Origin of the sequence: Haematomicrobium sanguinis DSM 21259 (assembly GCF_000688395.1) — a bacterium.
In the GTDB taxonomy this organism is placed as follows: Bacteria; Actinomycetota; Actinomycetes; order Actinomycetales; family Micrococcaceae; genus Haematomicrobium; species Haematomicrobium sanguinis.
Map to the genome: position 1 here is coordinate 115,344 of NZ_JIAG01000002.1, position 168,918 is coordinate 284,261.

Annotated in this window: 158 protein-coding genes, 1 tRNA gene, 2 rRNA genes and 1 pseudogene (1 of these 162 cut by a window edge); 71 read left to right on the forward strand and 91 right to left on the reverse strand. The window is 64.3% G+C overall.

Annotated features, from left to right (window positions below; genetic code table 11):
* Positions 1 to 77: the 3' portion of a MarR family winged helix-turn-helix transcriptional regulator gene (locus tag O148_RS0102150; protein WP_026529616.1), read on the forward strand. 382 nt of this gene lie to the left of the window's left edge; only the last 77 of its 459 coding nucleotides appear in the window; its start codon lies beyond the left edge, outside the window; it ends in the stop codon at positions 75 to 77.
* Here the strand turns inward: O148_RS0102150 and O148_RS0102155 are convergent.
* Complete coding sequence (locus tag O148_RS0102155; RefSeq protein WP_026529617.1) at positions 74 to 1,939, reverse strand: FAD-binding monooxygenase; 1,866 nt, start codon at positions 1,937 to 1,939, stop codon at positions 74 to 76. The genes O148_RS0102150 and O148_RS0102155 overlap by 4 nt on opposite strands.
* A gap of 91 nt (positions 1,940 to 2,030) precedes the next feature.
* On the opposite strand from O148_RS0102155, the gene O148_RS0102160 reads away from it, so the two are divergent.
* Entirely contained in the window at positions 2,031 to 2,756 is a 726-nt protein-coding gene (locus O148_RS0102160) for an IclR family transcriptional regulator (RefSeq protein ID WP_240470764.1), read from the forward strand.
* Between the two features lie 404 nt (positions 2,757 to 3,160).
* Here the strand turns inward: O148_RS0102160 and O148_RS0102165 are convergent, their stop codons facing one another.
* A complete protein-coding gene (locus O148_RS0102165) occupies positions 3,161 to 3,358 on the reverse strand; it encodes a hypothetical protein (protein ID WP_026529619.1) in 198 nt (65 codons plus the stop codon).
* A 41-nt stretch (positions 3,359 to 3,399) separates the two neighbouring features.
* On the opposite strand from O148_RS0102165, the gene O148_RS14250 reads away from it, so the two are divergent.
* On the forward strand, positions 3,400 to 4,140 hold the full coding sequence (locus tag O148_RS14250; RefSeq protein ID WP_051619723.1) for a hypothetical protein: 741 nt from the start codon (positions 3,400 to 3,402) through the stop codon (positions 4,138 to 4,140).
* 57 nt (positions 4,141 to 4,197) lie between these two features.
* Here O148_RS14250 and O148_RS0102175 read toward each other — a convergent pair whose 3' ends face one another.
* From O148_RS0102175 to O148_RS14255, 3 genes are read right to left on the reverse strand one after another with little or no spacing between them, the layout of a single operon-like run.
* A complete protein-coding gene (locus O148_RS0102175; protein ID WP_026529620.1) occupies positions 4,198 to 4,827 on the reverse strand; it encodes a DUF305 domain-containing protein in 630 nt (209 codons plus the stop codon).
* 46 nt (positions 4,828 to 4,873) lie between these two features.
* A complete protein-coding gene (locus tag O148_RS0102180; protein ID WP_026529621.1) occupies positions 4,874 to 5,305 on the reverse strand; it encodes a hypothetical protein in 432 nt (143 codons plus the stop codon).
* A complete protein-coding gene (locus tag O148_RS14255; RefSeq protein ID WP_205618160.1) occupies positions 5,302 to 7,479 on the reverse strand; it encodes a heavy metal translocating P-type ATPase in 2,178 nt (725 codons plus the stop codon). Before O148_RS14255 ends, O148_RS0102180 begins: the two co-directional genes overlap by 4 nt.
* A 155-nt stretch (positions 7,480 to 7,634) precedes the next feature.
* Here O148_RS14255 and gmd point away from each other — a divergent pair, with 155 nt between their 5' ends.
* From gmd to O148_RS14260, 3 genes are read left to right on the forward strand one after another with little or no spacing between them, the layout of a single operon-like run.
* A complete protein-coding gene (gene gmd / locus O148_RS0102190; RefSeq protein ID WP_026529622.1) occupies positions 7,635 to 8,684 on the forward strand; it encodes a GDP-mannose 4,6-dehydratase in 1,050 nt (349 codons plus the stop codon).
* A complete protein-coding gene (locus O148_RS0102195) occupies positions 8,681 to 9,667 on the forward strand; it encodes a GDP-L-fucose synthase family protein (RefSeq protein WP_051619726.1) in 987 nt (328 codons plus the stop codon). The genes gmd and O148_RS0102195 overlap by 4 nt, the downstream gene beginning before the upstream one ends.
* Positions 9,668 to 9,675: 8 nt before the next feature.
* Positions 9,676 to 11,241, forward strand: coding sequence for a right-handed parallel beta-helix repeat-containing protein (locus O148_RS14260; RefSeq protein ID WP_084156962.1), 1,566 nt, complete (start codon positions 9,676 to 9,678; stop codon positions 11,239 to 11,241).
* Here the strand turns inward: O148_RS14260 and O148_RS14265 are convergent.
* On the reverse strand, positions 11,234 to 11,983 hold the full coding sequence (locus O148_RS14265) for a CDP-alcohol phosphatidyltransferase family protein (protein ID WP_075204257.1): 750 nt from the start codon (positions 11,981 to 11,983) through the stop codon (positions 11,234 to 11,236). The genes O148_RS14260 and O148_RS14265 overlap by 8 nt on opposite strands.
* Before the next feature lie 102 nt (positions 11,984 to 12,085).
* On the opposite strand from O148_RS14265, the gene O148_RS14270 reads away from it, so the two are divergent.
* Positions 12,086 to 13,267: a glycosyltransferase family 4 protein gene (locus O148_RS14270; protein WP_035744583.1), complete on the forward strand. Its 1,182-nt coding sequence runs from the start codon at positions 12,086 to 12,088 to the stop codon at positions 13,265 to 13,267.
* On the opposite strand, the gene O148_RS16860 is transcribed toward O148_RS14270, so the two are convergent.
* The 9 genes from O148_RS16860 to O148_RS18050 form a co-directional block, all read right to left on the reverse strand.
* A complete protein-coding gene (locus O148_RS16860; protein WP_051619728.1) occupies positions 13,264 to 16,800 on the reverse strand; it encodes a PKD domain-containing protein in 3,537 nt (1,178 codons plus the stop codon). The two genes, O148_RS14270 and O148_RS16860, sit on opposite strands and share 4 nt — an antisense overlap.
* A complete protein-coding gene (locus tag O148_RS0102220) occupies positions 16,797 to 18,113 on the reverse strand; it encodes an O-antigen ligase family protein (protein ID WP_026529624.1) in 1,317 nt (438 codons plus the stop codon). The genes O148_RS16860 and O148_RS0102220 overlap by 4 nt, the downstream gene beginning before the upstream one ends.
* 2 nt (positions 18,114 to 18,115) lie before the next feature.
* A complete protein-coding gene (locus O148_RS0102225) occupies positions 18,116 to 19,324 on the reverse strand; it encodes a GumC domain-containing protein (protein ID WP_026529625.1) in 1,209 nt (402 codons plus the stop codon).
* Positions 19,321 to 20,661 (reverse strand): MATE family efflux transporter, encoded by a 1,341-nt coding sequence (locus tag O148_RS0102230; protein ID WP_026529626.1) that lies wholly within the window; start codon positions 20,659 to 20,661, stop codon positions 19,321 to 19,323. Before O148_RS0102230 ends, O148_RS0102225 begins: the two co-directional genes overlap by 4 nt.
* On the reverse strand, positions 20,658 to 21,383 hold the full coding sequence (locus tag O148_RS0102235; RefSeq protein WP_205618161.1) for a WecB/TagA/CpsF family glycosyltransferase: 726 nt from the start codon (positions 21,381 to 21,383) through the stop codon (positions 20,658 to 20,660). Before O148_RS0102235 ends, O148_RS0102230 begins: the two co-directional genes overlap by 4 nt.
* Positions 21,384 to 21,444: 61 nt before the next feature.
* Positions 21,445 to 21,879 carry an FAD synthase family protein gene (locus O148_RS0102240; protein WP_026529628.1) on the reverse strand — a complete coding sequence of 145 codons (435 nt, stop codon included), beginning with the start codon at positions 21,877 to 21,879 and terminating at the stop codon, positions 21,445 to 21,447.
* The gene (locus O148_RS0102245) at positions 21,880 to 23,436 is read right to left on the reverse strand and encodes a sugar transferase (protein WP_026529629.1); all 1,557 of its coding nucleotides are present in this window, start codon (positions 23,434 to 23,436) and stop codon (positions 21,880 to 21,882) included.
* Between the two features lie 221 nt (positions 23,437 to 23,657).
* On the reverse strand, positions 23,658 to 26,258 hold the full coding sequence (locus O148_RS0102250; protein ID WP_157374460.1) for a helix-turn-helix domain-containing protein: 2,601 nt from the start codon (positions 26,256 to 26,258) through the stop codon (positions 23,658 to 23,660).
* A 2-nt stretch (positions 26,259 to 26,260) separates the two neighbouring features.
* Entirely contained in the window at positions 26,261 to 28,510 is a 2,250-nt protein-coding gene (locus O148_RS18050) for a helix-turn-helix transcriptional regulator (protein ID WP_157374461.1), read from the reverse strand.
* 134 nt (positions 28,511 to 28,644) lie between these two features.
* Between O148_RS18050 and O148_RS0102260 the strand changes: the two genes are divergently transcribed.
* A complete protein-coding gene (locus tag O148_RS0102260; RefSeq protein ID WP_026529632.1) occupies positions 28,645 to 29,907 on the forward strand; it encodes a chloride channel protein in 1,263 nt (420 codons plus the stop codon).
* 326 nt (positions 29,908 to 30,233) lie between these two features.
* Here the strand turns inward: O148_RS0102260 and O148_RS17680 are convergent, their stop codons facing one another.
* Genes O148_RS17680 through O148_RS16865 form a run of 3 tightly spaced genes read right to left on the reverse strand, consistent with a single transcriptional unit; the run spans position 30,234 to position 33,574 of the window.
* The gene (locus O148_RS17680; RefSeq protein WP_157374463.1) at positions 30,234 to 30,380 is read right to left on the reverse strand and encodes a hypothetical protein; all 147 of its coding nucleotides are present in this window, start codon (positions 30,378 to 30,380) and stop codon (positions 30,234 to 30,236) included.
* Between the two features lie 54 nt (positions 30,381 to 30,434).
* Positions 30,435 to 31,856, reverse strand: a complete 1,422-nt coding sequence (locus tag O148_RS0102275) for a UvrD-helicase domain-containing protein (protein ID WP_026529633.1) — start codon at positions 31,854 to 31,856, stop codon at positions 30,435 to 30,437.
* Positions 31,853 to 33,574: an OLD family protein gene (locus O148_RS16865; protein ID WP_051619731.1), complete on the reverse strand. Its 1,722-nt coding sequence runs from the start codon at positions 33,572 to 33,574 to the stop codon at positions 31,853 to 31,855. Before O148_RS16865 ends, O148_RS0102275 begins: the two co-directional genes overlap by 4 nt.
* 520 nt (positions 33,575 to 34,094) lie before the next feature.
* On the opposite strand from O148_RS16865, the gene O148_RS0102285 reads away from it, so the two are divergent.
* Entirely contained in the window at positions 34,095 to 35,612 is a 1,518-nt protein-coding gene (locus tag O148_RS0102285) for a hypothetical protein (RefSeq protein WP_026529634.1), read from the forward strand.
* Here O148_RS0102285 and O148_RS0102290 read toward each other — a convergent pair.
* The gene (locus tag O148_RS0102290) at positions 35,563 to 36,471 is read right to left on the reverse strand and encodes a DNA adenine methylase (RefSeq protein WP_026529635.1); all 909 of its coding nucleotides are present in this window, start codon (positions 36,469 to 36,471) and stop codon (positions 35,563 to 35,565) included. The two genes, O148_RS0102285 and O148_RS0102290, sit on opposite strands and share 50 nt — an antisense overlap.
* Before the next feature lie 331 nt (positions 36,472 to 36,802).
* The gene (locus O148_RS0102295; protein WP_026529636.1) at positions 36,803 to 37,132 is read right to left on the reverse strand and encodes a hypothetical protein; all 330 of its coding nucleotides are present in this window, start codon (positions 37,130 to 37,132) and stop codon (positions 36,803 to 36,805) included.
* Positions 37,133 to 37,342: 210 nt separating this feature from the next.
* On the opposite strand from O148_RS0102295, the gene O148_RS14285 reads away from it, so the two are divergent.
* Positions 37,343 to 37,732 carry a hypothetical protein gene (locus O148_RS14285; protein WP_205618162.1) on the forward strand — a complete coding sequence of 130 codons (390 nt, stop codon included), beginning with the start codon at positions 37,343 to 37,345 and terminating at the stop codon, positions 37,730 to 37,732.
* Between the two features lie 21 nt (positions 37,733 to 37,753).
* Here O148_RS14285 and O148_RS17685 read toward each other — a convergent pair whose 3' ends face one another.
* From O148_RS17685 to O148_RS0102340, 8 genes are read right to left on the reverse strand one after another with little or no spacing between them, the layout of a single operon-like run.
* Entirely contained in the window at positions 37,754 to 37,930 is a 177-nt protein-coding gene (locus tag O148_RS17685; RefSeq protein ID WP_023164762.1) for a hypothetical protein, read from the reverse strand.
* Positions 37,920 to 38,309 (reverse strand): hypothetical protein, encoded by a 390-nt coding sequence (locus O148_RS16870; RefSeq protein ID WP_023164763.1) that lies wholly within the window; start codon positions 38,307 to 38,309, stop codon positions 37,920 to 37,922. Before O148_RS16870 ends, O148_RS17685 begins: the two co-directional genes overlap by 11 nt.
* Positions 38,310 to 38,311: 2 nt before the next feature.
* A complete protein-coding gene (locus O148_RS0102315; protein WP_023164764.1) occupies positions 38,312 to 39,052 on the reverse strand; it encodes a hypothetical protein in 741 nt (246 codons plus the stop codon).
* Between the two features lie 14 nt (positions 39,053 to 39,066).
* Positions 39,067 to 40,308: an MFS transporter gene (locus O148_RS14295; RefSeq protein WP_023164765.1), complete on the reverse strand. Its 1,242-nt coding sequence runs from the start codon at positions 40,306 to 40,308 to the stop codon at positions 39,067 to 39,069.
* The gene (locus tag O148_RS0102325; RefSeq protein ID WP_023164766.1) at positions 40,308 to 40,679 is read right to left on the reverse strand and encodes an ArsR/SmtB family transcription factor; all 372 of its coding nucleotides are present in this window, start codon (positions 40,677 to 40,679) and stop codon (positions 40,308 to 40,310) included. Before O148_RS0102325 ends, O148_RS14295 begins: the two co-directional genes overlap by 1 nt.
* Positions 40,680 to 40,691: 12 nt before the next feature.
* Positions 40,692 to 43,286, reverse strand: a complete 2,595-nt coding sequence (locus tag O148_RS16875; protein WP_023164767.1) for a site-specific integrase — start codon at positions 43,284 to 43,286, stop codon at positions 40,692 to 40,694.
* The gene (locus O148_RS0102335; RefSeq protein ID WP_023164768.1) at positions 43,279 to 43,635 is read right to left on the reverse strand and encodes a helix-turn-helix domain-containing protein; all 357 of its coding nucleotides are present in this window, start codon (positions 43,633 to 43,635) and stop codon (positions 43,279 to 43,281) included. The genes O148_RS16875 and O148_RS0102335 overlap by 8 nt, the downstream gene beginning before the upstream one ends.
* Positions 43,632 to 44,756 (reverse strand): tyrosine-type recombinase/integrase, encoded by a 1,125-nt coding sequence (locus O148_RS0102340; protein WP_240470765.1) that lies wholly within the window; start codon positions 44,754 to 44,756, stop codon positions 43,632 to 43,634. Before O148_RS0102340 ends, O148_RS0102335 begins: the two co-directional genes overlap by 4 nt.
* A gap of 170 nt (positions 44,757 to 44,926) precedes the next feature.
* On the opposite strand from O148_RS0102340, the gene O148_RS14310 reads away from it, so the two are divergent.
* Positions 44,927 to 45,544, forward strand: coding sequence for a DNA-processing protein DprA (locus O148_RS14310; protein WP_338035369.1), 618 nt, complete (start codon positions 44,927 to 44,929; stop codon positions 45,542 to 45,544).
* A 22-nt stretch (positions 45,545 to 45,566) separates the two neighbouring features.
* On the opposite strand, the gene mobF is transcribed toward O148_RS14310, so the two are convergent.
* Positions 45,567 to 49,121 carry a MobF family relaxase gene (gene mobF, locus O148_RS0102350; protein ID WP_476702731.1) on the reverse strand — a complete coding sequence of 1,185 codons (3,555 nt, stop codon included), beginning with the start codon at positions 49,119 to 49,121 and terminating at the stop codon, positions 45,567 to 45,569.
* A 518-nt stretch (positions 49,122 to 49,639) separates the two neighbouring features.
* Here mobF and O148_RS18055 point away from each other — a divergent pair.
* Both O148_RS18055 and O148_RS17960 read left to right on the forward strand, forming a co-directional pair.
* A pseudogene (locus tag O148_RS18055) lies at positions 49,640 to 49,774 on the forward strand (DNA cytosine methyltransferase); the annotation flags it as partial.
* 94 nt (positions 49,775 to 49,868) lie between these two features.
* On the forward strand, positions 49,869 to 50,336 hold the full coding sequence (locus O148_RS17960) for a hypothetical protein (RefSeq protein ID WP_051619734.1): 468 nt from the start codon (positions 49,869 to 49,871) through the stop codon (positions 50,334 to 50,336).
* 164 nt (positions 50,337 to 50,500) lie between these two features.
* Here O148_RS17960 and lnt read toward each other — a convergent pair whose 3' ends face one another.
* Positions 50,501 to 52,147 carry an apolipoprotein N-acyltransferase gene (lnt, locus tag O148_RS14320; RefSeq protein ID WP_240470766.1) on the reverse strand — a complete coding sequence of 549 codons (1,647 nt, stop codon included), beginning with the start codon at positions 52,145 to 52,147 and terminating at the stop codon, positions 50,501 to 50,503.
* Positions 52,148 to 52,226: 79 nt separating this feature from the next.
* Complete coding sequence (gene trxA / locus O148_RS0102365) at positions 52,227 to 52,592, reverse strand: thioredoxin (RefSeq protein ID WP_026529640.1); 366 nt, start codon at positions 52,590 to 52,592, stop codon at positions 52,227 to 52,229.
* Between the two features lie 123 nt (positions 52,593 to 52,715).
* On the opposite strand from trxA, the gene O148_RS17690 reads away from it, so the two are divergent.
* A protein-coding gene (locus O148_RS17690; protein WP_137826897.1) for an IS5 family transposase occupies positions 52,716 to 53,595 on the forward strand; the annotation gives its coding sequence in 2 pieces (ribosomal slippage) (positions 52,716 to 53,072 and positions 53,074 to 53,595; 879 coding nt in all).
* Here O148_RS17690 and O148_RS14325 read toward each other — a convergent pair.
* From O148_RS14325 to O148_RS0102410, 7 genes are all read right to left on the reverse strand, one after another.
* A complete protein-coding gene (locus O148_RS14325) occupies positions 53,578 to 54,384 on the reverse strand; it encodes a TSUP family transporter (protein WP_084156970.1) in 807 nt (268 codons plus the stop codon). The genes O148_RS17690 and O148_RS14325 overlap by 18 nt on opposite strands.
* Positions 54,385 to 54,407: 23 nt before the next feature.
* Positions 54,408 to 55,499, reverse strand: a complete 1,092-nt coding sequence (locus tag O148_RS0102385; RefSeq protein WP_026529643.1) for an IS630 family transposase — start codon at positions 55,497 to 55,499, stop codon at positions 54,408 to 54,410.
* Between the two features lie 222 nt (positions 55,500 to 55,721).
* Entirely contained in the window at positions 55,722 to 56,321 is a 600-nt protein-coding gene (locus O148_RS0102390; RefSeq protein ID WP_026529644.1) for a rhodanese-like domain-containing protein, read from the reverse strand.
* Positions 56,322 to 56,421: 100 nt separating this feature from the next.
* Positions 56,422 to 57,831 (reverse strand): MBL fold metallo-hydrolase, encoded by a 1,410-nt coding sequence (locus O148_RS0102395; protein WP_026529645.1) that lies wholly within the window; start codon positions 57,829 to 57,831, stop codon positions 56,422 to 56,424.
* A 52-nt stretch (positions 57,832 to 57,883) separates the two neighbouring features.
* Positions 57,884 to 59,140, reverse strand: a complete 1,257-nt coding sequence (locus O148_RS16890; protein ID WP_051619735.1) for a PQQ-binding-like beta-propeller repeat protein — start codon at positions 59,138 to 59,140, stop codon at positions 57,884 to 57,886.
* Positions 59,137 to 60,006, reverse strand: coding sequence for a cytochrome c biogenesis CcdA family protein (locus O148_RS0102405; RefSeq protein ID WP_026529646.1), 870 nt, complete (start codon positions 60,004 to 60,006; stop codon positions 59,137 to 59,139). Before O148_RS0102405 ends, O148_RS16890 begins: the two co-directional genes overlap by 4 nt.
* Positions 60,007 to 60,012: 6 nt before the next feature.
* The gene (locus tag O148_RS0102410; RefSeq protein ID WP_051619736.1) at positions 60,013 to 60,765 is read right to left on the reverse strand and encodes a DsbA family protein; all 753 of its coding nucleotides are present in this window, start codon (positions 60,763 to 60,765) and stop codon (positions 60,013 to 60,015) included.
* Between the two features lie 92 nt (positions 60,766 to 60,857).
* On the opposite strand from O148_RS0102410, the gene O148_RS0102415 reads away from it, so the two are divergent.
* Genes O148_RS0102415 through O148_RS0102435 form a run of 5 tightly spaced genes read left to right on the forward strand, consistent with a single transcriptional unit; the run spans position 60,858 to position 63,905 of the window.
* Positions 60,858 to 61,451 carry a hypothetical protein gene (locus tag O148_RS0102415; RefSeq protein WP_051619753.1) on the forward strand — a complete coding sequence of 198 codons (594 nt, stop codon included), beginning with the start codon at positions 60,858 to 60,860 and terminating at the stop codon, positions 61,449 to 61,451.
* The gene (locus O148_RS0102420) at positions 61,448 to 61,837 is read left to right on the forward strand and encodes a BlaI/MecI/CopY family transcriptional regulator (RefSeq protein ID WP_035744493.1); all 390 of its coding nucleotides are present in this window, start codon (positions 61,448 to 61,450) and stop codon (positions 61,835 to 61,837) included. The genes O148_RS0102415 and O148_RS0102420 overlap by 4 nt, the downstream gene beginning before the upstream one ends.
* A complete protein-coding gene (locus O148_RS0102425; RefSeq protein WP_026529650.1) occupies positions 61,834 to 62,817 on the forward strand; it encodes a M56 family metallopeptidase in 984 nt (327 codons plus the stop codon). Before O148_RS0102420 ends, O148_RS0102425 begins: the two co-directional genes overlap by 4 nt.
* A gap of 32 nt (positions 62,818 to 62,849) precedes the next feature.
* Complete coding sequence (locus O148_RS14335; RefSeq protein WP_035744497.1) at positions 62,850 to 63,176, forward strand: hypothetical protein; 327 nt, start codon at positions 62,850 to 62,852, stop codon at positions 63,174 to 63,176.
* Positions 63,177 to 63,206: 30 nt separating this feature from the next.
* On the forward strand, positions 63,207 to 63,905 hold the full coding sequence (locus O148_RS0102435; RefSeq protein WP_026529651.1) for an aspartate/glutamate racemase family protein: 699 nt from the start codon (positions 63,207 to 63,209) through the stop codon (positions 63,903 to 63,905).
* 39 nt (positions 63,906 to 63,944) lie between these two features.
* Here O148_RS0102435 and O148_RS0102440 read toward each other — a convergent pair whose 3' ends face one another.
* The 5 genes from O148_RS0102440 to O148_RS18165 form a co-directional block, all read right to left on the reverse strand.
* Positions 63,945 to 64,598, reverse strand: a complete 654-nt coding sequence (locus O148_RS0102440) for a class I SAM-dependent methyltransferase (protein WP_026529652.1) — start codon at positions 64,596 to 64,598, stop codon at positions 63,945 to 63,947.
* The gene (locus O148_RS17895) at positions 64,595 to 64,759 is read right to left on the reverse strand and encodes a hypothetical protein (protein WP_169737488.1); all 165 of its coding nucleotides are present in this window, start codon (positions 64,757 to 64,759) and stop codon (positions 64,595 to 64,597) included. Before O148_RS17895 ends, O148_RS0102440 begins: the two co-directional genes overlap by 4 nt.
* Positions 64,760 to 64,825: 66 nt before the next feature.
* A complete protein-coding gene (locus tag O148_RS0102450; protein ID WP_026529653.1) occupies positions 64,826 to 65,101 on the reverse strand; it encodes a metal-sensitive transcriptional regulator in 276 nt (91 codons plus the stop codon).
* Positions 65,088 to 65,408, reverse strand: coding sequence for a hypothetical protein (locus O148_RS0102455; protein ID WP_026529654.1), 321 nt, complete (start codon positions 65,406 to 65,408; stop codon positions 65,088 to 65,090). Before O148_RS0102455 ends, O148_RS0102450 begins: the two co-directional genes overlap by 14 nt.
* A complete protein-coding gene (locus tag O148_RS18165) occupies positions 65,401 to 65,535 on the reverse strand; it encodes a hypothetical protein (protein ID WP_276203063.1) in 135 nt (44 codons plus the stop codon). The genes O148_RS0102455 and O148_RS18165 overlap by 8 nt, the downstream gene beginning before the upstream one ends.
* Positions 65,536 to 65,935: 400 nt before the next feature.
* Here O148_RS18165 and O148_RS0102465 point away from each other — a divergent pair, with 400 nt between their 5' ends.
* The 13 genes from O148_RS0102465 (at position 65,936) to O148_RS0102520 (ending at position 76,810) form a co-directional block, all read left to right on the forward strand.
* Positions 65,936 to 66,385 (forward strand): hypothetical protein, encoded by a 450-nt coding sequence (locus O148_RS0102465; RefSeq protein WP_157374464.1) that lies wholly within the window; start codon positions 65,936 to 65,938, stop codon positions 66,383 to 66,385.
* 7 nt (positions 66,386 to 66,392) lie between these two features.
* The gene (locus O148_RS14340; RefSeq protein ID WP_084156996.1) at positions 66,393 to 67,445 is read left to right on the forward strand and encodes a helix-turn-helix domain-containing protein; all 1,053 of its coding nucleotides are present in this window, start codon (positions 66,393 to 66,395) and stop codon (positions 67,443 to 67,445) included.
* A 221-nt stretch (positions 67,446 to 67,666) separates the two neighbouring features.
* Positions 67,667 to 68,296, forward strand: a complete 630-nt coding sequence (locus tag O148_RS18215; protein ID WP_338035366.1) for an ArdC-like ssDNA-binding domain-containing protein — start codon at positions 67,667 to 67,669, stop codon at positions 68,294 to 68,296.
* A complete protein-coding gene (locus tag O148_RS18220) occupies positions 68,233 to 68,763 on the forward strand; it encodes an ImmA/IrrE family metallo-endopeptidase (protein ID WP_338035367.1) in 531 nt (176 codons plus the stop codon). The genes O148_RS18215 and O148_RS18220 overlap by 64 nt, the downstream gene beginning before the upstream one ends.
* The gene (locus tag O148_RS0102480) at positions 68,763 to 69,677 is read left to right on the forward strand and encodes a bifunctional DNA primase/polymerase (protein ID WP_026529656.1); all 915 of its coding nucleotides are present in this window, start codon (positions 68,763 to 68,765) and stop codon (positions 69,675 to 69,677) included. The genes O148_RS18220 and O148_RS0102480 overlap by 1 nt, the downstream gene beginning before the upstream one ends.
* A complete protein-coding gene (locus O148_RS0102485) occupies positions 69,674 to 70,384 on the forward strand; it encodes a helix-turn-helix domain-containing protein (RefSeq protein WP_026529657.1) in 711 nt (236 codons plus the stop codon). Before O148_RS0102480 ends, O148_RS0102485 begins: the two co-directional genes overlap by 4 nt.
* Positions 70,381 to 70,785, forward strand: a complete 405-nt coding sequence (locus O148_RS0102490) for a hypothetical protein (RefSeq protein WP_026529658.1) — start codon at positions 70,381 to 70,383, stop codon at positions 70,783 to 70,785. The genes O148_RS0102485 and O148_RS0102490 overlap by 4 nt, the downstream gene beginning before the upstream one ends.
* A 92-nt stretch (positions 70,786 to 70,877) precedes the next feature.
* On the forward strand, positions 70,878 to 71,774 hold the full coding sequence (locus O148_RS0102495) for a hypothetical protein (protein WP_026529659.1): 897 nt from the start codon (positions 70,878 to 70,880) through the stop codon (positions 71,772 to 71,774).
* Entirely contained in the window at positions 71,771 to 72,796 is a 1,026-nt protein-coding gene (locus O148_RS0102500; RefSeq protein WP_026529660.1) for a ParB N-terminal domain-containing protein, read from the forward strand. Before O148_RS0102495 ends, O148_RS0102500 begins: the two co-directional genes overlap by 4 nt.
* A 41-nt stretch (positions 72,797 to 72,837) precedes the next feature.
* Positions 72,838 to 73,527, forward strand: a complete 690-nt coding sequence (locus O148_RS0102505; protein WP_026529661.1) for a hypothetical protein — start codon at positions 72,838 to 72,840, stop codon at positions 73,525 to 73,527.
* A 13-nt stretch (positions 73,528 to 73,540) separates the two neighbouring features.
* Positions 73,541 to 75,169, forward strand: coding sequence for a M23 family metallopeptidase (locus tag O148_RS0102510; protein ID WP_026529662.1), 1,629 nt, complete (start codon positions 73,541 to 73,543; stop codon positions 75,167 to 75,169).
* Positions 75,170 to 75,341: 172 nt separating this feature from the next.
* Positions 75,342 to 76,469 (forward strand): tyrosine-type recombinase/integrase, encoded by a 1,128-nt coding sequence (locus O148_RS0102515; protein WP_026529663.1) that lies wholly within the window; start codon positions 75,342 to 75,344, stop codon positions 76,467 to 76,469.
* On the forward strand, positions 76,469 to 76,810 hold the full coding sequence (locus O148_RS0102520; RefSeq protein ID WP_026529664.1) for a helix-turn-helix domain-containing protein: 342 nt from the start codon (positions 76,469 to 76,471) through the stop codon (positions 76,808 to 76,810). Before O148_RS0102515 ends, O148_RS0102520 begins: the two co-directional genes overlap by 1 nt.
* A 120-nt stretch (positions 76,811 to 76,930) precedes the next feature.
* Here O148_RS0102520 and O148_RS18060 read toward each other — a convergent pair whose 3' ends face one another.
* Positions 76,931 to 77,140 (reverse strand): hypothetical protein, encoded by a 210-nt coding sequence (locus tag O148_RS18060; protein ID WP_240470768.1) that lies wholly within the window; start codon positions 77,138 to 77,140, stop codon positions 76,931 to 76,933.
* Between the two features lie 45 nt (positions 77,141 to 77,185).
* Here O148_RS18060 and O148_RS0102525 point away from each other — a divergent pair, with 45 nt between their 5' ends.
* Positions 77,186 to 78,484: a hypothetical protein gene (locus O148_RS0102525; protein ID WP_240470769.1), complete on the forward strand. Its 1,299-nt coding sequence runs from the start codon at positions 77,186 to 77,188 to the stop codon at positions 78,482 to 78,484.
* Between the two features lie 9 nt (positions 78,485 to 78,493).
* On the opposite strand, the gene O148_RS0102530 is transcribed toward O148_RS0102525, so the two are convergent.
* Positions 78,494 to 78,940, reverse strand: coding sequence for a phosphatase domain-containing protein (locus O148_RS0102530; protein ID WP_026529666.1), 447 nt, complete (start codon positions 78,938 to 78,940; stop codon positions 78,494 to 78,496).
* Between the two features lie 97 nt (positions 78,941 to 79,037).
* Here O148_RS0102530 and O148_RS0102535 point away from each other — a divergent pair, with 97 nt between their 5' ends.
* The 7 genes from O148_RS0102535 (at position 79,038) to O148_RS0102565 (ending at position 85,370) form a co-directional block, all read left to right on the forward strand.
* Complete coding sequence (locus O148_RS0102535) at positions 79,038 to 79,304, forward strand: DUF6112 family protein (RefSeq protein WP_026529667.1); 267 nt, start codon at positions 79,038 to 79,040, stop codon at positions 79,302 to 79,304.
* Between the two features lie 125 nt (positions 79,305 to 79,429).
* The gene (locus tag O148_RS0102540; RefSeq protein WP_026529668.1) at positions 79,430 to 79,699 is read left to right on the forward strand and encodes a DUF6112 family protein; all 270 of its coding nucleotides are present in this window, start codon (positions 79,430 to 79,432) and stop codon (positions 79,697 to 79,699) included.
* A 28-nt stretch (positions 79,700 to 79,727) separates the two neighbouring features.
* Positions 79,728 to 81,059, forward strand: coding sequence for a TrbL/VirB6 family protein (locus tag O148_RS0102545; protein ID WP_026529669.1), 1,332 nt, complete (start codon positions 79,728 to 79,730; stop codon positions 81,057 to 81,059).
* Between the two features lie 6 nt (positions 81,060 to 81,065).
* On the forward strand, positions 81,066 to 82,532 hold the full coding sequence (locus O148_RS0102550; RefSeq protein ID WP_026529670.1) for an SCO6880 family protein: 1,467 nt from the start codon (positions 81,066 to 81,068) through the stop codon (positions 82,530 to 82,532).
* Positions 82,533 to 82,579: 47 nt separating this feature from the next.
* On the forward strand, positions 82,580 to 83,380 hold the full coding sequence (locus tag O148_RS0102555) for a hypothetical protein (RefSeq protein WP_240470770.1): 801 nt from the start codon (positions 82,580 to 82,582) through the stop codon (positions 83,378 to 83,380).
* A gap of 41 nt (positions 83,381 to 83,421) precedes the next feature.
* The gene (locus O148_RS16895; protein ID WP_026529672.1) at positions 83,422 to 83,889 is read left to right on the forward strand and encodes a hypothetical protein; all 468 of its coding nucleotides are present in this window, start codon (positions 83,422 to 83,424) and stop codon (positions 83,887 to 83,889) included.
* Positions 83,886 to 85,370, forward strand: a complete 1,485-nt coding sequence (locus O148_RS0102565; RefSeq protein WP_035744512.1) for an ATP-binding protein — start codon at positions 83,886 to 83,888, stop codon at positions 85,368 to 85,370. The genes O148_RS16895 and O148_RS0102565 overlap by 4 nt, the downstream gene beginning before the upstream one ends.
* An 872-nt stretch (positions 85,371 to 86,242) precedes the next feature.
* Here O148_RS0102565 and O148_RS0102570 read toward each other — a convergent pair.
* From O148_RS0102570 to O148_RS0102580, 3 genes are all read right to left on the reverse strand, one after another.
* A complete protein-coding gene (locus tag O148_RS0102570; protein ID WP_026529674.1) occupies positions 86,243 to 86,848 on the reverse strand; it encodes a cadmium resistance transporter in 606 nt (201 codons plus the stop codon).
* Positions 86,845 to 87,201 carry a Cd(II)/Pb(II)-sensing metalloregulatory transcriptional regulator CmtR gene (gene cmtR / locus O148_RS0102575; protein WP_026529675.1) on the reverse strand — a complete coding sequence of 119 codons (357 nt, stop codon included), beginning with the start codon at positions 87,199 to 87,201 and terminating at the stop codon, positions 86,845 to 86,847. The genes O148_RS0102570 and cmtR overlap by 4 nt, the downstream gene beginning before the upstream one ends.
* An 80-nt stretch (positions 87,202 to 87,281) precedes the next feature.
* Positions 87,282 to 88,459, reverse strand: a protein-coding gene (locus tag O148_RS0102580) for an IS3 family transposase (RefSeq protein ID WP_420805736.1) whose coding sequence is annotated in 2 segments (ribosomal slippage) — positions 87,282 to 88,190 and positions 88,193 to 88,459 — 1,176 coding nt in all. Because the reading frame shifts where the segments join, the coding sequence is not laid out codon by codon here.
* Positions 88,460 to 88,925: 466 nt separating this feature from the next.
* Between O148_RS0102580 and O148_RS0102590 the strand changes: the two genes are divergently transcribed.
* From O148_RS0102590 to O148_RS0102610, 5 genes are all read left to right on the forward strand, one after another.
* Entirely contained in the window at positions 88,926 to 89,438 is a 513-nt protein-coding gene (locus tag O148_RS0102590; RefSeq protein WP_026529678.1) for a hypothetical protein, read from the forward strand.
* A gap of 53 nt (positions 89,439 to 89,491) precedes the next feature.
* On the forward strand, positions 89,492 to 91,213 hold the full coding sequence (locus O148_RS0102595; protein ID WP_051498920.1) for a type IV secretory system conjugative DNA transfer family protein: 1,722 nt from the start codon (positions 89,492 to 89,494) through the stop codon (positions 91,211 to 91,213).
* 80 nt (positions 91,214 to 91,293) lie between these two features.
* Positions 91,294 to 91,881, forward strand: coding sequence for a hypothetical protein (locus O148_RS0102600; RefSeq protein ID WP_026529680.1), 588 nt, complete (start codon positions 91,294 to 91,296; stop codon positions 91,879 to 91,881).
* Positions 91,878 to 92,090, forward strand: a complete 213-nt coding sequence (locus O148_RS0102605; protein WP_026529681.1) for a helix-turn-helix transcriptional regulator — start codon at positions 91,878 to 91,880, stop codon at positions 92,088 to 92,090. Before O148_RS0102600 ends, O148_RS0102605 begins: the two co-directional genes overlap by 4 nt.
* Complete coding sequence (locus tag O148_RS0102610) at positions 92,074 to 93,303, forward strand: tyrosine-type recombinase/integrase (RefSeq protein ID WP_026529682.1); 1,230 nt, start codon at positions 92,074 to 92,076, stop codon at positions 93,301 to 93,303. Before O148_RS0102605 ends, O148_RS0102610 begins: the two co-directional genes overlap by 17 nt.
* Before the next feature lie 207 nt (positions 93,304 to 93,510).
* On the opposite strand, the gene O148_RS0102615 is transcribed toward O148_RS0102610, so the two are convergent.
* Positions 93,511 to 93,584 (reverse strand) — tRNA-Pro (locus O148_RS0102615).
* A gap of 353 nt (positions 93,585 to 93,937) precedes the next feature.
* Between O148_RS0102615 and O148_RS17695 the strand changes: the two genes are divergently transcribed.
* Entirely contained in the window at positions 93,938 to 94,123 is a 186-nt protein-coding gene (locus tag O148_RS17695) for a hypothetical protein (RefSeq protein ID WP_157374465.1), read from the forward strand.
* A gap of 75 nt (positions 94,124 to 94,198) precedes the next feature.
* Here the strand turns inward: O148_RS17695 and O148_RS14355 are convergent, their stop codons facing one another.
* Positions 94,199 to 94,792 (reverse strand): MarR family winged helix-turn-helix transcriptional regulator, encoded by a 594-nt coding sequence (locus tag O148_RS14355; protein ID WP_051619737.1) that lies wholly within the window; start codon positions 94,790 to 94,792, stop codon positions 94,199 to 94,201.
* A 27-nt stretch (positions 94,793 to 94,819) separates the two neighbouring features.
* On the opposite strand from O148_RS14355, the gene O148_RS0102630 reads away from it, so the two are divergent.
* A complete protein-coding gene (locus O148_RS0102630) occupies positions 94,820 to 97,078 on the forward strand; it encodes an MMPL family transporter (protein WP_157374466.1) in 2,259 nt (752 codons plus the stop codon).
* Positions 97,079 to 97,102: 24 nt separating this feature from the next.
* Positions 97,103 to 97,303, forward strand: a complete 201-nt coding sequence (locus O148_RS0102635; RefSeq protein ID WP_026529685.1) for a hypothetical protein — start codon at positions 97,103 to 97,105, stop codon at positions 97,301 to 97,303.
* Between the two features lie 109 nt (positions 97,304 to 97,412).
* Here the strand turns inward: O148_RS0102635 and O148_RS14360 are convergent, their stop codons facing one another.
* Complete coding sequence (locus O148_RS14360) at positions 97,413 to 98,087, reverse strand: TetR/AcrR family transcriptional regulator (RefSeq protein WP_075204258.1); 675 nt, start codon at positions 98,085 to 98,087, stop codon at positions 97,413 to 97,415.
* A gap of 122 nt (positions 98,088 to 98,209) precedes the next feature.
* Here O148_RS14360 and O148_RS0102645 point away from each other — a divergent pair, with 122 nt between their 5' ends.
* From O148_RS0102645 to O148_RS0102655, 3 genes are all read left to right on the forward strand, one after another.
* Positions 98,210 to 98,965, forward strand: a complete 756-nt coding sequence (locus O148_RS0102645; protein ID WP_026529686.1) for an SDR family oxidoreductase — start codon at positions 98,210 to 98,212, stop codon at positions 98,963 to 98,965.
* A 23-nt stretch (positions 98,966 to 98,988) separates the two neighbouring features.
* Positions 98,989 to 99,324, forward strand: coding sequence for a nuclear transport factor 2 family protein (locus tag O148_RS0102650; protein ID WP_026529687.1), 336 nt, complete (start codon positions 98,989 to 98,991; stop codon positions 99,322 to 99,324).
* Between the two features lie 89 nt (positions 99,325 to 99,413).
* Complete coding sequence (locus O148_RS0102655; RefSeq protein ID WP_026529688.1) at positions 99,414 to 100,289, forward strand: DNA-formamidopyrimidine glycosylase family protein; 876 nt, start codon at positions 99,414 to 99,416, stop codon at positions 100,287 to 100,289.
* Between the two features lie 14 nt (positions 100,290 to 100,303).
* Here the strand turns inward: O148_RS0102655 and O148_RS0102660 are convergent, their stop codons facing one another.
* From O148_RS0102660 to O148_RS0102670, 3 genes are all read right to left on the reverse strand, one after another.
* Positions 100,304 to 100,771 (reverse strand): SRPBCC domain-containing protein, encoded by a 468-nt coding sequence (locus tag O148_RS0102660; RefSeq protein ID WP_026529689.1) that lies wholly within the window; start codon positions 100,769 to 100,771, stop codon positions 100,304 to 100,306.
* A 43-nt stretch (positions 100,772 to 100,814) separates the two neighbouring features.
* A complete protein-coding gene (locus O148_RS0102665; RefSeq protein WP_026529690.1) occupies positions 100,815 to 101,747 on the reverse strand; it encodes an endo-beta-N-acetylglucosaminidase H in 933 nt (310 codons plus the stop codon).
* 86 nt (positions 101,748 to 101,833) lie between these two features.
* Positions 101,834 to 102,376 carry a GNAT family N-acetyltransferase gene (locus O148_RS0102670; protein ID WP_026529691.1) on the reverse strand — a complete coding sequence of 181 codons (543 nt, stop codon included), beginning with the start codon at positions 102,374 to 102,376 and terminating at the stop codon, positions 101,834 to 101,836.
* A gap of 77 nt (positions 102,377 to 102,453) precedes the next feature.
* Between O148_RS0102670 and O148_RS14365 the strand changes: the two genes are divergently transcribed.
* Positions 102,454 to 103,116 carry an alpha/beta hydrolase gene (locus tag O148_RS14365; protein ID WP_051619739.1) on the forward strand — a complete coding sequence of 221 codons (663 nt, stop codon included), beginning with the start codon at positions 102,454 to 102,456 and terminating at the stop codon, positions 103,114 to 103,116.
* Positions 103,116 to 103,937, forward strand: coding sequence for a lysophospholipid acyltransferase family protein (locus O148_RS0102680; RefSeq protein WP_026529692.1), 822 nt, complete (start codon positions 103,116 to 103,118; stop codon positions 103,935 to 103,937). Before O148_RS14365 ends, O148_RS0102680 begins: the two co-directional genes overlap by 1 nt.
* 42 nt (positions 103,938 to 103,979) lie before the next feature.
* Here O148_RS0102680 and O148_RS0102685 read toward each other — a convergent pair whose 3' ends face one another.
* Both O148_RS0102685 and O148_RS14370 read right to left on the reverse strand, forming a co-directional pair.
* Complete coding sequence (locus O148_RS0102685) at positions 103,980 to 104,990, reverse strand: LacI family DNA-binding transcriptional regulator (protein ID WP_035744516.1); 1,011 nt, start codon at positions 104,988 to 104,990, stop codon at positions 103,980 to 103,982.
* A gap of 10 nt (positions 104,991 to 105,000) precedes the next feature.
* A complete protein-coding gene (locus O148_RS14370) occupies positions 105,001 to 108,942 on the reverse strand; it encodes an endo-alpha-N-acetylgalactosaminidase family protein (protein ID WP_169737493.1) in 3,942 nt (1,313 codons plus the stop codon).
* Between the two features lie 617 nt (positions 108,943 to 109,559).
* Between O148_RS14370 and O148_RS18065 the strand changes: the two genes are divergently transcribed.
* The 4 genes from O148_RS18065 (at position 109,560) to O148_RS0102710 (ending at position 116,386) form a co-directional block, all read left to right on the forward strand.
* Entirely contained in the window at positions 109,560 to 110,327 is a 768-nt protein-coding gene (locus O148_RS18065; RefSeq protein ID WP_240470772.1) for a hypothetical protein, read from the forward strand.
* 14 nt (positions 110,328 to 110,341) lie between these two features.
* Positions 110,342 to 112,048: a DNA polymerase Y family protein gene (locus O148_RS14375; protein WP_338035368.1), complete on the forward strand. Its 1,707-nt coding sequence runs from the start codon at positions 110,342 to 110,344 to the stop codon at positions 112,046 to 112,048.
* A gap of 8 nt (positions 112,049 to 112,056) precedes the next feature.
* Positions 112,057 to 115,548, forward strand: coding sequence for an error-prone DNA polymerase (locus tag O148_RS0102705; RefSeq protein ID WP_026529695.1), 3,492 nt, complete (start codon positions 112,057 to 112,059; stop codon positions 115,546 to 115,548).
* 139 nt (positions 115,549 to 115,687) lie between these two features.
* Entirely contained in the window at positions 115,688 to 116,386 is a 699-nt protein-coding gene (locus tag O148_RS0102710) for a hypothetical protein (protein WP_026529696.1), read from the forward strand.
* Here the strand turns inward: O148_RS0102710 and O148_RS0102715 are convergent.
* On the reverse strand, positions 116,383 to 116,967 hold the full coding sequence (locus O148_RS0102715; protein WP_157374467.1) for a hypothetical protein: 585 nt from the start codon (positions 116,965 to 116,967) through the stop codon (positions 116,383 to 116,385). The two genes, O148_RS0102710 and O148_RS0102715, sit on opposite strands and share 4 nt — an antisense overlap.
* Before the next feature lie 43 nt (positions 116,968 to 117,010).
* Here O148_RS0102715 and O148_RS16900 point away from each other — a divergent pair, with 43 nt between their 5' ends.
* Complete coding sequence (locus tag O148_RS16900) at positions 117,011 to 117,643, forward strand: TetR/AcrR family transcriptional regulator (RefSeq protein WP_051619742.1); 633 nt, start codon at positions 117,011 to 117,013, stop codon at positions 117,641 to 117,643.
* Between the two features lie 94 nt (positions 117,644 to 117,737).
* A complete protein-coding gene (locus O148_RS0102725) occupies positions 117,738 to 118,484 on the forward strand; it encodes a GDSL-type esterase/lipase family protein (RefSeq protein ID WP_026529698.1) in 747 nt (248 codons plus the stop codon).
* Here the strand turns inward: O148_RS0102725 and der are convergent.
* The 9 genes from der to O148_RS0102770 all read right to left on the reverse strand — a co-directional run bounded on the left by der (position 118,481) and on the right by O148_RS0102770 (position 127,656).
* Complete coding sequence (gene der, locus O148_RS0102730) at positions 118,481 to 120,013, reverse strand: ribosome biogenesis GTPase Der (RefSeq protein ID WP_026529699.1); 1,533 nt, start codon at positions 120,011 to 120,013, stop codon at positions 118,481 to 118,483. The two genes, O148_RS0102725 and der, sit on opposite strands and share 4 nt — an antisense overlap.
* The gene (locus O148_RS0102735; protein WP_051619743.1) at positions 120,010 to 120,690 is read right to left on the reverse strand and encodes a lysophospholipid acyltransferase family protein; all 681 of its coding nucleotides are present in this window, start codon (positions 120,688 to 120,690) and stop codon (positions 120,010 to 120,012) included. The genes der and O148_RS0102735 overlap by 4 nt, the downstream gene beginning before the upstream one ends.
* Complete coding sequence (gene cmk / locus O148_RS0102740) at positions 120,680 to 121,387, reverse strand: (d)CMP kinase (protein WP_035744521.1); 708 nt, start codon at positions 121,385 to 121,387, stop codon at positions 120,680 to 120,682. The genes O148_RS0102735 and cmk overlap by 11 nt, the downstream gene beginning before the upstream one ends.
* Positions 121,388 to 121,437: 50 nt before the next feature.
* Positions 121,438 to 122,550 (reverse strand): prephenate dehydrogenase, encoded by a 1,113-nt coding sequence (locus tag O148_RS0102745; RefSeq protein WP_026529702.1) that lies wholly within the window; start codon positions 122,548 to 122,550, stop codon positions 121,438 to 121,440.
* A 30-nt stretch (positions 122,551 to 122,580) separates the two neighbouring features.
* A complete protein-coding gene (locus O148_RS14385) occupies positions 122,581 to 123,651 on the reverse strand; it encodes a pseudouridine synthase (RefSeq protein WP_420805738.1) in 1,071 nt (356 codons plus the stop codon).
* On the reverse strand, positions 123,608 to 124,207 hold the full coding sequence (scpB, locus tag O148_RS14390; protein ID WP_035744523.1) for an SMC-Scp complex subunit ScpB: 600 nt from the start codon (positions 124,205 to 124,207) through the stop codon (positions 123,608 to 123,610). Before scpB ends, O148_RS14385 begins: the two co-directional genes overlap by 44 nt.
* Positions 124,200 to 125,102, reverse strand: a complete 903-nt coding sequence (locus O148_RS14395; protein ID WP_051619744.1) for a segregation and condensation protein A — start codon at positions 125,100 to 125,102, stop codon at positions 124,200 to 124,202. Before O148_RS14395 ends, scpB begins: the two co-directional genes overlap by 8 nt.
* 9 nt (positions 125,103 to 125,111) lie before the next feature.
* Positions 125,112 to 126,005 (reverse strand): ParA family protein, encoded by an 894-nt coding sequence (locus tag O148_RS0102765; RefSeq protein WP_026529703.1) that lies wholly within the window; start codon positions 126,003 to 126,005, stop codon positions 125,112 to 125,114.
* 289 nt (positions 126,006 to 126,294) lie between these two features.
* Entirely contained in the window at positions 126,295 to 127,656 is a 1,362-nt protein-coding gene (locus O148_RS0102770; protein ID WP_026529704.1) for a cation:dicarboxylate symporter family transporter, read from the reverse strand.
* A 135-nt stretch (positions 127,657 to 127,791) separates the two neighbouring features.
* Between O148_RS0102770 and O148_RS14400 the strand changes: the two genes are divergently transcribed.
* From O148_RS14400 to O148_RS0102790, 4 genes are all read left to right on the forward strand, one after another.
* The gene (locus O148_RS14400) at positions 127,792 to 129,522 is read left to right on the forward strand and encodes a sensor histidine kinase (RefSeq protein ID WP_051619745.1); all 1,731 of its coding nucleotides are present in this window, start codon (positions 127,792 to 127,794) and stop codon (positions 129,520 to 129,522) included.
* Entirely contained in the window at positions 129,519 to 130,193 is a 675-nt protein-coding gene (locus O148_RS0102780; RefSeq protein WP_026529705.1) for a response regulator, read from the forward strand. The genes O148_RS14400 and O148_RS0102780 overlap by 4 nt, the downstream gene beginning before the upstream one ends.
* Positions 130,194 to 130,357: 164 nt before the next feature.
* Entirely contained in the window at positions 130,358 to 131,887 is a 1,530-nt protein-coding gene (locus O148_RS0102785) for a hypothetical protein (RefSeq protein WP_026529706.1), read from the forward strand.
* 78 nt (positions 131,888 to 131,965) lie between these two features.
* Positions 131,966 to 133,516 (forward strand): hypothetical protein, encoded by a 1,551-nt coding sequence (locus O148_RS0102790; protein ID WP_026529707.1) that lies wholly within the window; start codon positions 131,966 to 131,968, stop codon positions 133,514 to 133,516.
* A gap of 51 nt (positions 133,517 to 133,567) precedes the next feature.
* On the opposite strand, the gene O148_RS0102795 is transcribed toward O148_RS0102790, so the two are convergent.
* A complete protein-coding gene (locus O148_RS0102795; RefSeq protein WP_084156982.1) occupies positions 133,568 to 135,490 on the reverse strand; it encodes an HNH endonuclease signature motif containing protein in 1,923 nt (640 codons plus the stop codon).
* A 167-nt stretch (positions 135,491 to 135,657) separates the two neighbouring features.
* Positions 135,658 to 136,494 (reverse strand): hypothetical protein, encoded by an 837-nt coding sequence (locus O148_RS0102800; RefSeq protein ID WP_026529709.1) that lies wholly within the window; start codon positions 136,492 to 136,494, stop codon positions 135,658 to 135,660.
* Between the two features lie 87 nt (positions 136,495 to 136,581).
* Here O148_RS0102800 and O148_RS0102805 point away from each other — a divergent pair, with 87 nt between their 5' ends.
* From O148_RS0102805 to O148_RS0102825, 5 genes are all read left to right on the forward strand, one after another.
* Positions 136,582 to 136,992, forward strand: a complete 411-nt coding sequence (locus tag O148_RS0102805) for a hypothetical protein (RefSeq protein ID WP_026529710.1) — start codon at positions 136,582 to 136,584, stop codon at positions 136,990 to 136,992.
* 239 nt (positions 136,993 to 137,231) lie between these two features.
* Positions 137,232 to 137,864 (forward strand): GntR family transcriptional regulator, encoded by a 633-nt coding sequence (locus tag O148_RS0102810; RefSeq protein WP_026529711.1) that lies wholly within the window; start codon positions 137,232 to 137,234, stop codon positions 137,862 to 137,864.
* 1 nt (position 137,865) lies between these two features.
* Positions 137,866 to 139,428, forward strand: a complete 1,563-nt coding sequence (locus tag O148_RS0102815) for an MmgE/PrpD family protein (RefSeq protein ID WP_026529712.1) — start codon at positions 137,866 to 137,868, stop codon at positions 139,426 to 139,428.
* A 50-nt stretch (positions 139,429 to 139,478) separates the two neighbouring features.
* Complete coding sequence (prpB, locus tag O148_RS0102820; protein WP_026529713.1) at positions 139,479 to 140,387, forward strand: methylisocitrate lyase; 909 nt, start codon at positions 139,479 to 139,481, stop codon at positions 140,385 to 140,387.
* A gap of 39 nt (positions 140,388 to 140,426) precedes the next feature.
* Positions 140,427 to 141,575, forward strand: a complete 1,149-nt coding sequence (locus O148_RS0102825) for a bifunctional 2-methylcitrate synthase/citrate synthase (protein WP_026529714.1) — start codon at positions 140,427 to 140,429, stop codon at positions 141,573 to 141,575.
* Positions 141,576 to 141,683: 108 nt separating this feature from the next.
* On the opposite strand, the gene O148_RS0102830 is transcribed toward O148_RS0102825, so the two are convergent.
* From O148_RS0102830 to O148_RS14410, 10 genes are all read right to left on the reverse strand, one after another.
* Entirely contained in the window at positions 141,684 to 142,778 is a 1,095-nt protein-coding gene (locus O148_RS0102830; protein WP_026529715.1) for a hypothetical protein, read from the reverse strand.
* A 106-nt stretch (positions 142,779 to 142,884) separates the two neighbouring features.
* Complete coding sequence (locus O148_RS14405; RefSeq protein WP_075204255.1) at positions 142,885 to 143,403, reverse strand: 8-oxo-dGTP diphosphatase; 519 nt, start codon at positions 143,401 to 143,403, stop codon at positions 142,885 to 142,887.
* The gene (locus tag O148_RS0102840; RefSeq protein ID WP_026529716.1) at positions 143,400 to 144,863 is read right to left on the reverse strand and encodes a hypothetical protein; all 1,464 of its coding nucleotides are present in this window, start codon (positions 144,861 to 144,863) and stop codon (positions 143,400 to 143,402) included. The genes O148_RS14405 and O148_RS0102840 overlap by 4 nt, the downstream gene beginning before the upstream one ends.
* Complete coding sequence (locus tag O148_RS0102845; protein WP_026529717.1) at positions 144,860 to 145,420, reverse strand: RNA polymerase sigma factor; 561 nt, start codon at positions 145,418 to 145,420, stop codon at positions 144,860 to 144,862. Before O148_RS0102845 ends, O148_RS0102840 begins: the two co-directional genes overlap by 4 nt.
* Positions 145,417 to 146,676: a hypothetical protein gene (locus tag O148_RS0102850; RefSeq protein ID WP_026529718.1), complete on the reverse strand. Its 1,260-nt coding sequence runs from the start codon at positions 146,674 to 146,676 to the stop codon at positions 145,417 to 145,419. Before O148_RS0102850 ends, O148_RS0102845 begins: the two co-directional genes overlap by 4 nt.
* A 63-nt stretch (positions 146,677 to 146,739) precedes the next feature.
* Positions 146,740 to 148,170, reverse strand: coding sequence for a hypothetical protein (locus O148_RS0102855; protein ID WP_026529719.1), 1,431 nt, complete (start codon positions 148,168 to 148,170; stop codon positions 146,740 to 146,742).
* Positions 148,163 to 148,678, reverse strand: coding sequence for an RNA polymerase sigma factor (locus tag O148_RS0102860; protein WP_026529720.1), 516 nt, complete (start codon positions 148,676 to 148,678; stop codon positions 148,163 to 148,165). Before O148_RS0102860 ends, O148_RS0102855 begins: the two co-directional genes overlap by 8 nt.
* Positions 148,679 to 148,834: 156 nt before the next feature.
* The gene (gene xerD, locus O148_RS0102865) at positions 148,835 to 149,797 is read right to left on the reverse strand and encodes a site-specific tyrosine recombinase XerD (RefSeq protein WP_051619746.1); all 963 of its coding nucleotides are present in this window, start codon (positions 149,795 to 149,797) and stop codon (positions 148,835 to 148,837) included.
* 20 nt (positions 149,798 to 149,817) lie between these two features.
* Positions 149,818 to 150,474 (reverse strand): NUDIX domain-containing protein, encoded by a 657-nt coding sequence (locus O148_RS0102870; protein ID WP_026529722.1) that lies wholly within the window; start codon positions 150,472 to 150,474, stop codon positions 149,818 to 149,820.
* A gap of 2 nt (positions 150,475 to 150,476) precedes the next feature.
* On the reverse strand, positions 150,477 to 152,189 hold the full coding sequence (locus tag O148_RS14410; protein WP_035744527.1) for a CTP synthase: 1,713 nt from the start codon (positions 152,187 to 152,189) through the stop codon (positions 150,477 to 150,479).
* A gap of 71 nt (positions 152,190 to 152,260) precedes the next feature.
* Here O148_RS14410 and O148_RS0102880 point away from each other — a divergent pair, with 71 nt between their 5' ends.
* Positions 152,261 to 153,829 carry a molybdopterin-dependent oxidoreductase gene (locus tag O148_RS0102880; RefSeq protein WP_026529723.1) on the forward strand — a complete coding sequence of 523 codons (1,569 nt, stop codon included), beginning with the start codon at positions 152,261 to 152,263 and terminating at the stop codon, positions 153,827 to 153,829.
* A 96-nt stretch (positions 153,830 to 153,925) separates the two neighbouring features.
* On the opposite strand, the gene recN is transcribed toward O148_RS0102880, so the two are convergent.
* The 10 genes from recN to O148_RS0102930 are packed head-to-tail and all read right to left on the reverse strand — an operon-like array spanning position 153,926 to position 162,812.
* Positions 153,926 to 155,635, reverse strand: a complete 1,710-nt coding sequence (gene recN / locus O148_RS0102885) for a DNA repair protein RecN (protein ID WP_026529724.1) — start codon at positions 155,633 to 155,635, stop codon at positions 153,926 to 153,928.
* The gene (locus O148_RS14415) at positions 155,632 to 156,636 is read right to left on the reverse strand and encodes an NAD kinase (protein WP_035744529.1); all 1,005 of its coding nucleotides are present in this window, start codon (positions 156,634 to 156,636) and stop codon (positions 155,632 to 155,634) included. Before O148_RS14415 ends, recN begins: the two co-directional genes overlap by 4 nt.
* A gap of 31 nt (positions 156,637 to 156,667) precedes the next feature.
* On the reverse strand, positions 156,668 to 157,483 hold the full coding sequence (locus O148_RS0102895) for a TlyA family RNA methyltransferase (RefSeq protein ID WP_026529725.1): 816 nt from the start codon (positions 157,481 to 157,483) through the stop codon (positions 156,668 to 156,670).
* Positions 157,480 to 157,698: a hypothetical protein gene (locus tag O148_RS14420; RefSeq protein ID WP_035744531.1), complete on the reverse strand. Its 219-nt coding sequence runs from the start codon at positions 157,696 to 157,698 to the stop codon at positions 157,480 to 157,482. Before O148_RS14420 ends, O148_RS0102895 begins: the two co-directional genes overlap by 4 nt.
* A 5-nt stretch (positions 157,699 to 157,703) precedes the next feature.
* On the reverse strand, positions 157,704 to 158,528 hold the full coding sequence (locus O148_RS14425) for an HAD-IIA family hydrolase (protein WP_051619748.1): 825 nt from the start codon (positions 158,526 to 158,528) through the stop codon (positions 157,704 to 157,706).
* A complete protein-coding gene (locus tag O148_RS17965; RefSeq protein ID WP_240470775.1) occupies positions 158,528 to 159,796 on the reverse strand; it encodes a hypothetical protein in 1,269 nt (422 codons plus the stop codon). The genes O148_RS14425 and O148_RS17965 overlap by 1 nt, the downstream gene beginning before the upstream one ends.
* Before the next feature lie 46 nt (positions 159,797 to 159,842).
* A complete protein-coding gene (locus tag O148_RS16905; RefSeq protein ID WP_157374469.1) occupies positions 159,843 to 160,364 on the reverse strand; it encodes an SRPBCC domain-containing protein in 522 nt (173 codons plus the stop codon).
* Positions 160,365 to 160,373: 9 nt separating this feature from the next.
* The gene (locus O148_RS0102920; RefSeq protein WP_026529726.1) at positions 160,374 to 160,688 is read right to left on the reverse strand and encodes an XRE family transcriptional regulator; all 315 of its coding nucleotides are present in this window, start codon (positions 160,686 to 160,688) and stop codon (positions 160,374 to 160,376) included.
* Between the two features lie 36 nt (positions 160,689 to 160,724).
* A complete protein-coding gene (locus tag O148_RS0102925) occupies positions 160,725 to 161,582 on the reverse strand; it encodes a PhzF family phenazine biosynthesis protein (RefSeq protein WP_026529727.1) in 858 nt (285 codons plus the stop codon).
* Between the two features lie 27 nt (positions 161,583 to 161,609).
* Complete coding sequence (locus O148_RS0102930; protein ID WP_026529728.1) at positions 161,610 to 162,812, reverse strand: MFS transporter; 1,203 nt, start codon at positions 162,810 to 162,812, stop codon at positions 161,610 to 161,612.
* Between the two features lie 141 nt (positions 162,813 to 162,953).
* Here O148_RS0102930 and O148_RS0102935 point away from each other — a divergent pair, with 141 nt between their 5' ends.
* Positions 162,954 to 163,409 carry a MarR family winged helix-turn-helix transcriptional regulator gene (locus O148_RS0102935; RefSeq protein WP_026529729.1) on the forward strand — a complete coding sequence of 152 codons (456 nt, stop codon included), beginning with the start codon at positions 162,954 to 162,956 and terminating at the stop codon, positions 163,407 to 163,409.
* Between the two features lie 71 nt (positions 163,410 to 163,480).
* Here O148_RS0102935 and O148_RS0102940 read toward each other — a convergent pair whose 3' ends face one another.
* Positions 163,481 to 166,126, reverse strand: coding sequence for a SpaA isopeptide-forming pilin-related protein (locus O148_RS0102940; protein WP_026529730.1), 2,646 nt, complete (start codon positions 166,124 to 166,126; stop codon positions 163,481 to 163,483).
* 471 nt (positions 166,127 to 166,597) lie between these two features.
* On the opposite strand from O148_RS0102940, the gene O148_RS0102945 reads away from it, so the two are divergent.
* Complete coding sequence (locus O148_RS0102945; protein WP_026529731.1) at positions 166,598 to 168,445, forward strand: HNH endonuclease signature motif containing protein; 1,848 nt, start codon at positions 166,598 to 166,600, stop codon at positions 168,443 to 168,445.
* A 104-nt stretch (positions 168,446 to 168,549) separates the two neighbouring features.
* On the opposite strand, the gene rrf is transcribed toward O148_RS0102945, so the two are convergent.
* Positions 168,550 to 168,666, reverse strand: a 5S ribosomal RNA gene (gene rrf, locus O148_RS0102950).
* A gap of 138 nt (positions 168,667 to 168,804) precedes the next feature.
* A 23S ribosomal RNA gene (locus O148_RS0102955) occupies positions 168,805 to 168,918 on the reverse strand; the annotation flags it as partial.

The window sequence follows — 168,918 nt, forward strand, 5'->3', positions numbered from 1 at the left end:
ACCGCATCCTTGCCGACTGGCCGATCGAGGACATCGACAAGCTGGCCGGATTGTTGAACGAGGTCAGCGAGGGCTAGACCTGAACCATGTTCTGCTCGAAGAAGTCGGCGAGCGCCGCAGTATCCTCTAGCGGCAGGACCGCCGCGACGTATTGATCCGGACGCACCACGATCACCGCTCCCGCGCTGCCGATCCCGCGTTCGGCAAAAATGTCGACGTCATCGTGGCGTGCGTAGATCTTTTCGTAGTCCACTAGACCAAAGGGGCCGACGCGCGGCAGGAACACAGCGGGGATCTCGGGTATCTCGATCTCGTCATGGGTTTGCGGGTAGATGACCTTGATATCAAACACGCTGTCCGGATCCCCATCTGCCGGGGTGAAGCGGCCGAGCGGTGACTCGGGTGCGGAATCTAGCCAGCGCGCCCACTCGTTGAGCGCGGAGTGTTCGACGTCGGCAAAGGCGTAGATGCGCCAACGCCCGTCGGCCCGGGCATGGTGGCCGAGGTGCGCAGGGACAGCGTCGCCAATGCGCATCACCTGCGCGGACTTGAAGCGTTTACCCACCGTGAGCCCGGTGGCGAGTTCTTGATGAGTGGTATCCCCGGTGATCATGGAGGGCTCGTACTGGGTCATGAAGCCCGCGGGGAATTCGGCGGTCGAGGTGTAGAACTCGGCGAGCTCATCGGGACTGGAAAACTCTTCCGGCTTCTTGGCCATCATGGAGGACCACTCCCGGTCGAAGTCGATCAAGTTCTGTGCGATCACTTGGCGCTCGGCCGAGTAGGTTGCCAAGAGAGATTCCGGTGCCCTACCGGTCAACACCGAGCCGAGCTTCCACCCCAGGTTGAACCCGTCCTGCATGGACACGTTCATGCCTTGACCCGCTTTGGCACTGTGCGTATGGCAGGCGTCGCCGCAAATGAAGACGTGCGGATCGCGTTCGGCACCGGGCTCGACGTCATCGAACTTGTCGGTGACGCGGTGCCCCACCTCATACACCGACCACCAGGCCACGTCTTTCACGTCCAGGGTGTACGGGGTCAGGATGTCGTTGGCCTTGGCGATGATGGTTTCCAAGGGTGTGGTGCGGACGTGCCCATTGTCGCCTTCGGGAACTTCGCCGAGGTCAATGTACATCCGGAAGAGGTGTCCGCCTTCGCGGGGAATGTGCAGGATGCTTCCGGCCCGCGATTGGATGGCGCACTTGATGCGGATGTCCGGGAAGTCGGTGACCGCCAGGACGTCCATCACTCCCCAGGCGTGTTTGGACTGGCCGCCAAGGTGTTTGCGCCCAATGGATTCCCGTACTCGGGAACGTGCGCCATCGCATCCCACCACGTATTTGGCGCGAATGGTGCGCTCGGCGCCTTGGTGAGGGGCGTCGTCGTACTTCAGGCGAACCGAGACCGGGTATTCACCCTCGCCGACCTCGAGACCCAAGAATTCCACCCCGTAGTCCGGGGTGATGCGCGCGGGCCCGTTGACCGCGGATTCGGCGAAGTAGTCGAGGACGCGGGCCTGATTCACGATCAGGTGCGGGAATTCGCTGACGTGTTGCGGGTCGTCGACGGCGCGCGAGGTGCGGTGGATGTGATCGGGGTTTTCCGGGTCGGGGGCCCAGAAGTTCATTTCGCAGATTTGGTACGCCTCGGCGGTGATGCGTCCGGCAAAACCGAAGGCCTGGAAGGTTTCCACGCTGCGCGCCTGGATGCCGTCGGCTTGGCCGATCGCGAGGCGGCCCGGGCGCTTTTCGATCAGGCGGGTGGTGACGGTGGGGTACTGCGAGAGTTGCGCGGCCAGGAGCATGCCGGCCGGGCCGGAGCCCACGATGAGCACGTCGACGTTGTCGGGGATGTCCTCGGGGCGGTCGATTCCAGTGCCTGCGGCGGGTTCGACGCGCGGGTCGGTGGAGACGTAGCCGTGGTGGTGGAATTGCACCCTTGCACTTCCTTCGGGAGAGGAGCGCCCTCGCGAGCACCCTTGTTCGATAATTGAACACTGTGTTCTACTATGTAAATAAGCTTAAGTGATGCGGAGCACAGGGGGCAAGGCGATGAGTGCGGGGACGGCGGGGTCGCAGACCCTGAGTCGAGGAATTCAAGTGTTAGAGGCACTGGCCGACGCGGGCACGCCGCTCTCCATCGACGCGGTGGCTGGCCGGTTGGGCGTGCACCGCTCGATCGCGTATCGCTTGGTGCGCACCCTGGAGGATCATCGGCTGGTGTCCCGGGATTCGGCCGGGCATCTGGTGTTGGGCGCGCGGCTTGCCTCGCTTGCGGCCGGGGTATCTCAGGATGTGCGCTCGGCCGCGCTGCCGGAGCTGACGGCGGTCGCCAACGAGCTCGGGATGACGTGTTTTGTGGCGGTGATGGACCGGGATGAATGCGTGACGCTCACGAGTGTGGAGCCGCGGCATACTGTGGCGTCGGTGGTGCAGCGCCCCGGAGCGCGGCATTCGATGGCGGTGGGCGCGCCAAGCAAGGCGATTCTGTCGCTGCTGGATCCTTCGTTGTGGCCGGTGAGGGCGTCTGCCGCGTTGCGCGCGGATGTTGAGGCGGCCGCGGTGCAGGGTTTTGCGACCAGCCATGACGAGGTGATCCCGTCCTTGCAGTCGGTCGCGGTGCCCTTGGAGTTGCCGGGCCCATCGCAGCGGGCCGCCCTTGCCGTGGTGCACCTTGCCGGGCCGGAGGAGACCGCCGCCGTTGCCGCCCGGCTGCGAGCTGCGGCCGAGACCGTGCGGTCGGCGCTGGGTTAGCGGAGAGTGTTGACATATATAGTCCGCAATTGGACTATATATGTATGGAATTGACGAGCAAGCAGCTGGCCGCCGAATTAGGCGTGTCCGACCGCCAGGTGCGGCGTCGCGCCCAGGCAGGCTCCATGCCGTCGCGGAAGCATGGAAACACGCTGGTTATTTCTTCTCGCCAATCTCAAATACTGGCAAGGCTCGCGTACCGGGGCAGACATTGGTCTGACCCCACTGCAGATGCCGCGCTTGATCTGTTGTCCATGGCGGCAACAGGGGTACTTTCGGGTTCTTCGCTCAGCCGCTTGAAGCGAAATGTCCGCACGGTGAGTACCGGGGAACTCGTGGGTCGTGTTCTCCGGGGACGTTTTCACCTGCGTAGCAAACCAGGTTCAATAATCGAATTTTCGCCCTCAAACACCGCTGCCCTCGGGCTCGCTGCAGGCGGAGGATTGGGGGTCCTTATCTCGCAAGACCCCATTCAAGCGGCGCGACGTGCCGGGCTTGCCCGTGACGATGAGGGAAACGTAGCCGTAGTACAAGGAGCCGACCAACACCGCACCGTCCTTGAAGCGATGGCGCTCTTTGCCGCGGGCGACTCCCGCGAACACGCCGCTGCAAAGCGGTGGCTCACGGAAAGGCAGTCCCGGGTGTGATCGAGCGCCCAACCGTTAGGCTCGACGCATCGGGGACGGAATGGAAATTGCCACCGTGGCCGCTCGCGTTCGAAATCGCGAATCTGCTTCCCGATTCATCGTGGACGCTGGTTGGTGGACTGATGGTTCAAGTCCATTCTCGAATCGCCGGCCTGCCCCCATCCCGAGCAACGATCGATGTAGACAGCCTCCTTCACCTGGAAACCAAGGTCACGACCTTCAATCAGGTCGAATACACGATGCGGAAAGCCGGTTTTTCGCTCAATCCGGACACCAAGTTTGCTTACCAGTTCAAGCGCGTGGACGACCGTGTTGATGTGATGTGTTCGGACCGGTATGCCGAACAGCATCGCCCGCTATTCGGTCAACGGCCCTTATTCGCCGTTCCGGCGGGAACTCGAGCTCTCAAAGACACCATCAACGTCAAGTTTCTCTCGCAAGACGTCACGATCTCGCTCCCGACTGTCCGAGGTGCATTCATCCTCAAATCGGCGGCCTACCTCGATGACCACCGGGATGCCGAGAGACATCTCGAGGATTGTGTATTACTTCTCGCCTGCCTCAGAGACCCGGAAAGCATCTTCGAGGATCTCAGCCCACGAAGTCGAAAGCGCATTCGCGCCGGTATCCGTGCGCTCCAACAAAGTCGGAGACCGTGGATTAACCACGATGGACAGGTTCAACTCCTTGCCAAGGAAAGCTTGGAAATTATCGCAGGTGCATCTGATGCGCGCTAACGGGCCGGACGTAACGGTCGCCCCACCATGCCTAGCGGGGCGACCGCCATCCAGCCGTCAGCTCCCCGCGAGCATCGCCTTCATCTCGGCGATCTCCGCGGTTTGCGCGTCGACGATCTGTTGCGCAAGGGCGAGCGCATCGGGATTCTGCCCCTGATCCAGCTCGGTCTTCGCCATCGCGATGGCACCCTCGTGATGTTGGATCATCTGCTCAAGGAACAGCCGGGACGCGTCCGGCCCGCTCGCCTTCTCCAGCGCGGCCATGTCCTCCTGTGACATCATCCCCGAGCCCATGCTGCCGTGGTTCATGCCGGACATCCCGCCCTCGCCGGGCGCAACCGTAGGCGCACCCCACGCGGCAAGCCAGGAATTCATCAGCTCGATCTCCGGACCCTGCGCGTCCTTAATCTTCTGGGCAAGATCCGACACTTTCGGGTCGACACCGTCTTTCCCGAGCAGCATGTCACTCATCTCGATCGCCTGGCGGTGGTGCGGGATCATCATGGTCGCAAACATGATGTCGGCGCTGTTCGCGCTTGCCGACGCACGTGCCGACGCGCTCGCGCCAACACTGGGTTCCCCACTCGGGGGCGCAGCCGGACCGGGCGAGCACGCCGACACGGCAAGTGTCACGGCGAGCGCCGCCACCGGAATCAGGGCGCGCTTGAGTACAACGGTATTTCTCATTTTTTCTCCTTGAAATGTGTGTGGTGAATGAATGGGCCGCAACCCATCACGTCCGCATCACACACAGCCGGAGATGGCGCCACCGCTGATCGCTCGGCACCCCGAGGAAAAATTCGCTGAGCCTGAGCGGCACCCGCCGCGGCATGCGCCACTGCGCCGGCACCACCGCGAGCCCGAGCGCAACCATCAGCAACGCGACGGCACACATCGCCATGGGCGCCTCCGCCCCGCTCATCATGGCGGCGCTCTCGTGGGCCGGGTTGGCGGCATGGACGGATTCGTGGCTGAGCGCGGGGCCGGCTTCGCCGTGCTGTTTTGGGCTGGTTTCCCCCGCGATGATGTTCGACGGCGCGTGCCCGCCACACGTGCCGGACAGTCCCGGAGAGTGCATGGTCACCAAACCGATGACCACGGCACCCACCAGTAGCAGTAGCACTACCAGACGGCGTCGGACGGACGAGGTGCGCGAAGGGATCATTCCGCTTCCGAGCCGCGTTCCGGCTTCGCGGCTGATACCTCACCGCGTTCCGGGGTCGCTGCCGCGACGGACTCCGGGCTGAGGTTCAGACGCCGCAAGAGCTGGGCGTTGAGCGCGACCACCACGGTCGAGAGCGACATCAAGATCGCGCCGACAGACATCGGCATGACAAATCCGATCGGCGCCAACACTCCTGCGGCCAGCGGGACCGAAATGAGGTTGTACCCGGCTGCCCACCACAGATTCTGTTTCATCTTGCGGTACGCCGCTTGCGAGAGCACGATCGCAGCGACCACAGATCTCGGGTCGTCGCTGGCCAGGATGACCCCGGCCGAGGCGATCGCGACATCGGTTCCGGCACCGATGGCAAGGCCGACATTGGCTTGAGCGAGCGCCGGAGCGTCATTCACGCCGTCGCCGACCATTGCGACGATCGCGCCCTCATCTTGAAGTTGCTTGACTTTCGCGGCCTTGTCTTCGGGGCGGACACCGGCAAAGAAGCGGGTGATTCCTAACTCCTGTGCCACCGATGCGGCCACGGCTTCGGCGTCGCCGGTAATCATAACAACCTCGACACCGCGGGCCCGCAATTCCGCGACGGCTTGGCGCGATTCGGGCCGGATTTCATCGGCAAGTTTGAGCGCGCCGATCACCTGGCCATCGGCAACCACGTGCAAAATGATGGCGCCCTCCTCCCGCCACTCTTCGGCGACCGGGAGCTCGGTACCGCCAACAGCCTGAAGCATCGCCGGACCGCCGACCTGCACCGTTTTGCCCGCGACTTCGGCACGCACGCCGACGGCAGGAGAGGAGGAAAAGTTTGCGGCCGGCGGCACGTCAAGAGAACGAGCGGACCCCGCATCCACGATGGCCTTCGCCAAGGGGTGTTCCGAATCCGACTCTGCGGCCGCGGCAAGCTGCAACACCTGATCTGCCGTATACCCCGAGGCGGGTTCCACCGCTTTCACGGCGGGAGCACCCTCGGTCAGGGTGCCGGTCTTGTCAAAGAGCACGGTCGTCACGGTGCGCGTGTTTTCCAGGGCCAGCCGGTCCTTGACGAGGATCCCGGCCTTTGCCGCCCGCTCGGTCGCAATCGAGACGACGAGCGGGATTGCGAGCCCGAGAGCGTGCGGGCAGGCAATCACGAGCACAGTGATGGCACGGACAACCGCTTCATCTGGCATACCCAGCACCGACCACACGATCGCGGCCACCACGGCCGCGCCAAGGGCAAACCAGAAGAGCCAGCCTGCCGCCCGATCAGCGAGCCGTTGCGCCCGCGAACTGGAATTTTGCGCCTCGCGCACCAGTCGAGCAATACCGGCGAGCGCGGTGTCCTCGCCGACCGAGGTGACCTTGACGCGAAGCCCGGAATCGGTGGCAACCGTTCCCGCGACCACGGGATCCCCTACCGACCGCTCGACGGGTTTGGATTCGCCGGTGATCATGGATTCATCCATGTTCGCGCTTCCCTGAACGATCGTTCCGTCCGCGGGGGTCCGGCCCCCGGGACGCACAAGTACGACGTCGCCTACCGCCAAATCGGCGGGCGTCACCTTTTCGGTGGTCTCATCCGAGCGACCTTGTGCCATGTCGGAGGGAACGATCCGCTCTGCTTCGTCGGGCAACAGCGCAGCGAGCGAGTCGAGGGCAGAGGTGGTTTGGGCGAGCGAGCGCATTTCGATCCAGTGGCCCAAGAGCATGATGACGATGAGCAGCGCGAGTTCCCACCAGAATTCGAGCTGGTGATCGAGAATCCCCAGCGTTGCGCCCCAGGACGCTAGGAATGCGACCGTGATGGCAAGCCCGATGAGCAGCATCATCCCTGGCTTGCGCGCCTTGAGTTCGCTGACCGCGCCAGTGAGGAATGGTTTCCCACCCCAGATGTACATGACGGTGCCGAGAATCGGTGCGACGAAGCGCATACCCTCGGGAACCTGGTAACCAATAATCATGGCGAACATCGGCGAGAGCGCTACGACGGGAATCGCTATGACGAGCATGATCCAGAACAGACGCCGGAACTGCGCCACGTGATCGCCGTGCCCCGAATGGCCCTCGTGTCCTTCGCCGGACATGTCGCTGTGGTTCCTGCCCTGGTGATTGGCACCCCGGTGCGGTGATTCGGAAACGGTGGTATCGCCGTCGTGCTTTGGATGTGAATGCTGTTGCATCGCTCTCTTGCCTCCCAGGATCTGCTTCCCAATATACCCCATAGGGGTATATTTTCAAGTGTGAACTTAACCACCTGCGGAGAACCGGGTAGAGTAAGTGGCCATAGCAAAACGCGGTGGGATGGCCCGTCGCGACTTTTATCTGGGGGGATAACGTGGGCAAGCGTGCCTTAATCACTGGAATCACCGGGCAGGACGGCTCTTATTTAGCGGAGTTGCTGCTGGGCAAGGGATACGAAGTTCACGGCCTGATTCGCAGGGCTTCAACGTTTAATACGGAGCGGATAGAACATCTTTATCAGGATCCGCATGATGAAGACGCGCGGTTGTTTTTGCATTACGGAGATTTGAGCGACGGGGCGCGGCTCGTAACGCTACTGTCCAAGATCGCCCCGGACGAGGTCTACAACCTCGCCGCGCAGTCGCATGTGCGCGTGTCCTTTGACGAACCCGAGCACACCGGAGATACCACCGGCATCGGTTCGATGCGCATGTTGGAGGCGGTTCGCTTGACCGGGCTGGACTGCCGTTTTTACCAAGCGTCCTCCTCGGAAATGTTCGGTGCCACGCCGCCGCCGCAAAATGAAGACACCCCGTTCTATCCGCGCTCACCGTATGGTGCCGCCAAGGTGTACTCCTACTGGGTAACCCGCAACTATCGCGAAGCGTACGGCATGTACGCGGTCAACGGCATCCTGTTCAATCACGAGTCGCCGCGCCGGGGACCGACCTTTGTGACGCGCAAAATCACTCGGGCGGTTGCTGCCATTGCCGCGGGCAAACAAGACAAACTCTTCTTAGGCAACCTGGACGCTGTGCGTGACTGGGGATACGCGCCCGAATACGTGGAAGGCATGTGGCGCATGTTGCAGGCCGAGGAACCCGACGATTATGTCTTGGCTACCGGAACCGGCTGCTCGGTCGAGGACTTTGTGGATTATTCGTTCTCGCATGTGGGACTGAATTGGCGCGACCATGTGGAGTTCGATGAGCGCTACTTGCGCCCAACCGAGGTGGATGCTCTCATTGGAGACGCTGGCAAAGCCCGGGAAAAGCTGGGCTGGAAAGCGGAAGTCGACTCAAAGCAGCTCGCGGAAATCATGGTCAGCGCGGATATCGACGCGTTGGAATGCGCGGGTACCCCGTGGATTGATCAGCCGCAACTCGTCGATTGGCCACGTGTGGCCGCCCGGGTTGTGGCATGAGTTCTGCGGAGAGTGCGACCGGCGTGAAGGACATCGACCTGGATCTTGACTCCCCCATCTACATTGCCGGCCATAAGGGCATGGTGGGTTCGGCGATTTGGCGGGATCTGGAAGCGCGCGGAGCTTCGCGCCTGGTCGGTGCGTCCTCGGCTGAGTTGGACTTGCGCGATCGGCAGACGGTGTTCGATTTTGTTGCTCAGCACCGACCCGAGGTCGTGGTGCTTGCGGCCGCGCGCGTTGGAGGGATCCTGGCGAATGATACCTACCCGGTCGACTTCATCTCCGAAAACTTACAGATTCAAACGAACGTGATGGATGCGGCGCTCGAACACGAGGTGCCGCGGCTGCTTTTCCTCGGATCGTCCTGCATTTATCCCCGCGAGTCGCCGCAGCCGATCCGCGAGGACTACCTTTTGACGGGCAAGCTCGAGTCCACCAATGACGCCTACGCCATAGCCAAGATTGCCGGAATTATTCAGGTGCAATCGGTGCGTAAACAGTACGGTCTGCCATGGATTTCTGCGATGCCGACCAACCTGTATGGGCCCGGCGACAATTTTTCGCCGGATGGCTCACATGTGTTGCCGGGCATGATCCGCCGTTACGATGATGCGGTCGCCTCCGGTGCCGACTCGGTCACGAACTGGGGATCGGGGACGCCGCGCCGCGAGCTCATGCACGTCGAGGACATGGCAGCGGCTTGCGTGCATCTCTTAGAAAATTACGACGGCGTTTCTCACGTCAATGTGGGTACCGGTCAGGACCTGAGCATCAAAGAATTGGCCGATGCCGTTGCCACGGCTACCGGATTTGAGGGCGAAACCGCGTGGGACACCAGCAAACCCGACGGCACCCCGCTGAAACGCTTGGACACCACGCTGTTGCAGTCTCTGGGTTTTACCCCGCGCGTCGATATCCGCGAGGGCGTGCAGGAAACGGTCCAGTGGTATCGAACGCACACCGAAACTTTGCGATCTAAATAGGTATCCTCATGTCGCAGCGGTCCCGGATGGTGCGAGTTATGGCTGGAGCCCTGCTCGTAGCACTGGTGCCGCTTGTTACATCGGGTTCGGCGCCCTTGCTGGACTTCAGCGCTATTCCGGTAACCAGTCGAGGCGATTCAGAAGGGGAAGCAGGAGCTCTGCTCGCCCCGTCCGCCGGCGGGGTCCCCGAACCGCCTTTTGGCCCGCGACCGGTGTGCGGAACGTCCCTGGTTGTCGGCGCATCCTCTCCCCCGGCACGTGCAGTGCGAGTACCGGCAGGAGACAACAGCAAGGTTGATTTGTCCCGTAGCAACACTGTTTATTGGTTTGCACCCGGGACGCACACCGTCTCTGGCCGCGCATTCTTCGCCGAGGCCGGTACTAATAGCAGCTATCTGGGTGCCCCAGGGGCCATTCTTGATGGCAAGAACCGTGTTTCCTTCGCGTTCGTGGGCGGCTCGTCGGGCGCGCGGGTGCAACACCTGACGATTCGAAATTTTGGGGTGGAGGGCGGAAACAAGAACGTGGCGGCGGTCAATCGAGACGGCGGTGATGGCTGGATAGTGCGTGGCAACACCATCACGCAGAACGCGGGTGCGGGTGTGCGCGCCGGAAGCAACAGCGTCACCGCCGACAATTGTTTGAGCGACAACGGCCAACTTGGGCTGATGAGCTATGACGGGGATGCGGGAGTCTTTAATATCAGCGTCACCGGGAACGAGATTGCGGGGAACAACCGCGACGACTGGTCTCGACGAGAGCCGGGATGCGGGTGCGCGGCTGGAGCGAAGTTCTGGAATACCGAAAACGCAAAAGTCGAGGGTAATTACGTCCATTCCAACCGCGCAACCGGACTGTGGGCCGATACCAACAATCGCGGATTCCGCTTTGCCAACAATTACATCAGCGACAATGACTCCTTCGGCATCATGTATGAAATCTCCTACAATGCCCAGATAGTCGACAACGTCCTAGTAAGAAATGGGCTCGTCCGCGGCCCTACCGACCCGGCATTTCCCACCTCCGCCATCTACATTTCGGAGTCGGGAAGCGACCCGCGAGTGAACACCGCTTACTCTTCGGTATTCATGATTGAACGAAACTTCCTGGCCAATAATTGGAGCGGTGTCACCCTGTGGGAGGACTCGGCGCGTTTTTGTTCGTCGCCAGCAAACCCCAGCAAGAACTACTGCACTCTGGTGAACCCGCGCGCGAATCTCAACGCGTGCCGAAACGCTTCACCGAATAGCGCTATCGCCTGGGATTGCCGATGGCGGACTCAGCGAGTGCGCGTGGTGGACAATGTGTTTATCTCCCAACAAAGTGTCCTCGGCCCGCAATGCACGCCCGCACGCGGTTGCGGCTTCAATGCCGTGATGGCTGGCGGATCGCGCTTTGGCGTGAACTCCCCACTGGTTCCGGAAGACATTCAGAATTCACTCGTGCGCAACCAGGGAAATGTGTTCACCGACAATCGCTATTGGGGAAATTGGCAGTTCATGGGACCACGGCAGGGTGTCGCCGTATCTCTTGAACTTTGGCCGGAAGTCGCAGGCACCGGGGGCACTAAGTGAAAGTGCGTACCTCTCGATACCACTTGATCAGCGCGGCGGCCAGATACAGAACGTAGCACAAGGCTAGTAGCGCGTAGACGATGGTGAAGGCCGCGGGCCAGCCCCACAGCAGGAAAACCCAGGAGAGCACGCCGAATTCCAGCGGTAGAACGAGCACCGAATACAGCACACTGGAACTACCCTCTCCGGCTAGGCGCATTTGAGACGAGCCACGCTGGAACCGGCGCATTTGATCGGTAAGCACAATCGCAAAGAAGCCGACAACGGAAACAAACTGGTAGGTCAGCGGAATGGCAAAGACCCAGGGCGCCTCGGTTCGGTACTGCAACCAATTAATGAGTACCGCGAGATGGAGCGCGGCAACTTTGGCTATGTCCACCACGTGATCGAACCACTCTCCGGCTAGCGATCCGCCGCCCCGCAATCGCGCAAGCTGGCCATCCGCAGAGTCCAGGGCGTAGCCACCGGCCAACAGCACGGCGATGAGGATTCCCAGCAGCCACGAAGCTGGAAAAACTGCAATCAACACGATCGCAACCAACGAACACAGCGCGCTTGCCGCCGTCACCTGATTCGGGGTCAGCCCGAGCTTGAATGCGCAGGCGGCAAGGTAGCGACCCCACGGCCTGTTGACGAACCGGGCATACGCGGACGCGCCCTTGTTCGTTTTCTGTTTGCCCTTGAGAACCTGGGTCAATTCGGAAATAGTTTTCCGTTTGTCTAGATTTGCGGTTTCACTCATAAATACCCCCGGCATCCAGGTTATCCCGATTTTCCGGTATGGAATAGTCCTTTATTGCACTCATCTGTGATCGTAGCCGGTAAGATTTTCCCAGGGGGATACATGCACATTCTTCAGGTTCACAATTACTACCGCAGCGAACAGCCCAGTGGCGAGGATGTGGTTGTTGACCAGGAGCGCCTGCTCTTGGAGGCGGCCGGACACACCGTGACGCAATTTGATCTGCACAGCGACGACATTGCTACCTTCTCCACGCTACGCAAAGCGCTAGTGCCGGCAAAGGTGGTGTATTCCCGCTCAGCCGGCCGGGTTTTTGATCGGCTTGTCGAGCGCGTCCGCCCCGATGTGGTTCACGTACACAACACTTTTCCGCTTATTGGCCCGGCACCGATTATCCGGGCGAAGCGCCGCGGACTGCCCGTCGTGGCGACCATGCACAATCACCGTCAAGTGTGTGCAGCCGCGACCCTCACGCGCGAGGGTTCCACCTGCGTCAAGTGCGTCGGCGGGAACCCGCTCCCCGGCCTGGTCCATGCTTGTTATCGAGGATCCCGGTTAGCGACGCTACCCTTGACGATCTCGACAAGTGTTCACACCGCGTTACGTACCTGGTCTCGAAACGTAGACACGTTTATTTTCATGTCACGACTTGCGGCAGGGTTCTTTGACACCCTTGACATTTCCGAAGAGCAGATTCGCGTCAAACCGCATTCGGTTCCCGAACCGCAGGCGACTCGCGTGGGCCCGGGACGGTACGCGCTCTACCTTGGTCGCCTGAGCCAGGAAAAGGGCGCAGGGCCGCTGATCGACGCCTGGCCGGAATCCGCAATACCGCTGGTGGTCGTCGGCGATGGGCCGTTGCGCGAGGAACTGGAGCGAAAAGCTCATGGCAAGAACGTCGAGTTTCGCGGCAAAATGCCCCGGGAGGAAGCCATGCGCGTGCTGAGCGAGGCACGTTTTGTGGTCAACCCCTCCCCTGCCCTCGAAACGTTCGGGATGAGCGTCGTAGAAGCAATTTCCTACGGTGTCCCGGCATTGGCCGGCGATCATGCGGTTCCCGGTGAAATCATTACCCCGGGCCTCACCGGGGCAACTTATCGGGTGTCGGACGGTACCGGGCTCGAGGAAGCTATTTCCCTCCTCAGCGACGAGACAACGTCGCTCAAAATGGGCCAGGCGGCCCGAGCGGAGTACCTGGCAAAATACACCCCGGCGGCGAACACCGCCGCGTTGGAGGACATCTATCGCGATGCCCTCCAACGCCATGGGGGTGCCGGACGCTAGTCCGCGGCGAGCGCGTTGAGATTATCCACTCGCAAGGTGAGGGGATTCTTCGCGCTCGTCGAGTTCACATAAAGCAGTATTCCCAGGCGGCCCGCCGCCTGCATTCCGGCGGTGGTATCGCTCGCCTGAATTACCCAGTTCCCCGCGCTCACGTCCGCCTGCGCGATCGTGGCGGCTATCGCCGTCGTACCTCCTTGGGTGGTGGCACGTACTCTCAGCGCGAAGGATCCATCAGCTGCCACAGCGTTGGTGAGCTTGGTTTCCGGGGTGAGCGCGGTCTCCGCGCCCGCACTGTTGGTGCGCACCAACTGGACCCACACGTTGGTGGGGTTGCGGTAGGTGATTTTGGCGCGGTACTCCCCCACGCCGTCGACCCCGCGAATCACCGTGGACAGGTAGGCGGTTCCTGGCGAGGGTGCGTCCGGGAACTGGTAGTTCACGGTCATATTCACGTTCGGGGTATCAACCACGGGTGTATTGATGCGTCGGGAGGAACTTGCTGGAACCGCGAGAATCCCGGCGCCATCGGCGACCGAGGCGCTCGTTCGAGAACCCACGTAGGAGTAGGCGCCGCCCAAAGTAGGTGTGCCCCATCCGCCGGTGAGGGTTCGCGCGAATTCGTCCTGAACCAGGGGACGATCGGGTGCCGGGGGCGCCACCGGGGTTGCGGTTTCGGTACGCGAGCCCACTACCCCGTTGGCGTCCGTGGCGGTTAGCGTCACCGAGAAGGTGCCTCCCTCGGCGTACGTGTGCGTGGTGTTGGCGCCGGTGCCGCTTTGACCGTCGCCAAAGTCCCAGGCGTACTGCACGCCGTCCGGCTCGGCATTGGTCACGGCGCTGAAATCGCACTGCAGTTGCTGGCAGTTGACGGTGAAGGTCGCGTCCGGCGGTTCGACCGGAGCTTCTTCAACCACCACTTGTTGGGTGGCTTGGTGTGTTTGTCCGGTGTCATCGGTGACGGTGAGTGTCACCGTGTATTCGCCCGGTGCCGAGTAGCTGTGATCGGTGATGGCGGTGTTAGCCGTGGTGCCGTCGCCAAAGTCCCAGGCGTAGCCGGTGAGCTTCCCTTCTGGATCGCTGGACTTGCTCGCATCGAATGCGCATGCGAGCGCGTCACAGGTGGACACGAACTCGGCCTTCGGCGGCAAGTTGACCGCCACCGAACCCAGATCGAAGTGCTTCTTAATTTGGGTGGCGCTCAACGTCGAGGTGTAGATGGCCACCTCGTCAAAGTTTCCAGCCAGCCCGCTGCTGGATGGCTGATTGGGCCAGCCTTGCATGCCGTCCGCCCCGATGCGCCAGTAGCCGCTGTATTTTTGGGCGCTCACGCCCGAGCGGGATGCCACTTCCTTACCGTCCACGTAAAGGCGAATCACGGTCGGCGAGAACCAACCGCCCGGTTGCATGGTGGCGACAACTTGATGCCACTTTCCGTCGTTGAGCGGCGTCGGCGACTGGATGGTGTAGGTCTGTCCACCATAGGTGCCGAAGGTGACGCGGCCGCCATTATTCATGTACAGCACCCGGTCTCTGGAATTGCTTGTGCCCGTCGCCGCATTTCCGAAGCCCAGAATGCGTCCGCCCTGGGTTGAGGTGGTGTTGATCCACGCTTCGATGCTGAAGGTGGTGGGGTTGTTGTATTGCTTCGGGATCGACGCCGCACCATTGCCTTCTAGCCTCAGCCCGGAGGTCGCTAGGATGCCCGAAGCATCTTGATTACCGGCGCTCACGGTACCGTTGGCGCCGCCGACCAGGTCAATGGTGTTATTCCCGTTCTTTTCGTTGAGCGTGAAGTAATGGGCTGGCTTATCTGCCTTCACCGCGCTCATATAGGGGTTATCTGGCTCGGGTATGCGCACAATTTGGGACCAGTACGAGTTGGATTCGCTGGTTCCGTCGGTGGCAACAACGCGGTACGAGTATTCCTTCGTCGCTTCCAAACCCGTGTCCGTGAACTCCACTGTGGGAATGTCCCAGAATCGCGAGCGGACCTGCCCGGTCCACGCCACCGTTTCTTGGGCGGTAGAAATGTCCTTGCGGTAGACGGTGTAGGACAGCGTCTCATTATCCAGGTCCACCGCCGCCTTGAAACTCATCGTCGCCGAATTGCTGGTGAGGCTCTTGAGCTGTGGGGTACCTGCAATACCTGGGGCTGTGGGCGGCGTGCTGTAGAACGCGCCGATGCCCTGTTGTCCTACTCCGTTGACGTTGTAGAAATCGCCGCCCACCCAGAGCCGTTCGCCGTCGGTGGCCATCGCCAGCGGACCAACCATGGTGCTTCCGCCTCGGTCGGTGTTGGGGAACCAGCCGCCTAACGCCCCGGTTGCTGGGTCTTGAGCGAGCAGGTATCTAAAGGTGGGTTGCGGGAACCCGCCTTCCATGCTGCAGTCATGCGCGTGGGAACCCTTGTACAGCCAGCCCTTCACGAGTATGAGTGCCTCGGTCGCGCCAAGACACTTATTGACCCAGGAAATTTGATCGGTTTGGGCGTTGACCGACCACGTACCGTCAAAGCAACCAAAACCGTCACCGGCGTTGGCGAAGTACATTTTCTCGCCGTCGGTCACAATATCGCGGACCACGGAACGGCACTTGTAGTCCCACCCCGTAAACGGCAGGATTTTTCCTTGTTGCGCGTCCACTTGAGCAAGACCCATGCGGTATTCGCCATTAACGTAGTTGAAGCGTCCGCCGATATATATTTTTGTGCCGTCCGGTGAGGCTTTGACCACGTTGACGTCATCATCGGCACTAGGGTTCCAGGGAAGCAAGCTCCCATCGCTCGCCTTGACCGCGGCGAGTTTGGCGCGCGGCTGACCCGCCACGGCTCCGAAGCTACCACCCAGGTACACGGTGCCGTTCTTTTCCTGGATCGTGTCTACGCGGTACGCCACGTAGGGTCGAAATGCGGAATCCCAGGTCATTGTGGTGGTGTCAAGGACAGCGATCCGTCCCCGGCTTTGACCGCCGATCGTGGTGAAGTCCCCGCCAACGTAGACGCGCTTCCCGTCCTCGGATACCGACAGGGCCCAGATCTTGCCGTTGGGTTGCGGGTCAAAATCCAGAGGCTGACCGGTCGTGGCGTTGAAGACAGCCAAGTAGTTTCGCGGAATCTCGTCATACCCAAGGGCTGCCCCCGGCGGGCGGATCTTGGTGAATTCGCCGCCAACAAACAACATGCCGTTGGCGTAAACCATCGTGCGCACGGTGTTATTGGTCTGCCAGTAGGGAGTATCGGTCGCGGACAGGCCGGTATCCGAACCGGCAGAACCCGCCTCCATTTGCTGGTTTTCTAAGAGCGCGGTGTCCGGCACCGGCGCCAACGCCTCCGCCTGGCTGTTGGCGTCCTTTTGCGCTTCTTCCTTGGTGGGCTGTTTGAGCGGTGGCGGCGAGTCGGTTTGCGTCGCGTCGGGTGTCGCGTCGGGCGTCGCCGGGGCCGCTTGCGCCGGCAACGCGCCCACAAGAAATGCGCCGAGCAGTGCGATGAGCGCCAGTGGCACCGCAAGAACCTTTGCTAATGGAATTTTTGTCATGGTCTTACCCCCTGTAGTGGCCGCGCCTCACGGCCGAGTGGTGTGGTGATAGATGATGGCAACCCAACGCGGGTGGCCGCTGCCGCGCTGACGGCGACGAGAGCATAAATGGAGTGCGAGGAAAAGTCGGTCAATCCGCTTTCGCTCACACTGGATACGGTGATGTACGCCATCAAGAACACTGCTAGCGCGCGAACCAAGCCCCGTGGCGCCCGCAAACAGGTCACCCAGGCAGCCACAAACACCAGGATGATCAGAATGAGCCCAATGATCCCGGTCTGCCAGAACGCGTCAAGCCAGGTGTTATCGATGGCCATCTGGTTGACGTCGCCTTCGCCGCGCAAGAGCGTCACTCGCTTAGACCCGAGCCCCTGACCGAGCAAGAGTTCTTCGGGGCTGTATTGCCGGGTAAGAATAAAGTTCCACACGTAAGTGCGGCCGGTTAGTTGACTCAGCATTTCGGGGTCCTGGCCGCGTTGCAGCCAGGTGAGTAGCGCCGGTAACGCCGCGAGTGCGGCAATCCCGGCCGCGCCGAGTACCGCAAACACGCGGCGGGCGCCTTTCGTTCTGGCGACCGCAAGGGTCCCCAGGATGAGCGCCACCGCTAGCGCCGCGACCGGGGTCCTGGTCTTACTGAGCACCATGAGCGCTACACCGAGGATGAACGCTACGGCCAGAAACCACGCCGAGAAGCGCCGAAAAGCCCAGTAGAACACCGCCAGCCCGACCAGGATCGCGCCAATTTCGGCGACACGCGGCGGCAACATCGGTAGCAATACTCCCATCAGCCGGCCGCCCGGTTCCCCCGTCCCGCCAGTGCCGCCGGTGCCTCCAGTGGCGCGCCAGGCGCTTCCGGGCGCAAGGACAAGCCCGGCAACCACGCTCAGCCCCAACAGGAACTGAGCGAAAAACAGCGCGTCAACAAGCCGAATAGGTGCGCTCCGATAGAGCGGCCACATCAGGACAAATGCTGCAATACCTGCCGCCAGGCGAAGCGCTCGAACAAGGATGGATCCGGAGTCGTCCAGGAACACCGCAGTCAGGATGACAAAGACGGCGAAGAGAAGGTACGCCATTGCCGCCGGTGCGTAGCCGAGCGGAGCGCGGGCACGTAGCAGGGTGAGTGCCAGAATAAGAACGACGACGATCGCACCTACCTTGGCCACTCCCACCAGGGCGTTTTCGCTGCCTTCTTGCGCGCTCACCCACGGTTGCACGCTCACCAGAAGGATGGTGAACATGAGCGTGAGCAACCACGACTCGCGTGGAATCCGACGCGCAGAGTGGATAGTGCTGGGCAGCGGGTGCGACATGTTTACTCCGCTGTGCCCGTTTTCGCGGTGCCCGTTTTCGCGGTGCCCGTTTTCGCTGTGCCGAACGTCACGCCATGCGGTGTTGCGTGGGTGGGTTCGGACGGGGCAGGCTCAACCAACATGACGGCAATGGTGGTGTGGCCGAGATTTGCAAGCTGGTTGCGTAGCGCGGCGATGTCGAGAACGTCGTCACGGCCCTTTTCAATCACAATGACGGGAATCCCAAGCGTCATATCGGGATCGTCGGCGTGCCCTCGCCCCGACACCGCGGTGTCGCTGCCGCGCTGAAACAGCCAATCGGACTCGTTTCCGGGGAGGCGGGAGGAGACGATTTTCGTGGCGGCAACTTCCGCCTGCGGGTTGCTCGGTGAAATCAGCGTGACTTTGAGCGGACCGCTCTCACCTGTCTCGACCCTTCGTGAGCGTGCGGCTTCGCGTAGCATCACCAGGTCGCTGTTGCGTCCGGTCAAGACGAGAGAGTCCCCCAACACTTGCGCCAAGTCCCGGTTGGTGCGCACCCGGCGGGTGAACACGCGCCGGATGAGGGCGGCAATGAAGCCCAACACGGCGCCAATGACTCCACCGCTCAAAATGAGGATGGTTGAGTTCAGCGGACCTTCGGCCAGATCGGCGGCCGCCGGGCGATATATTTGTCCGCCGCCATCAAAGGTCTTTGACATTGCCTTGAGGTCCTTGGCGGTATTGGCGTTGAGCCCGGTCTTGCTCGCGAGCTGGGCGAGCTCGGCGCGGCCCTTTTCGGCGCGAACCTCAAGGTAACCCTGAGCCATCGCGTTTGCCCGCTCGGCGGCCAGCGCGGCAGTTGGCCCGGTGGATTCGATCGCGAAACTGTTATCCGTCACAGCGGAAACCGTGGTGCGCTCCTCTAGGTCTTTGATCGCGGCCGCGTCCGTGTCTCCCAGGATCTTAGCGGCTTGCTTTGCGGTGGCAGGACTGTCAATGAGCTGCACCTGAGAATTGGCGGGAAGCTCCAGGCCGAGCGGCCCGGCATCGGCGATGGCCGCGACCGACTCTACTTCGGGTCCTAGCGCGTAGGTTCCGGTCATGAGCTCGGCGCGTGCCGTGTAACTTCCTGGACGCAGCTGCACCCACATTCCGGCGACAACGGCCCCCAGGACGGCGAAGACCAGGATGGACTTCCAATATTTGACCCACACGTCCTTGATGACGTCGGGTATCGATTCTTCCCTCATGCATCCCCCTTGTGTGACCTAGTCAAATCCCACTCACGTGTGGCCTGCCGATAACTTAGGTGCCAGCCCACCACGTTTAGCAAGGTCCCTGCGGCCAGCCCCCACGCCGCACCGAGCGCGAGGTTTCCGCCTAACAGGGCAGCCACAGCAATACCGAGTCCGGTGCCCGCCAACCGCAGGGCCGAGGTGAGAATCCGAGTCCACATGCCGCGGCGGGCAGCACCCAGAGCACGAATCCCGGCGATTGAGCCAATATTGAAAGAGTTGAGAACCTGGGCGATCGCTAGCGCTGGTAGCAGTACGAGCGCTCCCTGAATAGATTCCCCGGCAACGGCGCTCAACCAGTTGGCGGGCACTACAAGCAAGGCCGCCGCCCATGTGCCTGAGACCGCCACGGTGACGCCGCCATAGACGCGGGACATTTTGCGGCCGGTGGCAGGGTTGTTTTCTTGGACGGCCCCATGTCGCACCAGCTCCGGCACGGCTACCGCCCAGATTCCTTGCACCAGAACCGCAATGGGACCAAGCAAGATCAGAATCAAGCGGAATTGTCCAGCTGCCGCAAGCCCGGCGACGAAAGCAACCAGCATCAGGATCGCCTGCTGCACCCCGCTCGTCACCATGGCATCGACGCTAAACCGCGGCCACAACTCACGGTGGCGGTGCAGCCACCATCCAGTGCGCGAAATCCGGGGAACCACTCCCAGGAGAATGAGTCCCGCGATCACCGCCGGCGCATAGGCCAAATTACCCCATAGCAGGTAGCCAGACGCGGTGGTGGTGTCGGTTGCGGTGAGTCCGACAAGGCTCCCAGCAAGAATGAGCGCATAGCCGAGATTAATGGCTACCGCACGCTGTGGCTTGCCCAACGCGAGGAAAACCGAGCGCAAGGCGTCATGCAAAAGAACCAGGGGCGTGGTGAGCGCGAGTACCAGTGCCAGCGCAACCGCTTCGGCGCCAGCCCCGGAAAGGGAGAGCGCCGCTGCCGCCGCGAGCGCGAGCAGAGCGGCAATCAATCCCACGGCGAGAGCGGTGCCGAGGACGGCGCTGACTCCGCGTCGGGGCAGGTCTTTGCGCATGGAGTAGCGGACCGCAAACGGCTCACTGGAAAGCGAGCGCGACATGCTTTGAGCCATCATGAGCATGCCAAAAGCGAGCGCAAACAAACCAAAATCAACCGGATTGACCATGCGCGCTACAGCCAGGCCCAATACAAAATTGGCGAGGCTGCTCACCGCCTGGTCGAAGAGCCCCCAGACGGACCGTCGGCGCGCTCCGCCACCGCCGACCTTCACCGGTCGGCGCAGGTGACGCTCGGGTGCGAGTGTCGCGCTCACGCAGCGTCCATACTCGGTGGTCGCCGGAGAATTCGAATCATAAAACGCGGGATGTTCACCAGATAGCGCTTGTACAGTCGGCGTGGTTCTTGCATGAGCCGGTAACTCCACTCCAAACCTGAGCGTTGCATCCACAGCGGGGCACGCTTGACTTTGCCTGCGTGCATATCAAACGCCGCACCGACGCCGAGCACGAGGTTCGCATCCAGGTGCTTGGCGAACTTCCCCATCCAGCGCTCTTGTTTGGGCGCCCCCAAGCACAGCCACACAATATTGGCCCCGCTCGCGTTGATCTCGGCAATGATCTCTAGCCATTCCGCATCGCTGAGTTCGCGGAAGGGCGGACTCATCTGTCCTGAAACGGCGAGCCCGGGGTAACGATCCTGCATGGTGTCCACGAGAACCTCGATGACTTCGGGTGAGCCCCCAAGAAAATAAGAGCCCCACCCTTTAGACACCGAGAGTTCTAGAAGCGCGGGCATCAGGTCCGGACCGGAAACCCGGTTCATCCAGCTCGCGCCGGCGCGCCGCCCCGACCACACCAGCGGCATCCCGTCCGGGACGGTCAGCGCAGAATTGTTGAATACCAGTGTCAGCTCCGGATCGGTGCTGGCGTTCATCAAGGCATTCACGTCGCTCACGCAGACGTAGTTACCTCGCCGGTCCGATTCGATGATCTCGGTCAGTTCGGCGAGCGCCCGGTTCATATTGGTTGCGCTCACCTTGACACCCAGAATGTCCACTCGCCCGGAACGCGTTGCGTCAGGAAGCGGTTTTGCGACTTCAGGACACATGAGGCACGGCCCGTCCCTCTACGTAGCTTCGCAATAAAGTACTAGAAGTGTGTGCGGTATACGGCAAGTAAACAATCTCGACTCCGGTGTGCGCGAAGTCGCGTTCCAGTTCCTCGCCCTTGACGCTACCGCGCCAGTCGTCCCCCTTGAATAGAGCCGTAAACCGCAAGTCTCCCCACATGTCTAACTTGCTATCCCGATCCTCCACTACCGCAATGTCGACGTATTCGATTCGGGAGACGATTTCCAGCCGCTCCACCAACGGAACCACAGGTAGGCGGTCCTTACGGGCCAAGATCAGCTCGTCCGAAACGACACCGGCGATCAGGCGGTCGCAGCGCGCGGCGGCGTTGCGCAAGAGGTTGAGATGTCCAATGTGAAACATGTCAAACGCCCCCGCGGCATATCCAACAACTTCCGACATTTAGTAGGCTCCTTCTCCCGTGCGGATGGCTTTAATGGTTCGCCACATGATGGTGAGGTCGTTGGTGATCGACCAGTTCTCCACGTAATAGAGATCGAGCCGGACGGACTCGTCCCAGGAAAGATCAGAGCGGCCATTAATCTGCCACAGACCCGTCATGCCGGGCTTGACCAATAACCGACGGTTGACCTCGTCCACGTACTCCCCCACTTCGCTTTGCAGTGGTGGACGCGGACCGACCAAGGACATGTGACCCAAGAACACATTGAGCAGTTGCGGCAATTCATCCAGCGAGAATCGGCGCATCCACCGCCCGGTCTTGGTCACTCGCGGGTCGCTCTTGAGTTTGAACAGCGGCCCCGAACCGTCATTGGCGTCTTCCAGCTCTACCCGGATTTTCTCGGCATCCTCGACCATCGTGCGGAACTTGAGCATTCCGAAAGACCGACCATCTCTACCCACCCGTTTTTGGCGGAAGAACACCGGACCCGGCGAGTCCAGTTTTACCAAGACTGCCAGTGCAATAAGCAGCGGTGAGATGAGCAGGGTTCCGACCGTCGATCCAACAAGATCCATTGAGCGCTTAATGATGTGCCTGCCGCCGGTAAAGCGCGGCCGTTCCACATGCATGAGCGGCAAACCTTCCACCGGGCGCACCGAAATACGTGGACCGGCAACGTTTGTCAGACTCATCGCCAGAATGAGGTCGGTATCCGACTCCTCCAGCTGCCAGGCAAGCTTTTGCACGGCGCTAGCACCGCCGTGGATCGGTCCCGCGACGATGACGCAACTGCAGTCGAACTCCTCGATGAGCGCGGGAAACTCTTCCATGCCGTGATAAACCGGGATGGTTTTTTCCTCGGAAATGTCCATCTTTCCGCCGGCCTGAGGAAGTAGGGGTTTAACGCCGTCGTTCTTTTGCTGGTTCTCGGCAGGCACGGTGGGTTGGGCACCTTGGTCCGGAACGATTGCCGCCACCACTTCAAACGCGGGCGAGTTCTTATTGCAGATCTGGTGCCCCACGAAATGGATGTCATCGCCATTGCCCAGCACGATCGCCCGAGCAAGATAGGTCCCGCGCTGGGACAAGACGCCAAGCCGTTTGCGCCACAGCCAGCGCGCCACCAGGAGCAGGAGCATTCCGCTGCCGATGGTGAGCGCGGTCTCCAGGCCCTCCAAGCGAAGGTCGAAAACCAGGGCGCCGATGGCCAGCAGCGCCACGAGGCAGAAGGAGGCGCGGGCGATGCGCTTGTACTCGTCGGTGCCCATGCCAAGTATGTGGTGATCCCGGGAGCGGCTCAACTGCAGAATGAGGATCCAGCTGAGCGCCAGGAACATTCCACCAAAGGGCACCGGAAGTTCGGTAAGCGTGGTGCGATGTCCGCTAAAGACGTAGGTGAGGGTGGCACCGGCAAGGGAGACAACGAATATGACCACAACATCGGTAAAGGCGAGCAACTGACGATAGGTACGCAGCCAATCGTCAGAGTGCGAGGCGTGTGAACTTGTGGTTTCTGGTCTCCGGGTCGCTACGGGTGCGGTCCGGGTTATGACCATGGTGCCCCGTTTCGCAACCGAATTGGGGACCGGGGTGAGCGTGGCATGTGTTCACAGGTTTGCACGCGTAACGCCACGCACGGGTGAGTGATGAGCTTCAATTTTCCCCCCAGGAATAAAAGCTTTTGGAATGTGTTCATTCCTCGTTCAATCTAACTTCGTATTGATTTCTCCTGCATCAGTGGTGCTTACCCGAATTACGATTTGGTAACGCCCGGCGACTACGTAGTATTACCTAGGAGGCGTGGCGCGTAATTCAAGGGATCGGGAGCGCTCGGTGAGAGTTGCCTCTCGGCCTCCGGCTTCCCAAACGAGATTGTGCTCGAATTAAGCGCATTATCCAGTTGAGAACGGGTATGAACACCGAGCTTTTGGTATGCCCTTTGCAGATGCCCCTCCACGGTTCGCACCGACACGCCCAATCGTGACGCGATGGCCGCGGAGGAATGATTTTTTGCGGCAATGCTGGCAATCTCCCGTTCGCGCTCTGTCAGGCTATCCAAATGAATTGCCGCACTGTCTTCTCGCATCCTCGCCATCCCCTCCTGCTCTATCCGGATGATGCGGTCGCGCGCCGCCGCGATGGCAGGGGCGCTATATCCCCGCTTGAGCGCGAGTTCGTGTGCCAGGTGTTGCACTCGGAGCAAGTTTCGAGATGCCGCTTCATCGGCGATATCAAGGATTGCGGTGAGACCGCGGGCCGAAGTGAGCCGACGCTTATACGTCACTAATGTGTCGACCCATGAGGGCCCGCCAGTCGAGAGCGCATCTTCCATCGCACCTTTGGTCTTGACCCCTCCGGCAAGTGATAGCGAAATTGCCTGTGATAGTGGAGTTCCCAAGTCATCACTGAGCGCCGGCCATTGCTCGGCCCCTGGGGCCGGTCCCTCGGAAGCGTTGAGCACTCCGAGCGTCAGATCTAAGAATGGGTAGTCGGGGGCGGCCCACCATCGCGGTTCCAATTTAGGGAGCAACCGTGTTGCCTCGATGGTGAAATCGATGGGAGTCGAGTGGTCGGCGCTCGGTTCTGCGTCCCCAGATCCAATGCCCCTGGGCCGCGCCTTGCTGGTCGGTTTCTTACCATTGTGCAGCTGCGAGGCCGCATACAGCCCGACCGAAGCGGCCAATGGACTGAGGTAAAAGGGATCGTATTTCTCCAGTGATTCAAGTGCCTGGCGCGCATCGACAAAGCTATCGGCAAAGAGCCCTTGAAACATGCGGGTTAGCGCTCGAGACGCGAAAAGCGTTCCGCGCGCAGCCCGCCAACCCCGATCTCCCCTGGCTGTCAGCGTCGAGGCGAGTGCCCTCGCTGACGCCCAGTCCGCCGAGAGAAGGGCGATCGCCAGGAATTGAGACCGCGCCAGGAACAGTGCCCATTCTTGTGCTGCGGGGTGTTCTGAACCGGTGACGGCAAGCACCCACTCAATCTCCTGCCACGCAGCTCTCAGGTGGCCGCCAGCGGTGAGCGCTCGAGCCGAGCGCAGGAATTGGGCAGCGCTTCGCGAGCCGATTCGGAGGACCTCGGTGCACTCGAGTCCCGCCTCGAAAACGCTTGTGATCCGGTGATCTTGGGAGACGAACGGGCCCGCGAGCCCTTCCTCCGAGATGCTTGCGATGGTGAGGTTGAGCTCATCCCACCGCCCAGTGAGAAGTTCGGCCAGCAACTTCGCCGAGCGGACATCGCGAGCATCGGCGGCGTCTGCGCCTGCGTCTGCGTCTGCGGCCCAGGGTTCCAGGTCGGCAGCCCGCTCAAAATCTAAAGCCAGAAAGAGTTGCTGGGCTCGCTGTGCTGCCTCGGTCCTATCCACATTCCTTGCTGCGGCCTCGTTTCCCAGTGCTCGTTGCCGCAAGGCGATCACCAGCAATTCGCCAGATATTCGCAGTTGCAGGGTGGCTCTCGCCTGTGTCAGCTCTGCGCGCAAGGGTAAACCCGCGTCGACGAGCCGCATCGCCAGCAACGTTTTAATGGCGCCCGGTCCGAACTTTGCAACGGCAAGCTCCAATTGCATTGGCCCCCATGACGCGAGGTCCCCCAATAATTGCTTAGCTTGGGGGTCCAGTTCCGAGAGAAAACCGAGAAAAGTTTCTTTCCCGACAATATCTGTAGCGCTCGGTGTCGCCTCACGGTGAAACCCAGTATCGGATTCGGCGGTCTGTCCGTGTTGGGCCAGCCAGTCGAGTACCGGGACAATCCAGCGGGGCCTCCCGCCAGTCCACCGGAAAAGCAAATCCAGCGTTTCCTCGTCCGGCTCTCCATCTAGAATCTCCCCTGCAGTTCGGCGAATCTCCTCTACGTTGAGGAGCGCGAGCTCCACCAAGTCGGCCGAGCCCTGCCGCAAGAGCGCGCGGAACGGTTCCGGCAGATGCGTACCTGCGAGAAGAGTCGCGACAATTGACAATTCTCCGCGGGCCGCGGACGCTACGGCTTCGTGTGCGCTCGCTTCGTCAAGATGCTGAAGGTCGTCAATTGCCAGCAACCAAGTATCTTGCAGGGAAGGCACGTTAGGCTGGCGACGCTTGTGCGGGACAGTAGCGGGCCTCGTGCTCGCAGGAGCATCATGAGAGTCGCCATCACCATCAGGCTCCACCAGCCAACGGGCACCGTCCAGCGCCGACCGCGGCACATTGGAGAGCAATCTCTTGCCCGAGAGCAACAGGACGCCCTTTTCGGGTTGCGGGAGCGATGCAGCGTAATGTTCGGCGGTGTGCACCAGGTAGTCGCTCTTGGCCGAGGCCCAGGGACCCCGAATAATGAGGGTGCGCCCGGCCGATCGACTCAACTGGGCGACCCACTGGTGCACCAGCCATGGTCGTATGAGCAAAGTTAGAGTCCGCCTACCGGATCGGGGTTGCTGTGAACCGTGGGGAGGAGCATCCCATGGCTGGTTTTCAGGTGACTGACTTCGTGTCGACGGTTTAACCCCAGTTTGTGTAGCACTCGACCAACGTGGCTTTCCGCGGTTCTGACGGAGACGTTGAGGTGATCGCTGATTTCGCGATTGCTCGCCCCCTCCCGCAGCAGGTCCAAAACTTCGCTCTCCCGCGCGGTCAAACTTCCCAATCCCTCAGGCTGCGACCGTTCGTGAAGCACCGAGCGCGAGTGGGAGGTAGTCGTGTTTCCTCTTCGGTGCCCGCCGTGGGGAGAGAGCTTCGCGAGCATATGACGCATTCTCTTTTCCAACGAGCGCACCCGGTACGTCGAACACACATCAATGGCACGTTGGACGTGCTCAAGTGTGGGGTTGCGCATCGCGGTAATTGCCGCCGTCAGTGCTTGCGCGAGTGGGGTTTCACAGCGGCCTGTCACTGCCAGAACCCGTTCATATTCGTCTTCTGAGGTTGGGGCGCTCCCTAGGAACAGTTCCAACACCCGCAACGATGGAACCTGCTGATCTGTGGTTTCTACATGACCTGCGTCTAACTCCTTTTCGTGAGCGCGGTTGCCCAAAATGAAATGCGCCCGAGCCGCAAGCAGACTGACCAGTCCTTCTACCAGGGCATGAGAACTTGGCGGTATGAGCTCGAAGCGCCGGATTTCGGCAACCGCTTTCTTTTTTCGTCCAGCCTGAGCGTCAAGAACCGCGGAGAGCGCAAACGCCGCCCTGGCAAACGTGATGTCCGTCGGATCCGGGAGCACCTGGATGCAGGCAATAATGTGGCTTCGTGCGGCACCGGCTTTGCCCTGCAAGAAAGCTTCCAGACCCAACAGCAATTCGATGAGGGCAGCTGACTCGGGAGCAATGTGCCCTCCTTCGCTAAAGACCTCATCCAACGTCTGGTGGAGGAGGCCCCATTTGCCCTCGATCACGGGCAGCCATGCCCGTTCTGTCCAATCCTCCGGTTGCGCATCGGCTAGCGACGCCTCCGATGTCAGCTCGGCGCTATCGGGCAGGCGTGTGTGTAGCGACTCCAGCATGTCCCCGGCGATCTGGGACTTTAAACTCGCTTGGATCCCGCGAAGCTGCACCAGGTGGTTGTTCGCTGCGGCATGGTCCTCGGAATCCAGTGCCTGTTCGATCAGCGCGTAGGTTGCGGCAAATTCGGCCTTGAGCGCTTTTCTGCTCAGCGCTGGCTTTGCGGACTGCCTGCCCTCAGCTAGATCCGCGGTGAAGTTCAGGCTCAGGGCGACGTCCGAGCCCATTCGCGCGGGCCCCGGTGCCACTCGCACTATCCCGGCTCGCTCCAATTCGAGAGCACTATCTGCCGGCCCCGCGAGCCCTGAGAACGCCCCGAGACGCTCTTCCAGTCGAGGCTCGGCGCTAAGCTTTGTCAGCACACCGAGTGCGCTCGCCGACAGGGTTGATTCAGCATCGAGCAGGGTGGTGAGTTCGGCGGCCGCGGTCGCAGCGCTCCCCCAATCCTTAATCATCCACGCTCCTTCGACCCGGAGCAGGCTTCCACGTTGCAAATGCTCGCTCACGAGCGCATAGAGTCTCAGCACCTGTCCTCCGCTCCATGACCAGAGCGCTTCCAGAGTGCTCGTCGCGACCGCGCCGGAGAGCATGTGTTCAAGGAATTCGCCGGCCTGCGAGCGATCCATCGGCACCAGCCGTAGCACCTCGCTCTGGGTTGCGTTCACGGTGCCGAGTTCGGTCAGCCGCTCCTCCGCGTAATCGCTCAGAAGTAGCAGCGTGCGCGATTTCCGGTGCAGGGACAGCGCCAGCTGACTAATGGATTCGTCGGAGAGCGAGTTCGCCCGATCAATGACCCACGCACCCACGCCCTCATCGCTGGGCAGTTCAACGGTCCCATCTTCTGGCGCGGCGAACCAGTTTACTTCTCCGCCATCCTGGTCGCCGTACCTTGACAAAATTGCCCGCGCGATGGCGCCGCGCTCGATCGGGGTGCCCCCTTCGAGAAAAAGCGTGAGCGCTCCGGACTCGAGAAGCAGGGCCCGGAGTCGGCGAATGTCGTCAAGATAACGCCGCTTAATCCAGTAGCGGCGCGAATTTAGCCGTGTCGCGAGACCCGCTACGTCCCAATCATGTGGCGGCGCTCCCACGAGCCTGGTGCCGGGCACCGGAGTACGCGAAATCAACACAAAAGCCCCCCGCTCTTGTTCTGTGATTGACAATTTTACACTCTGTGTGACGCATCACATTTATTGAAAGATGTACGACGGCGCGCCAAGACATCCGCCCGCATCTCACCTTCTAACGGGGTGCCTTAGGCGTGGGTTCAATCAGGTTGGGTGCAACAATGATGTGCGTGGGAGACAAGACATTTGAAGGCGGTCCAGCATCGGGGCGCCTCGCGACACAGGTTCAGCCGTTGGTGACCGCGATCATTGCCGGTGCTCTTGCCGGGCTCGTCGCGATTCTGACGTATCAAGCCATGCTGTGGCTCCAGCGAACCGTGTGGACGACCGGTACGGGCGACGGCGAGGAGAGCCCGCTGCGAATATTTGTGACCATTCTTGCTGGTGGTGCGCTGCTCCTTTTGCTCCGCCGCATTGCGCCGACCGAGTCGGTGGTTGAGTTGCTGGCAGATTCGCAGGAACCGCGAAAGCGTGTGCCCAAACGCATTGCGGTGACTGCGCTGTCCGCTATTGTCGCCGTTGCTTTTGGCGGTGCCATCGGGCCCGAGGCGGGGCTTTTGGCGGTAGTGGCCGAGTGCTCTGTGGTTGTCTCGAAATTCATCGCGCGGGACGAGGCGCAAGCCAGGCGCATTTCGCAGGCCGGAGTTGCTGGTGTGCTTGGCGGACTCTACGGTTCGCCTCCCGCCGCTGCCGCGCTCGACGGAGAAGGTGAAACACTCGCGCCCAGCAAACTCATGTCTTTTGTTGCTGGCGTCTGCGGATTCCTGGTGTTCGTGTTCATGGCCCGCAACGTCTTTAGCGGCGAGGGTGTCGCGACGATTCCTCTCCCGGTTTCGGAGGTGGGCCAGTCGGCCGCAAACCCGTGGCTGGTAATCATCCCGGTGCTGGTCGGCGCGACGCTGGGTCTCGGGTTCAGATACTTGCATCATGGCGGTGATTGGCTGGCCGCAAAGATCGGGCGGCCGTGGTTGGTTATGAGCCTCGGTACGGTTCTTTTCGCCGGGCTTGCGGCCGCGGTTCCGTTGGTGCGCTTTTCTGGACACCACGAGATGAACGAGGTCCCGGTCCTGTTCTCTGAAGGGGCCGCGCCCGAGTTATGGTTGCTCGCCATTGCGAAAGTGTTCGCGCTGGTGCTGTGCCTGGTTGCCGGTTGGCGCGGCGGCGAGGTGTTTCCGCTGATATTTATTGGCGGCGCCGCCGGAGCCGCAGTGGCGCTCTGGTTGCCAGGACTTGATCCTGCCGCTGCCGTAGCGGGTGCGATGGCGGCAACCCTAGCACTGGGGTGGAAGCGTCCACTCGCGTCCATCCTGATCCTTGCGCTGGTGCTAGATGCGGGCGTCGCCTTGCCGATCATGGTGGGTATCGCGGTCGCCGTTGCGGTGGACAAGCTCATTCCCGAATCTCAATCCGCGGAACTCAAGAGCGCTCACTAGATTCCGGGTCATGAACTAGATTTGAAAACATCGGGATCGCCGTGGAGGACATCTACAAGCTCAGCTACGTCCGCGGCCCCAGCGGAATCATCATCATGTTCGCCCAGAAACTGCGACAAAAATAGCCTTAGAAACGTTGTCCGTCTCTAAGGCAATCTGTCGGGTTGACAGGATTTGAACCTGCGACCCCTTGACCCCCAGGCGTCCAAACGGCTTCGGCCTGCCCGGATTCCGCGTGATTCCGGGCGTCAGATCATGCAGAACACGTCACGGGATGCATGGATTGCATGATTCTGGTCCCCTTCTGGTCCCCCTCGTAGGCAAGCTCAGTTCGCGGCCAGAGCCGCGAGAGGCGCTACGGCGGCGTGGAACCTGTTGCCCACGAGCAGCACGACGATCTTGTGTCTGGCTCTGGAGAAGACCACGTAGAGGAGCCGACTTGTTGTGGGGAACGGTTCTGATTCGTAGCCCATGAAGTCTCCCTCCCGCAACACCACGACGGTTGCGTCGGCCTCGCGTCCCTTCGTCTAGTAGAGGTTCATTAGTTGAACCTCTCGCGGGCTCAGCGCCGAGTCCGTGAGCGCCGCGTAACTCGCCTCACGAGCTTCCGCACAGATCGCTGCAACCATCTGACGGTCATCGCGGGCGCTGCTCGTGCGTGCCGCTCGCGCGTACATCACCGAGAGCAGGGTTGCTGCTTGCTGCCAGGCGCCCGACTTCTGCGGTAGTCCGAGCGCGTCGTGTGCCGTCGCCGCTACCTCGATTACCTCCCGAATGGACCCCGCCTCGGAGAGACGCTCTCGAAGAGCGCTCAGGCGAGCTTGCAGGGTCGTGGGGCCTGAACCGTTCATCACCTGGTACGCGATGGGGGGCGCCTTCTGCCCACGTTGCGCGCTCGTCAGGAACACGGCTATCGCTTCGAGAACAATTCCCCAGGTGCCATCGCCGGTGTGGAATCGCGCCATCGCAGTCTGGGCGTCGAGGGCGGCGGCGAGCGCGTCACTGAGACCGGCAACTTCATGTTCGATCCCGTCGGCTTCAAGTGCATCCGAGAGAGCCGCGAGCATGTCGTTATGGTGCGTGAATACTGCCACGCCCATATCTTTCGCGGCTAACTCGCTAACGACCCGTGCGACGTGACTGGTCTCGTCGGAGAGTGGTATTCCGTCTTGGATGACCAGTCTTTCGTCCTGGATGGCGGCCGCGATGGCCTCTGAGTCGAACAGGCGTCCCCTGATGGCGTTGGCGACGGCCGGGATGATCCCGGAGGGGTCTCGGAAGGAGGTTTCTGGCAGCAGGATGGTGTTCTCTGTCCCAGCGGCCGAGCAGGCTTCATCGATGCGCTCCACTCTGACGCCGTCTTCGGCGAGGAACGTGTAGATGCACTGGTTCGGGTCGCCGAGCAGTATCAGCCTGCTGTCGCGGGCAATCAGCTGAAGGAGGTCTTGCTGCGCATCGCCGGTGTCCTGAAATTCGTCGACGATTACGAGGCCCCATCGGGTGCGAAGGTGTTCTGCGACAGCAGGTGCGGCCTGAGCGATTTCGAGTGTGAGCGGGATGAGCCTGCTGTATCCGATCTCGTGCTGGGCCAGCCCGAGCTTCTCGCGAGCGGGGCTGACGAGGACGGCGTCGCCGTGTCCGACCAGATTCCCGAATCTCCGGACCACGGAGAACGCGAGCGAGTGGAACGTCATGATGTCCACCTGGGAGCCTCGGCGGCCGAGAATCTCGTTTGCGCGGGAGGCTATGCGCGCCACCGAGGAACGAGAGAACGAGAGGAACAGGACCCGATCGTGGGGTTCGCTTTCTGCTACTCGTTCAAGATGGGCGTGAGCTGCGGCGAGCGCGCTGGTCGTCTTTCCGACACCCGCTCCGCCGAGCACGACAGTGAGTTCGGCCTGCGTCGCTACGACTCGCTGCTGCTCCGGGTTCTGCGGGGCGAATGTCATGGTAGATCAGGGATGTCGATGCGTCCGAGCGTATCGCCGCAGACTGCTTCGATCGCGGACCGCGCGATCGGCGGCTGTCGTGTCAGTGCGTGAGCCCAGGCTGCCCCTAGCCCCTGTTTCTTGATCACTTTCGTCGCGATGAGGTGGTCCGCGATGTCGTCGTCGCCGAGATCGGGTGGCAGGGCGGGCATGCCGAAGTCTTCCAGGGTCTCGACCGTCTCTCGGAGCTGATCTCCGGGTACGCCGCGGATGAGTGCGGCCTCCACGGCGGTGCGAGTGGGAAGCACGACGAGTTGTTCGATCATTCCTGCAAGGACTCCGACTGCTGGATCTTCGTGTCCTGGCTTGTCATTGTCGACGATCGCTCGGACGTGGAATCCGAGTTCAAGGGCGATCTCGGCAATGGCTGGGAGCCGGGTAACTCCTCCGTCTGACCCTGGCGGGGCGACCAGGCGGATGCCGTTAGCGGGGAGGCTGTGGTGCGGTTCGTTCGTCTTCCGGAAGAGCCGCGACGCGAGCGCGCCGTACCCCTCGACATCGAGCGGCCCCTCCAGGAGGACAACGGTTCTCGCGCTCAGCGCTGCGAGAAGCTGCTCCAGGATGAGCCTCCGGTTGACTCGGCCCGTCTTGTCCGTGACTGCAGAGAGCTGGTGCTGTCGTCTCTCGCCGTGGCTGACCGTGAGCCGAACCAGCTCACCGGGATCGAATGCTCGTACTACCTCAGGACGGCGCGTTGTGAGGATCGCTTGCCCTGCCGTTACGTGGATGAGCCGCGCCATGTGTTCAGATGACGATGCGTCAAGGCGATCTCCGAAGTCATCGCCGATGATGACGACGCCTGATTGTGCATCTCGCGCGGCTGCGATGGCTTCAGCGGCCGAGAGCACACTCTCGAGAGTCGACCCCTGGGAACGGACGGGAAGGGCCCCGGCCGCACCCATCGAGATCGCTGGTTGAAGCGCTCTGAGGAGGGCAGCCATAGAACCGTCATCCGCCAGAAAACTGATGTCGGCGGAGTCATCGATACCGAAGAGAGTCTGCGGTCCGGAATCAATGACCTTATCCAGAACGCTAGTGACCACCTCCGTCTCAGAGAACGACCCGGTTGCAGCATGGACGGCCGAATCCAGATCGGTGAGGGCGCTGTCCAGGCCACCAGGATCGGCATCAGCAAGGAGTGCTCTCAGGACTCCCTCTGCCCGCAGCTGGAGAGCCGGCGCACTGTCAACGAACTGGACAGGCAGAGACTCACGCTCGATCCGGCTCGCCTTCTTGAACACACCGGCAGCGGGATCACTTCGCGCCGGGTAATCGACCCAGTGCTCGCCGGTGTCCGTATCGAGGTCATATCGTGCGCGATAGCACAGACGTACGCCCAGAACCGCGTCGCCCGCGTTGCTTGGCGTGGCGATCTCCCCGGTTGCCCGGTCGAACGTTTCCAGATTCTCGCTGAGAAGAGTTTCGAGGTCCTCCCCGAGGTCGAGGAGAGTCACCTCTACCTCCGTCAAGGACTCTTCATCGCCGTCAGCAGGTCGGTAGACGTCGAGAGGATTCACGCGGGACCGAGTACTGCGGGCGTCGAGAACCCGGCGCAGGGCCTCGACGATGTCAGTGCGGCCCGCCTGCGGCTCACCTGCAAGCACCATGTTCTCTGGCACCACGAGCGCTGCATGGCGATAACCCCGGAAACGTCCGATACGGATGCGCGCGACCCTCATTGGCTACTCCTTGCATACCCCCCGATGCAAGCTGAGCGCTCGGCTCGCAACGGGACGATGAGCGTGAATCAACGGACCTTCTCCCGCTCGGAACCGGCGGCTCCCATGCCTATCGTCCCACGGACTGTGGACAGTACCAGGCGGCGACGCACCATGGCCGTCCCGTGAAGACACGCGACGACAGGTTCCGTACAAGCGTCCGAAGTGGCAGCTCGGCCTCGTTTCCGTCTGGTTCCGCAGTTCACGCGACCACGCGGCGTCGCCGGCAGGCTGCATGGTTTGCATGACCGTGGTCCCGTGCCTGGGCGCCTGCCCGCGTCGAGAACTGTCACGGCGTCACGGGCGCCTATGGCAACCAGTTCGTGCGTTCGCGCGTCAGAGGAGCTTCGGTTGATGCGCCTCGACGTGTCTCAGCCCGATCGCGAAACAGCGCGGCTACAGTTAGGACTGAACGACAGCTCTCGTCCGTTCGGCACCGAGGGCGTAGATCGCCGGACGGATCATCGAGACGAGGCTGGACATGGCTTACGAGCAGCTACCCATCGTGGAGGTCGAGCTGAGCCGGCTCCTGCTCGACCTGGAGAACTACCGCATCCCGACTCGTCGCGACGATGAAGCCGGAGCCTTGAAGTATCTGTTCGCTTCCGAGGACGTCCTCGGCGCGGCGCGGCTGATCCTTCGCGACGGCTACTTCGACAACGAGGTGCCGATCGTGATCGCGGCGGAGTCACGGGACGAGCCGCCTTCGTACATCGTCCTGGAAGGCAACCGGCGCGTCAGCGCACTCAAGGCTCTCTACGACCCGACGATCGTGCCTGGTCACGAAGCCGAGGTTCGCTCACTGCTCAAGCGGTACGCAGTCGAGGCAGAAAACCTCCCCGAGCGAATCCGCGTGATCGTGGCGCCTGATCGCGCGACCGCCGCCCCGCACGTTGCCCGACTGCACACTGGCATCTCCAAGAAGCGGTGGAGCCGCGACCAACAAGCAACCTTCTACTACTCACTCGTGGACGACCAGACGACTGTGGAGGACGTCAAGGCGCAGTACCCCGATGTCGAGGTCGCAAGGTTCATGAAGATGGCTGTGATGCGACGCTTCCTTGCCGCTGCGCCATTCTCCGATCACACCCTCCGGCAGTACGCCGCCAGCGACGACTTGGCGATGTCGGCCTTTGAGTACGCGTACCGAAGTAAGGACATCGCGGCTGCGATCGGGGTGGAGTTCGATAGAGACGGCATGTTGCTTCCTCGGTCCTCAACTCCCGAAAAGATCGCGTCGAAACTTCCAAAGAAGAAGCTCGGTGCATTGGAGTATCTAGTCGGGGAGTTTCGCGCTGGAAGGCTCAACACCCGCTCTCCGGAGCTCAAGAAGCGTGATGACGCCTACCAGCCGTTCGTGGACCGTCTCAACGGTGTACCCACTACAGCAACGCCGACACCATCACCCGCCGCGCCCGCACCACCGACTCCGCCTGGACCGTCGCAAGGTGTCAGCCACGGAATGCCTCCAAGCGGTCCCGGTAGCGCGACCGGCGGGGCAACGCCACCCCAGCCTGAGCCTCCGAGCGGAGCAGGAAGCCGTGGACCGAACCATCCAGACACAAAGGACACGCTCGATCTGTCTGGCCTCGACTACGAGAACGCACCACTGAACCTCAAACTGCGCTACTTCGAGCTACGACGGATCAACCTGGGAAACTTGCCTATCGCGTCCGCGATCCTATTGCGCTCTGTTCTCGAAGCCACCATCAAGGTCCATTTCGAGGGCTCTGCAACGCCCGCGACAGGCGAGTTGAGTGCGGTTTTCAAAGTGGTCGCGCAAACCTATGGCTCGGAGAAGACTCTCAAATCGACCATCGGCGCCATACAGTCGGGAAACGCCCACAAACATGGCTCTATCCAGTGGTTCAATCTCATCGCGCACAGCGCAGATGCGTCAGTGACCGCAGAGGACGTTCGGCAGGCGTGGAAGGTGGTCAATCCGCTGCTCAGGCGCTTGTTGCGTCCGCCATTACAGTCTGCCCCTGCAACGCCTTGACCACACCGGCGACCGCGGGCGATGCAACGAGCAGTTCTTCGGCCTGCCCCGGATACCGCGCGGAGTAGGTCAGTTCCAAGCGGCATTGGAAGTGCTCGCGATACAGCTTCTCAATCAGTGGAGCCGTGTCATACGTCATGAGCCAGTGCGCCTTCTCCACCGTATTGACGATCGCCGCGAGGGCTGTGTGATCGCGCCCGTCGAACGCGTTGAGGTAGAGCTGAGACCCCGCCTGAACATAGGGCGGATCGATGTACATAAATGCTCGATCGTCCTGAGCGTAACGCTGGATCACTGTCCTGCCGTCAAGGTCTGAGACCGTGATCTGATCGGCCAAGCCTCCGATCGCAGTCAATCGTTCGATGAGCGTTTCGCGATTGAAGCGGGCGTCAATCTTGTATCTCCCTTCCTGCCGCTGACCGCCGATAACTCCGGCATTCAGAATCCCTGAACGATTGGTCCTGTTCAGAAAGAAGAAGGCGAACCCGAGGCGGAGTGAATCTCGCTCATCGCGCGATCTGTATATCTCTCGCTGCTTCTGCCATTCAGCGATCGTAAGTGGGACGGACGCAACCATTTCAACGAAGCTGGCATTGTCTCCGACCGCAGATTTCCAGAAGGCGTACACCGCAGGGTCAATGTCGTTGATAACCAGTTCTTCGACAATGCCCTCACGGAGCAACGCAATCCCAGCTCCCACGCCACCGGCATATGGCTCGATATAACGTGCGCGCTCGACCCTGAGAGCATCGATGATGTCGCCAAAGAAGCCAGCGAGCGCCGCCTTTCCTCCCGGATAGCGGAGCGGCGAGAGCGTTCCGTACCGACGTGACGCGACAACCCGCAGCGTGTCACTCATCAGGACTCCTTCCCCGCTCGATGCGCGGCGACTCGACAGCGAGCCGAGCAGAAGCGCGCATCACCTCGCCCGAGGAACGCCTGATCGCAACGCTCGCAGTTACGCCACGCCTTACGGCGACGTAGCCGCTCATGACGCAGCGCTCGATCAACGTCAGTGAGGCCCGCGTCGCTCAGGCTCGTGAAGTCCTGCATGTAACGGATACTACTCGTAACGACATCACAGAGCCATCGACACGCCGAATCGATGCGGTACACCGTGAAGGGACGCGCCAACCGAATGCGACTGTGTCGTGGTCAGTGCCCTATGGCGCGGTGGGCTCGCCTGCGCGTCACCGCGAGGACGGCACCGGTTGCCGTTCGCGACGCTCCCCCGCACGGACACTTATGAGCTGGATCAGACTGACGGGGCCGATCCAAAGGAACTTGAAGGCGTTCCAGACGAACACCAGGACCAGCAGGTAGAGCCAACCGGGACCCCCGTCGTTGATGATCGTGGTGCAGATCGCCGCGGCGTAGAAGTAGACCCCGGCGAGCAGCATCGCGGGGACGCCCCACTTCAGGCCGCGCCGTGTGCGGATCGCGTTGAGCAGCAGGTTCGTGGGTGCGTAGCGGAGTACGCCATAGCCTCGTGCGCTGAGCGCCACGGACGTCCGGAGCATTGCAGGCCTCTTTCCTCGTCATAGCGCGACGGTGTTCCGTCGTGGAGGCGGCTATGAACCGAGTGCCCGCGAAGGGCCGTCCCGAAGGACCCGCATAGTTTGCTGAACCTGCCTCGCTACCGAGTTTACGACTGTCCTATGGCAGAGGGAACCCCATCGGCAGGCGGGCGTGTACCTCGTCGGTGACCTTGGAGCGAGAGGACACCGATCATGGCCACGTTGGCGGAGCAGGTGCAGGGTGAGCGGATGGCGCGGGTCGCGTTGTCGATGATCGCCGAGCCGAACGACCCGATCACGGGGTACGTCCTGGCCCGTCACGGCGGGGTCGAGACGCTGCGGCTGATCGAGTCCGACGACGAAGTGCCCGGCCTGGCACGCGCCGACACACTGATGTGGCGCGAACGACTGACGGCGCGGGTCACACCCGGCCTGCTGGATCAGATGGCTCAGGCGGAGCGGCATGGATTCGGCACGCTCATCCCCGCCGACAAGGAATGGCCCGCCGGCCTGAACGACCTGAGCGATCGTGCGCCGTACCTGCTGTGGACTCGCGGTGCGGTCTCGTTCTTGATGACGGCGCTGAGCGATCGGTATTGGTAACCCGCGTTATTCGAGTTGGCGCTATTCGGTGTCAGAGAACGGCGTTTCGGTGTGTTCGATCAGTCCGTGTGAGGGGCAGAGCCAGACGAGTGTGATGGTGTCGTCAATGTGCCCGGGTTCGAGCGGCTGGCCGCAGGCGGGGCAGTCGCGGCCGGCGGGGAGGCCGTAGTCGTCGAGGTTGCCGTGCTCATTCATCACGCGCGCGGTCTTCCTGACGGAGCAGTTGGGTGTGCGCGTCGCAGAGGGTCCGGATCCAGCCACGGAGGGTGACCTGTTGGGCGGGTTCTCCGCATTCCTCGCAGATGCTGGTGCTCTGATCCTCGGCTTCTCGGATAATCTCGTTGAACGTCATCTGAAGGTCGATGTCGTCCGCGTCTGCGGGGCGCGCGTAGTAGCGCAGGCCGCCGTATTTCGTCTTGCATTGCTCGAGGATGTAGTCGGGTGAGAGTCGTGTGAGCCGCGCGTCAAGGTCGGCGATGAGGTCGAACCAGCCGGGGCCAGCGTCGATCGTCTCGCCCCAACTGTCAGCGAGGCAGTCTGCGATCGCTTGGATCCGTGGAGGCAGCTTGTCGGTCATGTTCAGAGGTCGGTGGGGGCGTCAGCGGCGATTGAATCGGTCTCGTTGATGAAGGCGAGGAATCGTTGCCCTTTGCTCGAGGTGCGTGGGGCGAAGATGCCCTGGGCGCTCATCATGGTCGTGAGCGGAATGGACGCCAGGCCATTGCGATCGAGATCGGCGGCGGCCTGCTTGACCGGGCCGTCCCAGACGCCCGGGTGGACGTTGAGCGCGGACCCGAGGGGGCCATCGATGCCGCCCATCATGATGTTCGCGTGCTGTTGGTAGAGATCCCGCGCTTGGAGCCAACCGGCCGGGTCTGTGAAGTAGTGCAGCAGCCAGATGTGCAGGGCGTCGAACTCATCGACCAGGCGGGTGAACTGCTCCCGCTCGGTCGCGGCGAACGGTGCCCAGTTGCCGCCGTTCGCGACCGCGGCCGCGAGCCGCTCCCGCTTTTGCTGGCTCGCGGTCTCGGCCGCGGCGCGTTGCGCGCGGGTGACGGCGGCGATGAACTCATCCGATCCGACGATGTCTTCGATCGTGGCGGTCTCGTCGAGCTGGTCGAGCGCGGTCGTGAGGGCGCGGGCGATCGCGACGTTGAACTCGTGCTGTCGTTGCGCCTGCCGGCTCTCGAGCGCATGCGCGAGAGTCTCGGCTGCGAGCGACCCGACGACGGGGACCATCGTCAGGGCTGCTTTCCCTGCGAACGCGAGCGCGTCTTCTGCGGGCTCGTGCGGCGGGACGAGGGCATCGAGATCGGTCATGATCCCATGATGGATCAGGTCGCAGACACTGTGGAGGCGCGGCCCGCTCCCAGCAGGCGAGTTCGTGCGTAGAAAAACGCGATCGTTCCCGCGACTGCGCCGATGATGAGCAGCGCGATCGCTGCGCCGGTGAGGTTCGCCGCGCCCAGCCAACCGGCGATCGGGTAGGTGACGAGGAAGCAGGCGTGGGAGAGGGCGAACTGGGCGGTGTAGACGAGGTTCCGGTTCGCCGGCGTGGATGCGTCCGCGAGCAGCCGGGACGAGGGAGTGTTCACCAGGGAAGTGCCCATGCCCAGCAGCACCCAGGTGCCCAGCAGCACGAACCACCCCGCCCCGGTGCTCGTCGCGACCGCGGTGACCGCGACGGCGACCACGAGCCCGACGACGATGACGGTCGCGCCGGTGATCATGGTGCGGATCACGCCGAGCTTGCCGACCAGCCACGGGATGTTCAGCGCAACGACCAGGGAGCCGATGCCGTAGCAAGCCAACGCCAACGCGAGTGCCTGGTCGCCGAGCCCGAACACGCCGCGGGCATAGACGACCGAGTTCACCAGGACGATCGCGGTGCCCGCGGCAACCACGACGTTGGTGAGCATCAGGAACCGCAGTGTCGGTGTGCGGGCGAACACCTTCGCGCCCAGCGGCAGCCGCTGCCAGAACGGCAGTGCAGGCCCATCATCGGGGTGTGCGGGCAGCTTCGAGAACAGCACCAGCAGGGCGGAGCAGGTGAAGCCGATCGCGGTGCCGACGAACAGGTTGTTGTAGCTGATCACGGTCAGCAGTGCCGCGGCGATCGTCGGGCTCAGCAGCGCCTCGAGGTCGTAGGCCAGTCGGGACAGCGACAGCGCCCTCGTGTATTCGTCAGGCTCCGGGAGGACCGACGGGATGAGGGACTGGAACGCGGGCGTGAACGTGGCCGAGGCGGACTGCAGGACGAACACGAGCACGTAGATCTGCCAGGCTTCGGTCACGAACGGCAGCATCAACGCGATAGCCAGGCGGATCAGGTCCGCGGAGATCAGGACGGCCTTCTTCGGCAGCCGGTCGACGACCGCGGCGATCAGCGGCGCAACACCGACGTAGGCGACCATCTTGATCGTCAACGCCGTGCCGAGCACCGACCCTGCGGCAGCGCCGGCGATGTCGAACGCGAGCAGACCCAGAGCGACGGTGAGCAGGCCCGTTCCGAGCAGGGCGATCACCTGCGCGGAGAACAGCTTCGCGTAGGTCGGGTTGCGCAGAACCTGCAGCATCAGCGGACCTCCCCGGGGGTGGGGTGCTCGCCGCGGTGGTGCGCCGGGTCGGCGCTGAGGGTGTGCTGGGCCTGGAAGATCGCATCCGCGACCAGCTGCCGGGCGTGCTCGTTCGTCAGCCGGTAGAACACCTTCGTGCCCTCCTGCCGGGTCGACACGATCCGCGCCAGGCGCAGCTTCGCGAGATGCTGCGAGACCGCGGGGGCGGACTTGTCGACGATGTCCGCGAGGTGGTTCACCGACAGTTCCTGGTCGCGCAGCGCGAGGATGATCCGGATCCGGGTCGCGTCGGCGAGCATCGAGAACACCTCGACCGCGAGCTCGACATACTCGCTTTCCGCCGACAAGGAACACTTCGTATCTGCGTGCATACGCAGATTATTTCATAGATGGGAGGGTGCGAGGTCCGGAAGAGGGATGCTGACGCGGTCGATGACGGTCGCCGCGTAGGCGGCGTTGTTCGCGGCGATGGCAGTGGACCAGGCGATGGCCGAATTGATCTCCAGGCCGGTGAGGCGGCTGAGCACCACGGGCGGGAGCTGCTGGGTGAGCGCGATAAGGGCACTTGCCCGGGCGAGCCGCGGGGGGATGCCGAGGTCTCTGAGCCGCTGGTTGAGGGTGGAGGGGGCCATGTGCTGTCCGGCGCGGGCTCCGGGATAGAGCCATTCCTGCTCGATGCTCTCGACGAACATCCGCGGTGCTGTCCGGTTGCGGGCCGCGCCCTCAGCGAATGGGGCGAGCTCGGCGGGCAGCACGAGCGGCGCTTCGCCGAGACGGACAAGAACGGTGTCATCGGCGATAGTGAGGTCGTCCGCGCGCAACTGGACGGTGCGCGCAGCCCGGATCCCGAACATCAGCATGAGGCCGGCGGCGAACTTCGTGTGCGGGTCGATGGCAGGGTCTGTGGTGATGTCGGCGAACAGTCGCCAGCGTTCGTCGTCGCTGATCCCGCGAGGGCTCAGGGGGCTGCTCTTCGGGGTCGGCGCGGCGAGGGGTGCGGTGAAGCGCCGGGAGGATGCCCATCGGACGAAGTGGTGCAGGTGCGGCCTGGGGCCGGCTGCGAGCCAGGCATCGAGGTCGCCCTGCGACAGCGACGACAGGGAGCCGCCGCGTCCGCGGATCCAGGCCAGGAGATCGATGATGGACATGATCTCGATCCGCCGCCAGGACAGCTGCCCGGAGCGGGTGGGCATGGTGTTCTTCCGCAGCTGACGAAGGTGCCGCCAACGCGCGTATTGCGTGATCCGACGTCGCTCGCCTGGATCGGCGATTTCCGCGAGTGCCTCCGCGAGCCAGGTCTCGAAACGGGCGAGGAGTTCGTCCCGCGGAGGGAGCAGGCCGTGGTCGACGAGCACGGATCTCACCGACCTGGTCTGGCTCTCGGACCCAGCCTGATCGAGATACTCGTGGGTGCGTAGCCCCGGTGTGGTGAGGAGCTTCGTGACCAGCGCGCAGGCGACCGTTCCGCGTTCAAACGCGTAGATGACCTTAGACGGGGTGCCGTGGAACCAGCGAGCTCTCATCTCCGCGATCCGGGAATCACTAGCGGCGAGATCGTCGGGGATCATCTCGCGGATCATCTCGTCGGCGCGGCAGCGCGGGCAACGCTTCGCGATCAGTCGCGTGACTGTGCCGCAGACGGTGCAGGGGCGGAACGACTCCGGTTGCCTCGGGTAACAGAGCGGGCAGAACGGCTGCCCGTCGACGCGTCCGTTGACCAGGCGATCGTCGCCGCAGCTCGTGCAGGTCTCGATGATCTGCGGGGTGCAGGCCCAGCAGAGGTAGCCGGGCCCGTCGTCGGCGCGCTTGTGGCGGAGCCTGACTTCGCCGCAGCTCACGCAGGGCGTGCGGGGATTCGCGCATTGCTCGCAAACGGCGCGAGCGGTGTCCGGCCATCGGCACTGGCGCGTGTTCCCGCAGGCCGTGCAGGTGTCGATGCTGGCCGCGTCGCTGCAGGCCTTGCAGATCGCCTTCTCGCTGCCGTGGAACAGGCAGGCGGCGACCGTCCCGCAGACACTGCAGGTATCCGTCTGCGAGGCGGATCGGCAGGTCGAGCAGACCGGGCCGTCCGGGCCGCGGAACGCGATGAGCCGATGGTTCCCGCAGGCCACGCAGGCGGCGTTCTCGTCGTCGAGCTTGTTCGTGCATCGCTGGCAGAGCCTCCGGCCGTCGGAGAGCACACGCTCCAGGTTCGTGACATCGCCGCAACCATCGCAGGGCTGGTGGTGGGCGATGCGGTAGCAGCGCCGACAGCTCACCTTCCCCTCGACGCGCTCGGTCAGCGTGCGGGTCGTCCCGCAGCCTCCGCAGCGCCGCTCCGGAAGCCGGGCCCCGCCGACGCGCATCAGATCATAGAACGTGCCGAACAGCACCGACCCGGCCGCGGGATCCGCGAACCACTCGCTCCCGTGAGCGGCGAGCTCGAGCATGAGCCTCGTGCTGCGATCCCGCGCAGAGGGCATGCTCGCCAGAGCGGTGCGGATTACCTCGGCAGCGATGCGTCGATGGCGACGGACCTCATCGACGATCCGGGCGCGCGCATCGCGCCCCATCTCTCTCCAGCAGCGCCGGCAGTAAGCGGCCTCGCCTGGCCCCGGCTGCAACCAACGCTCCTCATGGCAGCGGTCGCAGCGTCCGGTCCGCCCCGTTCTGCGTCGCGCGCACGGGCTGCAGATCCGCCCCTGTTCGATCACCTGAATCAGCGGGCGCTGCTGCCCGCAGAGCGCGCATCCGGGAGGACGCACTGTCTCCGCCCCTGCATCTCGCAGACGCAGCAGCAGCCCGGCCAATGCTGGAGGCATGTGCGGGTCCATCGAGGTCAGCAGCTGCGGCGAGGCGTCCACCAGGTCCCGTGTGCGCTTCGCGACGGGCAGCTGCTTGAAACTGGCTTCCACGACCTCCTGGATTCGCGCGGGGTCGAGGATGCGTTCGACTGCGGTGATCCGGGCTGTCAGTTCCGCGAAAACCGGATCACGCATCCGGCGGAAGGATCTGCGCCCGGCGGGGACGCAGGCCCGACTCGCGAAGACGCTTCGTCGCCGAATCTCCCCGCTCCGGTGCCGCATGGGTCGTTCCCGTCGCAGCGGCCTCGCCGCCCAACAGCACCCGCGGAGCGAGCTCCTCGAACGTGCAGTCGAAGATGTCCAGCAGCGCGACCAACGCCTGCATGTTCATCCGCTCCGGCTTCTCCGCCGCGAGCCGATAGACCTGGCTCGTCGACAGATGCACCCCTCTCTCCTCGAGAAGCGGCACCAGCTTCGTCGTGGAGAACATCCCCGCCGCCGCCATCACCTCGCGAAGACGCCATTCGTAGCCGATCAACCTCATGATTCCGTTCCTTCCTCACCGCTCGGACGGTGACGTGTTCGCTCCAGTGCCTGACTCATCATCGTGTTCATGTAGTCCGTGCTCACCCCGGTGTAGATCGCGGTCGTCGACTGGTGCAGATGCCCAACCTGCCGCTGAACGAACCCCGGATCGACACCCGACTCGATCAGGTGCGTCACATACGAGTGCCGCAACGCGTGCGGCGTGAGCACTTCATCCAAGCCCAACGCGTCCCGGTAGGTCGCAAACCGCGAATCGAGCTCCCGAGTCCGCAGACGCGTCCCACGCTCAGACAACCAGAGCGCCGTCGTGCACTCCGAACGCACCATCAGTGGCCGCACCTGCTCGATGTACTCCTGCAGCGCCTCAACCGCCCAATCGAACAGCGACACCACCGCCCGCCTCTTCGGCGGACCACCCCGCGACGACTTGCCGTGACGCACCTGCATCACGCCCAGCTCCCCGAATTGCGGGGCCTTCGCGTTGCGGTAGAAGTCCGTCACATCCAGCCCGACCGCTTCGCTCGCCCGCAAACCCCACGCATAGACGACCTTCATCAGCGTCGCGTCACGGAATGCCGGCAACGCGCCCTTGCGGTGCCCATCCAACACCCGAGACACCTCGTCATCGGCATGATCGAGCAGGCGTTGCAGCTCCTGGCGCGTCAACGGCCGCCGCCCAGCCCCGCCCTCGTAGTCCTGCAGATGAGGGAGCGTGTTCCACTCGTGACAGACCTGCACCGGATGCGTGCCGAACCGTTGCATGCACTCGTCGACCCATCCGTAGTGCGGCGAGCAGACGTAGTCGCAGAACTGGCGCACCGCGCCCTGATACGACCGGATCGTGGATGCCGCCACCTGGCGTTGCGAGACGAGCAGCATCATCCACTCGTCGAAATCGCTCGCCGACCATTCCCACGGCTTCTTCATCGCATACGCCTCGAACCGGCGCACCACACCGACCCCGGCCGTCACCGAATCCCCCTTGAGCCGACGGCCGCCGAGCTGCTGCATCCGCCAGCCCTCGATCATCGCGTCGAACACCGACTCGGGCGCGTTCAGGAACGAGACACCACTCGCCAAGTACAACGACGACACCCCATGCGGCACCCGTTTCGCCACACCCACACCCACTCTCATAACGCGCTAATCCTGCATTAAACGCGAAACCTGGAAGCGCTGCAACTTCGATCCGCGGCATCACGCGGACACCACTGCGGCGCGGTGTAGCTTTTCCGACAGGGGGAATCCCGCGGATCCTGCATCCACCGCAATACCGCCGAGAAGCCACGATCACGGGCGCTCGCGCTGCGACCGCCTATGGAGAGCAGGTCGCGGGCGAGCTGGCGGCGGGTCTTGCCGATGAGGAACGGGTCGTCGTCTCCGGTGGCGCCTATGGGATCGAAGGGGCCGCGCACAAGAGCGTGCTTGCCGCGAGCGGTCAGACGATCGCCGTTCTGGCCGGCGGGTTGGACCGCCCCTACCCGGCCGGGCACAGCGAGCTGCTGAATCGCATTGGGGATGTCGGCTTGCTGGTGAGCGAGCTGCCGCCGGGAGCCGCACCGACCAGACACAGGTTCCTGGCCCGCAACCGCCTGCTGGCGGCGCTCTCGGGTGCGACCGTGATCCCCGAGGCCGGTCCTCGGTCCGGGTCGATGACCACTGTCATCGCCGCACGCGAACTCAGCCGGGGCGTCGGTGCGGTGCCCGGCCCGGTGACCAGCGTCGCGAGCGCGGGGCCGAACGAACTCATCAAGCAAGGCTTCGCCTCGCTCGTCACCCAGCCCAGCGACGTGATCGACCTACTCGACGCCGACAGAACCCCGGACCGGACTGTGACGCGGCCCGAGGTCGGACGCGAGTTCGGGCACCGGCACCCGTCGCCGGGCACGCCGGGGCGCTCTCTCTGACGGCCGCCCTCGCTGGACGGGTTCACAAGCTCGGTGCGGGGCGTGATGTGGTCGCTGGCCGCACCGCATCAGCCGTCGTACCTTCGTGAGCGATCGCCTGGGCGCGGTTGAGGGCGGCGCGGGCGCGGATGGCGTCGATCTTCTGGCTGGTGCTCTCCGGCGTCGGGCCGAGCGGGGTCCGGTCGTCGGTGATGCCGTAGCGGTCGCGGTAGGCGGCGACGGTGCGAGCGGCACGCCACCACGCCGCCTTCTGCTTGTCGCCCCTCGGAGCCGCGCCGAGGTCGGCCGTCCACGGCTCCTCATCGGTGAGGTAGCCGCGGAGCACGGCGTCGGCGCGGCCTTCGATCAGCTCGCGGCGCTCGTCCAGGGCTCGCCGCATGTCGTCTGCCATCTGCCCGCCGGCGTGCGGGATCAGTCCGACGATCAGCCTCGGGGCCTTGCGGGTGCGGCCTGATCCGGCGGGCCGGGCGGTGGCGCGTGCCACGCGGGCGTGCAGGACGGAGGCGATGTCATCGGCATCGTCCAGACTCCGCGCGGCGACCAGCCGCGGGAGCAGCGCGTCGAGGTCGTGGTGGTTGGCCTCGGCGTGACGCAGCTCGGCCGACAGCGCGCCGTAGGCGTCGGAGCCGAGCACGTCTTCGATCTGCTCGGCGGTGATCCCGGACGCGGCGAGCAAGGTCGCCCAGCGGTCGTGCTGGGCGGCTTGCGCGATCGTGTCGTACTCGGCCGCGAGCGGCGCGATCGAGCCCCAGCGGTCCTGCTCGGCAGCGACCGTCTCGTGCGCAGACAGCTCGGCGCCGATGTGCTGCAACACGCCGTAGAGGATCGAGCGAGCGGTGACGTTCGGGTTGTCTCCGGGATGCGGCACCGCGTGTTCTGCGTCCTCTCGGTCGACGGTGACATAGGCGTGGTTGCTGTGGGCGCCGCGGGTCATGGAGACGTAGAAGTTCTCCCGCGTCGTGGTGGCGGTGACGACCGCGTGCGCGGTGTCGGTGGTGACGCCCTGGGCGCGGTGCGCGGTGATCGCGTAGCCGAGGTCCAGGTGCTCGGCCACATAGTCGGCCGGCAGGACGATCCCGCCGCCGAACCTGCGCCCGGCCGGGCGGATGCTGACCGACCCGTCCTCGCGAACTCCGGTGACGGTCCAGCGGGAGCCGTTGCGGACCCAGGTTCGGCCGTTGCGGAGCCGCCGGTCGTTCTCGCGGGTGATGACCAGATCGCCCTCGGAGACCGCGGTGCCGTCGCGCAGCGGCAGTTCGCGGGTCGGGTTTACGGTGCCGTCGATGATCCGATCCGCCCGCGCTCTGGCGTTCAGCTCGGTGACGGTCGCGTGGGTCTCGGTCACCAGGATCGACGCCCGCCCGGCAGCAAGATCGGCCCGCCATTCTGTGTAGGCGGCGTCGATCATCGCTTCCTCGTCGCCGCCGGTGATCCGGCCGTGCTCGATCAGGGCGTCGATCGCCTCGGCACGGCCGTGGCGTAGCTGGAGCGAGGTGGTCTTCTCCCATTCGTTGGTGAAGCGGTGCAGATCGGTCAGCTCGGGGGCGTCATCGCGGGCGTGCACGAGCATGGCGAAACTGCCGCCGGCGCCGGGTGATTGGAGCTGGCCCCAGTCGCCGACCAGGAGGACTTTCGCGCCGGCCTTCTCGGCTTCGTGGGTGAGCCGATCCAACGACATCGTGCCGGCCAGGCTCGCCTCGTCGATGATGACGAGCTGCCCGGCCGTGAACGTAGTCCCGTACATGAGGTGGTTCTGCCACCACTTCGCCGTGTTCTCCGTGGCGATGCCGAGGTCATCGGCGAGGACCTGCGCGGCGACCGCCGAGGGGGCGAGCCCGATCACCGACCCTGTGCCGTGCTCCTTCTCCCACGCCCTGCGGAGCCCGTTCATCGCCGTCGTCTTCCCGGCCCCAGCCGGGCCGACCAGCACGTCCACGACCCGACCGGAGACCGCGATCGCGGCAAGGGCCGCGGCCTGATCCTCGCCGAGCACCCGGCCGCGTGCGTCGGGCTTGCGGGCGATCCTCTCAACCGTCTCCAACGGCACCACCGGCCCGGCCGTTGTGGCGGCACGCGCCAGGAGTCGGTCTTCGGCGGCCAGCAGGACTTCGGATGAGAACAGGGTCGAGGCGTGCGGCCGGAACCGAGAGGTGCCGTCCACGCGGCGGAACTGCAACGGGCTGGACGCCAGCTCCGGCGGCGTCAGCCGCAGCGAAGCGTGCTCGGCGGCATCGACCACGAGCCCGGTGATCGCCTCCCGGTCCTGGATGCTGGCGAACCGCCACCCCATCAACTGCCGGGATGCTTCGGCATGCAGGTTCCAGCGGGTCCAGGTCGAACGCTTCTCGCCCACCGTCTCCATCACGGTCTGCCCGACCTCGCGCACCACATCCAGCGGCACGTCGTCGGCGCGCAGCACCCGCCGCGGTGCGTCTGCGGTGGATGCGGTGAACGTGCGCGCCCAGCCGTTCGCGTCCCGGCGCAGCACCCGGCCGGCGCGCTGCCGCCACTCGGCGGTGAGGTCGGCCAGCGACCGGACCTGCTTCTCCGGCCTCGTGGCGAGCGTCGCCTGCGCCCGAAGTTTCAGCACCGTTCGCGCGGAGGGCTGCCTGCCGTGCTTGGCGACGTACCCGGCGATGAGGCGGTCTTTCTCGGCCTCGATGTGTCGGGACCGGGTGGAGAACTCGGTCACCAGCTCGTCGGGCACGCCCTCGATTTCCCATGCCGGGTTCCGGTCCCTGCCCCGTTCGCGTGCTTCCCATTCGACGCCGAGGACGCGGGTGAGCTGGTCGGCCAGCGCGGCGTTGTAGAGCTCGGAGACTGCGACGACCACGGAGTGCATCGGCCGGCCGGCGAGGGTCCGCCAGCGGCCGTCCTGCACGGTCAGGACCTTGTTGCTGACGACGACGTGGGTGTGCAACTGCGGGTCGCCCGCACGGCTGTCGTAGTGATCGAATGCCGCGGCCACGACACCGGCGACGTCGACGTGCGCAACCGCGCCGTCCGGCCCGGTTGCACCGACGCGGGTTGCGGCAACCTCGCGTTCGAGGAACGCAACCAGCTCTGCAACCGCCGCATGATGGGCGTCCGCGATCAGGGCTTGGGTGCCGGCGTCCGCGACCGCCCAGATCGTGGAGACTGACTTGGGCACGCTGAATGTGAAGTCGTAACCGGCTACTGCGCGGCGGGTGCCGCGCTCGGCTTCCTCCGCCTCGATCGCGGCCACTTCCTGCGCTCGAGTCGCCGGCCCCAACTCGGGGTCGAGGGCGTCGACGCGCTGCTTGATCCGCTCGGTGATCGACGCGAACTGCTGGTAGGCGCGGCCCAGCGGCTCGCCCGTGATCGGGTCATGGCCCATCCCGACCAACAGCGCGAGCTGAGCTTCAGAGACCTGCCCTCCCTCGACCAGGTCGCCGTGCCCGAGACGACCCAGCCCCGAGCCCATCCAGAAGCCCGGCGGCGTGCCCGCCTCCGCGTAGTAGCGGGTCAGCGGCGTGCTCAGGCTCCGGTCGCCGTCGCCCGCGGCGATGGACTTCAACAGGTACTTGTATCCATCGCCCGCGCTCATCACGCGCATCGAAACCGTCACCTCGGCTGCTCCTTCCGGCCGCGCTCGGAGAGCAGGTGAGCCCGCGAGACCGGTCGCATCAGATGCGACAAAGCCCGAAACGGCCTCGTCTGAAAGACGTGTGATGGCTCGGTGGGCCGGCGAACGAGAGCTGGCGGCGCCGCCTGAGTCACGGATTCCGAAGTACGCGGGGGTGGTGCGCCGCGCGCGGGTCACGGCATCGGCGACGAGGCAAGCGGTGGCGGTTCGAGTGGTCGCGCACCTGGTCGCTGACCAGCCCGGTGGTGACCTCATGCGTGAAGTCCGACCGGGATCACCCGTCAACCGGAGCCCTCATGCACGACCCTCACGACCGGACTCGCCCACTCAGGGTCGGATCACTGTTCTCCGGGTACGGCGGTCTCGACCTCGCCGTCGAACATGCCTTGGATGGCGAGACGATCTGGTTCTCCGAGAACAACGAACACGTCTCCCGCATCTTCGCCCACCACTGACCCGACGCCCCCAACCTGGGCGACATCACCACCATCGACTGGCGCACCGTCGAGCCGGTCGATGTTCTCTGTGGAGGCTTCCCCTGCCAGGACGTCTCGACCGTGGGCAAGCGCGCCGGCCTCGCGCCCGGCACCCGCTCCGGGCTCTGGTCGTACATGGCCGCCGCGATCGACGCGCTGCAACCCCAGCTCGTCGTCATCGAGAACGTGCGCGGCCTGCTGTCCTCACCCGCCGTCCGCGCACCCCTAGAAGAAGACGACGATGCGCATAGCAATCCCGACCACGCAACCCCCGGCGATGCAGCCCTTCGCGAAGTGGAACCCGACCCGTGGGGTCTGGGAGACCTCGCAGCTCGACCTCTCCGGGCAGTCGGCGCCGTACTCGGCGATCTGGCCGACCTGCGGTATGACACGCAATGGATCGGCCTACCAGCGTCCCTTGTCGGCGCTCCTCATCCCAGGCTTCGCGTCTTCATCCTCGCCCGCAGCCGGGGCACTGTTCAGGACGCCGCTCGCCACGGACTCGACTCGTGGCGGCGAGTCACTGGAACAGGTGAGGGCGAGGCGGGGGACGATCGCGCTCTCGCATCAGATCATCGACCTCGCGCTAAACGGGCCGACTGGCTTGCAGAGCAAGAGCAGCGAACCCGAGATGCTGTGGTTCCTGATCGAGGACATCTTCGCCGCTGGGGACGCTACGCCCGCGCCATCGCCCGATGGGAGCATGTGACAGGACGAATCGCGCCAGCGCTGCTAGACAGGACTAGTGGACCGCGGCCGTCGCCCGAGTTCGTGGAGTGGTTGATGGGTCTCCCCAGTGGTTGGATCACTGATCCGATCCATCAACTCACGGCTAATCAGCAGATCGCTGCGCTCGGCAACGGCGTTCTTCCGCTACAAGCGCTCTCGGCGATGCGCGTCGGCGCACTCGTGCAGGCCGATGCTGCTTCGTTGGCTGGAGTCCAGCACCCGATGGTGTCGCGAGGATGCACGGTCTCGCAGGAGGAGGAAGGCGAGGACGAGAAAGCCGGCGAGAGTGCCTGAGACGATCAGCGTGTTGATCGACTGCGCCAACATGACGGCGGCGGTGAGCCCGTCCCGGAGCTCAAGTTCGGCGATCATGAGTCCGGGTTCGTCCGCGGGTAGTGCGGCCAGCGTGGCGCCGTTCGGGGCGAGTACCTGGCTAGTGCCGGTGGTGGAGAGGTTGACCACGCTGCGGCCGGTCTCGATGGCGCGCATGCGCGCGAGCGCAAGCTGTTGCAGGTTCTCATCGGTGCCGCGGAAGTCGGCGTTGTTCGTCTGGAACATGAGCACCTGGGCACCGCTGTTCGCGGCTTCGTGAATGACATCATCGAATGCCACGTCGAAGCAGATCGCCAGTCCCACCTCTACGCCGTCGACCTCGATGGCGGGCGTGTCGACGCCGGCGGCGTACTCGCGTTCAAGGAGGTCTACCAGGCTGGGCACGAGCGCGCCGTAGAGCCACCGGTCGGGCACGTACTCGCCGAAGGGGACGGGATGGCGTTTGGCGTGGGTGGCCATCGGCCCGTTCGAGGTCCAGAGGAAGGAAGTGTTGTAGACGAGGTGGCCGTCTGCCGCGGCGGCATTGAGCAGGATCGGCGCATCGTATCGGGCGGCTGCATCGTCGAGCGCGTGAGCGGTGGCCTCGTCGGCGAGGGGATCACTGTCGACGCCGCCCTCGGGCCACAGCACGACGTCGACCTGTTCGTCTTCGAGAGGGGCGGAAGCGGCGAGCTGCGATTCCAGGACCGCGCCCGGTTCGTGCTCATCGACGTACGCGGCGGGGCCGTTGCCCTGCACAGCGCCCACCCGGATGGTGCCTGCGTGACTGGTCGGGAACTGCGGCACCAGGACCATCACCGCTGCGAGACCGAGCGCAGGGATCGGCGCCGCCCACGAAGCTAGAGGTGTTCTTGGGCGCTCGGTGGCGTTACCGCGTGCCGGTTGCGCGCGCACGATCCAACGGAGTGCTTCGATCGCGGCGGCGCACACGGCGACCATCAGGAAGCCCGGGCCGGAGACGCCGACCCATGACGCGATCGGCGCGATCGGGCTTTCCGATTGGCTCATCGCCACCCGTCCCCACGGGAATCCGCCGTAGGGCCAGGAGCCCATGATGAGTTCGCGGATCGTCCAGGCTCCCGCTACCAGCAGCGGCAGCGCCAGCAGCCGAATCGCGGAGGTGTTGCGCCGGCGCGGCAGCCATCGGTAGGCGAGGGCGATCGGCACCGTCAGCACAGCCGTGTAGATCGTCAGCGCGCCAGCTAGGGCCACCCACGGGACCCAGCTCAGCGGATGCTCCCCGAGAAACTGCGCCGACCAGGACACGTGAGGAAACCAGAACGCTGCGCCGAAGACTGTCCCGACCAGCAGCGCCGCCCAGGACCGTCGCCCGATGAGAGTGACCAGGGACAACGTCACCGAGACGAACGCCAGCGGCCACCACCCGAGTGAGGGGAACGCCGCATCCATCGCGAGCCCGGCCACGCCGGCAACTGGCATCGCGGCCCACAGCGGCAAGGGCGCAGGCTCGGACGCCCGCGTGCGCGTGGCGGCAGATGTCTCGACTCTGAGCCCGGAAATGGTGCTGCTCCCTGTTCTAGCGAGGGTCGGACTCCTGTATTTGCGCGCGTACGTGGTCCATGTCTAGGTCGCGGATTTTGCCGATCAGTTCGTGTAGCGCTTTGGCTGGGAGTGCTCCGGGCTGGGAGTAGACCAGGACGCCGTCTTTGAAGCCCATCAGCGTGGGGATGGAGGTGATCTGTGCGGCGGCGGCCAGGGATGCCTGGGCCTCGGTGTCGACCTTGGCGAACAGGATGTTGGGATGCTCGGCGGACGCGGCCTCGAAGACGGGGGCGAAGCTGCGGCATGGTCCGCACCAGGCGGCCCAGAAGTCGACCAGCACGATGGGATGGTCGGTGATGGCGGCTGAGAATGCGTCTTCGGTGAGGTCGATGGTTGTCATGAGGGTGGGGCTCCGGAGTCTGGTCGGCGACGGTGTGTTGTGAGGTGAAGCGGATCAGCCCGGGGTCGGTCGGGCTAGGGCGTGTCTCGTAAAGATTCTTGTGGGAACTGGGAGTGTGGAGGCATGTCACGTTTCCAGCTCCTCTCGGATAATCAATGGGGGATGATCGCTGATCTGCTGCCCGGCCCGACGGGCAGGCAGGGCCGCCCGTTCGCTGATGCGCGCACAATGGTCGAGGGCATCATCTACCGGTATCGGTGCGGGATCGCGTGGCGTGATCTCCCCGAAGTGTTCGGGCCGTGGCAGACCGTCTGGCGGTGGCATGCCCGGATGGCTCGCGAGGGCAGCTGGGATCTCGTGCAGGCTCGCCTGCACGAGCACGCCGATCGTGCAGGCCTGATCGACTGGTCGGTGTCGGTGGATTCCACGATCGCTCGCGCGCACCAGCACGCAACGAATGTGGCTCGGGTAAAAAAGGGATTCATCGAATTACAAGAATCTGCTGATCGAGCCGCTTGATCATGCGATCGGTCGTTCCCGGGGCGGGTTATCAACGAAGACGCATCAACTCGTTGACGGGCAGGGCCTGCCGCTCGTGACGATCTGCACGGCCGGTCAGGACGGAGACTCGCCGATGCTGATCCCGCTCATGGAACAGCTTCGTGTCGGGCGTCGCAACAGGCCCGACGCCCTGTTGGGTGACAAGGCGTACTCATCGCGGGCGAACCGGACCCACCTCAGAGACCGTGGTATCGAGGCAGTGATCCCCGAACCTCGCGACCAGCAGGCCAACCGGAAGCGGCGCGGTTCGCGAGGTGGCCGCCCGCCGAGGTTCGATGCTGAGAAGTACCGGGACCGGAACGCGATCGAACGAGGCTACTGCCGGTTGAAGCAATGGCGTGGGCTCGCCACCCGGTACGACAAACTCGCGATCGTGTACCGGGCCTCGGTTGTGCTCAATGGTGTGATTGCCTGGCTCAACTATTTACGAGACACACCCTAGGCCGAAGGGACAGTTGAGAGCGGTCAGCCGGCAGACGAGGACGAGGACCACCGTGATGAGTCCGAGGCCTCCGGTGGCGATCGCCCAGGCCGGCGGCAGCTCGATGAGGAGCACGAGCGTTCCGGTGAGCAGGACGAAGATGCCGAAGACCTTCTGGAGGGCGTCGGCTGGTATGCGTCCTGACAGGCGCGCACCGAGGAGCGCTCCGAGCACGGCCATCGCGGTGACCGCGGCCACGAGGGGCCAGTCGAGGGTCACCGTGGTCAGGTAGCCGGCGAGTCCGGCGAAGGACTTCATCGCGATCACCAGCAGTGAGGTGCCCACGGCCACCGGCATGCTGAGGCCGCCCAGCAGCACGAGGGCGGGGACGATGAGGAAGCCGCCGCCGGCGCCGACGATCCCGGTGATGAGGCCGACGACGATGCCTTCGAGCATGGTCCGCAGCATCGGCAGCGAGTGGGCGCGGCCGGTCCCCGCATCGGCGGTGGGTTGGTCGGTGTCGCGCCTGGGCTTTCTGGTGACCATCGCGATCGCGGTGGCGATCATCATGATCGCGAAGGCCACCATCAGCACGGCACCGGGGAGCTGGCCTCCGATGAGTCCTCCGGCGAAGGCGCCCACCATGCCAGCGGCTCCGAAGATGAGCCCGGTGCGCCATCGGACTCGACGGTGCCGGGCGTGCACGACGAGGCTGGACAGCGAGGTCACGCCGACGATCAGAAGCGAGGCCGCGATGGCCTCTTTCGGGGGCATGCCTGCGATGTAGGTGAGCAGCGGGACGGTCAGGATCGACCCGCCACCGCCGAGCGTCCCTAGTGTCCCGCGCCGTTAGTTCGTTGCAATAGTCGTCCGAGGGATTCGAGGATCTGGTCGGCGGTCTTGGTCCAGATGAAGGGCTTCGGGTTCTCGTTCCATGCCTTGACCCAGTCGCGCAGATCCTTCTCCAGCGCCTGGACGCTGCGGTGATCCGAGCGTTGCAGGAGGTCGCGGGTCACCTCCGCGAAGAGCCGTTCGACTTGGTTGATCCAGGAGGAGTATGTGGGCGTGAAGTGCATGTGGAACCGGGGGTGCTTTTCCAGCCAGGTCTTCACGGTCGGATGCTTGTGCGTGCCGTAGTTGTCGCAGACCACGTGGATATCGAGGTGTGCGGGCACTTCTTTGTCGATCTTGGCCAGGAACGTCTTGAACTCTGTGGCCCGGTGTCTTCGATGCGTGGATGCGATCACGGTGCCGTCTTCAACGTTCATCGCCGCGAAGAGGCTCGTGGTGCCGTGCCGGAAGTAGTCGTGGGTGCGCTTCTCCGGCATGCCAGGCATCATCGGGAACGCCGGCTGGGACCGGGACAGCGCCTGCACCTGGGACTTCTCGTCAACGCTGAGCACGACCGCGGACTCGGGCGGATCCAGGTAGAGCCCGACGATGTCGTAGACCTTCTCCACGAACAACGGGTCGTTGGAGAGCTTGAACCCGTCCGTGCGGTGAGGCTTGAGCCCGAACGCCTTCCAGACCCGCCCGATCGTCGAGCGCGACAGCCCGGTGCGCTCGGCCATCTTCGCCCTTGACCAATGCGTCGCGTTCTCCGGCGTCGACTCCAACGTGGCCACCACGACATCCTCCACCTGCTCCGCGGTCACCGTCGCGGGCCGGCCGGGACGCGGATCATCGACGAGCCCGTCCAGGCGATGCTCCAGAAACCGCGACCGCCACTTCCCGACCGTGGGGCGACTGATCCCGAGACGCTCGGCCACCACCGTGTTCGCGTCCCCCGTCGCGCACTCCAGCACGATCCGCGAGCGCAACGCCAGAGCCTGCGACGACTTGCGCCGCCGAGCCCAGCGAACCAGCTGCGCACGCTCGTCATCGGCGAGAACCAGATCAGCCTTCGGACGCCCCGTTCGTGCCATACCCCATTCTAAAACATAGACAACGAATTACTGGCGCATGACACTAGCGCGAGCCCGACACCGACGGCGAGCACGAGGGTGAGGATCAGGGTGCCGCTCACTCGTGCTCACCGGGCATCGTGGTTGGTGCTGCGGGTCGTGACGCCGACCGTGCCGATGCCGGTCCAAGATGCGGGGTCGTTGCAGTTGAACGCCGTCGGAACGTCGGAGCACGCAAGGGCATCACAGTTCCCGGGTCGCGACCGGGATGGATGCGATCGCGCTCCGTGCGGTGGGGCTGGCCGTGACCTTGTTCCAGGGCATGCGGGAGAGGATGCGGCCCATCAGGCAGGAGCCGGTGAGCGCCGCGACGACGAGCCCGGCGCTGAGCGCGAACGCGATGAACCGGGACTCCGGCCAGAGGAACTCGGCCACGAGCAGGCTCACCAGGACGATCAGCCCGGCCGTGAACCGCACCTGGCGCTCGATGTCCCAGCGAGCTGCGCCGCGGACCACCTGGCCGCCAGCGGCTTCGAAGGCGGGCACGCCGCCGGTGAGCACGTTGGCCGTCCGCACGCCGGCGGCAGCGAGATGCTGCTGGGCCTGGGCGGCGCGGTTGCCGGACTGGCACACCAGCACCGCGCGGTGCCCGAGCCGCTCTGCCAGCTCCGAGGCGTGTTCGGTCAGCAGCGGCAGCGGGACGTTGTACGAGCCGTGGATATGGAGGGTCTCGAACTCGGCCGGTGACCGCACGTCGATGATCGTGAGGTCGTCGTGGAGCTGACGCCACTGGGCGAGTTCCTCGGCGGTGATCGTTCGGAGTTCGGCGGAGGGATTGGTCATGGGGTGGTTCCTCGTCAGGTCTGGCCGCGGGCAGCGGAGATGCGAACGGAAGGGGCTGGGGCCGACCGCCCGTCGGAGGATGCGAGCGGTCCGCTGTGCATCAGGCCAGTGCGGTCTCGCTGGTGGCCTCCTGCCATGCGCGCCAGGCGTTGTAGCTGCCGTCGAGTTCTACGACGTCGTGCCCGGCGCGTCGTAGGGCGCTGGCGGCGACGGTGTTCCGCATCCCGGACTGGCAGTAGGTCACGATCGTGCCGGAGCGCGGCAGCTCGTCTTGGTGCCAGAGCACGCGCGCGGCGCTGAGCTGTGTGGCGCCGGGGATGTGCCCGGCGGCGTACTCGCTGCGCTGGCGCACGTCCAGCAGCAGCGCGGCATCGAAACCTGCCAGCTCGGCCGGCTCGATGAGGGGCGGGACGAACAGGGGAAGCCCGTCGATGGTGGTGACGTAGCCGGCGGTCTGGTCGATGCCGACCCGCAGCAGCCGATCCGCGATCGCCTGGGCGGCGGTCTGGTCGTCGGCCAGCAGAACCAGCGGACGCGAGTCGGTCTCGGGATCGTAGGCCCAGGCGGCGTAGGTGGCGGTCTTGGGGCCATCGGGGATGTTGAGCGAGCCGGCAACGGTGCCCTGATGGGCCTGCGCCGGCGGGCGGGTGTCGACGAAGGTGATCTCGTCGGCCTCCAGCCGCCGCGCCACCTCCGCTACGGCCAGCTCTGGCACCGGGCCGCGCTCGCCCAGCACAGCGGGACCCTCGCGGTTCTGCTTCTTCATCCTCGCGAAGTAGGCGTGCGCGTCGGGCTGCCCGTCGAGCAGCTCCTCGATGAACCCCTGCTCGTCGTCGGCAGCCAGGTGACGCGACCACCAGGCGTTCGCGCGTTCGTAGCCGACCGTGGTCGAGGGCAGCGCTCCGAGCGCCTTGCCGCACGCACTGCCGGAGCCGTGCCCCGGGTGGACCTGGACGTGATCGGGCAAGGTCAGGAACACCTCACGCAAGCTGGTGAACAGTTGCCGCGCGCCCTCGAAGCGGGTGTCGACCCCGCCCGCGGCCTCGTCCAGCAGGTCGGGGCGGCCCAGGTCCCCGGCGAACACGAAGTCGCCGGAGATGAGGTAGCCGGGCTCGCTGGCGAAGGCGCCGTCGGTGACCAGGAACACCAGGTGCTCAGGGGTGTGACCAGGCGTGTGCCGGGCCTGGATCGTGATGTTGCCGATCGTGATCGTGTCGCGGTCGTACAGACGCCGGGCGTCGAACCCGTACTGCCAGTCCGCGCCGCCCTCGCCGGAGACGTAGACCTCGGCGCCGACCGCCGCAGCCAGCTCGCGGGTCCCGGACAGGTAGTCAGCGTGGATGTGGGTCTCGGTCACTGCGACGATCCGCATGCCGTGCTTGGCCGCGAGCGCCAGGTAGTCCGCGATGTCGCGGCGCGCGTCGATCACCACCGCCTCGCCCTTGGCCTGGCAGCCGATGAAGTACCCGGCCTGCGCCAGGTCCTCGTCGTAGATGCGTTCGAGGAGCACTGTTCATCCTTCCGTCGATGGCATTGATACCCCTGGGGGTCTTTTTACCGTCTCATACCCCCTGGGGTATTTCAAGTCGAGAGTGCGACCCGAGCGCCCCCATACCGGCGGGGCTGGAGGTCGGGGAGGACTCGTTCAGAGGGGACTCAGCGATCGTCGCCACCAGGTGCCGTCGTTCCTGGAGGAGGAGTGCAGCGCCGTTGATGGTGATGTGGGTGGGCACGATGATCGGTCCTTGGCCGTCGGGTTCGTAGGCTTGGGCGACATCGCCGGTGAGGACGTTGTGGACCCGGATCGCTCCGTCCTCTCGCAGGTAGAGGAAGACGCCGCCGATCGCCGCGATGGTGGTCTCGGCGGCAACAGGCAGGGACCACAGCGGTCGGTCGTCGGTGTCGTAGCCGTGCAGGCCGGTGTCGTCCAGGGTGACGAGGGTCCCGGTGGTGGGGTCTACGGCGGCGTCGCGTGCGGTGCTGCTCACGATGCTGCCCTGATCCAGGTCGAGGAGTGCGCCGGTGGTCTCGGAGGTGGCGATGAGCGCGAGCCCGTCTCCCGGTGCAGGGCGCAGGGACGCGCTGATGGACGCCGCTGTCCAGCCGTGCTCGGCGAGGGGGACGCGCCAGAGCTCGTGATCGTCGGCCGTGTCGCGCGCGATCAGAGCGTCCTCGTGGGTGAGCAGCACGATGCCGTGGTACTCGCCGATGATGCGGATGCGTTCGGGGCTCGACTCGTCGGCCGCGACGTCTCCGGTGGTGGGGTCGAGCGCGACGCGTGGGCCGGTCTCGCCCATGAAGCCTTCGGGAGGTGCGGCGAAGACCAGGCCGGGGCCTTGGTAGGGGCCGGGAACCTCGACCGGGCCCCAGACCTGTTCTCCGGTCGTCAGGTCGTAGGCGGTGGCAGTCGTGGCGGCCAGGGCGTCGGCCGTGGTCTGGAGGTCGCCCAGGATCGCGAGGGTTCGGCCGTGCGCGTCGGTGGTCACGACGAACCCGGTGCAGCTCGCTGGACGTTGCGCGGCCCACAGCACGTCGCCGTGGACGTCCACGGCGGTGAACTCCAGCACGCCGTCGTGTTCGCCGGCGGCCAGATACACCCCGTCCGCGTACTGCGGAGTGATGTCCCACCCGGGGTCCACGACCTCCAGCTCCTCGAATGGCGTCGGCAGCCGCATGCCCGAGGTGTCCACCACGGGTAGCGACCCATCGACCGGGTAGGGGTCTCGGACGGGTTCGGGCTCGGATGCCCCGCAGCCGGTCACCAGCAGCGCGGCCACGGCGGCGAGGGCAAGGCTGGAGCGTCGCCGGCGCGGCGTCATGACTGTTCCGTGCGGTGCTCGCCCGCCTGGGCGTCAGCGCGAGCGCGGGTGCGGCGGCGTCTGGCCCAGAGCACGAGCACGATCCCGGCGATGAGGACGACGGCGAGGATGTCCAGGATCGGGTTCGCCAGGATCGCGGTGTTCTCCTGGAGCCAGGCCTGGGCGTCGATCGGAACCAGTTCGGGAGCCCCGACCAGGCCGTTGGTGGTCCAGAACAGCACCCCGACGCCCATGATGAGCAGCCCGGTGACCACCGAGGTGGTGTGCAGCTCCCGGCCCAGCACGGTGAACGCTCGCCCGCGCAGGAACCGGCGTCCGCGGGCGCCGAGGCGCTGCCAGAGCGCGGCGATCAGCAGTAGCGGCAGCACCATTCCCGCGCCGTACACGGCGAGCATGACGCCGGCGGCGAGGGTGTCGCCGCCGGCGGCGGCCAGGGTGAGCACGGCGCCCAGGATCGGGCCGGCGCAGAATCCCGCGATGCCGCTGGCAGCGCCCAGCAGCACCGTCTTGACCAGTCCGGTCTTGGACGCCGCTTGCGCGTGCAGGTCGGCCCCGGCCGGTAGCAGCCGGGCAGGGTCGAACCCGAACCCGAGCGCCTGTGCCGCGCCGAGGACGACCAGGACCAGCGAGGCGACGAGCACGATCGCCTGCCGGTGGGTCACGAACAGCGTCCCCAGGGCGCCGGCTCCGACTCCCACGGGGACCAGGACGGTCAGCAGGCCGACGTAGAACACGGCTCCGTGCAGCAGCAGTCGGGGGCCGGTGCCGATCGTGGAGGCGAAGAACGCCGGCATCAGCAGCGCCGCGCACGGGCTCAGCAGCGCGAGCGTGCCGCCGGCGAACGCGGCGAGCAGTCCGATGTCCACGCGGGGTCACTCCGCCGCGTCGAGCGCGGTCTGGAACGCGTCCTCGAAGATCTCGGTGGGCTGCGCCCCGACGATCGGCTGTCCGCCCAGGATGAAGATCGGGGTGGAGGTGGCGCCGAGGTCGAATCCGAACTGCTGGTTGGCGGCGATCACCTGCGCCGTCTCCTCCGAGCCCAGGTCGGCGGTGAACTGCTCGGTGTCCAAACCGAGTTCGCCGGCCAAGGCGATCAGGGCTTCCTCGCTCAGTTCGCTCTCGGACCTGCGCTCCCCGTCCTCGAACAGGGCGTCGTGGTACTCCCAGAGCGCCCCCTGGAGGGCGGCGGCGTACGAGGCCCGCGCTGCGCGCTCGGACGCGGGACCGAACACGTTGATGTCGCGCCACTCGATCCGCAGGTCACCGGCGTCGACGTGCTCCATCATCGATGGCAGCGTCTGCTCGCTCCACCTGGCGCAGAACGGGCACTGATAGTCCGAGAACACCACGAGCACTACCGGCGCATCCACGGGCCCGGCAGCGAGCAGGTCCGCCTCGTCCCTGGTCTCGGCCGCAGACAGGTCCGGTTGCTCGGGGTTCTGCACCTCCGTCGGCGCGCCGTTATCCGACGGCGAGCCCCCTTCCTCGGCCGTCGTGCCACCCCAGTTCACCGCCACGATCACGGCGATCAGGACAGCAGCCAGGGTCAACACGGCGACCGGCACGACCCATGACGACCTCGAACGGTTCGACGGTTTCGGGCGGTTCGTGGTCTCGGTGGGCATAGGGATTCTCCTGTCACTGTCGCGGGCACCGATCTCTACTATCTCAGATAGTCGACTATGCGTGGTAGTCGAGTCATGTCAGAATGGGTTCCATGACCTCTCCCACGACTCGATCCCGCCAGGGCATCGGTGAAAGCTTCCGGTTGGCGGTCCAGGCGCTTCGAGGGTGGACGGGCCGGCAGGTGCTGGTCGCGATCGCCGCCTCGGCGGTCGTCGCGGTGGTGATCGGGGTGGCGACGGTGCTGATCCCCAACCCGGTGTTCGGTCGAGACATCCCGCCGGTGTGGTGGAACTATCCGGTGTGGCTGGTCACCTCGGTGCTGTCGGGCATGCTGGTCGCCACCTATGTCCGCCCGTACCGCGCCGCCGCGGACAAGCAGCAGGCGAACGTGGTCAGCGAGGACGGCAGCACCGCCACCGACGCGGCCGATGAGGTGCAGGCGCGGCGCAGCAGTCGGATGGGGATGGCCGGCGGCATCCTGGCGTGGTTCGCGGTGGGGTGCCCGGTGTGCAACAAGCTGGCGCTGCTGGCGCTGGGGTACTCGGGAGCGATCACCTGGTTCACTCCCGTGCAGCCGTTCCTCGCGCTCGGCGCGCTGATCCTGACCGGCGTCGCACTGGTGTGGCGACTGCGCGGGCAGGTCGCGTGCCCGGTCCGCCCCGAGCCGGTGGCGGCTGTGCGATGAAGGCCGCCGATGGGGGCTCGGGCGACCTGCTGCGCCTGGGGGCGCTGGAGGCGCAGGTGATGGACGTGCTGTGGGACCACGGCCCGGCCACCGTCCGCGAAGTGATCGAGCACCTGCCCTCCGACCCCGCCTACACCACCATCGCGACCGTGCTCACCAACCTGGATCGCAAGCGCCTGGTGACCATCACGAGGCAGAACCGGTCCACCCGGTACGGCGCCAAGATCAGCAGGCACGAGCACGCCGCGGGGCTGATGGAGCAAGTGCTGGAGGCCAGCCGCGACCGGGCCGCCTCGATCCTGCAGTTCGTGGACTCGATGCCCGAGAACGACCTGGACCTGCTGCGCGACTACCTGGAACGCCGCGACCGGGGAGACATGCCATGACCGTGGGCATGCTCACGGTGGCGCTTTCGGCCGGACTGATCGCGTTGGCGGTGTTCGGGCCGGCTCTGCTGCGGCACGCGGCCCCCGCTCTGGTGCGGGTCCCGCGCCTGGCGATCGTGGTCGTCGCCGGCGGCATCGGGGTCTGGCTGGTCACGCTGCTGGCGATCGGCCCCGTGCTGGCCTGGGCCGGAGCCGGCCCCGCGCTGCTGCCCGAACGCGCGGCCGAGGTCTGCCAACGGTGCCTGAGCGCCGCGAACCCGTTCGCCGCCGACACCACCGACACCCTGGTGCCCGCGGTGCTGCTGCTCGCCCTGCCGGTGGCGCTGGCCCTTGCCCTGGGAGCAGGGCTTGCCCGCCAGATGTCCCGGCGTAGCTCCCGCTCCCGGCACGCCGCCCGCACGCTGCTGCACGGCGCGCGGCGGCAGCTCCTGCATGGACACGAGGTGGCACTGGTCGACGCCGAGCACCCGTTCGCGCTCACCTTCCCCGCCCGTCACGGCGGGATCGTGCTCTCCACCGGCGCGGTGCGCGCGCTGGAGCCGGGCGAGCTGGCCGCCGTGCTGGCCCACGAGCACGCCCACCTGCACCAACGCCACCACCTCATCACCGCGCTGGTGGACAGCATCGCCGCCTACCTGCGGTGGGTGCCGCTGATCCGCGCTGCCGCCGACGCGCTGCCGCACTACCTGGAGATCGCCGCGGACGACCAGGCCCGCCGTCACGCAGGAACCCCGGCGCTGGTCAGCGCCCTGGTCAAGCTCGGCGAACGCACCCACCCCGCCATGCCGCAGCACTCCTGCCCGGTCGCCCTCCACGCCGCCGGTCCCGAACGCATCCGCCACCTCGTCCACCCCAGCGCCGGGCTGGCAGGCGCCCTGCCCGCCGTCGCGATCGCCGCATATCTGGTCGGCATGGCCGCCCTTGCCGCCGCCGTCCACCTGCCCTACGTCTCGGCCGCCCTCACCGGCTGCGCCACCTGACCCCGCCAGAACAAGAGAGAACAACCAAGCCCATGGATGAGAACCCTCGTGAGGTGATCCTGCACGTGGCCGACGACCCCGCCGACGTGCAACGGGCGCTGGACGCCGCCGCCGGACTCCACGCCGCCGGCCTGGGAGTGCGGGTGCGGGTCGTCGTCAACGGCCCGGCACTGGCCGGCCTGACCGGCACCGATGCCGTCCAGGTGCCCGAGCACACCGAGGTGGCCGCGTGCAGCGTCGGGCTCGGACGGCGCGGCATCGACCCCGGCGAGCTGCGACCCGAGGTCGGCACCGTCCCCTCCGCGGTCACCGCGATCGTCCACGCGCAACTGGCCGGCGCCGCCTACATCCGCATCTGACCGGACCAGAAGGTGGCAGATGGAGCGCCGATGAGGACCATCGGGTTGCTGCACGGGATGAGCAGCGTCGCGACGGTGGACTACTACCGCCGGATCAACGACCGCGTGAACGAGCTGCGTGGCGGGCATGAGCGAGCCGAGCTGGTGCTGTCCAGCGTGAACTTCGGCGTCATCGAACGATGCGTGCGCGCCGAAGCCTGGGATGAGGCCGGACAGTATCTGGCAGGCAAAGCCCGGGGCCTGCAGCGGGCGGGAGCGGACTTCATCGCCTGCGGGAGCAACACCATGCACCGGGTCGCGCCCGTCATCGAGGCGGCGATCACCGTCCCGTTCCTGCACATCGCCGATGTGGTCGCGACCGCAGCGACCGACCTCGGGGTGACCCGGCTGGGACTGCTCGGCACCGCGCCGACGATGGAACAGGACTTCTACCGGGGAAGACTCGAGCGAGCGGGCTTCACTGTGCTGACCCCGGAGCCCGTCGACCGGGCCACGGTCGATCAGATCATCTTCGACGAGCTGACCAGACACGTGTTCCGGCCAGAGTCTCGGGAGACCTACATCCGGGTCATGACAGACCTCCACGCGGCCGGGGCCGAGGCGATCGTGCTCGGATGCACCGAGATCATCCTCTTGGTCGGCCCCGACGACGTGCCGGGACTGCCGCTGCTGGACTCGACCACGCTGCACGTCGAAGCCACCGTCCAGACCGCGATGTCCCGCGGCTAAGCCGCCCCACAGCGGGTCCGCCGCGCCGGGACGAGCCGGTCACCGGCGCTGGAGGAGAAGCACCCCGTCGGTCAGCTCGGCGGCCTCGCCGGAGGGTGCGGTGGCGTGTCGGGTGTGCGTCTGGATGCTCAAGACGAGCCAGTCGTGCTCGTTGAGGTTCAGCTCCACGAACTGTCGTGCCGGGCTGGGAAAGCTGTGCGCGGGATGATCCGCGGCGTCGACCCAGGGTGGGGGTGCGGCGTGGGAGAGGACCACGAGGTGACCGCCGGCGCGCACCGCGGTGGCTGCGCGTTGCAGGATCGCGATGCGCGGGAGCGGGACAGGCGAGTGCAGGAAGCTGGCGGTCACCAGATCGTAGGGGCCGTCGTCCGGCTCCCACCGTGCCAGGTCGGCGGTGACGAACCGGGTGGCCGCGCTGGCCTGTTGACGCTGAGCCTCGCGGCGTGCGCGCGCGGTCGCGGTGGCGGAGATGTCCACGCCGGTGACGATCCAGCCCTGGGTGGCGAGCCAGATCGCGTCGGCGCCCTCCCCGCACCCCAAATCCAGCGCTTTCCCCGGAGCCAAGTGCTGCACAGCGTGGACCAGGCTAGGGTTCGGGCGGCCCGACCACACGCGCTCGGCGTCCCGGTAGCGGCCCTCCCAGAACTCCTGAGGATTCTGAGAGGGCGAGTCGTGGCGCGTGGCGCCTGTCATCGTCCGAACAGGCGGGCGAAGAACCCGCCCGTCGCGGGTGCCTTCTCCTTCTCCTTGTCGTGTCCGGGGCACCACTGGCCCGCCGGCACGGTGCGCTTGACCTCGGCGATGTGCTGGCCGCAGCCGGCCCAGGTGGTCTTGCCGCAGGTCTTACAGGTCACAGCTCGGCACATGGATTGCTTCTTCCTTCGAGGGCTGTCTGTCGGTTGGTCGTGAGGATCGCTCGTTCAGGCGAGCGTGAGGAACAGCTTCTCCAGCTCCTCGGTGGTGATGTCGTCGGCACGGTTGGTGCCGTCGGGGTCGGCGATGCAGTCCTTCATCGCGGTGGAGATGATCGCGAACCCGGCACGGTCAAGCGCCGAGGAGACCGCCGCGAGCTGGGTCACCACCTCCCGGCACGACCCGCCGCCTTCGACCGCGTCAATGACGGCGTTGAGCTGGCCGCGGGCGCGGCGGAGCCGGTTGAGGATGCGGCGCTGGGCGTCGGGGTCACTCGTGGACATGAGAACTCCTGTTCGGGACGGGGGCGCTCGTCAGGTCGACGTGCTGCCGGGCATCGGGGATGTCGAGTGTGTGCTGCGGCGTCTGAGACTGCCGACCAGTGGTGAGCCAGTTCGTCGGGCATGTTCCCGTGACCGCCATGACCGCGATGACGGCGGCCATCACGCCGGCGACTACCGCGATCGCCGGGTCCGTCGACAGCATGGACGCACCGAACGAGCCGACGATCAGGGCGACGGCTCCACGGCTCAGCCGCGCCCATACGCCGGCGCGGCATGCCGGGGCGCAGGTGAGCTGTTGGTCAGACATAGGCGAAACTCCTCCGACGGTCAGGAACGCCGTCGAGCGGGTGGTCGGCCCAAAGGCCCAGGATCAGCACCGAGCTCTCCTCGACCACCCGGGTCGGGTTCTCTCGCCTGATCTCGGTCGCACCCATGACTCCAACATACCCCCGGGGGTATCTCGATCTCAACTCTTGTCATCGCAGCGTCGCGAACGAGGTCTCCGCGACAGAGGCAAGCGGACTCTCCGCAGGGTTGTGCAGCGCCCGCCGATCGCTCCTCACGCAGCCCACTCCTCTCGGGCCGTGTAGGCCGCAGAGGTCACGGGCCGGCCGGGAGGCGGCTACCTCACGGCGGCCGGCGAAGACCGGCTGAACCATACGACTATGCTAGATAGTAACTATGATGGATAGTCGAGCATGAGCTTTGGTCGACGCGCGGAACGGGGTTCGGAGCATGCGGGAGACAGTCGGACGGAGCAAGCAGCCGCCGCGGCGCTGGCATGGGACCCTCGGCGCGGCGGCGGGGACGGTCCTCGTCCTCGCTGGCGGGGCGGTGCTGGTAGGCCTTCTCGCCGCGCCGGAGCGGGTCGAGTATGTGTACGGGACGGTGAAGACGGCGGTGACGGGAAGCATCCATGCCGCGCGGGAGGACGCGTTCGGAGACCTGCCCACCGTGGACTTGGGCGCCACGGGTGGCGTGCACGAACTAGACGGCTGCGACGGAACGTTCACGGAGATGAGTTCCTACGAGCGGGAGGGTGTTCCGCCGGTATGGGCAGCCCACAACAACTGTCAAGGCGACGTCCTGCTCCCCTGGGAGATAGGCCAACGGGTGCAGGTCGAGGGCAGCGATCAGGTGTATGAAGTGGTTGATATCCGCCACACGCCAAAGACCTGGGCGACCACCGACGACCTGCTTGGCCTCGACGGTTCATTCGCCTTGCAGACATGCTTCTACGGCGAGGACCGGATGAAGTTCGTTGGGCTCGAACCGGTCGATTAGTCGCGGGATGGTCGAGACCCGCCCGTCGCGCAGTCCTCAGCGCGGTCCGTCTGGTGCCCGCGAAAGAGGTGGTCAGGAATCCCATCCCAGGAATGCGGTTGATGAGCCCGAATCGGTCGCCGCGTCGAACCAACACGAGTCCTGCAGTCTCCGCGGTTTCGCGCCCATCCTCGCCCGGAACCGCATCATCGTCCAGCCGGTCGGGCCGTTGGCCTACGACTGCGTTCAGGTCATCGTCGTTCGCGATGGAAGCGCCATCCTGTTTAGCGAGTTCAAGCAGAAGTTGGTCAAGTTTGGGGACGTGATTCTCCTGGGGGCCAACACACTGCTTGGGGGTGAACCCGAGGGTCGTGCAACTGTGACGACGGTCTATCTCGATACCGACTACTTGATCGACCAGATTTTCTGGCAACACGTCGGCATATTACGGGACCGCCTCGACGCGCAGTGCTTTGCCGAGACTATGTATGCCGAGCCTGCGCAGGTACTTCATATCGGCGAAGATCGAGCGAGAATGCTGATGCCGCGTCTCGATGAGCTGGTTGCTCTCAGTATCGATGGCCGATTCGCGGAGAACTTCAATCGAATGCAGGCATTGTGGTTCAGCATCGCTCATGTCGTGACTCCCTTTATCAAAACCTCACCGATCCGTACATCCCCGACGCAGCGCGCGACCGCGATACCCTCGCTACCTCGTGTTCGTCGGTTTGCGCCGTTGCGCACAGAAGCGCGCAAGGTCGCTGAACTCTTACGGACGGACCCGGCGCGGCGTTGGTCCGTGTCGGAATTGGCAGATGAAGTACATCTGTCGAAGTCACAGGTCAACCGCATCTTCGTTGAGGCGTACGGGAAGTCACCGATCGCTTACCTGACCATGCAGCGAGCCGAGCGGATGGCGCATCTTCTACGCACGACGTCCCGCTCTGTTGCGGCGATCGCTCAGGAGGTGGGCTGGAGCGATCCTGACTTCGCCGCTCGCCAGTTCCGCCGCGGCGTCGGCCTTACTCCCAGCGACTACCGGACGATGCATCGGGTGACGTCCACGCAAGCGGCCGGGTGAAGGACGCATCTGTCCGGGTGATAGCCGCGGGATCGGTGGCCGCAGGCCCCCGGGCCAGTTCCGATCCGGTAGGCCGGTAGAGACTCGTCGGGTTCGTCGCGGAGCCTGGCGGTCGCCAGTCTTGTTCCGTCGTCCGTCTCGTCTTCCTGATCCGCCCGGCGTACCTCGCGGTCGCACGGTCGCTCCCCCTCGGAGTGGCCCTGGCGGAAGGAGGTCAGACGATGGCTGCGAACGAGGACAAGCAGGCGACACGGCAAGCGACGCTCGACGCGCTGGAAGAACGCATCGTGCGCTCGGTCGAGGAACTGGTCTCGGGCGATGACTGGCGCCGTGCGATCGAGTTCGCGGCGAGGTTCCGTACCCGCTCGTTCAACAACACGCTCTTGATCTGGGCGCAACATCTCGAAGCTTATGAACAGGGCCGGGTGCCGACGCCGACGCCGACCTGGGTGGCGGCGTTCAAGGACTGGCGGAAGATGGGTCGCTGGCCGGAGAAGGACGGCGGCTATCGGATTCGCGGTCCGGTCAAGGCGAGGTTCGCGTCGGCCACCCCGCGCGATCCGGCGTCGTGGCGACGGCTGGGGTCCTGGGAGAAGCCGCGACCGGGCGAGGTCGTGCGCAGGCGGATCGTCAGCGTCGTCCCGGCCTATGTGTGGGACGTGTCGAGGACGCACGGCGCACCGCTTCCCGAGCTGCCCCGTCCGAGGCTGCTGGAAGGCGAAGCCCCGGCCGGGCTGTGGGAGGGCCTGACCGAGCAGGCGGAGTCGCGGGGTTCGAGGTGCTGCGGATGCCGCGCGACCGCATCGAACGGGGCGCGAACGGCTGCATCGACTTCGAGACCCGGCAAGTGATGGTCTGCGCGGACATGGACCCGGCCGCGCAGGTCAAGACCCTCGCGCACGAGCTGGCGCACGTCCGGCTGGACGGCCCGAATCAGCGGGACGACGCCCGCGAGCATCGAGGAATCAGCGAGGTACGCGCGGAGTCGGTCGCGTTGATGATCGCCGCCGCACACGGCATGGACACCAGCGACTACACGATCCCGTATGTCGCCGGATGGGCGAGCAACGTGGACGGGAAAGACCCCGTGGCGGTGGTCCGCGCCACGGGCGAGCAGGTGCGCAGCACCGCATTCGACATTCTCGACAAGCTCGACACCACACAGCTCGGGAACGGCAACCCGCTGTCCCTGCGTGTCGATGGCCCGGAGCACACGCCGCAGGCCCAGGAGACGCCAGAGCAGGCCGCGCGCCAGGTCGAGCCGCTGCCGGAGCGGGAGACGCCGGCGGCCTCAGTCGGCTCGGGACGGGGCCTGTGATGGTCACCCCCGCCACGGCTGCCGCCGTGTTCGGTCAGCTCGACGGGGCACCGTTGCCGGTCGCGGCTGGTGAGCTGGCGCGGGCCGGAGTTCCGGTGTTCCCCTGTGCGCCGGCCGGGAAGCGGCCGATCCCGGAGCGCGGATTCCACGAGGCCAGCATCGACCCGAGCCGTGTTGAGGCGTGGTGGCGGGCGCGGCCGGCCGCGAACATCGGCATCCCGACCGGTGCCGTCTCGGGGCTGGTAGTGATCGACGTGGATGTGCACGGCGTCAACGGGTACGCCGCCTACGCGCGGTCAGCCCGGGCCGGGCTGATCCCCGAGCCGCTGGCGGTCGTGCGCACACCCACCGGCGGCCAGCACGCCTACTTTCCAGCCGACCCGAACCAGGCGCAACGGTCCTGGCAGGCAGGGAAGGTCGGCATCGACTGTCGCGGGGACGGCGGCTACATCATCGCCCCGCCCTCGCTGCTACGGCTCGACGGCCTGCGCACGCCGTACCGGGTCGAGCAGCTCGCGGCCGGTGCGGCCTGGCCGATAGATGCGGGCCGGCTGCGAGACTTCCTTGATCCTCGGCCCGCGCCTCGGCCGCGCCTCGGTGGGCCAGTGCGGCGCGAGGATGCGGAGCGGCTGGCGACGTGGCTGGGGCGGCAGGCCACAGACCGCAACCTCAAACTCTTCTGGGCCTCGTGCCGGTTGTCCGAGGGCGGGGTGCCGCTCACGGATGCCCTGGACGCGATGGTGACGGCCGCACAATCCGATTTCGGGGAGCGGGAGATCACCCGCACCGTCTACAGCGCCTATCGCAGCGTCGGCGCCGGAGCCCGCCGGGACCGTCCGGCCGCATCGGCTTCGGGCGAGTTCGCTCGCGGGAACGCGCAGCAGCGGGCGCCCGCCACGCGGGGGCTGTCATGAAGGAGCTACGCGGCCGCCGGTGGGCGGTCATCACCTCGGTCGCCGGGACGGTGTTCATCGCTGCCGGCGCGTTCTGGTTGTCGTTCACGTCCCTGGCCGACCTTGCCCGCCGCTCCGGGATCGGGGCCGGGCAGGCGTGGGCGTGGCCGCTGATCGTCGACGGCGTAATCGTGGTCTCCACGGTGGCCGTCGTTGCCCTCGCCGGTGAGCGAGCGGCGTGGTATCCGTGGGCGTTGCTGGTCGGCGGTGCCGCGGTGTCGGTGACGGCGAACTCGCTGCATGCGGTGGTCGCGGCCGACGCCGACGTGCCCGGACCGCTCGCGGCCGCGGTCGCTGCCGTGCCGCCGGTCGTGCTGCTGGCGATCACGCATCTGACCGTTGTGCTGACCCGCGCCACCGCACGCCCGGCTACTGCGCTCGAGTTGCCGCCGGCGCTCGAGCCGATCACCCCGTTGCCCCAGAGCGAGACGGCATCTCTTGACCCGCCATCTACGGCGGCAGGCGTCACCGCTGCGGACACGGACGGCGGGCCGGATCGTCGGGCGCTGGCGGCAGAGCTGCGAGAGCAGGACTGGTCGAACAAGGCCATCGCCCGGCATTTGGGCGTGCATCCCTCGACGGTGGGTCGCTGGCTGCCTCGTGCTCACCAGTCCGATGAGGCCGACCCGTCCGGGTCGCAGCCCGAGATGGAAGGAGCCCTGCCATGAACGATCAGGACCGGATGCGGGAGCAGCATCGCTCCGAGCCCGAGCCGCCACCCCGTAAGCGGAACGACCTGAACCCAACCGAGGCGACCGAAGCAGCGGGGACGCCGGATGCGGTCAAGGCCGCCGCGTCCCGCACGGCGGCGAAGGAGAAGCTGGCGCGGGTACGGGGCCGGGGCGTGGATTGGGTGCGCCCGACCGACCTGATCGCCCAAGGCGGCGGCCGGCTGTCCCGCCGGGGCATCGACCGGACCGCCGATATGAACCGGCACGTTCGCGCCCCGATCGAGAAGGGCGCCCGCTGGGTCGCCGAGCGAGCCAAGCGTCTGCCGCCTCTGAGCGCCTTCGGCCGTCGCGGCGGCGCCGAGCAGGGACCGCACCGCTCCGGGGTCGGGATGAGGTAGCCGGGTGGTGATGAGTCATGGGCGCTCATTCCGTCAAGGCGAGCCCCGCAGTCGTCTGCGGGTGCACCTCGCCGTCGGGAGGTGCCCAGACCATGACCAACGACACCAGCACCATGAGCGAGACCAGCGGCCGGACGGCTGAGGACTACCGCACCAGCGAGGGCCTGCGTGCCCTGCTGAAACGGCTGCACGCCGCCGGCCAGCGCGCCTGGGAGCACGACCCGGTAGCGGCAGAGCTGATGGCGTTCGCGGCCGAGAAGTACGCGGCGCTGGCGCACAAGCACCGGCTCGATCCGTGGGAGGCCGCATCGGCGGCGTTCGACGTGATGCGCACCAAGGCCGCCCGCACCGCCGATGACCCGTGGGCGGTCATCACGCACGCGGTACGGATCACCTGCATCGCCGAGGAACGCGGCCAAGGGCTGCTGTGCTCGACCCACCAGGCACGCCGGCCCCGCTACTCGATCTTCCACGACCCCGAACGGCTCTCCGACCGCGAGAACGTCCTGAGCGACTACCATCCCGCGTTCCAGATCAAGGACGCCCACGACCGCGACAACACCCCGGAGCAGGCACCGGCCGAGCCGGCGGCAACCACCGCGGCGTCGGCGGTCGAGGACGCGATCACGCTGCTGATGCTGCTGGACTGGCCCGAGGGCACGGCACGCCCGGCGGTAGAACACGTCTGCGTGGCGCTGACGCGCGTCGGGAACCGGCACACCGCCTACGAGACACTGCGACGCGACAAGCACGCCCGAGCCCTGATCGACCTTCCTGGCCGGTCCTGGGCGGTGCTGCTGCGCGCCCTGCTCGGCTGCCCGGACCCGGCGCTCGCGGCGACCGGCGCGGGACGCGGCATCCTGCTGCGGCTGCTGATCGGCGAGACCCTGCCGGTGCTGCTGCGCGATGACGACCTCGTGCTCACCCTCTCCCTGGCCGCACCGGGCATCAGCAAGCCGGGCGCGAGAAAGGCGCGAGGTGCGGGATGAGCGCACCGGCCGGACACATCGAGCTGGAGCGGGCGGTTGACTCCATCACTGTCGGCCGCCGGCACCGCACGGACCTGGGCGACATCGACGCGCTCGCGGCGTCGATCGACCGGGACGGTCTGTTGCAGCCGCCGACGATCACCCCGGACGGGGTGCTGGTGTGCGGGGCGCGCCGGATGGCCGCGATCAAGAAGCTCGGCTGGCGCCGCGTCAGCGTGTGGGTGCGCTCCGGTATCTCGGACCGGCTGGGGCATCTGCTGGCCGAGCAGGACGACAACCAGCTCCACAAGCCGCTCACCGCGATCGAGGCCGCCGCCTTGTACCGGGAGATCAAGGAACTCATGGCCGAGGACGCCGCACGCCGCAAGGCCAAGACCCAGTTCCACGAGGGCCACGAGCCCGGAAAGCATGGTCCCGCCGATTCGGCGGGACCATCGGACTCGCACCAGCTCGGAGACGCTCGGACACAGGCGGCGCGGATGGTGACCGGCTCGGCGTCCTACAGTCGGCTGGAACAGATCGGCTACCTGCAACACCTGGCCGACGATCCGAGCACCCCGGAGACGATCCGCGTCCAGGCGCGGGACGGGCTGACGCAGATCGAGGCCGGTGCGGCGGTCAACCCGATCTTCCAGCGCCTCCGCGACAGCCAAGCCAAGGCCGACAGCGAGCGGGACCAACGGTTGCACGAGCTGGCCGACGAAGCCCTGGCCCGCGTCCACGCCGCCAAGACCAGCAAGGCCAGCAAGGTCAGCAAGCCGGCCACGCCGAAGCGTCGCCCCGTCGTTGAGGACGAGGAACCGACGCGGTACCCGCTGCGGGCGTTCGTACTGACCTGGGGCGACCTGGAAGCGTGGTGGACCCACTACGACGTGGACGAGCTGGCCGTCGAGCTCACCGACGAGCAGGCCGAGGCGTTCTTCGCCACCGTCGAGGGCACCACCGAGTTCGCCGACCGGCTCCGCACCGCCCGCACAACCGTCGCTGAGTCGGCGGGCCGGCCGCTGCTGCGCGCCCTCTGATGCACCGGTAGGGCCAGTCACCGGCGGGCTCACCTCTGGGCATGAAGACGAATCTCGCTTCCTGGTCCCGTGGCCGACTCATCGCGGTGATCGCCGCCGGCCTCGTGCTGCTGCTCCTGATCGGCGTCGGCGTGTATGGGCTCATCACCGGCCCACGACAGCCCACCGATCGCGCGCCCGATCCGGCTCCGACCATCACCGCTCCGGGTGAGTCCGAGCCCGGCGAACCGGGGCCGCCGCGGGTGATCCCCTCGCACGACCCGGATGAGTTCGCCCGCAATGTCGCTGAGGCGCTGTTCGCCTGGGACACCGGCTCCGGGCTGATGCCGCTGGATTACTCCGCCGCGATCTTGGAGGTCGGGGACCCCTCCGGCCATGAGCAGGCGGGCCTCGCCGCCGACATCGCGTCCTATCTGCCGTCGCGGGAGGCGTGGATCGAGCTGCGCAAGTACGCCACCACCCAGCATCTCACCATCGAGTCCTCGTTCGTGCCCCAAGCATGGGACACCGCGGTTGAGCAGGCCCAGTCCGGCCAGCTCCCGCGTGGTGCGACCGCGATCACGATCGAAGGAACCCGGCACCGCGAGGGCGTCTGGAACGGCGAACCCGTCACCAGCGAGCACCCCGTGGCCTTCACCGTGTTTCTGGCCTGCCCGCCCCCGGCGCCGGAGTTCCGCACCGGCCCGTGTCACGTGCTGCGCCTGTCGCAGCTCGACAACCCGCTGCGATGACAGAAGGCACGCCGTGGTCAAGAAGCTCCTCATCCTCGGACTCGCCTTCGTCCTGTTCGGCCCTGCCTGTGTCCTGATGGCGATCGGCGTGCTGATGAACCCCGCCGCCGCGAACTGCGCCGTCCCCGGCGGCAGCGTCACCGTGGGCAACGTCCCCGATTCGTTGACCGTCACCACGCAAGACGGCACCACGTTCACGCTGAACAAGACCCAGCTCACGCACGCGGCCACGATCATCACTGTCGGCGGCGGCATCGAGGGCGTCGGCCGGCCCGGCATCAAGATCGCGCTGATGGCCGCGCTCACCGAGAGCACCCTGCGCCAGCTCGCCAACACCAGTGCCTACCCCGAGTCCGCGAACTACCCCAACGACGGCAACGGCGGCGACCACGACTCCCTCGGCCTGTTCCAGATGCGCCCGCAATCCGGGTGGGGAACCGTCGCGGAGCTGATGGACACGAACTATCAGGCCCGCGCGTTCTACGGCGGACCCGATGGACCTAACTATCCCTCGCCGCGGGGCCTGCTGGACATCCCCGGCTGGGCCCAGATGGACCCCGGCGAGGCCGCGCAAGCCGTCGAGGTCAGTGCCTACCCTGACCGCTACCGCAACTACGAGCCGGTCGCCGAACGCATCCTCGACGCTCTCACCGGCGCGACGGGTGCGGCTGGCCCGGCCACCGCCTCGGTGGTGGCCGGTCCGGTCGCGGAGTCCTCGCGGGTCGTGTTCCCGCTCCCCGAGGGAACTTGGGTGCTCACCAGCGAGTTCGGGCCGCGTATCCATCCGATCACCGGGGAACCGTCGTTCCACACCGGCACCGACTTCGCCGCACCGGACGGCACGCCGATCCTCGCCGCCGCAGACGGGACCGTGACCGTGGCCGAGTTCTCCGGCGGCTACGGCGGACTCATTGTCATCGAGCACCAGATCGACGGGCAGACCGTGGCGACCGCCTACGCGCATATGTGGCAGTCCGGCATCCTCGTCGCGGCCGGAGATCGTGTGACCGCGGGCCAGCACATCGGCGATGTCGGCAGCTCCGGGAACAGCACGGGGCCACACCTGCATTTCGAGGTCCGGCCCGGCGGCACGAGCGGCGAGGCCGTCGACGCGGCCAAGTGGCTTAACGACCACAACGCGGTCGACCTGCCCGAAGCCACGGTCGGCAGCCCGAACGAGTGCAGTTCCGGTGGAGCGCCGGGCGATCCCGCCCCGCTGGACGGCGACCCCGACCAGATGGTCGATGACCCCACCAGCGACGGGCAGATCACCGCGCGGATGGCGCACGTCATGGCCCAAGCCCGTGCCGCGTTCCCCGACAGCTCCTGGGCCTGCTACTCGCCCCGGCCCGGCACAACGTCAGAGCACCCGCTGGGCCGGGCGTGTGACATCACGTTCGGGAACCCGATCGGGACGCACCCGACGCCCGCGCAGCTCGAGGACGGGTGGCGGGTGACGAACTGGATGAAGGACCACGCCGAGTCGCTGGGCGTGGAGTACCTGATCTGGCAGGGCCAAATCTGGTCCCTGGCCCGCGACGCCGAAGGCTGGCGCCCCTACAACGGCGGCGGGATGCACGACCCCGGCGACGTGACCGGCGGCCATTACGACCACCTGCACGTCACCGTCAGGGCCAACTAGCAATTATTACGTTAGATGTAATCCGCGACGGCCGGAATCGTGCGTATTCGCTGGTCAGGCAAGGGTACCAGGGGTCACTGATCTGAGCCTTGAACCCGGCTCTTGACCAGGGGAAACGCACCAAGTCTTACGTTAGATGTACTTTTCATACATTAGATGTAAGACTGTTGGAGTGGACTTCGAGGACGGGAACCGCGCCGGATCGGTGACGGCGTTGCGGGCGGGCAACGTGGCGTTGCTGCGTCCGGCGGAGCAGGTCTTCGATGACATGCTCACGGGCTGGTCGGCGCAGCAGGTCTCACGGATGCTGAACCCCAAGACGATCGGGGCGCGCTTGTCGCAGGTGCGCCGGTTCGCCGTGTTCTGCGGGAGCTTGCCGTGGGAGTGGTCGCCCGCCGATGTCGAGGAGTGGACGACCGAGCTGGTCTCCGGCGACAAGCCGTGCTCGCACGGCACGATCCGCTCGTATCAGAACGCGGTCGCGTTGTTCTGCGACTACCTGACCGACCGCCGCTACGGCTGGATCGAGCGATGCGAGGAACTGTTCGGCACTCATCCGGTGCAGGTCTGCCATGAGTGGAACACCGCGATCCACACCAGCGATCACGAGGCACGCCCGGCGGTCCGGCCACTGTCGCGGGAAGAGGTACAAGCCTTCTTCGACTACGCCGACGATCGCGCCGACCATGCTCGCACGCGCGGAAAGAAGGGCTGGAAGTCGGTGTTCCGCGACGCGACCCTGTTCAAGATGATCTACGCCTTCGGGCTGCGCCGCCGCGAGGTCGGGATGCTGGACCTGCATGACTTCACCCGCAACCCGACCGCGACCGAGTTCGGCCGGTACGGGGTCTGCAACGTCCGCTGGGGCAAGGCCAGCAAAGGCTCCCCGCCCCGTCGGCGGGCGGTGCTGGCGGTGTTCGACTGGACCCGCCCAGTGATCGAGGAATACGTCACCGACGTGCTGCCGCTGTTCGACACGGCAGGCGCCGGGATGCTGTGGCCGACCGAACGACAATCCAGGATCACGGGCAGCTACATCGGGATGAGGTTCGCCGAGTACCGCGACGACCTCGGCTTCGACGCCGCGCTGCACCCGCACTGTCTGCGGCACTCGTATGTGACCCATCTGATCGAGGACGGCTTCGACCCGCTGTTCGTGCAGCAGCAGGTCGGGCACCGGTGGGGATCGACCACAGCCCTCTACACCGGCGTCTCGGGCGACTACCGCAACCGCACCCTGCGCCGCGCCCTGGACGCCGCGTTCACCCCACCGACCGCAACCGAGGAAGGATCACGCTGATGACGAAGACCGTCGCCTACCACTGGCACCTGCGCAAGATCATGAACGAGCACGGCATGAACGCCACCACCGAACTGGTGCCGCTGCTGGCCGACCGGGGCGTGGTGATGACCTCGACCCAGGTCTACCGGATCGTCACCGGCGAGCCGGAGCGGTTGAACATGCGGCTGCTCGCCGCGCTCTGCGACATCCTCGACGTCACCCCCAACGACCTGATCGAGCCCTACGTCGCCACCAGCTCGCGGCGCGGACGCAAGACCGGCACCACCGGCACCAGCACGCAGTCCAAGCCCAGCCGGAACCGTCCAACTCGCGCAGTCATCAAGCCTGCTGGGGACTGACCGGACCAGATGGCGAGCACGATCGTCCCCGGTGAGTGTTTCCGCTGCGGACGGGTGAGGAACCTGCGCTGGAACCACACACTCAACCGGGGTGAGTGTCGGGCTTGCCGCGCCCGCCGCTCACCCCAGGAGACCTGCACCGGCTGCGGCAGGCAGCGGCGAGTCAACGCCCGCACCAGCGACGGCGGCGCTATCTGCACCACCTGCTACGCCCGAAACCGCGCCGGTGAGGATGCTTGCGAGGGATGCGGCACTATCGGCCCGCTCGCCACCCGAGCTGGCGGGAAGTCCGATGGATCGCGGGATCTCTGCGTTCGCTGCTACCGGCACCCGCGTCGGTCCTGCGGCGTCTGCGGCCGGCTCAAGCGAGTCGCGTTGAAAGCGACCGCCGCGAGCCCGGACGTCTGCCCGACCTGCTACCAAGCGCCGGTCATCGACTGCTCCATCTGCGGCCAGCGGTCGCTCGGCCGGCGAACCACCAACCACGGCCGGCCCCGTTGCTTCGCCTGCCAAGCCACCCAGCAGATCGACGCCGCGCTCACCGGCCCGGACGGCACGATCCGACCCGAGCTGAAACCCGTCCGCGATGCCCTGACCGAGCTACGCCAACCCCGCTCGCTGCTGAACAACTGGCACGACTTGCCGAGCCTGCACCTGCTCACCGACATCGCTCAAGGCCGGCTCGACCTGTCACACGATGCTCTCGATGCCCGCCCGCAAGTGTTCTCGGTGACCTACCTGCGCGCGATGCTCGTCGCCTCCGGCGCGTTGCCGCCCCGGGACGAGAACGCCGCCCGGCTACACCGCCACGCCGCCGAAGCCGGCGCCGACATCACCGATCCCGAGCTGCGCGGCGTGCTGTCCCGCTATGCCCGCTGGCACGTCGTCGGCCGCGCCAAGACCAACCGCCACGGCCACCTCACCGCTCATGTCGCCGCACGCTGCCGCAGCGACATTCACACCGCCCACGCCTTTCTCGACGACCTGACCGCGGGCGGTCACACCCTCGACGACTGCCCGCAAGCCTGCGTGGACGCCTGGCTCAGCACGAGCCGCAGCACCCGCCTGGGGTTCGTCCGCTGGCTCACACGAGGCGGCTACCTACCCCGAGTCACGTTGCCCGAACCCGTCGCGGCGAAAGACCCCGCCCATCAGGTTGACGCCGAAGATCAGCTGGCCCTTGCCCGCCGACTCCTGCACGACTCCACCGTCGCCAGCATCGAGGATCGCGCCGCCGCCTGCCTGATCCTGCTCTATGCCCAGCCCGTCGCGAAGATCGCCGCCCTCACCACCGACGACATCGGGGTCCGCGACACGGGAACCTATCTGCGGCTCGGCCGCGAACCGCTGCTGCTGATCCCGCCTCTGGACGGGCTGGTCACCGCGCTACCGGTCGTCAAGCCGTTCGGCACTGCGAGCATCCTGGCTGATGCCCGGTGGCTGTTCACTGGCAAGAACGCGGGCACCCATCTTCATCCCGCTTCACTCATGCGGCGGATGAACCAGCTCGGCATCTTCACCCGCGCCAGCCGGAGCACCGCGCTACTGCACCTGGCCTCCACGACCCCGCCCGCCGTGTTCGCCTCGCTCATCGGCATCCACATCACCACCGCGACCCGCTGGGCTGAACTCACCGGCTCAGCCTGGAACACCTACGCCGCCGCCCGACGCTGACGACCAAGGTCACTCCCGCTCCGTCTGAAGCAAGGTCGCGGTCTGCTCTACCCAGCGTCGTTGCCTGCCCGTCTCGACAGCTCGCCGGTGATAGTGGGAACGGACCCACGCCACCGCGTCTTCTGGCGCGACACCGCTCATCGTTGCCAGCAGCGCCAAAGCCGTCCCGGTCCGCCCGATGCCGCCGCCACACCCGATCTCGACTCGCTCCTCACCGGCACGTTCCCACGCCTCACGCAGCGCCGTCGTCGCGTCGTCGGTCGAGTCCGGTAGCCGGAAGTCTCGCCACCGCACCCAGCGATGAGGCCAAGGACCAGGCGCTGGGTCACGGCCAAGTAGATAGACCGCGAAATCGGGGGCAGGCACATCGCCGCGCGGCCGGCGCACGCCGACGCCGCGGATGCGTCGCCCGTCGGGCAACACCACCACACCCGGCTCGTCAGTCCATGCGTCCACACTTCAACGCTAGCCCGACGGCGGCGGTCCTGCCTGCGCACCTCGCCAGCATGGATTTCGAACGCTTCGAATACTTGCGATCCCCGGTTGGTTCGTGATGGAAGTGTTCCCCGACTTCGACGGGCTCGGAGGCATCGGTGATCTGAAACAGGTCATCGGCGCCCTGCTGATGTTCGTGCTCATCGTCGCGGTGCTCATGGTCATCGTCTCGGCGATCTGCTGGGCGCTGGGCGCCTCGCACGGCAACCACTCGCTTGCCTCCAAGGGCCGGGTCGGGGTGCTCGTCGGCGTCGGCGCCGCCGCGCTCGCCGGCGCGGGGGTGGCGTGGGTGAACTGGCTCATCGCCCTCGGCCAACAGCTCTGATCCTCCGTCGCCAGCAGGCCCGCTCTCTGCGTTGGGAGCGGGCCTTTCGTCTGCCCGGTCTCGCCAGTCGCTCCCTGGTTCACCTCGTCGCCACAAGCCATTCGCTCAGCGAGGGAGTAACCGCCGTGATCGACATCGACCCCAACAGCTCGGGACTGCCCGGCATCGACCAGCTCCGCACCATCGTTGGCGCCGTGATGACGGTCGGCCTCATCCTCTCCGTACTGGCGCTAATCGTCTCCGCGATCGTCTGGGCCTACGGCGCCAACAGCTCGAACCCGCATCTGGCGGGCAGGGGCAAGCTGGGCGTTCTCATCTCCTGCGGTGCCGCGGTGATCTGCGGCGCGGCGGTGACGCTCGTGAACTTCTTCTGGAACGTCGGCCAGGCTGTATAGGGCCGCCGGTCACCGCAGGAGATTTGAGATGGGTGTCTGCGACGTTCCCGTGATTTCGACCGTCTGCGACGTGGCGGGCGAGGCTGCCGCGACGGTCGTGGCTGCCCCGTTCGACTGGCTCGCCCAGGCGATGGGCGGCGCGGCCGGCTGGCTGATCGAGGCGATGTGGGCCGTGTTCGACACGACCACGCTGGTCGATGTCCAGACGGACGGGTTCACCAGCGTCTACAACCTGATCTTCGGCATCGGCGTCTTCCTCGTCCTGATCTTCTTCTGCCTGCAACTCATCACCGGGCTGATCCGCCGCGACCCGACCGCGCTGTCCAGAGCCGCGCTCGGCGCGGCGAAATCGGTGCTGGGCGCGTTCGTGGTCGTCACGCTGACCGCGCTCGCACTGGAAATCGTGGACCAGCTCAGCATCGGCATCATCCAGACGTCCGGCGAGACCACCGAGACGATGGGCGACAAGATCATCCTGCTCGCCGCCGGGCTCAGCGGCATCAACATCGCCGCGCCCGGCGTCGGCGCGATCGTCACGATCTTCCTGGCCGGGCTGATGATCGCCGCCGTCGCGATCGTCTGGTTCAGCCTGCTGATCCGCAAGGCGCTGCTGCTGGTCGGCGTGGTGCTGGCACCGATCGCGTTCGCCGGCGCGTCCTGGGACGCCACCAAAGGATGGATCGGGAAATGGGCGGCGTTCGTGATCGCCCTCATCATCAGCAAGCTCGTGCTCGTCGTCATCTTCTTGCTGGCGATCACGCAGATCGCCACCCCGATCGAGCTGGACATCGCCGCCGTCACCGAACCGATCACCGGCATCGTGCTCATGGGCATCGCGGCCTTCGCGCCCTACATGGTCTACCGCTTCGTGTCGTTCGTGGGCTTCGACCTGTACCAGCAGATGGGCACCGAGCAGGAGGCCAAGAACGCGCTCAACCGTCCCGTCCCGATCCCCTCCAAGCCCCAAGGCGGCGGCGAGCCCAAGAAGGTTCTCGAAGACCCCAATGACGGCGCGTCGGACGCAGGATCAGGTGGCACGCCTCCGCCGTCGCCCGCCCCGGCGCAGGCACCTGCCGCGGCCGGCGGTGAAACCGTGGGCGCCGAAGCCGGCGCCTCCGCCGCGGGCGCGGGACCGGCGGCAGCCGTCGTGGTCGGAGCGAAGGTCGCCAAGGATGCCGCCGAGGCCGGGCCGAAGGCCGGGCACGCGGTGGCCGGTCAGGCCGAGACCGCCGCCGACGCCGCAGGCGGGCAGAACGGCGGCACCCCGCCGCCGTCGCAGACGCCCCCGCCGTCCACGCCGCAGCCGAGGACGCCCACGGAGCCGTCCAACCCCACGGCATCGCCGTGGGGCAAGGAGTGACCACCCATGCCCACCACGGACCAGAAGACACCCGGTAGCGAGCTGACGCCGATGAAGTTCAGCCGACTCACCCGCCGAGGGGTGCTGCTCGGCCTCTCGGTCGCGCAGCTCATCACCCTCGGCATCGGCGGCCTGGCGCTGCTGGCCGCGTTCTACGGCGGCGCCGGGATGCTGCTGGTCTACACCGCCCCGGTCTGGCTGCTCGCGGTCGTGCTGACCTGGGTGCCCATCGCTGGGAGGCCGATGGTCGAATGGCTCCCTGTCGCGCTCTGGTGGCTGTGGCGCTCCACCGGCGGGCAACTGCTCTACCGGCGGCGGATCGTCAAGCCCCGCCCTGCCGGAAGTCTCGCGCTGCCCGGTGACATGGCCCGGCTTCGGGAGCACCTGGACCCCGAGACCGGGGCGTGCATGATCCACGACCCCCGCCAGGCAACCTTGACGGTCGTGACGGAAGTGACCCATCCGGCATTCATCCTGCTCGACCCCGGCGAGCAAGAGCGCCGCGTCACCTCCTGGGGGCGAGTGCTCGCCACGGTCTGCCGGTCCGGGCGGATCGCGACCCTGCAAGTGCTCGAACGAACCCTGCCCGACTCCGGTAGCGGGCTGGCCGAGTGGTGGGCCGAGCACGGCACCGACGACGGCTCCTGGGCCGCGACCACCTACCGCGAACTGATCGAGCGGGCCGGCCCCGCCGGGGAACGGCACGCCACCACGGTCAGCCTCTCCCTGGACATGAAGGTCGCCTCCCGGCAGATCAGGACCGCCGGCGGCGGCATCCGCGGCGCCGCCGCGGTGCTCCGGCAGGAGATGGCGACGCTGGTCGCCGCGCTGCGTTCGGCGGACTTGACCCCTTCGGGGTGGCTCGGCCCCGGTCAGGTCGCGGTCATCCTCCGCTCGGCGTATGACCCGGCCGTGGCCGCCACCTTGGAGCGCCACGGGCGGCTCGGGCAGGAGCTCGCCGCCGCCGGCCCGGTCGCGGTCACCGAGACCTGGGGCAACCTGCGCACCGACTCCGCCTGGCACACCGTGCTGTGGGTCTCGGAGTGGCCCCGCAGCCTCGTCTATCCGGGGTTCCTCGCGCCGGTGCTGCTCTCCACCGGCATCCAACGGGCTGTGTCGCTGATCTACACCCCGATGCGCTCGGACCAGGCGGCCCGCGACATCCGCAAGAAGAAGGTCGAACACATCTCCGATGCGGCCCAGCGCGCCCGAATCGGGCAGATCGAGGACGCCGCGCAGACCGCCGAATACCAAGACGTTCTCCAGCAGGAAGCCGACCTGACCGCCGGCCACGGGATTCTACGGGTCTCCGGGCTCATCTCCGTCTCCGCCCCCAGCGTCGACGAGCTGGAAGCCGCAGTCGCCGCGATCGAACAAGCCTCGATCCAAGCCTCCTGCGAGACCCGAAGGCTCGTCGGCCAGCAAGCCGTCGCGTTCACGGCGGCCGCGCTGCCGCTGTGCCGCACGGTGTGACCGGCGCGCTCACCTGGCAGGCATCCCACCCTCGTTGAAGGAGGCCCATGATGCCGACATACACGAACCCGACCAGCGATGCCAGCGATGCCTACGAGGCGTTGCGCGGTCTGGCTCACGCCAGCCGTAGCTTCGAGGACCCGTCCGAGACCTACGTGGTGATCGGTGAGCTGTTGGGCGGGCTGCGATCGCTGCGGCAGGTGCTCGACCAGCTCGCCGCCGCCCATCTGAGCCGGCAGCATCACGTCACCGACGAGTCCCGCGAGTACAGCGGCGGTGCGGCCGAGGCGCTGGCCGCAGCGGATGAGCTGCACCAGGCCGGCACGCTCATCGACCAGGCCGACGACCGCCTGAGCGCGGCCATGACCCACTCGGGCCGGATCGTGTGGAACCCGCAGGACCGGATGGTGGAGCGGTGGGTTGGCGTCGTGTTCCTCCAAGGCGAGGAAACCGACCGGGTGATCGACCTCATCGACGCCCACGGGGTCGAGGCGGGGATCGAGCATCTGTCGGCGTGGGACTACGGCGAGGAGACCACGAACGCCGCCTTGGAGAACGGCGACGTTCACGACACCGCCCCGGTCTATCCCGGTGACCGGCAGGCCGAGACCGGCGACTACGCGATGACCTACAACGCGATGGCCGGGCACGTCGCCCTGTACCGGCGGCACCTGATCCGTGCCGAGGACGCCATCGACAAAGAAGCAGGGGCGCACGTCCCGGCCCGCCGCCCGACGACAGGCCGTGAGCGAGAGACGGCCGGGCGGCGTAGCGCCGTCCGTGACGGGGGCTGGTTCGAGCATCCCGGCGTCGCCGCCGTCAAGCAGGCCCGCGGGCTGTCGCTCTGACATAGCCACCACGGAGACGTGCCGGCGCGCACCTGCCCGCCATGAACAGCGCAGACCCCACCGCTTCGATGTCCCGGCACGTCGGGACGCTCACCTTGACCGTCTGGCCGGACTCGCCGCTGGGCGAGCACCAGCGATATGCCTACCGCATCGAGGACACCGCGACCGGGCAGACGCTCGTCGGCCGGGACCTGTTCACCGGCGCCGGAGCGCCGGTCGCCCCGGACCGCGCGATGCGCGACCTCGCCGCCTTCCTGGCAGCGGCCGGCGACGCCCGCCAGTACGCCATCGACAACCCCGGCAGCAGGCCCGAGCATGAGTGCCTGTTTCCCGGATGGGTCGCGGAGGCCGCTCGCCAGAACGCGGACGCGCTGGCACCGCTCGGCATCGAGGGCCCGCCGCAGCCCAAGCCGGACATGCCACAGCAGCCTCGCCCGGCGCCGGACTCGTCATGGTTCGACCGTCCCGCCGGCGGTTGGGTCTCCGGGACGCGGGGGCGGTCGTTGTGAGCCGGGGCGAGAAGCTGCACACCGCTGTCCTCGTCACTCCCGCCTCGGAGCGGCGCCGGCTGCGCAAGCAGCGGCGGCAAGCCGCCGCCCGCCTCGTCGCCGAGCAGCGTCACGTCGAGAAGGAAGCGGCCCAGGCCAAGGCCGCCGCCGAACGGGCTGAACGCCGTGCCACGGTCTACCTGCCCGCCGCCGGCGAGCCCGGCCCGGCCGCGCTGAGGACACCGGGCCACTTCCGGGTGGCCCGGCATCAGGACACCAGCGCCGTGCTCGCCGGGCAGTACCCGTTCCTGGCCGAAGCCGGGCTCGGAGCCGCGGGAATCTTCATCGGCCAAGACCTCTACAGCGGCTCCTCGTTCGTGTACGACCCGTGGGAGTTGTACCGCAGGGGCATCATCACCGCGCCGAACCTGATCTTGGCGGGGATCGTCGGGTCCGGGAAATCGTCGCTCGCCAAGAGCCTCTACACCCGCAGTCTGCCCTTCGGGTACCGCGTCTATGTCCCCGGCGACCCCAAAGGCGAGCACTCCGGCGTCGCCGAAGCAGTCGGCGGGAAAGCGATCATCCTCGGGCACGGGATGGGCAACAGGCTCAACCCCTTGGATGAGGGCTACCGGCCCGGCGGCCTGTCCGACCAGGAGTGGGCCACCACCCTCGCCGCGCGACGCCGCGATCTGCTCGGAGCCTTGACGGAGACGGTGCTGGATCGGCGGTTGGCGCCGTTGGAGCACACCGCGATCGACACCGCCCTGGCCGGCGCGGTCCGCGACGCGGACGTGCCGATCCTGCCGATGGTGGTCGACCGGCTGCTGCGCCCCGACCCTGCCGACGACCCGGACGGCCGGCTCACCGAGGACGGCCGCCAGGTCGGCCACGCGCTGCGCCGCCTGGTGGCCGGGGACCTGGCCGGCCTGTTCGACGGGCCGAGCACCGTCAGGTTCGACCCGTCGCTGCCGATGGTCAGCCTCGATCTTTCGCGCGTCACCGAGAACAGCACGTTGATTTCGGTGCTGATGACCTGCTCGTCGGCATGGATGGAAGCCGCCCTGCTCGACCCCAACGGGGGCCGCAGATGGGTCGTCTACGACGAGGCATGGAGGCTCATGTCCCACCCGGCGCTCCTGCGCAGGATGGACGCCCACTGGCGTCTCGCCCGGCACTACGGGCTGGCCAATCTCTTGGTGTTCCACAAGCTCACCGACTTGGAGAACGTCGGCGATGCCGGATCGGCGAACCGGGCGCTGGCGAACAGCCTGCTGGCAAACGCGGAGACGAAGATCGTCTACCGGCAGGAGACCGATCAGCTCGGCCCCACCGCCGTCGCGCTCGGGCTGACCGGCACCGAACGCCGCCTGCTGCCCGGACTCGGCACCGGGCAAGGGCTCTGGCGGATCAAGGACCGGGCCTTCGTCGTGCAGCACCAACTCCACCCCGCCGAGCTCGCCGCGTTCGACACCACCGCCCGCATGACCGGCAAAGGCTAGAGCCGTCGCCCGCGATCGATTCCCATTCTACGCCTGTCCGCATAGCGTCCCGCTTACGCTGGAAGCATGGCTGTGGACCCCGCACTTTCCGAGCTCGCTCGCCCGATTGAGGACGGACAGCCGTGGCCGCGGCCTGCGTGCCCCAAGTGCCAGACCGGATACATCGGATTCTCAGCGCCCACCGAGGATGAAGGACACGATTCAGCTTCCGCGCGCAACCACCCTGCGTTCGAGCCGGAGTGGATTTCCGGCACGTTTGTCGTCCGCGGTCAGTGCGAGAATCCCGAGTGTCGACAGGCTGTGCACGGCACGGCGACTATCGCGTGGACTACTCCCACAGGTCGAACCGCGATGATTTCGAGTACCAAGGCATCGCCTATTCCTCGTACTACACTGTGACGCACCTGCATCCGCCGATGCTGATAATGCCGATCCCGAGATAGGCACCCGACGAAGTAAGAGAGGGTGTGCTGCGCGCTTCTCGCGTGCTTTTCGCTGATCCTGGTCTGGCCGCAACTGCGCTGCGTGCCACGGTGGAACGGTTCTTGACTTCAGAAGGAATCTCTGCAACTCGACCATCTGGGCAATTTCGGAACGCGCAGGCGGTGGATTCTACGAGGACGGCCACCGCTGCCCGGGTGAACCGGCGACGGTGGACCTCCTCGCTTCCGCTGCGGGACGGTTGGCCGCTGCGGAGTACACAGTCCCAGGCCAGGACTTTCGGGTCGACTTGCGGCGTTTCCCGGCACAACCAGAAGACGGGTTCGTGCTCATCCCCGCGTGACCAGGTCTCGCGGGGATGAGCACGAACCCCTGAAACCGAGGCGCAACCTGGCTTTGGAGACCCCAGTTCGCTTTGTCTTCTTCATGCGTCAGAGCCCGAATGCCCCGCCGCTGATCAGGATGAAGATGCCCAGGCCGATGAGAACGATTGGGAACAGGATGTGCTCCCAGCGTTCCAGGATTTCCGCGATCCGACGTCTGGTGGCGATGAATTTGGCCACGAACACCAGGACCGCAACGAGAGCGAGGAACACAACACAGTATGCGACCACGGCGGCAGGCCCCACACTGAGGAAAACTGGAACGTAAACACCGATGTTGTCCCCGCCGTTGGCGAAGGTGACTCCTGCCACGGCCCAGACAGCGACCTTCCTGCCTTCAATCTTGCCCTCATCATCGTCGTCATCGTCATGCCGCCGACGCCACGCCTGCCAGGCCGCCCATAGCCCCAATCCCAAGGGGATCAGGCCGAAGTATGGGATGACCTCAGGAGGCAGGAACGCTCCGGCGCCGAGGGCTACGAGTACGGCAGCGCCGAGAATACCTGCGAACCCCAGATACTGTCCAACTAGGATCCGAACCGTCGTGCCTCGCTGCCCTGCACCCCGGGCGAAGAACAGTGAGAGCACGATGATGTCGTCGATATTCGTGGCAAGGAACAGGCCGATCGCTTGCAGGATCGAGAGCAGGATCATATGTGCACCTCCGCCGTGCATTCCGAAACAGCGCAGGAAGGGTCGATGCAGGTCGCTTCGTGATCCACAGCCAAGGTCGTATCCAGCAGAGCGGTAAGCGCACGGGTGAGACGGGGGTCTGCGACCTCGTACCGCGTTCGGCGGCCCTGAGGTTCGGCCACGACGATGCCGCAGTCGCGAAGGCAGGTCAGGTGGTTAGAAACGTTGGACGGACTGAGATCCAGATCGCGGGCCAGTGCCGCAGGATAGATCGGGCCGTCAAGCAGGGTCATGAGAATGCGTGAACGTGTCGGGTCGGCCATTGCTCGGCCGAGCCGGTTCATCACGTCCAATCGATCGGTTATAGTCAGCACCCAATGAACATACACGCTTCGCTGTATGATTGCCAAAACCGTTCCTTGGGCGTGAGGAACGAACTGGTGACAGTTTCGGTTTAGGCCGCGAGTGTGAGCGGCTCGGTCAGTTTGGCTTCGAATTCGATGGGCGTCAAGCCGCCGAGGGTGTCCTGGGCGCGCTGACGGTGGTACTTCCGCTCGATCCAGACGACGATGGCGAGTCGCAGCTCCTGCCGGGTGGCCCACCGTTGCTGGTTGAGCACGTTCGTCTGTAGCAGTGACCAGAACGACTCCATGGCGGCGTTGTCTCCGGCGGCGCCGACGCGGCCCATCGATCCGACCATGTCGTGTCGGTTCAGTTCGCTGGCCATCGCTCTGCTGCGGAACTGGCTGCCTCTGTCGGCGTGCAGGATGCAGCCAGCGACCTCGCCGCGGCGAGTGACGGCGTTGCGGACGGCGTCGACGGCGAGCTTCGCGGTCATCCGGTCCGAGATCGAGTACCCCACGATGCGGTTGGAGAATACGTCCTTGATCGCGCAGCAGTAGAGTTTGCCTTCGCTCGTCCGGTGCTCCGTAATGTCCGTGAGCCAGAGCCGGTTCGGCGCGTCAGCGCGGAACACCCGTTTGACGTGATCGTCGAACACGGGCGGGCCGGCCTTCTTGCCCTTCCCGCGCCGTCGGCGTTGCGCGGACGAGAGAATCCCGGCCTGCGAGCACAGCTTCCACGCCGTCCGCCTGCTCATCCGCCACCCGGCTCGCCGCGCTTCGTCAGCGAGATATCGATACCCGAACGTCGGGTCGTCGTGGTGCGCGTCGTGCAGCGCGTTGATCCGATACGCGCGGAGGACGTCCGCGCTCCGCACGGGATCGTTTCGCCAGCGATAGTAGGGCTGGCGGGCGAGCTTGAGGACCCGGCACGACACCGTCACGGGAATCCCCGCGGCGGCGAGCTCAGCAACGAGCGGGTACGTCATTTTGGGGAGCCACCGAGTTTCAGGTTCGCCTGCGACAGATACGCCGCCGCACGCCGAAGCACCTCGTTCTCCTGCTCAAGCAACCGGATCCGCTTCTTCAGATCCCGCGCCTCGGCGGCATCGGCGGCGGTCTGGCCGGGACGGTTGCCGTCTTCGATATCGGCTTGTCGGAGCCAGTTCTGCAGCGTTGCTTCGCTGATGCCGAAGTCGGTGGCGATCTGTTTGATGGTGACGCCGCTCTCGCGGCGACGAGCGACCGCGACGACGTCTTCGCGGAACTCTTTCGGATAAGGACCGGGCATGATGACATCCTCCCCGCCAGCGCCTCCCGGCACTAACGATCAGTTGTCACCGATTCGTTCCTCACGCCCTTCCTCACGCCCAGGGCTAAGTGACTCAACCTCTGAGTCTGTAGACCGTCTCACCCGTGTTGACATCGACCACACGGCCGTCATCGCGCACGCGAAACCGTGTCTCGCCGGAATTGGCATCCACCACTCTGCCGTCGTCGCGGACACGGAATGATGTCTCCCCAGTGTGCGCGTCAACCATCCGGTTGCCGCGCACGCGAAACCGTGTTATCACCCGAACTCGCACTGACCGCCCGGCGGCCGTCCCAAGTTTCATCACTCATACGAAGAGCCTGCCAGAGACGTCCGACATTCCTCCGTACGCGGCAGAGGTTCGACCTGCACGGCTCGTACGTGCGCGCGGACGCCCAGGAGCGCCACGCATGCTCTCATGGCGGCGTTGACTCACCTCGACGCTATGAGGAAGCCCGAGCCTGAGCCCGTCCCGGTGTCCATTCCGCTCGTCGTGCTCGATGTGCGCGAGGACGGCACCGTGACCGTCACCGTCGACGGGAAACGGTTGGACCCTGACCCTTTCGCGCCGCCGTGGCGGCGCTCCTCGTTCGGGCAGATCATCGACCGCGCCACGAACGACCGGACGACACCGGCGAGGGTCGAGGTCCGCGAAGCGGACGGCACGACGTTCACCGACATCGTCGCCGCCCGCCGCCGGCGTTCCCGCCCCGAGCCCGAACCGGAACCGGCGGCGCAGGCCGGGCCGGTGTTTCACACCGTCGAGGGCAAGGGGTTCGTTCCGGGCGAGGACGTGGCGGTCGCAGTCGTCACCGGGCACACCGACGCCGCCCACTCCGGCACCGCGCGCGCCCTCATCGACCCAGCCGGGAACGGCGCCGACCGGACCGACGAGGTCATCGAGGTCATCCTGTTCGGCCGGGTCTCCGGCACCACGATCATCCGGCGAGTGCCGTGAACGAGCAGGGCCGGCAGACCGGCTCGTTCGGGGACGAGCTGACCAACGCCGCGATGATCGGGCTGGTCGTCCTGTTCGGCGTCGCGCTGATCCTGCGCGCCGCGGGATCGGTGGCCGCGTTCCTGACCGGCACGCCCCAGCCGGCCGGCGATCCCGCTTCCGGGGTCGGTGTGCTGTTCCACCCTGGTGATCCCGGCGCGGCGCTCGACGCGGACGGCCTGAACCCGGTCGTCTACTGGATCGTCGCCGGGCTGCTGCTCGCCGGCCTCGTGACCGGCGGGCTATGGGCGTGGCTGCGGTTGCGCCGCCACACCCACCGGATCGAGACCGACCCGCGCCGCATGGCCGGGATCGCCACACGGCACGAAGTCGCCGCCGCTGCGTCTGAGAAGGCGCTGCTGCGCCGCGCGGGAAACCTGCGCCCCGGCCTGGCTGACCCGAAGCCGGCGGACGTGGGCTACCGGCTCGGCACCTCCAAGGGCACCGGCGTGTGGGCGTCGGTCGAGGACTCGATCATGGTGATCGGGCCGCCCCGCTCCGGGAAGGGCCTGCATCTGGTGATCCCGGCGATCCTCGACGCGCCCGGCGCCGTCGTCGTCACCTCGACCAGGCCGGACAACCTCACCGCGACCATGCGCGCCCGTCGCAGGATCGGCCCCGTCGCGATCTTCGACCCGCAACACTTGGCCGAGGGTCTGCCCGCCGGTCTGCGCTGGTCACCGATCCGGGGCTGCGAGTCGCCGCAGACGGCGATGATCCGCGCCACCGGGCTCGCCGCCGGCACCGGCCTGTCCGCAGGCGGCGTCGACGGCGGAGGCTTCTGGGAGGGCAAGACACGGGCCGCGCTCCAAGCCCTGCTGCACGCGGCAGCGATCGACCATCGGCCGCCCGCCGAGCTGTTCAGGTGGACTCTCGATCCGACCGCGGCCGCTGACGCGGTGGCGATCCTGACCGGCTCCACGCAGGCTGCGACCGGGTGGGCCGAGTCTCTGGAAGCGATGATCGACTCCGACCCCCGCACCCGCGACTCGATCTGGCAGGGCGTCTCCTTGGCTCTCGGCTCCCTCGCGGACCCGCGCGTGCTCGACGCCGTATCGCCCGGCCCCGGTGAGGGCTTCGATCCCGAAGCGTTCATCCGCGACCGCGGCACGTTGTTCCTGCTGGCAACCGGGTCCGGTGCGGGAGCCAGCGCCGCGCTGGTCGCCGCGCTCGTGGAAGACCTCATCGAGACCGCCCGCCGCCTGGCCGCACGGTCGGCCGGTGCCCGGCTCGATCCGCCGATGCTGCTGGCCTTGGATGAGATAGCCAACCTCTCGCCGTTGCCGTCGCTGCCGACGCTGATGGCCGAAGGCGGCGGGTCGGGGATCACGACCATGCCGGTGCTCCAATCGCTCGCGCAGGCGCGGGACAATTGGAACGAGCACCAGGCGAACGCGATCTGGGACGCCTCGATCGTCAAGGTCATCCTCGGCGGGGCTTCCAACAGCCGGGACCTGCAAGACCTGAGCGCCTTGGTCGGCGAACGCGACGAATACACCGACTCCGTGACGCTGGGCGACCACGGCACCCGCTCCAACCAGCGGTCCGTGCGCCGGGTGCCGATCTTCCCGCCCGACCGCATCCGCCGGCTCCCGTTCGGGACCGGGATCGTGCTGCTGCGCTCCGCGGCCCCGATCGTCACCGACCTGCACCCCTGGCCCAAGCGTCCCGACGCCGGCCAGCTCGCCGCCGACCGTGCCGAGATCGAAGCCCTGCTCCGTCGTTCCGGCACCTGAACGCCGGTCGCGGCACGGAGCACCTGCCCGCCACAACGGCCCGGCACGAACCGGCGCCGGAGAGCAGACAGGAGCCCAGCATGTCCGACGAACCCGGTGGCGACGCCACGACGAACGATGTTCCCGACTCGGATGTGGACCAGATGGACGACGACGGCTACGACGAGCCGCTGATCGCCGAGCCGCCGCACCCGATCAACTGGAACCTGCTGAGTGCCGAGGACGCCGAGGCCGAGTGGTTGGAGCTCAACCGCTGGGTGGACTGGCTACGCCACACCTACGGGCTCCCCGCCTCCGTGATCCCGCCCGCCTGGCACATGCACCCGGAGCTGCTGTGGGAGCTGAGCGCGCTGCACCTTCACTGGCTCTGCGCCTACGACCCGGACCAGAACGGCAGCGCACCGCTCGGCTGGCACCGCGACTTCGCCGACGCCCGCCAGCGGCTCCGCGAATGGGTCGCCGCCTGCGGCACCCGGCTCGACCACGACCGTCCCACCCGGCAGACTGTCTGGCCCGGCGAGGAACCCGGCGACCCGATCGAGGACATCCCGATCACCGACCGCGATGCCGAGTTCGTGGAGTTCGTCATGGCCGACGTCCAGGCCCGCCGCGAGGCAGAGGAAGCGTTCTACCGCGACCTCGACCCGGACACCGGAGAAGTGTCGTGAGCGACAAGACCGAGGCACTCGTCTCGCCCCTGCTGGACAGCCGTGAGGTCGCCGCGTACTTGAAGGTCTCGGAGTCCACCCTGTCGCGGTGGCGCTCGGCCGGCACGGGGCCGCCGTTCCTGCGGCTTGGCGGGATCGCCCGGTACCGGCTCGACGCCGTGGACCGCTGGCTGAGCGAGCTGGAACACGACCGTGCCCCGCAGAGCTGAACCGCAGCCGACCGCCGAGCCCAAGCCGGTCCCGCCGATCGGCGTGAAGGTCTCCACAGACATGGAGCGCCGCTCCTACGGCATCCGCGCCCGAGCCCGGTGGACCGACCCGACCACCAAGCGGCGTGTCATCCGCTCGGAAATCGTGCGAGACGAAGCGGCCGCGCACGCGTTCTTCGACCAGCTCCGCAACTCATCGACCAAGGGCATGGACGTGTCCATGACGCTGCTGGAGTTCGTCACCTCCATCGGCGACCGGTGGGCGCGGGGCCTGGACCCGACCTCCACCGGCGAGACCTACGGGTACGGGCTGAAACTGCGCGTGCTGCCCGCGCTCGGGCACCTGCCGGTCACCCAGATCACCGCCGGGATCATCGACCGCACCATTGATGAGTGGGAGCAGCGTCACGGCGCGTCGACCATCAAGAACACCATCGCCCCGCTCGTGCGGGTGCTCGATGAGGCCGTGCGGGACGGGCTGATCCAGATCAATCCTGCGAAGAACCGCGCCAAGCGGAGCCTGAACCGCAACGCCTTCCGCGGCCAGTCCGCCGAACACACCTCCCCACGGGCGCACGCAATCCCGGACATGAAGACCCTCAACCGCCTCGCCAGGGCGTGCGGCAAGGTGCATCAGTCCTACAGCGACTTCGTGATGCTCGCCGCGCTACTCGCCGCACGGTCCTCGGAGGTCTCCGGGTTGCAGGTCGGGGACGTGGACTACGGCAAGAACCTCGTCGTGATCCGCCGGCAGGTTTTCCCCGGCAAAGGCGGCCTGGTTACAAAACCGACCAAGAGCCGCAAAGAACGCCGCGTGCCGATCCTCGAACCACTCCGGCCAGTGCTCGAACGCCTCACCGACGGGAAGGAGCCCGAGGACTCGTTGCTGGTCGGCCCGAAGGGCGGCTATCTCACCACCGCGACCGTCCGCGACGCCACCAACTGGGACGGCATCGTCGCGAAGCTCGGACTGCCCGACCTCACCCGGCACGGCCTACGCCACACCGGGGCAACCTGGATGGCCGACGCGGGCATCCCGCTGCACGTACTGCAAGACATCCTCGGGCACGCCTCGATGGAGACCACGCGCGGCTATCTCCACCCCGACGACCGCCACCTCGCCTCCGCCGCCGAGCAGGCCAACGCCTTCCTCTCCACCGCCGGACAACGCAAGAACGCCCGGCGCAGCAGCCCCGCGACCAGGGGCCTGTGATGCGCTCCGACGCCCGCGGGAGTGCTCCCGGAAGCGTTCTGGTCCCCTTTTGGTCCCCATATCCACAGGACGCGGGTTCTGGGCGATCAGTTCGTCCACAGGCGACCACCGGCGAGAGCGCCGGGGGACCAGAGGGGGACCACAGAGAACGACCCCCGGACATGATGAAGCCCAGGCGAGAAACCTACTCTCACCTGGGCTTTTACGTCGGGCTGACAGGATTTGAACCTGCGACCCCCTGACCCCCAGTCAGGTGCGCTACCAAGCTGCGCCACAGCCCGTGGCATGGATTTTCAGTTGTTCGGGCCGACCAGAGCGGGGTAAACCCACTTAACCCCCAGTCAAGTGCGCTACCAAGCTGCGCCACAACCCGAAGCTTCCGCCCGGCCACAAACAACCGGCGAAAACCACCGACACAACTTTACATGAGATCGGCGCTCAGGGTGACATCGCCTTCGCACGCGAGGTTTGGAATCTAGAAATCCGCCCGGCGTTCCCCGGACTTTCCATCCCCACCCCAGCCACTCAACCCATTCCCGCGAACACCACCGTGCCTGCACTCGTCCAAGCATGGAAGTCCCTCTGGCGCGACCATTGGGAATACCAAGACTGGTTCGAACCCCAACTCCCCCACATGAGTTCGGAACGCTTCATCCATCTCCGAGAAACCCTGACACCGCTCAAGGACCAGGTTCTCAGGCTCGACCTCGTCGGCGATTTTTCCTTCCGTGTCACACCACACCGGATAGTCCTCGCCCCACAAACGTTGCGCGACCCGCACCTCCGCGCCGACGCGCTTGCCCGCTTCCCCACGCAGTAGGCACGTCACCTTTTAAGCAGAAGAACGACGGCGAGCCAAGACTTTCTCTCTTAGCCCACCCCGGTATTTCGCAGGCTATGCGCCCGGGCGAGTATCGCCGTCGTGCTTCTGTGGCTGGTGCTGGGCACCCGGTTGTGCCCATGGCTCATCCCCGAGCGCAATTTCTGCCGCGGTTTCGCGCAAAAATCTGATGAGGATAGCGCGTTCGGCGCTGCTGTAGCGGGCCGCGACGTCGAAGCGTTTGGCGTGCTGCTTGCCCACCGTTTCCATGGCGGCCCGACGGGTCGCGGGGGTGATGGCGATGGCCAAGGCGCGCCGGTCGCTCGGGTGCGTGGAGCGGGTGATGTGGCCGTCGCGCTCGAGCCGATCCAGCAGCTTGGTGGTGGACGGGGTGGAAATCGCGAGATGCTGGGCGATGGCGCTGGGGGTGACGATCTGGCCGCGATTGCCCGCGACGATCAAGAACTGCAGAGCCAACATGTCGGTTTCGTTGAGCTGCATGTAGCGTCGGGACGCTTCCGAGAGCGCGCGCTCGGCGTCGCGGAGGTCACCGAACGCTGACATGAGCTCGGTGATTTGCGCCACATCCTGCGGGGCAATATGGGTGCGCTGGACGAGTTCGTGATCCGGGTCGTTTGCGTTGATGTCGTAAAGATTGTCGTTGCCCACGAGGTTATATTACCGAGGAATCATATTATGCTAGGTTTATATCTAGCTAAGCTAACTAATATTTCTGGGGGTGCGGACGTGGCACGACGCGTGTCGAGTCGATCCGGGGACGGGGCACCGCGGCGCCCCGGGGCGTTGAGGTTTGTGCGCGTGGCGATCCCGGTTGTGCTCATTGTGGTGTGGTTGGTGGCGGCCGGATTGGGTGGGCCGCTGTTCGGGAAGATTGACGAGGTTTCGTCCAACGACCAGACGAACTATTTGCCCAGTTCCTCCGAGGCCGCGGCCGTGCAACGCGAGTTAGAGAAATTTACGGACTCGGACGGCATTCCGGCGGTGGTGGTGTTTGTTGCCGACCGTGAGTTGAGCGCGGACGCGCAAGATAAAATTAGTGCCGCGGTGGAATCGGCTGCGGACGTAGCTGGGGTGTTGCCTGGCGCGTCTCCGGCGTTGCTGTCCTCGGACGGGTTAGCGATGCAGGCGTTCGTGCAGGTTGTTGCGGATGCCGAATTATCGGAAACGGTTCCTGAGCTTACTGCGCAGTTGCGCGGCGAGGTTCCCGATTCGGTTGCGGTGTACGTGACCGGCCCTGCGGGATTGAGTGCGGATTTGGCGGCCGGTTTCGCCGGGATCGATGGGCTGCTGCTGGGGGCGGCGCTGGCCGCGGTATTCGTCATTTTGATCTTGGTCTACCGCTCGCTTTTGTTGCCGATTGCGGTGCTGATGACGAGCCTGTTTGCGCTGTGCGTGGCGTTGCTGGTGGTGTGGTGGTTGGCCAAAGCGGGGGTGCTGTTGCTGAGCGGGCAGACCCAAGGAATTCTCTTCATTCTGGTGATCGGTGCCGCCACGGATTATGCGTTGCTTTTGGTGTCCCGTTTTCGCGAAGAATTGCGGCTGCATCGGGACAAGAATGTGGCCGTGCGGGTGGCGTGGCGGGGATCGGTGGAGCCGATTGCCGCCTCCGGCGGGACGGTTATTGCCGGGCTGCTGTGCCTCTTGCTCAGTGATCTGAAGTCGAATAGTGCGCTCGGTCCGGTGGCGGCCATTGGCATTGTTTTTGCGATGCTTTCGGCGTTGACGCTGTTGCCGGCGTTGCTGTCGCTGTTGGGGCGGGCGGCGTTTTGGCCGCGTCGGCCGGCCTTTGATCCTGCACGCAGCCGTGAGGATGCTGAGGTGCCGGGGTCCGGCCCTTGGCATGGACTGACGGGGTTGATTCGTCGGCATTCTCGGGCGCTGTGGGTTGGGACGACTGTGGTCTTGTTGGCTGGTTGCGTGGGCGTGGTCGGGTTGAATGCTTCCGGGGTCGCGCAATCTGAGCTGGTGCTCGGGTCATCCCAGGCGCGTGATGGTCAGTCGGCGTTGGCCGAACATTTTCCCGCGGGTGCTGGCAGTCCCGTGTACGTGCTGGTAGATGCTGATGAGCTAAACGCTGCGAGTGCCGTGATGTTGGACAATGACGGTGTCGATTTGGTCAGTGTCGTCGCTTCGGATAGTCCGAGTGGATCGGCGCCGGTGACTGCGTCCGGCATTGGCGCCGTTGGTCCGCCTGGGACGCCTGCGCCCTCCCCCACGGAGGTTGACGGCAAGGTGTTGCTGCAAGGGACGCTGGTTGATGAACCCGACTCCGAGGCTGCTGCTGCCACAGTGGTGTCGTTGCGGTCTGAGTTGAGCGGCTTGGGTGCCCAAGTGGGTGGAGTGACCGCGACCGCTGTCGACACGAACGCGGCCTCGATTCACGACCGGAACCTGATTATTCCGGTGACGCTGCTCGTCATTCTGGTGATCTTGATGTTGTTGCTGCGCTCGGTCCTTGCGCCGGTATTGCTGATTGCGACCACCGTGTTGTCCTTCGGCACCGCCATGGGTGTTTCTGCTCTGGTGTTCAATGGCTTGTTCCAGTTTCCTGGGGCGGATCCTGCGGTGCCGCTCTACGGGTTTGTGTTTTTGGTGGCGCTCGGCATTGATTACAACATTTTCTTGATGACGCGGGTGCGCGAGGAATCCAAGGAGTTTGGCACGCGGCCCGGTATTCTGCGTGGCGTGGCCATCACGGGCGGAGTCATTACGTCTGCCGGCGTCGTGTTGGCCGCGACGTTCGCGGCATTGGCGGTGATCCCGATCCTGTTCTTGGTGCAGTTGGCGTTTATCGTGGCGTTTGGGGTGCTACTGGACACCTTTGTGGTGCGTACAGTTCTGGTCCCGGCTTTGAGCTATGACATCGGCTCGGCGATCTGGTGGCCGTCGAAGCTGGCGCGGGCGCGGCACGTTCAGGATGATCCGAAGGAATAGTGCGGTCATGGAGCGATCAATAGCATGGGACTCGATGAAACACCGTGGCTTACGCGACTGAAAGCCGACGGGGTATTTTTGATTGACATGGCCCCAGTTCCCGTCAATCACCTGGAGCCCATGGAAAAAGCCATACACAGCGAGTTCATCTATTTCCCTGGGTCGGGCTGGCAAGTGCAGTTTCGCGAGCAATTCGAGCGAGCCATCTGCGGATTTTTGTATTGATCCCTGCACCCCCATTTGCTAAAACCGGTAAACATCCATGAGGGGGTCAACTTGGAAGTCGTGGCAATTGTCGCGTCGGCGGCGAGAGCACGGTGGAAGAAATCACAAACTAGCTCCGCCCCAACTCCCCCAGCCATTTCTTCAACAAGACCGTTTCCGGCTCCCCCAACGGCGAACCTGCCGAGCCGAGCGCGTTGAGCAATTGCTCGGAGGCACCAGTCACTTCCGAAGCATCAGCAGACGCAGCAACACCCCCGCGCCCCACCCCAGTTATCCACGCGAGCGTCGCTTCCCGCGTGGACTCGGACAGCTCCAGATAGTCACTTCGCCCGGTAAGAATCAGCGCCAACGTCACGCCAATATTGCTCGCGAGAATTTGCGACACAGCAAGATCCGGATCCACCACCAGTCGGCCCTGCGTATCCGCCACCCGCACCACGGCACGCAACATTTCCGTCGCCCGGTTTTGCGCGGCTGGCACTGTCCCGGGCGCAATCTGCCCATACATCAGCGTGTAGAACCCGGGGTTCTCCAGACCGAACTTCACGTGCGCGTCCCACCCGGCACGAATGTCCGCAATGGGATCGCCGCTAGAAACCTGCGCCGATTTCTGCCCCAAATATAGGTCAAAGCCGCGCTCGATCACGGCGTCCAGCAAGCCCTCTTTGGACCCGAAAAAGTGATACAGCGTCGGCAGCTTGACGCCAACCCGATCGCAAATCGCGCGCAAGGGCACATCCTTGCCCGGCGACGCCGCAATCATGTCGGCGGCTGCTTCTAACAATTGGGTTCGTGTATCACCCTTGCGCTCCACTATCACAGCGATATAGTATCGCTTTATCGTTGATACATGAAATGCGTATCGACGACACAAGCCACCAAACCAAATCACCAAGAGAGAACCCCATGACCACCCACACCCTAGAAAACAAGAACGTCCTGATCGCCGGCGGCGCCAAGAACCTCGGCGGCCTCATCGCCCGGCAAGCCGCCGAACACGGCGCCAACGTCGCCATCCACTACAACTCGGACAAAACCGCCCAAGACGCCCAAGAGACCAAAGCCGCCGTGGAAGCGTTAGGCGGCAACGCCGTCGTAATTCAGGGTGACCTGACCGATGCCGCTACTGTCGAGCGGGTCTTTGCCGAGGCCGAAAAGGCCCTCGGCCCCCTGGACATCGCGGTCAACACCGCGGGCATGGTGCTGCGCAAACCGATCCTGGACACCACCGAGGACGAATACGACACGATGTTCGACATCAACGCCAAAGCCGCGTACTTCTTCATCAAAGAAGGCGGCAAGCGCCTGCGTGACAACGGCAAAATCATCACCATCGCCACCTCCCTGCTCGCCGCGTTCACCGACGGCTACTCCACCTACGCGGGCGGCAAGGCACCGGTCGAGCATTTCACTCGCGCCGCCGCTAAAGAGTTCGCACCGCGCGGCATTTCGGTGACCACGATCGCCCCGGGGCCCATGGACACCCCGTTCTTCTATGGCCAAGAAACCCCCGAGCGCGTGGAATTCCACAAATCCCAGGCCATGGGCAACCAACTCACCAAAATCGAGGACATCGCCCCGATCGTGACATTCCTCGCGACCGACGGCTGGTGGATCACGGGCCAAACCATCTTCGCCAACGGCGGCTACACCACCCGCTAAAACACCCGGAAAGGACAGCACTCATGGACACCATCCCCACCCCGATCAAGAATTTTCTCGACGCCGTCAATCGCCACGACCCGGACGCGCTCAGCGCCCTCACCGCGGACGCCACGGTAGATGACTGGGGCAAGAAGCTCACCGGAATCACCGAAATTACCGCCTGGAGCAATAAGGAATTTGCCGGGTCCAACCCCACCCTGACCATCACGGACGTGAAGAACGACGGCGATGCCTCCCAAGGCGGCTCGGTCACCATCACCGGTGATTGGCAAAGCGACTGGGCCAACGGTCCGAGCGCCTTTACCTTCACCTTGGATGGGGACAAGATTTCCTCCATGACGATTCGGAAGGGGTAGGCGAATCAGGGCCAGGCGGGCCTAGTCACAGTCTGCGGCTCGGGGCATAGTGGAAGTGAGAGAGACCGTGACTGCGTGAGGAGGTTAGTGTGCCGGAGCTTCCCGAGGTCGAGGCGTTGCGCGACTTTTTGCAGGGTGCGGCGACACGGCGGGTTATCGACAATATCGGGATTGTCGCGATCAATGCGCTCAAGACGGCCGATCCGCCGATTGATGCAGCAGTGGGGGCGACCGTCACCGGCGCGTCGCGGTGGGGGAAGTTCCTCGGTCTCGACATGTCGACTTCAGGCGGCGCAGAACCCGATCTGTACCTCATCATCCACTTTGCGCGCAGCGGCTGGTTGCAATGGAACGAGCATGTTTCCGATCGGCCGTTGCGCATGAGCACGCGGAATCCACTCGCGGCGCGTGTCACGTTTACCGATGGCGCTGGATTCACCGTGACCGAGCACGGATCCAAGAAGTCCTTGGCGATCTACCTGGTACGCTCCCCCGAAGACGTCCCGGGCATTGCCGAATTAGGGCCGGACGCGCTCGGTATCTCTCGCGAGGATTTCGAGCGGGCGATCAACAGCAACCACCAGTCGAAGAATCTGTTGACCGACCAAAGGCGCATGGCCGGAATCGGCAACGCCTACTCCGACGAAATTCTCTGGGAGGCGCGCCTCTCCCCCGCCAAGTTGGGTAGCTCCCTGACCGACACGGAACGGGAAACCTTGTTCAACGCGGTGAACACGACCCTCGGCGACGCCACCGAGCGCGTCCGTACCGCACGCCCTGCCACCCTTAAGGCAGAAAAGCGTCAGGGCATGAACGTTCACGGCCGTTTTGGGCAGGCGTGCCCTCGGTGCGGGGACACGATTGCACAGGTGTCCTTCGCCGACAGCGACTACCAGTACTGCCCCACCTGCCAAACCAAGGGCAAACGCCTGAGCGATCGCCGCATGGACCGGATGCTCAAGTAACCCTGCGGGAGCGGCTACTTGTAGAATCCCTCGCGCAGGTTCACTCCGTGCTCCAGCCACGCCTTCATCGCCGCAAGCATCCCGGTCCAACCCATGTTGTTGCCAAAGGCCGCCTTCGCCCCGGATTCAGTCGCTTCCCAATCCCCCTCGGAGATCGTGACCTTGGTCCTCGCCCCGTCATCGACCGGGTCAAACTCAAAGGTGACGATCGTGACGCCTTCCTCGCCAATGGCCGACTCGCCCTTCCAGCGCAGGGTCAACCGCCGCTCCGGCTCGGCATCAAGGACATCGACCGGGAATGCTCCCGGAAAATCGGCGAAATCCCACGTCACGGTGCTACCCGACTCGAGCCGCCCTTGGGCGCCGCCGGTCGTAAAGTAGCGCGAGAGCTGTTCGGGATCGGCAACCGCCTCAAACACCTCGGCAACGGGTCGGGAGATAAAGCCCATGACCTCAAAATTCAATTCCGTCAGTTCGCTCATATGCCCTTTCTACGGCATTGGGCTCGGAACATCTAGACCAGGCTCATGGCGTGTACACCGTATTTTCGCCGTAGAGCCGCTGCGTGATCCCGGAAATGTAGGCGCTTTGATCGGTGCTCGGCAAATTGTAGGTAAGGTAGCCGCCGTAGCCCTCCGAGACAGTGCGGCTGGCCAGATTTTGCGCGGTGGCGGAACCGGTGGCCGGAATCTCAATGGCGGCAGGTGCCAGCTGGGCCTTGGAAAGTCCCGGCACTCCCGGCACAATGTACGTTCCGTAGAGGGCGTTCCAACTGTAATTCAGGTAGGTGCCCGCGTTGATGCCGTTATAAGACACCCTCGACTGCACCGGGCCGAACCAGTACAGCGAAATAATCTTGTCTGGCATGCGCTGGCGTAGCGCCTGGATTAGATAGATGAAGGAGTACGCGTTGGGCTGGCCGGTCCCGTTGACCCCGTACTCGGAGTATTCATCGTCAAAGTCAATGCCGTCTAGACCGTACTTGTACACGGTGTCGGCCAGTTGCTTGGCAAAGGCATCCGCCTCGGCGTAGCTCTGGAAATTACAGATGCCCGCGCCCTGGTGGTTTCCCAAGATCGAGAGCAATACCTTGATCCCTTTGGCTTGGAGCGGGCGCACCCGGGTGTTCACTTCATTGAGCGTGGTTTGCACTTGCGGATTGTTGTACAGCACGGCTTTCTGGCCGTCATAGTTGATGTTTGCCGCAAAAATGATCGCAATGTCGAAGGCGGGCGCCCCAGAATTCGCGAGCGTGTACTTCCCGACGTTGGCAATGCTGTAGTTGTTCACTTCAACATAGGCGGTCATGAAAGGGCCGGACTTGCCGGCCATCAATTGCGGGTCGCGAATCGGCTGCGCATTAGCGCCGGTTACACCGGCAAGAGTTGCGGCGGCACCGGCACCGAGGCCGATTCCTCCGGCGCGGATGATCTGGCGGCGTGAAAGTGGAGCGGTCATCATTGTCCTTCCAAGGGGTCTGTGCCTCACCATGGACTAAACCGTTTAATCAACGGCAGGTCAAGACCTTTCGGCGAAAAAACTTTCTAGTGACGCGCTTCGGCGCTCGTAACAATCCAGTACCGGCGGAAGTTCACTTCGCCGTTGCTACGGGTGTCCTCATACACGCCGCCGCACTTCTCGATGACTGCAGCAGAGGCAGCATTGTTTTCCTCACAGGTCACGAGCACGCGATCGATGTTTAGTTCTTGGGCAACGGGAAGCATGGCGCCGAGCGCCCAGGTGGCAACTCCGCGGCCTCGAGCCCTCGGGCGCACGCCGTAGCCAATGTGGCCGCCGAAATTGAACAAGTATTCTGTCAGCGTGTGCCGCAGATCGATGGATCCTACGTACCGCTCATCCTCAACGATCCAGAGCGTGGTGGCGTGGACGAAGCCGGGTGGTTGCACCACCTCCGGGTCGGAGGTTGACTGCAGTCGAGCAACAAACCGAGCAAAGACGTGGGGCTCGTCAAACCTGTCCTCGGCTCGCAACGCGGCTCCATCTACCTGCGCGCCCTCGCCCCATTCGCGATACGCCTCGAGCCAGGATTCGTGGAGCGACACCGAGGGGCGGATGAGGGTGAGCATCCGGTAAGCCTAGCAATTGTGGGTCGTAGTCAATCCAACTCAGCCAGCACACCGAATCATCAGTCACAATGAGAGCAATGGATCCGCACAATTCACTCAAGCACCCCACCATTACTCGCTACGGGGCAGAAAAGCCGGTGCGCGCCGTCGTACTTGTCCTGCACGGCGGCCGGGCGCACTCCACCGCAACCACCAGGCCGTGGCAGCTCTCGCCGCTGCGTATGGTGCCCTTCGCCCGGGACCTGCACCGGCGCGGCGCCAAGGACGGCCTCGAGGTGTGGCGGGTGCGCAACCGCGTGCGCGGATGGAACGGCGAGCAGATGGACGCGCTAGCCGACGCGCGCTACGCGGTGCAGAAGGCGGCCACGGAGCACCCCGGGGTGCCGATTTTTGTGCTCGGGCATTCGATGGGCGGGCTGACCGCGCTCGCCGTGGCAAGCGAGGAGCCGGTCAAAGCGGTCGTCGCACTGGCGCCGTGGGTTGATGAGAAGACGCCGCGGAACGCGGTCTCGGGCGTGGACGTGCTTATTATTCACGGCTCCACCGACCGCATCACGAACCCTGTGACCTCCCGCGAATATGCCGAGGACGTGGCCGACATCGCCCGATCGGTGGAATACGTGCCCATTGCGGGCGTCGGGCATTTTATGCTGAGCCAATATGGCCTATGGCAACGCCGAGCCGCCGATTTTGTGCTGGATCGGCTTGCCAACTTGGATCGCGAACGAGTGGAGGATTGATGGCTTTCATTCCCAAACCCCATGATAGGGCGTACCGCTTTGTGGTGCGGACGGGACTTTTCGGTGCCTGGCTGCTGCGGCTGCGCATGCAATTTACCGGGCGAGAGAATTTGCCTCAACCGGGGCCGATGCGGCGCTCGGGACTGGGTTTTTCGCGGAAGCCCGTACCGGGGCAGGGCGCCATTATTGCCATTACACACTTTGGCTACCTTGACTTCGCGGTGGCCGAATACATGCTGTGGAAACACTCGCGGGCGCAAATGCGGTTCATGATCACAAAAGGCGCCACGAAGCACTGGCTTGCGGGCCCAGCCATTCACGCGACCGGACACGTCATTGTGGATCGCAGCGACGGCCGGGATGCGTACGCGGGGGCCATGGAGAAACTGCGGGACGGGGAATATCTGGCAATTTTGCCCGAGGCCGGGGTGTCCCGCTCCTTCACAGTACGGGCTTTGAAGACCGGGGCGGTGCGTCTCGCCCAAGAAACCGGCCTGCCGATCATCCCCATTTCGGTGTGGGGAGGCCACCGGCTGATGACGCGCGGGCATGGGTTCTCGTGGCGGCGCGCGTGGTGGGCGCCGATCAGAGCCCACGTCTCCGAGCCGATCTTTGTGGGGCCGGACGCGGATGTGCGCGCTGAAACCGAGCGATTGCGCGAGGAGTTGCAGTCCGGGATCGACTCTGCGGCATCCACCTTCCCTCTCGAGGAACGGGAAGGGGATTGGTGGGTGCCGGCCTCTCGCGGCGGCAGCGCCATGAGCGTTTCAGAACAGAAACGGCTGGATGCGGCCGAGGACCCGGTGGCGCGCGGGCGCTAAGCCCGGTAAGCATGGCCGCCAATCGCGCGCGCTCAGCGTGGGTCAGAGGTGCCGCGCGGTCGTCTCGCGAACAACGAGTTGCGGGACGATGCGCTCATCGTGGTGTTCTTCGCCGGGGCGATCGATGAGCGTGGTGAGCCGGCGCACCACTTTCGCCCCCATCTCTTCGAACGGCTGCCGCACCGTGGTCAGCGGCGGATAGGCGTACGCGGCTAAGGGAATGTCATCGATACCGACCACAGAAATATCCTCGGGTACCGCCCGGCCGCGTTCGGCGAGGGCGCGCAAAACCCCGAAGGCCATTTCATCGCTGGCCACCAGCACAGCGCTCACCCCCTCGGTCGCCGCGAGCCTCAACCCCGCCTGATATCCCGACTCTGGCGTCCAATCGCCGCGAATCACCGCCGGCACCGTGCGCCCGGCGGCCCGGAGCACCCCGGCCCACGCATCTTCGCGGGCGCTGGCATCCGCCCAATCTTCGGGTCCGGCGACGTGCCACACGGTGTCATGGCCCAACTCCAACAAGTGCGTTGTCGCCAAAAACGCCGCGCTGGATTGATCGATGGCCAGCAGGTCCGCACCGTCCAGGGGTGCCCGATCGATAAACACCATCGGCAACCTGCGCGCCAAGGCGCCGAGCTCGTCGGTGCCCTCCCGTAACGGAACCGCCACCACAATCCCATCCACGCCGCGGTCCGAGAGTTTGAGCACCGTTTCGGCGAGCACTGCCGGATCCGGACGGCTCACGGTTTCCGCCACGATGGAGTAACCGCACGCGTTCGCTTCCCGATCCACTCCTCGGCTAAAGGCTTGCCTCGAGTAAAAAGCGGTATCTAGGGAAATCAGTCCCAGAATTCGGGTGCGTCCGGTGACGAGCGCCCGCGCGGTGTGTGTACGCCGGTAGCCCAAAGATTCGACGGCGCTGAGCACCTTCTCGCGGGTCGATGAATTGACGTAGGGGTGCTCGCTGAGCACCCGGGACACGGTCTGCGTGGACACGCCTGCAGCTGATGCCACATCCCGCATGGAGGGTTTGCGCTGAAAAAGCTCCATGCTTCCTAGGCTAGGGGTTGCAGCTGAATTTTGCGTTAGCCCAGTCAGCCCAGTCGTTTCCGTTCCCATCTCCGCCGTCTCCCACCTTGAGCTCCACCACGCGCACCCCGCTCAGATCGGCCGAAATGTCTGCCGTCCGATTGGCCGGTGTGAGAATGTCGGTAGAAGCCAGCGAACGGCCGTCGCCCAGGACCTCGAAGCTGATCGATCCGCGGCTCGCTTGCTTGTCGTCAAGGCCCACGGTGGCGCTAAAGCTGGAGCACTGCCCCGCCACGAAGTAACGGATGGACGAGGGCGCGTGCGCTCCGAGCCCCTTCTCATAGATGACGCCGTTCAAGGACATCGGCGGCCCGTCGCCGGGATCGGTGGTGCCGTTGCTTTGGTCGAGCTCCACCGGACCCCACCCGTTGTCGGCCCCGATCCACTCGATGTCGCTGGCGAAGACCTCGCCGCGCGGCGGTTCTGGGTAGGTGGTGATCGTTTGCTCATTGCGCACGCTCACCACCTCGCCGTTCGCTTTGGTGTAGGTCGCAACCGCGGCCACCGGGTAAGAGCCGGTCGCGTCCGCGGGGACGGCAATCCGCCAGGTGGTGTCTAACCGGTCTCCGGCCTGCATCGAATCTGCGGTAGCGGGGGTGAGTGCCTCGGCGCTCCATCCCTCGGGCAGTTCCAGGGCGACGTTCACGTCAGAGACGGGTTCGGCCTCATCCACGGTTAAGGAACTCGTGACATCCACCGTGGTCCCCGGCTCGACCTTGTCTTCGCCCACGTTGAAGGAGAGTTGCGCGCAACCGACGTTGGCCCCGGTTTGCGGCCCCAAATCTTCAATCAGCAGGTTATCCAGCATGACATCGGCGTTTTGACTCCTTCCGGCGCGCTGCAGGCCAACCCAGGTTGCCCCGCACGCTCCGGCGGTGAATTCCTGGGTCCAGCGAGTCGTGTCCAGGGCTTGTGGGATCGGTGCCGCCTCAAGAACCTTGGAACCACCGGCAAGCGAGTCATAGCCCAGCGTCCAGTTGTATTGGTTCGCCTCGCTGGATTGGTAATCGAAGCTGACCCGGTACTTGCGTCCGGACTCGAACTTCACCGAATAGTTGCTCGTGCGGTAGACCATGCCCGGTCCGCCGTCGCTGGCTTGCCGTTCGGCGTGGGCCTTCAAGGACCAGTCCCCCGCAAGCACGTCATCCGTGGTCTTAGAGTTCCATCCCTTCTGGGTGTAAGGCTCGTTGCGTTCGGCCAAGTGCGTGCGCGGGTCGGTCGAACCGCCGACATCGCCCTTGTAGAACGGCCCCCACCCCTGGTCCACGTTTTCAAAGTCCTCGGCAAGGATTGGCGAGGTTGCGCCATCCGGCACCGCAACCCGCTTCGTCGCGACGACGCGCACATCGTCAATGCGCACCGGTGAGTCCCCCTCACCCGCGCTGACCTTAAGAACTGGCCTATCGCCGTCGTTCTTCACGTCAATGAGCACTCGGAGGCGCTGCGCGTAGGTGCCATGGCGCTCATCCGCGCCCACATAGTTCTTGGCAGTCGAGCGGTCCACCGAGACCGAGGCGTCCGCGGCTGCGCCGGTGACCGCGAAGGTCACAGGCCGGGTAGTTCCCGGCTCGATCTCGACGTACGCGCTCACCGAGTAGGTGCCCGGTGCGAGCGCACCGAGTTGCTGCTGGATCGAGGACTCGCCCGCGCCCAGCACCGCTGCGGTGCGGCCAAGTTCGTCCTTCTCGACGCTCGTAGTACCCGCCGGGTTCCACGCATCTAGGTTGCCCGCGTTGAACCCGGGATCGGTGACCGGAGTACCCGCTCCCCACACGGTGGTGGTCGGCAGGGCCGGGGCGAGCGCGTCGCGTCCGGCGTTGCCGGTGCCGGGCTTGGCCGGAACCAGCACGTACGGCTGACCGGCCTCAAGATCCAGGGTGAGGGTGCCGGTCTTTTTGGTGGAATTGCCCACGCTCACCGTGCCCGCGGAGACGCGGCCCTGATCGGTCAGTTTGTACACGTTCAGCTTCGCGTTCTTGCCGCCCTTGGCCGCGAGGAAACTGGTGGGAATCTCCCACGTAGTGGGGCCTCCCGCCGGGTTGTAGTAGTACAGCTTGGTGGCCTTGGTATCGCCCACGGCAGCGCCGTCGCGATCGGTCCAGGGCAACAGGTAGCTCTCACCGCGCTGTACCTCACGGCCATTCAAGGTGACCACGCGGGCGCCGTCGCGCAGTTCGGAAACCACATTGCCCGCGAATTCCGCGCGCGTATCGGTCAGCGACATGAGCTCGGAGGCCTGCAAGAACTTGGTCGGCACGTTGTTGGTCCAGATGTTCTTGTAGAAACCGGGCCAATCGTTTTGCTGGGTCCAGCCCTCAAACTCGACAATGTGGGTGCTCCCCAAGAGCGGGTCCGGGTTCCACACGTCCTGCTGGGTGTTATTGGTGAAGCGCAGGATGGTGGAATTGATGCCCTTGTTGTCCGAGCCGCCGTAGTTCTCATCATTAGCCCAGTGGGACCAGATGTTGTTGGGGAAGAGCTTGTCCGACCACTCCGAGGAGACTCGGAAATCATTGGCGATCAGTTCGCGCTGAATATTGCGGGCCAGCCAGCCGAACTTGTAGTACACATCGACGTAGACAAAGGACAGGTTGTTATCGGTTTCATCGGCCAGTTGCTTGATGCGCCCGGCGAGCGCCCCGCTGTTCGCGTCCTCCCGCTGCTTGATGTAATACGACTGGTCCAGCCAGTTCCAGCCCTTGGCCTTCGGATCCACCAGATCTTCGGAGAACATGTTGGACTCGGGGTAGGCCTCGGTCGCGTTCACGTGCACGCCAAAGGTGGCGTTGTACTCCTTGCCCTGGCTGAGCAGTGTGTTGAGATCCTTGAGGCCGCCGGCGCGCGTGTTGTAATTGCCGCCCATATCTGTGTTGGCCGAGTCATGGCCTTCCGAGGTGTAGCCCTTGAGGAGCGCCTGCTGCCCCAGCCCGTCAGTGGACAGCGCGATGCGCTTGACGTCATCGAGGGTGCGCAGGAACGGGTGCGTCGCTTGCGAGGCGAAGTTGAACGGAATGTGGGTCACCACGTTCTTTTTCGTCTCATCCCCGCGGTACGGGCGGGTCATAATGTCCCGCAGCGCGATGGCGCCGTCCTGCCAGGTGACGGTGTTGTCGCTATTCGCGTCCGCGGTCACCACCACTTTTGTCCACGGCAGTTCCTCGGTGTTCGGGGCGCCGGGTGCGCGGTAGAGCCACGCTCCGCTAGAGAGGCCTACCGTGCGGGTGTCGCCGGTGCCTGCGCCGGTGCCCGTGCCTGCTCCGGTGATTTGGTGCCACACCCGGGCGCTGTCGCGGCGATCCGGGCCACTGTCGCTGTCATAGAGGGAATTCGTTTCCACCGCCGCGGCCAACTCTCCGGTGTTCACGAGCGCGTACGCCGAGGACTGCGCCTGATCCTGCACCGGGGTTTCGGCCGTGATGGGCGTGAACTGATCGCCGGATTGGGCCCGGTTGACCGAAATATCCACACTGGAAAGTTGTGCCCCGGGTTGTGTGGAATTCACCGAGACGAGATTGTGCCCGGGGATCTGCAACGAGGCGACCTGCGCGTCCGGGTCGGTGATCTCGGTGATCTTGAAGCTCAGCTGGCTTCGCTCCACCGTGAGGCTCGCCTTCATGCTGACACCGGCGAGTTTCTCGAAACTGAGGGTGTAGCTGGCGGTGGTTGTGGTGCTCGCGTCCAGGGTGGCCTTCACCGGTTGCGCCTCGCCGTTGATCAGCATCTCGGTAATCGGCGTCGAGTTGCCGCCAAGCGTCCCGGGCTTCCCGGCGAGCTGGTATTGCTCAGCTTGCGGGAAGTCGCGGGAAACTTGCACGCGCATTTGCCCGGAGTCTAGCCAGAGTTCGGTGGTGTCCGGTGCCGCCATGGCCAGCGGCGCGGTTGGCGCCACGAGCGCCGCGGTGGCAAGAAGCACGACGGCGATGCGCCCCTTCCTGCCGCGTCTCACCGCGGGTGGGGCTTGCGTGGGCGATGAGTTGTGGGCTGGATTGCCGGATAGCTTGCGGGGGCTGCTCAGGGCGCGAATACCAAACATCATTGTCTCCAGGTGTGTGTGATATGCATAACATACTGGGTTTTAGGAGCGTGGGGAAGACCTCTGCGCGATTATTCTTCGGGACTTTTGCGGCGAGGCTCCTTGGGTCTTGGCATCTCGCCGCGCACCCAGCCCCATACCGCCGCACTCTCCGCCTGGCTCACCGCCGCACTCTCCGCCTGACGCACCCCGGCGCCTCTCGCCACCCACCCCAACTCCCCTGCCCACCATCTGTCGACTTCGGCTACTGCGCTGGGCGTCAGCACTTCAGCCCCGTTTAAGTCATTCCGGGTTGGTGCGCGTCACGTTTGCCCTAGTCAGGGCTCTGCAGTCAGCGCGGCTGCACCCCAACCGCCCGCTATGCGGGGCTGAAATGCTGGTCGCTCACCGTCTCTCGCCGCGCACCCACCCCCACCGCCCCGCACACCATAGAACACATCTGTCAGACTGATTTTCTATACGTTGACTTAATAGAACTAGTGTTCGATTCTTAAAGGGTGTCACTTCCCCTGGCTTCTCCGTCTTTTCCCGACCCCTCGGGAGCGGTCGGCGGTGCCCTGGGGCCGGGCACCAGCCGCGAGGAACGGCTCGCGGCCGTGCGCCAACTCCAAAGCGCAATTGCCGGGCGTCAAGGCCACCGCATCCCGGACCGCGCCCTCTCGGTAGACCCTGAGTTTGCCGAGGTTCTCGAGCACGGTGCGCTACAAATGGGACGCAGTTATGAGGTGCACGGGAGCGTCGCATTTTCGCTCGCACTTGCCGCGCAAGCAACCCGCCGGGGCAGCTGGGCGGCGGTCATCGGTTTCCCCGAACTCGGTGCCGAGGCGGTATCCCAGCTGGGTGTGAACCTGGCCCAAGTGGTGTTCATCCCCAGCCCCGGACCGCACTGGCTAAACGTGACGTCTGCCCTGGTGGGCAACGTGGACATTGTGATCCTGGACCCCGGCAAGGACGCACCAAGGAATCAGAAAGCACCGGCCCCCAACGGCAAACTCTCCCAGTTCAACGCGAAGTTACGTCAAGCGAATACCGTGCTGCTCGCGCACAGTCCGTGGTTGCATGCCTCGGAAGTTTTTCGGGTCAGTACCCGCGCCTGGGAGGGGCTCGGCCGCGGACACGGCCGATTGCGCGCTTGCGAGTTCAACGTCAGTGCGCAATCTCGAACCAGCCACCGTTCGCGATCTCTCAGCGTACGGCTCGATCCGAGTCACCAGAATTCACACGGCACACAGCGGAGCGAGGAATGGGTTACGCAGACGGGATAAGCGGTTTGGCGCCAGTGAGTCCCCGAGCGATGTTCTTGTTCTTCCCGCTCTTCTCCCTCACCGCCGCGACCCTCGAACATGGAGCGGATCCGTTGGATGCGCTGGCCGTGCAAAGCCGCGGCCGGATTGTGCAGTGCTCGCCGGCGGCCGCCACGGAAGGCGTTCAGCCCGGGGATCGGGTGCGGCAGGCGCAGTCGCACTGTCCGCAGTTGGAAGTGTGGCCCTATGATCGGGCCACCGATGAGCGACACTTTGCCCCCGTCATTGCCGCCGTGGAGCAACTCATCCCTCAGGTGTATCCGCTCTCCCCCGGCCGTCTCGCGCTACCGGTGCGCGGCCCGGCCCGCTATTTCGGCAGCGAGCAGGCCGCCGCCGAAGAAATCGCGCAACTCTTGGCCGATGAGGGGTTCTTCCCCGGACTCGGCGTATCCGAGGGACTCTTTGTCGCCGAACACGCCGCGCAACTGGCCGCGCACCGCGCTTACGGCACCCCGAACGGCACCTCGAGCGGCGCCCCGAACGGCACCTCGAGCGGCGCCCTTGGCGCACACCCCGGGGCCAGCGCCACTGCGCCTACCCCGCCGCGCTCCCCGATCCTGATCCTGCCGCCCGGGCGCGGCCCTGCATTCGCCGCCGAACTGCCCATACACGTCCTCGCCGCCGAACGCGTCTACCGCAAGGGCCAGGAAGAAACCCCGTTTGACGAGCTCGCCCAGTCCTTGACCGGCCTGGGGCTGCGTACACTAGGCGAATTCGCCGCCTTCGCTCCCGCCACGGTGCTCGCCCGTTTTGGCCCGGGCGCAATACCCGCACACCAGTACGCCCGCGGTATCGACCCGCGTCCGGTCATCCCGCGCTCACTGCCGCCGGACTTCAGCGTCGGCCGCGACTTCGACCCGCCGCTCGAGCGCAGCGACCAACTCGCCTTCAGCATGAAACGCTCGGCCGAGGAGTTTATCGACGCCCTGTACGAGCACGGCCTTGTCGCCACCGGCGTGGACGTGATCCTGCGCGCGGACAACGGCACCGAATCACGCCAGCACTGGAACCACCCGCGATACTTCGGCCCCGATGACGTCCTGGACCGGCTGCGCTGGCAACTGGATTCCACCACCTCGCACACTCCAGACGCTGCCATCGCGCACGCCCGGTTCGAACCCGGACGCACCGTCAGCACCTCCAGCGCGAGCACCGGACTGTGGGGTTCGGGCCCGGAGCAAAAGGTGCATCACAGCTTTTCCCGGGTGCAAAGCATGCTCGGCCACCGCGATGTACTCACCGCCCACCTTTCCGGCGGACGCACCCTGGCCGAACGCCAAATCTTCACCCCCTGGGGCGAAGCGCCGAGCGAACAGGAGCGCGAACGCATCGCCACCCACACTCGCCCCTGGCCCGGAGCCCTCCCTGCGCCCACGCCCTCCACCGTGTTCGCGATCCCCGAGCCCGTCCGGTTTTTCAGCACTGAAGACACACCCCTGACCGTCACCGACCGCGGCGCCTTGACCGCCACCCCCGCGCTCTTTCTGCGCAACCCCAATCATCCCGGCCTCATGACGCGCCATGAGGTCACCGCCTGGTCCGCCCCGCTCCCGTTAGAGCAACGCTGGTGGGACGCCCCCACCACCCCCAGCTATCGCCTCCAAGTGGTGGACGCGGACACCCGCGCCTGGCTACTCATCTTCCGGGATGGCATCTGGTTCATCGAAGGCAGTTATGACTAGGAGCAACTATGGGCTTCAATAACCCGGGAGTGCCCTGGAAAGACATGGCCCGGCGCCTTGCCGGCACACCCTTATCTTCACCGGGCCCATCTTCACCGGACCCATCTTCACCGGGCCCATCTTCACCGGCACAGAAGAACGACGGCGATGCCCCGCCTCCCACGCGCACCTCACCAGAGAGCGCCTCACCCGGGCATTCCCCCGCGTACGCACCGCAACCAGGTGAGGCCGGACATGTTCCCTACGCCGAGTTGCATGCGCACACCCACTTCAGTTTTTTGGATGGCGCGTCCTCGCCCGCCGCGCTCATCACCCAGGCGGCCGCTCTGGGGTTGACCGGCATCGCGATCACCGATCACGACGGTTTTTACGGTGCCCCGCAGTTTGCCGAGGCCGCGGACGCGCACCCCGGGCTCAAAACCGTCTACGGTGCCGAACTCTCGCTCGGGCTCACGAGCGTTCAGGCGGGAAAACCGGACCCGGAAGGGGATCACTTGCTCGTGCTCGCGCGCGGCAAGGAGGGGTACCACCGTCTCGCTTCTGCCATTACGCACGGTCAGTTGGCGCGCAGCGCCGAAAAGGGCAGACCCATCTATGATCTGGAAACCTTGGCCGAAATGTCCGGCGGACACTGGCAGATCCTGTCCGGGTGCCGCAAATCCGCGGTGCGCCGGGCGCTTGAGGCGGAGGGCATTTCCGGTGCCGCCTCACGGTTGTCCCGCTTAGGCGAGCTATTCGGGGAAGCGAATATCGCCGTCGAACTTCACCATGGCGGCAACGCCGAGGATGATGCGCGCAACGATGCGTTGGTGCGGGCGGCGGCGCGGTTGCGGCTGCCCGTGGTGGCGACCGGGAATGTGCACTATGCGCGGCCCGAGGGGCATCGGTTGGCGGCGGCGTTGGCGGCGACCCGGGCGCGCCGGTCCTTGGCCGAGGCGGATGGGTGGTTGCCGCCCGGTCCCGCGTATTTTGTGCGTAGCGGGGCGGAGATGGCGCGCCGTTTTGGGCATTACCGGGACGCGGATGGGGTGGATCCGGTGGCCCGATCGGTGCTGTTGGCCGAGGATTTGGCGTTTGAATTGCGGGCCGCGAAACCGCGATTACCGAAAATTGATTTACCGGATGGGCATACCCAAATGAGTCATTTGCGTGCGCTCGTTTTTGCCGGAGCAGCGCGGAAATATCCGGGAATGCCAGAGCATGTAACCCGACGCCTTGAACATGAGCTGGCGGTGATTGAAAAAAAGGACTTTCCAGGATATTTTTTGATCGTTTATGAGATTGTAAAATTCGCACGATCCCAGGGGATTTTGTGTCAGGGTCGCGGCTCGGCGGCGAACTCGGTGGTGTGTTATGTGCTGGACATTACCGCGGTGGACCCGATTGTGTTTCGACTGCCATTTGAACGCTTTTTGAATTCGGTGCGCGATGAGGAACCGGATATTGACGTGGATTTTGATTCCGAGCGGCGCGAAGAAGTCATTCAGGAGGTGTACCGGCGCTACGGAAGGCTAAACGCGGCGCAAGTGTGCAATGTGGTGACGTATCGGCCGCGGAATGCGGTGCGGGATATGGCAAAGGCGCTCGGATACTCGAGTGGCCAGCAGGATGCCTGGAGTAAACAGTTAGAGAATTTGCACGGCGATTCCTTTGTTCCCGATAATTCGATTCCGCGTGCCGTTCAGGAATTGGCGGCGCAGCTGGACCGGTATCCGCGGCATTTAGGGATTCATTCCGGCGGCATGGTTTTGACCGAACAGCCGGTGAGCGAAATTTGTCCGGTGGAAAATGCGCGGATGGAAAACCGGACCGTGCTGCAGTGGGATAAGGATGACTGCGCCTACATGGGGCTGGTCAAGTTTGATTTGCTCGGGCTCGGGATGCTTGCGGCGATCCAACGGTGCTTTGATTTTGCCGCGGCGCACTGCGGCGAGCAGTGGGACCTGGATGCGATCCCCAAGGAGGAGGCGGCCGTGTATGACCAGTTGTGCCGGGCCGATTCGATCGGGGTTTTTCAGGTGGAGAGCCGGGCGCAGTTGGGGCTGTCGCCGCGGTTGCGGCCGCGCCGGTTTGAGGATCTGGTCATTCAGGTGGCGCTCATTCGGCCCGGTCCAATTCAGGGAAATGCGGTACATCCGTACCTGCTGCGTCGGCACGGGAAAGTGCCGGTGACCTACCCGCACCTGAAGCTGGAACCCATTTTGGAGCGCACCTGCGGCATCCCGATTTTTCAGGAGCAAATCATGCAGATGGCGATGGCCGTCGCGGATTGCAATGCCGAGGACGCGGACTTGCTGCGCCGCGCGATGGGGTCCAAACGCGGGGTGGAGCGGATCGATTCGGTGCGCACCCGGTTGTATGAGGGGATGGCCAAGAACGGGATCACCGGGCAGGCCGCGGACACCATTTATGAGCAGGTCAAGGCCTTTGCGAACTTTGGTTTTGCCGAGAGCCACGCCTGCAGTTTTTCGTTACTGGTCTATGCCAGCGCCTGGTTGCGTTTGCACTATCCGGCGGCGTTTTTGGCGGCGCTGTTGAACTCGCAACCCATGGGTTTTTATGCTCCGCACACCCTGGTTGAGGATGCCAGGCGGCATGGTGTCACGGTACGCCGCCCCAGTCTGATGTATTCGGTGGCAGAAGCCGGGCTAGAGCCGATCGAAGGGCCGGAGATGAAGGTTTCGGCTACGGATCCGGGCGGGTTGGACGCATGTTGCGAACGCCACCAACCGCCGGTGGGACCTTTCGATCCGGACGCGCCCCACGATTTTGCCGCGCACCGCCGGGACAACCAGGTTGCGGTACGGCTTGGACTGTCCTCGATCACATCAGTGAGCGATGAACTCGCCAAGCGCATTGTGGCCGAGCGGGAACGCGGCGGGCATTACGCCTCGTTGACAGATTTGGCTCGGCGCGTGGAAATGAGCGCGGCGCAATTGGAGGCGCTGGCCGAGGCGGGTGCGGTAGAAGAGGTGCACCCGGGACGGCGCTCGGCGCTCTGGGAGGCGGGGCTCGCCGCCCGGGAGAAGTATGGCCAGCTCCCGGGCACGTCGCCGTGGACCGCGGCCCCGCAATTGCCGCTGTTCAACGAGTGGGACACGCTCATCACGGATCTGCGCACCACCGGGCTCTCGGTGGACGACCACCCGATGCGGCACGCACGGGGCGTGTTGGCAAAATCCGAGGTATACACGGTGGAGGAATTGGGCACGGTCACGAGTCAGCGGCGCATTAAGGTGGCCGGTCTTGTCCGGCATCGCCAACGTCCGGCCACGGCAAATCACACCACGTTCTTGAACCTGGAAGATGAGACCGGGATGGTCAATGTGGTGTGCTCGCAAGGGGCGTGGAAACGGTATCGGGAGGTGGTGCGGCACTCGAACGCCCTGATTGTGCGCGGCATTTTGGAGCGCAGCGCAGAGGGCGTCATCAACGTGCTGGCCGACCGTTTCGACGCGCTGGAACTCGCAGTGCCGCACAAGTCCCGCGATTTCCAGTAGCGCACAGATTCCACTAGCGCACAGGCAAAATCCCCGCGGAGCGCACACTAGAAATCGACTGTGCAGATAATGCACGCTTTGACGGCGTGTCGCGTGCGTGTTCTGCACAGTCGATTGTGGGGGTGGGGAGAATGGGGGGATGAGCGCGACGCAGAAAAAACTGGACTATTCCAGGATCACCACCGAGTTCGCCGGGCTACCCCTCTCCAAGGTCACCGACTCCATGTTGAAGCGTTACCGCCGTTTCCTGCTCGTCTCCAGTTTGCTCACCGCCGGTTCGCTCGCGTTGCTAGTTGGCGGTTCGTTGACCTTCCCGGCCGTGGTGCTCAAAGCGGAGTTCCAGCTTGGCAGCTCTTCCTCGCGACCGCTCGTGCTGTCCCTGATCGTGTCCGGGCTGCTGATCTTTTCCGGAGTCTGGGAGTGGTGGAATTATCGCAGCCGCGCGAGCTACGCCCGCCATCTGACCCGCAAACACCGGTGGTTCGCCGGACCGTGGCGGGTCAACCTCGGCCGCATCGAATGGTTCAAGGAATTCGAATCCACGCTCACGGTCGGCATGCTCGCCTTCGTCACGACCACCACCTTGATCATGAGCGCGCTCCAGTCAAGCGTCGCCGAAGCGCTTGACAATGAGGCAATGGCCGGGGCCTACACGCTCGCATTCGCGGTCGTGATCCTGCTCGTGACGCTCTCCATCATTTTTCGGCGCATTTACCGATCCCAGGAAATGGCTAACGGAATCGCCGAGGATGAGCTTTCCGCGCAGAAGAACGACGGCGATGCCTCCGATGCGGAGCAGGTTGCCTTCCCCGCGCCTCACGATCCGGAGAAAAGCTAGAGCGTCGCGGCAAAGTCCGTGAGGTAGCTGCGGAAAAAGTCGCGCCATTGATCGCGCGCGGCCGCCGTGTCGATTTTGGTGACGGTCGCACCCACCATGGACTTTTCAGCCCCGCGTGATTCGACCACGAGCTGGATGCGCGTTCCGTCGGCGCCATCGGCTCGCCAGTAGCTGCGCACCGGTGTCACCGAGGTGCGCACGTTGTTGACCGCCAACCCGTTCAGCTCGGTCGGTTCCCCGGCGAAAGCGACGAGGGCATCAAACACGGTCTCGAGCGAACCCGGTACGGTTTTGGTGACGCTTGCCTCGAAACTGCCGTCGTTTTTCTGCCCCGGTGCGCGTCGACCAATTTCCTGCTCAAAAGCGACGGCGACACCCTGGGCCCACCATCCTGGGTTGTCCAAGCCGGCAGGCATGTTCGCTAAGGCCAACTCGGCAATCCTGCCGTGCTCAAGCGCCCTGGCCCCCGCCGTCTCTAAGCGCGCAACCCACTGTGACCACGGCGTGCCGGTGGCCCTCTCAATTGCGCCGGTGTTCGCTGCCTTGACCATGGTTGCTCCGTCCCGAGTTTTCCCCGTCATTCTAGGTTATGACCGTGCGATCAGGGCGTAAGATTGACCAATCATGCCGCACCAACCCTCCACACGCGAAGCCATCCTTCGAGCGGCCGCGAGCCTCTTTGCCCGCCGCGGGTACCTGGGCACCTCCACCCGGGAAATCGCACGCGCCGTCGGGATAGCCCAGCCCTCCCTGTTTCATCACTTCGATTCCAAAACGTCCATTGCGATGGCGCTTTTTGACTACCAGCGCAATCACTTGCCCTCCTTTAGGAAGCATCTTGACTTGCCGGATGCCTCCCCGGCGGTGCGCTTCTATCAAGCACTACGCGCCGAAGGTATGGCAGCCATGAGCAGCGAATATGATTTGCGCGGCTTCTACCTCACCGAGGTCATGGATTACCCGGAATTTGCCGAGTGGAAGAAGGGACTGGAGGACGCGAAAGGGTTCCTGGCCTCGTTGATCCGCCAGGGCGTGGAGTCCGGAGATTTCATTCAACAGGATGTCCGCCTCTTAATGCGCGTTTTCGATGCCGTCTACTCGCAAACCCTGCAATGGGCGCCGATGCATGAAAACCAGCTGGACATCTCCGAATATGCGGCAATTCTGATGCGCCTGGTCGTGAAAGACCCGAGCCAGATTCCCGCCATTCGCGCCGAGGCGGACGCACTGATGGCAGAACGTTCCCAGAAAGATTAAGGCTCTGAAACAAAATGCCTCGCGGCACCCGCGCCACGCAAAAGTTCTGCCATAATCGAAACTGACCCCGCTCACCGCAACGCGAGGAATAGCCATGTCAGCTTCGCCGCCACCCCACTTAGCAACGGTGGGCACGTCGCGGCGCCGACTCCTCAGTATCCTCCTGGTGGCAACGCTCTTCCCGGCTCTTGCCGGGTGCGCCGCGGTACAGGCGAGCGAAGGCAATCAAGCCGGGAACACGCCGTCGAACATCGCCTCCGCAACCCCCACCCCGGTCAGCTACGCGGTCTATGGGGACTCGATCACCATCGCGGACAGCCCGGACACCTCCGAGCCGCTCTTAGGCACCTGGTCCTGGACGCGTTTTGTCAATGACACCGTGGCCACCTATTCGGCCGGCTACGCGCGCGGCGGTGTGTCGACTCGGGATTTGCTCGAGGTTGCCAAGCCGATGGAGGCCGATGTCCTCGTCATTATGGCTGGAACCAATGACATTTATCAGAGCATTCCGCGCGCCGAAACGTTGAAAAACATTGAAAAAATCGTGGCGAAGACCGGGATTAAACGGGTTATTTTGTCCTATATTGCGCCTTTTGACCCGCGCCCCTCGCCCATCAAAAATGCACCCATTCTGGCGGAGAAGCTCAACGACTCTTTAGCCAAACTGGCCGAGGAGAACGGCTGGTCCTTTGTGGATCCGATGAAGAGTTTCCGCAGCGGAGACGAGTGGGCGAACCGCGCCAAAATGACCCCGGACGGGGTGCACCCGTACACGGCGGCGGCGAAGCTCATCGGCCAGTCCATGACCAAGGCCATCGCCGCCTCCGTCGAAAACGGTTAGCGTTTCCGGCGCTCGCGAATGCGCATGGACACCTCGAGCGGTGTGCCCTCAAAGCCAAATGTTTCCCGCAAGCGGCGTTGAATGAAACGGCGATAACCGGGATCCAAGAAACCGGTGGTGAAAAGCACAAACTTCGGCGGCCGGTTGGACACCTGGGTGCCGAACAGGATGCGGGGCTGCTTGCCGCCGCGCACCGGGTGCGGGTGCGCTGCCACGAGTTCGCCGAGGAACGCATTGAGACGGCCGGTGGGGATGCGCTTGTCCCAGGATTCCAGGCTCTTTTCCAGCGCGGGGACAAGCCGATCCTTGTGCCAGCCGGTCTTCGCCGAGAGGTTCACCCGCGGCGCCCAACTCACGTGCGCGAGTTGCTGATCGATTTCACGCTCCAGGTAGCGACGGCGCTCATCATCCATCAGGTCCCACTTGTTGAACGCGAGCACCAGCGCGCGGCCGGAGTCCACGGCCATCTGCAGAATGCGCACGTCCTGCTCGCTGAGCACTTCATCCACGGCGAGGAGCACGACGGCGACCTCGCACCTATCCAGCGCGGCTTGCGTTCTTAAGCTGGCATAGAAATCTGCGCCCTGTTGCTGGCGGACGCGGCGGCGGATGCCCGCGGTGTCCACGAAACACCAGGTTTTGCCGCCGAGTTCCACGTATTCATCCACCGGATCGCGGGTGGTGCCGGCAAGGTCATTGACCACGACGCGCTCGGAGCCGGCCAGTTTGTTGAGCAGCGAGGATTTGCCCACGTTGGGCCGCCCCAAGAGCGCCACGCGGCGCGGACCGCCGGAGCGGATCGTGGTATCGACCTCGGAGAACTTCGGCAGGATATTCAGTGCCTCATCCAGCAGATCCGCCACGCCGCGGCCGTGCATGGCCGATACGGGGTACGGCTCCCCTAGCCCAAGGCTCCACAGCGCGCTGGCGTCCGCTTCGCCGCGAGCGTCATCCACCTTATTGGCAACCAACAGCACCTTTTTGCCCGCGCGACGCAGCATCCGAACGACCTCTTCATCGGTGGAGGTGACACCGACTCGAGAGTCCACCACCATGAGCACTGCATCGGCAAGTTCCACTGCGGCTTCGGCTTGTTGGGCTACCGAAGCGTTAATGCCCTGGACCTTTTGCTCCCAGCCGCCGGTGTCTACCAGGGTGAAGTTGCGGCCGTTCCAGTTTGCCGAGTACATCACGCGGTCACGGGTGACGCCCGGGGTGTCCTCGACGACGGCGGCGCGGCGGCCGAGAATGCGGTTGACGAGTGTGGACTTTCCGACATTGGGGCGGCCTATGATGGCCAGGACCGGGTCGGCGCCGAGCACCGGCGCTTCTTCACCGGATTCGGGGTCCCAGTCGAGCAGGGCGGTGTCATCCTCGTCGAGGTCATAGTCGGCCAGCCCGGCGCGCAGAGCCTCGGCGCGTTGCTCGGCCTCAAGCTCATCCATGGCAAAGACGCGCTCGGCCACCGAATCGTCCTCGGTTGCCGGGATGTATTCGTCACCGGAATTCTCGTGCTGGGTATCGCTCATGCGCTCTCCTTGGTGTCAAAGGGTAAGTCTATTCCGGTGGACGCCACCGCGGCGGAAATGTGCGCGGAGAGGCGTTGCTGAATTTGGGTGACGGTGTGTGCCATACGTGCCCGCCCCGAGAGCGTCGGGTCCTGGTCAGGGGTGATGGGCTCGCCAAAGTCGATGGCGAACCGGCGGCGGAACTTCGGGACCACATTGACCGGCTCGCTTCCGGTTCGGGTTCCGAGGATGGCAACGGGAACAATGGGGGCACCGCTTTGCACCGCGAGCCAGGCGACGCCGGTCGCCAGGGATTCCGCCCGTCCGTTGCCGCGAGTGCCCTCGGGCAAGATGCCAACGCAACGTCCCATCTTCAGTACGCCGAGCGCGTCGGCGAGCGCCTTGCGGTCACCGGTGCGATCCACTGGGATGGACCCCGCGTATTTGAGGAGTTTGCCCAGCGGGTTATCAAAGAATTCTTGTTTCACCATGACGTGCATAGGCCGCGGAGCCACCCCGTACATGAGCGGCCCGTCAAGATAGCCAATGTGGTTCCCGGCAAAGATTACCGGTCCGTCGGCAGGGACGTTGTCGGTTCCGGTGACCCTGGTGTTGTAATAGCCGTGCGCCAGGATGCGGCCGACGGGTTTACCCCATATAGGTCCCCACAGAACAGGGCCGGTTTTCTCATTCGCCATTGTTGACCACAATCTGAATGACGGCCTGAACCGTTTGCTCGAAGTCCAAATCGGATGAGTCCAGGGTGACCACGCCGTCGGCTGCGGTGGTGAAGTTCGCGGCCGACGAATCCTTCGCATCCCGTCCGGCGACTTGGGCTCGCAACGCCTCACTTTCCTGTGCCTCTCCGGCTTCGCTCAACTGGGCTGCGCGGCGGCGCAATCGGGATTCTTCCGAGGCCGTCAGCAGGATACGGGTGTGCGCATCGGGTGCAACAACGGTGGTGATGTCGCGTCCCTCGGCGACAATGCGGTGCCCGCACTCGGCTATGACCGCTTGTTGGCGAGAAATGAGTTCGGCGCGGGCACCCATCGTCGTTGCGACGTAGCTGACCGCCTCGGAAATGCGCGGTTCCCGGATCGCCGCGGTGACGTCCCGACCATTCGCGACCACGAGCTCGCGGGCAGGGTCGGTGGAAAGTTCCAACGACACCTCCCGCGCAAGGGCCTCCACCCGCACCGCGTCTTCCAGATCGATCGCCGCATCCAACGCCGCCCAGGTGACGGCTCGATACATCGCGCCGGTGTCCAAATACGCCAAGTGCATTCGCCGCGCCACTTCGCGGCTCACGCTGGACTTGCCCGATCCGCTCGGACCATCGATGGCCACCACCAACGGGCGGCCAAGACGAAAGTGCGACACATCCTGCGCGTTCACTGAGCCGTGTCTATCCCGCGTGTTCACTGCGCTGTGTCCATCCTGCGTGCTCATTGCACGACCTTCCATCCGCGCTCGGCGAGAGCCCCGGCGAGTTCCTTTTCGCGCGCGGGCATCACCGAAACCTCCACGATCCCCACCGGCGCTCCGGCCGAGTGCCCCATCCGCAAATCCTCCAGGTTGATTCCGGCCTCGCCAATATCGGCGAGCAACCGGGCAAGTTGACCGGGCGAATCGTCCACGAGCACCGAGAGCCACGCGAAGCTCTGCGGCGGCACGCCGTGCTTGCCGGGGATACGTGCCTGCCCGATGTTGCCCTCGTCAATCAGCTGGGCAATGTCCAGACGTGAGCCCGGCGCCTCGGGGTCTTCCAAGGTGGCGATCAGCCGGTTCAGGTCCTCGCGCACGCCGTGCAGGAGGGGGACCACCTCGCCCGCATTGGCCGCCAGAATTTGCACCCAGAGCCGCGGATCGCTGGCCGCAATACGGGTCACATCGCGCAAACCATTTCCGGCCAGCGCCAGCTCATGCGGCTCGGAATCTTGCAGCCGGGACGCGATCATCGAGCTCATGACTTGCGGCAGGTGTGAAATGAGCGCGACCGTCCGGTCATGCTCGGCCGCGTCCATCTCGGTCACGTTCGCGCCCAGCGCCACCCCTAAATCACGGGCCACTTGGCGCGCCTCGGCGGAGGATTCCGGCATCGGGCACACAACCCACGGCATCGAGGTGAACAGCGCGCCGCGCGCGGCAACCGGCCCCGACTTTTCACGCCCGGCCATTGGGTGCGTCCCCACATAACGCGTCACATCGGCGCCGCTGGAGCGCAGCGCTGCCGCGATATCCGCTTTCACGCTCGCTATATCAAGCACGACGGCGTGTGGGAACCTGGTGAGCGCATCCTCGGCAATCTGGGCGACCACATCGGGAGGTGAGGCAACCACCACAAGGCGAGGGGCGTCGTCGTGCATCACGGGCCGACCCGCCCCAATGTCTGAAGCCACCGCCTGCGCGGACGGCGAGATGTCCTCAAGGAGGACCTCGACGCCTTGGGCGCGCAAGGCAAGGCCGATGCTCGCGCCCAGGAGGCCGGTGCCGATGATCAGCACGGGGCCCCGAACGCGCGCGGAACCGGTGGGCGCGGTGGTGGTGCTGGCGCTCATGCGCGCTCCTTTTCTGCGGTGCGGAGTTGGTTAGAGGCCGACGTCGGCGAGCAGGTGGCCGATTTCTTGCTTGCCGAGCGGGCGGATGCTGCCCGGCTTTTGATTGCCGAGCGTGATCGGGCCGAATTTGATGCGGACGAGGCGTTGCACGGGGAAGCCAACCGCGTCGAACAGGCGGCGGACAATACGGTTCTTCCCGCTGTGCAGCACGACCTCGACGAGCACTTTTCCGGGGGTGGAATCGACGAGTTTGAAGGAGTCGACCTTGGTGACGCCGTCTTCGAGCTCGATACCCTCGCGCAATTGGGCGCCGATGCCGTGGGGCATGGGGCCGCGAACCTGGACGAGGTAGGTTTTGGGGACCTCATACTTGGGGTGGGAGAGGCGGTTGGCGAGTTCGCCGTCATTGGTGAGAAGCAAGAGGCCCTCGGTGGCGACGTCGAGGCGGCCAATGTGGAAGAGCCGCTCGTTGCGTTTGGGTTTGAGGTAGTCGGTGATGGAGGGGCGGCCCTCCGGGTCATCCATCGTGGAGACGACGCCTTGGGGTTTGTTGAAGGCGTAGTAGCGGGTTTGGTCGTTGAGTTGCAGGCGGATGCCGTCAACGTGAATGGTGCTGGTGTAGGGGTCGACGCGCACCCCGAGCTCGGTGACGATCTTGCCGTCGATTTCAACCCGTCCCTCGAGGATCATTTCTTCGCAGGCGCGTCTGGAGGCGACGCCGGCTTGGGCCATGACCTTTTGCAGCCGCACGCCGTTGGGGTCATTGACCTCGTCAAAGTCGGCGGTCGCTTCCATGCGGGGAGCGGGTTTGCTGGCTTTTTTGCTGGACTTGGCTTGGTTGTTTTGTTTGGTGGGGCGGGCTGCAGGGCCCTTGCGCGCGCCAAGGTTGCTGCCGAAACGTTCATTGCCGAAGGCTTTGGGGCCGCGATGCTGGCGGGGCGCGTTGCCGGTCTTGCTGTTTTTGCCGGGTTTGCTGGGTTTGCTGGTTTGGCCTGGTTTCTTGCGTGGCGTGTTTGCCATGATGCTCCTTTGGTGGTCGCCTCTCGGCGAGCGTGACCTAGAATCCGCCTTCTTGCGGTTCCAGGTCCTGCAGTTGATCAAGTCCGGGAAGTAACGGTGAGAGCTCCGGGAGCTCCTCGAGATTCGCTATTCCTAATTTTTCCAGAAAGAGACCGGTCGTTTGGTAGAGAAACGCACCGGTGGCCTCGTCGGTTCCGGCTTCTTCGATCAGTCCGCGCTGTGTGAGCGTCTTGACGACCCCATCCACGTTGACGCCGCGGATTGCCGAGATCTTCGCCCGAGAGACCGGTTGCCGGTATGCCACCACGGCGAGGGTTTCCAACGCGGCCTGCGTCAGGCGCGCCGTCTGCCCTTCCATGACGTAGCGGGAGACGTAGGGGGCAAACTCCGCTCGAGAGTAGATGCGCCATCCGCCGCCCACACTGCGTAGCTCAAAGCCTCGAGGTGCGAATTCTGGAACTTCTCCATTGTAGCCGTCATACTCGGCGCGAAGTTTCAGCAGCGCCTTTTCCACTTCATCGACCGGACGCTCAACGAGGGTGGCCAACTGGACGGCCGGAATGGGCTCGTCGGTGACCATCAGGATCGCTTCCAGGGCCGCGGGCAGTCCGCCCGGGAGGTCGTCGAATTCACTCATCGTTATTTCCTTCTTGTTCTGCAGCAGCCGCAGGCGGGGTGTCGGTGGCCGGGGTGTCGGTGGCGTCGTATTCTTCGATAGAACTGCTACTCTCCCAGGCGGTGGATTCCGCGCTCCAGTGCACGCTGAGGTCCGCCAGCGGCGCCGCCTGATCAAAGGCGATGACCCGGTCGCGGTAGAGCTCCAAGAGTGCGAGGAACCGCGCCACCACCACGAGCGTGGAGTCCGCATCTCCGATCAGCGCGCGGAAACTGTGGGCCTTGCCGTCCCGGAGTCGATGCGCGAGGATTTCGGCCTGCTCCCGGACGCTCACGGCGGGTGCGTGCAGGTGCGTCAGCCCAACTTCGGTGGGTGCGGGCTCCTTCGGTTTGAGTGTCTGAGCGGCTATCTCGGCGAACTGCTCCGGGCTGAGTTTCCACACCAGTTCCGGGAGAAGTTGGGCAAAGCGGGGCTCCAGGGAGACCAGGCGCGGAAAGAAGTTCGCTTCCCGCGTCATGGCGGCGCCCATGATTCCGGCGGCCTCCTTGAATGCCTTGTACTGCAGTAGGCGGGCGAAGAGGAGATCGCGCGCTTCCAGGAGGGCAATGTCTTCTTCATCCTCGACGTTTCCGGACGGCAGCAGACGCGCGGCCTTGAGGTCCAGAAGAGTGGCGGCAATGACAAGGAACTCGCTCGCCTCGTCCAATGCCCACTCTTGGCCAAGCTCCTGCAGTCGGCGGATATAGGCGATGAACTCGTCGGTGACCTTCGCGAGCGCCACCTCGGTAATGTCCAGCTCGTGTTTGCCGATCAAGCCCAGGAGCAAATCAAAGGGGCCGGTGAAATTGTCGAGTTGAACGGAGAAACCAGACGTCTCGGGGAGCGTACTCGCGCTCACGTCTGCTGTTTCGCTCATGCGCTCACATTAGGGTGCGCCGCCGCGGCTTATCAACTCTCGAGCCAATTGACGGTAGGAATCGGCGGCTGCGTGATTACCGGCATAGGTGGTGATGGGTTCGGCCGCGACGGTCGCGTCCGCGAACTTGATGGTCCGGCGGATGACGGTGTGGAATACCTTGTCTCCAAATGCCTCCACCAGTCGGTTCATGACCTCGCGGCTGTGCAGGGTGCGTGCGTCAAACATGGTGGCCACCACGCCGTCAATCACCAGGCGCGGGTTGAGCCGGTCTTGGACCTTCTCGATGGTTTCCACCAAGAGCGCTACCGCACGCAGGGCGAAGAACTCTGCGGTGAGCGGGATGATGACACCGTGTGCGGCGGTCAGGGCGTTGACGGTCAACAGACCCAACGAGGGTTGGCAGTCGATCAAGATGACGTCATAGTCATCTTCGACCTCGCGGAGCGCGCGGGCGAGGATCTGCTCGCGCGCCACCTCATTGACGAGTTGCACTTCGGCGGCGGAGAGATCGATATTGGCTGGAAGCAGATCAATGTTGTCCACATCGGTGGGCTGAATGGCTTCGCGTACCGAGGTTTTGCGTTCCATCAGCACGTTGTAGACGGTCACATCCAACTCATGCGGATTGGTGCCAAATCCCGCCGAGAGCGCGCCCTGCGGGTCAAAGTCGACGAGGAGCACCTTGCGGCCGGCCTCGGCGAGCGCGGCCCCGAGGTTAATGGTGGAGGTGGTTTTACCGACGCCGCCCTTTTGATTGACCATGGCGATGACACGGGCCGGGCCGTGCGAATCCAGCGGTGCGGGGGCGGGAAATTCTCGGTATGCGCGGCCGGCGGGGTCATGCAGTTCGCCGGGAGCACCGACTCCGGGGAGTGTTTGTACGCCTGACTCGTTACTCACCAATACACACTTTCATTGCTTACAGGGTTATCTCTTGTGCCAGGCTATCGGCACCTGTGGCACACCCCACGCACCTTCCCCGCGAGACGCCGCGAGCCTCCACCTTCAGGTTTAACTTGAAAGTGGAGGCTCAAGGCCCGCACTCTGGCGGGCACACGCTCCCAGGCGCACTCACACTCGGGCCACCCGCGCCACCTCCGGGCGTTTTCCCGCAACCCGTGTCTGCAAACGCCGCGCTGTGGACCCATAACAGTTATGGGTCCACAGCTGCCCCAGAACAGACCCGCCCCTAGCGGCGCGCCTCAACCACCTCGGCTTCCACAATCTCGGTGCCGCCATGCGCGTCCGGGTCCATGGACGCTTCGTCGAACTTGTCCTGCCCGGAGAGCACCCGGTCCACCTGGTCGCGGTCGATTTCCTTGGTCCAGGTTCCCACGAGGACGGTCGCCACCGCGTTGCCGGTGAAGTTGGTCAGCGCGCGAGCCTCCGACATGAAACGGTCGATACCCACAATCACGCCGACACCGCCAAGCAGTTCCGGACGGTATGCCTGGAGTCCCGCAGCGAGTGTTGCCAGACCCGCACCGGTCACACCGGCGGCGCCCTTGGACGCAATAACCATGAAGATCAAGAGCGAAATCTGCTCGCCCATGGACATATTGACGCCCATCGCGTTGGACACAAACAGTGTGGCCATCGTCAGGTAGATTGCGGTGCCGTCCAGGTTGAAGGAATAACCGGTCGGCACCGTCACGCCCACCACCGGCTTGGACACGCCGAGGTGTTCCAGCTTGGCGATAAGCCGCGGCAGCGCGGATTCGGAGGATGAGGTGGAGAAGATGAGAAGGTACTCGCGGCCCAAGTACTTCATGAGCTTGAAAATATTGATCCGCGTCACCAGGTACAGCAGTCCGCCGAGCACAATCGCGATGAACAGAATGCAGGTGACATAGAAGCCGACCATCAGGATCGCCATCGACTTCACGGCTTCCAAACCGGTGGCCCCCACTACAGCGGCGATCGCACCGAACGCACCGATCGGCGCGACCCACATGATCATCATCAGGATCTTAAAGACAAGGCCCTGGAACGTGCGCACGGCCCGCAGAATCGGTTCGCCGCTCTTACCCATGCTCTGCACCGCGAAGCCCACCAGTAGCGCGGTAAACAACGTGGGAAGAACCGGCAGTCCGGGCGGAATAATCTCAATGACGAAGTCAAATAGCGCATTTCCGGTGCCCCCAGCAGAGCCACCCGGCTTGTATTCGGTGAGCTTCAGGCCCTCGCCCGGATGCAAGAAATTACCGACCACCAGGCCAATAATCAGCGCAAAGGTGGACATGCAAATGAAGTACAGGAGGGCCATGCCGCCCACCTTGCCAACCGTCGCCGCCTTCGCGATCGATCCGATCCCGGTCACGATGGTGCAGAAAATCACCGGCGCGATCAACATCTTGATCAAATCCACAAAAATGTCGCCGAGCGGCTTGAGCGAGGTCGCGAAGTTCTTGGTTCCGCCCTGCGTGCCTTGGGCCACCAGCCCGACAATAATGCCGAGAATCACGGCGGCGATCACCGCAATATAAAGCCAGTGCGTCTTGTCCTTTTTGCGCCGAGTGACCGGCTGCGCATCTCCTCGTTGAGTGCTCATTTTCTTCCTCCAGATGTGGTGATTAAGATTCTCTGCGGTGCACTATTCACCGCTGTCGATAGCATCCAACCACTAGCTTGGCGCAGAATGTGACCTAGGACACCCTTCTGTTCATATTGGTCACGGAGGAGGAGCATGCGCACCTGGAGCCTCGCTCGGCGCCTGTTCGCGCTCTATTTCCTCTTCATGGTTCTCATCACGGCGGTCTTTGCCACTCTGGCTTACCTTGATGCGCGCGAGCGCGCCTTTGGCGACGCCGCACAGCGTACGACGGCGATAGCCACCACGATCGCGGATTCCCCCTTGGTACTTCAGGCGGCAGGGAGCAAAGACCCCTCCAGCGTGTTGCAGCCCTTCGCCGAGCGGGTGATGAACGATTCTCGGATCGATTTCATTACCATCATGGCGCCGGATCGCACACGGTGGACGCACCGCAATCGCGAAGAAATCGGACTGCCCTATATCGGCAGTGTGGACGAGGCGCTGGCTGGCCGATCCTTCACCGAAACCACAGCGGGCACTCTTGGCCCATCGGTGCGCACCATTGTTCCGGTCAAGGACGCGAATGCCCAGGTTGTCGCGATGGTGTCGGTGGGCGTGACCGTGGATGCCATCGAGGATGTCGTGGCGTCACGGTTTGTCTTGATTGGGGCATTATCGCTGGGACTGCTCGGCTTGGGCGGATTGCTTACCTACCTCATCGGCAGATATTTGAAGCGCGTGACCCACGGTTGGGGACCTGAACAACTGGGGCAGCTTTTCAGCTATTACGAGTCGGGGCTGCACTCGGTGCGGGACGGGCTGATCCTGGTCGATACCGCTGGTCGGCTCGTGATGTATAACGATCAAGCTGCCGCACTCCTTGGCGTTTCGGGCCCCGAGACTAAGAGGGCACCCGTGACGCTATCCGCGTTGGACATTCCCGCCTCGCTGCGCGAGCTCTTAGCCTCGGGACGAGTAGCGCGGGAGGAACTTTTTGTGGTGGGTGAGAAGCTGCTCGTGGTGTCTCAGGAACGCGCGAGGACCCCGGGCGACTCCCGTTCTCACGGTTCGGTCGCGACCCTGCAGGATCACACCGAGGTGCAAAGGATGGGCGAGGAACTGCGCTCCACACGCACTCTGACTGATGCGCTCCGCGCGCAAACCCACGAGCACGCAAACCGTATCCACACGATCGTTTCGCTGTTGGAATTGGGCCATAGCGAGCAAGCGCTTGAGTTTGCCACGCAGGATCTAACGCTGTCCCAACGCTTAGTCGACCAGGTCATTGATGAGCACCGCGAACCGGTTCTCGCCGCTTTGGTCATGGCGAAGGCGGCCCAGGCCCGCGAATCCGGAATTGATCTTCGCGTGAGTTGGGACGAGCGGGCAAGCTTTGCCCACCTCGACGCACACGACGTCGTCACGATTTTAGGCAACCTGCTGGACAACGCGATGGATGCCGCCATCGAGGGAAGCCGGGCCCATTCCGGTGCGGGCCTACTGCCTGGCGCGCATCTGCAAATCGGCCGTCAGGCGCAAAACAACCCTCAGACTCACAACGACCCAGCGGAATTGTGGATATCGCTGGATATCTGGCGGGAGTCGGGGCTGATACTGATCAAAGTGACCGATAGCGGGCCGGGATTCAGCGTGGAGGACCCGCGCCGCATTTTGGAACGCGGCTACACCACCAAGGAATCCGATTCGACCGGGCGCGGCATTGGCTTAGCACTCGTGCAGCAAGCGGTCACGAGACTTGGCGGCGAACTTGAGGCGGGACAGGACGAAACCGGCGCCGTGTTCACCGTGGCACTGCCTATCTCGCTCAGCGCCGACGGCGATTCTACTTCTGAGATTTCCCCCGACGAGGGGCAGAGCGCATGATTCAGGTTCTGGTGGTGGACGATGATCCGCTCATGGCCGAGGCCCACGCAAAATACGTGACCCGAGTCGAGGGATTCGCCGTCACTGGAGTGGTGCACCGGGGACAGGATGTGCCAGCTTTCCTATCCGATCATCGCGTCGATGTCGTCCTATTAGATATGAACCTTCCCGATGTTCACGGCTTGGATGTGGCAAGACGACTGCGTGCCGCTGGTGCGACGGTAGACATCATCGCCATCACGGCGGTGCGGGAGATGCCCATCATTCACGGGGCCATCGCCGCGGGCGTCGTGCAATACCTGATGAAACCCTTCACCTTTGCGGCTTTCGCGGAAAAGTTGGAGAACTATCGGCATTTTCGCGAGCAACTTCACGGTAGCGAGCAGGGCTCGCAACATCAGGTCGATCAGGCGCTCGCGAGGTTACGTTCACCCGTCACGGTTCCTCTCCCCAAGGGGTTATCACCTGGAACCCTAGAAAAAGTCATCGACCTACTCAGGACGAGCGCTGGGGCCGTCTCCGCGCAGGAGTTGACCGAGAGTTTAGGCATCTCACGTGTCACCGCCAGACGGTATCTGGAGCATCTAGTGGAGAGCGGGCAGGTTGCTCGTACGGCACGTTATGGAACGCCGGGGCGTCCCGAAAATCAGTACACTTGGGCGACTCGCTAAATGGACAATTCATCCGATCTTTAATAGCAAAACCTCTTGACGGTGCCGTTCTCTGATCCTAGGCTCAAGCCTAAACCGCCCCATCCCGCGGGAAAACCTCTGATCACTTGTGGATTGTGTGCGGTGTAGACGAATACTCAGTGAAGGAAACGAGAGCACGAATCATGCCCGAAAATGCAACCCCACGTCCGTTTCATTCCACTAGTCGCCGCACCCTGCTCGGGGCCGGACTCGCTTTGGGAACGGCCTCCGCCGCGGCTGTCAATGCGGCTTCGGCCAGCACGGCCACGGCTGCCGACGTAAGCGGTTTGAGCCGCTCGGATGCGGCATTCTTGCGCCGCGGCCTGCAACACGGAGCGTGGGTGGCACCGCCGGAACGCTACTACCCGAGCGCTCAGGTTTACAGCGCGCAGGGCGGCTTCACGATGCCAACGTTCTACGACCCCGACTTGTACAACAAGCCACTCATGGATCAGTTACCCGGAGAAACCTGGGCGATCACAAAGGCGCCGTACTCCGACCAGATCGATGGGCCGCCGCAACCGGGGCGGCCATTCCTGAATGCCGAGCAACAGGCAAATGCCGGGAACCTCTTTTCAATCTGTTTAGGTGATGAAGAGGGTTACAGCGTCGATCGCGTGGACTGGTTCAGCCAGTATGCAGCACAGGCACGCGCAGCGGCGCCTCAAGCGCTCCTACATACGAATCAATATTCCGGGCAGTGGTCCGACACTCAAATTCGCGACTATATTCGCCGTGTACAACCTGACCTCCTGTCCTGGGACAACTACTACTTCCATACCGCGGGGTCGGGACGATTTGAGTCCGGCAGTGTGACTCCGCTCTACAACGACACCTGGCGATACCGCCGGCTATCGTTGGAGGGGCTCGACGGCGCGGGTACTTCTCCCCTTGCTTTCGGGCAGTACACGCTGGGCTACCGGAACGGGAACTCGCAAGAAGGCGTCGGCACCCGTGTGATTTCCGAGTCCGAGCAATACGTCGTGTCCTTCGTGACGTGGGCGCTGGGTGGAAAGTGGCTCAACCTTTTCCGTTGGGAATGGAAGGCGGGGGATCAAATCTGGTTGCTGAATGATGAAAACGGCAACCTCACCGTTCAGTTTGATCGTTACGCCAAACTCAACGCGATGATGCGCAACCTCAGCCCGTACCTTGTTCGGCTACGCACGAAAAATGCCGGCCTGGTGCGTGGAAAGCTGGCTAGTGGCAGTCCCACACCGGCCTCCTCCATACCGGCGTTCACGGCCACCACCGATCCGGGCATTGGGCTGGAGTCGGTGAGCGTGACGAAGGCGCCGGATAAGAATGGTGGACAGCCCACCGACACGCTTATCGGCACCTTCCGCCCGATACCCGGGCTATCGGCAACACAACGCGGAACTTATATCCCGACAGCCGATTCGCCGTTTTTTATGGTGGTCAACGCCACCGGCTTCGCCAATGACAATCCCGGTCTGCGCGACGGAATCGGCGGCGAATCGGCGACGCTGCGACAGACGGTCCGCCTCACCTTCAACCTGACGGGGCTTCCTTACAATTCGGCGGGATTGCGCGTCATCCGCGCAGCTACCGGAACGGTGGAGCCAGTCTCACTCAACTCTGGATCAAATGGTCGGTACTGGGTCGATTGGTCGATAAACGGTGGTGTTGGCGACCTATTCTTCTGGGTCTAATTTCTGACCCAACCCGTCAAACCGGCCGCGCCGGAAGTATGGACCCCGACCCCAGCCCTCACAACAAAGGAACATACCGTGGCTACACCGAAGTCAACTCCCTCAGCAAACGGATTATCCAGGCGCCGGGCGCTCGGCATTGCGGGGATCGCCGCGGCGGGCGGCGCAATCGGCGCCGGCTCGCTCGGCGTTACGCCAGCCCTCTCCGCGCCTCCCAGTGCCGGGGCCATGACTAAAGCGGAACGGGCCTTCTTACAACGCGGTTTGCGCCACGCGGTATGGGTCGCTCCCGATACTCCGCCACGGTATGTCCCCACTCCGGCCGTCGTTGAAGCGGGCGGGTTCAACATGCCCACGTTTTACGATCCCGATCTCTACAATGCTCCTCTCATGAATGGGCTGAAGGATAAGACGTGGTCCTTGGCCAAGGCTCCCTTCGCCCAACACATACTCGGCCCTTTAGATGAGAGCCGACCGTATTTCCACGATGCGCAATTGCAGAACATTCAGAACCTGTTCTCCGTATGCTTCGGCGATGAAGAATACTATTCAGACGAACTGATCCAGTGGTTACCTCGTTATTTCGCCAAACTCCGCGAGCAGGCACCGGACGCTCTGGCTCACACCAACCAATGGGCTGGTCAATGGCAGGATGACCAGATCCGACGTTACGTGGCGGCGCTGCAGCCCGATATGCTCACCTTCGACAGCTACTACTACAACACCACCACGCAGCGCTCGTATCCGGGCGGGAGCGTGACCCCGCTCTATAACGACACGTGGCGATACCGGCGGTTAGCGCTCGAAGGTAGCGACGGAAAAGGCAATAACCCACTGGTTTTTGGCCAGTACACACTCGGTTACCGAACCGGAACTAACCAAGCATTGATAGGCCCCCGCGTACTCAGCGAGACCGAAATATGGTTGACATCAATGCTCACCTGGACCTTGGGCGGCAAATGGCTAAACCTCTTCCGTTGGGAATGGGCTCCGGGCGACGAGCACTGGTTGCTCAACGACGCGAACGGCAACCTCACACCGCAATATTCGCAATATGCCGCGCTGAACGGGTTTATGCGCAACCTCAGCCCCTACCTGGTTCGCTTGAGGACCCAGGGTGCGGGAATCGTTCACGGCCAAATGCAATCCGATTCCGGAAGTATCGTCAGCACGCCGGCCGCTGACATTCCCCGATGGAGTGTCGAAACCGACCCCGACACTCTCCTGACAGGGCTGAAGTCGGTGCGGGGAGCGGACGCGAATGCGGGTCGGCCCACTGACACCGTGATCGGCACTTTCCGACCGTTGCCCGGGCTGACGAAGCGCGAACGGTCCACGTGGATCCCGCGCCCAGACACTCCTTTTTTCATGGTTCTAAACGCCTCGGGATTCGCCAAAAACAACATCGAGGATCGCTTTTCTGGGGGCGGCGAGTCACAATCTGCCACTCACACCGTCCAGCTCGAGTTTGACCTGCGTGGCAGTAACCGCTCTCCCAATGCTTTGCGATGCTTTTCCCCACAAGATGGCTCGGTACGCCGCGTTGACTTGGAGCGGGTCACCTCTCGCCAGTATGTTGCTACCCACACCCTTGCCGGGGCCATGGGCGATTTGTTCTTCTGGGAGTGAGTCTTCTCTGGTGGCCTAAAGGTGGCGCCACTGGTATTAGCGAAATCCGTCCTAGCGGCGGAGCGAAGTTCCGAAGGTGTGAACTGTGTTGCGCAGCGGGCGTTGTTGGCTGTCCACCCAGAGCGGCGGGATGAGCCAGGGAGTGTTGTCAATAATGGCAATCTCCCAGGTACCCGTGTGGATGTAGTGGTGGTGATAGGAGCACAGCAATACGCCGTTGCTGAGGTTCGTCTCGCCGCCGCGCGACCAAGGGTTAATGTGGTGTGCTTCGCAGAAGGCAAGAGGCGTGGTGCATCCTGGGAAGACGCATCCCTTGTCGCGTGCATTGAGTGCAACGCGTTGCGCCGCGGTGAAAAGCCGGCGCGATCGGCCAACATCCAGTGGCTGGCTGTCTCCCCCGAACACCACGGGGATCAGGTCGGCGTTGCACGCCACTCGACGAATGTCTTGGGATGTTGCCGCACCGATCCGCTGATAAAACGCGGTTCCGGACGATGTTTGTGAGTCCGATTCGACGTGCGGAGGTGGATCGGTGGTGGTTCCGGCTCCGGGAACCTCTTCGGCGGGTGTGCCAGCGCTATCTTCTGACCGATTCTTGAGCGCGCCCGTCAAATCGTGCTGATTAATGACGGCGATCACGGTCTGCCGCGCCTTTGGAACGTAATTAGGTGCTCCGTCTTCGCTCTTAACCGCTTCGGCGAGCGCTATGGCGCCTTCCCTTGCCGCAATCAGGAAGGCATCGAGAAGTTTTTGAGCGTACGTCGGTTCGAGACCTTCGGAGGCTCGATCCACTTGCGCCTTGGAGGGTTCCACACCGTATCCGCTGATGAGCTTCAGCGGATCGATGTCTAAAATTTCGCGAGCTACGTCGGATTTCGCGAGCATTCCGGCTTCGCCTGAGGCACTGTCGCCGCTGGAGGCAGACCCGGTAACGGTTGTGCCCAGGCTTCCGAGGTGAATCTTGCCGTCCCGAGTCGGGGTGATGAGGGCGTTCACGAACGTGGAAAGAGCCTCGTACTGGAAGTCGGTGACGACCAGTTCAAGATGATGCAACTTATTGCGGTACTTCTTGTAGAAGAGCCCCTGCTTTTGGGCCAGCTCCCGTTCGGTAGGTTCGGCACCGTCCTGGTTGGCCAAGACCTCGAAATGTTTGGCTATGCGACGCAACTGGTCGGGGCCAAAGGTATGAGCTTGCGTGCACAGCGTACGCTCGGCTTCGTCCGCCCATTTTTCTGCATCCGTCTGTACGTCGCCTATTTCGCACCGGGTGGGAGCGTGCGCCGCAATGTGATCGCTCGTGGTGAGCGTAATGTGCGCAGCATCGGTGGAGAGTTCGCCATGCTCTACAGCATCGGCGAGATGAGGATGGTGAGCGGTTCCGCGCCCGTTGCTGAACTGTTCACGAGGTCGAATCGCCTTTGCCAGGGCTATTCGTTGCTTTGCTTGGGTCCGCGAGATTCGCAGTGTCTGAACCATAAAGTCCGCGAGGTCCTTGAATTGCGGATGTTCGGGCTCCGGTTCCCAACCAAATGTTCCGCCAAGTGGTACCGCCGCCACATGCTCGGTGTCCATCACGCCAGTCATGACGATCTTGGCCGAGTCCACAGCCCTAGAGGCATCTTCGAGCAATTGCGCGGCACGCGTGATCTCCCGTCGGGGCGTTCCAGAACCCTGGCTGGAAAACTCGCCCATCAGGTCCAACAGCTCGGACGTGATCGCTTGCAGCCGAGAGCCCCAATCCTCCGCACCACTTTCGCTATCCATGACAGGGCCGGATACGTGCTGGCCGGGGTCTTCCTGTTCGCCCGAAACTGAATGTCGGTGCCGGGTGTTAGCGTCCAGGGCAGAAGGACTTTCCGCCTCAAGCTTTACCGGTGGGGCGGCGAGGTCATCGGGCAACGATCGGGGCGTAGCGGCATCAGCTGCCTTGCTCCCCAATTTTGGATCCGTGGATCCTGAAAGATCGTTGTCCATGTATAAATTTTACACCCAAGGAAGGTTAAAAGCGATATTTTTGGAGAAAATACGGCCAATCATTAAAGTAAAACTTTAAGGTTTAACTACTTGAATCATTTCTCTATCTTTTCATGCCCTAATTTCACTATTAGTGTAAAGCGTTCCCTGACAAAAACTACCCACGCTTAGCGCACACTAGCAAGAGATTCAGTGATCCTGGAGGCAGACCACTCGCAACTATCTCGCGTCTCGATAATCGTCATCCATAATGCGCTATATGCTCTGGCAATATCCTGCTCCAGATCACCCTCCTCGACCACGTTTTCCCGAATCTTTTCTGCACCGCCACGTATCAGTATCGTCGAGACATCGACCATTCTTCTCACGGTATATTCGTTGCCGCCAACTGCGAACCCTAGTGCGTCCAGCACCGAGGTTAGCCGCTCGGCAATGTGCTGACGCCGATTCTGCTCCACCCGCGCGACAACGTTGATCGCACGCTGACGCGCGGAAGTTGGCGCCATAGACCCAACGACATGCTCAAGCCGTAAAAACTGTGCCCACGCAGGACTTGCAGAAACGTGCCTGACATCGCGTAAGGCCAAAACTTCCAGAAGTTCCATCAACAACTCTCGCCGTGATTCTGCTCTTGCCATTTTCGCCCGGCGAGGCTCCAGGTATTCCAGCGCGGCCTTTGCGTCAAGGTCGCTTTCGCTGTCGAACTGGTTGGCAAGCTTTTCCAAGGCATGCTGCACCAGATCGGCAAAAAAAAGCGCTTTGTCCGGCCACAGTCGATACGCAACGCTCCGGGCTACCTCAGCGTCGCGAACCGCTCGCTCCAGACTCACCTCGCGCACCGAGAACTCAAAAGGGTTGTCAAAGACCTTCGATCCGGCTTCCAGTACCTTCCACTTGCTTTCGGAGGCACTTGTTCGCTTCTTCGATGAGCACTCGCCTGCACTGTTCACAATCGCTATCACCACTTGCACAAGATTCGTGGTGGAAAACCACCATTGAGACATAATGTCCCTTAATGCTACCGTCAATCTGTCGGTCGCGAACAACCGCTTCGACCGACGCCCAATCCACCAAGATAAGGAGACTCGAACATGGACGCAGCAGCTACCGGGCACGGGACAACGAAGAGTGCAGCACCACGGGGCGCCTCAACTATCTTGTGGCTAGGGTTGGCCGCGACGGTTCTCTCTGTAGGGGCAACCGCCATCACATCGAATCAGTTCGCTCCCTCGCTCTCCAGCGATGCGGTGAGCTGGATCTTGACCTACGAGTTCAGCGTCTACGGCGCCGGGATTGCGGCCTGGCTGGTTCTCGCGCTCGCGGCCCGCAAAGGCAATCACTGGGTTCCGGCCGCCTCGAGCGCAGTGTTTATCGTCGGCACGGCACTGAGTTTGTACAACTTCACGCAACCGCACCCGCTCGCCATGAGTATTGCTGGCCTGTCCCCCTCAGTGATCGGCGCGATCGCAGTCCTTATTCTGTCGCCCAGGAGAGCACGGTAACCAATCGGACGCCAAACCACGCGCCAGCACTCAACCCTCACTCGCGAGTTGCCACGTATAACGGTTTTACGGCCCGCATTCGCTACTTAAACGGCAACTCGCGGGAGGGGCGCACATCGCCGAGTTCGGAGCGGCTTGCCGGAACATCTTGCCGGGCCGGCCAGCGGCTTGTGTATACATAGAGTCGCTCTTCGAGCGCACAACTCGCAAAACTGCGTATTTGTGCATACACTAATGCTGTGCGTGCCAGTCAGCGAGCCTACGAGAGCCTCCGCGAAGAGATCATTGACGGCTCGCTCGCGCCCGGCACCGTCCTACAAGAGGTCGAACTAGCCACGCGCCTGGGAATATCGCGCACCCCGGTGCGCGAAGCGCTCGCTCGGCTCACCTCGGAAAGCCTGCTGTCCCCGCTTGGGGCGAGGGGCGTCGTCGTACCTCATATGTCCTTGCCTCAGGTCCGCGACCTTTTTGCTTACCGCGAGGCTCTGGAAAGTTCCGCCGTAGCCCTGGCCGCGCGGGCCACCCCCGCCGCCCGCGAACGATTCTCGCAACTCACCACAGACTTTGACCGCGCGGACGTAAAAAACGCCACCGCGTATTACGCACTGAGCGCCCAACTCGATCACGCCATCGCAGAGACCGCAAACAATAGTTATCTCACCCGCGCGCTCACCCAACTTCGCCCGCACTTGCAACGCGTGCGGCGCATCGCCCGCGATGACATGCCCCGCCTCGAAGAATCCGCACGCGAGCACGCCGCCATTGCCCGCGCCATCGCGGCCGGAAAACCCGAACTCGCGCAAGCCGCGCTCACACTTCACCTGGCCGCAAGCCTGAACAACATCGAAAACACCTACCCCGAGGGAGAATAACGTGACGAGTCTGCACGAGGTGCGCGTCTACCGCAGCGAAGAGAACCTGGCCCGCGAGGACCAGCTCGCCATGAAACTCGCCCAGGTCGCCACCGACCCGGTCGAGGTCACCCCGGAAGTCACCGACATGGTGATCAACCGGATCATCGATAACGCGTCGGTTGCCGTCGCCTCGCTCAACCGCTCCCCCGTCGTCTCCGCGCGCGAGCAAGCCCTCGCGGCAGGCACCCGCTCCCCGGGCGCCGCGATCTTCGGCATCGACACCCAAACCACCCCGGAATGGGCCGCCTACGCCAACGGGGTGGCGGTGCGCGAGCTGGATTACCACGACACCTTCCTCGCCGCCGAGTACTCGCACCCCGGCGACAATATTCCGCCGATCTTGGCGGTCGCGCAGTACGTCGCGGGGCGCGCCGCAGCCGGCGAACGCAACACCATGAAGGATGGCCGCGAAATCACCGGCCGCGACCTGATCCGCGGCATTGCGACCGGCTATGAAATCCAGATCGACCTGGTCAAAGCCATCAGCTTGCACAAGCACAAGATCGACCACGTGGCGCACCTTGGCCCCTCGGCCGCGGCCGGGATCGGCACGCTGCTTGGTCTGGACGCGGAAACCATTTTCCAGGCGATCGGCCAAGCCCTGCACACCACCACCGCGACCCGCCAGTCCCGCAAGGGCGAAATCTCCACCTGGAAAGCGCACGCCCCCGCATTCGCCGGGAAAATGGCGGTGGAAGCGATCGACCGCGCGCTACGCGGACAGACCTCCCCGGTTCCCATCTATGAGGGCGAAGACGGCGTCATCGCCTGGCTGCTCGACGGCCCCGACGCCCGCTACGAGGTCCCGCTCCCGGATCACGGCGAGGCCAAGCGCGCGATCCTGGACTCCTACACCAAAGAGCACTCCGCCGAATATCAGGCGCAAGCGTGGATCGATTTGGCCCGCAAGCTTCACCGCGAATACCCCGAGCTCGCCGACCCCGCGAATGTGCAAGGCATCGTGCTTCACACCAGCCACCACACGCACTACGTGATCGGCTCGGGCGCGGGCGACCCGCAAAAGTACTCCCCCGACGCCACCCGCGAAACACTGGACCACTCGATCCCCTATATTTTCGCGGTCGCCCTCCAGGACGGCGCCTGGCATCACGTCGATTCCTACGCACCCGAGCGCGCGCGCCGCGCCGATACCGTGGAGCTTTGGCAAAAAATTACGACGGCGGAGGACGCCGAATACACGCGGCGTTACCATTCCGTGGACCCGGCAGAGAAGGCATTTGGCGGCCGGGTAGAAATTACCCTCACCGATGGTTCCAAAATTGTGGACGAGATCGCGGTGGCCGACGCGCACCCGCTCGGCGCCCGGCCGTTCGCCCGGGAACAGTACATCGCGAAGTTCCGCACCCTGGCCGAAGGTGTTCTTGAGGCCAGCGAAATCGAACGGTTCCTGGACACGGCTCAGCGCACCGAAGAACTGAGCGGAACCGAACTGCTCGGGCTCAACGTGCTGGCGGCCCCGGGCGTCATCGCGGACTCGCCGCGCACCACCGGGCTGTTCTAGCCGTCGCGAACCGCGCCCGCAACAACGAAAGCACTTAACCAGGAGACATCATGTTGTACTCGCAGACTACTGCCGAAGCGAAGCGCAAGGATCTTCGCGCCAAGCTCGCTTCCGGAACCATCCAACGATTCCCGGGTGCGCTCAACCCGCTGTCCGCCAAACTCATTGAGGACAAGGGCTTTGACGGGATCTACATTTCCGGCGCGGTCCTTGCCGCGGACCTTGGCCTCCCGGACATCGGCCTGACCACCCTCACCGAGGTGGCGACCCGGGCCGGACAGATCGCGCGGATGAGCGAACTGCCCGCCCTGGTCGACGCCGACACCGGTTTCGGCGAACCCATGAACGTGGCCCGCACCATCCAAGAATTGGAAAACGCGGGACTGGCCGGGGCGCACATCGAGGACCAAATCAACCCGAAACGCTGCGGACACCTGGATGGCAAGGCCGTGGTGGACATGGACACCGCCGCCAAGCGCATCCGCGCCGCCGTCGAGGGCCGCCGCGACGAGAACTTCCTCATCATGGCCCGCACCGACATTCGCGCCGTTGACGGCCTGGCCGCCGCCAAGGACCGCGCCCGCGCCCTGGTGGACGCCGGGGCGGACGCGATCTTCCCCGAGGCCATGGCCACCCTGGAAGAATTTGCCGCAATCCGTGAAGCGGTGGACGTGCCGATCCTGGCGAACATGACCGAGTTCGGCAAGAGCGAGCTCTTCACCGTGGACCAACTGGACTCGGTCGGCGTGAACATGGTGATCTACCCGGTGACGCTGTTGCGCATCGCGATGGGGGCCGTGGAAGCCGGCCTGGACACGATCAACGCGCAGGGCACCCAGGGCGATCTCGTGGAATCGATGCAGACCCGTGCGCGTTTGTATGAGCTAGTGGACTATGAGAACTACAACAGTTTCGACAATTCCGTGTTTAATTTCCAAGTACCGGGTACACACCGCTGAGAGCTCAGCCGCACCATCCGCACACAGCAAGGAAGCTTAATGACTGACAGCACAGACATCCGCAAGGGACTCGCAGGCGTGGTCGTGGATACGACCGCCATTTCCAAGGTCAATTCCGAGACGAACTCGTTGCTCTACTACGGCTACCCGGTGCAAGACTTGGCCGCCAAGTGCAGCTTTGAACAGGTCGCCTACCTGCTTTGGCACGGCGACCTTCCCACCGAGGACCAGCTCGCCGAATTCACCCGCAACGAGCGCAGCCAGCGCGCCCTGCCGGACAATCTAAAGTCCGTCATTGACTCGCTTCCCACCACGTCCCATCCCATGGACGTGGTGCGCACCGCCGTCAGCGTGCTGGGCGCGAACCACCCCAAGGCCGAGGACAGCAGCCGCGAAGCGAACCTGGACAAGGCGCTGTCCCTGCTTGCCGTAACCCCCGCGGTGATCGCGTATGACCAGCGCCGACGCCGCGGCCAAGACCTGATCGAACCGCGCGAAGACTTGGACTACTCCAGCAACTTCCTGTGGATGACCTTCGGCGAGGAACCAGCCAAAGAGGTCGTCGACGCGTTCAACGTCTCGATGATCCTCTACGCCGAGCACTCCTTCAACGCCTCCACCTTCACCGGCCGCGTCATCACCTCGACGCTCGCCGACCTGCACTCGGCCATTACCGGCGCCATTGGCGCACTCAAGGGCCCGCTTCACGGCGGGGCCAACGAAGCGGTCATGCATACCTTTGAGGAAATTACGACGGCGGCGGGAGACTCCGCGGATCCGGGCGCCTTGGCTGCCGAGGCAGAAAAATGGTTGGACAAGGCTCTCGCCGAGAAGCGGAAGATCATGGGCTTTGGGCACCGCGTCTACAAAAACGGCGACTCCCGCGTTCCCACCATGAAGGGCGCGCTGGATGCCATGGTCGAGTACTACGACCGGCCGGACATGCTCGCCCTTTACGACGCACTGGAGTCCGGAATGGGCGAGGCGAAAAACATTAAGCCAAACCTGGACTACCCCGCGGGACCGACCTATCACCTGATTGGCTTTGACACCCTGACCTTCACGCCGCTCTTTGTAGCCGCCCGCATTTCGGGATGGGCCGCACACATCATGGAGCAAAACGAGAACAACGCGCTCATCCGTCCGCTGAGCGAATACGTGGGCCCCGAACAGCGCGACGTTCCCTAAGTGAGAATTCCCAGCTTCTAGGACAAGACCGTGGGCCGGCCCCGAAGTTCGGGGTCGGCCCACAGTCTTTTTAAACTCAACGGCTCTTTGGCCGCTGGGTTGTGCTGGCTATGCAGCACGCATACTCAGCAAGACCTTCAACACCTGTTCTCCCTGGTAGCTGGAGAGCCAGTCGGAAGCCGCCGCCCGGGACTCGAACGGCATACCTTCACCGCCGGGCGCGGTGACCACGTTGCCGGTCGAGGCCCAGTTGCTGTAACCGGCTTCATCGATGTTGAACGCGTTAATGATGCCGCACGTCGGAGTGCCGTTGGCGGACAGGCGAGCCTCCAGGCGACCCAAACTTCCCACATAACCCTCGGCGCTCTTGAACAGGTTCAATTGAATCCGGTCTTTGCCTTGGGCAGCGGGTATGTCGAGGAGAGTGACCGGCTCTTCTCCAGCCGGGCACGGTCCGACACCGATCGGACCGACGCGACCAACATTGAGTACTGTGTCGCCCTTAGGCGTCACCAGCGTGACATCGCCCTCATTGGTGCCAGGTTCTGCTCCCCAGCGGGCACTCATGTCAAAGGCGATTCCCTTGACCGAGGTCACTTCTTGGGTGGGTTCTTCATAGCCTGGCGCGTATGTTGCGGCTTCACCGATCAGGGCTGGTCGAAGCGAAACGTCGAGACCGGCCTTGGTGAAATGCTCATCCATCACGGCGTTCAACTCGTCATTGCTGATTCCGGGGTTCGTCTTGGCGAGTTGATCCCAGGTCGGGACAAGATTTTTGAGGTCAAAACTCGCGCTCCCGTCGGAGAAGCGCTGTCCAATGTAGAAGTTGTCGCCAACCGCGCCTTCGGTCCCCGAGGACAAGATAGCGGCAAGGCTTGCCCGCACTGCGACCCACTGGGTGCTGTTTTGGTCCGTGACGCATCCGAACTCCTGCATGAGATCCGCCCGTTCGTCTCCGGGAACGCGCACCGGACTTCCGTTATCTGTATAGCGTGCGCTGGTGATGCGGCAGTCAACCGCCGGGTCCGCGCCCGCTGACCCGGATTGCGCTGTCCCCTGCTGTTGCGCTGTGGGCTGAGGCTGTGCGGACTGATTGACCGCATTCACCGCTGCGGGCGCGCTGACGGCGAGGGCTGCCAGCGCGACCGTGGCCGCGGACAGTCGGGAGACGGTAGTAAGTGTGCTGCTCTTGGTGCGTGACACGTTGATCACTCCTTGAGATCTTCTCCGGTATCTGTACTAGAGCAATTGCTCACCGGTGCCGTTGTGGCCCGGCTCACTAGGTACATTTCCCGCTGCGCCGCACTGGTTACGCACCCGCGTCAAAAACGTGGTCAATCCCCTCATTGTCCCGAGCCATGGTGATGGTCAGGTCTACCGTGTCGCCTGTGGCAATGCGCGGAACCCAGTGCTCTGCGTCCTGCCACATGCGATCGAGGGGAAGGCGATCGAGGGCAAACCACTCGGGTACCAGTTCCTCCGACTCTTCCGGCGTGCCGTGCCACGTCTCTGCGGTGAAAAGCCAGGTATCCATATTCCATTCCGCAAGATTGGGAAAACGGAAACGGATGATCCCTGCGGGACGCAAATCACCCTCGCGGACCAGCACGCCGGCCTCCTCGCTCATTTCACGTACCGCCGCCGCGCTCGGGGTCTCCCCCGCCTCGATATGGCCGCCGACCCCCACAAACTTGCCCGCCCCGAAGCTCGTTTTCTTGAGCCCCAGCAAAACGCGAGGCACGGCAGGTGTGGAGGCATCGCCGTCGTTGTTCAGGGAGTGATCGATGAGGAAAAGCAGCGCGATCTTCCGCGGCGCCAACGCGCTCATTGGGCGGGGCCGCTGGGCTCCTGGCTACGGATTGCCATGAGCCAGGAAAGAAACTCGTCGCCATTGATGAACTCGTGGATGCTGTCCATCGAGTCGAACTCGAGCACGCGGCCCGGCGCGCCGGCGAGGTCGCCGTTGGCCGGGAGGAACGGGCTCGTGCCGGAAAAGTAGGAGACCCCGTTGAGCTGCATGCCCATGTCGATGGAGCAGGCCGTGCCTTGATTGGGCACCTGAGTGTCCAGGGAAACAAGCCCGATTCCCGCGTAGAACGGCGCTTCGGTGTAGGCCCAGACCACTACTTGCGCATTGTTTTCACCGTAAATCGGGTTCGGCCCGACCCACGTGGGCGCGGCATACACCGTGGTGAACGGACGCGCGTCGGCGGGATCGCACGGGGTTGGGGTGATCGCATCGCCAACGGCCGCGCGGAATTCGCCCTCCGCGTTCACAATGTTTTCGGCCGAAGCATCCGGTGTCTGCTCGTAGCGCCAACCGGTGGGGAACGTGCCCTGGAATCGGCCGTCAAGGCTGGTCGACTTCTCGGGGTTGAACTGCGGGAATGCCGCGCGGCCCGGGTCGCTCGGCAATAGCTCGGCGCGCAACCCCTCGGGGTAACCCGCTTGGGCAAAGCGCTCATCCATGACGGTGGCAAAGTCGCCATCTTGGCCCTCAAGATATATGAGTATGTTTCGCGCGGGGTCTAGCTGCGTCCACTGTCCGTCGACGCGCTGGAACATCTGGTAAAAGGCGTTGCCCCCATCTGCTTGCAGAGCCGCAATGAGCGCGTTGGACGAGACCGCGATCGCGTATTCTGGCGTGCACCCGACAACCGTGTACAGCCACGGGCTGGAGTTGATGAGCTCGGTGATTCCCGGATTGAGATCGACATTCGGTGGCGCAAGGTTTGCGCCGGAGAGGTCGCATTCGGCGGCGTTGGCGGCCGGAGTCACACCAGGTGTGGGAGTCATTTTGAGAATGCTTGAGTTCGCTGTGCCCGGGGTTTCTGTGCCCGGGGTTTCTGTGCCCTGGGTTTCTGTGTTCTGGGCCGTTCCGTCTGTCGGTTCTTGCGTTGCCCCGCCCGTTGTTGCCGGCGGGCTGCTACTTTCGCCCGGGAGCGGCTCTCGATTGCCAAGGTTCATGCCGATCACGATGGCGGCCACAATCGCGGCCGCTGCCACAATGGCGCCCACGGCCTGCCAGACGCGTCGGCGTTGCGGGAACGGGCGGACGCTGTCGGGGTCTTGTGGGCCTTCCGGATCTTGGCGCTCCGCGGTGGCTGGTTCTAGGCGTTCAGATTCTGGGCGTTCAGGTTCTGGGCGTTCAGGTTCTGGGCGCTGCGCGGAGGCCTCCTGGCTGAGGAAGTCCAGGTTTGCGCTAAAGGCGAGGTTCTCCGGTGTCTGCTGTTTGAGCGGATCCACGCTCTTGATCGCATCCCGAATCGGGTCTATTTGGGCGCTCATGCCTGCTCACCCCCTTCGCTGAGGGAGCCGAGTTCTCGTTCAAAAGCGGTGCGCGCTGCGGCGAGTTGAGCTGCAATGGCATCCGGTTGTTCTCCGGTGAGCTGCGCGATCTCGACCGTCGTGAGGTCGTCCCACATGGACATTTGTAGCAGTTCGCGTTCCTCTGGGTTCAGGCGCGCCAGCGCGAGCGCCGCCGGTGGTGTCGAAGCGGTACCGTTGCGGCCAGGCTGGGTTTCCAGCTGCGTTTTCAGTTGCGCGGGGCTGGCGGCCCGTTGCCCGTGTTGCCCGTGTTGCCCGCAGGTAAGGCGGTACGCGGGGGCAAGAAACGCGACCAGGGATAGGGCGTCGCCCGGTTGCGCGGTTTGCCGGGCGCGCGACGATTCCGCTCCCGCGCGATAGTCCTGCCAGGCGTTCTGGATCGCCGTGTTGGCAAGCTCCGCTGCCTGATTCATGTTCTGAACGCGCCGCGCAATGAAATCAAAAACTCGTTGTTGATAGGTGCGGGCGGCCCTGCTGAAGGCTTCGGTGCTCTCCGAAGTGAGACCGGGATGCGTCATTGGCCTTGCTCACTTTCTGCGGTCGGGGCTGCGCTGTCGCTTGGAGTGGTGGTGGGCGTGGCCCCGGTTGCCCGTACCGTCCGCAATACTGCGAGGTCTGTGGCGAACTCGGGACTGCGCACGAATTCCTTGGCAGATTCGAGGTCATCAAATGCGATGGTGTTGGGCGCCGGGTCCGCACTGGAAACGCTCGGTGTGGTTCCTACCTGAACGGGCTGCCCGTCAACGGTTGCGGTGAAGGGAATGTCGCACGTGGTCCCTTTGAGTGGGCTGCCCGGTTGCACTACACCGTATCCGGCGTAAAACGGTTCCGAGGTGTACACACGCAAGGATGCGAAGAGGTCCGGTGAGGTCGGCGTTGCTCCAACACCCGGGGCGTCAACGAGGGAAAGGAAGGGCCTCTGCTCCGACGGGCAGGTCGCGGGATCCGCGGTGTCTTGCACGCTGCTCAGGGCGAAGCGGAAATTGCTGCGCTGGTCCACCACGGCACCGCCCGGTGATCCGTTCCAGGTGATGACGGACCACCCATCGGGGACGTCCACAGTCAGCGTCCCATCAAGACTCTGAACGGTCTTCGTCAGGTTGTCGGAGGGCTTGCCTTCGCTGAGCCCGGTGCCGGGAATCGGTTCTTCCCCCAATAGCTCGGGGCGCAACTCTACCGGCAGACCGGCTGCTGCCAATTGTGCGTCCATGGCGTCGGGGTAATTCGTGCCGTCCTCGGCAACGGGCTGCACTTGCGGGATGATGCCCTCCTGCTCGGGAATGTTCCATCCGGAGCTTGTTTTGGCGGCGTAGAGCAGACGCGGAGATTCCCAGGGCTCGTCGTCAAGGACCTCGTAATAGGTGGGGCTCGGGTAGAGCATCGCGTAGTTCTCGGTGCAGCCGACCACCGTAACTAACCAGGGGTAGGTTCCGATCGTGCTGTTCGGTTCCCCGCCTATGGTTTGGGTGGCACCGCTCATATCGCAATCCATCGCGTTGCGGGCCTCGGGTACCGCGTTCCTGGTGTATTCGATGGTCCGCAGAAGCTCCGTAGGAGTTGGGGTTGCGCTTGGGGCGGTGCTGGTCGGTCGACTCGTCGCTGTGCTTGCCTCCGCATCGGGGTCGCCGCGAAAGTAGTTCACGGCAAAAATGATGCCGCCGGTAATGCTGCCGCAGATGAGTAGCGCGAGCACCGAGAGCCACGGGCTCCCCCGGCGCTCTCCGGGCGCCAACGGAGTTTCGCGTTGCGGTTGCGGTGCGTCGGTATTGCTCACTCGGTGTCTTTCCTTGAGGTGGTTCTGGGCGTGCGGGTCACGGCTCAACGGACCCTAAGAAGTCTATTGGACTTGCATTAAGGTCAGCATGGTCAGCAGACTGTCGAATTCGGGGGATCTCAAGTATTTTTCCACGCTGGCACGGTCCTCGAATTGGAAGACGTTGATGGGCAATTGCATCGTGTCCGGGGAGGTAGACATGACTTGGAAAGCATTGGATGCGATGAACGTGCCTCCTGTAGCCGGGTTCGTTCCGGCCACGTAGAACATGCAGGATTGTCCGGAGTCCCGGTCGGTCTCCAGCCTGTCGATTCCTATCGACACCCGGTAAGGACCGTCGGTGAAGGCGCGCACCACGATCCGGGCATTGGCGGGGGCGGGCGAATCAAAGGCACCGTTGATGGTGATGGGTGCGGAGTACAGGGTCTCAAAAGTTCCCGACGGGCCGTCCGGCGCGCAGGCACCCCCTAGTTGCGCGTTTGTCCCCAAGACGATCCGCGTTCCACCTTCCGCGTTGACCACCGCACCGGATGGGGCACCGTCTTGCTGTTGCAGCGACCAGCCGGGCGGAATGGGTACCCGGAAAGCTCCGTCCGGGGTCGTGACGTAGTTGCCGGTACCCGCGGCCGCTCCATCGCCGATAAAGGTGGCCGGACCCTGTTCGTTGCCGACGAATTGTTCACGAAGATTGGCCGGTATCCCCATGCGCGCAAACTCTTGATCCATGTAGCCGACGTACCCGAGCTCAAAAGCGGCCTGGCTCGGATTGAAGCGGACCATCACCATGTCCGGGGTAGTGATCCACGCTCCGTCAACTTTCTGGAAAGCAAGCAGCTGTCCGTTGAGCCCTTGCGGCCGTCCCATCGCATAAAAATACGCCTGCGTGGGGTAAACCAGCGCCCACTCCTGGCTACAGCCGATCACTGTTCCCATCCAGGGGTTAGCGCCGAGAATGTTGTTCGCGCCAGACACCTTTTCTTCGACGAATGCCGTGGTAACGCCGCTCAGGTCACACTCGGATGCATTTGCCGCGGGTTGCACAAGACTGTCTTCAGGCGTCATATTTTCCGCGTCCGGGGCTGCAAGCGAGGGATTTGCGGTGGGTTCGCTAGATGGCGTTGTCGCGGCGGTCGATTCTCCCGACGGTAAGGTGTTGGTCGGCGGTGTGGCAGGCAGCGGTTGCTGGTTGAGAAAGCGGAAACCGAAATACACTGCAAGCGCCACAATAGCGGCCGCCGCCACCGCTGCGATTCCTTGCCAGATCCGCTTGCGTCGAAGAGCTCCGAGGTCGGTGACGGAGTTGTCGGGTTGCCCGAGGCGCGTCCCGCGGTCGTGAAACTCTTCGGCACCCTCTGTATCGCTCGTCCCTTCGGCGGGTGTGTTGTTGAGGAAGCTGAGATCGGCGTGGAACTCCGGCACCGCGCCCGCACGCGAAAGAGCCACCAACGGATCAACACTCTTCACCGCATCCCGAATCACATCACGATCACTCACCCAACACACCCCCTCCCAACACACCATCCGGCGCCAACCGCGCAAAAGCCTGACGAGCCCGATGCAACCGCACCTTCGCCGCCCCCACCTTCACACCCAACACCTCAGCAATCTCCGAAACCGACAAATCCTCCCAATACGCCAACAACAACACCTCACGCTCCCCCTCACGCAAGGCCCCCAACACCTCAGCCACACCCGCACGCACATCAGCAGAATCCACCCGCGAATCCACCACCCACGCCGAGCGCACCCGATCCATCAACGCCTCCCGACGCCCCGCAGACCGATACTCATTCCCCACCACATTCCGCGCAATCGCCAACAACCACGCCAACGACATCTCCGACGCCGCCACACCCTTAGACCACGCCACCCGAAACACATCATTCGTCAACTCCTCCGCCACCTCACGCGAAGACACCCGCCGCAACACAAACCCAAAAACACGACCCTGTTGACGTCTCACGACGTCGACAAAAGCGTCCTCGGCCTGTCCCAATTCCAACCTCTGTGTGTGCGAATGTTCTTCAGGTGCGAAATGAATGATGATCCTTCTGCAGACTACATTTCCACACAACGGACCAAGGTTACGGTGCTGTAAAGGTTTTTCACCCCTGCCCCGCGCCCCTGCCCCGCGCCGCGCCCGGGCGGCCCGGTAAATCTAGAGCGCGCGCGGATGCGCGGCCGCGTAGATTTCGCGCAGCGTATCGGCGGTGACCCGCGTGTAAACCTGGGTCGTTGTCACCGAGGCGTGCCCGAGCAACTCCTGCACGACCCGCACGTCCGCCCCGCCTTCGAGCAGATGCGTCGCAAAGGAGTGCCGCAGCGTGTGCGGTGACACCGAAACGGCAATTCCGGCCCGCTCGGCCGCCGTCTTTAAAATGGTCCACGCGCTTTGCCGCGAGAGCCGGGACCCGCGCGCGTTCACAAACAGCGCGGGCGTCCCCTTGCCCTTGGCAATATACGCGGGCCGCGCCCGCACCAAATAGTCCTCGAGCGCTTGCCGGGCAAAGGAGCCTACCGGCACCACGCGTTCCTTCTCACCTTTACCGCGAAGACGTACGACGGCGGGCCCGTCACCAACATCGCGCAGGTGCAGATCATCGACGTCGAGACTCACGGCCTCGGTGATGCGCGCCCCGGTGGCGTAAAGAAATTCGAGGAGCGCCCGGTCGCGCAACCCGGTTGTGCTGGAGGCGCTTCCCGATTCCAAGAGCGCGAGCACATCCGGCACGCTCAAAGCCTTGGGCAGCCGTTGCCCGGGGATTGGCGGGTGCACGTCCACGGCCGGGTCATGTGCGGTGATCCCCTCGAGCGCCAAGAACTTGTGGAAGCCGCGCACGGAGACGATCATCCTGGCGGCGGAACGGACACTCATGGGCTTACCGAGCGCCGGATCCATCAGTGAAGCAGCCCACTGGCTGACGTGTTCGCGAGAGACGGCGGAAACGTCGTCGATCTTCAAAGAATCAATAAAGGCGACGTAGCGCTGTAAGTCTCTGCCGTAGGAGGAAAGGGTGTTCGCCGAAAGCCCGCGCTCGATCGCTAGGTGTTGCAGGTAATTTCGCGCTTGCGCGCCCACCGAGGTGGTGGATTCAAGCGCAGGAATGAGAGTGGCGGACATGGCATTTAGGATAGTGAATTTTAGGGTGTGCCGGTGGGATGTTCGGGCCAGGGCGCCCGGGATTCCCGCAAATTTTCAAAACGCGACTCGGCGGCGAGCTTGGCCGCCATGGCCCCGATGATCAGCGCCGGGTTGTGGAATTTTCCGCCCAACACCCCTGCAACCACCTCATCCAGCGGCAACCACGCCTGGAGCATTTCCGATTCCTCGTCTTCCCGGGCGAAGCGCTCCGCCTCGGGGACCTCAGACAGACCGCGTGCCAAGTACACCCGCACGGCTTCGCTCGTGGAGCCGGGGCTCCAGTACCCGTCAACCAGCACGTCCCACGTGTCCGCTCTTAGGTCCGCTTCCTCGTGGAGTTCGCGCTGTGCCGCTTCCAACATGTTTTCACCCTCGACATCCAAGAGCCCGGCGGGAATTTCCCACAGGTTCATCTTCACCGGGTGCCGGTATTGGCGTAGCAGGAGCACTTCGTCGGCGTCGTTGAGCGCCAGGACGGCGACCGCACCGGGGTGGCTGATGTAGTCGCGGGTGATGGGTTCGCTCTCCGGGTCCAGCCGGAAGGAATCGGTGATGACGTTCCATATGCGGCCGCGGTAATCCACGGCGCTGGATACGACCTCGCGCGTCGAGGCGGCGTCTTCGATGCCTTCCGGCCGCTCCGGGTGGGCAGCCATGGCTACTTCGAGGCCTTTTGGTGCTCCAGCGCCGCGTCGATGAGCCCAACAAACAGCGGGTTCGGCCGGGTGGGGCGCGAGCTCAGTTCCGGGTGCGCCTGCGTGCCCACATAGTAGGGGTGCACCTCGGCGGGGAGCTCCACGTTTTCCACGAGGTTTCCGTCCGGGCTCAGTCCCGCGAAAACCAGTCCGGCGTCGGCCAGTTGGTCGCGGTACTGGTTGTTGACCTCGTAACGGTGACGGTGGCGCTCGGAGACCTCGATCGCCCCGTAGGTCTTCGCCGTCACTGTGCCGTCTTGAAGCACAGCCGGGTAGGAGCCCAGGCGCATGGTTCCGCCCATGTCCCCGTCTCCGGCAACGATGTCCATTTGCTCGGCCATGGTCGCGATGACCGGGAACGGGGTTTCCGGATCGAACTCGGAGGAGGACGCGTCCGGCATTTCGGCCTCGTTGCGCGCGTACTCGATGACCATGCATTGCATCCCAAGACACAGTCCGAGGGCAGGAAGTTTGTTCTTGCGGGCGTAGTTCAGCGCGCCGAGTTTACCTTCAAGGCCGCGGATGCCGAAGCCGCCGGGCACGCAGATCGCGTCCACGCCGGCGAGCGCCTTCTTTGCTCCAGCGGGTGTGGCGCACTCATCGGAGGGCACCCAACGAATCTTGACCTTGGTCTTGGAGGCGAAACCTCCGGCGCGCAGAGCCTCGGTCACCGACAGGTACGCATCCGGCAGGTCAATGTATTTGCCGACCAGCGCCACCTCGACCTCGGCCTTGGGGTTGTGTACTGCGTCCAGGAGCTTATTCCACTTGGTCCAGTTCACGTCCTTAAACTTCAAGTCCAACGCCTGCACAATGTAGGCGTCCAGGCCCTGGGAGTGCAGCGTGCGCGGGATGTCGTAAATGCTCGGGGCGTCGGCGGCGTTGATCACGGCGTCGGTGTCGACATCGCACATCCGGCCGATCTTTTCCCGCATCGCTTCCGGTACCTCGCGGTCGCTACGGATCACAATCGCGTCCGGCTGGATACCGATCGAGCGCAGCGCAGCGACGGAGTGCTGCGTCGGTTTCGTCTTGAGCTCCCCGGACGGCCCAATGTAGGGGACCAAGGAGACGTGCAGGAAGAAGACGTTGTCACGGCCAATGTCTTGGCGCACCTGGCGTGCGGCCTCGAGGAACGGTTGGGACTCAATATCGCCGACCGTGCCGCCGATTTCGGTAATGATCACATCCGGGGCGTTCTTCTTGCCGGTGGCTGCGGTGCGCATCCGGTTTTTGATTTCGTCGGTGATGTGCGGGATGACCTGGACCGTGTCGCCCAAATATTCGCCGCGGCGCTCCTTCGCGATGACTCGCTGGTACACCTGGCCGGTTGTGACGTTGGCCGAACCGTCGAGGGCTTCATCCAGGAACCGCTCGTAGTGTCCAATGTCGAGGTCGGTTTCTGCCCCGTCCTCGGTGACGAAAACTTCGCCGTGTTGGAAGGGGTTCATGGTCCCCGGATCCACGTTGAGATAGGGATCGAGTTTTTGCATGGTGACGGACAGGCCGCGCGAGCGGAGCAGGTGCCCCAAGCTGGACGCCGTCAGTCCTTTACCGAGAGAAGAGGCCACCCCACCGGTGACGAAGATGTGTCGGGTAGTTGGGGTCGAAGCCCGTTTTGAACGCCCGCTGAACCGTGAATTTGATCGTTGCACCACGGAACTCCAGCCTATCATCATTCCCAGATTTTTCGACCCTCGTGGGCGTATGATGCAAACCACTTATGGCCCCACTCCGAATGATTCACATGAGCACTTCACGCACCAAGACCCCGCGCATCCTTGCCGCCCTCACCGGCGTCCTCAGTGTGGCTCTCGGTGTGGGACTTGGGGAACTGCTCTCGGCATGGTTGACGCCCTCCATCTCTCCGGTCACCGCGATCGGCGGAGTCGTCATCGACAATGTGCCCCCGGGCGTCAAAGACTTCGCCATCGCGACCTTCGGCACCGCGGATAAACTCGCGCTCATCGTCGGCATGGGAATCATCATCGCGATTTTCGCCGCCGCGGCCGGCATCCTGCAGTATTCACGGCCTCCCGTCGGCGTCGCGATCATCGCCGTGTTCGGGCTCCTCGGTCTCGGGGCGAGCCTCCTCCGCCCCGGCACCACGCCGATCGCGGTCACCATGCCGCTCGTCGTGGCGCTCGTTGCCATCCTGGCTCTCCGATTCCTGGTTGCGCGGTTGCGTGCCTTCCAGCCAGCCTCCCCTCGTGATTCCACCAAGAACGACGGCGATGCCTCCTTGGCAGGATCGGCTCGCCGCACCTTTTTGGTCGGCAGTTTCGTGGCCGCCGCCGGTGCGATCGTCGCAGGGTCGGTATCCGTCGCCGTGCGTTCCTCCCGGGCCGCTTTTGACGCCGTCCGCCAGGCAATCACGCTACCGAAACCGGTCAAGGCGGCGCCGCCGGAGGTGGAGTCTCTGGAGGTTGAGGGCATTACCCCGTGGGTCGTGCCGAATAAGGACTTCTACCGCATCGACACGGCGCTGACCGTGCCAGAGGTCAATCCCGAAACCTGGGAGTTGCGGGTGACCGGGATGGTTGATCGCGAGGTCTCCATGACCTTTCAAGAATTATTAGCGAAGCCCATGGTGGAGGACTACGTCACGCTGACCTGCGTCTCCAATTACGTGGGAGGAGATTTGGTGGGCAATGCCAAATGGCTGGGTTGGCCCATCCGAGAGTTGCTCGGGCAGGCAGGGGTGCAGGACGGTGCCGATATGGTCCTTTCGCGCAGCGTCGACGGTTTCACCGCTAGCACGCCGCTCGAAATACTGACCGATAAGAACCGCAATGCGTTGATCGCTGTCGGCATGAATGGGGGGCCGCTGCCGCCCGAGCACGGCTTCCCGGCCCGCATGGTGGTGCCCGGGCTCTACGGATATGTCTCCGCCACCAAGTGGGTAACCGAGCTCAAGGTCACGACCTTTGCCCAAGACAAGGCGTACTGGTCCACGCGCGGCTACTCAGAAAGAGCGCCGATCAAGCAGTCCTCCCGAATGGACACGCCCAAGCCTGGCCAACAGGTTGCTGCGGGCGAAGTCTGGTTGGGCGGCGTGGCGTGGGCGCAACCGGTCGGAGTCAAGCAAGTCCAGGTCAAGATCGATGGCGACGACTGGAAAGACGCGACCATCGGGGACGCAACCAGCGGTGCGACCTGGGTGCAGTGGGCGCTCAAGGCGAATCTCGAATCCGGCGCGCACACCATCAAGGTGCGCTCGGTCAATCGCGATAGCGAGGTGCAGACCGGGGAGCGCGCCGATGTGGTCCCCGACGGCGCTACCGGCATCCAAAGTACCGTCATCTCCGTCACCTAAACCCTCACCCCCTCGCCGAGTCGGCACGTTTTCCGCTAATGGCGCCGCCATTAGCGGAAAACGTGCCGACTCGGCGAACCGTGCGGCGCCCGGGTACTAGGCGCGGCGGGCGGAGTCGAGGAGCTCTTGGGCGTGGGCGCGAGCCGAGTCGGAATCTTCCTGGCCCGCGAGCATGCGCGCCAGCTCGACGACGCGTTCGGAGTCTTCCAGCGCGCGCACATCGCTTTCGGTGAAACCGCCGTCGGTGCCCGAAGACTTTAAGATTCGCACATGGTTGTCGGCAAAGGCGGCGACTTGCGCCAAGTGCGTCACCACAATGACCTGCACCGACTTCGCGAGCATCGATAAACGCCGACCAATCTCGACGGCCGCCTTACCGCCCACACCGGCGTCCACCTCGTCGAAAATGAAAGTCGGAACCGGGTTCACCTCGGCCAAGACCACCTCGATTGCGAGCATCACGCGAGACAGCTCTCCCCCGGACGCGCTCTTAGCGACCGGCCGCGGGTCGGTGCCAGGGTGCGGTTGCAAGAGAAACTCCACCCGGTCGCGGCCGTGCGGACCAAGCTCATCCATTGCGGACACATCGACCGAGAATTGGGCGTCCGGCATGGCCAACTCTTGCAGTTCGGCGTCGACGCGCCCGGCCACCGAGACCGCGGCGTCCCGTCGCAGGGCCGTCAGTTGGCCGGCGAGCTCCTCCAGTTCCGCTCTTTCGCGCTCGAGCGTCGCCGCCAATTCGGCAATCGTGGACTCGTCCTGGTGGAGTTCATCCAGCCGCGCCCGGTTTGTTTCGGCCCAGCCGATCACCTCATTAATGCTGGGCGCATATTTTCGGATGAGTTTGTTCAACTCCGCGCGCCGCGTCTCCACGTGTTCGAGCAGCGCCGGTACGTCCTCGTCCAAGGACGCGCCATAACTGGCAACCTCGTTGGCCACATCGGAGAGCAACACTTCAATCTCTTGCAAGCGAGCTGCCAACTCCCCCAGCGCGGCGTCCTTGTCTGCCACCGATTCCAAGACCCGCTTTGCCGCATCCACCAGGGACGTCGCCGCATGGGATTCGGCAAAATCTCCGCCGGTCAGTGCCTCATGCGCCTGTTGCCCGGCAACCCGCAGTTCCTCGATGCTGCCCAGGCGCACCGATTCACTCTTGAGGTTGTCGTCTTCGTCCGGTTGCGGATCGATCGCATCGATTTCCTCGAGAGCCGCCTGCAACATTTCCGCTTCGCGCAGCCGCTCCCGGGCCGAGGTCACCAGTTCCGAGTGTTCTGCCTCGTGCGCCTGCCAACTCGCGTACACCTCGGCGTAGCGGGCGGACACCGCGGCCAATTCGGCGCCGGCAAAGGAATCCAGCGCCTGCCGTTGCGCGGCCGCAGATTTCAACCGCAACTGATCGTTTTGACCGTGCACCGTCACCAGAGAGGACCCAATCGCCCCGAGAACAGAAACCGGCGCGGATCGGCCCCCGGCAAACGCCCGCGATCTGCCGTCCCCGGAAACGGTACGCGCGAGAATAAGGTCGGCATCGCCGTCGTGCATTTCCACTTCGCCGCCCGCGTCTTCGGTGAGGTTCACGGCCGGGGCATCCGCTGCCACCCGCACCACCGCCTCGACGCTCGCGTTTTTGGCGTCGCGGCGCACGGTGGAGGCGTCGCTGCGCGCACCCAAAAGCAACCCGAGCGCGGTCACGACCATGGTCTTGCCCGCGCCGGTCTCCCCGGTGAACACCGTGAGCCCGGGCCCGAGCGGCACCTCGGCGGACGCGATGACGCCGAGGTTGGCGATGCGCAACTGGTCGATCATGCGCCCTCCTGCGCGCCCAACTCGGCCTTGGTGGGGCCGCGCCATCCTTGCGTGGGTAGCTCGAATTTGCGGACCAGGCGTTCGGCGAACGGGGTGTCGTTCAGGCGCACGAGCCGCACCGGCTCCGGCGAGCGGGTTACTTCCACGCGCGCGCCGGAGGGGATGTCGAAGGGGCGGCGGCCATCGCACCAGAGCACGCCGGGCGTGTCGGTGCGGTTGACGAGTTCCACCGCGAGCACCGATGTCGGCGCCACCACGAGCGGTTTCGTGAAGAGGGCGTGCGCGCTGATCGGGGTCAGCAACAGAGCCTCGACTTCGGGCCACACCACGGGGCCGCCGGCGGAAAAGGAGTACGCGGTGGAGCCGGTGGGCGTCGCCATCACGATGCCGTCGCAGCCAAAGGCGCTGATCGGGCGGGCATCCACTTCCACCGCGACCTCGAGCATGCGCTCCCGGTCGGCCTTTTCCACGGCCGCCTCGTTGAGCGCCCAGGTGTGGTAAATGAGCTGGTCCTCGAACCAGACTTTCACGTCAATACTCATGCGCTCTTCGACGGTGTAGTCGCGGGCGACCACGCGCGCAACCGTCTCGGCGAGGTCGCTGCGCTCGCTCTCGGCAAGGAAACCGACGTGCCCCAGGTTCACGCCCAACAGCGGAATACCGTGGCCGCGCACATATTCGGCGGCGCGCAGGATCGTGCCGTCGCCGCCGAGCACCATGCCGAGGTCAATGTTGCCGAGCCCTGACTTGTGGCTGCGAGCACTGTCACTGCCAGCACTGTCACTGCCCGCACTGTCGCCGTGGCTCGGCAGCGTTTCGACCGGGAAGGGGAGCTCGCCAAACGCGTTTTCCACGTCATCGAGGTCCCGGTCTCGCATGACGGGCACAATTCCCGCCGCATCTAGCGCCTTGCACGTTTGAAGCGCCGCCTTCAGCGCGTCATTGCGTCCGGTGTGCGCGAGCACAAGCACGCGCCGCGGTGACTCACTGTGCTCCTGCATTCACGCCTCTCCACGTCTCTGCGCTGTGTCTTTACGCTGTGTCAAAAATTCCGGAGGCCGCGACAGCCCGGCGCGCAGCGTCCTCTATCTCGATCTTAGGGGTACTGGCCCCGATCGCCTTTGTTATCCACAGGAAAAACTCCTGATTACCGTCCTGCCCGGCCAGCGTACTTGCCGCGATGGCGCGCACCTCGAGGCTTTCGCCGAGCGCGGAGGCGACCACGCGCGTCACCGCGTCCTTGTGGTCACCGGTGTTAATGACGACGCCGGTACTCGGCAACGCTTCCCGGCCCACCTCGAATTGTGGTTTCACCATGAGGAACATCTGGCCGCCGACTACGAGCATGGGCGCCAAGGCGGGGATCACCATGGTGAGCGAGATGAACGAGAGGTCGGCGACGATCCCGTCCACGGGCTCGGTGAGGCCGAGGTCTTCCAATGTCGCGTACCGGAGGTTCACCCCTTCGAGGTTTGTCACGCGGTCATCCTGGCGCAGTGTCGGGGCGAGTTGGTCGTGGCCGACGTCCGCGGCGATGACACTCGACGCGCCGCGCTCAAGCAGTACTTGGGTGAAGCCGCCGGTGGATGCTCCGGCGTCGAGAAACGTTTTACCCGCAACCGGGAAGTCGGGAAATGCCTCGAGCGCGCCAACGAGCTTGTATGCGGCGCGGCTCACGTAATCGGTGCCGCCGGATACCTCGATGCGGGAGCTGTTGTTCACTTTCGCTCCGGCCTTGTGCGCGGTGGCGCCATCGATGCTGACTCGCCCCTCTTTGATCAGCGCCGCCGCGTGCGAGCGGGTACGCGCGATCCCACGGTTCACGAGTTCCTGGTCGAGTCGGCTCATCCGTCCGCGTCGGTATCGAGTTCGGCGGCAAGCTCGTCGTGGACACGCTGATACAGATCGGGGTGCTCGGCAACCGGCGCCTCGGGTACCGACGCGAGGGTCTCCAGAACGGTATCGACTCCGGCATCCGCGGTCGCCACGAGTTCTTGCGGGTAGTTCGCGGGCTCCTGGGGCAGGAGCGAGCCCTGTTCCGGGTTGGCGTGGCGTTCGCTCATGGGCCCTACTTTACTGCCCGCAACTGTGGCCGGCCGTCGGTGAGCAACTCCCGCAAGTCGTTAATGATGTAGGTGGGCTTCATGTCCGCGTCCGCCTGATCGACCGCGCCCTGGCCGTGAATTCCCGTCAATACCAGAGCCGTGTCGAAGCCGGCGTTGTTGCCGCCGAGGATGTCGGTATCGAGCCGATCGCCGACCATGAGCGGGTTTTTCACACCGAGTTCTTGAGCGGCCAGATGGAAGATGACCGGCTCGGGTTTGCCTGCCACTAGCGGCACCATGCCGGTGGCCATTTCGACGGCCGCAACCAACGCCCCGTTGCCCGGGGCGATGCCTTGCGGTTGCGGGATGGTTTTATCGGTATTGGTGGCAAACCAGGACGCGCCACCCAAGATCGCAAAGGATGCTGCCGCCAAGTCTTTCCACCCCACGCTCGGGTCAAAGCCCTGGATCACCGAGCGCGGAGCAATCGTCTCTGCGTCCTGTGTGGTGAGTGGACGGTAGCCGTGGCGGCGCACCTCATCGGCCAGATAGCGGCTTCCTACCACGAGCACCGGATCGCCTGGCTGCACCTGGATTTTCAGCATCTCGGCCGCGGTTGCCGCCGAGCCAAAAATGTGGGACGCATCCGTTGCGATCCCGAAAGAGCTTAAGTGTTCGGCGACCTGCTCGGGCGAGCGCGAGGCGTTGTTCGTAATGTATGCGACGGGCAGCCCGGACGAAGCAATGTCATTGATGGTGTCCACGGCGTGCGGAATTGGGTGTGGGCCTTCATAGACCACTCCGTCCAGGTCCAGGAACAGCGCGTCATGCCCGTCGAGAATTGCCACTAGGCCTCCGGTGCATCGGTTTTCGCCTCGGGTTCTTCCCGTGGCGTGTCCTCCACCGTAGCGCCCGTCTCTGACAGTGAATTTTCTGGCACCGGCTTTTCTGGCAGCGTCTTTTCCGAGCGCGGCTTGCGTTCGGCGCGGTCCCCGCGACCACCATGCTCGTTGCGCCCGCCACGCCCGGCATCCCGCCCGCGGTCAAATTTCTTAGCCCGCTCCGAACGCTCGGGCTGCTCAGGCTTGTCATGATCGGGCACGAGGTCGATGATCTCGGGTTCCGCAAAATCGCCGATCCCGAGCGCCTCTTCGGCCCGGCGCGCTTGAAGGCGCCACGAGTCGGCCTCGTCGCCGCGACCCGCGGCCTCAAGCGCATCCGCGTACGCCGAGAACAAGCGCGGGCTGTAACTGAACGCCTTGTTCTTATCCAGGTACGGCGTCTCCAGCGCGCTCACCGCGGCCTCGAATTGCCCCAAGTCTGCCCGCGCCCCGGATTCGACCATCGACATTTCGACCTTGCCGGCGGTGTCCAGTTCGGCCACTTCGGCGCTACGGGCGATCTCCAGCGCCTTCTCCGGTTTCCCGTTGCCGCGCTCGGCGTCGGCAATGAGCGGCAGGTGTACTTGCGATCCGGAAATTCGGCGGTGCGTGCGCAGTTCGCGCAGCGCCTCGGCGTAGTGACCGGCTTGGTACGCGGCAATTCCCACGGCCTCACGCACGACGGCCAACCGTCCGCCGCGCCGGCTCGCCGCCAGGGTGTGTTGGAACGCGAGTTCAGGGTCATCCTCGATCACGCGCGCAGCCATCACGAGGTGCTTGGCCACCCACTTGGCGCTGTGATCTTCCAGGTTATTGACCTGCGCGGTGGTTACTCGGTCCAGCTCGCCGCCGGTCACGTCCTCGTCAATATCTGGGGAGCGGCCGCGGTCGGCACGGTTCGCGCTGCGCAAATCCGAGGGGTTGCGCTCGGGAACCGGCCGTGCCTCGCGCTCGGGGCGCGGGCCACGGTCCTCACGCGGACGGAAGCCACCTTCGCGCCGACCTGCCCCTTGACCCTCTCGCCGCGGCTTCCCGGCACCTTCGGTGCGCTTGCGCGCGTAAGGCGACTTATCGCCGTCGTTCTTCCGGAAAGGTTTGCGTTCGCCATCTGAAGCACGACGACGCCCCTCACCAGAGCGGTCATCGCGCCGTGGAGTTCGCCCACCGGTGCTGCGTTGCGGGCCGGAGCGGGCAGGGCGCCGGGGATTGTCGCGGGGTTCGCTGTTGTCTGCCATTGTGTTCACCGGTCCCTATTGAGCTTGTGCGCGTAGTGCGCGGTGTCTAGTCTACCGGGGCGGGCGCGGGGCTCGCGCCCATGAAGTGCGCGTAGGCGCCGAGAATGTGCGGCCAGTCGGAGTATTTACGGTACTGGTCCCAGCCTTCACTACCGGGGGCCCAGCCGCGGTGCGTCAGTGTGACCGTGGTGGCTGTCGTGGCGCCGTCTGCCGGTTCGAATTCGATGACGACCTCCGTCGGCGACTCGGGGTTCGCGCCGAGTGTCCACGCGAGTTGGATGAGCTCGGGCGGGGTGAAATCGTCGATGTTGGCCCAAACCTGGGTGGCGCCGTCCTCGGACTCTTCGGCGATTTCGGTTTCGGAGAAATACGGGTGGGACTCGTCGCCAAAATTGGTGTGCTCGTGCGGCCACCACAGGTGCAGGTACTCGGTGAAGCCTTCGAAGGCGGTGGTCTGATCCGCAGGAACCGTGGTTGTGACTACCCGGTCGGGCGGCGGCGTTGACGGGGTGCTCGCCTCGGGCGCGGGCGCGTCGGAAAAGAGCGGCTGGTCCATGTCTGTTGCCATGGATTCAGATTAGGCGATCTGGTAGGTCTCGTCACCCAGTTGAACTTCAACCCGCAACGTCCCGCCGACCGCTTCGACATAGCAGCGAAGAGTGTTCAGTTGCGTGCGTTTGATATCGCCCTGTTCGATCTTCGTCACTCGTTTCTGGTTCACCGAGAGTTCGGACGCCACATCGGATTGGGTGAGGTTGTACGCCTCACGAAGTTCGCGCAATCGGTATGCACGAACTTCGGCACGCAGTATTGACTCGAATTGCGAAATTTTCTGCGCATCGACCGGACGCCTCTGCAACAGTTCGTCAAGATTCTTCGCCCTTGTCGCCATCCCTCCACAAGATCGCTGGCAGGTTCAGCGCTGGAATTAGAGCCGAGTGGCGAATCCGCTCACCGTGATGCCGCCGGATTCGGGAACATCGGCGATCAGCTCGCTGGGGCGCCCCAAGTTCTCACCCTGATAAATCCTGACGCGCGCCGGCGGCGCCACGCGACCGATCGCCCGCAGGTACGCGCCGGTGGACGCCGCAGCCGATCCGGTCGCCGGATCCTCCAGCATCGCCCCCACGGGGAACAGGTTGCGCGCCTCAAACACCTCGACGCCGTCCTCGCCGACACCCAGGTAGCGCAGTACACTCACCGTCCCGGTCCAGTTGTTCCGGCGCATAATTTCGCTCATGGCCGCACCATCAAACGTGAACCCGTCGAAATCCTCCCGACGCGAGAGCACGATATTGGGATGCCAGTTCCCGGCAAACGCCTCCTTCGGCGGGAAACGGTCATCGATTGCGTCACGGCCAAGGCCGAGGAGCGCCAGCACCTCGGCCAGCGCCCGGTCATCGAGATCGCGCACGTGCGGCTCGACGCTGGCAAAGGACGCCTTGACCTTTCCGCCAACCCGCTCGGTGGAAATGGTGATCTCGCCGACCGGCGTCAGGAAACGGTAATCACCGGTCTCACCCGTTTCGGACAGCGAGACCGCCAGAGCCACCGTTGCGTGTCCGCAAAACGGCACCACGGCACTGGGCGAAAAATACCGCACGCGCTGGAGCCGCCCGTTGCCGCCGACATTCGGTTCGATCACAAACACGGTCTCGGCAAACCCGACGTCCGCCGCGATGCCGAGCATGCTCGCGTCGTCGAGCCCGCGCGCATCCAGCACGATCCCCGCCGGGTTACCGCCCATCCCCTCGCGGGTAAAAGCCGCGTACTTCACCACATCCATAGTGGTCCATCCTTTCGCTCGCCCCGTCTATTTGGCAACCGGAATGCCGGCCGCCGCGGGAGCGGGGGTCGGGGACGCGCCGTCGTGCATCTCTTGGGTGCGGGAAGCAATCACCATGACCACGAGCGCCAGCGCGGCAATTCCCGCGCCAATCCAGAGCGGCGCGGTGAATCCAAGTCCGACGGCGATGCCCACTCCCCCGGCCCACGCACCGAGCGCGTTGCCCAAGTTAAAGGCAGCAATATTCGCCCCGGATGCGAGGGTAGGTGCGCTTCCAGCGTGGTTCATGATCCGGCTTTGCAAGCCGGGCACGGTTCCGAATCCGAAGCCGCCCATGAGCACGAGGGCGATGATCGTGACAACTTGGGAGTGCGCGAACGCGGCGAAGGTTGCGAGTGTGAGCGCGAGGGCGGTGATAAAGAGGATGAGGGTGCGGTCAATGTTGCGGTCGGCGAGTTTGCCGCCAACCCAGTTTCCGACCACGAGTCCTGCGCCGAGAACCACAAGGAGCCACGGCACGGCGCTCGGGGCGAAGCCGCTGACCTCGGTCAGGGTGTAGGCGATGTAGGTAAAGGCGCCGAACATGCCGCCGAAGGCGAGGGCCGTGACGGTGAGCGAAAGCCAGACTTGGCCGTTGCGGAAGGCGCTCAATTCTTGCTTGAGGTGAACGGGCGCGTCGGTGGCGCGCTGAGCCGGGACGAGCGTGGCGACGCCGACGAACGCGATCACGCCGATCGCGGAAATGGCCCAGAAAGTGGAACGCCAACCGAGCTGCTGTCCGAGGAGGGTGCCAAGCGGGACGCCCAGGATGTTCGCGGCGGTGAGACCGGTGAACATGATGGCAATGGCGCCGGCTTTCTTTGCGGGCGGCACGAGCGAAGCCGCGACGACCGAACCGATGCCGAAGAAGGCGCCGTGACAGAGGGCGGCAATGATGAGGCCAATCATGGCGAGGGCGTAACTGTCCGCGAGTGCGGTGAGGACGTTGCCGATGATGAAGAGCACGATCAGGCCGAGCAGCACTTGCTTGCGCGGCAGTTTGGTGGTGGCGGCGGTGAGGCCGAGCGCGCCGACGACGACGCTGAGCGCGTAGCCGGAGATGAGCCAGCCTGCGGTGGACTCGTTGACGGCGAAGTCGGTGGCGACCTCCGGCAGCAGTCCCATAATGACGAATTCGGTGAGGCCGATGCCGAAGGCACCGATGGCCAGTGCGATGAGGCCGAGTGACATGTGTAGTTCCCTTGTAGGTGTGAGTGGGGCGTTCTGGTGTAAACTTGGAGTTAGTTGCAGACGCGGGATATTGCGTTACGGAGATTAATTGTTGCACACGCAAGTAATCTGCGCAAGCAACTATTTAGCAGGAGGTCTTTTGTGAGCATTGCCGATGATGCTATTGAGGTGCGCGCGCAGGGCTGGCGCACCCTTGCCGCGTTGCACTCGATGATTGAAACTGCGCTGGAGCGTGCCCTATCTGCGGTGGGACTCTCGGTTGTGGAGTACACGGTATTGGACGCGCTGAACCGTCAGGACGGGTGGCACATGCGGATGCAGCAGCTGGCCTCCGCGACGGCACTGAGCGCAAGTGCGACCACGCGCCTGGTCACCCGGCTAGAGGATCGGGCGCTCTTGACGCGCGTCCTGTGTGCCGACGATCGGCGCGGCATCTATACCGAGCTCACCGCGGCCGGATCGGCGCTGTATCAAAAGGCGCGGCCGCTGCATGACGCTGCTTTGGAAAGCGTGCTGGCGGACGCCGCCGAACGGTCAGAACTTGCCACAATGGCCGCCGCGGTGCAACAGGTGAGCACCACGACGGCCAGTGTATGAGGGCTGCGTTTAGGACCTGCGGTTAGAGCCTGGGCTTAGGACCTGGGGTTAGGGCGGGCGCGGGCGCGCCGTTAGGCGCGGCGGCGGCGCAATTGCATAAGCGTCACCACGGCAGCAGCGAGGAGCAGTGCCGCACCGATCATCAGGTAAGGGCCAGCTCCCATGCCGCCCGAGATGGGCAGTTCGATTTGGCGCTGGTCGTACACCTTAATGGTGGCCGGGTCTAGTGTGACGTCCGCGGTGCCATCCTGCCCCTCGGCCAGTGTCAACTCGAGGGCCCCGTTGTCGGCAATGGAGATGGTCACTCCGATGGGCTCGGCTAGCAAGGTGTGCCCGGCTGGGGCTTGGGTTTCCACAAGCCAATAGCTGCCCGGGTTGACGCCGGTAATCTCAAATGTTCCCGGTCCTTGCGGCGTGATGGTTCCGACCACATCGCCCACCGCGCCATTATTATTGGCCCGCATTTCGAAGCTCGAACCATCGATGAGAGCGGGGCTGGATTGCCCGCGTTCGGCGTATCCGTACTTTTCAAGGGCAATCTTGATCTGGTCATTGTTGATCGCGATCGGCTGTTGCGGGGCGAGCGAGTCGCCTGAGACGGTGAATTTCGCCACGACTCCCTGCTTGGGCTTGTAACCGGTGGGCGCCGTGACTTCCTCCAGGGTGTAATCACCCCAGGGCAGGTTCTCCACCTTGAATCCTCCGGCGCGATTATCGGTGTCCAGCAAGTTTGACTGGGTTCCAGTGAAATCTTGAATTTCTTCGACGTACCCGTTGGGGCCGACCAGGCGCCACGCGGAACCGGCGAGCATTTGGCGAGTATCGCCGTCGTACTTCTCCCAGGTGAGCGCCCCGGGTAGGTCGGTATTGACGATCTCGCAGGAAGTCGACTTGCTTTGCGGCACCTCAAATTGGTTTGCGCCGGCCCCGGTGAGCGGGACGTTTGTGGCGGGGCCGCCCTCGACCGAGCAGCGGATGGCGGAGATCTTGTAGCCGGGTTGCTCCTTCTCGCCAAGGGTGTAGGTGCCGCTGGGGACGTCGCGGGTTTCACCGGATGCGAAGGCGAGTTCGGCGTCCTGGCCGCGCTTGGCGGTCAGGGTCCACGTCGACGGGTCTTCGGGGGCGCCGTACTTGTTCTCGAACGACTTGGTGAGCGTCAGTTTGGTGCGGATTGGCGTATTGGTGAAGGTGCACTCGACGGTCGCGCCGGAAATCTCGCCCGCGCTGTGCGGCGGGATCGTGATTGTTCCGGAGCCGCCGGTGCCGGAGGCGAGCTCGTTGCCATTGAGTGTGCACTGGTAGGTCGAGGTGTACTTTTGCGCGAGGTCGCCGCCAACCAGGCTCTCGCCAATGGCGTAGGTGGAGCCGGACATGACCGGAAGCGGGCCGACTTCCTCTTGTTGGATGCCGTTGCTACTGCCAGTGGTAGTGTCTTCGGCGAGCGGCTCGGCGTCGCCTTCCGACGTGACGGTGAGGTTGAACTGGTCCCCCGACTCCGCGCGATCAACCACGTTTTTCTTGAGCACGAGGTTCGCCGGGGACGTACAACTGGCGAGGTCGGTGCTGGTTTTCATCCCAGTGGTCACGGTGCCCAGGCGCTGCCAGGTGGTCGGGTCATAACGGTTGATCGTCTCGTTGGTGCCGAGCATGACCGAGCCGTCGGCATTAAAGGAGATGCCGTTGACGCGGTCTGGCACCGTGAATTCTCGAGTCCTGGAGGCGCGAATGTCGCCGCCTCCGTTGTCAATGGCGTTTTGGATGTTGGCGGCATTGATCGAGAAGATGCGGACCTTACCCGCTGGGGTGCTTTGCACCACGTAGAGGTTACCGGCGCTATCGAAGGCCATGTCGCCGTTGCCAGCGTTCTCGCTTGCGCCGGTATCGAAACGGCCGAGGTACTTGATGGAATTTGACGCCTTATCGAAGGCCCACAAATAGAAGTACCGATTTCCCCAAATACTTGGCCGGTAGAAACTGCCAAAAATGTAGGTTCCGGTGCGCAAATCAACGGCGCCCGCAACGATGGTCCCCGAATTAGAACTTGGGACAGCCAACGGGCCAATAACATTCCAGGAATTCGACTCGGCCAGGTACTCGAGTATGCGCACTCTGCCGCTCCCCTCGGGCCGGAGAGCATAGGCGGTTTGGCCGCCTTCACCAATCCCGAGCGCATTTGGCCGATTCGTGGTGTACGGTATGTTCCAGCGCCCAACCTGCGTGATGGCACCCGAATCGCTAATCTTCGAAACTACGGCCGAATAATCGATCGAATATGTAGCTCCGGCCTCGCATTGGAACGCGGAATTGTCGGCGAACATGAGCTCGCGGTTGCCCTGCGGGTCCTGGTTCTCTGCCGGTTGCGGGGTGGGCGCAGGCGATTCCTGCCCGTCGGTTTGGGGTTGCGGGGTTGCGCTTGCCGCCGGGTCTGTAGGCGGTTGCGGGGTTGATTCCGCGCCGGGGCGATGGTCCTGGCCGGGGGTGGTGCTGTCGCTTGGCGTTTCGCCTGGTGTTTCGGGCGACGTCTGGGTGGGCTCAGGCGATGAAGTCGATGCGGTGTCCTGAGCGGGATCCGGCCCAAGGTCCGACGGTGCCGCGATCGCAATGCCCGGAAGGAGCGCAAGTGTAGTAAGAATCGACGTTGCTGCGGCCACAATGCCGCGCCGACCTAGGCGCCGCTTCGCGCTCGCTCTCGAGGACGGGACGGACTCATACTTCACGCGCTCATTCACCTCAACACAGATTCACAACTTGCTAGACCGAGGTGTATGGACAAAAGACGTGAAAACCATTCCGGGCGCACGCAAAGGTGCGCCCGGAAGTGGACGGCGCCCCCCGATCACTGTTCCTATCACTCGATAGATTACGTGACGCCGAACTTTAATGTCCAGTCGACTTCGGCGCTTGTTGCCAACGGTAACGGAGACCGGGCATGGAGACCGCTGCCGCAGCACCGAATCCATGGTCAGCACCCCACGCTCCACGCTCCTCAAGTCAACATGTGCGAGCCAAGCACATGCGAGCCCACACATGCGAGATGCACCGCACTTCTCACCATAATTCATAGATAAAAGACGTAAATAATTACGACGACGATGGGTCGCCTTAACCTTTAATCTAAGGTTTATACTTGAGTATCTAATTTCCTAAATCACTTGTGATACACCTCACAGAAGAGTAATATTGTCTATATGGAGGATCTCACCAAGGGGGATGGTTTCCCCACCGAAAACGCGACCGACGGTCATGGGCGCAACACCCATGGTGCTGGCGGCGCAAAGTCGGGCGCTGGTGCAGATCCTCCTGCTCATGACATCGACGCTAACAGTGGGCACCGACATTCAGTTTCGGATCCCCAGCACCCCGCCGCGGATGCCATGGCAGCAGTGGAGAGCTTGTCTTCTAATCCCGAGGTGTGGGGCGTCGACGTACAGGGTGTGCGGGAGGATCTCTTGGGGCTCGTCGAGACGCTTCGGATCCAGGGCGCCGGAACAAATCGTCGCGAGTTGACCGGCCTTGCCCGCGATGTCGAGGCCGTTTCACGTGCATTGGACGCGCTCAAGGTCACCCTGACAAATGTGATGGACCATGAGCGAGTCGCGGCCGCGCCGCTGGGTACCTCATTTGGCTGGAGCGAGGAGCCGGAACACCCGCAGTACAAAAATTTAAAGGACTTTATGGTCCAGGTGCTGAAAATTCCTGGCGCCGAGGCAGCGCAACGAATTCGGCTTTCTAAGGTTGCCGCCGACGGACACGTGGCCACCGGAGGGACACTCGCACCGACACTCCCCCGATTGGCAAAGAGCATTCGCGACGGCGAGCTGTCGATCAAGAGTGCGGACGTGATCTCGCGGAGCGTGAAAAACATCGCTGCCTCCGGACGCGAGATCGTGTTGCCCGGCGACATGGTGATCGATCACGCCCGGCTCGCGCAGGATGCCGAGGAACTGCTATGTGAGCAAGGTCGGCTCTTGGGGCCCGATCATCTCGCCAGGGCAGGCAAACGCTTAGAGGCGCTAGCTCACCAAGACGGCCGCGAGCCAACGGACAAGTACCTGGCGATCAACCAGGGAATCTTTTACCAGGGCTGCCACAACGGGCTGCACCACATTCTGCTCAAGTTCGACCAGGAACAGTTCGAAACGTTCTACACCGGAATCCACGCAACTCTCGCGCCGCCGCGGGCTGCAACTCGTGCAAAGCGGGACGCGCGAACCACCAACGCTCCAAACGGCCGCGGATCCTCCGAGGCCGGTAGCGGTAGCGACGGCGAACTTACTGAAGGCGAGCCGCTCTTGGCGCCAGACACCCAGGCACTTGCGGACAATCCGTTGAATTTCTTCCTAGGACACGCGGTTCAAGCTGGAATCGGCGCAGTCATGGACGCAACTTCGGGGTTGAAGCCAACCTTCGCGCAACAATTGGCACAGGGGCTCGTCGCCATCATCGGCAAGACCGGAGTGTTGGAGCCCTCAGTGCGAGGCAACCGGGCAACGATTATCGCCACAATCGATCACAAGGACTTGTTGCCGCAAATGCACAAGGAACCCGCTGGAAAAACCACGAGTAGCCGAGCGGGACCGCAAGGTTTTAGCGATATGGCATCGAGAATGATGGCGCGCAGCGGCCCCGTCGCACCAGGGGTTTTAAGGAAGATGGCATGCGAGGCCGAAATCATCCCGGTAGTTCTGGGCGGAAACAGCGAACCAATAGATCTGGGGCGCGGGGCACGACTATTCTCGGCTAAACAGCGGAGTGCGCTGTATGCCAGAGACAAAGGATGCGTGTTTCCCGGCTGCATCACGCCATTAGCAGTGTGCGAAGCTCACCATAGTGTGCCGTGGAGCGCCGGCGGCGGAACCGATATAGAAAACGGTGTGCTGCTCTGTTCCTATCATCATCACTTTGTGCACCAAGGTCACTGGGATATCCAGGTCAAAGATGGGATTCCGTGGGTGATTCCGCCAGCGTGGGTAGACCCTGATCGGGTTCCGCAGCGAAATTCATTCCACGACGGCGATACGCACAACAGAGTCTGAGCGGGACGGCCTCCCGCTGGCAACTGAATAATTGTGGATGGGTGTTGCTGGTTAAAGGGTGGAGGCCCTGTCACGTCGTTGTGTCAGGGCCTCGCTGGGGTTGTGTCCGGCGGTGTCCTACTCTCCCACACTCTTCCGAGTGCAGTACCATTGGCGCTGTGGGTCTTAGCTTCCGGGTTCGGGATGGGACCGGGCGTTTCCTCCACGCTATGACCGCCGTAACTCTATTCAAATATGTGGGTGGTGCCCTTGTTTCACTCCCGTGTTGGGGGTGGGGTTTGTTGGTTGGGAACCATATAGTGGACGCGTGTGTGTTCTGTTTGCAGCAACCGTTGGACGGTTGTTGTTGTCACCTGTGTGTGGTGTAAGTTGTTGGCTTATTAGTACCAGTCACCTGAACCTATTGCTAGGCTTACAGTTCTGGCCTATCAACCCAGTGGTCTAGCTGGGGGCCTTCACAACAATTGTTGATG

Coding starts and splice junctions, on each gene's coding strand:
- O148_RS0102160 (WP_240470764.1), top strand. CDS start 2,031: ATGCGGAGCACAGGGGGCAAGGCGATGAGTGCGGGGACGGCGGGGTCG.
- O148_RS0102175 (WP_026529620.1), bottom strand. CDS start 4,827: ATGAGAAATACCGTTGTACTCAAGCGCGCCCTGATTCCGGTGGCGGCG.
- O148_RS0102180 (WP_026529621.1), bottom strand. CDS start 5,305: ATGATCCCTTCGCGCACCTCGTCCGTCCGACGCCGTCTGGTAGTGCTA.
- O148_RS14255 (WP_205618160.1), bottom strand. CDS start 7,479: ATGCAACAGCATTCACATCCAAAGCACGACGGCGATACCACCGTTTCC.
- O148_RS0102195 (WP_051619726.1), top strand. CDS start 8,681: ATGAGTTCTGCGGAGAGTGCGACCGGCGTGAAGGACATCGACCTGGAT.
- O148_RS14260 (WP_084156962.1), top strand. CDS start 9,676: ATGTCGCAGCGGTCCCGGATGGTGCGAGTTATGGCTGGAGCCCTGCTC.
- O148_RS14265 (WP_075204257.1), bottom strand. CDS start 11,983: ATGAGTGAAACCGCAAATCTAGACAAACGGAAAACTATTTCCGAATTG.
- O148_RS14270 (WP_035744583.1), top strand. CDS start 12,086: ATGCACATTCTTCAGGTTCACAATTACTACCGCAGCGAACAGCCCAGT.
- O148_RS16860 (WP_051619728.1), bottom strand. CDS start 16,800: ATGACAAAAATTCCATTAGCAAAGGTTCTTGCGGTGCCACTGGCGCTC.
- O148_RS0102220 (WP_026529624.1), bottom strand. CDS start 18,113: ATGTCGCACCCGCTGCCCAGCACTATCCACTCTGCGCGTCGGATTCCA.
- O148_RS0102225 (WP_026529625.1), bottom strand. CDS start 19,324: ATGAGGGAAGAATCGATACCCGACGTCATCAAGGACGTGTGGGTCAAA.
- O148_RS0102240 (WP_026529628.1), bottom strand. CDS start 21,879: ATGTCGGAAGTTGTTGGATATGCCGCGGGGGCGTTTGACATGTTTCAC.
- O148_RS0102245 (WP_026529629.1), bottom strand. CDS start 23,436: ATGGTCATAACCCGGACCGCACCCGTAGCGACCCGGAGACCAGAAACC.
- O148_RS17680 (WP_157374463.1), bottom strand. CDS start 30,380: ATGGGCTACGAATCAGAACCGTTCCCCACAACAAGTCGGCTCCTCTAC.
- O148_RS0102275 (WP_026529633.1), bottom strand. CDS start 31,856: ATGACATTCGCCCCGCAGAACCCGGAGCAGCAGCGAGTCGTAGCGACG.
- O148_RS16865 (WP_051619731.1), bottom strand. CDS start 33,574: ATGAGGGTCGCGCGCATCCGTATCGGACGTTTCCGGGGTTATCGCCAT.
- O148_RS0102285 (WP_026529634.1), top strand. CDS start 34,095: ATGGCTTACGAGCAGCTACCCATCGTGGAGGTCGAGCTGAGCCGGCTC.
- O148_RS0102290 (WP_026529635.1), bottom strand. CDS start 36,471: ATGAGTGACACGCTGCGGGTTGTCGCGTCACGTCGGTACGGAACGCTC.
- O148_RS0102295 (WP_026529636.1), bottom strand. CDS start 37,132: ATGCTCCGGACGTCCGTGGCGCTCAGCGCACGAGGCTATGGCGTACTC.
- O148_RS14285 (WP_205618162.1), top strand. CDS start 37,343: ATGGCCACGTTGGCGGAGCAGGTGCAGGGTGAGCGGATGGCGCGGGTC.
- O148_RS16870 (WP_023164763.1), bottom strand. CDS start 38,309: ATGACCGACAAGCTGCCTCCACGGATCCAAGCGATCGCAGACTGCCTC.
- O148_RS0102315 (WP_023164764.1), bottom strand. CDS start 39,052: ATGACCGATCTCGATGCCCTCGTCCCGCCGCACGAGCCCGCAGAAGAC.
- O148_RS14295 (WP_023164765.1), bottom strand. CDS start 40,308: ATGCTGCAGGTTCTGCGCAACCCGACCTACGCGAAGCTGTTCTCCGCG.
- O148_RS0102325 (WP_023164766.1), bottom strand. CDS start 40,679: ATGCACGCAGATACGAAGTGTTCCTTGTCGGCGGAAAGCGAGTATGTC.
- O148_RS16875 (WP_023164767.1), bottom strand. CDS start 43,286: ATGCGTGATCCGGTTTTCGCGGAACTGACAGCCCGGATCACCGCAGTC.
- O148_RS0102335 (WP_023164768.1), bottom strand. CDS start 43,635: ATGAGGTTGATCGGCTACGAATGGCGTCTTCGCGAGGTGATGGCGGCG.
- mobF (WP_476702731.1), bottom strand. CDS start 49,121: ATGCGCGTGATGAGCGCGGGCGATGGATACAAGTACCTGTTGAAGTCC.
- O148_RS17960 (WP_051619734.1), top strand. CDS start 49,869: ATGCGCATAGCAATCCCGACCACGCAACCCCCGGCGATGCAGCCCTTC.
- trxA (WP_026529640.1), bottom strand. CDS start 52,592: ATGACAACCATCGACCTCACCGAAGACGCATTCTCAGCCGCCATCACC.
- O148_RS0102385 (WP_026529643.1), bottom strand. CDS start 55,499: ATGGCACGAACGGGGCGTCCGAAGGCTGATCTGGTTCTCGCCGATGAC.
- O148_RS0102390 (WP_026529644.1), bottom strand. CDS start 56,321: ATGACCAATCCCTCCGCCGAACTCCGAACGATCACCGCCGAGGAACTC.
- O148_RS16890 (WP_051619735.1), bottom strand. CDS start 59,140: ATGACGCCGCGCCGGCGACGCTCCAGCCTTGCCCTCGCCGCCGTGGCC.
- O148_RS0102410 (WP_051619736.1), bottom strand. CDS start 60,765: ATGCCCACCGAGACCACGAACCGCCCGAAACCGTCGAACCGTTCGAGG.
- O148_RS0102415 (WP_051619753.1), top strand. CDS start 60,858: ATGACCTCTCCCACGACTCGATCCCGCCAGGGCATCGGTGAAAGCTTC.
- O148_RS0102420 (WP_035744493.1), top strand. CDS start 61,448: ATGAAGGCCGCCGATGGGGGCTCGGGCGACCTGCTGCGCCTGGGGGCG.
- O148_RS0102425 (WP_026529650.1), top strand. CDS start 61,834: ATGACCGTGGGCATGCTCACGGTGGCGCTTTCGGCCGGACTGATCGCG.
- O148_RS14335 (WP_035744497.1), top strand. CDS start 62,850: ATGGATGAGAACCCTCGTGAGGTGATCCTGCACGTGGCCGACGACCCC.
- O148_RS0102435 (WP_026529651.1), top strand. CDS start 63,207: ATGAGGACCATCGGGTTGCTGCACGGGATGAGCAGCGTCGCGACGGTG.
- O148_RS0102440 (WP_026529652.1), bottom strand. CDS start 64,598: ATGACAGGCGCCACGCGCCACGACTCGCCCTCTCAGAATCCTCAGGAG.
- O148_RS0102450 (WP_026529653.1), bottom strand. CDS start 65,101: ATGTCCACGAGTGACCCCGACGCCCAGCGCCGCATCCTCAACCGGCTC.
- O148_RS0102455 (WP_026529654.1), bottom strand. CDS start 65,408: ATGTCTGACCAACAGCTCACCTGCGCCCCGGCATGCCGCGCCGGCGTA.
- O148_RS18165 (WP_276203063.1), bottom strand. CDS start 65,535: ATGGGTGCGACCGAGATCAGGCGAGAGAACCCGACCCGGGTGGTCGAG.
- O148_RS14340 (WP_084156996.1), top strand. CDS start 66,393: ATGGTCGAGACCCGCCCGTCGCGCAGTCCTCAGCGCGGTCCGTCTGGT.
- O148_RS18215 (WP_338035366.1), top strand. CDS start 67,667: ATGGCTGCGAACGAGGACAAGCAGGCGACACGGCAAGCGACGCTCGAC.
- O148_RS18220 (WP_338035367.1), top strand. CDS start 68,233: ATGCCGCGCGACCGCATCGAACGGGGCGCGAACGGCTGCATCGACTTC.
- O148_RS0102480 (WP_026529656.1), top strand. CDS start 68,763: ATGGTCACCCCCGCCACGGCTGCCGCCGTGTTCGGTCAGCTCGACGGG.
- O148_RS0102485 (WP_026529657.1), top strand. CDS start 69,674: ATGAAGGAGCTACGCGGCCGCCGGTGGGCGGTCATCACCTCGGTCGCC.
- O148_RS0102490 (WP_026529658.1), top strand. CDS start 70,381: ATGAACGATCAGGACCGGATGCGGGAGCAGCATCGCTCCGAGCCCGAG.
- O148_RS0102495 (WP_026529659.1), top strand. CDS start 70,878: ATGACCAACGACACCAGCACCATGAGCGAGACCAGCGGCCGGACGGCT.
- O148_RS0102500 (WP_026529660.1), top strand. CDS start 71,771: ATGAGCGCACCGGCCGGACACATCGAGCTGGAGCGGGCGGTTGACTCC.
- O148_RS0102505 (WP_026529661.1), top strand. CDS start 72,838: ATGAAGACGAATCTCGCTTCCTGGTCCCGTGGCCGACTCATCGCGGTG.
- O148_RS0102520 (WP_026529664.1), top strand. CDS start 76,469: ATGACGAAGACCGTCGCCTACCACTGGCACCTGCGCAAGATCATGAAC.
- O148_RS0102535 (WP_026529667.1), top strand. CDS start 79,038: ATGGAAGTGTTCCCCGACTTCGACGGGCTCGGAGGCATCGGTGATCTG.
- O148_RS0102545 (WP_026529669.1), top strand. CDS start 79,728: ATGGGTGTCTGCGACGTTCCCGTGATTTCGACCGTCTGCGACGTGGCG.
- O148_RS0102550 (WP_026529670.1), top strand. CDS start 81,066: ATGCCCACCACGGACCAGAAGACACCCGGTAGCGAGCTGACGCCGATG.
- O148_RS0102555 (WP_240470770.1), top strand. CDS start 82,580: ATGATGCCGACATACACGAACCCGACCAGCGATGCCAGCGATGCCTAC.
- O148_RS16895 (WP_026529672.1), top strand. CDS start 83,422: ATGAACAGCGCAGACCCCACCGCTTCGATGTCCCGGCACGTCGGGACG.
- O148_RS0102570 (WP_026529674.1), bottom strand. CDS start 86,848: ATGATCCTGCTCTCGATCCTGCAAGCGATCGGCCTGTTCCTTGCCACG.
- O148_RS0102590 (WP_026529678.1), top strand. CDS start 88,926: ATGAGGAAGCCCGAGCCTGAGCCCGTCCCGGTGTCCATTCCGCTCGTC.
- O148_RS0102595 (WP_051498920.1), top strand. CDS start 89,492: ATGATCGGGCTGGTCGTCCTGTTCGGCGTCGCGCTGATCCTGCGCGCC.
- O148_RS0102600 (WP_026529680.1), top strand. CDS start 91,294: ATGTCCGACGAACCCGGTGGCGACGCCACGACGAACGATGTTCCCGAC.
- O148_RS17695 (WP_157374465.1), top strand. CDS start 93,938: ATGAGTTCGGAACGCTTCATCCATCTCCGAGAAACCCTGACACCGCTC.
- O148_RS0102630 (WP_157374466.1), top strand. CDS start 94,820: ATGCTAGGTTTATATCTAGCTAAGCTAACTAATATTTCTGGGGGTGCG.
- O148_RS0102635 (WP_026529685.1), top strand. CDS start 97,103: ATGGGACTCGATGAAACACCGTGGCTTACGCGACTGAAAGCCGACGGG.
- O148_RS0102645 (WP_026529686.1), top strand. CDS start 98,210: ATGACCACCCACACCCTAGAAAACAAGAACGTCCTGATCGCCGGCGGC.
- O148_RS0102650 (WP_026529687.1), top strand. CDS start 98,989: ATGGACACCATCCCCACCCCGATCAAGAATTTTCTCGACGCCGTCAAT.
- O148_RS0102660 (WP_026529689.1), bottom strand. CDS start 100,771: ATGAGCGAACTGACGGAATTGAATTTTGAGGTCATGGGCTTTATCTCC.
- O148_RS0102665 (WP_026529690.1), bottom strand. CDS start 101,747: ATGACCGCTCCACTTTCACGCCGCCAGATCATCCGCGCCGGAGGAATC.
- O148_RS0102670 (WP_026529691.1), bottom strand. CDS start 102,376: ATGCTCACCCTCATCCGCCCCTCGGTGTCGCTCCACGAATCCTGGCTC.
- O148_RS14365 (WP_051619739.1), top strand. CDS start 102,454: ATGGATCCGCACAATTCACTCAAGCACCCCACCATTACTCGCTACGGG.
- O148_RS0102680 (WP_026529692.1), top strand. CDS start 103,116: ATGGCTTTCATTCCCAAACCCCATGATAGGGCGTACCGCTTTGTGGTG.
- O148_RS0102685 (WP_035744516.1), bottom strand. CDS start 104,990: ATGGAGCTTTTTCAGCGCAAACCCTCCATGCGGGATGTGGCATCAGCT.
- O148_RS0102705 (WP_026529695.1), top strand. CDS start 112,057: ATGGGCTTCAATAACCCGGGAGTGCCCTGGAAAGACATGGCCCGGCGC.
- O148_RS0102710 (WP_026529696.1), top strand. CDS start 115,688: ATGAGCGCGACGCAGAAAAAACTGGACTATTCCAGGATCACCACCGAG.
- O148_RS0102715 (WP_157374467.1), bottom strand. CDS start 116,967: ATGACGGGGAAAACTCGGGACGGAGCAACCATGGTCAAGGCAGCGAAC.
- O148_RS16900 (WP_051619742.1), top strand. CDS start 117,011: ATGCCGCACCAACCCTCCACACGCGAAGCCATCCTTCGAGCGGCCGCG.
- O148_RS0102725 (WP_026529698.1), top strand. CDS start 117,738: ATGTCAGCTTCGCCGCCACCCCACTTAGCAACGGTGGGCACGTCGCGG.
- der (WP_026529699.1), bottom strand. CDS start 120,013: ATGAGCGATACCCAGCACGAGAATTCCGGTGACGAATACATCCCGGCA.
- O148_RS0102735 (WP_051619743.1), bottom strand. CDS start 120,690: ATGGCGAATGAGAAAACCGGCCCTGTTCTGTGGGGACCTATATGGGGT.
- O148_RS0102745 (WP_026529702.1), bottom strand. CDS start 122,550: ATGAGCGCCAGCACCACCACCGCGCCCACCGGTTCCGCGCGCGTTCGG.
- scpB (WP_035744523.1), bottom strand. CDS start 124,207: ATGAGTGAATTCGACGACCTCCCGGGCGGACTGCCCGCGGCCCTGGAA.
- O148_RS14395 (WP_051619744.1), bottom strand. CDS start 125,102: ATGAGCGAAACAGCAGACGTGAGCGCGAGTACGCTCCCCGAGACGTCT.
- O148_RS0102770 (WP_026529704.1), bottom strand. CDS start 127,656: ATGAGCACTCAACGAGGAGATGCGCAGCCGGTCACTCGGCGCAAAAAG.
- O148_RS14400 (WP_051619745.1), top strand. CDS start 127,792: ATGCGCACCTGGAGCCTCGCTCGGCGCCTGTTCGCGCTCTATTTCCTC.
- O148_RS0102780 (WP_026529705.1), top strand. CDS start 129,519: ATGATTCAGGTTCTGGTGGTGGACGATGATCCGCTCATGGCCGAGGCC.
- O148_RS0102785 (WP_026529706.1), top strand. CDS start 130,358: ATGCCCGAAAATGCAACCCCACGTCCGTTTCATTCCACTAGTCGCCGC.
- O148_RS0102795 (WP_084156982.1), bottom strand. CDS start 135,490: ATGGACAACGATCTTTCAGGATCCACGGATCCAAAATTGGGGAGCAAG.
- O148_RS0102800 (WP_026529709.1), bottom strand. CDS start 136,494: ATGTCTCAATGGTGGTTTTCCACCACGAATCTTGTGCAAGTGGTGATA.
- O148_RS0102805 (WP_026529710.1), top strand. CDS start 136,582: ATGGACGCAGCAGCTACCGGGCACGGGACAACGAAGAGTGCAGCACCA.
- prpB (WP_026529713.1), top strand. CDS start 139,479: ATGTTGTACTCGCAGACTACTGCCGAAGCGAAGCGCAAGGATCTTCGC.
- O148_RS0102825 (WP_026529714.1), top strand. CDS start 140,427: ATGACTGACAGCACAGACATCCGCAAGGGACTCGCAGGCGTGGTCGTG.
- O148_RS14405 (WP_075204255.1), bottom strand. CDS start 143,403: ATGAGCGCGTTGGCGCCGCGGAAGATCGCGCTGCTTTTCCTCATCGAT.
- O148_RS0102840 (WP_026529716.1), bottom strand. CDS start 144,863: ATGAGCGCCCAAATAGACCCGATTCGGGATGCGATCAAGAGCGTGGAT.
- O148_RS0102845 (WP_026529717.1), bottom strand. CDS start 145,420: ATGACGCATCCCGGTCTCACTTCGGAGAGCACCGAAGCCTTCAGCAGG.
- xerD (WP_051619746.1), bottom strand. CDS start 149,797: ATGTCCGCCACTCTCATTCCTGCGCTTGAATCCACCACCTCGGTGGGC.
- O148_RS0102870 (WP_026529722.1), bottom strand. CDS start 150,474: ATGGCTGCCCACCCGGAGCGGCCGGAAGGCATCGAAGACGCCGCCTCG.
- O148_RS14410 (WP_035744527.1), bottom strand. CDS start 152,189: ATGATAGGCTGGAGTTCCGTGGTGCAACGATCAAATTCACGGTTCAGC.
- O148_RS0102880 (WP_026529723.1), top strand. CDS start 152,261: ATGAGCACTTCACGCACCAAGACCCCGCGCATCCTTGCCGCCCTCACC.
- recN (WP_026529724.1), bottom strand. CDS start 155,635: ATGATCGACCAGTTGCGCATCGCCAACCTCGGCGTCATCGCGTCCGCC.
- O148_RS14415 (WP_035744529.1), bottom strand. CDS start 156,636: ATGCAGGAGCACAGTGAGTCACCGCGGCGCGTGCTTGTGCTCGCGCAC.
- O148_RS0102895 (WP_026529725.1), bottom strand. CDS start 157,483: ATGAGCCGACTCGACCAGGAACTCGTGAACCGTGGGATCGCGCGTACC.
- O148_RS14420 (WP_035744531.1), bottom strand. CDS start 157,698: ATGAGCGAACGCCACGCCAACCCGGAACAGGGCTCGCTCCTGCCCCAG.
- O148_RS17965 (WP_240470775.1), bottom strand. CDS start 159,796: ATGGCAGACAACAGCGAACCCCGCGACAATCCCCGGCGCCCTGCCCGC.
- O148_RS16905 (WP_157374469.1), bottom strand. CDS start 160,364: ATGGCAACAGACATGGACCAGCCGCTCTTTTCCGACGCGCCCGCGCCC.
- O148_RS0102920 (WP_026529726.1), bottom strand. CDS start 160,688: ATGGCGACAAGGGCGAAGAATCTTGACGAACTGTTGCAGAGGCGTCCG.
- O148_RS0102925 (WP_026529727.1), bottom strand. CDS start 161,582: ATGGATGTGGTGAAGTACGCGGCTTTTACCCGCGAGGGGATGGGCGGT.
- O148_RS0102930 (WP_026529728.1), bottom strand. CDS start 162,812: ATGTCACTCGGCCTCATCGCACTGGCCATCGGTGCCTTCGGCATCGGC.
- O148_RS0102945 (WP_026529731.1), top strand. CDS start 166,598: ATGGAGGATCTCACCAAGGGGGATGGTTTCCCCACCGAAAACGCGACC.